Below are 226236 nucleotides of genomic sequence, written 5' to 3'. Positions count from 1 at the left end.
CGCGGCGCCTTTATACCGTGCTGGAGCGTGTTTTCGAGGAGCTGAGCTTTACCGCGCCTGACAGAAGCGGCGAAAGCGTGGTCGTTGATGAAAAATATGTGCAAACCTATCTCGCCGACTTGGCGGGTAAGGCCGATCTTAGCCGCTATGTGCTATAGTCTCTATTTCCTGAGATAGACATAGAGCGCACCCGCCCCGCCATGGCGAATATGCGCCTCACGAATATCAAGGATATAGCCCGCGATTGATGGGTGGCGCAGCCACCGTGGCACGTTTTGCCGCAATACCCCACGGGCGGGCGCAATCGGGTCATAATGGGGGCCGCTAGACAGATTGCCCTTACCCGTGATCACAAGGGCCAAACGATATCCACGCGCATGGCAGTCAAGGATAAATCGCTGCAACGCAGGATGGGCTTGGGCCTGTGTCATGCCGTGAAGGTCAATTTTCGCCTCTGGCTGCAACTTTCCCCGCACCATGCGGCCATGCAATTTTTTATCCATACGAACGGGGCGCTTTTCAGGCGGGTTTTGCGGTTTCTCAGATGGGGCTGTCAGCCCAATGTCAAAGTCACTGAGATCCAACTTTGGCGTAAAATCGACAATCTCACGCGGGGGAATGGCCGCCGTGTCGGGTTTTGCAAGATAGAAATTGACGGCGGCAAGTTTCAATGGCTTAGCACTGCGTGCAACGCGATCCCATAAAGCGCGGTCTTCGCTGCTTAGGTTTTTTGGTTTTTTTGCCATGGCTTATCCTGCCCATCCATTGGGCAAATCATGACCCTTAGGCCAAAGCACGGTCAAGCTGGCGGGTTCATTTATTACGCCCGCACTCCTGCCCGCAGCATCACCTGATCCACAGAAAATATCGGCCCGCTGCGCGCCTTTAATGGCAGAACCACAATCTTGGGCAAAATAAATCCGCGCCGCACGCGTCTCGCCCGCAACCATGACGGGCAGACCATAAGGGATATATGCGGGATCAATCGCAAGCGAGCGGTTCGCGGTCAAAACCTGCCCTGTGGCACCGACCGCGCCATTTTTGTGACGCGGTTCAAAGAAGATATAGGAGGGGTTTTTCTGTAAAAGCGCGTCCATTTGGTCGGGATGGTGCCTCAGCCAATCTTTGACCCGATCTGCGGTGATCTGTTTCGCACTGATTTCGCCCATCGCGACCAATTCAGCCCCAATGGAACGATAGGGATGTCCGTTTTTTGCCGAAAACCCAAAACGGCACGTCTCACCATCTGGGTAGGTCACGGCAACAGATCCTTGGATATGGCAAAAATACTGGTCTATGCGCGAGTTGAGATAGACCAGTTCCCATCCTTGCCCCGAAAGCAAATTGCCCGCTTCGATTTCGGCGCGTGTCGCCCAAATCTCCGGCATATCTTTTGGGGCGGCGTAGAGCGGGAACCTGTATTCAGCATCTGGCGCGGCGCGGGCGGGCAAAACGGGTTCGTAATATCCCGTGATATGTCCTGCAAAGGCGGGGCCAAATCTGAGAGGCTGAAAATTTGATTGAAAAAACGCGCGGGCCTGTGAGGGGCGAACACTGCGGGCGGCTGTCAATAGATCAGCTATCGCCAAATCCGTTTGAGATTGGAAAATTGAAAGGATTTCGGCGTAATCCTCGTCATCCCAGCCCAAAAGATCGGAAAATCCTATGGGTTGGGGATAAGTCACCACGCAGTCCTTACGCTAGGATCAGCCGCCTGTGGCAACCAAAACCCAATTTGGGTTGCGGCTGCCCATTTCGCGGGCGAAGGTCCAAACGTCCCGCTGGCGTTTGATTTCGGTTGCGCTGCCTTCGACAATTTCACCATCGGAGTTGCGCACCACAGAGGTCAGTTCTGCAGCGAAGCGAACCATGACCTCACCCTCGCGCGAGGTGGCGTCAAACTGGGCTTCTTGAACAGCGATATCATTGAGGCCCACAAAGCTTGCTTCAATCTCAAGGCCTTGCGCACGGCGCGCTTCGATAACCTCATCAAAGCTCTCGGCAACCTCGGGGGATAGGAAATCGCGCACTTCCGAAATATCGCCACGTTCAAACGCCATGAGAATCATTTCATAGGCGCCGCGCGCACCAGTCAAAAATTCTCCCACCGCGAAACTGGGCTCTGCGGATTTCATCGCGGCCAAGGCACGGGCGCTTTCTGATCCTTCGGGAACATGATCGGTGATATCCCGATCAGGGCCGCCCTCGATCACCTCAAAATTACGGGATTGTGCAGATTTTGAGGTTTTTACGACTTCGGGCGATTTCTCAAACCCCTCACGCGTGCCAAGAACGGCGCGCAACCGCAGGATCAAAAAGATCGCGATTGCCGCGAGAACCAAAAGGGAAAGAAATGATGAGTTCATGTGGGTCTCAATCCAATTTTGATACCGGCTAATGTTGCCGCAGGGGTTTTAGACTGCGCTTGAGGTTCATATGTAAGGAGAGAAGGGGGCCAAGTCCATGAAGCTGGGCGCGGTTTTACCGACTATCTGCGGAAAAGGCTGAAAAAATGTGGTTATTTGTTCTTTTCATAGCGATTCCGCTGATCGAGATTGGCTTGTTCATACAAATTGGCGGATTTATTGGGTTATGGCCAACCTTGGCTGTGGTCGTTTTAACGGCAATTTTGGGGACATGGTTGGTCAGATCACAAGGATCACTGGCGCTGTCGCAAATCCGCACCAGCTTTAACGAATTAAATGACCCAACCGAGCCGCTGGCCCATGGGGCGATGATCCTAATTGCGGGCGCCCTGTTGCTAACACCTGGATTTTTCACCGATGCGATTGGATTTTCCTTGTTGGTGCCGCCCGTTCGACAATTTTTGATCCTTCAGGTCAAATCACAGATAAAAACCACCAGTTTTCAAAGCCAAGCCAATTTTCGCAGCCAATCTGGCACAATCATAGATGAAGATGGCGAGATCTTAGATACAGACCCGCATGACCCATCGGGGTGGACACGGCATTGAGGCTTTTGGATCGGGCTGTTAAGACGCCTTAAAATTTGCCTTTGGGAGATGAAAGATGGCGAAAAAAGATGCGGATGCAGCGCAGGACAGCACAACACAACCACAACCCGTAATACCGCAAATGAAAATCTTGGGACAATTCGTGCGAGATTTGTCGTTTGAGAACATCGCAGCGCAAAAATCGGTTCAAGGCGCGGGTCAGCCCGACATTCAATTGCGTGTCGCGCTCGATGGCGGAAAGCGGCCCACGGAAAAGCAGTATGACGTCATCGTAAAAGTAACGATTGAAGCGAAAACCAAAGGGGACGCCCCTGAACCAATCTTTCGCGTAGACCTTGATTATGCAGGCATCTTCCACATCGACAACGTGCCCGAAGAACAGCTCCACCCGTATCTGATGATCGAATGCCCTCGTATGCTTTTCCCGTTCATCCGCCGCATCGTTTCAGACGTCACGCGGGACGGTGGGTATTTGCCGCTGAACCTCGACACAATTGATTTTGTTGCGCTTTATCGCAATGAATTGGCGCGCAAGATGACCGAACAAAAGGCAGATGCCTAAGCGTTAACGCATCCAAACAGCCTTGTCGCCCATCTCGGAGATGAAGTCTTGATGGGCGGCGGTTTCCTCATCTGTCAAACGCGGCTTAAGGGGTTGTGGCCGCGCAGAGGCGCGCCGCATTGGCCGCACAACATCACGATCTTTGTCCTGATCATCTGGCGAGAGGGCAAAGTCAGGCTGCTTGCCCCCGATCAACTCGAGATAGACCTCGGCCAAGATTTCCGAATCCAAAAGCGCGCCGTGTTTTTCGCGCATAGAATTATCGACACCAAAACGGCGACATAGGGAATCAAGACTTGCAGGTGATCCAGGGAATTTGCGCCGCGCTATAGCCAACGTGTCGATCGCCTGATCATTTGGCAAAAGCGGTTTGTTCACCCATCCAAGTTCTGCATTCAAAAACTTCATATCGAAGCTTGCATTGTGAATGACCAATTTTGCATCACCGACAAAATCCAGAAAATCTTGCGCAATGGCGGCAAAAACTGGTTTATCGGCTAAAAACTCATCACCCAATCCATGCACATTAAACGCCTCTTGGGGCATTGCGCGTTCGGGGTTGATGTATTGGTGGTATGTCTTGCCTGTTGGCAGGTGGTTCCACAATTCAACCGCGCCAATTTCGACAATGCGGTGGCCTTCGGATGGCTCAAACCCTGTGGTTTCGGTGTCTAGAACAATCTCGCGCATCACGTTGTCCGTGCCTTTAAATCGTTGATCAAATCATGCACGGCTTTGCGCGCGCCCTCAAAGCTGTTTGTTTCTATCACATAATCCGCGCGGGCAATTTTTTCAGAACTTGGCATCTGGCGCGCAAGAATTTGATCAAATAGCTGAGGATCCATTCCCACCCGTGCCATGACGCGGGCTTTCTGCGTTTCGGCAGCAGTGGTCACAACCAAAACGGCATCCAGCCATTGATCCGCACCTGTTTCATAAAGAAGTGGAATGTCGCAAACAATCAGGGACTGTTCTGCATGGTCGTCAATGAATTTGGCCCGATCTGCGGCGACAAGGGGGTGAATAAGAGATTCAAGCCGATTGAGCGCGTTCGGGTCTGTTTTGACCCAATTTTTCAATGCTGCGCGATCCACAGTATCATTTTGGATCAACCCCATATTCAACGCTGAAAGCGGTGCCACCGCAGCGCCACCTTTGGCATATTGTTTGGCCACTGTCGCATCGGCATCCCACACAGGAACACCCGCCTCACGAAACATATCTGCGGTGGTGCTTTTGCCCATCCCGATTGAGCCCGTAAGACCAAGAAGAAAACTCATTTCGCCAAAACCGCGCGGCGCAGATCATCGGTCACAGCGGGCTCTTTTCCGAACCATTTCGCAAAGCCAGGCGCGGCTTGGTGCAACAACATCCCCAAGCCATCAACCGCGACTGCACCCATGGCACGCGCTTGTTTTAAGAGATCCGTTTCAAGAGGGGCATAAACGATATCGTTCACAACGGCGTTTTTTGCTAAATTACTCAGATCCACCGCAAGGGGTGGCTGCCCTGTCATGCCTAAGGATGTGGTGTTCACCAGAAGATTACAATCCCCAAGAAGATTTGGAAGATCTGACATCTCATGCACTGTAGCACGATCCCCAAATCGGGCAGATAGGTTTTTCGCGCGGTCAAGATTACGGTTAAGCACCCGCACCTTCGGTGCGCCTGCCTCTAGCAATGCATAGATGACCGCCTTTGCCGCCCCGCCCGCACCAAGAATAACAGCAGGGCCATCTTTTGCATCGAATGCAGACGCGTTTTGTTGAATATTGGCAAGAAATCCGTGGCCATCTGTGTTATCAGCCTCGATTTTGCCGTCTTTGTGAAAGGTCAGGGTATTCGCAGCGCCAATTGCACGCGCGCGATCGGTGACAATATTGGCCAAATCCAAAACAGTTTCTTTATGGGGAATCGTCACATTTGCGCCAACAAACCCCATCCGCGGCATTGCAGCGAGAACCTGTTCTAAGTCACCCGATGTTACATGCAGCGGCACATAATGGCCTGAAATCTGATAGGCCCTCAGCCAAAACCCATGCAACATAGGGGATTTGCTGTGACCAATTGGGTCACCAATAACGGCTGCAAGCGGCACTGATGCTGTCATCTTTCTATAAATCCTCGCAGTGCCAAGAAGTTCAAAACCTCGGTTAATGGCAGGCCCAAAACATCGAAATAGCTGCCCTCGACCCGAGAAAACAGACGAATACCCTCGGATTCAAGCATATAAGCGCCAACTGCCTGTGCGATATCGGGCCAATTACGGGAAAGGTAGGCGTCAAGATAGCTGTCACTAAATTCTGCCATAAAGAGACGCACGACACCGATATGGCGCCAAATTGGCTGCGCCTCGTGATAGATCACCGCGGCGGACATAAGTTTGTGCGATTTTCCACGGAGCATCGTCAATTGCGCGCGCGCGTCTTCCAGACTGTCTGGTTTTGATAGAATATTACCCTCAAATTCCAAAATTTGATCGCAGCCAATAACAACAGCGTCAGGATTTTTTCGGGCAAGTTTAACGGCTTTCGCCTCGGCCAATTGATCTACTAAATCGCGTGGCAGGGCACTTTCGGCCATTAATGATGTCTTTAATAACGATTCATCGATTCGCGCATTTTCTGCCATAAATGACACCCCAGCGTTCTGCAAAAGCTGCTGTCGGATTGCCGATTGGGACGCCAAAATGATTTTTTGCATTGGATAATTCCGTGGGAAGTCTTGGGGATAACCCTTTGGATCAAGTGATGACATAGTCGCATGCGCCAGTTCAACCACAGGTCATTGCTGCGAGGCGAAAAATTATCTTTCGGTTATCCACGGGTGTAATTTCTATCCTAGTGGATCGGAGAAAATGCAACAGACATCGACATATCCCAATTTTTTCCACAGGTTTTCATTCGGAATTTTTCGCTAACTAACTGATATTATTTATTTTTATAGAATTTAGGTTTGTGGGGGTAAATATCATCCCCAACGGAGAGCCTGTTGATAAGATAATGATAACTAAGTTTCCAAGGTTTTGCACCGCACAACCATATCATCATCCTTTTCTTAAAATTATTATTTTCTTTTTAAACATTGGTAAAATTTTACGCGCTAAGCTGCAGATTGACTTGAGTTCCATCTGTGCGTAGAAGACAGATCAAGTGATCGTCCGATCTCTATCCTTCCCAATTGTGCAAGAGCCTTTAAACGCGATGCGTCTCAAGAGGCATATGGAACTCTCATGACAGTTAACTCTCTCAACCTTGCTGATCTAAAGGCAAAATCACCTAAAGATCTTTTGTCTATGGCAGAAGAGCTGGAGATCGAGAACGCCTCGACCATGCGCAAAGGCGACATGATGTTCGCCATTCTTAAAGAGCGCGCAGAAGAAGGGTGGGATGTTTACGGCGATGGTGTGCTGGAAGTTTTGCAAGACGGGTTCGGGTTCTTACGCTCACCCGAGGCCAATTATCTCCCAGGCCCAGACGATATTTACGTATCGCCTGACATGATCCGCCAGCACAGCTTGCGCACGGGTGACACAGTCGAGGGTGTGATTGCTGCACCACGCGAGACAGAGAATTACTTTGGCCTCACCAAAGTTTCGAAGATCAATTTTGAGGTGCCAGAAAAGGCGCGCCATAAGGTTGCCTTTGATAACTTGACGCCGCTTTATCCTGATGAGCGGTTGAAGATGGAGATCGAAGATCCAACAATTAAAGATCGTTCCGCACGCATCATTGATTTAGTATCGCCCATCGGTAAAGGTCAGCGAGCCTTAATTGTTGCCCCGCCACGCACTGGTAAAACCGTGCTTTTGCAGAACATTGCGCATTCTATCGAAACGAACCATCCAGAGTGCTATTTAATTGTTTTGCTGATTGATGAACGCCCCGAAGAAGTGACGGATATGCAGCGGTCGGTTAAGGGTGAGGTTGTATCCTCAACCTTTGACGAACCAGCAACGCGTCATGTTGCGGTGGCGGAAATGGTCATCGAAAAAGCAAAGCGACTTGTCGAGCATAAACGCGATGTTGTTATTTTGCTCGATTCTATTACCCGTTTGGGTCGCGCGTATAACACCGTTGTCCCATCATCGGGCAAGGTTTTGACAGGTGGCGTTGACGCGAACGCCCTGCAACGCCCTAAGCGTTTCTTTGGTGCGGCGCGTAACATCGAAGAAGGCGGATCGCTTACAATTATTGCAACCGCCTTGATCGATACAGGCAGTCGTATGGATGAAGTGATCTTTGAAGAATTCAAAGGCACGGGTAACTCGGAAATCGTGCTGGATCGTAAGGTGGCCGATAAGCGCGTCTTCCCAGCTATGGATATCTTGAAATCTGGCACCCGTAAGGAAGACCTTTTGGTCGATAAGGGCGATTTGCAGAAAACCTATGTCTTGCGCCGTATCTTGAACCCAATGGGCACTACAGACGCGATTGAATTCTTGATTTCTAAATTGAAACAGACAAAAACGAACTCGGAATTCTTTGACTCCATGAACACCTAAGATGTCAGGCTTCACTGCGGATACTATCTTCGCGCTCGCCTCGGCCAACGGTCGGGCGGGCGTTTCCGTTATTCGGGTATCGGGTGCGGAGGCTGTCGATGTATGCTCAAAATTTCTTGGCGGCCTTCCAGATGTTGGTCGATTTCGGCTTCGACCTTTCAAGGACAAAGACCAGATTATTGACCATGTTTTGGCGTTGCGATTTCAGGCCCCGCATAGCTTTACAGGCGAAGATGTGATTGAGCTGCATTGCCATGGCAGCCCCGCAGTTGTGAAAGCCGTTCTTGCGGCTTTGTCAGAAACTGGCCGCGCCCGCATGGCCGAAGCTGGCGAGTTTACCCGCCGCGCCCTTGAAAATAACAAGCTTGATCTTGCTCAGGTTGAAGGTCTGGGTGATCTCATCAATGCAGAAACAGAGGCACAAAGACGCCAAGCCAGCCGCATTTTTTCGGGACATTTGGGAAAACTGGTTGAGGCGTGGCGGCAGCATTTGTTGCGCGCGACAGCACTCATCGAAGTGACGATTGATTTCGCGGATGAGGAAGTGCCCACTGACGTGACCTCTGAAGTGCAGGGCCTTATCACGCAGGTGGTGCAGAGTTTGGATGTCGAAATTGCAGGGAGTTTGGTGGCTGAGCGCATCCGTGACGGGTTTGAGGTCGCTATAATCGGTGCGCCAAATGCAGGGAAATCCACGCTTTTGAACGCTATTTCTGGGCGGGACATCGCCATAACCTCAGAAATCGCGGGAACAACCCGCGATGTGATTGAGGTGCGCCTTGATCTCGGTGGCCTGCCTGTGACGTTACTCGATACCGCTGGCATCCGTGACAGCACGGATATGATTGAATCCATCGGTGTTGAGCGGGCGATAGATCGCGCAAAATCCGCAGATTTGCGGGTTTTTCTGAAATCTAACCCAAAGGAACAGCTACCCTTTGATCTGGATGTTGATGATATATCCATATTGGGTAAGGCCGACATGCAGAGCGGCAGTGGGATTTCCGTGTCGGGACAGACAGGTCAGGGCGTGGATGAGTTGATCGCGTTAATTTCAGCGCGCCTATCGGATCGCGCCGCGAATGTGGCCACCGCAACCCATATGCGCCATCGCCAAGCAATGCTTGATGCGCGGCAAGGTTTGGCTGATGCTCTGATTGCCCTCGCAAAAGGCGACAGTCACACAGACATAGCTGCGGAATATGTGCGATATGCTATAAGAAAGCTGGATTCGCTGATTGGCCGTGTCGATGTTGAAATGGTCTTGGGCGAAATTTTTTCGCAGTTTTGCCTCGGTAAATGAGAAAAGCGGAGTGTTTCACGTGAAACATCATGATTTCGATGTTGTTGTGATTGGGGGTGGCCATGCAGGTGCAGAGGCCGCTCATACAGCCGCGCGGGCGGGCGCAAAAACGGCGCTTGTCACATTATCCTTCGATAATATTGGCGTTATGTCCTGTAATCCAGCCATTGGCGGCTTGGGTAAGGGCCATCTGGTGCGTGAGATTGATGCCCTAGGGGGTGTTATGGGTTTGGCTGCGGATCGATCAGGTATTCAGTTTCGCTTGCTGAATCGTCGCAAAGGCCCCGCGGTTCAGGGCCCGCGCACGCAATCTGACCGCAAACTATACCGCGCTGCGATGCAAGATCTGCTCGCCAGAACAGAGAATTTGTCAATTATAGCGGGCGAGGCAGCCGATCTTCTTGGCACTGATGAGGCCGTTTCAGGCGTTGTTTTGGCGGATGGTGCCGAGATTTCAGCGAAATCGGTGGTTTTGACAACAGGCACATTCCTGCGTGGGGTCATTCATATTGGCGACAAAACCATGCCTGGCGGGCGAATGGGTGATAAGCCTTCGGTGAAATTGGCGCAGCGGATCGACAGTTTTGCCCTGCCACTTGGCCGTTTGAAGACGGGCACGCCGCCGCGTTTGGATGGGCGCACGATTAATTGGGATATTTTGGAAACCCAACCCGCGGATGATGATCCTGTCCTATTCTCTTTCCTATCGGATAAGCCACATGTGCGCCAAATTGCCTGCGGTATTACGCATACCAATGAAAAAACGCATGAGATTATCCGCAACAATCTTGGCCGCTCTGCGATGTACGGCGGGCATATTGAGGGGATCGGGCCCCGGTATTGCCCCTCTATTGAAGATAAGATTGTGCGATTTGCTGACAAAACCTCGCATCAAGTGTTCCTTGAGCCTGAAGGTCTAGGGGATCACACTATCTATCCAAACGGGATTTCAACCTCGCTTCCCGCTGATGTTCAGGTGGATTATGTCCGCTCGATGGTTGGGTTAGGTGCGGTTGAGATCCTTCAACCAGGATATGCGATTGAATATGACTTTGTAGACCCCCGCGCGCTTGGGGCTGATTTGCAGGTTAAGACTGTAAAAAACCTTTATTTCGCGGGTCAAATAAACGGCACAACGGGATATGAAGAGGCGGCCGCGCAGGGGTTTGTGGCGGGTGTTAACGCAGCGCGTTCCGCGCAGGGGCGGGATGCTGTGATATTCTCGCGCCGTGAAAGTTATATCGGCGTAATGATTGATGACTTGGTGACCCGCGGTGTCAGCGAACCCTATCGCATGTTCACCTCGCGCGCCGAATTCCGTCTTTCTTTACGCGCGGACAATGCGGATCAGCGTCTTACACCGCTTGGTATTGATCTCGGCACAGTGGACGAGACGCGCAAGCGTTTATTCGAAGACAAGATGGCCCAGATTGACGCCTGCTACACCGTCCTGTGGAACCATAATCTGACGCCATCTGAGGGAAAGAGGCACGGGCTAAATATGAACCAAGATGGTCAGCGCCGTAACGGCGTCGAGCTTTTGGCCTTCCCCGACATAGAATTTTCCGATCTTGAGGCCATTTGGCCTGAATTGATCGACCATAGTGCGACGACAAAGGCGCAGATTAACCGAGAGGCGCAATATGCTGCCTATATTGAACGCCAAGAGCGCGATGTTCAGGCGCTTAAGCGGGACGAGTCGCAATTAATCCCCGAAACCCTTAATTTTATGGAGATCGACGGGCTATCAACAGAATTGCGGCAGAAATTGACCAAAGTGCAGCCACGTGATTTGGGGCAGGCGGGCCGAATTGATGGCATGACCCCAGCCGCCTTGACGTTGATCCTGACAAAACTGCGCCAAATTCAACGGAAATCCGCATGACCAAAGGCGAAGCGCAGGCATATCTTAGCACCTTTGTTTCACGTGAAACATTGGATCGATTACAGATTTACGTTGATATGTTGGTGAAATGGCAAAAGGCGATCAATTTGGTCGCCCCTGCAACATTACCTGATGCCTGGTCGCGCCATATCGTAGATTCTGCACAAATCTTTCCATTGGCGGCAAAATCCAGTCGAAAATGGCTAGATATGGGCAGTGGCGGCGGTTTTCCTGGATTGGTTTGCGCAATTATTGCAGCAGAAAAATCCTCAGATATCAGCTTTCATTTCATAGAATCTGATTTGCGCAAATGCGCGTTCTTGCGGGATGTCGCGCGTCAGGTCGGGATATCTATAAATGTGATGTCACGCAGGATCGAAGACGCGCCGCCCCAAGATGCTGACATCATTTCTGCCCGCGCGCTTAGTGATTTGTCCAAGCTTTGCACGCTGTCCTATCGCCATTTAGCAACAGATGGGCAATGTTTGTTTTTAAAGGGCCAATCTGCCCCGCAAGAAATCGACACCGCAAAGGAATCGTGGCAGATGTCGATCAAGACTCATCCGAGCGTAACCAGTGACGACGGTCAAATCATAGAAATAAAGGAATTACGCCGTGTCTGAACGCGCCTGTCCACGAATTATCGCGATTGCCAATCAAAAGGGCGGGGTTGGAAAAACAACCACAACAATCAATCTTGGCGCTGCATTGGCCGCAATGGGCAAACGTGTGTTGCTGATTGACCTTGACCCACAGGGCAATGCCTCGACCGGGTTGGGTGTCGAAGATCGTGATCTCTCAAGCTATGATTTGCTGATTGAGGGCGCGAAACTTGCGGATGTGACGCAGAAAACCAAGGTTGATGGCATTGATGTTGTCCCCGCGACAACCGATCTCAGCTCGGCTGATGTTGAACTAAGCGATAATGAAAAACGTATTATCCTATTGCGCAACGCGTTTAGCGCGGCTGATTTGCGCGCCTATGATTATGTTTTCATGGATTGCCCGCCATCCTTAAGCCTTCTGACAGTCAACGCTTTGGTCGCTGCGGATTCTGTCTTGGTGCCCCTTCAGGCCGAATTTTTTGCATTGGAAGGTTTGTCACAGCTTATGTTGACAGTGCGCCAAGTGCGTGAAGGTGCAAATTCGGAGTTGCGCATCGAAGGCGTGGTTTTGACGATGTATGATCTTCGGAATAACCTTTCAAAATTGGTTGAAGATGATGCACGGCAAACCTTGGGGGAATTGGTTTATGAAACCAAAATCCCGCGCAATGTTCGCCTGTCCGAAGCGCCATCCTTTGCGCAAACTGTTTTGGATTATGATGCAACCTCAACTGGCGCTCTGGCCTATAAGGCGCTTGCAGAAGAAATCGTGGCGCGCCACGATGCGGTAAAGTCGCGCTAGGAGAAGATAATGAGTAAACGGGATAAACGCGGTTTGGGGCGTGGTCTGTCTGCATTAATGCAAGACATTGATGTGGGCACGAGCCCAGCCGTGAATGCCGCGCCAGCGCAAGATATCGAGGGATCGCAACCCGCCCCAGCGCGCCGTTCGGATACCAAATTGCCGATTGAGCGTATTCGCCCCAATCCCGAACAGCCGCGCCGTAATTTTACCCCAGAAGCGCTGGAGGAGCTTGCCGCATCGATTAAGGAAAAGGGCATTATTCAGCCCCTTATCGTGCGCGCCGATCAAAACCACGATGGTGATTATCAGATTGTTGCTGGCGAACGCCGTTGGCGCGCCTCGCAAATGGCGCAATTGCATGAATTGCCCGTCATTATTCGCGATTTTACAGATGTTGAGGTTCTCGAGATTGCGATTATCGAGAATATTCAGCGCGCTGATCTCAATCCAATCGAAGAGGCGATGGGGTATCGGCAGCTGATTGATCGTTTTGGCCATACCCAAGAAAAACTGGCTGAGGCGATGGGGAAAAGCCGCAGTCATATCGCAAACTTAATGCGTCTTTTGCAGTTGCCTGATGATGTGCAGGCGATGCTGCGCGAAGGGCGCCTGTCAGCGGGTCACGCGCGCGCCCTGATCACAACCCCCAATGCTTCGGAACTGGCGCGCGAGATCATTGCCAAAGGGTTATCGGTGCGTGAGGCTGAGAAACTGGCAAGTGCGGCAGGCGATAAACCTAAATCACCGCGCTCAACAGCACCGACCAAAGACGCTGATACACGCGCGATTGAGGCGGATTTGTCAGCCGCCTTGGGCATGAAGGTGGATATCAGCCATGATTCAGGGTCTGGGGCTGGTAAGATCTCAATCAGCTATAAAGATATCGAAGCGTTGGACGAGCTGATGCGCCGTTTGGGTGGCGGGGCCTAGGCCAATAAGCCGCGCAACACTCCATTCAGCACGGGCCGCCCAGACGCAGTGCAACTCAGCCTATCTCCATTTAGGTCGATTAATCCTAAATATTTGAATTCATTCAACTTTTCTAGATTAACCGCAGTATTTGATAGGTTTCTGATCCTTGCAAGAGATACGCCTTCGCTGAGGCGCAACCCCATCATTAGCGCCTCTACGGCTTGATCATACGAGGAAATTTCTTCCCGCGCGGTTTCACCTGAACCCGTTTGGTTCACTTGATCCAGCCACAGATTTGGCGAAAGCTGTGTCGCTGTCGCGTATTTCACACCATCGAGCGTTAAACGCCCATGGGCCCCAGGCCCTATGCCAAGATAATCGCCGTAGCGCCAATAAACCAAGTTATGCCGAGATTGCGCCAAATCGCTGGCATGGTTGGACACCTCATATGCGGGCAATCCCGCATTATCGCAGAGTTCTTGGGTCACTTCATACATATCTACGGCCAAGTCTTCAGTGGGTAGGCCATCGAGCTTGCCAATTTTGTCACGTGCGCCAAAGGCTGTGCCCTCTTCGATTGTAAGCTGATAGGCGGATAAGTGATCCAACCCCAAGGATAGAGCGCGGCGCAACTCTGCGCGCCAGTCTTCGAGGCTTTGATGCTGCCGCGCATAGATCAAATCAAAACTGACACGGGGAAAGGTGCCGCGTGCGATGTCAAAGGCGCGCAGCGCCTCCTCGGCGCTATGCAGGCGACCCAGCGCTTTGAGATCGGGGTCATTTAGGGCTTGGATGCCCATAGATAGTCTCGAAACGCCCGCTTCGTGATATTGTTTAAATCGACTTGCCTCCGCAGAGGTCGGATTGGCCTCTAGGGTAATCTCCAGATCATTTGCTGCGGGCCAGTGTTGTAAAATTCGCACGATAATGGCATTGACCAGATCCCCATCCATCAAAGATGGCGTCCCGCCGCCAAAAAACACCGACTTTAGAACGCGCCCGCCGCACTCAGCCGCCAATCGATCAATTTCAATCAGATAGGCATGTTTCCAGCGTGATTGATCAATGGACTGCGATATATGCGAGTTAAAATCGCAATAGGGGCATTTGGCCTGACAGAAGGGCCAGTGGATATAAATCCCAAAGCCGCCATTTTCCCAATCGTCACGTTTGTTCAAACAGGCTCACCAATTTCTCAAATGCATCAGCGCGGTGACTGATCTTGTTTTTTTCCCAACGATCCATCTCGCCAAAGGTGATGTCATAGCCTTCGGGTTGGAAAATTGGGTCATAGCCGTGACCTTGGTCACCACGCATTGGCCAAACCACCTGACCCGCCATCACGCCTTCGAATATCTCGTCATGGCCATCGGGCCATGCAAGAACAAGTGTGCAACAAAACCGCGCAAGGCGTGGATGTGGGGCGTTTACAGACTCTAGCTCATTATGGGCGCGTTGCATGGCCATCACAAAATCGCGTCCGTTCGGGGTTTCGGCCCAATCAGCCGTACAAACTCCAGGTGCATTGCCAAGCGCGTCAATTTCAATACCGCTGTCATCCGCCAAAGCGGGTAGACCTGTTGCTTTGGCGGCAGCATGGGCTTTGATCCGCGCGTTCTCGACAAAAGTTGTGCCTGTTTCTTCGGGTTTGGGCAGATCGTGATCCTTGGCGGAGACGGTCTTGATGCCAAATGGGGTCAAAAGCGCAGATATTTCCTCAAGTTTGCCTTGATTATGGGTCGCTACAAGCAAAGTGTTTGAGGTGAATTTCCGCATCACGCAACCGCCGCGTTTTGCGCCAAAACAATCTCTGAAACGCCCTTATGAGCGAGTTTTTGCAATTCTGCGAACTCGTCCAAGGAAAAAGTCGCCGACTCTGCGCTGGCTTGAATCTCGATCAGCTTACCCGCGCCCGTCATAACAAAGTTACTATCGGTTCCAGCCTCTGAATCTTCGGGGTAATCAAGATCAAGAACAGGTTGGCCCGCGTAAATGCCGCAAGAGACGGCGGCGACATTATCCAAAATCGGGTCAGATGTAATGGCGCCAGAGGCAAGCAGATTGTTCATAGCAAGTCGCAATGCGACCCAGCCCCCTGTGATAGAGGCGCAGCGCGTTCCACCATCTGCCTGCATAACATCGCAGTCGATGGTAATTTGACGTTCACCCAAGGCGGAGCGATCCACGCCTGCCCGCAATGCACGTCCAATCAGGCGCTGAATTTCCTGTGTGCGGCCCGATTGTTTGCCAACCGCAGCCTCACGCCGACCCCGCGTGTGCGTGGCGCGCGGCAGCATCCCATATTCTGCGGTGACCCATCCCAACCCTGAATTTTTCAAAAATGGCGGCACGCGCTCTTCGATTGTGGCGGAACACAGAACATGGGTATCGCCGCATTTGATCAAACACGACCCTTCCGCATGGCGCATCACGGCAGTTTCAATAGAAATTTTCCGCATTTCATCTAGGTTTCTGCCTGAAGGACGCATAAATATCTCCTTGTGATCCACCCCAGTGGGATAGTCGCAGTAACGGGGCAGTTGCAAGCAGGATTGACCATCTGCGGCCCACGCTGAGAAATAAGGTGATGATTTGGGGCTGAAGAATGAGTGAAACATCACAAATTCTCGCTGAGTTGAACGAGAGATCGCGCGAAGTTTTTCGCCGCGTGGTTGAGGGCTATCTTTCCACTGGTGAGCCCGTTGGATCACGCAGCCTGACCCGCAATATGACCGAACAGATTTCAGCCGCCACTATTCGTAATGTGATGCAGGACTTGGAATATCTCGGCTTGCTCGACAGCCCCCATATTTCGGCGGGGCGTGTTCCGACCCATTTGGGACTGCGCATGTTCGTGGATGGGTTGCTTGAGGTCATTGAACTCGGCGAAGACGACAAAACCCACCTTGATGCGACCGTTCAAAGTAATTCCGACACGGTTTCAACGGCCTTGGATCGGATTGGAAAGGCATTGTCGGGCATCACCCATGGCGCCAGTTTGGTGCTTGCCCCGAAACACGAGGCGCCGATCAAACATGTTGAGTTTGTATCCCTCTCAACAGAAAAAGCCCTTGTTGTTTTGGTGTTCGCTGATGGCCATGTTGAAAATCGGCTATTCACCCCACCGCCTGGATTGACGCCAAGTGCGATGCGCGAGGCTGCTAATTTTGTGAACGCATGGGCAGAAGGACGCACCGTCACAGATTTGCGCGCGGTGATGGAGCAAGAGGTCAAAACACGCCGCCGCGAGATTGATGAAATTGCAAAATCCCTAATTGAACAGGGTTTGGCGATTTGGGAAAATTCTGGTCATCGGGGCGAGCGCCTTATTGTTCGCGGGCGGGCGAATCTGTTGGACAATGCGCCAGAAATTGCAGATCTCGAACGGATCAAATCCTTGTTTGATGATCTCGAACGTAAGCGCGACATCGCGGAATTTCTCGATTTGACTGATCGTGGTGATGGTGTGCGCATTTTTATTGGGTCTGAGAACAAGTTATTCTCACTTACGGGTTCCTCTTTGGTTGTCTCTCCCTATATGAACTCGGAACGGAAAATTATCGGCGCTGTGGGTGTGATTGGGCCAACGCGCATCAATTACGGTCGGATCGTGCCGATTGTGGATTACACGGCACAGTTGGTTGGGAAATTAATCTCTGATCGTGCATAAGAGGTGAAAGATGGTAGAGCCACAGGAAGAGCAATTCCTTGATGATATTGACGCGCCTGAGGAAGATATCGACCTTGCAGAAGGCATTGGCGAGGATGTTGATACCAGCCCTGAGGGCGCTATTGCTGCGCTGACTGAGGAGCGGGATCAACTGCGCGACCGTTTGTTGCGCGTCATGGCGGATTCCGAAAATCTGCGCAAACGTGCCGAGCGGGATCGCCGCGAAGCCGAGCATTATGGCGGCACCCGCCTCGCGCGCGATTTGTTGCCTGTTTATGACAACCTCAACCGCGCTTTATCTGCTGTTGGTGATGAGCAACGTGATGTTGCGGGCAGCGTGATCGAAGGTATTGAGCTGACCTTGCGCGAGCTTTTGAATGTTTTCTCAAAACATGGCGTGACAGTCGTGAAACCCGAAGAGGGCGACCAATTCGACCCGCAAATGCATCAGGCGATGTTTGAGGCCCCCGTTCCAGGCACGACAGCGGGCCAGATCATTCAGGTTATGACCGAAGGATTCCTGTTGCATGATCGCCTTTTGCGGCCTGCGCAGGTGGGTGTGTCATCAACACCAAAATCCTAATCCTTCATCAACGCCTTTAGGTCGTAAATCAAGTCGAGCGCCTCGCGTGCCGTCATCTCATCGGGATGCACGGCATGGAGGCGATCCTCAAGCGGGGATGATTTGGGGGCTTGTGGCGCAGGCTGCGCGGTAAAGAGCGGCAAATCATCAATCAGCGATTTCTGCGCGCCGCCCTCACGATCATTCTTCTCCAATTTCTTCAAAACTTCTTCGGCGCGATGGATCACCGCAGGCGGCAATCCTGCAAGTTTCGCGACCTGAACCCCATAGGATCGATCCGCGGCGCCTTCGCGTAATTCGTGAAGAAAGACGATCTCGCCTTCAAATTCCTTGACCGCAACGGTTGCATTGCGCGCGCCTGATAGAGCGCCCGCAAGTGCGGTCAATTCGTGGTAATGGGTCGCAAAAAGCGCGCGGCACTTATTAACATCATGTAGAAATTCCAACGTGGCCCATGCGATCGACAGCCCGTCATAGGTGGCTGTCCCGCGCCCTATTTCATCAAGGATTACTAAGGCGCGATGATCGGCTTGGTTCAAAATCGCGGCTGTTTCCACCATCTCGACCATGAAGGTCGACCTGCCGCGCGCAAGATCATCTGAGGCCCCAACGCGACTGAAAACTTGGCTGACCAACCCCAGTTTTGCCGATCTTGCCGGCACAAAACCGCCCATTTGAGCCAAAATCACAATCAATGCGTTTTGCCGCAAATAGGTCGACTTACCCGCCATATTGGGGCCAGTCAGCAATTGTATGGCGGCGGCATCACTCTGCGGAGATAGCGCGCAGTCATTTGGAACAAAGCGATCTTTGCTGCCGCGAAGCGCGTCCTCAACCACGGGATGGCGACCTGCGACAATATCAAAATCGCGATCTTTTGTGATCTCTGGTCGCACCCAATCTTGTGCCCGCGCAATATGCGCCAAGGCCAGATAAAAATCCGCTGATGCGAGGGCAAATGCGGCACGCATGACGGGATCAAACTGTGCTAAAACCTCTTGGCGCAGCGTCTCAAAGATTTGTTTCTCAATTTCAATCGCCCGCGCGCCAGAATTAAGGATCTTCGTTTCGAGTTCGGACAAGTCAACTGTGGTAAAGCGCACCGCATTGGCCGTGGTCTGGCGATGGATAAACTGCTCGGACAGGGGGGCAGATAGCATCTTTTCCGCGTGGGTGGCGGTCGTTTCTATGAAATAGCCAAGCACATTATTGTGTTTGATCTTAAGGGATGGAATGCCTGTCGTGCTGACGTAGTCGGCTTGCATTTTTGCGACAATTCCACGCCCCTCATCCCGAAGGGCGCGCATCTCATCCAGCTCAGCGTGATAGCCTGACGCAACGAATCCCCCATCGCGGGCGAGGAGGGGCGGCTCCTCAATCAGGGCATCTGTCAGCAGCCCAATCAAGGGTTCATGACCGACCAGATCAGTCACTAAATTCAGCCATAACGAGGAAAGTTCGATCCCAACAAGCTGTGCTGCTACCTCCTGCGCTTGGCGTAAACCCGAACGGATTGCGGCCAAATCCCGTGGACTGGCCCGATCCAAGGATAGGCGTGACAGCGCGCGTTCCATGTCAGGCACTTTTCGCAAAATCTCGCGCAGTCTTTCCGAAATCGAAGAATTCGACAGCGCGAAGGTGACCGCATCATGTCGGGCTGTGATTTCGTCAAAATCGGTGGAGGGGGCGGAAAGGCGCCGCTCTAACAAACGTCCGCCTGCGCTGGTCACAGTTTTGTCCATCACCGCCAGAAGGCTGCCTTTGCGCCCGCCGGAGAGCGATTGTGTAATTTCCAAATTTTTCCGCGTTGCGGCATCAATCAACATCACCCGCGTCAAAGATTGCCGCTGTGGCCGTTGCAAGCGGGGCAGATTGCCCTTTTGCGTGATGTCCAAATAATCGACCACCGCCCCCATGGCGGAGAGATCAGGACGCTCAAACTGGCCAAAGGCCTCTAGGCTGTCGACCTTGAACAAATCGGTAAGCCGTGTTTCTGCGGATCTGCTGTCAAAGCTTGACGGTGCAAGGCGTGTCACGCTTGCGCCTGTCTCTTCGATTAAGGCAATGCGGCTTGGATCAAGATTTTCCGAGATAAGAATTTCGCGCGGTGCAAGGCGCGCCAATTCTGGGCCAAGCCGTGCGGGGGTTACGGGCATCACCCAAAACCCCCCAGTCGACATATCGCACCATGCAAGCGCGGCTGATCTGTCCCGTGATTCAAAATAAGCCGTTAGATAATTGTGGCGCCGCGCGTCCAGCAGGCTGTCCTCAGTCAAAGTGCCTGGGGTGACAACCCGCACGACATCGCGCTTAACAACCGATTTCGACCCGCGCTTTTTCGCCTCGGCGGGGTCTTCGAGCTGTTCACAGACGGCAACGCGAAATCCCTTGCGGATCAATGTTAGCAAATAGTTCTCAGCGGCATGAACGGGGACACCGCACATAGGAATGTCTTCGCCCAGATGTTGACCGCGCTTTGTTAGGGCGATGTCCAATGCTTCGGCGGCGGCGACAGCATCATCAAAAAACATCTCATAGAAATCGCCCATGCGGTAAAACAATAACGCATCCGCGTGGCGGGCTTTCACCTCAAGATATTGCGCCATCATTGGCGTGACTTGGCCTGTCATTCCTGCCCCCTTCTTTGGGCTTACCCTACTGTCTCTGCGGCATTGTTTGAAGGGACAAAAGAGATGCGTTGTCGCCACGGTCAAGGGATTGTAAACCGAATGAAAGAGGAGGTGAATTTATGGCAAATAAACCAAAGGTCACGCGTGAAGAGGCTTTGGCTTATCACTTGGAACCCCGCCCGGGAAAAATTGACATTTCCGCGTCAACCGCGATGTCGACCCAACGGGATCTCAGCCTTGCCTATTCGCCAGGTGTGGCCGTTCCCTGCGAGGTGATCGCGCAGAACCCCGAAACCGCGTATGATTATACGACTAAGGGCAATCTGGTTGCTGTGATCTCAAACGGGACAGCCGTTCTAGGTCTTGGAAATCTAGGCGCACTCGCCTCAAAGCCCGTGATGGAAGGTAAAGCGGTCTTGTTCAAGCGCTTTGCCGATATCAACTCGATTGATATCGAGCTTGCCACGGAAGATGTCGATGAATTCGTGAACGCCGTACGCCTGATGGGGCCCACCTTTGGCGGGATTAATCTTGAGGATATCAAGGCCCCCGAATGTTTCATGATTGAACAGCGTCTCAAGGAAGAAATGGATATTCCTGTCTTTCATGATGACCAACACGGAACAGCAGTGATCTGTGCGGCGGGTTTGATCAACGCGCTGCATTTGACGGGCAAAAAAATCGAAGATGTCCGTATCGTTTTGAACGGTGCAGGCGCGGCAGGGATCGCCTGCCTTGAGCTGCTGAAATCCATGGGGGCGCAGCATCAGAATTGTATTATTTGCGACACGAAAGGTGTGGTTTACCAAGGCCGCACGGAAGGGATGAACCAGTGGAAATCGGCCCATGCGGTGAAAACCGATTTGCGCAGTCTTGAAGACGCGATGCGCGGCGCAGATGTTTTTCTTGGTGTTTCAGCAAAAGGGGCGGTCACGCAAGACATGGTCAAATCCATGGCCGAAAACCCTGTGATTTTCGCCATGGCAAATCCTGACCCAGAAATCACGCCAGAAGAAGCCCACGAGGTGCGCCCTGATGCGATCGTGGCCACGGGGCGCAGTGATTACCCCAATCAAGTGAATAACGTTCTTGGTTTCCCGTATTTGTTCCGCGGTGCTTTGGATATTCACGCGCGCGCCATCAATGATGAAATGAAAATCGCCTGTGCGCGCGCCTTGGCCGAACTTGCGCGCGAAGATGTGCCTGATGAAGTCGCAATGGCCTATGGTGAAAAGCTGTCTTTTGGCCGCGATTATATCATCCCCACACCTTTTGACCCGCGATTGATCTATACGATTCCGCCCGCTGTTGCGCGCGCGGGTATGGATACGGGCGCAGCGCGGCGGCCAATTTTGGATCTCGATGCCTATGCCAATGATTTGCAGGCGCGGATGGATCCGACCTCTTCCATTATGCAGGGCATTTATGCCCGTGCCCGTAATGCGCAGGCGCGTATGATTTTTGCTGAAGGGGACGATATTCGCGTCTTGCGCGCCGCGGTGGCCTATCAGCGCAATGGTTTGGGCAAGGCATTGGTTGTTGGGCGTGAGGCTGATGTCGCGCAAAAACTTTCAGCGGCGGGCTTGGCGGATGCCGTGCGCGAGCTTGAGATCGTGAATGCCGCAAAAACGCGTCACTTAGATGCTTATAAAGATTTTCTTTATAACCGCCTGCAACGTAAAGGCTTTGATTGGCATGACATCCATCGTCTGGCCGCGCGGGATCGTCATGTGTTCTCGGCTTTGATGCTTGCACATGGGCACGGGGATGGTCTGGTCACAGGGGCTACGCGAAAATCTGCGCATGTTTTGGGCTTGATCAACCATGTTTTTGACGCTTCCGCCAAGGATGGCGCGGTTGGTATCACGGTGCTGATGCATAAGGGCCGTGTTGTTTTGGTGGGCGACACGCTTGTGCATGAATGGCCCGAAGCCGAGGACTTGGCCCTGATTGCCAAGCGCGGGGCAAATGTTGCGCGTATCTTGGGCCTTGAGCCGCGTGTCGCTTTTGTCAGTTTTTCAACATTTGGCTATCCGGTTTCTGAGCGCGCGGTGAAAATGGGGGATGCTCCCGCGATTTTGGCGCGCGAGGGGGTCGATTTCGAATTTGATGGTGAAATGGCGGTGGATGTTGCGCTTAATCGGGACGTGATGCAGCAATATCCATTCTGCAAACTCTCTGGCCCTGCCAATGTTTTGGTTGTTCCTGCGCGTCACTCCGCCTCGATTTCAGTGAAATTGATGCAAGAAATGGCGGGGGCTACAGTCATTGGCCCGATTTTGACAGGGCCAGATCGGCCTGTGCAGATTTGTTCAACTGTGTCGACCGCGAATGACATTTTGAATATGGCGGTCATGGCCGCCTGCGAAATTGGAAAATAACAAAAACCCCCGCAACAGCGGGGGTTTACATTAGTTTTTCAGATCATCGAAAAAGCTTTTGACCTTGTCGAAAAAGCCTGACGCGTGGGGGTTATTTCCCTTATTCAGGCTTTCCTCGAACTTTCGAAGCAGGTCTTTTTGCTCGGAATTCAAGTTCACAGGCGTCTCAAGCGCCAATTCGATATACATATCACCTGTGCCATTGCCGCGAAGTGGGGGCATACCTTTGCCGCGCAAACGCATTTGGCGACCAGATTGCGCGCCTTCGGCCACCTTCACGCGGCTGCGTCCGCCATCAATGCAAGGCACCTCGACATCCCCACCCAAGGCAGCGGTGACCATCGACACGGGCACGCGGCAGTAAAGATCAATGCCATCGCGTTTGAAAATTGGGTGTTCGACGACTTCGATGAAAATATAGAGATCGCCCGCTGGCCCGCCGCGTAGACCTGCTTCGCCCTCGCCCGAGCGGCGAATACGTGTTCCTGTTTCGACACCAGGGGGCACTTTGATGGAAAGATGACGATCTTTTTGTTCGCGACCCGCGCCCCCGCAGGATCGACAGGGGTTTTTCACAATTTGACCCACGCCTGAACAGGTGGGGCAAGTGCGTTCCACAGTGAAAAAGCCTTGTTGCGCGCGGACTTTGCCCATGCCCGAACAAGTGGGGCAAGTGACGGGTTCAGATCCGCCCTCTGACCCGCTGCCCGAGCAGCTTGAACAAGTTACGGCAGTGGGAACGGTAATCTCGCGGCTGAAACCCGCATAGGCTTCCTCCAAGGTGATCCGCATATTATAGCGCAGATCAGAGCCGCGCGTGCTGCGCTGACGCCCACCGCGGCCACCGCCACCGCCCATGAAATCGCCAAAAAGGTCTTCGAAGACATCCGAAAAGGCGCTGGCGAAATCACCGCCTGCGTGAGGGCCGCCTGCACGGGGCCCACCTGCCATACCGCCATCAAACGCCGCATGACCAAAACGATCATAAGCCGCTTTTTTATCGGCATCTTTCAGAACTTCGTAGGCTTCATTCGCTTCTTTGAACTGCGCTTCCGCATTCGGATTGTCAGAATTGCGGTCGGGGTGCAGTTCTTTCGCCTTTTGACGATAGGCTTTCTTGATTTCTTCAGGCGAAGCGCCACGCGCCACACCCAAAACATCGTAATAATCGCGCTTCGACATCGGTAGACACCCTTTTCTTAACGCATAGACCAGCCAAGGCGCACCCCAGCTGGTCTATCGGGATCAAATTTCCCGATTAGGAGCGCTTTCTGTCGTCCAGATCTTCGAAATCGGCATCTACGATGTCATCATCGACACCAGATGGTTCATCACCGCCTTCACCATCCTCGGCTTGGGCTTTGTAAATCGCCTCACCAAGTTTCATTGCAGCTTCGGTCACGTTTTGGATGCCAGATTTGATCTTGCCCGCATCATCGGTTGCGATCTGTTCTTCCAAGTTTTTTATGGCCAACTCGATTGCTTCGACTGTGGTCGGATCAACCTTGTCGGAGTGTTCTTCCAAGGATTTCTGGGTCGAGTGGATCAGGCTTTCCGCTTGGTTCTTGGTTTCCACCAATTCCTTGCGCTGCTTATCGACATCAGAGTTTTCCTCAGCCTCTTTGATCATGCGATCAATGTCCTCATCGCTGAGGCCGCCCGATGCTTGGATGGTGATCTTTTGCTCTTTGCCCGTGCCTTTGTCTTTCGCAGAAACCGAGACAATCCCGTTCGCGTCAATGTCAAAGGTCACTTCGATCTGTGGCATGCCGCGCGGTGCAGGTGGGATATTTTCCAGATTGAACTGGCCCAACATTTTGTTGTCAGCGGCCATTTCCCGCTCGCCTTGGAAGACGCGGATTGTCACCGCGTTTTGATTGTCCTCAGCGGTTGAGAAAATCTGGCTTTTCTTGGTTGGGATGGTCGTGTTGCGGTCGATCAGACGGGTAAAGACGCCGCCCAAGGTTTCAATCCCAAGGCTTAGCGGGGTGACGTCCAGAAGAACAACATCCTTCACATCGCCCTGCAAAACGCCCGCTTGAATGGCCGCGCCCATGGCCACAACCTCATCAGGGTTCACGCCTTTATGGGGTTCCTTGCCAAAGAAGTTAGACACTTCTTCGATTACCTTAGGCATACGGGTCATGCCGCCGACCAAAACCACCTCGTCAATATCACCTTTTGAGAGGCCCGCATCTTTCAACGCGGCCTGACATGGTTTCAGTGAGCGTTTGATCAGATCACCTACAAGGCTTTCCAATTTCGCGCGGGTCAGTTTCAGCACAAGGTGCAAGGGCTGGCCGTTTGACCCCATCGAGATGAACGGTTGGTTGATCTCGGTCTGGGTCGAAGAGGAAAGCTCGATCTTTGCTTTCTCCGCCGCTTCCTTGAGACGCTGAAGCGCCATTTTGTCTTGCGTCAGATCGACATTGTTTTCCTTTTTGAATTCCTGCGCGAGGTAATTCACAATCGCCATGTCGAAATCTTCACCGCCAAGGAACGTGTCCCCATTAGTGGATTTTACCTCAAACAGGCCATCGTCAATCTCAAGGATTGTGATGTCGAATGTGCCGCCGCCAAGGTCATAAACCGCGATGGTCTTGGTGTCTTTTTTGTCCAACCCATAGGCCAATGCGGCCGCTGTTGGCTCGTTAATGATGCGCAGCACCTCAAGGCCTGCGATTTTACCTGCATCCTTGGTCGCCTGACGCTGTGCATCGTTGAAATAGGCAGGAACGGTTATCACGGCCTGTGTCACATCTTCGCCTAGATAATTCTCGGCGGTTTCCTTCATCTTGGTCAGGATTTGTGCAGAAATTTGGCTGGGGCTGAATTTCTCGCCCTTTACCTCGACCCATGCGTCGCCATTGCCGCCGTCAATGATATTGTAGGGAACAAGGCTCTTGTCCTTTTCCACTTCGGCATCGGTCAAACGACGCCCGATCAGGCGCTTCACAGCAAAAATTGTGTTTTCAGGATTGGTAACAGCTTGGCGCTTTGCCGATTGACCCACCAGACGTTCGTCATCGGTGTAGCCAACAATCGATGGTGTGGTGCGGGCGCCTTCAGCGTTTTCAATCACGCGCGGTTGCGCGCCGTCCATAATCGCAACACAAGAGTTTGTGGTGCCGAGGTCAATGCCAATTACTTTAGCCATCTTTTCTGGTCCCTTTTCTTCAAGCGAACATGAGGCAACGGCCCGATCTCGGCTCCGTCACTGCTTATGTATGGGCTGCTTAGAACAGCCTGTTTCGGTGGCTATATAGGCAGGCACATCGCCCCCTGCAAGCAGCGCAACGCTAGGAATTTGGGAAAGATCAGAAGGAATTCTGCGAAATTCTTGGCTAGCGCCCCATATCCCACGATATTGAAGCCTGCTTGGTTGTGAAAAACTCAGCCATCAGGCCAACAATCAACAGGCCACAGGCAACATAAAGCGGGTATTCCCAATTCGTATGATGCGGAAAGTAATTCACGAACACGGCGCTGCGCATTTGGTCGACAATGTGAAACAAAGGGTTCCAATCAAACATCGAAATGATGAATCCCGGCACCATATTGGCGACAAACATCCCCACCTGTAAAATGCTGGTCATGATGGCCCAAACGGCACTGCGGTGCGATGAACGCACCTTTTGAACCGAGGCGTGATAGGTCACCTTAAGCATGGAAAAGAGGCTACGCCTCATCGTATTCGTTTGTCGCACTTCAAACATGGATGCTGGCCTTGATCCATAGATGTCGGTTTGTTTGGCAAGATATATATGATCTACTTGCTCCATCCAACGAGATCTGGATAACCGCAAAAGGCCATTTAAGGCAATCTGGTTAAGGAAATTGTTACAAAATGGATTTTGACAAGATCGAGCGCGTGTTTCGAAGTCTGGCCTTGGGGGCCGGCGAAAAAATCATGGAGGTTTATGCCTCAGATGATTTTGGTGTTGAAAGCAAATCAGATGACAGTCCCGTAACCCGCGCTGATCAGGCGGCGGATGCCTATATCTCTGCGGGTCTGCGCGCAGCCTTTCCCGATCTTGCGCTTGTGACCGAAGAACAGGCCGAAACCCATCGGCAATCCTTGCGGGATTTCATCATTGTTGACCCGCTTGATGGCACAAAGGAATTTGTGCAGCGCCGTGGGGATTTTACAGTCAACATTGCGCTTGTTTTGGATGGCCGTCCTGTGCGCGGTGTTGTTTATGCGCCCGCGAAGCAGCGATTGTTTTACACCCGTGCGGATGGCAAATCGGTTGAGGAACTCACGCCCTTTAACCACGATGAAATTGGCCCGCAGAAATTGCTTTCTGTGGCAGAGGCCGACAATAGCGCCTTGCGCGTTGTCGCTTCGAAATCACATCGCGATGCCGCTACGTATGCCTATATCAGTGCCTATGAAATTTCAGATTTGCGCAGCGCAGGCTCATCCCTGAAATTCTGTTTGGTTGCTTCGGGTGAGGCGGATTTTTATCCGCGCCTTGGCCGTACAATGGAATGGGATACGGCCGCGGGTGATGCAGTGTTGCGCGGTGCGGGCGGCCAGATGGTAGAGTTTTCAACCCATCAGGAATTTACCTATGGCAAGGCAGGTTTTGAGAATAGCTTCTTCATCGCCTATGCCCCAACCGTGGAGTTGATCGAGCCATGAGCGTCATTTGTGTCATACCCGCGCGGTATCAATCCTCACGCTATCCGGGCAAACCCTTGGTGCAGTTGCGTGGGGTTTCGGGCAAAACTATGAGCTTGATTGAACGCAGTTGGCGCGCCGCTTGTGCCGTAAGCGGTTTTGATGCGGTCTATGTGGCCACGGATGATGAGCGCATTCGAGACGCGGCCCAAGGTTTTGGCGCGCAGGTTGTGATGACCTCGTCCGATTGTGTGAATGGGACGGAGCGCTGCGCAGAGGCTCTCAACAATCTTGGACAAAATGTTGAGATGGTGGTGAACCTTCAGGGGGATGCGCCGCTGACGCCTGCATGGTTCTTGGAGGAGTTGATCACAGGCCTGCGCGCTGATCCGTCTGCGGACATTGCTACGCCCGTTTTGCGCTGTGATGGTGAAACCTTGGCCGCATTCAAAGCGGATCGTATGGCAGGCCGCGTAGGCGGAACCACGGCCGTTTTTGGCAGCGCGCACCAAGCACTCTATTTTTCAAAGGAAGTGATCCCCTACACCACGGGTATTTCTGAGGACGCCGAAGAAACCCCCGTCTTTCATCATGTGGGTGTTTACGCTTATCGCCCCGAGGCGCTATTGGCCTATCCGACATGGCCAACAGGGCCGCTAGAGACACTTGAGGGGTTAGAACAATTGCGCTTCCTCGAGTCGGGTCGCCGTGTGTTATGTGTCGAGGTCGAAGCACAAGGGCGCAAATTCTGGGAATTGAACAACCCTGAAGATGTGTCACGGATCGAAGCCATGCTTGCGGAGATGGGCCAAGAATGAGCCAGCCGCGCGTTAGCGTGATCGTGGTCAGCCACGGACGCCCTGATCTCTTGTTGCGGGCCGAAGAATTGCCAAATGCCCTTCCTGCTTTGGCAGGGCAAGAACAGGCCTTCGTTCTGCCCAATCCCTGCGATCCAATTTCGCTTTCCGAGATATACACGACCGAAATTGAGGAGGTCTGCGCCGAGGCCTATCGGCGCGACTATGTCAGTTTTGGATTTGGGTCTTGGGCCTAGGCCGCTTGGCTTTCTGCGCCGCCTGTCAATAACGTGTGCAGTGTCATTGGGTCAGAATTTGCCCGCAATTTTTCGCAAAGTTCCGCATCCCGCAATGTGCGCGACACGCGCGCCAGCGCCTTGAGGTGATCCACGCCCGTATCGGCAGGCGCAAATAGCGCAAAGACCAGGTCAACAGGCTGTCTGTCCGCGGAATCAAAGTTGACGGGACGTTCAAGACGGAAAAATACGCCTGTGATTTTCGTGAGCGCCGACAAACGCGCATGGGGCAAGGCCACGCCATGCCCCACGCCTGTTGGCCCTAGGCTTTCACGCTCTTGCAGAGCTTCGAAAATTTCCGAGGCGCTGACGTCAAGCAAACCTTGAGCCACATCTGCAAGAGATTGCAGAAGCCGCTTCTTGCTTGTCACATCAGAAACAACCTTCACGCCTCGCGGCTCAAGAAGCATCGAAAGTTCCATTCGCGTGTATTCCTTACCCGTCAGGGTCATTATTTCGGTCTAGCGGGGATCAATCCAGCCGATATTTCCGTCTTCGCGGCGATAGACGATGTTTACGCCTGCGCTCGCTTCGTTTCGGAATACCAGGACAGGGGCGCCCGCCAATTCCATCTGCATTACAGCCTCACCCACAGAGAGCGAAGGGATTTTAGTTTCGGTTTCTGCGATGATGATGGGCTGCAAGGTGTCATCCGCATCATCTTCGTCTTTGTCTGTTGACGCGAGGATATACGAGGCCGCAGCGAAATGTTCAACGGGTTCTGCGCGTTCGCGGTGATGATCTTTCAATCTGCGCTTGTATCGGCGTAGTTGCTTTTCCATTTTCTCGCAGCACTTATCAAAGGCCGCGTAGATTTCTGTATCGCTGCCTTTGGCAGATGCGCTGAGTCCAGTGGAAAGGTGAACATTGGATTCGCATACGAACTCATGCCCACTTTTTGAGAAAACGACATGTGAATCCGTTGGTCTTTCAGCATATTTTGCAACTGCCGCGCCAAGCCCGTCTTTCACATATGTTTGGAGTGCTTCGCCAATATCGATTTGTTTCCCACTGATTTGGTAGCGCATGTTACCTCCATTACGTAAAGATAGCGTTGAAGCGAGGTTGCAACGCTACACTATAAAAGAAGATGTCAGGGATACCGCCTGCCCAAATCTTTTTCTGCCTGCGGTCAGCAGCGCGACAGGAAATAAGAGGGTTTCGGCTCTATCAAACATCACCCCTATTTGGCGACGAATCCCCGCCATCTGTCAACGTAAAGCAGAAGATGATCAGCCGATTTTGAAATTTTGACCCAAATAGACGCGGCGCACATTCTCGTCTTGCACGACATCTTTGGAGGTGCCGCTCATTAAGATTTTGCCGTCATGCAGGATATAGGCGCGATCCACGATCTGAAGCGTCTCACGCACATTATGGTCGGTGATCAAAACACCAATGCCGCGCGTTTTGAGGTCGGCAACAAGGCTGCGGATATCATTCACTGCAATCGGGTCAACGCCCGCGAAGGGCTCATCCAGCAACACATAGCGCGGGTTTGACGCCAAGCAGCGCGCGATCTCCACCCGCCGCCGTTCCCCACCTGACAAGGATAGGGCGGGCGCGCGGCGCAAATGTTCAATCGAGAAATCGCTCAGCAAATCTTCAAGGCGTTTGCGCCGTGTTACGGCGTCTTTCTCGGATATCTCCAAGATTGATAGAATGTTTGCCTCAACCGATAGGCCGCGGAAAATCGACATTTCCTGTGGCAAATATCCGATGCCCGCCCGTGCGCGGCGATACATTGGCAACCGTGTCACATCGTGGCCATCCAACATTACTTTGCCACCATCAGGCGTGACCAAGCCCGCGATTGCATAGAAACTGGTGGTTTTGCCCGACCCGTTTGGGCCAAGCAGGGCCACGACCTCGCCTCTGCGCAATTCCATTGAAACATCACGAATGACAGGTCTGCGGCGATAGCTTTTGCGGAGGTTTGAAACGATCAAACCCGCTGCGCCCGCTTCCACCTTTAATGTCACCCGCTTTGCCATGACTTACTGGTTTGCCCCCTGCAAAGTTGTGCGCACACGCCCATCCACCGTGCCCTGCCCTGTGGCAATATCCAGTAGCATCCGCTCACCCGCAATAACACCGCTTTGTTGACTGACCAAAACATTGCCAATCATTTCCATTTCGTTGCGAGCTACGAAATAGGTGGCGGTTTCAGCCTCGGCTGCGTCCACACCGCGGGTAATCAAAACCCCACCCAGAGCTTGCACTTGGTCGATATCGTTTTGGCCGCCGCCTTCGGCATTGCTTTGATAGAGGACGTGGATTTCAGCAGCTGAGATGCGCAAATCGCCCTGCACAGCGATCACATTGCCGCGAAATATTGCATTTCCGCTGGTGTCATCGACCTCAAGACTGTCGGAGACAACTTCGATTGGAGCGCTGCTGTCATGCGGGGTGCCGCCAAAGCCCACTTGCGTCTGCGACTGCGCAGGTAGGCCTATGGCCATCAAGAAAATAGCGATGAATAATTGCCGCATATGCCCCCCTATTTCCCCTCGTATAGCAGCCGCACGCCACCCTGAAAATGCACAACCTGATGATCTGAACGGCCAGTGATTGCCATTTGCCCCGCTTCAAGGCGAATCCCGTCCGATGTGATCAAAACCGCCGCGGGCGCGATAATTTCACCAGATGCGGCATTTATAGATAATTCCTCGGTGTCTAGCCTATAGCCTTCGGGTGATGTTGCAACAATATTTCCAGTTAAACGCGTGTCAGTGGTTTGGCTATTCCATAAGGCTTGATCAGCCGTGATTTGATCGCGCTCGCCCGTTAATCGCGTTATTTCTGCCGTTACATTCGTGGCAAGAATTTGATTGGCATCTGCATCACTTGGCTCTGCGGAAGATGCGATCAATTCCACCGCATCGCCAGATCCTGTAACCATCGCAAATCGGGGGTTGGTCATCCCTTGCTGGCCCAATTGGCCATCGGCGCTTCGCGTGGCAAGAGGCAAAGCTTGGTTCGGATCAGGGCGCCCCGAAAATAGAAACATCAGAGACAACACCACCAAAGCGGCAAGCGGAAGAACCAACTTGCTGAATGTTATGATCCGAGAATAGGTGGCACCTTGGGGCATGGGGTTGGATCAATGCGCAAAGATGTCAATCTCTGGCCATCCCGCCAAATCAAGCTTGGCACGGGTTGGCAGGAAATCGAAACAGGCCTGCGCCATCTCTTGGCGGTTCTCACGGGCGAGCATGGCGTCAAGTTTATCTTTGACCTGGTGCAGATACAGCACATCTGAGGCCGCGTAATCCTTTTGGGCATCGGTCAAATGGCTTGCCCCCCAATCGGAGGTTTGTTGATATTTTGACATATCCACGCCAATCAATTCTTGGGCAAGGTTCTTCAGCCCGTGCCGATCTGTGAAGGTGCGCACCAGTTTTGAGGCGATTTTTGTGCAATAGACAGGTGCGGCCAAAGCACCAAAGCGATGATACATCGCCGCGATATCGAAACGCCCGAAATGAAATAATTTCAGCGTGTTCGGATCCGTCAAAAGCGCGCAAAGATTTGGGGCTGCTGTTTGATCTTGTGTGATCTGCACCAGATGCGCGTTTCCATCCCCGTCAGACAATTGCACCAAACACAGGCGGTCACGATGTGGGTTTAACCCCATTGTCTCGCAATCAATCGCCACAATCGGCCCCAGTTTCAGGCCGTCAGGAAGGTCGCCAAGATAAGTATGGATGGTCACGTGTCTAGCCTTTCACGGGCGGATATGGTGATGCCCTCTTGCGGCCATCTTTGCCCATTTCCCATCTGATTACGAATATAAATTGGGTATAGGCGGTGCCCATTGGGGTCAAGGCAACGATCTGTGAATTTATGCTCAGTGATGCAGAGGTTACAGGCTGAGGAAGATGAACGCGATATAGCCAGCCACGACCAGAGACACGAGGCCAACGGCGAGCGATCCCAAACCATTTGGCAACAGCAACCACCGCGCGTAGTTAAAGCAAAGGCTGATCAATATCGTCTCAGAAAGCGAGCAAGGCGGAAAACTCCCTGCTGCGGAACTGAAAGCTCTGGTGTCTGGAGAAACCATGACGGTGGACAAAAGGGTGGATGTGTTGAAGTAAAATGTTTTAAGCGATTGTTTTTATTTGATTTACAATCGTTTATTGGTGCCCAGGAGAGGCATCTAGCCAACTATTATAAGCCTTATAAATAAGGGCATTATTAGCCTACTATCCAAGCGTTGTGTAGCAAAACATATAACGTTGTGTAGCAAAAAGCTTGACATCAGAGACTATTTCTGATATAACTATACGCACAAACCATTCCCCTAAATCGCTATAACTAAGGAGGTTCGCAGATGCGTGCTTTATCAGTCGATTCCTTTGCTGAGGCACTGGCAGTCAGACGCCTTTTCCCAAACTGGTATTACACGAATAGGTATCAGCAGATTATCGTTGATGCGGCTAAATCAAACCCTGATTTCTTCGAAGCTGACACCTATGAGGGAGCGAGCTTTGCTCGCGTCACCGACAGTTCAACCACACCCACAACTTCGGAGGCCGTATGAATCTAGTAGCTGCAATCATTCAGGCTCAGGATAGAGCCGCTCTGAAACCTGCCTTCGCAGAGAAGGTCGAAATCGTGACCTGCCTTTTGCGTGCCAAGCAGGTTTTGCCTTTTCGGAGATCAATCCAGAATGGTCATAGGCATCACGAACTGGCTGGCGCAATAGCCCTAGCTCACGAGTTGAACACCACCCTTGATATTCGACATCGTTCTGCGGCCCTGTATCATGCAGATGGTCAGAGTACGATGATCCCCAAGTGGCTAACACGATGCTTGGAGACTGGGATTCTTGAAGCCGACAATGCGAACAACGTGCCGCATGGGAAACTCCGTGTTACTAATCTCGTCAGCAGGTTTGTAGCCTGACACGGCTATCATTCATTTAGCTTCAGTAGACATGGCACTGAGTGGCGCTATTCATCTGTTAGCTAAAGTATATACTAAACATACCCAACATATCTATCTATTATCAGTAGTCTTGTGCTGCTGATACCGCACCCTCTGCTTTTGCAGATGCAGGTGCAACCAATCCTCCCCCACTACATAACAATAAGGAGCCGCAATCATGACAGGCTTTATGAGCAGACCAACAGGCAACCAATCCATCCTCGAAGATTTACGATCACGCTTATCACTCAACGTATCACGTGATGCTGAAACCCTCATAGCTTCCATGCCTGAAGAGCAGCAGAACGCTATTCTAACAATGGCGAAAGAAGCTAATCGTGCCATGCTCTTTAGCCGCATCTCAGCAGCACAAGCGATTACTAGGCTGTACCCTAATGCTGATATTGATAAACGCAAAGTGATCTTGGCGTTACTGAATGCTGAAGAAGATCGCCCTGACTTTGCAGCCCAAGACGCAGCAATGGACAGAGCCTATGCACAGTGGGAACGGCTAAAGCCCCTAGAAGAGCTACTGGCTGAAACACCTTCCTTCCGTTCCACACGCAGCAGAACAAACAGTCAGACAGATGCGTTGATCTCTAGGCCACAATGCCCAACGCCCACCTATACTAGTAACGATAAGAATGACGATGCTTCCAGTTTCATGGCTGCTCTTACAACCAGTGAGTCAGGTGGTAGAGCCGATGCTGAATACACCACACGTGATGGACGCAGACATGTAGGACTTTTGCAATTCTCTGATGCAAGATTGCAGGACTACCGTAACGCTACAGGAGAGACATTCACGCAGGATCAATTCATTCAAGACGCAGAACTACAAGCCAGAGTTTCGCAGTGGCACATAGCGTCCATTGACCCAGCCATTGATGCACTTGGAGAAGCTGCTGCTGGCTTAGATCGTGATGGCCTTCGTGCTGTAGCACATCTTGGCGGTGAGGCTGGGATGCGCAGGTTTGTTAGAACCAATGGCGGCTACAATCCATCAGATGAACTTGGCACGTCATTGTCTGACTACTACGCCAGATTCAGCAGTGGGGCTTCCTGATGAAACACGAAGCAAACTTTGAAGCTGCGTCCACCCATGAATGCTCACCGTATTATCATGACGTAATCTTGGAGCGTAACGGTTACAGGATAATCAGGGGCAGAGAGACCAGAGATTATGCTAAACAATGGATCGTACAGAAGCGCCAAAGTGATAGGTATCGCAACATCTCTTACCATTTAGATTGGCATTCAATAGGCAGGGTTCACGGTGCGTGGTTAATCAATCCTGATAGTGGTGGGCCTACTCCTACACTGTAATGGCCTCGTAGAGACTCTCAGAGGCTCCCCTACGTGCTAGTGGAGCTTTTCAGGTAGGGTAACCGCCCAGAGCGTGTAAATGTACTCAGAAGTGCATTATATTCAGGGGCGATACTGGGCAGTCAGTTTCTTCTGCCCTTGGCTATCTTGGCGAGCAAACCAAGAACAATACCACCAACAATGTATAATGCTCCACGATCAACCGCTTCACCAGAAGGGCTACCTAAATAGCGCATGGAATAGAACATCCATTCTGTTGGGCTATCAAACGCGAAACCCACCCAAAGCCCTACCGCAACTTGGTAAAGTCCTATTGCAATCAGGACTGCAGCTATGACGTTTGCAACTTCTACCATGCTTGGATGTTAGAACTTAGGTCAGGCCCCAGCAAGACGTTATAATCAGCAGGATTCATCTCGCAATAATGTAGCTGCTCAACGCTTGACCCGTGCCTAAACTACGCTCAAGCTGTGGTGAAACAGGAGCCATGTGATGAAGCACCTCGTAGCCACAGCGCTCACCGCAACACTTCTAGCCGTAACATCAGCTACGGCACAGGAAGTTGATCCTCGCATAGAGGCAATGGTCTCAGAACTTCATGCAGAAGGTTACACGGAGTTTACGCTCAATGACTCCATCTTCACGCCACCGACTTTGGTAGCTGAACAAGCGGCTATCCTTCTTCGGCTAAGGCTTGATCCTGATACTCTTGCACCAACAGCAGCCACTATGGCGTTAGACACAGACGGTGACGGCATACTCTCTGCACGAGAGCGGCGTAAGCGGATTGAGCTAGTTGACGCATCTGGTCAAGCAATCTTGGCGTTGAGCGCAATAAACGAAGTAACTAACCGTATTGAACAACATATGCAGGCGTCTTTGGTATTTGTTCAATCTCTAGGGGGTGCTGGTGGTTGGGTTAATAGAACATTTGCTGTTAGCGCTTGTGGTATTGATGTAAACTGTCACTATGATCCAATGTGTGGGTGTGTAGCTCAATATTCAGACCTGTCCCCTGTTGGCAAAGCTTTGGCTGATGGCAAAATCGGTGGTGGACAAAATAGCGATGCTGTTAGAGATGCCGCAAGAGATGCCGTAGCGCCTGTCATCAATGATCGTGCTAACGATGCCAGAGATGCCGCCAGAGACACCGCAAGAGATGCCATCAGTGATCGTGTAAGCGATAGACGATAGGGCCACACAATGAAGCGCATCATCTTAGCCACAACCATCGCAGCCAGCACTTTGGCAGGAACCGCTTCTGCTGAGCAGTATGTTTGTCAGACTCAGCAATCAACAGGCTTTGCTTACGAAGGTAATGGAGAATGGGATTCTGCGCCCTATGCGCCAAGTAACACATTCTTAGTTGATACAGATCGCTTGGTGCGCAGCCAGTTTGGCGATCCTAATCGCACGGAGACACCTTGCGAGGAGCCGTATGAGTATCAAGGTAACAACTATTATGCGTGTCCTTCGATGACGGGAATCTCAGGTTTCATGTTCAATGAAACAATGCTGCGGTTTACCTTCTCTTCACACTATGGCTACGCAATTCCTGACATAAACGGAACTCCTGTGCTGGATATTGGCACATGCGTGAAGTTGGGCGGCTAAACACGCCAAGCACGTAAGTTCTTTACCCGTTGGGAGGCATGTCATCGTAGCAAGCCGTCCAAGTTCTTTCGCCAGTATTACCAACACGGCAATAGTATATTCCGGGAAAGACATCATTACCCACTGGCATACTCAGCATGCTTTCTATGCGAACTACGAAGTTGAACTCTGGAGTAAAGTTTGTCTCAGTAGCTGCCGCAATGTCGCCAAAGTAATCTTCAGAAGTGACCTTATATACATCTGATCCTAATATCTCACCCTGTATCAATATGGACTGAGAATGCACACTACCAAGCATCTCTGCTAAAGCGGCATTAGACAGGAACATTAATGCAAGTGCAGTTGGTAAGAGGTGTCTCATGCTAGTCTATCCTCGTGCAGATACCGTTGAACCAACGCTGTGTGTAGCTGTCGCCTTCACTAATCTTGAAAGACAGGAACTGGGTTGAGCGTATGAAGTGGCCCATTTCCAGACCATCTAAAGTTACCATGTCCTTGTAGCGAACACCCTCTCCGCCATCATTGTTTAGAGTATACGTGCAGTCTCCAATACTAGGGTGGCAATCAAGCGCAAACGCATACGATCTAGTGCCGTGGACTTCGTAACACGCATCAGTCATTCCGCAGCCATTACCTATCTCGCCCTCACACCGATAGCGATCCATTGCAAGGGCGGGAGATGTTAGTGCCGTGAAGGTTAAGATTAATGGAATAAGTTTCTTCATGATTGCTATACGAACACAGGACACGGTGCTTTATCAAGGTGTCTGGATGTAGTTAACCCGTGTGTGTAACGGCACGTATACCAACATCCTACACCCCCCGTGTGGCTCATGCATGGGGTGTAAAAAGCTACAACAGTGAGCGTACTATGGGATCGTATAGCAGACAATTCTAGCATCATTATTCTTGCTTTTATGTATGTGTCAAAGTATGTCATACTATTAAACGGACGTTTACTAGCGTGATAATCATGATGAATAACGACAAATGTATTGCCTATTTAAGGGTATCTACCCAAAGACAAGGACGATCAGGACTAGGTCTAGAAGCACAACGCCTTGCTGTCAGTCAGCTTACTGAAGCACGTGGTTGGACTGTAGTTGAGGAACTAGTTGAGATTGAATCTGGCAAGAACAACAAACGACCCAAGCTTCAGGAAGCATTAGCAATCTGTAAAGCCATGAACGCTACTCTGGTGGTCGCAAAACTAGATAGGCTTTCAAGGAATGCCGCCTTCCTAACGGCACTACAAGAAACCAGAGTTAAGTTCGTAGCATGTGACATGCCGGAAGCTGACGAAACTATGGTAGCTATGATGGCTGTCATGGCGCAATGGGAACGTAAAGCTATCAGCAAACGCACCAGAGAGGCTCTGGCTGCCGCAAAAGCACGAGGACAACAACTAGGTGCATATCGTGATGGTGTTTACGTGGGACACACTGGAACGCCAGAACAAGCAGCACATGCACGTAGAGCAAAGGCGATACTGACTACAAACTTGAACCTAGAGAAGCTGGTCATGCTCAAACGTGTTGACCCGCAAGGTTCGATGTCACTCAATCAAATAGCAAACAGATTTAATGAGATGGGCCTAAGTACAGTCTCTGATCCCGATGGCAGCAAAGGCTATAAGTGGACAGCTACTGCGGTACGTAGACTTAAACAGTATGATAAACGGAGTGAAGGTTATGCAGCGTAAAGTAGTACATGAACACACAATCAAGATACCACGTGTAGTGACAGTGGGCATCTATGCTGTAGCCATTGCGCTAGGTGCTAATGCAATCAAGCCAATACTTTCAGCTAACCCTGCTTTTGCTGAGTTAAACCCTCAAGACACTATCAAAGTTCGATTAGTTGATGCTCAAGGCCTATCAGTGGGTACACCTTACGGACCTTTCATAGTAGCTAATCAGTAGAAGTGCCTCAGAAAGAACCATTTGAAGGCCGAAGCTTATCAGAGCTTACTGCAGAAGAGCGGCATGAGGCTAAACGTCTGGTCATGCTTGATCCAGACTACAGGTACAAACATCCTGACGTTATCTTCTGGACACCAACATTTGAAGCACTCAACAAGAATGCTACCGATCTTGTAGACGAGATATGTGAGGCTCATGGCTTAACTTTGTCAGGCCAACGAGGTCGCAAGTACAGGATCGTAGTTGCTAGCCTTCTTCAGGCTACTAAAGAGCTTGATGAGGAAGGTCATAAGACCATTGCTGTTAGCAAGAATAACAACGCATTCACAGGCTACTCTAGTGGCGTTGGCAGAAGTACCATTGACCAAGTAGTACAAGCACTCAGTGGTAGCCTCCTAGAACGTGTAGAAGGTTCTGGAGGCTGGACTAAACCTAAGCACATTCAGTTTGACATCTTTGGCATTGGCATCGGCATATTTGCAGACGTGACCCGCTACAGGTTTGTTGGTCATGACTGCTTACAGCGTATTAAAGACGCTCAAATGGTAGAGGCTTACTCACGGATTATAGTAGTAAATAAACAAGAAACTTACCTGCAGAAGAAAGAACGCAAAGAAACTAAAGGTAAGCCTCCTCGCTTTGGTAACACAGCAGCACAGACTAAGTTTGGTAGAGAGCTAACAGTGCTTCATAATGAGGTTGAGAAGCTTAATGCCTTCTACCTGAAGCACCCTTTAGAGATTGTTCATAATGGTCACACGACCTTTGCAGCAGCAGCACACAGGGTCTTCCATGAAGGTAGACTAGATGCTGGAGGCAGGTTCTACGGCTACTGGACTAATCAGAAGGAAGCGACACGACTTCAATTCAAGATTGATGGTGAGCCAGTTGTCAGCATTGATGTGAATGCCTCACAGGCTGTCACCTTCTCCATGTTGATGGGAGAGAAGATCAATACATCAGACAGGTGGACAGACCTTTATAAAGATACAGCACCACATCTAAACAGAGAGTTGCTTAAGAAAGTTGCACTAGAGGTTATAGGCTTAGGCGATCCATACAAAGAGAAACCATCGTCTAAGAACGCTAAATGGTTTGAGACAGAAGGTAGCTGGGATAGCTATCGTGAAGCATTATTGAAGGCTGTACCTGCACTAAGACACTTAGATAAGAAGTACATGAATGGTGCTGGCTTTATTAGCTATCATGAAGCTGAGATATTGAAGCGTACCATTCATAGACTGATGGCTATGGATATACCTGCTTACTCAGTACATGACTGCATAATAGTCAGCCAGTTACACGAAGAAGCAGCAGTGGCTTATTACCAAGATACGTTTAAGGCTTATGTGATTGAACACTGTAAGAACTTTAAGCGAGACAATGTCATTAGTTGTACTCCTGCCTTGAAGCTAACTACGCTAGAAGGAAGCAGATACATTCTTGGTTCACAGCAGGTAGTCTAACTTGGAATAGTTAGGAGAGAAGAAAGGCATATAGCAGACAAAACAGACTAACTAACTGATAACGTTATATTTATTTTCGCATGAACTGAGCTCGCATGCGGAGCAACAACCGTAGGAGTTGCGGTACCCCTGATGTCCAAGTGACAAGCCGCAACTTTTGCTTGAGTTGTTAGCTATATAGTTGTCAAAAGCAGTTTTGGTTCCCACTTGATATGCACCGGGCTCGGCTCCAGTATTCAGCATCTTCTGCAGCCGATCTTGCTCTCCGTGCGGCAGTTTGAGCTTCATGAGCAGCTACACCATTCCCAACACATGCTTGGTAATTCGGGCTACCCACTTCCAAACCGTAGCTTGCACATGTTGCTTGGATATTTTCTCTAGCAACACGTTCTCTCTCTGCACGAGGGCTTATACACGCAGCCAGAACTAGGCATATTGCGAAACAAACGGATAATGATCGAAAGTTGGTGCGCATTGCTAAGCCCCCCAGATAATCAAAAGCACTAGTATTGATAGTGTTATCATTACTCTCAGTAGTCAAACAGGTTATGTTCTCTGAATGAAATCGCTATTGACGAATTGCTTCCACGAGGATGTCGTAAGTCTACGAGTTACATTCAATGACAATCGTTAGAGTTTAAGTATTGATGGATAACCTTCTTCACCCAGCCAATCATCACAAGCAGAGATGCCCAAGATGTCAGTCACCACTGAACACCGTTGTAGTTCATGGGCATGAGCAGTGTGCGATATGTAAGTCCAACATCTTCGAGTGTTGTTCAGGCGATACGTGTGAGACTGACCACAATCTCGCTCTAGGCTACAAGCGGGGATGACATAGCGTGAAACTACTCCTCGCCATCATAGCCATAATCGCAGCTTGCCTGTTCACTATCTCGAAGCTGCATGACGATGGCACGATGATCCTTGCAAGTATGGCTGAGGAATACAGCGTCTGCACCAACGTCAATGCGTGTTCAGACGATGATCTAGCTGAGATGACTAACCTGCTGCTCGAACAGGACGAGTATAACTCAAGGATGTGGCTCAGGGTTGTGCTGGGTTGGGAGCAATTCAGAGACGACTTTCGTTTATAATAAACGCACCACAGTGTCAGGGGTTTAGTTCAACAAGGTGTGGCGACCTGTAGTTCCGCCGTAGCGGCATTATAACCGTGGCAGGGTCAGGTGCTAATCTATTTTATATACTGCACAGCTACTGCGCTAAAAAGCTCACCTGACCACGCTTTTAATGATGTCCACCCATCCTCTCCACAACATCTCGCGCGAAATTAGTAGCATGACCGCTGTGCTTCTGTCTCCAGCATCCATCGCAGCAAAAGGTGCGCCGTTCCTGCTTCTGCCTCTTTGCAAAAGCTAGATTCAAAAAGAACTTACTGAGCCGCGGAATTGGCCTTTGTGCTGATCCAAGTTCTATGAGGCCGCCAAAGCATCTGAATTGGCGCAATGGCAGGCGAAGTTCACCGAAATCGAAGAGGGTTTGGCGCGCGCCGAGGCGCTTTGGGTCGCAGCACAGGCGCGGCTTGACGCGGCTTTGCAAGAATAGCCCCCGCCCCCCGATTTCATTTGACCTTTGCCCCCTCAAAGGTCAGGGATAGGGTATGGAATTTGCAACCCTCATCCCCGTTTTTGTGGCGCTTTTTGTCATTATTGATCCTATCGGTTTGGCGCCGCTCTTTGTCGCGCTGACCCGCGGCATGGGCGTGGCCGAAAGGCGGAAGATTGCGCTGCGGGCGACCCTGATCGCCTTTGCCTTGTTGACGCTTTTTGGTGTGGCGGGTGAGGCCGTTTTGAACTTCCTTGGTATTTCCATGCCTGCCTTTCGCATCGCGGGCGGGATTTTATTGTTTTTGACCGCGCTTGATATGCTGTTTGAGCGGCGCAGCGCCCGCCGACAGGGACAGGCGGATCAACCCCATAAGGACGACCCAAGCGTCTTTCCACTCGCCACCCCCCTGATCGCAGGCCCTGGTGCCTTGGCAACCATGATCCTTCTGACGGGCCAGATGGACGGCGATATCACATGGGTTTTGGCGGTGCATGGCGTGATGGCGGCGGTTTTGATCTGTGTCTTTTCGCTCTTTTTGCTCTCCACCCCGTTGGAGCGCGCCTTGGGGCCAACGGGGATCAACGTGGTCACACGATTGTTGGGCATGCTTTTGGCCGCGCTTTCCGTGCAATTCGTGATTGATGGGATGCGCGATTTACAGGTGTTATGAGGGGCAAGATGGGGGCTTTTGATCTGCAAGATATCCCGCAGCTTGTCTACCTTGGCGCTATTTTTGTCGCGGTTCTGGGCTATGCGATTGCAGCACATCGGCGGAATTTGGGCCGACTTCTGCGCCACCGCAACAAGACGCTTCTGACCGCCACGACCTCATGGAATCAGTGCGCCTAAAGTGAAGAATCAGGGCCGATACATTCTCTAAATGCTGAACCCTCCTGTGTGAAAAGCCACATATAAGAATAACGGAGTGGGTGGCACTGGCCGCTGCCCGCCCCCCTTCAAGCCTCACGTTATTGGTTCCCTAATGGTCAAGCCTTCAGGGTCACAGCATTGTCTGTTGATGCTGAGAAGTCTGGATGGGCTATGAGGCAAAGGCTTTTCAAGGAGCGGATTTAGCCGCTCTACTGAATAGTCGAACCTATTGGCCCTGCATTTGATCTATCCTGCTTTGCAACGCTGCGTTCATGTCCGCATCGCCCCACGACTTGGCAGCGTGAGCCTTCTTTAATCCATCAATGAGCGCTTCAGGTGGTATGCCGTGCTTTACATATTCGGACTGCTTGCCGACCAACCCTGTCAGTTTCCATCCACTGATATAACCTGCGAATTGGGTGTTCTGCCCAGCCGCTAAATACTTGTGTTGCAGCGTGTGGCGGAAGCTGTGGAAGGTTAGCTTTTGGTCACCATCACGAAGATGATGAATGTGTTTCTGATTAATGAGATTGCTCACGGCATCTGAACCTTTTTGGCCCCTTCCATATCGTGGGAATAGGGCCGCATTAAGGATGTCACTATCATGTGCGCGAAGCGCACTGATCCGCTTGTCGTGATATTCAACCAGCCTATCAAGAACATCACCAAACAAAGGCACACGGCGTTGAACGCCATCTTTTGTAAGCTTCCTAATAGTGTTGTCACGGAAGAAGATAAACGGAATGGGGTGCTCATTCGTTGGATGAAGATAAAGATCGTTCATCTTCAAACCAGCCGCATCGCCAATACGACAGCCAGAATGATTACCAATAAGCACTATTAGCTGAGCTTCTTCGTTCATGCGTGGCAGGTGTTCAAACATGAATATCTCAAGCTCACGTGGTGAGAATGGTCTACGATCCTTGTCAGGTACGAGCCCAACCTTCTTTTTGTCATCGTGCTCTTTGTTCAGCTTTGACCGCTTTTTTGCAAAAGGGTTGTTAGTCTTTACGTCAGTGGGCCAATCTTCTTTGCGTTCCTCATATGCCATGTTCCAGATCGAACTCATGGTTTGTAATTCACGTCCAACGGCTGACGGTGATTTGGGTATGTCAGAGCCATTCTCTCTAATAGCCAGACGGGCTAGGAACTGTTTCACATCGCCACTGCGTATGGATGCTATAGAACGCTGTAACCCAGCTTTTGGATCACCGTTGCCCAACACAAAAGCAAGGTGGCCAACTATCCGTTCCACTCTTCTAGATTCATCTTCTTTGGCGTCAGGGCTTTTGGCTTTCTTTGCAATGAACTGAAGGTATTCTTCTTTGGCGACACCCAACGTTGGCACACTTATTTGAATGCCAACGTCTTTAGTTTTGCCCAATGTAATGTTCAGCTTGTAAACCGCATCGTCCAACTTTTGTTTGGTAACGGGATCGCCTGAGTGATCATATTCCATCGCAAGTTCATGGACGTCATCATACAAACCGCCTTCGAACTGGCCGTGTTCGTCATCTATCTGTATCCATGATCCGTATGCAAAGGCTTGCCTATCACGTAGAAACTTGCGGATTACCTCTGGTGGACTGTCGATACTTGGTACTTGCGAATGGTGAAGGCCAGCTTCTCTGAGCCGATACTCGAAGTACTGGAAGTTTCGTATTCTTGTTTCATCAAGGCTCTCACTGGCAGCAAGCTCTTCTTCTTTGAGATTAAGCTTGTCCTCAAAAAGCCTATCTTCAAACTTGGATCGCCTCTTTGCCTCAGCTTCGTCCTTCGTTTTGAGTGCGAGAATATGTTCTGTCTGGCGACCACCATTATCACGCCACACGCCCTGTAAATGCTTCGGGATTCGCCTGCGGTAATACCACCAGCCGTTTGCTCTTTGCGTGGGATTCTCGTGACTTTTCGGCATAGTGAAACATTTACCACGAACAACGTTGTGTAGCAATTCTCAAAAAGTTGTGTAGCAATCCGAAAGCCGAATAAGCTTACTTCCTCAACTATTCTTGATATACTGGGAAAAGCTGCACTGTTAGTGGTGCCCAGGAGAGGACTCGAACCTCCACGTCCATACAGACACTAGCACCTGAAGCTAGCGCGTCTACCAATTCCGCCACCTGGGCCAGTGTTGTGAGGCTGTCTGTTATATATCGGCATGGGTGCTGTCAACGGCTGTTGCATGGCTGTGGCGGATTTGGATGGGGTGATGTGGATTGCGCGCATGTGACTCTTGAGCGTGATATAATTGCGCCTTGTTTCGTTTGGGTTTGCCGCGTATCAATCGCGCAAATCCAGACCAGACGACCGAAAGGCAGAACGATGTCCAAGCTTGTGACAATTTTTGGCGGCTCAGGTTTTGTGGGGCGCTACATCGCAAGACGTATGGCTAAGGAAGGTTGGCGCGTGCGTGTTGCCGTGCGCCGCCCTAATGAAGCAGGTTTTGTGCGCCCTTATGGTGTGGTTGGTCAGGTCGAGCCTGTCTTGGCCAATATCCGCGATGATGCTTCGGTGCGTGCCGCGATCAAAGGGGCCGATGCGGTTGTGAATTGCGTGGGTATTCTCGTTGAATCAGGGAAAAACAAGTTTGATGCCGTTCAGGCCGAAGGGGCTGCACGCATTGCGCGGATTGCGAAAGAGGAGCGCGCTGCGCGGCTTGTCCATGTGTCCGCTATCGGTGCGGATGCGGACAGCGATAGCCTTTACGCGCAATCCAAAGCGCAAGGTGAAGCAGGCGTTAAGGCGGCTTTCCCAAAGGCGGTGATCTTGCGGCCTTCGATTGTGTTCGGGCCTGAAGATCAGTTTTTTAACCGCTTTGCCGCCATGGCACGGCTGTCGCCTTTCGTGCCTTTGATGGGGGCGGGCAGCAAATTTCAGCCTGTCTATGTGGATGATGTGGCCCAAGCGGCTGTTACTGCCATTCTTGATGATCGGTTTAGCGGAATTTACGAATTGGGCGGGCCAGAGCAGCTGAGCTTCCGCGCGTTGATTGAAAAGATGCTCAAGGTGATTGGCCGCCGTCGCGTGATTTTGAGCATCCCAAGCCTTGCTGCGGCGCCTTTGGCCTTTGGCCTTGATATGGCGCAGGCGGTGACATTTGGCCTTTTCACCAATGGTGTTCTCACCCGTGATCAGCTGCGTCAGCTCAAGCGGGATAATGTCGTGTCGCCAAAGGCAAAAACCTTGGCAGATTTCGGCATTACACCAACTGCGCTTGATACGGTTTTGCCAGAATATTTGTGGCCTTATCGCGATGGCGGCCAATATGCAGCAATCCGCGATAGTGCATCTAAGCTGCGATAAGCCCTAGCTATACGCGATCACCAACAGCACCACGCCCAAGATCACCCGATAGATCACATAGGGTGTGTAGCTGATGGTTTTCAAAAGGCGCATCATCACAGACAGGGCCAAAAGCGCCGCGACAAAGGCGAACCCTGCGGCGATGGCACCATCGCGTGCGGCGGCCATGTCTGCGGTGCCAATGACCTCAAGCCCTAAAAGTGTGCCAGAGGCGATGATCACTGGAATTGACATGAGCATCGACAACCGCGCCGCATCTTCGCGCCTGTAGCCCAGTTTTCGTGCGGCAGTGATGGTAATCCCTGAGCGGGACGTGCCGGGGATTAGTGCAAGAATTTGCGCAAACCCCATAACCAGCGCATCTTTTAGCGTCCATGCCGTGGCAGGCTTCGTTTCTGTGCCTGTGCGGTCTGCCCAATAAAGCACAATTCCGAATCCAAGCATCGTCCACCCAATGACCGCAGTTGAGCGCAGCAGGTCAGAGAGGCCCGTAAGCTTGAACACCAATCCTGCCACAACTACGGGCACTGTGGATATGATTAGGCACAGTGCGAGAAACGCGCCGCGTGTGTCAATCTGGCCGCTCAGGAGGCGGAAAAGCCCAAATAGCGCCTCTTTTACATCGGCCCAGAAATACAAGATCACGGCGCCCAATGTGCCGACATGCACGGCCACATCAATCACCTGACCTTGGTCGGCATGATTCATCAGCGCGGGCAATAGAATCAGGTGACCAGAGGAGGATATCGGCAGAAATTCCGTGATCCCTTGGATTGTAGCGAGAATGAAAAGATAAAACAGGCTCATGAGTTCTATGTCCCAACAAAAATGAGTCTTTTCTAAAGACTTGAATTAATGTGATATTTTTTCGAATAGGTAATGGTGCGATACCTATTTTTGTAAATCAAAGTTGCAAATTGGCCGCCAGAAATGAAAACAGCATTATATAGGTCAGTATTACTGTCTTTTATGTGGTGCGCTTTCGGAATATGAGAAGCGCGTTGAAGATGGGAGTAGTTCCGTGGCTAAGCAACCGATGTTAAAATTTGTCTCCGTGGCTAAAGAAACGCCCGAGAAGAGATCCGCCGAAGAACGCCGTGCGGATTTTCGCGAGATCTATGCTGAGTATGCCGAGCAAAAAGCCGCGGAGCAAGCAGGCCGTTGCAGTCAATGTGGCGTGCCCTATTGCCAGTCGCATTGCCCGCTTCACAACAATATTCCCGATTGGCTCCGCCTGACTGCTGAAGGGCGCTTACGCGAGGCCTATGAGATCAGCCAAGCCACAAACACATTCCCTGAAATCTGTGGGCGTATCTGCCCGCAAGATCGCCTGTGTGAAGGCAATTGTGTGATCGAACAATCTGGGCATGGCACGGTCACCATCGGCTCGGTCGAGAAGTACATCACCGATACCGCATGGGATGAAGGTTGGGTGATGCCCATCTCCCCCACAACCGAGCGGGCAGAATCCGTGGGCATCATTGGCGCAGGGCCAGGCGGTTTGGCTGCCGCAGATCGTCTGCGCCGCGCGGGGCTTCAGGTGACAGTCTACGATCGTTATGACCGCGCAGGCGGGCTTTTGACCTACGGGATTCCAGGGTTCAAATTGGAAAAGCCCGTGGTGATGCGCCGCAATGAGCTTTTGGAGAAAGGCGGGGTCAAGTTCGAGTTGAACACTGATATTGGCCGCGACATCACCTTTGAGGCGCTGCGCGAAAAGCACGACTTCATCGTGATCGCGACAGGCGTCTATAAATCGCGCGAGTTGGACGTTGCAGGGCATGAGGCTTCGGGGATCGTCAAGGCATTGGATTATCTCACCGCGTCCAACCGCAAAAGCTTTGGCGATGCTGTGCCTGATTTTGACACTGGCGCATTGAATGCCGAAGGCAAAAAAGTTGTTGTGATCGGCGGTGGTGATACTGCGATGGACTGTGTGCGGAGCGCGATTCGTCAGGGTGCGACCTCTGTGAAATGCCTGTATCGCCGTGACCGCGCGAATATGCCTGGCAGCCAGCGCGAAGTTCAGAACGCCGAAGAAGAGGGCGTGGAATTTGTCTGGCTGTCCGCGCCAAAAGGTTTTGTTGGCAATCCTGGAACAGGTGTCGAGGTTCAGAAAATGCGCCTTGGCGCGCCTGATGCGACAGGCCGTCAAAGCCCCGAGGTGATTGAGGGTGCCGATTATGTTGAGGACGCGGATCTGGTGATCATGGCTTTGGGCTTTGAGCCAGAAGATCTGCCCACGCTTTGGAATTGCGCGGATTTGCCTGTCACCCGTTGGGGGACAGTAAAGACTGACTTCCGCAGCCATGAAACGGCATTGGAAAACGTCTATGCCGTTGGTGATATTGCGCGCGGGGCGAGCCTTGTTGTTTGGGCGATTCGTGATGGCCGTGAAGCAGCGGATGCGATCCTCGCAAAAGTTGCAGGCCACGGCGTGATTGCGGCTGAGTGATCCGATATGGCCCGTCTTGCGCACAGCATCGCACGTCACTTGACCCTTCTCGCATCGGCGGGCGGGGTCATGGGTGTTGCGGCGATGGCGCAAGCGGCGCAAATCACACCGCCCGCGGGGTGCGAAGCCTTCCTCACGGTTCAAAGCCGCGGATGCATGGTCTCGCATTATTGGACCTGTGAAGGTGATGCTGCGGGCGAGCATTGGCGCCTCAGCCTAGATGTCGATGGGCCCATGTCATTATCCCATACGGATCTAGAATTTCGGTGGCTTGAATCCCTTGATCTTCGCACGGGCCTTCGGTCGCGCTTGGTCAAACCTGAAATTGACCCTGCAAGCCTTAGCGAATTGCTTGAGACAGGGTGGGATAGTTTCACCTTTTCGCTGTCTGTATCAGAAGGTGACGCGCCCTTTACCCGCGATTACAGCGGTTTTGACGCCTTGACGGGTGACACAGTTGAGATTGACGGTGAGGTTCTGGCACGCACGGAATTTGCCTATACCGAAACCACGCCAGACGGCGCACGCAGCACTGTGGGCAACCAATATGTGAGCCCCTCTTTGCGGATGTTCTTTGGCGGCACCGAGACGCTGACCCTGCCAAGCGGGGAAGAAATCTCCTATGACGCAAGCCCCGTTGATTTTGCCCGTCCCAATGAGGCGGGATTTCTGAATGCACTGCCGCTTTATGATTGCGGTGATGTTTTGTCCTAGGGCCTTGGCCCGTTTCGCGCATCCCGATGATGCCCCTTCCGAAAGAAAGGTATGAGTGATGACCAAGTTTGATGCCGAATGGGTGGCCGCAGAAGAGGCCAAGCGCGCGTTTATGGCCGAGCATGGTATGTATTCCCTTGAGGAGGAACATTCCTCTTGTGGCGTGGGTTTGGTCGTTGCTGTCGATGGCAAACCTTCACGCCGCGTGGTGGAAAACGGGATCAACGCGCTTAAGGCCGTTTGGCATCGCGGCGCTGTGGACGCCGATGGAAAGACAGGCGATGGTGCAGGCATCCATGTGCAAATCCCTGTGCAGTTTTTCTACGATCAAATTCGCCGCACTGGCCATGAGCCCGCCTCTGACAAATTGATTGCAGTCGGTCAGGTGTTCTTGCCGCGTTCGGATTTTGGTGCGCAAGAGCGTTGCCGCACGATTGTCGAAACCGAAGTTTTGCGTATGGGGCACTATATTTACGGCTGGCGCCATGTGCCTGTTGATACCGCTTGCCTTGGTGAAAAGGCCAATGCAACGCGGCCAGAGATTGAGCAAATCTTGATCCGGAACGAAAAGGGCATCGATCACGAACAATTCGAGCGCGAGCTTTACGTCATCCGCCGCCGCATTGAAAAAGCTGCTGCGGCCGCAGGCGTGGGGCAACTTTATCTGTGCTCTCTCTCCTGCCGTTCGATCATCTACAAAGGTATGATGTTGGCAGAACAAGTGTCGGAATTCTATCCAGACCTTCAGGATGCGCGGTTTGAATCCGCCTTCGCGATTTACCACCAGCGGTATTCAACCAACACATTCCCACAATGGTGGTTGGCGCAGCCATTCCGCATGTTGGCTCATAATGGCGAAATAAATACGCTCAAGGGTAATGTGAACTGGATGAAGAGCCATGAGATTCGCATGGCATCCACCTATTTCGGGGAAATGGCCGAAGATATTAAGCCGATCATCCCGCAAGGGTCGTCTGACTCTGCCGCTTTGGACGCTGTGTTTGAGGTTTTGGTGCGCGCAGGTCGCAACGCGCCAATGGCCAAAACCATGCTCGTTCCCGAGGCTTGGAGCCAAACCGCCAGCGAATTGCCGCAGGCGTGGCAGGATATGTATTCCTATTGCAATTCGGTGATGGAGCCATGGGATGGCCCCGCCGCCCTTGCAATGACCGATGGACGTTGGGTTTGTGCGGGTCTTGACCGAAACGGTCTGCGTCCAATGCGCTATGTGGTGACGGGCGATGGGATGCTGATTGCAGGTTCCGAGGCAGGCATGGTGCCCGTTGATGAGGCGCGCGTGATCGAAAAAGGCGCGCTTGGGCCTGGTCAGATGATTGCGGTCGATATGGAAACGCAAAAGCTATTCCACGATACCGAGATCAAGGATGCCTTGGCTGCGGCGCGCCCGTTTGGCGACTGGGTCGGCAAGATCACGGATTTGGCCAAGGAAACCGAAGGGCTTACAGAAACGGCGATTTTCTCAGGCGAAGATCTGCGCCGCCGTCAGGTGGCTGCGGGCTATACGATTGAGGAATTGGAACATATCCTCGCACCAATGGCCGAAGATGGCAAAGAGGCCTTGGCCTCTATGGGCGATGATACGCCAAGCGCGGTTTTGTCGAAGAAATATCGCCCCTTGAGCCACTTCTTCCGCCAGAATTTCAGTCAGGTGACGAACCCCCCAATTGACAGTTTGCGCGAATATCGGGTGATGAGCCTCAAGACGCGCTTCGGCAACCTGAAGAATGTGTTGGACGAAGATAGCAGCCAGACCGAGATTTTGGTTCTCGACAGTCCTTTCGTGGGCAATGCGCAATTTGACACGATGGTAAAGCATTTTGGCGATGCCGTGGTGACGATTGACGCGACCTTTGCTGCGGGTGCGGATAAAAATGGCTTGCGTGATGGGCTGGAGCGCATTCGCCAAGAGGCCGAGGATGCTGTGCGTTCGGGTGCAGCGCATATCGTGTTGACCGACCGTTTCCAAAGCTCAGAAAAAATCGCGATGCCAATGATCTTGGCGACAAGCGCGGTGCATTCCTGGCTGACGCGCAAGGGTTTGCGCACATTCTGCTCGCTCAACATCCGATCAGCGGAATGCATTGACCCGCATTATTTTGCGGTTCTGGTGGGCTGTGGTGCAACCACAGTGAACGCCTATTTGGCCGAGGATTCGCTGGCAGATCGCATTGAGCGCGGTCTGTTGGAGGGCACTTTGACCGAAGCGGTTGCCCGCTATCGCAACGCGATTGACCAAGGCTTGCTGAAAATCATGGCCAAAATGGGAATTTCAGTGATCTCCTCATATCGCGGTGGTTTGAACTTCGAGGCTGTGGGTCTGAGCCGCGCTATGGTTGCGGAATATTTCCCCGGCATGACGAGCCGCATTTCGGGCATTGGCGTTTCAGGCCTTCAGAAAAAATGTGAAGAAGTCCACGCGCTTGGTTGGTTGCAGGGCGATGGAATCCTTCCGATTGGCGGTTTCTATAAATCCCGCCGTTCGGGGGAAACCCACGCTTGGGAAGCGCAGTCGATGCATATGATGCAGATGGCCTGCAACAAAGCCTCTTTTGAATTGTGGAAACAATATTCCGCCAAGATGCGCGCCAACCCGCCCATTCATTTGCGCGACTTGTTGGACATTAAGCCTTTGGGTCAGTCCATTGCGATTGAGGAGGTGGAATCCATCACCTCAATCCGCAAGCGCTTTGTCACGCCAGGCATGAGCCTTGGGGCCCTTAGCCCCGAGGCCCATAAGATGCTCAACGTGGCGATGAATCGCATTGGTGCGAAATCCGATAGTGGTGAAGGCGGTGAAGATCCCGCACATTTCACACCAGAGCCCAATGGTGACAACCCAAGCGCCAAGATCAAACAGGTCGCATCGGGCCGCTTTGGCGTTACTGCGGAATATCTGAACCATTGCGAGGAGTTGGAGATCAAGGTCGCACAAGGCGCCAAGCCGGGTGAAGGTGGTCAGTTGCCTGGTATGAAGGTGACAGATTTGATTGCGCGCCTTCGTCACTCGACCAAAGGGGTGACGCTGATCTCACCGCCGCCGCATCACGATATCTATTCCATCGAAGATTTGGCCCAGCTGATCTATGACCTCAAGCAGATCAATCCCCGCGCGAAAGTCACCGTGAAATTGGTGGCCTCATCGGGCGTTGGCACGATTGCGGCGGGTGTCGCCAAGGCAAAGGCGGATGTCATCTTAATCTCGGGCCATAATGGTGGCACGGGTGCAAGCCCCGCGACCTCGATCAAATATGCGGGTCTGCCATGGGAAATGGGTCTGACCGAGGCGCATCAGGTCTTGTCGATGAACAACCTGCGCGACCGAATCACCTTGCGCACCGATGGTGGCCTGCGCACAGGTCGTGACATTGTCATGGCAGCCATGATGGGGGCCGAGGAATATGGTATCGGCACGGCTGCGTTGATTGCCATGGGATGTATCATGGTGCGTCAGTGCCAGTCGAACACCTGCCCCGTGGGCGTTTGCACGCAAGACGAAAGCTTGCGCGCAAAATTCACAGGCAACGCAGATAAGGTGGTCAATCTGATCACCTTCTACGCGCAAGAAGTGCGCGAGATTTTGGCAGAGATTGGTGCGCGCAGTCTTGATGACGTCATTGGCCGCGCCGATTTGTTGACACAGGTCAGCCGTGGTTCGGCGCATTTGGATGATCTTGATCTCAACCCTATGCTGATCACAGTCGATGGGGCGGATAAGATTGTTTATGACCGCAATAAGCCACGCAACTCTGTGCCTGACACGTTGGACGCACAGATCGTGGCGGATGCAGCGCGCTTTTTGCAAGATGGCGAAAAGATGCAATTGTCCTACGCTGTGCAGAACACGCTGCGCACCATTGGCACGCGGACATCTAGCCACATCGTGCAGAAATTCGGGATGCGCAACAGCCTTCAACCAAATCACCTGACAGTGAAATTGGAGGGTTCGGCAGGTCAGTCCTTAGGGGCCTTTGCAGCGCCCGGATTGAAGCTCGAGGTGTCGGGCGATGCCAATGACTATGTGGGTAAGGGCCTGTCGGGTGGCACGATTGTCGTCAAACCCGCTCAAGTCAGCCCTCTGAAGGCCTCTGAAAACGTCATCATCGGCAACACTGTTCTTTATGGCGCCACCGATGGCTATCTCTTTGCAGCGGGTCGCGCGGGTGAGCGCTTTGCGGTGCGTAACTCAGGCGCCAAAGTCGTGGTTGAGGGCTGTGGCTCGAACGGGTGTGAATATATGACGGGCGGCGTTGCTGTGATCCTTGGGTCAATTGGGGCCAATTTCGGTGCGGGTATGACGGGCGGTATGGCCTATCTCTATGACCCAAGCGGCGAGGCTTTGATCAATATGAACCTTGAGACATTGGTGACTTGCCCCGTCACAGTCGCACATTGGGAAGAGCAGTTGCTTGATCTGATCACCCGCCATCATGCGGAAACGGCCTCGCAGAAAGCGGATATGATCCTCAAGAATTGGGAGAGTGAGAAGGCAAACTTCTTGCAGGTTTGCCCTAAGGAAATGCTCAATAAGCTGGCCCATCCGATCAGCCTTGAAGCGGCGGCTGTGCCTGCTGAATAAACCAAAAAACCGCGCGCAAAGAGATTTGCGCGTGGTTTTACTTTAGGCTTTGATAAAATCTGTTGCGGCGTAGCCTTGCATGTAAAGAAGCGCCGTTAGATCGCCGTGATTGATCCGATGCTTGGCTTGCGCTTGCACTGTAGGTTTTGCGTGTAATGCGACCCCCGCCCCTGCAAGTTGCAGCATCCCCAAATCATTTGCGCCATCGCCGACCGCCAAGACATCGGCAGGGCTAATTCCAAGCCGTAGAGTGATGTCATTCAAGGCCTTCACTTTGGCCTCGCGGCCTAAGATTGGGTCAGTCACCTTGCCTGTTAGCTGACCGCCTTCTGCGCAAAGCGTGTTTGCGCGGTGTTCGTCAAACCCGAGCCTATCTGCAATGGCCGCAGTGAAGGCCGTAAACCCTCCAGATACAAGCGCGGCATAGGCCCCATTTGCCTTCATAGTAGCCAAAAGAACGGGGCCGCCCGGCATAAGGTGAATGCGCTTTTCCAAAACATGGCTGATCACCGCGACATCGAGGCCCTTGAGCATGCTCACACGTTCGCGAAGCGCGCCTTCGAAATCCAATTCGCCATTCATCGCGCGGGCGGTAATCTGGGCCACGCGCGGGCCAACACCTGCCTCGGCGGCTAATTCATCAATGCATTCTTGGCAGATCATGGTCGAATCCATATCCGCCAGCAGCATTTTCTTGCGCCGCCCCTCTTGGGGTTGCAAAACCATATCCACACCTTCGGCCTGAAGGCTGGCCCAGATGTCTTCGAAATTGGTTGGCGCTTGCGGAATGGTGAATTCTGCTGCCGTGTTTGGGTTCAGCCACATCGCATCACCGCCGCCCAATGCATTGCGGAGGCTTGCCACTAATTCTGGTTCCAAATGGATTGCGGGATTGGTGATTAACGTGACAACAAACATGGCTTTGTCTCTTTGGGGATATGGCAAAAGTCCATTGATCCTATAGGAAATGTCCTTGGTCTTGGCCAGTCAACAATCACTTTGGGTGCGCAAGCGGCAATTTTGCGTTAGCTTGGGCCAAAGATTGGCTTGGTAAGGGGCAGACTTAGCATGATCCGCGCTGTGATTGGCCTGATACTGGGCGCGCTTCTCACATTGAGCGCCGTGATCGTCCTCGAGCGGGATCGCGCAGATATCGTGCAGCAGCAGATGCTTTGGGGTGACACTCCAGTGACATGGATGCAGCGCCCTGCATCCACGGGGCCAGTCATTATAATTGCGCATGGTTTTGCGGGGTCACGCCAACTGATGCAGGCTTATCAAATATCTTTGGCCAAAGCGGGTTATGTAACCTTTAGCTTCGATTTTGAGGGGCATGGTCGCAATCGCCAACCGATGCGCGGCGATGTCACCGCGATAGATGGCACAACCCGCTATTTGATGGAGGAACTGGCCCGCGTCACGGATCGCGCCATTGACGCGGTCGGGCAGGCAAACGGGCTGGCCTATTTGGGCCATTCCATGGCCAGTGATATCATCATCCGCCAAGCGATAGAGGATCCGCGTGTTGCGACCACCGCTGCATTATCGGTCTTTTCCTTGGCGATTACGCCTGACGAGCCGCGCTCGCTCCTGATGATCAATGGCCAATGGGAGGCAGGATTGCGCGCGGCTGCGCAATCAGTGATGCAACAAATCGGCGCAAGCGAAGGTGATCGCATTCGTGATGTGACAGGTTTCGCCCGCGCGGCCCTTGTTGCGCCGATGACCGAGCATGTCGGCATTCTCTATTCCCGCGCGGCCATTGCCGAGGTGATTGCGTGGTATGATGCAGAATTTGGCATCACCCGCGCAAGCCCGCCCTCTATCGCGCCCTATGGCGCAATAATTTTGGGCGGGTTTGCGGGGATTGTGATGGCCCTCGGTGGGCTTGCGACATTGGGATTTAGCGGCAAACCAAGGCGGGTTTTGCCAATTGCGCCGTGCGCCTTTTGGTTGGCGGCGCTTCTGCCCGCCCTCATAACGCCCGTGGTTTTACGGGGGGCATCTCTGCCGTTTTTGCCTGTAATTCTCGCCGATTACCTTGCGCTGCACCTTGCCCTTTATGGGGGGCTTGCGATTGCTATTTTGCTGATCACAGGCCATGGTTCGGTGATTTTTCCAGCGCCGCGCCGTGTTTTGCGCAGCCTGTGGATTGGGATCGGGTTTGGCGCTGTCGCACTTGGCTTTATGGGTCTTTACCTTAATCGCTATGTCGGCAGTTTTTGGGCAGGGGGCGCACGCCTGCTGCCATTTGTGATGATTCTAATCGGCGCATTGCCCGCGATGATTGCGGATGCGGCGCTGATTTCCGCCGCCCGCGCGCCAATATGGAAACGCATTTTGGTGCGTTTTGCCTTTTCGGCATCGCTTGGCCTCGCGGTCGCATTGGATTTTGATCGGATGTTGTTTTTGATCCTAATCTTGCCTGTGATCCTATTGTTTTATGCCAGTTTTGGCTTTGTCTATGGCCGATTGGGGCGGGGACGGGCGGCAGTTCTTGGCATGGGTTTGGCGCTTGGGCTGTCTTTGGCTTGGGCGCTTGCAGCCAGCTTTCCGCTGTTTCAGGCGGGTTAATATCCCGTCATCTCCAAATATCCGTGCCCTAAATGGCTGCCTGTGCTAAAAATCGGCCCTTCCCAGTAGGGGATTGTGCCGCCCATCCATGCATTGGGATTAAACGCGTTGGTGCGGATATCTAGACCCTGTTCTGGCAGGGTGATGTGCCACCCGACAGGTAAAACCCGCCCTGCCACCTCATGTGTCACAATAGGCGCCATGCGGAGTGCGCCATCACCATAAGCGGTGGGTTGGCCATTTGCCGAGATCCATGTGGCCGAGGTAAATCGGGTCTCATCGCGGCTGCGCAATGAGAACCCCATCAGCTTTTCACCCGTTTCAAAATGAAGCGATACCCAATCCCATCCCGCTTGATCCGCTGCCAATGGTTGCGATGACCATTCGCGATCAAGCCATGCTTGTCCTGACACTTGCCGTGCCCCATCGGGCAAGGTGATGGTTCCGCTGACCTCGTAAAATGGTTGGGAGTAGTAATAGCTTGCCTGACCTTCATTCGATTTCACTGAAAACCCATTCACCCCGTGGCGCACGAGCGGGCCATGAGCCGTGAGGGTGAGGTCATATGCAAATGTGTCGCCGCGCGCGCTGACAATGATCTGGTCAAGTGCATCTGTCTCTGATGCGGAGTTTAAAGACTGTAGCCCCCAATCATCTATCCAGACCTCAAGCAGATCATCGGTCAGTAGGGCCCCCGCTTGGCCTGTGCCACCACGGGCATAGCGTTCGCTGTGGTAATGCTGATCTGGCAGGGTGACAGCGGTATGGCCGAGCCAGATTTGCCCGTCTTCCCACACATTGCTTTGGCCATCAGCGGGGCGAGTTGCATTGCGAAACACAGTCCATTGCGCCCCAAGCGGGTTTCCTGCGGCATCGGTTAGATTAGCGGTCAGATACCACCACTCAATACGATAATCGGGGTGAGCCGTGTGATCCTGTGGAAACGTGATCGGTCGGTTCGGATCGACCACCGCATATCCTTCGGCGCTGAGGCCAAGCCCCGCGAAACCCTGAGCATGGGCGACAGGGGCAATCCATATAAAAGCCAATGCAAGTAGCGACCTAGCGTTCATGGGCGAATAGTCCAAGCAACCGATGGGGTGAGAGACGCGCCAATTGCCATGCGGGCCATAGGGCGGCAATCGCGGCAGCCGCTGCCGCCAAAGCGCATAGTTTGATCAGATCCGCAGGAAAGATTTGCAGTGGCAGGCGCCATCCAAAGGCCTCAACATTGATGATGGCCAAAAGGTAATGTGCCAAAGCAAGACCCAGAGGCAGCGCAAAAATGGCGCAGAAGCTCGCAAAGGCGATGATCCGCAAAAATTCGGCCCAGGCAAGGTTCCGCCGCCGCTGTCCTGCAGCCCAAATCGGGGCTATTTGCGCAAGACGCATTTCAGACAGGGTCAAGAGGCTTGTGAACATGGCGAACCCTGCCACCCCAAGGGTCAGCGCATTCAGCGCATAGGTCACTTGAAAGGTTTGTTCGAACACCCGCAGCGAGATGTCTTTCACAGCCGCTTGATTGATCATGGATTGCGCGGAGAGGCCTGTAGCCTCTGTGATGTCAGCCGCTAAATCTGTGACCGTTGCAGGATCAGTGCGCAGCGCAAAGCGCAAAGGCGGGGATTCGGGGAAGAGCGTCTTAAACAGATCAAGTCCAATGATCGCCTGCCCCTCGGGGTTTCCATAATCTGAATAAATCCCAAGGATTGGCAGGGTGAGGCTTGGGGTTACATCAAAATCTTGACCCAGTTCCAACCTTTCTCTGCGGGCGAGTTGTTCGTTGATCACAACAGCTTGGCCTTCGGCCATCTGTGACCACGCGTCAGGCAGGGCCTCGAGAAATGGCCAGTGATCCCGATATGTGGCGTGATCCACCAGCCCATGCAATTCGGCGGGCAATCCTCCAAATCGCGTAGCTACTAGGGCGAAGGGCAAAATCGCGTCAACACGAGGTGTAACATAGTCGGTGACACGCGCCGCTTGTTCGGGTGAGGCGGTGGTCAAATACATCTCGGACGCAAGCCGTTGATCCAACCAGCCTGTAAAGGTTGCTCGAAACGAGCCAACCATGGTGGATACGCCAATATTCGTTGAAAGCGCCAATAAAAGCGCCATCAAAGATAGGGATAAGGCAGGCAAAGACAGACGCATATCAGCTAAGGCCCAGTGCAAAAACGGGGCCCTGACCCGTGTTGCGATGCCCGCCAAAAGCACCGATAGGCCAAAGGGCAAAACCAATGCGGCTCCCAATAAGAGCGCAGCCAAACCGATAAAACCCATCATCAGGCCGCTGCCAAAGATCACAACAAGGCCAGATAGGGCTAAAAGGCCTAGGCCTAAAAGGGCTTGGATAAGGCGTAAGGCGGCACTGGTTTGTGCCCATGAATTCGGTGTCGCTGATCGCAAGATCGGCAAGCGCGCCACCCGCCAAAGCGCAGATGCCCCCGCAATCGCGGCCCCGATCACGGACATGGCTAGGGCAGCAACGGCCCACATCGGATCAAATTGCAGCACTGCGCCGATATCGGCGCCGTATAGCCCCCGAAGGCTTGCGGAAACCTCTGGCAAAAGAGTTGCGGCCAAACCATACCCTAAACCAAGACCAAGGATGCCTGACCCAAGTGCGAAAACCCCAAGTTCCGCAGCCAAAAGCACAATCAACCCACCCAATGGCACGCCAAGCGCGCGCAAGGCCCGCAGGCTTGTGCGGCGTTGCTCAAAGGCCAGACCAATGGTGGCGTGGGTGATGAACAAACCCACAGCAAAGGCAAGAAAGCCAAAGGCCGTTAGGTTGAGATGAAAGCTATCTGTCAGCCGTGCCAGATCATTGCTGGTTTCGGCCTGCTGAAGGATCAAGTCACCGCGTAAGGCAAGCCAAGTGTCAATCGGCACAAGGCCAAAAGGCTGGGGTGCTGAGACAATCAACGCGGTTGGCCCCATCTCACCCACAAGCTGTGCGATTGTTGCGATGTCGCCGATGACCAAGCCCGTTGCCAGCGTGTCATCATAGCTGGCATTGCCCAAGATTGTGCGCCCGTGTTCGGTCAAATCAGGGGGCAGGCCGCGGGATGCCGTGTCTGATGTCATCAACACCTGACCGCCCAGAAGAATATCCGTCACGGGGATGCTGCCAGATTGCAGGCGTTCGGGAAGTGCTGCGACTGGCAAGGTTAGAGGGTCAATCCCAAGCACACGTAAGGCATTCGGGCCAGAGCCAAGCCGTGCCTCAAGAAGCGGTGAAACAAGATAGCCTGCGCGGCGCAATTCGGAAAAGATCGCTTGATCCATAGCGCGGCCATCTTGGCGCAAGATGCGGTCAAATTGATCTTGTCCCAATAAATTCGCGGCGCGGGCATAGCTTGCGCGCGCTTCAGCGTTGAGGGCCTGAACCCCCGACCACAGTGCCGTTGCCAGTGCAAGCCCCGCAATCAGCGCAAAAACCTGCAAAGGATGTCTGCGCCAATGGCCCAAAAGCGCCGATAGGGTGGTCAGGATCAAGGCGCGGTTCATGGATCGAATGCCTGCAACTGCCCGCGTGAGAGATGTCGGCGCGTCTCGCAGGCGGCGGCAATCCGTGCTGAATGGGTGACCATCAAAAGACCCGCCCCGCTTTCTGCGATCAGTCGTAAAAAAAGTGATAGCACTGCTTGGCCATTTTCTTCGTCAAGGTTTCCCGTTGGCTCATCCGCAAGGATAAGGTCAGGGCGCAGTGCCAAGGCACGGCCAACGGCAACGCGCTGTTGTTGCCCGCCTGAAATTTCCTCTGGATAGCGCGTCAAAAGCGTCTCTAAGCCTAGGTTTTGTGACAGATGCGCGATCCAATCGCGATCATATCGACCCGCGAGCCGCGCTTGAAAGGAAAGGTTGTCACCAATGGTCAAAGCGGGGATCAGATTGAACTGTTGAAAGACCAGACCAATCGACAGACGCCGAATGGCGGCCAAGCCCCCATCATCCAATTTCGTAATATCTTGGCCCTTGATCAGAATTTCGCCGTGATCGGGCCGTTCTAGACCTGCCACCAAGTGAAGCAGGGTAGACTTTCCCGCCCCGCTTTCCCCCGTCAATGCAAGGCTCTGGCCTGCGCTCAGTTGTAAGGACAGGTCGTTTAAGACAGTGATCCGACCTTCACCGCTCTCAAAGGATTTTGAGACATTGCGCAGTTCTAATAGCATAATTCACCCGTGAGCTGTCGTGACAAAACATAGGCCGTTTTGCCCCGTTGCACAGCGCGGCGGGCTAGCGCAGGCGCAAGGGCAGATCGAAATTATATCGTGCGGCGCTAATCCCATCTGGTGCGGGTGGATATGGGCTTGCCTCTGCCACAAAAGCCAAGAGGGCTGTGTCCAAATCAGCTTGGCCCGTGCCCGCCAGAATTCGAACATCATGAAGGCGACCATCGGCATCAATCACAAGCCGCAAGGTTGCTGCGCCGCGCCCGCGTGGGCGGCTGGGGCTGCGTTCTAATTGATGTAAAATTCCGCTGCCCCAATGGGACATCAAGCGCATGATCACATCCTGATCTTCGCTGTTTGTGACGGCGGTTGTGGTGGTTGGCGCGGCCTCGGCCCCACCGCTTGCGCGTGTTGAAGGGCGCGGTGCGGGGGCGGTGGGCGTTGGCGCGTTTGGAACCTCAGGTTCTAGCGCGGGTGCCGCCTCTTGCAGTTGCGGTGCCAACTCAGGACGGCTTTCGGTCAGGTTTGGCGGTGCAAGCGGTGCAATTTCTGAGTGCATGGGCGCAAGTGGGGCAGCCATCGGTGGGACGTCCGGTATGACTTGGCTGAATTCGGGCGGCCGTGACCATTGATCAACAAGGGCCGCCAAATCTTGCGGGGCCGCCGAAAGCGACAGTTGCGCATGCCCGTGATCGCCTGCCGCTTCATCCCCGACCATGTTTTGCGGCGCCCCTGCGCCAATCCAAGTAGCAGCACCCAGATGCAGCCCAAGCGATAGGGTAAGAAACCCAAATATTTGCGCGCCAAGTCGGATCATAGGGCGCCCCCTGCGCGGGTGATGAGGTCGACACGCCCCACACCAATCGCGGCAAAATCTGCCAAAGCGCGCGCCAGATCTTGGGCGGGTAAGGTGGCATCCAGCGCAAGTTTCAGGGTAAATTCAGTCTCTGCACCCTGTAACAGAGCCAACCGAAGTTCCGCCAACACAGCCGCGCGGCCCTGTTCGGCACCATAGTGCCACAAACCATCCGCCGCGATATACAGCACCGCCTCGCGCGCGGGATCTGATGCTTCGGCTAAGGGTGACACGGGCAGGGTCAGTTCCACAGGCGCCTTGGCGCGTAAGGTTGCGCTGGTGAGAAAGAAAATCAAAAGCAAAAAGACGACATTGATCATCGGCACCATATCAAGATCGGCCAAGTGTCGTCTGCTGCGGCCTTGTGCGGGGTCAAGTCTCATTCAATCACCGCAAGATTGTCTAAACCGCCCGCCCGCAACGCGGCCATCAAGGATAACAACTGTTGAACCGTTGCACCCACCTCAGGACGCAGAATGATTTTTTGTGCGGCTTCGGATGCATCTTCTTGGATCAGGTTGTGCAATGCGGGGATGAGATCAACGACATCTATAACCTGCCCATTTAGCATTAGATGATCGGCCCCGAGTGTAACCAAACGCGGCGGGCCTTCATAAATCATGGTGGCGTTTGCGGCGGGTGCGGCGGGACGCATAGATACGGTGCTGTCGCGGCCCATTTGTGCGGCGAGCATGAAAAAAATCAACAACAGGAACACCACATCAATCATCGGCGCAAGGCTAGACTTGCGTCTGCCGATGCGGGGTTGGTGAAAGTCTAACCTCATGCCGCGGGGCCTTTGATTGCAAAAATACGCGTGGCGATATCTTCAAAGCTGTGGCGCATTTTGTCATGGATGGTGTCGAACCATGTCAGGCACATCGCAACTGGGATTGCCACGGTCATGCCTGCGGCGGTGGTTAAAAGGGCGGCCCAAATCCCCCCTGCAAGCGTGGCAGGGTCGGCATTCCCGCCCTCAAGCTGAAGGGCTTGGAACGCGTCAATCATGCCCAAAACCGTGCCCAACAGGCCCAAAAGTGGCGCAATCGTCACAACCAATTCCAAGGCACGCAACCCTGCGCTGATCTCTTGAAGCCGCGCGCGGGCGATGCGGGCAATTTCTTCCTTGCGGCTGCTTTCATCCCAGTCGGGGCTTTCGCGCAGGCGGATCGCATCACGGGCAAATTCTGCGCGCATCCCGCTGCGCGCCGCAAGCACGGCGCTGACATCCTCACCTGCGCACCACTGCGAGATTGCCGCATCGGTGGTCTGGCCTGAGCGAAGCGCGCCAAGGCGCAAAAGCTGACTGATCTTCCACAGGATCACCGCGAGGCTGATCACAGAAAGCGCTGCAATCAACATAAGGATTGGGCCGCCTTTGAGAAGTAATTCGATCATGCCGTTGCCTCTTCGCTGAGATAGGTGTCGCAGGCTGTCCGCACGGCATCATAAACCACGCGTCCCAATGCGTGACCGATTTCTGTGTGCAGTCCTGCATAGGCGTGGTGCTGATCTTCGCCTTGGACGCAGGCCAAGGTCAGGCAATCCGTGCCTGTTCCTGTGGCAATGACGGGCGCGCCGCTGACCATGACCTCATAGCGCGCCTCCATGACGGCGGCTGTGCGCGCCTCGGCCATAATGGTCAGTGCTTCAATCATCGCGGTTTCACTTAGGCACTGATTGAGACGGGCAGCAATGTTGATCGTGCCATACTCTTCAGGGCGAGCAAGGCGGCGGTGGCCGATGCGTTCAGCATTTGACAGGCCAAGGGTCACCAATGCCTCTGCTTTTGTCTGACTAACCACTGCCGTGTCAAAATGGTGAAAGCGGATATCGCGCGATGTCAGCATCGCGATTGTCTGATCCGCGTGGGCAAGCCTCTCATCAACTTGGCCCTCCAACCACGAGATCACATCAAAATCGGGCGGCAAATCGGCATTGCGCACCTCGCGCCACGCAATCTGTTGGGCAGAGACAAAACCGCCTCGATAGGGGGCAAAACTGAGACAGGCATGCGGTTTGCCGAGATCCCAAATCAGCCATGGATGGGTCAGGGTCGCGGTCATTCGACAACCTCCAAGGCTTGAAAGATCAGTCCCTGTTCTGATTGGGTGATATGCGCAGTGATGCCGAAAACGCGGCGAAGATGATCTTCGGTCAACACTTCCTCGGGCGGGCCTTCTGCAATTTTTTGGCCGCGATCCATCAGGATCAATCGATCACAAAACCGCGCCGCAAGGCCCAGATCATGCAGCGAGACCAGCGCGGCCTTGCCGCTTTGCGTCAGGCTTTGCAGATGCGCCAGCGTGGCAATCTGGTGACGCGGATCAAGCCCTGCAACGGGTTCATCGGCCATGATCAGCGGGCAGTTTTGTGCAAGTGCCCGCGCCATCAGCACGCGCGCCTGCTCGCCGCCTGACAGGGCCGTGGCAGGGCGGGTGGCAAACCCCGTCAAATCCATCGCGGCCAAGGCGTCAGAGACGGCGGCGTGATCTTCGCCGCGTGGGGATTGCCCCGCGCCTAAATGTGGAACGCGGCCCAGCATGACCAAGGTTTCCACTGATACAGGCCATACAATTTCGCGGGTTTGCGGCAGCCATGCGACAGCACGGGCACGCGCATTGGCTGGCAATGCGCTCAGCGATGAGTGGCCTTGATGCGGCAAAAGTCCAAGCGCGCCACGCATCAAGGTAGTCTTTCCTGCGCCATTGGGGCCAATCAGGCCAACTAAATCGCCTGCCTGCAATTCAGTGCTGACCTGATCCACAACAGGGCATTCCCCGCGATAGACCGTAAAACCCTGCAAGCTGAGACATGATGTGGTCATAGCTCGGCCCGCCTTGTGCGATAGATCAAATGCAGGAAAACGGGCGCGCCGATGATGGCCATGACCACACCCAATTTTAGGTCACGATCAGGCAAGATGATGCGCGCGGCGATATCTGCTGCCAAGACAAGTGCCGCGCCCCCAAGCGCCGATGCGGGCAGAAGCCGTGAGGGGCGTGCGCCCACAAATGGCCTAAGGATATGCGGGACAACAAGCCCGACAAACCCAATCGCCCCAACCACGGATGTCGCCGCCCCTGTGCAGGCTGCGACCCCCAAAACCAAAACCCACCGCAAGCGGGTCAGGTTGATCCCTAAGGATGCGGCCGCATCTTCGCCTAAGATCAGCGCGTCTAGCCCGCGTGACGTTGACAAGATCAATATCCATCCCAATGCCATAAAGGGCAGGGCAATGGTGATATGAGAAAAGCTGCGGTCTGCCAGTGATCCCAACATCCAAAAGACGATTTCAGAAGTTGCAAAGGGGTTGGGTGACAGGTTCAAAACAAGTGATGTGAGGGCCGCCGCCAAAGCGCTGATTGCGATCCCCGCAAGGATAAGGGTAAGTGACCCACCCCGTGGCCCTGCCAAAAGCAGCAGCAGCACCACGGCAACGCCCGCCCCGAACAGGCCAAAAAACGGCAAAGCAAACATCATCTGTGTGGCCAGACCCGTTTGTAAGGTGACCACTGCCCCCAACGCGGCCGAGGAGGATACACCGATCAATCCAGGTTCGGCCAAGGGATTGCGCAGATAGCCCTGCAAGGCTGCCCCTGAGAGCCCCAAACTTATCCCAACCATGATCGCAAGTAAGGCGCGCGGCAGGCGGATTTCTTGCATGACAAGGCTGACAGCATCGCCTGTGCCGCCAAAGAGCGCGGAAAGGCTGTCGGCCATAGAAAACCCGGCGGGGCCGATCAAGAGCGAAGCCAAGGTCAAAAGCCCCACAATCAGGCCAAGACCCGTGAAAAGCAGTTTTTGCGACACCCCGCTCATCCATCCATCCTCGCGCGAAGGCCGCGCAAATCTTGGATCGCGCGCAGGACGACAGGGGTGCCACAGACCCAATCCGCATTGGATTGCGTGCGCATCGCGCCAAGATGGGCGAGGGCGGGATGTGACATGACCTCTTCGGAACGGGAGTTGCCTGAATAAAGCTCGGCATGGATGAGCAGATCGGGCTGCGCCAATGTTAACAATTCCAGATCAAGCCGCCCTGATCGGCTGCGCCCCATTTCTTCGGCAATGTGACGAAACCCTGCAATCGTGATGATTTCATGGCTGAGCGTGCCTGTGCCAAGGCTATAGCTGTTGGGGTAGTAAAACGCTGCACGCGGGCCAGTCGGGGCCGCGCGTAATCGTGCCAAATCTGCCTCGAATGCACCTGCCAACTCGCCCGCGCGGGCGGTTTGGTGAAGAATTTCCCCTATCTCGCGAATGCGGTCGCTGACCTGATAAAGATTGGATACAATATCAATCTGCGCTGTGGCAATGCCAAGGCGGCGCAGCATATCCAAGACCACAGGATCGGAATATCGCCCCGCCACGACCAGATCAGGGCGCATGAGGAAGATTTCCTCTGCCTGCCCGTGGTTGATTGGATAGGCCCGCGCCGCCTCTGCCATAGGTGACATATTGGGATCGGTCGCGATATCGGACACCGAGATCAACTGCCCCTCATCAGCAAGCATCATGGCCAGCTGATCGGTGCAAAGGTTCATAGACACCACACGCAAAGGTGCGGTTTGGGCATCGGCGGCACTGGTAACCATCAGCGCCGCCATGCAAAGCGATATCAGCCTAAAACGTGCCACGAACCCCGATATAGAGTGCGCGGTCCGATGTGCCGTAACCGCGAGTGGTTTGGTATTCTTCGTCAAAAACGTTGTCGATACGCAAGAAAAGTTCCGCACCGTTGGCCAAGCTGTGGCTGATGTTTGCGTTTACAACAGTATAATCTTCAAACCGTATTCCTGATTCAAGTCGATCGGATACAGATTGTAGAGAAATTGCTGCATTCATATTATGGTTGATCGGAGTAGATGCAGACAAGCTTAGATCTCGGCGCGGCACCCGATTAAGTCTGCTGCCATTAGCAGCCCGTGCATCGGTCGAAGTGAAATTCGCCCCGATCTGAGCATCATTTACAAAAGAATAGGACAACCCAAGTTCGTAGCCATCAGAACGGCTTGTGCCGGGTACTTGCGAATAGCCGCTGCTCCAAGAAATTAAGTCGGTGATCTTTGTTTGAAAAACTGCGAAATCGGCTGTCAGGCGCCCCAATTGATGTTCAACTCCAAATTCAAGGGACTGGCTTGTTTCTGGCTGCAGGTCGGGGTTGGGTGTACTGTCAAATGGTCCGTACATTTCATTTAGAGATGGAGCCCGAAAACCCGTAGATATGGATGTGCGAACAAGTGTGTTGGAACCTGCTCGCCAGGCAACGGCAACACGGCCAGTCGTCTTGGAGCCGAAATCTGTGTTGTCTGTAAGTCGAGCAGAGATAGACATATCGATCGCTGAAACTGGAGAAAATAGTAATTCCCCAAATATTGAGTGTGTTTGATAATCCGCGTAGGTCGGGGATGAAGCCGTAGCTGAGTAGTATCGTTCAGACATTGTCTCAGCTCCAATGCTTAAAACATTTCCCGCACTCAAATCGTATGAACCAAGATATGTAGCTTTATCTCGTTCGCCCTCAAAGATTATTCGACTTCCTGACAGTGGATCAGTTCTTGAAGTTCTTGATCCCTCAATCCCAAATTCGTGCACGGACCTGTCTAGAGCGGCCGTTGCAAATATACGCCCTGCGTTCATTTGAAAATCTTGATAACGTGGCGCATCTCCTCCAGCGCCGCCCGAACTATCAAATTCAAAATTAGAATTTTGCAGGACTAGGCTTGCACCAAGGGTAAAAATTTCTGAAGCTTGAAACTCACCTCGCAGGCTAAAGTCAATCGAGTCAAATCCATCGGCTTCTGTGTTTCCAACATTTTCATCAGCTGCAGAGAATCCCTCAGTACTGATATGACTGAGGCTCATCGCTAAAAACCCACTTTCGAAACGAGTACCGTAGGTAAGCCCAGTGCGGGCCGTATTGTAACTGCCCACTTCGGCGCTGTAGCCTAGTTCACTACCAATCTCTTCTGGTGCCTCGACTGTGGTAATATTGACCGCACCTGCGATTGCGCCAGAGCCGAGGATCGCAGATTGGGCTCCATAAAGGACTTCTGCAGATGCGATACCGGCTGAAGTTAGCTTTCCAAAATCAAATCGGCTTTGCACTGAAGACGGGTCCGTCACGTCAATTCCGTTAATTCTTACGGGGATATAATTCCAGTCCAGTCCTCGAACCCGTATAGTTGCCGAGGTGCCAATGGGGCCATTTTGCGTTATGTTTACGCCAGGTAAAGATTCTAAAAACTCAGAGAATTGCAGCCGTCCGCGTCTAAACATTTCTGTGCTTGAGATCCGGTTGACGCGTACCCCCGTCCGATCCCGCGCTACATCTGTGAGGCTTGCGGAAAAGACCAATTCATCAAGGGTGAATACATTTTGTGCGGCCAAGGGTGTGGCGGCGAGACCTACGCACAGCGCGGCGAGGCTCAGAGTGGAAGAGGGGCGCATTTTTGCTCTCCAATTACGAATGGTTGGCAAGGCACATGCCTTGCGCAAAAGTGAATGGTCATTGGAGGGTTGGCCCTTCCGCAGACGGCGATTTGTGCCACCACTACGGAATTGTCCGTTGCCCGCTGCGCCCACCGCGCTTGGACAGGGTGATCACCTCGGCAGGTCTCCTGACTCGCGGGTCATTGTTTGATCGGGCCTTCCCGTGGCCCATCTGGGGCCGCAGTGGCATATGCCGATCGCACTCGCCGCTTACAGTTGCGGGGGCAGTCGCGGATTTGCACCGCGTTCCCTTTTCACCCAATGTTGTCACTACCACTGAGACCGAAGCGAGATCGGTGTAACCTTTGGAGCCCTGCAACTCAAGGGTGAAAGCGACTGTCTGCCTCGGGAAAGCGGCGGCAAACCGTCTTAGGCTTAGGCTGTTGCTGCGCGCCGTTTTGGGCCGAACACGGCGGTAAGCGCCAAGATCAATCCCGAAACTGCTGCAATCATACCCGCGGCGCTGACGGAGTTCTCGAGGCCGATCCAAAGCGGGCCATATCCCGCCAAAACATATCCCAGACTTGCCGAGAGCGTGGCAAAACCCACGCTCCACCAAATTTGACTGCGTAAACGATCGGTCATCAAACGTGCGGCGGCGGCGGGGCATATGAACATCGCGATCACGATGATAGAGCCTACGGCATCAAAAGCCGTGACGGCGGCCAAAGCAGCGACCATCACAAGGCCAAGACTGATGGCGCGCACGGGTAAGCCAAGGCTTTCGGCGTAGCCTTCATCAAAGGTTGATAGGGTCAAAGGCCGCCAAAAGAGGATCAAAAGCACAATAATCAGTGCCAAAGTCAGGGCCAGACGAGGCAGTTCTGGTGGCAGGCCCGCAAGCGCCACAGGATCAAGCAGCGAGGCCCATCCCCGCGCCTCAAGCCAGATCAGGCTTTCAAGGTTTCCCATCAGTGCGTGTTCGACATCCAAATGAACAGAAGACGCGCTGCTTTGCTCGAGAAGTAAAACGCCAAGCGCAAATAAGGTGGTGAATACCACGCCCATGATTGCGCCCACCTCAATGCGCGAGACACGTTTGATCACATCAATCATCACGACCGCGAAGAGGGCCGCAGCACCTGCACCCAAAAGCATCGCCCAAGCGTCTAGGGCTTGTGTCACCAGAAAGGCCAGCACGATCCCTGGCAGAACCACATGGCTTATGGCATCGCCAATCAAGGCCTGCTTGCGCAGCACCAGAAAATTTCCAGGCAGGGCGCAGGCGATTGCCGCCAAAATGCCGATGAGAATCGGCGGAAGCGAAAGGGGCACGAATTCAGCGCCGTTCATGACGCGTCCCCCAATCTTTTGTCGATATGGGCCAACTCATCGCGGGTGAAGGCGCGGGATAGGTCGCTCAACCCGTCATGGCGCGACAGAAATTCGGCATAATCGGGTTTGCTGCGCAAATAGGCCAGACGCGCCTCATCGCGCTGTGCTGCTGTGGCTGCAGACTGGCCGCGTTCGGTCATCACCCCATCGGCACGCACATAACCTTCGCGCTGTAAAAGCTTGCGGGTATAGGGCTCCAGAATGCGATAGCCTTGGGCCAAGGCAAGCAAGCCCTGTCTGCGATGCACGCGGCGTTGAAATTTGCGGTGCCGCATCGCGGAGGCCAAGACCCCGCGTGCGGGCGCAACCAAAAGCGAAACGAGAAAAAATCCGGCTGCCACCAAAACGATAATGGCGCCAGTGGGCAAATCGGGGGCAAGGCTTGAAAGGCCCGCGCCAATCACGCCCGATGCCCCGCCAATTGCGCCTGCAATGGGCCAGATATAAGCGGCGCGGTTGCTCCAGAGACGCGCGGTGACAGGGGGGATGATCAGCAAGGCCACGATCAAGATCAGACCCACGATTTTCAACCCCGCAACGGTTACGGCTAAAACCAATGCCATGGCCGCCGCATCAATCAGGGGCACGTTCAATCCCAACGCGCGGGCAAAGTTTTCATCGAATGCTGTGAGGGTCATCGCCCGATGAAGAACAAGACCCACAATTAAAACCAACGCTGCCCCGATTGCAATCATTTCAGCATCTTCACGCAGCATTGCAGCGGTTGAGCCAAGTAAGAGTTGGTCTAAGCCTGCTTGGCGGCCCGCGCTCATGTTTTGGATCAGGGTCAACATGACGACCCCCAACCCAAAGAAGCTCGACAGGACAGCGCCAATTGCGGCGTCCTCGGATAATCTTGTTCGGGATTTCAGAAAATTAACCGCCAATAGGCCAAGTGCCGCGCTGATCGCAGAGCCAAGCAATAAGCCCTCTAATGCGCGCCCAGTGCCGCCCAAGGCGACCATCACCATAAACCCCCCGCAGAGGCCAGGCAGGGTGGCGTGGCTGATCGCGTCTGATAGCAAGGCGCGTTTGCGCAGAAACATAAATGTTCCTGTCACCCCTGCGGCAAGGCCCAAAACGCCCGCGCCAAACATCACCAAAGCGACATTATAGGTCAGTGTGAAGGCCATAATACCCATGTCTAATAGTGACCCGCTTCCCGCAATCGATCGATTTGCGCTGTTGCCAATCGCCCGCCATAGGCCTCTTGCAAATGTGCGGTGGTAAAGGCTTGGGCCACAGGGCCTTCTGCAATGAGGCGTGTGTTGATCATTGCGACATGGTCAAAATATGCGGTGACTGTTGATAGATCATGATGCACCGCAACAACCGTTTTGCCCGCATCTTTCAGCTTTTTGAGAACGGCAATGATGGCCGCTTCGGTCGCAGCATCTACGCCTGCAAAAGGCTCATCCAAAAGGTAAAGATCAGCATTCTGGGCCAAGGCGCGGGCCAGAAAGACCCGCTGCTGTTGTCCACCTGACAATTGGCCGATTTGACGATGGGCAAAGTCCTGCATCCCGACCCGTGCCAAAGCATCCTCGGCTATGGCCTGATCGTCACGGCGGATACGGCGCAGAAGCCCTATTTTTCCATAAAGGCCCATTAAGACCACATCGCGCACATTCGCAGGAAAATCCCAATCGACACTGGCGCGCTGTGGCACATAGGCAATGCGGTGGCGTTCAGAGGCCAGTGCGCGTCCGAAAATCGACACTTGCCCCGAGAGACGCGGAACGACCCCGAGCGCCGCTTTAAGTAAGGTCGATTTGCCTGCACCATTTGGCCCAATGATGGCCGTCATCGAGCGGGGCGCCGCCGTGAGATCGACCGAGAAAAGCGCAGGCTTTTCCCCATAGCTGACGCTGAGGCCGCGTATGGCCAGCGGGCTTTGCGGGTCGAGGGGTTGGTCGTTCTGATGAAGCCGTAACATGGCCAATTCCTTGCCGCTAAGGGGTTAACGCGCCATTCATTCCGCCAGCAGGGGCTGTGCCCCCAAGCGCGCGGGTGATGGTGGTGATGTTATGATCCAACATCCCGATATAGGTGCATTCATAGCTGCCTTCTGGCCCCATCGCGTCTGAATAAAGCTCGCCTCCGATGGCGACCGCGTGACCCTGGGCTGCCGCACCTTCTTGGAGGGCGCGAATATTGCGGTCAGATACAGAGCTTTCAACAAAAATGGCCCCAATCTGGCGCGCCACCAGCTTATCGACCAAGGTTGAGATTTGCAAAAGCCCTGCTTCTGATGCGGTCGAGATGCCTTGGATGCCCAAAACCTCTAAATCAAAAGCGCGGCCAAAATAGCCAAAGGCATCATGGGCTGTGACCAGAACCCGTGCTGCTTCGGGAACGCTTGAGAGGCTGCTTTGGGCATAGGCGGTTAGGCGATCAATTTCGGCCAAATGCTGTGCGGCATTCGCTTCGAAAATCGCCGCGCCTTCGGGATATGACGCGCTCAATGCATCGCGCACTGCTAAAATAACTGTGCGCCATAGGGTCGGATCCATCCAGACATGGGGGTCAAATCGATCTTCATACTCTGGATGACTGCGCAATCTGTCTTGTGGGATAGCCTCTGCCACCGCGACAACAGTGCGGGATTGCCCAAGATCAAGCAGGAGCGGCTCAAGTTGCGCCTCAAGATAAAGCCCATTCCATAGGATCAGATCCGCATTCATTAATGCCAGAATATCCGAACGGGTTTGCCGAAAAGAATGCGGATCAACGCCCGCACCCATGAGGGTCTTTAGTTCGATCAAATCCCCCCCGATCTGACTGGCGGCATCTGCGATCATCCCTGTGGTAGCGACCACTTTGATGGGTGCAGATTGCGCAAGGGCGGGGGTGGCCAGAAAGGGCAGCAGCATCACTGTCAAAATGCGTAGGAAACGCATGAAGGTTTCTCCAGTATCGAAAGACATAGGCTCTTGCGGGCCATCATTGCCGTCACAAAGATGATATTGATAATCATTCGCAAAAAGTCAAGGAATTGCGAATAACTCGCAACTAGAGCTTGCTCTTGCCAATTTCTTATCCTGTGCAAAAGTGAGGCGAATTCACGCAGACGAGGCGGCCATGGTTAAGATTACAGATTTCGATGATGCCTATCAAAACGGGGCCTATATTCCCGATGCAGATGGGTTCATCACACGTTGGACAGAGGCCGCAGCCATTTTTCGCGCGGCCTATCCGCCCGTCACGCATCACTATGGGACAGGCCCGCGCCAGTATTTTGATCTGTTCATGCCCGATGGCGCCCCCAAAGGTCTGACTATTTTTATTCACGGCGGCTATTGGCGGCGGTTTTCGCCGCGCGAATTTAGCCATTTGGCCCGCGCCCTGCGAGACGCGGGGCAAGCGGTGGCCCTGCCGTCATACACGCTCGCACCCGAGGCGCGGATTGCTCAAATCACCGATGAAATGATGCGCGCTGTTTGCCATGCAGCGGGTTTGGTGGAGGGGCCAATCCGAATCACTGGCCATTCGGCAGGTGGGCATTTGGCCACCCGCATGATGTGCGAAGGCGTTTTGCCCGACACAGTCGCCGCTCGCGTGGTTCAGGTGATGTCAATCTCGGGCGTGCATGATTTACGCCCTCTGCTGAACACAGAAATCAACCAAGACCTGCGTTTGACCCTAGAGGAAGCCATGCGGGAAAGCCCCGCATTGTTGCTGCCGCGAAAGACCGCGCGATTCGTTGCCGCCGTGGGGGGCGATGAGCGGCCCGAATTCATCCGTCAAAATGATCTTTTGGCGAATATTTGGCATGGCGCTGGTGTTGAAATTGAAGCGATGCATCTAGCGGGCTTGCATCATTTCGATGTGATCGAGGAATTGGAGCGGCTAAACGGGCGGCTGTTGCAGCAAATCTTGGCTGATTAGCCGCGCGCGTAAAGATCAGAGACGACTGTGCGCAATTGGGCGCGTTCGTCTGGGCCGAGGCGGTCTAGAAGATCTGTTTCGGCTTCCAGAGCGGCGGCTTGAAGGCGGCGGATTTCCTCATTCCCTTTTTCAGACAGGCGCACCACCAAGCGGCGGCGATCCACTGCATCGGTCGAAACATTGATCATATCGAGATCTTCGAGGCGGCGCTGTGCGCGGCTGACGCGTGCGGCATCCATCGCGGTCAAAATGCATAGATCATGCGAGGAACATGGTTGATTCTCAGGCAAAGCCATCATGATGCGCCATTCTGGAACCTGTAAATCTGCATCCCGCATCAGGTTCTGAAACAAGGCGCTTGCGATGACAGCCATTTGGAAAGGCACAAAATCTTTGAGGCTGAACTGGCGTGTTTGTGAGAAATCTTCCACTTTGCACCCAAGGCGTGAATAAGCATCTACTACTCATCTTTAGCGCGAAATACCCCGTTGGCGCAAGGAAAACCTGTAAATTAAATCTGACATATGATTGTCACAATTTAAAGACATTGGGTTACTTGTTTATTTTTGCGCTGCGCATCTCCGCTTTTGGCCGTTTGCGCCAGTCATCAACTGCGACTCTTTTGATGTATTTTCCGACTTGCGAGCCGTGCAACATAGGTATAGCAGCGCAGGTGGGACACCCCTCCCCAACGAGGGGCATATATCTGTGAGGGTATCACATCATGGCTTTGACCACTCCGGCAACGCGGCCGGCTAATCCGCGTTTTTCGTCTGGCCCCTGCGCCAAACCCCCCGTCTGGACATTGGATAAACTGGCTGACGCCCCTTTGGGTCGGTCGCACCGTGCTGCGATTGGCAAGGCAAAGCTTTCTGCCGCGATTGACCAGACTCGTGAAATTCTGGGCGTGCCTGCTGACCATCGCATCGGCATCGTGCCCGCTTCTGACACAGGCGCGGTTGAGATGGCCATGTGGTCGCTCTTGGGTGCGCGCCCCTGCACAATGGTCGCTTGGGAAAGCTTCGGCGCAGGTTGGGTCAGTGATGTTGTCAAACAACTGAAACTCGATGCGACTGTTCTGAACGCCGATTATGGCCAGATCGTTGACATGGGCGCGGTCGATTATGACACGGATGTTGTGTTCACATGGAACGGCACGACCTCGGGTGTAACGATGCCCAATGGCGACATGATCCCTGCCAGTCGCGCGGGCTTGACTATTTGCGATGCAACCTCGGCGGCCTTTGCGCAGGATTTGCCGTGGGACAAGCTCGATGTCACCACCTTCTCTTGGCAGAAGGTCATGGGCGGTGAAGCGGCCCATGGCATGTTGATCCTCAGCCCGCGCGCGGTTGAGCGGCTTGAAAGCTACACACCTGCATGGCCGTTGCCCAAGATTTTCCGCATGACAAAAGGCGGCAAATTGATTGAGGGCATCTTTAAGGGGGAAACGATCAACACTCCGTCCATGCTCGCCGTTGAAGATTATTTGGTCGCGCTTGATTGGGCCAAATCCATCGGTGGGCTGCCTGCCTTGATGGCACGGGCCAACGCGAACGCGCAGGCGATTTTCGATTTCTGCGCGTCTCGCGATTGGATTGACAATCTGGCCGAAGATCCCGCGACACGCTCGAACACGAGCGTTTGCCTGAAATTCACGGATTCGCGCATTACGGATGGCGCAGCCTTCGCCAAGGCGGTTGCAAAATGTCTCGAAGGAGAAGGTATCGCGCTCGATATCGGGGCCTACCGAGACGCGCCTGCGGGTCTGCGTATTTGGTGCGGTGCCACGGTGGAAACCGCCGATATCGAAGCCATGCTGCCATGGCTTGATTGGGCGTTTGAAACCGAAATCGCGGCGCTTTCTGCTGCGGCTTAAACCCCTTTTTCTGGCCGCAATGCGGGTGTGATCCCTGCGGCCAGACCCTTTCCCATTTCGAACATATGAGGCCCTATCATGGCTCCTAAAGTATTGATTTCCGATAAACTCTCGGATGCAGCCGTTCAGATTTTCAAAGATCGCGGCATTGATGTGACCTTTGACCCAAGCATTGGCAAAGACAAAGACAAGCTGCTTGAGGTCATCGGCCAATATGATGGTTTGGCAATTCGTTCTGCGACCAAAGTTACTGAAAAGATCATCGCGGCTGCCGATAACCTAAAGGTCATTGGCCGCGCAGGGATCGGCGTAGATAATGTGGATATCCCCGAAGCCTCGAAAAAAGGCATCATCGTGATGAATACGCCGTTCGGCAACTCCATCACCACCGCAGAGCATGCGGTTGCGATGATGTTTGCCGTTGCCCGTCAAATCCCTGAGGCCAACGCCTCGACCCATGCTGGCAAATGGGAGAAATCCCGCTTTATGGGGGTTGAGCTGACAGGGAAAACCTTGGGCGTTATTGGCGCGGGCAATATTGGGGCGATCGTCTGCTCACGTGCACTTGGCCTCAAGATGAAGGTTGTGGCTTATGACCCGTTCCTCTCTGAAGAACGCGCCACGCAAATCGGTGTCACCAAGGTAGAACTGGACGAGCTGTTGGCGCGCGCTGATTTCATCACGCTGCATGTGCCCTTCACCGAAAAGACGGCAAATATCCTATCGGCTGAGAATTTGGCCAAAACCAAGAAAGGTGTGCGCATCATCAACTGCGCCCGCGGTGGTTTGGTGGATGAGGCTGCTTTGGCTGAATTGATTAAATCAGGCCATGTGGCAGGCGCCGCCTTTGACGTTTTCAAAGAAGAACCTGCAACCGAGAACCCATTGTTCAATCTTGAAAACGTGGTCGTGACCCCGCATTTGGGCGCTGCCACGACCGAGGCACAGGAAAATGTGGCGCTGCAAGTGGCCGAACAAATGGCGGATTATCTGCTGACAGGTGCCGTGATCAACGCGCTGAACATGCCCTCTGTGACAGCGGAAGAAGCGCGTGTCATGGGGCCATGGTTGAAGCTGGCCGAGCATCTGGGCAGTTTTGTTGGTCAGTTGACCGAAGACGCGATTGAGACAATCGAGATCACCTATAATGGCGTTGTCAAAGATATGAACCTCAAGGCGCTGAATTGTGGCGCGATTGCAGGTGTCATGAAGGCGACCAACCCTGATGTGAATATGGTGTCCGCGCCGATTATCGCCAAAGAGCGCGGCATTGAATTGTCGACTGTCACACAGGATAAATCAGGTGTGTTTGATGGCTATATTCGCCTAAATGTGAAATCAGCCTCCAAAGAGCGCTCTATTGCAGGCACGGTGTTCTCGGATGGCAAGCCACGTTTCATTCAGATCAAAGGTATCAACATTGATGCCGAGATCGGTGAACATATGCTCTATACCACCAATGAGGACGTTCCAGGCATCATCGGCACATTGGGCCGCACGATGGGTGAGATGAACGTCAACATCGCTAATTTTACCTTGGGCCGCGCCTCAAAAGGGCATCAGGCGATTGCGATGCTGTATCTGGACGAACAACCTCCCGCTGCTGCGGTTAACGCACTCAAAGCGACTGGGTTGTTCCAACAGGTGCGCCCACTTCGCTTCAGCACACATTAATCTGCACTAGATATCTGGAAATTTCTGTCCCGCCTCCTGTCTTGGGAGGCGGGTTTTTCAGTAGTTTTTTGTATAAATCTGTACAAACCAACGCAGACCTTTTTACCTAAAAATTGGGCAAAGGCTCAGGATAACCGCCAATCTTTCAGGCTTGCGACAGGGCGAATAAAGCCTGTTTCGACATCACGGCGATTGGTGATTGGGCCATGGGTTAAGCGCTTTGCAACGGGGCTGGCTGCATCCAACACACCCGCCCCGATCAGCAATTGCGTGATCACGGCTTCTGAGGCGCGGGTGCCACCATCTTCAATTTTCAGGGCAATGCCGATTTTCTTTTCGGGAATGATTGCCACAAAAACGGCCTCGGCCCCTGTTTTCACCGCAACGCGGCCCCCCATCGCCTCCATCAGGTTCGTGCAGGCGCGCCCTTCACCCGCAACCAAAATGGGGTGGGTGGCCATAGCGCGATGCAGTTTTGCCATTGCCGCCTCGCGGGCCGCGCCATCAGGGTTTGCGCCTGCATAACGCGCCATCGCCCGACCAAGCCCCAAAAGGGAGCAGGCAAAATTTGGGGCGGAGCAGCCATCAATCCCATAGCCTGCACTGATTTCGCCTGTCACATCTTCAAAGGCTTCAAGAACCGCTTTTTGCACAGGATGATCAGCTTCAATATATTCGCTGCCGCCGCCCAAATGTTTGTTCAGCGTCAAGAATCCTGAATGCTTGCCCGAGCAATTATTATGCCCCTGATCTGGCGCACAGTCGCATTTGATCAAATTCTCTCGCGCGGCGCGATCATTGGGCATCTGTGGGCCACAGCGCAAATCTGCCTCCTGAAGGCCCAAATGATCCAACCATGCTGCAACCATATCAGTATGCACCTTTGCCCCATTATGGGAGGCACAAGACAAAGCCAGCTGCGCTTGGCTCAAGCCAAAGTGATCCGCCGCACCGCTTTCAATGAGAGGTAAGGCTTGGATCATCTTGCTGCTTGAGCGGGGCAAAATAATTTTGGACGGATCGCCCCACGCCCCCAAAATTGTCCCTGCATGATCCACCACAACAGCATGACCGCGATGTTGGCTTTCGGCAAAAGGGCCGCGATGCAATTCAACGAGAATTTCCGCCGTATCATCTGGCTGGGGCATGAGCGCTTCCTTTTGATCAAGATTTTGGAGTTTCACGCGCGAAGGGCTTTCGCGGGATCGTGATTTCAGGTTATTCTGCGTCCGAGTAATGGTAAAGGCGCAATAGAAGGGATGATGGCGACGTACATCTCGCGCTTGAGGCAGTAACAAGCAGATCAGGAGGCGTGTCGGCAATGGCTGGTCGTAGAATAGCAGTTTTGGTGGCAGCAGCATTGGCTTTCACGCCGGCAGCCATCGCACAAGAGACATCGGATAACCGTGTTAACGCGCAAACGGATTGGAGTGTCTTTGTCCAATCTGACCCTGCCGTGTGTTGGGTTGTGAGTGCGCCGCGCGAAACCGTCAATACCCGTGATGGAAACCCAGTTTCGGTGAACCGCGGCGAAATTTTGCTGTTTGTAAGTTTCTGGCCGAATCAAGATCGCCGGTTTGAGGTATCCTTTACCGGTGGCTATCCTTTTGCTGAAAATTCCACTGTTGAGATGGAAATTGGCGATGCGTCTTATTCGCTGTTTACCCAAGGGGAGATGGCATGGGCCGCGTCCCCGCAGGATGACCAATCCATTGTGACCGCGATGAAGCGCGGCGCAGAAGCGGTTTTGACCGCTCGCTCTAGCCGCGGCACGCAGACAGAGGATACATTCTCGCTCTTGGGCTTTACCGCTGCGGTTGAGGATGCTGAAACACGCTGCCAAGGCAATTAAGCCAAACATGTTCTTTGATTTGCTTTGAGGCGGATTTGCGGCTATGTGTGCCGCCGCCTCAAAGGACAATGAAAATGACTCAAGCCAGCGCCCCGATCACGCAGGATGTTTTGACCATTCCGCGCAAACTGCCCGAAACAGGCCTGACAAATATCGTTGGCCTCAGCCGTGATGCATTGCGCGCGGCCCTAATCGCAGGAGGCACGCCCGAGAAACAGGCCAAGATGCGGGTTAATCAAATCTGGCAATGGGTCTATGTCTGGGGCGCGCGGGATTTTGACGGGATGACCAATCTCGCCAAGTCCTATCGCGCTGAATTGGCAGAAAATTTTTACATTGGCCTGCCTGAAATGGTCAGCCGCCAAATCTCAAGCGATGGCACGCGGAAATATCTGGTACGGATTGCGGGCGGCCATGAGGTTGAGGTTGTTTATATCCCCGAAGAAGATCGCGGCACATTGTGTATTTCCAGCCAAGTTGGCTGCACCCTGACATGTTCTTTCTGTCACACGGGCACGCAAAAACTGGTACGCAATCTGACGGCGGCTGAGATTGTTGGGCAGATCATGATGGCGCGCGATGATTTGGATGATTGGCCGCGTCCAGGCGAGGCCTATGGCGAGCGGCCACGCTTTATCTCAAATATCGTGCTAATGGGCATGGGTGAGCCGCTCTATAATTTCGATGCGGTGCGCGATGCGATGAAAATCGCAATGGACGGTGAGGGGATTAGCCTAAGCCGCCGCCGCATTACCCTTTCAACCAGTGGCGTGGTGCCAGAGATTGCGCGCTGTGCCGAGGAAATCGGCTGTATGTTGGCCATCAGCTTCCATGCCACTACAGACGAGGTGCGAGATCGCCTCGTTCCTATCAACAAGAAATGGCCTATCGCGGAGTTGCTTGAGGCCTTGCGGCAGTATCCAAAGGCTTCAAATTCTGAGCGGATTACCTTTGAATATGTGATGCTCAAAGATGTGAATGACAGCGATGAAGATGCGCATCGATTGATCAGACTGATCAAAGGTATACCCGCGAAGATCAATTTAATCCCGTTTAACGAATGGCCCGGCGCACCTTACCATCGGTCAGACTGGGCACGGATCAAGCGGTTTGCAGATATTATTTATAAGGCGGGCTATGCCAGTCCCATTCGCACGCCCCGTGGCGAAGATATAATGGCGGCCTGCGGTCAGTTAAAATCTGCGACTGAACGTGCTCGCAAATCACGGGCTGAGATTGCCGCTGAGATTCGCGGAGCATAATGCACAAAAAAGACACCCCCCTGGCTACGAAGCCGACCCTTGTTCTGCTGCTGAAGGCTAAATTAGTTTCTAACTGCCGCTACAAGCAAAAGCATAGAAAGAATTGGAGTGAGGGCGCCGACAGTAGAAGATGAAGTGTCATTCGCAATAGCTCGAGGGTCCATTGATGGAGCTGAAGTACTATTTGCAACAGCGCCACCTGCGACAAATGAGAGAAATGCTGCTAATGCGAGTTTTGTCATACTATGTTCAAACTTACGCTTAGATGAGTGTTGTAACGCATCAGACCTGTTATTGACGCTAATTTCAGCACCATACGTACATGAACACACATAATTATCAACGTAATTTAGGCAAAAAACTACCTATAGTTTTGCGCGTCGTCAAATTAGCAACAGCATCTTCATTAAAGTGTCAATTTGACCTGTGTTTCAAATTTTCCTGGTTAGACCGCTTAAGTGTTAGGGACGCGGAAGCATCAGAGATAACATTTTTGGTCTACAACGCCCCTGCACGCTACTAAACCAACACATAAGTGGTTATTGCCTCAACGGTGGATATCAATTGGCGTGCGTAAGTTCACCATTGAGTAAATCTCGCGCATTTCAGCGTTTGAAACGGCGATACAGCCCGCTGTCCAATCATTGCGGAACATCACGCCCAAAGGTGTGCCGTGGATGAAAATATCGCCCCCCGGTGATCGGCCACGCGCACGCGCGAAAGCGCGGTCTTGGGCGTTCGGATAACTTAGCCCGATCGACAGGTAAAAGGCTGAATTCGGATTACGGCGGTCGATATAATATCGCCCTTCTGGCGTGCGGCCATCGCCTTCGAATTGCTTATGACCTTCGGGTGCAAAGCCCAGTTCCACATCATAGCTGCGCAGCACTTGGTCATTATGGAACAGCGTCAATTCGCGCTCGTTTTTGTCGAGGACGATGCGCGTTACTTCAGGGCCTGTATAAGTCGGAATTGATTTTGACACACACCCGCTCAGGGCGGTGGCAAAGATAAACACGATAAATCCGCGGCGTATACTCATGACGGGCCTGAAATATGGAAAGCTGCTCTTGTGGCTGCGCATACTTGAATTTGGGCGCTCGCAAAACTGAAATTTTGAGCGCTAAAGATTACCCGCCTGCCGCAAGAATGGCCTTTAGGCCTGATTTATAGTCGGGATAAAGCCATGACAGGCCAAGATCAGCTTTCACATGGTCATTCTTGACCCGCTTATTTTCTGAATAAAAACTGGCTGCCATCGGCCCCAAATCGGCGTGTTCAAAAGCGATTGCAGGTGGAATTGGCAGGCCCAGTAATTGGGCCCCATAGGCAATCACATCCTCGGGAGGGGCGGGCATGTCATCGCATATATTGTAAAGAGCCCCACGTTTTTGCGCCGTCATTGAGGCCTCTAGCGCCATCGCGATATCCTCAACATGGATCCGTGAAAATACTTGCTCCCCTTTGATGATGCGCCGCGCTGTCCCGTTTCGCAGTTTTTCAAACGGGCCGCGATGGGGGCCATAAATTCCTGCAAGACGGAAAATATGCAACGGCGCCTTGGTTTGGCGGCAAACGGCGGCCCATTCGCTTTCCGCCGCAACGCGGGCGCGTCCGCGATCAGTGTTGGGGGTGAGCGGGCTGGTTTCATCCACCCACGCCCCCCCGTGATCGCCATAAACGCCCGTGGTCGACAGATACCCAATCCATGCTTTTTCATCCAAGCAAGGTGCAAGCGCCCCGCCCCATGCGCCCAAAACGGGATCACGCCCGCCCTCAGGGGCAACGGATGATAGAATATGAGTGGCGCGCCCGATATCGCCAGAGAGATCATCGCGCCCCCAAACCCGCGCGGTTAACCCCCGCGCGTGCAGTGCCTCTGCCTTTTTGGGGTCGCGGGTCGTGGCGATAATCTCCCAGCCTTGCGGCATCAATCGCCGTTCAAGCGCGCTTGCGCTATAGCCGTGGCCAAAAGACAAGAGGATCATGGTCGTTGCTCCAAAGCCCATTTGGCGGCATCCGATACGGCCGCATCAGGATCATCCACCAAACTGCGGGCCATTTCAATCAAGCCTGCATCGCCACTATTGCCAATTGCATAAAGCACATTGCGCACAAACCGATCCCGCCCAATGCGTTTAATCGGTGATCCTGAAAACCTATCGCGGAACCCTTGATCATCAAGGTGCACCAACTCCGCTAAATTGGGCGCGCGCAGATCATCGCGCGGGACATAGCGCATTTCGGTCGCTGTTTGAGCAAATTTATTCCACGGGCAAACGGCCAGACAATCATCACAGCCATAAATACGATTTCCCAAAGCCGATCTCAGGTCAGGATCAATCGGGCCTTTGTGTTCGATTGTGAGGTAAGAAATGCACCGCCGCGCATCCAATTGGTAGGGCGCGGGGAAGGCCTGTGTTGGGCAAATATCAAGGCAGGCTGTGCAACTTCCGCAATGGCTGACTTCTGGGCTGTCTGGTTCGAGAGGAACCGTTGTGAAAATTGCACCCAAGAAAAAGAAATTGCCCAAATCCCGCGCCAAGAGATTGGTATGTTTGCCCTGCCACCCCAGCCCTGCGGCCTGCGCAAGGGGTTTTTCCATCACGGGGGCCGTATCAACAAATACCTTAATCTGATGGTCTTCGCCTGCTTGTTCCAGCAGCCACCGCCCGAGGCGTTTGAGTCGTTTCTTGACGACATCATGATAGTCTTTGTTTTGCGCATAGACCGAAATTGCAGCGCGGGATTTCTCTTGCAAAATCGCAAGCGGGTCATGGTTTGGCGTGTAAAGATCAGCCAACATGATCACCGATTTCGCTTCGGGCCAAAGCGCGCTTGGATCAGAACGCCACGCAATGCGATCCGCCAACCATCCCATTTGGCCATGATGCCTTGCTGCCACAAATGCGTGCAACCGCGCCCCTGCTTCAGCGATATCTGTAGGTCGACAAAAGCCAATTTTGGCAAAACCTATGGCGTTTGCCTCGGTCGTGAGGGTCTGCTTCAGCGCGCTCAAAAGTCCAAATTCGCGTAATGGGGCGGCTGCGGGAAACCCGAAATTTGATCCGCCAAAACGGAACGGAATGCAGGACGCGATTTAACCTTTGCATACCAGTCCTTGACGATCTCAGATCGGTTCCAATCTACATCTGAGATATAATCAAGACAGGATAGATGCGCCGCTGCGGTGAAATCGGCCAAGGTCATGCGATCCCCCGCCAACCAACGGCGATGATCCAACAGCCATGCCATGTAATCCAGATGGAACTTGATCTGGCTTGCGCCAGTTTTGACTGCCCGCCCATCGGGATATCCCGCGCGCATCAGCTTTTTGTTCACGCGTTCATAGACGAGGTTCTTAGTCACATCATGGTGGAATTTATCATCAAACCAGAAACACAGGCGCCGCACTTCGGCGCGGGCTTTGATGTCTTCTGGGATCAGTTCTGGCTCAGGATGTTTTTCCTCGAGATATTCGCAAATGGCTTGGCTTTCACTTAGAAAGACACCGTCAATCTTGAGAACGGGCACCTTACCTGCAGGGTTGCGGCGCAGGTGATCTGGCGAGCCTTCCCAATAGCGCTCTTCCACCAACTCAACTTCGATTTTTTTCTCCGCCAAAACCAAGCGCACTTTGCGGCAAAAGGGCGATAGGGCGAAGTGGTAGAGGCGCGGCGTGTTCATTTGGGTTTTGCTCTAACTCATTGGTTGCGAAGGTTTTGCCCTGTCTGGGTGGGGAATTCAATTCGCAAAGCAATCATCACGTCCATCATTGGCGATGGTCGCCGCGCCATCGGCAATGCTCGCCGCGCGCTCCAACAGCCATGGGGAGGGGTTTGCAGCAGATCGATCCTTTGGCGCTGGCAGCACCGCTGCGAGGCGCGCGGCTTGTGCCAATGTCAAATCAGCGGCACTCACCCCAAAATAATGCTGTGCGGCAGCCTCTGCCCCGAAAATGCCCGCATTAAATTCTGCGATATTGAGATAGACCTCTAACACCCGTGATTTTGGCCAGATCAGCTCGACCACGGGGGTCAGTGCCGCTTCAAGCGCCTTGCGCCCCCAATTTCGGCCATGCCACAAAAACGCATTTTTCACAGTTTGTTGGCTGAGCGTGGATGCGCCGCGCTGTGCGCCATCTGAAATTGCGTCACGAATTGCGCTCATGTCGAAGCCCCAATGAGCACAGAAATTTGCATCCTCTGCCGCGACCACGGCCCGTTGTAAATTTGGGGAAATCTCTTCTAGCGGGCGCCATGTCTGGTCGATTGTGCCGATACGCCGCGCCTCGCTGACCATATAGGCCGTGGTTGGCACGGGAAGAAAGCGATAGGCAATGATCCACAGCAGCACTAGGGCGACTGCCGAAAACCCCACACGCCACAAAATGCGACCCACGCGCCGCGTCAGGCCACGATCCTTGTGGGATTTTTTATCTTTGCGTTTGCGGGCCAACCTGCTTGCTCTGCCAATTTATCTAGTTTTTGACAAACTACGCGGATCAGCCCGCAAGGTAAAACAGTTTTACCTTGTCCCGTCTGGCGGAAAACGCCTTAGCAGGCTTTGCAGGTCTTGATGCCAAAGATCGTATAAAGAGGGCAATTGCCCACCAAGCCCGTCAAAAGAGGCACCAGACCCACCCAACCCCAAGCGGTTTGCGGGCCAACAAATACAATGGCAATAAGAGCCACGCCTAAGATCACGCGAAGCGCGCGGTCGATCATCCCAGCATTGCGAGTCATATCTAAACTCCTTTCTCTAGCCGATGAGAGATCATCGCATACTGGCCCCTGATGGTCTGTGACCATGTCACATGTGCTGGTTTGCTTGACTTGTGCTGTGAAATCAGGCCATGCCGCTGCCATGAGCAAAGAGAATACACCAAAACCAAGCAAAGATGCCGCTGCCAAGCCTAAGCGCGCGCAGGATGTTTATACGCTTGTTGTTGAACTGGGTCGCCGCGAGAGGGATGGCCTGCCTGCCAGCGCAACGGGGGCGGGGCTGTTGTGCTATGCGTCAGGCGTGGACGAGGCCGAAGCGGTGCGCGAGACGGTTGCAGTGCTGAAAACGGCGGATATGAACCCGCTTGAGGTCACGGGCTATGGCACCTTGACCGAACGTGAGGCGCAGGGGCTTGAGATTGATGAAGAAGAGCGCGCTTTGATGATGCGGGCTTTGGAAGAAAACTCGGTCATAGTCGCGCAGATGACACCCTATTTTGCCGAGGATGATGAGACATGAGAGAGGAAGACCTTAACGCGCGTCACAAGACAAAGATGCAGAAGATTAAGGCCGCGCGCGATCGTATGATGGCGGAGAAAAAGCGCGAGAAGAAAGGTCTGGTGATTGTCCATACAGGCAATGGCAAGGGCAAAAGCTCGTCTGCTTTTGGGATGATTATGCGCTGCATCGCCCATGGGATGCCTTGCGGTGTCGTGCAATTCATCAAAGGCACATGGGTGACAGGCGAAAAGGAATTCTTGCGCAAACATTTCGCGAATGAATGCAAGTTTGTTGTGTCGGGCGAAGGATTTACGTGGGACACCCAAGACCGCGAGCGCGATATTGCAGCGGCGCGTGCGGGTTGGGAAGAAGCCAAAGCGATGATCAAAGACCCCAATATGTCATTGGTTGTTCTAGACGAGATCAATATCGCTCTGCGCTATGACTATCTTCCGATCCTAGAGGTGGTGGAGTTTTTGGTCACAGAGAAGCCAGAAATGACCCATGTTGTGTTGACGGGTCGCAATGCCAAGCCCGAATTGATTGAGATTGCCGATCTTGTGACCGAGATGACCGAGGTCAAGCATCCATTCCGTGAGCAAGGCATTGTTGCGCAAAAAGGCGTGGAGTTCTAAGGTCTTATGCCCGCTGTCATGATCCAAGGCACAGGGTCGAATGTGGGCAAATCATTGCTTGTTGCGGGGCTGTGCCGTGCTGCGCGCAAGCGCGGGATCAATGTTGCGCCGTTTAAGCCACAAAATATGTCGAACAATGCGGCTGTCTGCCCTGAAGGGGGCGAGATTGGTCGCGCACAGGCGGTGCAGGCTGAGGCCGCAGGTCTTGCGCCTCATGTTGATATGAACCCTGTTCTAATCAAACCCGAAAGCAGCACAGGCGCGCAGATTGTGGTACAAGGCGCGCGTCTGACCCGCGCCGAGGCGCAGGATTACCAAGGGTTGAAACCGCGACTCTTGGCGGCCGTGCAAGACAGTTTTGCGCGGCTGTCTGCTCAGTATGATCTTGTGATTGTCGAAGGGGCAGGCAGCGCAGCCGAGGTCAATTTGCGCAAAGGTGATATTGCCAATATGGGCTTTGCCTGTGGTGAAAATATCCCCGTGATCCTCGCAGGCGATATTGATCGTGGTGGGGTGATTGCACAGATCGTTGGAACGAAAGCCGTATTGGATGACCAAGATCGCGCTCAAATTGCGGGGTTCTTGATCAACCGCTTTCGGGGTGACCCACGCCTCTTTGATGACGGGTATCGCTATATTGCCGAGCAAACAGGATGGCGTGGGTTTGGAGTGGTGCCTTGGTTTGGGGATGCTTGGAAATTGCCCGCCGAGGATGGCGTAGATCTGGGCAAAACCCCGACCCATGATGGCGCGTTTCATGTTGCGGCCCTCGCATTTCCACGGATTTCAAATTTTGATGATCTTGATCCGATTGCCCAAGACCCCAAGCTGCGCCTCACTTGGGTTGAAGCGGGGCGTGTGATTCCAGCGGATGCTGATTTGGTCATCCTGCCCGGATCAAAAAGCACGCGGGCCGATTTGGAATTTTTGCGCACGCAGGGTTGGGATGTTGATCTGGCCGCACATCGGCGGCGCGGCGGCGCAATCTTGGGTCTATGTGGCGGCTATCAAATGCTTGGCCGCAGGATCAGCGATCCTGAGGGGCTTGATGGCGCGGTTGGGGTGACAGAGGGCTTAGGTCTGTTAGAGATTGAAACCCTGATGCGCCCCCAAAAGCGTCTGGCGCTCAGCGCGGCGCGCCATGTTCCAACGGGGGCCGCCGTTTCGGGCTATGAAATCCATATGGGCGAAACCTCAGGCCCTGATTGCACCCGTCCCTTTGCTGCTTTGGCCGGCCACAAGGATGGCGCGATAAGTGCCGATGGGCGGGTGATGGGCAGTTACCTACACGGACTTTTCCAAGAGGATGGGTTCCGCACCGCGTTCTTCGCGGGTCTTGGTGCCGAGATTAGCACGGGCGGCTATCGGGCGCAGATTGGTGCAGTCTTGGATGATTTGGCACAGCATCTGGAGACGCATTTGGATGTTGATGCCATTTTTGATCTGGCCCGCTAAGCCATCATCGCCCGCGCCTCATAGCTGCGCAGCGGCATCCGCACCAATTCGCCATAACCCGCGCCACAGCTGTCTTGCAGAGCGGGAAAGAGGTCGAACAATTCGGCGCGGATCGCATCATCAAATTCGGGCAAGACCTGTTTTCCGGGGTAAAAGCTTTCGGTCAAAAGCCCCTCGGATGTGATGTTCTGGTGGTGGTCAAACAGAATGTGAAAATATTCGACATCCCCACCTTCGCGGCGATAGATCGTGACATCATTGATCAAGTCCTTGGCCGCAACTAAGACCTCCTCCTCGCCAAACATCAATTGTGCGCGAATATCGCGGACAAGCACACGGTGTTGGGGCGATAATGCCAGCGTGCCGTGAAACCCAAGGCTGCCTTCCTCAATGACAATCGGGGCGTGATTGCCTATTGCGGGCATCTACGATGGAAACGTCATCGTGGAAGATGGCATACGCCATCCTGAGCACAGATGCGCCTGTACTGAGCGCCAGTTCCTGTGCGCTTTCCATACCCCTAGCCCATGCCCCGTGCCAAGGCATGGTAAATTCAGGCAAATCAGGCGCCCCTAAGCACCTTCATGTTCGCCTGATTTACAGCAGATTTTCCGCTTGGCTTGCCTCGGCTCATTGTTATTAGCATGATTCTATCACAAAATTATCTCTATTGTTAGTATATTCATGCGATGTACCCTGTAATTCTTCTGCATATAGTGGTTTGACCAAGATATCGGTTTTCTGTTTGTCTCTTGGCCAAGGGGCGCGTAACCCTAGCGCCTGACGCCTTTGGAGAAATCGGATATGGCCGACACCCGCCTTGATCCCGTTCTATTGACCGCAGATTTGCTGCGCTGCCCCTCTGTCACCCCAGAGGAGGGCGGCGCATTGGTGCTGTTGCAAACTGTGTTAGAGGCAGCAGGGTTTGAGTGCCACCGCGTAGATCGAAATGGCACAGCAAACCTTTTTGCGCGCTTTGGGCCCAAAGGGCATGCGCGCAGTTTTGGCTTTAACGGACATACCGATGTTGTTCCAATTGGGGCTGAAGCGGATTGGAGCCACCCGCCCTTTGACGCGGTGCGCGAGGGGGATTGGCTTTATGGGCGTGGCGCGACCGATATGAAATCGGGCGTTGCGGCCTTTGTCGTGGCTGCGGTCGATATGGTGCAAACCGCCCCGCCTGATGGCGCGATTATTCTGGCCATTACGGGCGATGAGGAAGGCCCCGCCACGGATGGAACAGCGGCGCTTTTGGAGTGGATGGAGGCTCAAGGCGAAGCAATGTCGGTTTGCCTTGTGGGCGAGCCGACCTGCCCAGAAACCTTGGGCGATATGATCAAAATTGGGCGGCGCGGGTCAATCAATGCGCAGATTACAGTGGCGGGCAAGCAAGGCCATGTCGCCTATCCGCATAAGGCGCAAAACCCAATGCCTGCCATGGCCGCGCTTGCGGATCGTCTGTCGCGCCATGTTCTGGATGAGGGGACAGCGCATTTTGACCCGTCCAACCTACAAATTACTGCGATTGAGACAGGGAACCCCGCCAGCAATGTGATCCCTGCGCGCAGTGAAATGCGGCTTAACATTCGTTTTAATGATTTGCATTCAGGCGCATCCTTGGACGCATGGTTGCAACGTGAATGCGCCGAAGTTGAGGCTGTGCATGGCGTTCAGATTGCCTGCGAAACCCGTAATTCGGGCGAGGCGTTTTTGACCGCGCCTGGTGCGTTCTCTGACCTGATCGCGGCGGCAGTGGCGCAGCACACTGGACTACAGCCTATTTTGTCGACCACAGGCGGCACATCGGATGCCCGATTTGTGCAGCGCCATTGCCCTGTGGTGGAATTTGGTCTTGTCGGCCATCGGATGCATGAGGTTGACGAGCGGGTATCTTGCCAAGATATCCAAGGCCTAACCGTGATCTATTCCGACATTTTGCGCCGCTATTTCGAAGGCTAAGGCTGGCCTCAAAAATCCCTCTCGAAAAAAGAACAAAACGTGAATATCTTTGCAATATGGGATTCGCAGAGCTTGCCGCATTGTCCAATTTTTCTTTTCTTCGGGGTGGATCGCATCCTGAAGAATATGCTGTGCGCGCAGCGGATTTGGGGCTTCATGCTTTGGCGATTGCCGATGTGAATTCGGTTTCGGGCATCGTGCGGGCGCATAGCGAATTGCGCCGTATCGCGCGTGAGATTGTGGCGCGGCGCGCGGCGGATGCTGATTTGCAGGGGCCACCGCGCCCCGCCCATATTCTCCCCGCCCCGCGCGCACCAATTTTCACCTGTCCGCGGCTTTTGCCTGCCGCGCGATTGGTTTTCCCTGATGGGCTAGAGATGATTGCCCTCGCCCGTACGCGGGAAGGTTGGGGAAATCTGTGCCGTATTCTGTCCAAGGGCCAATTGCGCGCAGAAAAAGGTCAGTGCTTGCTTGATCTAGAGGATTTGCTGTCGCATGCAGCAGGGTTGGAATTGCTTGTGCTCAGTGATCGAAACGCCCATTTCCTACTGCATCATGCAGGGGCTTGGCATAATGCGCTGCCCCAATTGGCGGCGCGGTTCGCGGGGCATATTTGGCTTGCCCTTACCCCCTATTATGACGGGCAGGACGCGTTACGTTTTGCCGCGATTGCACGGCGGGCAGAGGACTTGTCCCTGCCGCTTGTGGCCTCTGGCGCGCCGATGATGCATCACGCCCGCCGCCGCCGTTTGGTGGATGTCCTCAGCGCCATTCGCAAAGGCATTCGTTTAGTTGATCTCGGACGTCATGCGCAGGTCAATGCCGAACAGCGGTTGCGCAGCCTGTCGCAGATGCGCCGCTTGTTTCACGATTATCCCCGCGCTCTTGCGGCAACGCGCTTGATCGCGCGGCGCTGCCAGTTTCAACTGGATCAATTGCGCTATGAATACCCATCCGAGATTTCTGATGGCGAAACCCCACAGTCCCGCCTTGAGAGATTGGCTTGGAAGGGGCTTGCATGGCGCTATCCAAGGGGCATCCCTGAGCGTGCGCAGACCCTCATGACCCATGAATTGGCGCTGATCGACAAGCTTGGTTATGCGCCCTATTTTTTGACAGTGCATGATATTGTCGCTTTCGCGCGCGGGCGTGGGATTTTGTGCCAAGGGCGCGGGTCTGCGGCTAATTCCATCACTTGTTATGCTTTGGGCGTGACCTCTGTCTCTCCTGAAATTGGCACGATGGTGTTTGAGCGATTTGTCTCAGAGGCTCGTGATGAGCCACCCGATATTGATGTTGATTTCGAGCATGAACGCCGCGAGGAGGTGATCCAATGGATCTACACCCGCTATGGTCGTCACCGTGCAGGGATTTGCGCCACAGTGATCCATTATCGCGGCAAGCGTGCCATTCGTGAAGTTGGCCGTGCGATGGGTTTGAGCGAAGATATCCTATCCGCGCTTTCAAGCCAGATTTGGGGATCATGGGGGTCAGGTGAATTGCAGGATGCCCGACTGCGCGAAATTGGTCTTGATCCTGATAACCCGCATTTGCGCTTGGTGATGGATTTGGTGGGCCAGATTATCGGCTTCCCCCGCCATCTCAGCCAGCATGTGGGGGGCTTTGTGATTACCGAAGGGCGGCTTGATGCGCTTGTGCCCATAGAAAATGCCACGATGGAGGATCGCACCATCATCGCATGGGATAAGGATGATATTGACGCCTTGGGCATTTTGAAGGTCGATGTTTTGGCCTTGGGAATGCTCAGTTGTTTGCGCAAATCCTTTGATCTTTTGCGGGGTCATTATGGACGGGATTTTGATCTGACCACCCTGCCCGCTGAGGATGGCCGCGTCTATGATATGCTGTGCAAAGCAGACAGTCTGGGTGTGTTTCAGGTGGAATCGCGCGCGCAGATGAATTTTTTGCCGCGTATGCGCCCACGTTCTTTCTATGATCTGGTGATCCAAGTGGCGATAATCCGACCTGGGCCTATTCAGGGCGATATGGTGCATCCCTTCATTCGCCGCCGCAATGGGGAGGAGGCGGTGGAGTTTCCCTCTGATGCGTTGGGCGCTGTGTTGCGCAAGACCTTGGGCGTGCCCTTGTTTCAAGAACAGGCAATGCAAATCGCAATTGTCGGGGCCAGTTTCACCCCGACCGAGGCCGATGCGCTGCGCCGTGCCTTGGCCACGTTCAAGAAAAAGGGTCATGTCTCGGAATTTCGGGCGCGGTTTTTGCGAGGCATGCAGAATAACGGCTATGACCCCGATTTCGCCGCGCGCTGTTTTGCGCAGATCGAAGGGTTCGGCGCCTATGGTTTCCCTGAAAGCCATGCCGCAAGTTTCGCGCTTTTGGTTTATGCCAGCGCATGGATCAAATGCCATTACCCTGCCGTTTTTGCCTGTGCTTTGCTGAACAGCCAGCCTATGGGGTTCTATTCGCCTGCACAGATTGTGCGTGATGCGCAGGCGCATGGGGTGGAGGTGCGACCTGTCTGCGTCAATCTCAGCGCATGGGATCACACGCTCGAACCAGATGGGATGGGCGTGCTTGCACTAAGATTGGGGCTGCGGCAGATCAGAAGCCTGTCCGAGGAGGACGCGCATTGGGTCATTGCCGCGCGTGGCAATGGCTATCTCAGCCCGCGTGATTTATGGCGTCGTGCGGGTCTGTCGCAAAAACCTTTGCGGGCCTTGGCCGAGGCAGATGCTTTTGCCGCGCTTGGGTTTGATCGCCGCGCAGCACTTTGGGAATTGCGCGGGCTTGGCCCTGCACAAGATTTGCCGCTTTTTGCCCGTGACCTTGAGGGCGAGGCGCATAACGAGGCCGCGCCAAATTTGCCACAGATAACCGAAGGTGAAGCCGTGATCGAAGACTACGCGAGCCTGCGGTTGACGTTGAAACGTCATCCCGTTGCGTTTTTGCGTGGAAAACTGAGCCCAAATTGGGTGGTGCGCTTATAGGCCGAATTTTGTGGCGTGCTCGCCCACAGATTTCATCACCCGCACCAATTCTTGGCTGATACCAGGCTCGGACAGGGCATGGCCCGCAGCCTTAATCATCTGCAAGCGACCCGAAGGCCAGCGCGCGGAAAGGCTATAGGCGGATTGGGGCGGACAAATCATGTCATAGCGCCCTTGCACGATCACGCCGTGAATATGGGCGATACGATGCATATTCTTTAAAATCTGTCCGTCTTCTTCGAGAAAGCCGCGATTGACGAAATAATGGTTCTCAAGCCGCGCGAAGGCGCGGGCGTAATCGGCGGGGCAATCGCCCCCTTGGCCATCGCTTTCGATAGAGGCCAATGCGTTTTCCCATGCGGCCCAAGCCCGCGCATAACGGGTTTCAACCATCATATCGCCTGAGAAAAGGCGGCGGTTATAGGCGGCAATTAAATCGCCACGCTCATCTTCGGGGATCAGCGAGACGAAGCGCTGCCATTGTTCTGGCCAGAATTGCCCCGCGCCGCCGCCATAAAACCAATCCAACTCGCGTTGCATCGACAAAAATACACCGCGCAGGGCCAAATAGGCCACGGATTGCGGATGGGTTTGCGCATAGATCAAGGCAAGGGTCGCACCCCAAGAGCCGCCAAATACGGCCCATTTTTCAATGCCAAGCGTGTTGCGGATGCGCTCAATATCTTCGACCAGATGCCATGTGCTGTTGCCCCGAATAGCCGCATGGGGCCGCGAGCGGCCACAGCCGCGCTGGTCAAACAGGATAATGCGCCAGACAGAAGGGTCAAAATAGCGCCGCATAGCAGGGCTGCACCCGCCGCCAGGGCCGCCATGCAACACCACAACTGCAGGGCCGTTTGGGTTTCCGCATTGCTCCATATAAATCTGGTGACCTTCGCCAACATCCAACATTCGCTGATCGAACGGGTCGATCGGCGGAAAGAGATGCTGCACTGCGCGCTTTTGGCCCGTGAACTTATCCATAAGCTTCCTATATAGGACGTAAGATCCAACCTAACAGTCCCAACCCCCTTGGCAAGGCTTTGAGCATCGAATGACGGACAAGACTGGCACAATTGACCCTGCGGAAATCGCAAAATTCGAGGCGATGGCCGCCGAATGGTGGGATCCAAACGGAAAATTCCGACCGTTGCACATGATGAACCCTGTGCGGCTTGACTATATCACGCGCCAGATCGCGGCCGAATTCGGACGGGATCTAACGGCTGAGCGACCCTTTGAGGGGCTGCGTCTCTTGGATATTGGCTGTGGGGGTGGGCTTCTATCTGAACCCATGGCACGGCTTGGCGCCGATGTGGTGGGTGCAGATGCGGCTGAGCGCAACATTCCTGTGGCACAGGTTCATGCCGAGCAATCAGGCCTGACGATTGATTATCGCCACACAAGCGCTGAGGCCCTTGCCGCAGCAGGTGAGCAATTCGATGTCGTCCTCAATATGGAAGTGGTTGAACACGTGGTCGATCCGCAGGCCTATTTGACTGCTTGCCATGATTTGCTGAAATCAGGCGGGCTGATGCTGTGCTCAACCATCAACCGCAATCCCAAAAGCTTTGCCATGGCGATTGTGGGTGCGGAATATATCATGCGTTGGCTGCCAAAAGGCACACATGAATGGTCAAAATTCATCACGCCCGATGAGCTATTCAAAATGATCGAGATTGCAGGGCTGAGGCCCGTGGATCGCAAGGGCTATGTTTTCAATCCGATTTCTTGGGGTTGGTCGATCTCGGATCGCGATTTGTCGGTGAATTACGTCACCGCATCCATTCGCCCTTAACTGCGCAGGTCGGCATCATCTTCAAGGCGCACCCGCATCTCGCGTAAAACGGGCAGGGCTGCGCGAACTTTGGCTGCACCGATGGCTTCGATCGTATCCGACAAAATCGGTGCAATCGCCTGCAACGCGGCATCGCGCGCGGAACGTCCCGCGGGGCTGATGGTCACAAATTTACGGCGCGCATCGTCCCAATCGGGACGGATATGGATATGTCCCGCCCATTCCAAACGGTTCAGCGTGTTGGTCATGGCGCCACGGGTCACGTGAAACAGCCGCGCAAGCTGAGCAGGCGTGCGTTCCTCATTGGCGCGGGCCAAGTGGTTCAGCACAGAAAAATGGCTCAGTTCCATACCTTTTGGCAGGGCTTTGGACAGGCGGTTTCGGGCCAATTGATCAGCCATGAACAATTCGCTGAACAGCGCGATAGAGAGGGGATCACTGGTGTCATTCATGGCGCGGACTAGACCCTATGCCAGCCTTTTGGTGCAAGGGAAATCGTTAAAAACACTGGAAATTTACGAAGAAAGCAATGGATCAAGCTTGCCCTGACGCTCAAGTGCCGCGAGATCATCATAACCGCCTATATGTTGGTCATTGATAAAAATCTGCGGCACAGTGTGCCGACCATGGGCGCGTGCCATCATATCTTGGCGCAGTTTTGGGTCACGGCTGACATCAGTCTCGACAAAGCTGACATCCTTGCTTGCCAAAAGGCGTTTGGCAGCATGGCAATAGCCGCAAAGTGGGCTTGTGAAGATTTCAATCTGTGCCATCTGCCTGTCTCCTATCTGCTACGCTGCTTTTGTCGCGCGGGCCATAACCAGCACATATATCGGCCCTGCGCCGCCCAAGCGCAAGGCGTGGGTTGCAGACCATAGGGTCGCGCCTGAGGTCATCACATCATCAATCAAAATGACTGCCCGTCCCCGCAACCTTTCACCATGGCGCGGGGTTAGGGCCAGCGCCTCGCCCAAATTGGCAAAACGGGCTTCCGCGCCCAACCCATCTTGGGGGGCCGTTCTGCGCAGCCTCTTCCCCAATCAATTCATCGCCACAGGTGTGACAGCAGGATTTGCCAATAAACCGGGCCTCCGCCCAGCAGGGGCCACAAAGACCAAAAGGGATTTCAACCCTGTCACCACAGCGCAGGCAATCAGGCGGAAAGGCCCATGTTTTGGCCCGATCAAGGATTTGCAAACGGGACGCGAACACTTACATAAACCCCCAAAGTTTTCAAAAAGCCTGAGACCATAGTCGTGACTGAACCCCTTCCGCCAAAATTGACCGACCCGAAGGCCTTGGCCCGTGTCCGTGCGCGTGCGCGATTGGATCGAGCGGGTTTTTTACATGACGAGGTCAAGCTTGAGCTAGAAGAAAGACTGGCAGACGTTAACAGGCGCTTTACCGCGCCCGTTTTGATCACGCCTTTTGTGGAGTATTGGGCAGATTTTATGCCCGAAGCCCCCCGCGTTCTACCCCAAGATGACTTGGGCTTGACCGAAGGGGCCCATGATCTGGTGATCCACGTGATGGCGTTGCATTGGGCCGATGATCCCGTGGGGCAACTTGTGCAAGCGGCCCGTGCGCTGAAACCCGATGGGCTGTTTCTCGGAGTGTTTTTTGGCGGCGAAAGCCTGACCGAATTGCGAGATGTTCTGCGCCAAGCCGAAAGTGCGGTGATGGGCGGCTTGTCGCCGCGCGTGGCCCCGATGGGGGATTTGCGTGATATGGGCGGGCTCTTGGAGCGTGCGGGGTTTGCCCTGCCTGTGGCTGATACATTGCGCAAAACCATCAGTTATCGGGATATTTTTCACCTGATTGGTGATTTGCGCGATATGGGGGAAACCAATGTGCTTGACGCGCGTTACCGCGCCGCCCCCCCGCGTGATTTATTCACGCTCGCCGATGAAATTTACAAAAAAACTTATCCATTCGAAGAAAATCGCATCCGATCCACTGTTGAGATCGTATTCCTTTCAGGATGGAAACCAGATGCCAGTCAACAAAAGCCGCTTCGACCTGGATCGGCGCAGGCGAGATTGGCAGACGCGCTTGGCGTGACCGAATTTGATGAAACCGCCCGACCCGTGGAAAACGGGTCGTAAAAGGGTGGCCGTTTTTTGTTGTCTGGGTTAGTCAGGCTGAAGAAAGAAGTGCGATAAAAGATGAATATGATGCAAAACGCGACCGAAGCTGCTCTGCTCCACGCACCCGCTGATCACCCAAAGGTGAAGTTCGGCAAGATTGGTGTGCTTTTGGCAAATTTGGGCACGCCAGATCATTATGATTACTGGTCAATGCGCCGCTATTTGAACGAATTCCTCTCGGATCGCCGCGTGATTGATTACAGCCCGTGGATTTGGCAACCGCTTTTGCAATTGGTGATTTTGACCAAGCGTCCGTTTTCTTCGGGGGCGGCTTATAAATCTATTTGGAATGAAGAGCAGGGCGAAAGCCCGCTGATGACCATTACCAAAGATCAGACCGCAAAGATTAAGTCTGAAATGGCGGCGCTTTATGGCGATCAGGTCGAGGTGGATTTCTGTATGCGGTATGGCAACCCATCGACCAAGTCCAAAGTGGATGAACTGGTTGCAAAAGGTTGCACGAAAATCCTGTTTTTTCCTCTTTATCCTCAATATGCGGGCGCGACTTCAGCCACAGCTTGCGACCAATTCTTTCGCGCACTGACGGATATCAAATGGCAACCGACCGTCCGCACAGTCGAGGCCTATTACGAGCATCCGCTCTATATTGAGGCCTTGGCGCAGTCGGTTGAGCGGGCCTACGCAAAGATTGAAGACCGCCCCGATGTCTTGGTGGCCTCCTATCACGGCGTCCCCAAGCGTTATTTGATGGAGGGCGATCCCTATCATTGCCAGTGCCAAAAAACCTCACGCCTGCTGAAAGAGCGTTTGGGTTGGTCTGACGGTGAGATTGTCACGACATTCCAAAGCCGTTTTGGCCCCGAAGAGTGGCTCAAGCCCTACACAGTCGAAGAAGTGGCGCGGTTGGCCGAAGCGGGCAAGAAAAAGATTGCGGTGATTGCCCCTGCATTCTCGGCCGATTGCATCGAGACTTTGGAAGAGATCAACGAAGAAATCCACGAAAGCTTTGAAGAGGCGGGCGGCGAGCAGTTTACCTATATCCCCTGCCTCAACGATGATGACGCGCATATCAAGGCATTGGTTGCTGTCGCGCAGGATCACCTCAAAGGGTGGATTGGCGGCTAAAGCCAGTCGCGCAGGATCGGAATCAAAGGGATATCTGCAGGTGGCATCGGGTAGTCGCGCAAATCTTTTGCGCGGACCCATTTCAGCGCCTGCCCTTCGCGCGATTGCGGGATACCGTCCCATTTGCGGCAGGCAAAGAGCGGCATAAGAAGATGAAATTTCTCGTAGCTGTGGCTGGCAAAGCATAACGGCGCAAGGCAGCTTTGCCACGTTTCAATGCCCAATTCCTCGTGCAATTCTCGGATCAAGGCGGCCTCGGGTGTTTCGCCCTCTTCGACCTTCCCGCCCGGAAACTCCCAAAGACCGGCCATGGATTTCCCCTCAGGCCGTTGCGCCAAAAGCACACGGCCCTCGCCATCAATCAACGCCGCTGCAGAGACAAGCACCGTTTTCATGAGCGATAATCCGCATTGATGCTGATATAGCCATGGGTCAGGTCGCAGGTCCATACTGTGGCCGCCCCCATGCCAAGGCCCATATCCACGGCGATGCGCAATTCCTGCTGTTTCATATAGGCGGCCCCTTGCTCTTCTCTGTAATCGGGGCTGACCCAGCCATTTTCGGCCACCAAAATATCACCGAACTTGATGGTCAGGCGGTCACGATCTGCGACTGCGCCAGATTTCCCGACCGCCATGACAACACGACCCCAATTTGGATCCTCGCCCGCAGCCGCGGTTTTTACGAGTGGGCTGTTGGCAATCGCGCGGGCAACACGATCTGCATCCGCGTCATTTGCCGCGCCTGTGACCTGCACTTCAATCAGTTTGGTTGCGCCTTCTCCGTCGCGCACCAATTGCAAGGCAAGGTCTTTGAGAACCGCCTCAAGGGCCACATAAAACGCCTTTGCATCTGTGCTGTCCAAATCGGCAATCTGGGGATTGCCTGCCTTGCCTGTCGCGGCCACCATCAAACTGTCCGAGGTTGAGGTGTCGCTGTCCACTGTCACCGCGTTAAAGCTGCGTTTGGTGGCTTGCGATAACATGGATTGCAGCGCGGCACGCGAAATCGCGGCATCGGTAAAGACATAGGCCAACATTGTGGCCATATCTGGCGCGATCATGCCCGAGCCTTTGGCAAAGCCCGCGATTTTCACCTCATGGCCCGAGAGGGTCAGGGTTTCTGTCGCGCCTTTGGGGAAAGTGTCGGTGGTCATAATCGCCCGCGCCGCACCATCTGCCCCGTCAGCATCCAGTTTGCCCGCCAATTCCGCCAAGATATGCGTAATTTTTTCGGGGGCGAAGGGCTCACCAATCACCCCCGTTGACGCGCTGAACACATGAGCGGCTGGAATACCCAAAACACGGCCCGCCTCGGCGGTTACCGCCTCGACCGTTTGATCGCCTGCGCGGCCTGTAAAGGCGTTGGAATTTCCAGAATTTACAACAATTCCAAAGCCTTGATCGCTGCTTTTTCCCAAAGCGGCCAACTTGCGCTCACAATCGAGGACAGGTGCGGAGCGCGTGGAGGATCGGGTAAAGACACCTGCTACTGACGCCCCTGCACAAATCTTGACCAACATGACATCGGTGCGGTTTTGATACCGCACCCCAGCCGCGCCACTGGCAAAGCGCACCCCATCAATGCGGGGCAATGCAGGAAACCCACCTTTTGGGGCGAGGGGAGAGACAGGAAGCGGGGCTTTTGCCATGATCGGGCCTATGTGAGAGGGGTTACTGTGTCAAAAGATCAATGTTGCGGATGAGGCTCATGTCAATCTCAACCTCTGGCCGCGCGATCTCGGCCGCTTCGGTCAAGTCCGCAAGATAGGCGTCAACGCGCTGACGGCGCAGTTCTTCCTCAAGATCGGCGCGCACATCTTCTAGCGCGGGGGGCGCACTGATGCGCGACTCGTTCAGTTTCACAACGTGCCAACCAAATTGGGTTTGGACAGGCGCGGAAATTTCCCCCGCCTCTAGGCCTGCTACGGCAGTTTCAAATTCTGGCACCATCATGCCCGTGCCGAACCACCCCAAAGCGCCGCCATTTGGGCCAGAGGGACCTGTTGAGAACTCTTGCGCCAAAGCAACAAAATCAGCGCCATCATTCAATTGGTCAATCAGGCTTTGCGCCTCTTCTTCGGTTGCGACCAGAATATGGCTTGCATTCCATTCCTGATCACCGCCTGCATCCGCGAAATTTGCGTCATAGAGGGCTTGGACATCCGCATCTGCGATTGTGTCAAAGGCAATCGCATCAATGGCGACACTGGCCAAAAACGCACGATCTTCGTTTTCCATGGTCAGTTTTGTGCGCGCGTCTTCCGAGCCGCGCAGCGAGTCTGCGACAACCTCCTGTTGGATCAGCTGATCCAACATTCCATTATAGAGAACCTCGTCTGGCAATTCTTGATATTGCGCGGGCAGCATCGCGCGCATTGCAATCAAATGACCCAAAGTGATGTCGGTGCCGTTGACCGTTGCCAAGACCGTGCTGGCGTCTTGCGCCGCCACTGGGGCTGCGAGGGAGAGGGAAATTGCGGCGGAGACAAGCAGGCGTTTCATAGAACAGTCCTTTTATTACGGGCGTAATCCTTCGCGCCCACGTTGACAGGCCAAAAGCGGGCGCTTATGTCCCATTGCGGTTGGGGACGTTGGCACAGCTTCCTTGATGGGTCTTCTAGACCGCCGCGCGGATGCAAACAACCCGAGCGGAGATCACATTCTTTTGGGTCTGCCATTGCGTGGATCAACTCTGACATAAGGCGTTTTGCATGCTTGGGCTTGGATCTATCGCAAAGAAGATTTTTGGCAGTTCAAATGATCGATTGGTCAAAGCTCAAAGGCCGCTTATTGCAAAGATCAACACACTTGAGCCTGAATTTGTCGCCCTCGATGATGCAGGGCTGATAGCAAAAACTGAAGAATTTCGTCAGCGCCACGCCAATGGTGAGAGCCTTGATGCGCTATTGCCCGAGGCCTTTGCCAATTGCCGCGAAGCCGCCAAGCGCGCTTTGGGTTTGCGCGCCTTTGATGTGCAGTTGATGGGCGGCATTTTCCTTCACCAAGGGAATATTGCCGAGATGAAGACAGGCGAAGGGAAAACTTTGGTTGCCACCTTTCCCGCCTATCTCAACGCTCTGAGTGGCGAAGGCGTGCATGTTGTCACTGTGAACGATTACCTTGCAAGGCGAGATGCGGAATGGATGAGCAAGGTTTTCGCCGCGCTTGGTATGACAACTGGCGTGGTTTACCCGCGCCAGCCCGAAGCCGAAAAGCGCGAGGCTTATGCCGCCGACATCACCTACGCCACCAATAACGAGCTTGGGTTCGATTATTTGCGGGACAATATGCGCGGATCGCTGCCTGAGATGGCGCAACGCGGTCACAATTTCGCGATTGTGGACGAGGTCGACTCGATCCTTATCGATGAGGCGCGCACGCCATTGATCATTTCTGGCCCATCTCAAGATCGTTCCGATCTTTATGTGGCGATTGACAAGGTGATCCCTGAGCTGACCGAAGAGCACTATACGCTGGACGAGAAAACGCGCAACGCGACCCTGACCGAGGAAGGCAATGACTTTCTTGAGCAGCGCCTTGCCGAAGCGGGCCTCTTGCCTGAGGGGCAAAGCCTCTATGACCCTGAAAGCACTTCGCTTGTGCATCACGCGACCTGCGCGTTGCGGGCGCATAAGGTGTATCTAAAAGATCGCGATTATCTGTTGCGCGGCGATGAGGTGGTCTTGGTCGATGAATTCACGGGCCGTATGATGCCGGGTAGGCGCCTGTCTGATGGTCTGCATCAGGCCATCGAAGCCAAGGAAGGCGTTGCGATCCAACCTGAGAATGTGACCTTGGCTTCGGTGACATTCCAAAATTACTTCCGCCTCTACAAAAAATTGGGTGGCATGACGGGCACAGCGGCAACCGAGGCCGAAGAATTTTTTGAAATTTACAAACTTGGCGTTGTTGAGGTTCCAACCAACCGCCCTGTGGCGCGGATTGATGACCATGATCAGGTCTATCGCACCGCCGCTGAGAAATATAACGCCATCGTAGAGTCGATTTGCGAAGCGCATGAAAATGGCCAACCTGTTTTGGTTGGCACAACATCGATTGAGAAATCCGAGATGCTGAGCGGCCTTTTGACCAAGGCAAAGTTGCCGCATAATGTTTTGAACGCGCGTCAGCATGAGCAGGAAGCGCAGATTGTGGCAGATGCGGGCAAATTGGGCGCGATCACTATTGCGACCAATATGGCGGGTCGCGGCACCGATATTAAACTGGGCGGCAATGTCGAGTTGAAGGTGATGGATGCCATCGCCGCAAATCCTGATGCTGACCCTGAAAAACTGCGCGCTGAAATTGAAGAAACCCACCAAGCCGATGAAGAGGCCGTGAAGGCCGCAGGTGGTCTGTATGTTCTGGCAACAGAGCGTCATGAAAGCCGCCGTATCGACAACCAGTTGCGCGGTCGTTCGGGTCGTCAGGGCGATCCGGGTCGTTCAGCGTTTTACCTATCGCTCGAAGATGATCTGATGCGGATTTTTGGGTCAGAACGTCTTGAAAAGATGTTGACCACGCTCGGTCTGGCAGAAGGTGAGGCAATTGTGCATCCTTGGGTCAACAAATCCTTGGAGCGCGCGCAGGCCAAGGTTGAAGGGCGCAACTTCGACATCCGCAAGCAGTTGCTGAAATTCGATGATGTGATGAATGAACAGCGCAAAGTCATCTTTGGCCAGCGCATGGATATCATGGCCTCCGATGATATTGAGGATATCGTCAAGGATATGCGCTATGAGGTGATCGCCGATATGGTCGACACTTATATGCCACCGCGATCCTATGCAGATCAGTGGGATGTTGAGGCGATGGCACAGGCCTGCCGCGAGACATTGTCACTCGATCTTCCGATCCCCGCATGGGCCGAAGAAGACGGCGTAGATCAGGACGTGGTGATTGAACGCCTTGAGGAAGCCGCCGATAAATTCATGAGCGACAAAGCCACTGCCTTTGGTGCCGAGCAGATGCGCAATATTGAAAAACAGGTATTGTTGCAGACAATCGACCAGAAATGGCGTGATCACCTATTGAAATTGGAACATTTGCGCTCAGTCGTGGCATTCCGTGGTTATGCGCAGCGCGACCCGTTGAACGAATATAAATCTGAGGCGTTCCAATTGTTCGAGGGCCTGTTAGATGGGCTTCGTCAGGAAGTGACGAAGAAACTTGGCCGCATCCAACCGCTCAGCCCCGAGCAGCAGGCAGAATTGATCCGTCAATTGCAAGCACAGGCCGCAGCGCAGCAGCAAGCCGCCTTGAAAGCCGCGGATGAGGCTGAAGCGAAAGCAAGCGGTGATGATAAAGGCTTTGATGAGACGCGTCCTGAAACATGGGGCAATCTTGGCCGCAATGATGCCTGCCCCTGTGGATCGGGAAAAAAGTTCAAGCATTGTCACGGGCGTTTGGCCTGATTTTAAATCAGACCCTCCGCGCGAAAGCTGACCTCGCCGCTTGGCGTGATGATGATATGGTCATGCAGGGTCAGACCCATCATTTTGCTCGCCTCGCCCAACTGTCGGGTCAGGGCAATATCGCCTGTGCTTGGGGTCGGGTCGCCTGACGGATGATTGTGAACCACCACCAGTGCTGAGGCGCTCATCTCAAGCGCGCGCTTGATAACTTCGCGGGGATAGAAGGGCGCGTGATCCACGGTGCCGCGGCTGTGCTGCTCATCGGCGATAAGGTGGTTTTTGCGGTCAAAGTAGAAAACCCGCACCCCCTCAACATCACGGTGCGCCATGGTTGCGCGGCAATAATCCATCACCGTATGCCATGAGCCCAAGATCGGGCGGTCATCAAGCTGTTTGCGGGTAATCGTTTCCGCCACCGCCTGCGTTAGGCGTAAATGGGCAATCGTATCTTCGGTCATATGGGTGACGGATTTCAGGCGTTGGTCACTGGCGCAAAGAACGCGTGCAAGGCTGCCATGTTGTCGTAACAGCGTGGCCGCCATCCGCGCAGACGGTGCGTTTGGCGCCGCCGCCGCCAATAGCCGTGCGAGAAGATCATGCTGTGCGGCATCAACCGCAATCCTGCGCAATTTCGGCAGGGGCACGGTGCGGTCATGGGCAAGGGTCAACTCGGGTTTTGTCATACCCGCACCATCCATCAGAATGGTTAATCAGCGATTAAACGCGTCAGCGCCACGTGGGGTGGAATTTCCCAGAGGGTGACAGGGTGAAAATTTCAAACCCATCCGCGGTCACGCCAATCGAATGTTCAAACTGTGCGGAGAGGGATTTATCCCGTGTCACAGCTGTCCATTCATCTGCCAAAACTTTGGTTTCGGGACGGCCAAGGTTCACCATGGGCTCAATGGTGAAGAACATCCCCTCTTCCAAGACGGAGCCGGTGCCCGCGCGGCCATAATGAAGAACATTGGGCGGTGCGTGAAAGACCTGACCCAACCCATGACCGCAGAAATCACGCACCACGCTCATGCGATTGGCTTCGACATAGGTTTGAATCGCATGGCCAATATCCCCAAACGTGGCCCCCGGACGCACGATTTCAATCCCTTTGAAGAGGGCGTCATGGGTCACTTGGATCAGGCGTTCTGCTTTGCGGTTCAGATTGCCTGCCACATACATGCGGCTTGTGTCGCCAAACCACCCATCCACGATGACGGTCACATCAATGTTCAGGATGTCCCCATCCTTAAGGGTTTTGGGGCTGGGGATGCCGTGGCAGACCACATGGTTCACCGAGATGCAGCTTGCGTGTTTATAACCACGATATCCGATGGTTGCAGATTTCGCGCTCGCCGCATTGACCATATCCTCAATCGCTTGATCTAAGGCTTCGGTCGTGACGCCTGGCTCTACCATGGGAGCGATGTCGTCAAGAATGCGCGCGGCCAGTGCGCCCGCTGCATTCATCCCAGCAAAGCCTGCATCATCGTGAATGCGAATTCCGTCTTTGGTCACGCGGCCTTTGAAATCGTCCAAAACATCTGCTCCTGTCATCTCGCACCAGATTACGGTTTTTGGCGCTTGAATTCTAGCCAAGCCCGCCACGCGATGACGCGTTGCGGCATGACAGGGCTTGGCCTATACCGCAGGCAGGGTGCATGACAAGTGGGGGTTCTCAAAATGGCACAACCAACCGCAGCGATGTTGGTGATCGGGGATGAAATCCTATCAGGACGCACACGCGATTCGAATATGCACCATTTGGCCAATGAATTGACCGCAAAAGGGATTACGCTGAAAGAGGTGCGCATCGTCTCTGATGATCATGCGGGTATTGTTGAGGCCCTCAATGCGCTGCGCGGGTCTTATGATCATGTGTTTACTTCGGGCGGTATTGGGCCAACTCATGACGACATCACCGCTGATGCGGTTGCAGCGGCTTTTGGCGTGCATATTGATGTGCGGGCGGATGCGCGGGCGTTGTTGCAAGCCCATTATGATGCCCGCGGGCAAGAGTTGAACGAGGCCCGCCTGCGCATGGCGCGCATTCCCGATGGCGCGGCTTTGATCGACAATCCCGTCTCCACCGCACCCGGGTTTCAGATCGAAAATGTCTATGTGATGGCGGGGGTGCCTTCGGTCTTTCAGGCGATGGTGGCTTCGGTCATGCCGCGCTTGACAGGTGGCGCGCCCTTGATCAGCCACAGCATCCGCCTAGAGATGGGCGAAGGTGATATTGCGGGGCCTTTGGGCGAAATTGCTGCCCAATTTCCCGATGTTTCAATCGGCTCTTACCCCTATCAATTGAACGGGGTGTATGGGGCAAATATCGTGCTGCGCAGTGCCGATGAGGGGATGCTTCAACGTGCTATTGCAGAGATGGCGCGCGCTTTTCCGCAGGGCGTTTGATATGGGCGCGGTCTGTTCCGACTTGCTGCCTGATGAGGGCCGTTTGTTTATGGCGTTAGATGCCACTTGGCCCGCCAAAACTTACCAAACTGATGGGCTTTTGACTTTTCGTGAGGGGGCAGGCGGCGGCAGTCGTGTATCTGCGGCCAGTTGGGACGGCCAAGATTCCCCCGATGAGGCAACGCTCAACAAGGCCGAGGCCCGCATGCAGGCTATGGGGCAGCCGCGCTTATTTATTATTCGCGAAAGCCAATCCGCTTTGGATGCCGCCCTTGGGGCGCGTGGCTATCAGCTCAAAGATCCTGTATGGTTTTACGCGATGGATCTGCGCGGGCGGGATCTGCCTGCGCTGTCTGAATGCTTTGCCCTTTGGCCGCCCTTGGCCGCGCAAGCGGCAATTTGGGCTGATGGCGGGATAGGGCCCGCGCGCTTAGACGTCATGTCGCGGGCGTGCGCCTCGAAAACCACGGTTTTTGCGCGACAGCAGGATCGCATTGCCGCGACTGGCTTTATCGCCTGCGATGGAGATATCGCCATGCTGCACGCGGTCGAAACCGCCCAATCGGCCCGCCGTCAGGGTGTGGGGCGGCGTGTTATGTGGCATATGGCGCATTGGGCGCAGGCGGAAGGGGCGAATTGGCTAACACTTGTGACGACCAAGGCCAATCAAGCGGCAAATGGGCTTTATCAATCCATGGGCTTCGAGGTGGTCAGTGCTTATCACTATCGAATTCACCCCGAAGATGCCTGAGAGATTGATCACCAATCCATTGGGCCTTTGTCTTTGAACTGATCAACCAGAAAATCAATGAAGGCGCGCAATTTGGGCTGTGTATAGCGCCCAGGTGGGTAAACTGCGTGCAAGCTTTGTATTTCGATCGGCAGATGTGGCATCGCTTCTTCCACTTCGCCTGCCCGCAGCGCCTCGTCAAAGAGGAAGCTTGGCAAAAAGGCGATACCAAAACCGCCGATTGCCGCTTTCAACAAGGCTTGCCCGCCATTGACGGTCAATGCGCCTGTGGAGCGCACAAAACGCCGCTCCCCTGATGGGGCCAAGAGTTTCCAAACATTTCCCTGCGCTTCATTCGAGAAGTGCAGCAAACGATGTTCATTGAGGTCTTCAATCCGTTCGGGATGACCATGTGCCGCGAAATAGGCAGGGGATCCAATCATGCGCATTGTGGTGTCACAGATACGGCGGGCTTTGAGTGTGCTGTCCTCCATCTCACCCATGCGAATAGCGACATCAAACCCCTCTGAAATCAGTTCTACATGACGATTCTCCAAAACCATGCTCACGGACACTTGCGGATAGGCTTTGAGGAAACCGCCAATGAGGGGCGAGAGGTGACCAGACCCAAAATCAGTGGGAACGGTCACGCCTAACAGCCCCGATGGTGCGGACTGCATGGAGGAGACCATCGCATCTGCATCGCCCGCATCATTGAGAACGCGACAGGCGCGGTCATAATAGGCCAGACCGATCTCGGTCGGGCTGACGCGGCGGGTAGTGCGATTTAATAGCCGCGCACCTAAACGGGATTCGAGCGATGAAATATGCTTGGACACGGCGGATTTCGAGATACCCATCTTGCGCGCCGCATCGGTGAAGCCACTTGGTTCACAACCATGGCGAAGGCTTCCATTTCGGTCAATCTGTCCATCTTTCGTCCTTTGGGCATTGTTCGACTTCCCTCGCAGCATCGTTTCCAAATGGGGCGCTATTGGGGAAAAGAACGGACTAAAGGCGGGAATTATGAGGGAGTGTTGAGGGCAAAAAGGCAAATTTGGGCGTAATTTCCGTGATTTGCCGTAATCCTGCCGATTTTGTTGCCGCATCGTTAACAATTGCCACAAAAAAACGGGCCGCACCTGCGACCCGTTTTGAATGTGATACCTACTTCACGATTTAGTCCCGCAGCAGCTCGTTGATACCCGTTTTAGAGCGGGTTTTCTCATCAACGCGTTTTACGATGACAGCACAGTAGAGGTTGATCCCGTTCTTTGAGGGCATAGAGCCTGCAACAACCACCGAATAAGGTGGAACCTCGCCGTAAAAGACTTCGCCTGTTTCGCGATCCACGATCTTGGTGGATTGGCCGATGAAGACGCCCATCCCTAGAACCGAGCCTTCACGCACGATCACGCCCTCGACTACCTCGGAGCGCGCGCCGATAAAGCAGTTATCTTCGATGATGGTGGGGCCTGCCTGCATTGGCTCCAAAACGCCGCCAATACCTACGCCGCCCGACAGATGGACATTCTTGCCGATCTGCGCGCAAGACCCGACCGTGGCCCATGTATCAACCATCGTGCCGCTGTCGACATAGGCGCCAAGGTTTACGAAGGACGGCATCAGAACAACGCCCGGCGCGATATAGGCAGACCGGCGCACAATACAATTTGGAACTGCACGGAAGCCTGCGGATTTCCAATCGCTGTCTGACCAGTCCTTCCACTTGCTGTCGACCTTATCCCACCAGCTGCCGCCTTGAGGGCTGCCCGATTGCATTTCCATATCCTTCAGACGGAAGCCCAAAAGAACGGCTTTCTTTGCCCATTGATTGACATGCCATGTGCCATCACCCCCGCGCTCTGCAACGCGCAAGCTGCCTTGGTCGAGGGTGCTGAGGGTTTCTTCAATTGCATCACGGGTTTCGCCAGTGGTTGCAGGCGTGATGCTGTCGCGCGCGTCCCACGCGGCTTCAATCGCCGTTTCCAGTTTCTGAATATCGGTCATACGCTTTATCCTTAGCTCGGGCTGTTTGACAGGCGCTATAGCGCCAAGGGGGGCTTTGCGCAACGCGCCGCCCTCTGGCCGCATGGTGCGAATATTGGTATGAGATAAATATGGCCAGTACAGGGGGAGACAAGCAATGAGCAGCAAGAAACATCTGATGCGGGATGCAGGTTTGGATCTGCGCGAAGCCGACCGCACGCCAGACACGCCGCAAACCCAAAGTCCCGCCTATAGGCTTGCCTTCGCAGACCCAGATTTTCTGTGTCAGGACGCGCTGCGCCCTGTGCGCCTTCAGCTTGAGCTTTTAAAGACCGAAATGGGGATGGATGCAGAAGGCATTCGGTCAACCATTGTTCTGTTTGGCGGTGCGCGCATTCCTGCGCCTGACGCCACAGACGGCAAACCCCCCGCGATTGCGGCAATGGCTCGTTATTACGAGGAGGCCCGCCGTTTTGCCTATCAAATCACCCAGCGCGGTGCGCGCGGTGAGAATGTCATTGTCACGGGCGGTGGCCCGGGCGTGATGGAGGCGGGCAATCGCGGCGCGCATGAGGCGGGCGGTGTTTCTGTTGGGCTTAATATCGTGCTGCCCCACGAGCAGGCCCCTAATGCTTATGTCACACCTGAGTTGAGCTTTAATTTTCACTATTTTGCCATTCGCAAAATGCATTTCCTGCTGCGCGCGCGTGCGCTTGCGATTTTTCCAGGCGGTTTTGGCACGATGGATGAGCTGTTCGAAAGCCTGACCTTGATCCAAACAGGGCGAATGGAGCAGGTGCCCGTGCTGCTGTTTGGCCGAGATTATTGGACGCGCCTTGTCGATTGGGACATGCTGGTCGAGATCGGCACGATTTCACCTGAGGATCTCGACCTCTTCCGCTTCGTGGAAACTGCGGAAGAGGCGTTAGACGTCATCGACACATGGCCCCTATCAGGACGGCGCGGCGGCATTCCAGGCCGTTAAGGTTTCGGGCGCTACAACTGACTGATTGCCTGACATTGCGCAGGCAAATCACCAAGCCTCAGGGCGCGGCGTGGTGCGGGATCAGGCGCATCGGGGTCAGGGGGCGGCGGGTTCAAAATATTGTTGACCCAAGCCTGCGCATCCGCGCAGCCATCCCCCACAGGAGGCGCATCTTGCGCCTCGCAATCGCTTGCGCCAAGCGGGCAGTTTAGGCGCACATGGATATGGTAGTGATGGCCAAACCACGGCCGGATTTTCCGCAGATAGCTGCGATCTCCTGTCTCATTTTCGCACATCCAGACCTTTGCGGCTGGAAAGACGAAAATGCGCGACACGCGCGGATCACTGGCGGCAAGGCGGATCAGCGTGGCGTGTTCCTCCGTCCAATTTTCATTCACGGCTGCCCCGCGTTGCGCCTGCATCGAAATAGAGGACAGGTTTTCACGCGCGGCTTGGGAGAGGTTCAGATTGCGCGCGGGCAAGAGCCAGATATCCGCATCAAGCCCCGATTGATGGCTGGCATGGCCTGACAGCATAGGCCCGCCGCGCGGCTGGCTCATATCGCCAATATATAGACCGCTCCAAGAGGTCGCAGCCGCCATTCTTGTGCTTAGGTCTTGGACGAACGTCACGGTGTCAGGGTGGGCCCAGTTGCGATTGCGCGACAGGCGCATTGCCTGCCATGTCGGCCCTGTTTCGGCCAGTTGCACGGCCCCTGCCACGCATCCGCCTGCATAGGCGCCGAACACATTTGCGGTTGTTGTGGTGGGCGTTGACAGATTGCCAAAAACAAGCCGTGCTTCGCGGCTCAGATCAGCACTTGAGAGTGTCACCTGCGGCAGATCATTGGCCACAGGCGGTGCGCTTGGGGCGCAGGCCGTAACGGCGATGAGACACAAACCTATAGAGGCGATATATTTGCGCATGGCCCGATTTCCCCTATTCATGCTGCCGCGGATCGGCATTCACCCCGCGCAACAACCATAACCCCAGTAAGAATAGCATAATCAGCGGTGTTACGCCCCAATTTTGACTGTTGGTGAGGGAGGTCATCACCGCAATGAGAAATGGGGCGAGGAAAGCTGTGGCCTTTCCTGCGAGGGCATAAAGGCCAAAATGCTCGGTTATTGCGGCAGGATCCGCTTGGCGCAGCATCATATGGCGGGATGCGCTTTGCACGATACCACCTGCCGCGCCAATGCCGATGCCGATCAGGTAGAACATCAGGCTTGGCAGGTTTGAGCTTTCGGCAAGCGCAAGACCAAATAGGCTATCGCGCCCGATAAAGGGGATGAGAAGAGATAGACCGGTTAGGCAGAGAACTGACCACCAAATGATCTGGTATGGCCCGAAACGATCATCCCATTTGCCGCCTATCCATGCCGCAACGGCCCCCGAGATGATGGCAAGAATCCCGAAAATTCCGATATCTGTGATCGACCAACCCAAGACACCCGCCGCATAAATGCCGCCAAAGGCATAAAGACCGTTCAACGCATCGCGGTAGAACATAGATGAGAGCAGATAGCGCAGCAGGCTTGGATGATGGCGCAAGGATTTCAGCGAGCGTGCAAGCTCGGGCAGTGCTTGGCGCATGGTTTGACCAAGACTTGGGCCAGAGTGCGGCTTGGGCTTGTGCGGTTCTCGCACCCAAAGAAAGAAGGGGATCATAAAGATCACATACCAAAGCGCGGTAAAGGGCCCCACGGCGCGTGTCCCTTCGCGCGCGGCGGCGTCCAGACCAAAAGCGGGTGATAGGCCAAAAAGCGTGCGCCCCGTTTCGGCGTTTTCGGAGAAAAATCCGAGCATCAGGATCATCGCCACCAATCCGCCCAGATACCCAAGGGCCCACCCTGTCCCAGAGATGCGCCCCATTTGCGCGCGTGGGGCAAGGTCAGGCATAAGCGCATTGGTGAAAATCGTGGCGCATTCCATCCCAAAAAGGCCGAGGGCAAAGAGGATCAAAACCACCCAGATTTGCATTCCATCGGGTGCAGCGAACCAACAGCCCCATGCGCCGATGACGTAAAAGGCGGAAAACACCCAAATGAATGGCAATTTGCGCCCAGTTTGATCTGCGATTTTGCCTAATATGGGCGCAGCGATGGCAATCAATAGGCCTGCCGCCCCGATGCTATAGCCCCAAAGGCTTTGGGCGCGGGCGCCATCGCCTAAGACTTGCGCGATATAGGGCGCGAAAATGAAGGTCAGAAGCAGCGTGTTATAGGGCTGACTTGCCCAGTCAAACGCCCACCATCCATAGATGCGTTTCTTACTTTCGGTCATCCTGCCCGCCATGGCCGTTCTATTATCGTTACTGTGGAGGGCTTTCTCGATTTGGCAAAGGGAATCCGAAAGAATGGTATAAAAGCAGCTTAAAAATCGGCAAAAATGCCCGATCCCTTGCGCTTAGGTTGGACAGGGCTTAGATCATTCGAACTGGGATTTCCGATGGAAGGGGCCTTTGCCGTGACTTCGCTCTTCATGATCTTGATGCTGCTGCTCAATGTGGCGACCTATATCATCATCGCCCATATTATCATGAGCTGGCTGATCAATTTCGGTGTGCTGAACATTAGGCAGCCTTTGGTCTATCAAATTTGGCAAGGTCTTTCGAACCTCCTTGAGCCGATTTATGGCCCCATTCGCCGTGTTTTACCCCAAATGGGTGGGCTAGATTTAGCACCGCTGATTGTGATCTTGGGGATCTACGCGCTTGAGATCATCCTGCGCAACAATGCCATGATGTTCATGTAGGCCTATGTCCACGCCCCGGTCCCATTTTGACGCCGTTATTGTTGGCGCGGGTGTGGTGGGCGTGGCCAGCGCGCTTTGGGCGCAGATGCGTGGGCAATCGGTGGCCTTGATTGATCCTGCTGCTGTTGGATCAGGGGCGAGTTCGGGCAATGCCTGCACTTTAGCCACCTATGCCTGCCTGCCCGTCAACGACCCGTCCGTCTTTGCAAATCTGCCCTATTATCTGTTTTCAAATGACAGCCCGCTTGCTTTGTCTTGGGGTCATGCGCTGCGCCATCCGATCTGGATGATGAAATTCTTGGCCAATTGTCGCCCTACGAAATCCCGCCAGATTGCGCAGGAATTGGCGGCGTTGTTGGCCCATGCCGATGCGGGGTTGAACCCCCTGATTGAGGCCGCCACGGCAGAGGATTTGATTATTGCAAATGGGCAATTGACAGTCTGGCGCAGCGCGACTGCCGCCGATGCAGATCGGGCGGGCCTCAAGTTTCGCCGCGACCAAGGCATTCCCTTTGAGGAATTAAGCGGGGCCGAAGCTCATGCGATGGAACCTGCCTTGGCCTTTCAACCCGCGCGTGGGGTCTATTATCCGCTCGCGCGCCATATCCGCGATCCGCTGCTTTTGACGCAAAGATTGCATCAGAAATTTACAGAATTGGGCGGGCAGACGATCGCCAAAGCGGTGACCGAACTCAGCGATGAAGGCGCGCAAGTGCGGGTGCATCTTGGGCAGGATGATGTCACCGCGGTGCGGGTTGTTCTGGCCGCAGGGGCCTATTCGGCGCAGATCAAAGGCGGCGGTGCGGAGCATCTGCCCCTGCAAACCGAACGGGGCTATCACCTGATATATAAAGATCTTGGCCATTATGCCACGCGCCCCGTGGGTTGGGTTGAGGGTGGGTTCTATACCGCCCCTATGGCGCAAGGTCTGCGTTTGGCGGGAACTGTTGAGATTGCGGCCCTGAACGCACCACAAAACCCGCGCCGTTTGGATTATATCGCGCGCAAAGGGGCCGAGTTATGGGGCGATTTGCCCGCGCCTGATGCCACATGGATGGGATGCAGGCCTACCTTGCCTGATGCCTTGCCTGTTATTGGGCCAAGCCCAAGCTCCTCAAAGATTATCCACGCCTTTGGCCACCAGCATTTGGGCCTCACTATGGCGGGTGTGACGGGACGGATTGTGGCTGATCTCCTTGAGGGGCGGCAGCCCAATTTGGCGATTGGCGGATTATCGGCGGCACGCTCTTTTCTTTGATTCATGGCCCATTAACCCCTGACCCTCATTCTGCCCTTGGCAATATGGAGGTGCAGAATGCCCATTTTGGTGGTTGGTGCAGGGTTCTCAGGGGCCACGCTTGCGCGTGAATGTGCGGAGGCGGGGCAGCGTTATCACCCGTGAATACCCGTTCGAGGCGGGGCCGAATGATACCCCATATTACCCTGTGAGCCTTGCGCGCGAGAAGGCGCAGCTTGGGCGGTATATCGCGGCGGCCTTGGGTCAACATGGCGTCAGTTTTGCGGGTCGCCTTGGCACTTATCGCCATTTAGACATGGATGTTGCCATCCGCGAGGCGCGCAGTTTAGCGCGCTCGGCAGTGGCCGCATTGCGCATGGGGCAGCGCCCCCCCGTCTTTGCGCCTGAGGTTGAAACTTGCCTCTCTGCCCAACCCATCCTAGAAACAGGGCAGGTTGGCAGAAAGGCACCGCAATGCGCGTGAATACCCAGAAAAAACCCGTGATTTTGTGCATTTTGGATGGGTGGGGCATCGGCACAGAGGCCGAAGGCAACGCGCCGTTGCAGGCCAAGACTCCAAACTTTGATCGGCTGATGTCCACCTGCCCCAATGCGACCTTGGTGACCTTCGGCCCGGATGTTGGTTTGCCAACGGGGCAAATGGGAAATTCCGAGGTGGGCCATACCAATATCGGTGCAGGGCGCGTGGTGGCTATGGATTTAGGTCAAATTGATCTGGCGATTGAGGATGGCTCCTTCGTTCGCAACCAAGCGTTGCAAGAGTTCATCGCGACTGTGAAAGCCGCGAAGGGACGCGCTCACATTGCGGGGCTTGCCTCCCCAGGTGGTGTGCATGCCCATCAGGCGCATATTTTGGCTGCTGTTCAGGCCTGTGCAGATGCAGGGCTAGAGGTGGTGATCCATGCGATTACCGATGGGCGGGACGTTGCCCCGAAATCTGCAAAAGACCAGATCGCGGGCCTTGAGGCGGGATTGCCCGACCGCGCGCGCATTGTAACTGTCACGGGGCGCTATTTTGCGATGGATCGCGACAATCGGTGGGAACGGGTCGAGACCGCCTATCGCGCAATGGTCGAAGGCAAAGGCGCAAAAGCCCCGTCCGCGCAGGCGGCGATTGATCAAGGCTATGGGGCTGAGAAAACCGATGAATTCCTGCCCGCAACAGTGATTGGTGACTATTCTGGCATGGCGGCAGGCGATGGTCTGTTCTTTGTGAATTTCCGCGCAGACCGCGCGCGAGAAATATTGGCCGCAATTTGCGCGCCTGAGTTCACAGGATTTGCGCGTGGCCCTCGCCCTGATCTCTCGGCGCGATTGGGGATGGTGAATTATTCGACCGACCATGATCGCTATATGCAGGTGGTTTTTCCTAAGCAGGAATTGAAAAACACGCTCGGCGAATGGGTTGCGGCCCATGGTTTGCGTCAATTTCGGATTGCTGAAACAGAGAAATATCCTCATGTGACCTTCTTTCTCAATGGTGGCCAAGAAAGTGCAGCTGAGGGGGAGGATCGGTTTATGCCGCTCTCGCCAAAAGTGGCGACCTATGATCTGCAACCCGAGATGAGCGCCGCCGAGGTGACCCAAAATTTGGTTGCGGCGATTAATGCGGAGTATGACCTGATCGTGGTGAATTACGCCAATCCTGACATGGTGGGGCATACGGGGGATTTGGGCGCCGCAATTGCTGCTTGCGAGGCGGTGGATCAGGGTCTTGGCGCGGCCTTGGCGGCCCTTGAGGCTAAAGGCGGCGCGGTGATCGTGACGGCGGATCATGGCAATTGCGAAACAATGATCGACCCTGTGACACGTGGCCCTCATACGGCACATACCGTCAATCTCGTGCCTGTTGTGGTGTATGGCGCGCCCGAAGGCGCAAGCCTTGCAGATGGTCGACTGGCGGATTTGGCGCCAACTGTTCTTTCCCTAATGGGCCTGCCGCAACCGCCTGAAATGACGGGGCAGTCGCTGTTGCGATGAAAGCGCGCTTTAGCCTTCTCTTGTCGGTGTTTTTGATTTGCGCGCCTGTGGCGCTGCACGCGGCGCAGTGCCTTTGCCCGTTTTTGGGGTTTTGCTCGGTGGGTTCGAGGCCCAAGATGCAGCGGGCATAAGCCGCCCTGGTTTGTTATTGGCCACGGCCCCCTGCGGCGCTTGTGACATCCCCGTGGTTTGGAACAGTGCGCTATGCGGGGCCTTTGTTGGACTATGGTAATGTGGTGATCCTTGAACCTGAGGGGAATATTTTGATGATTCTCGCGGGGCTTGGTGATCTTTATGTGACCGCGGGCACGGTGATTGCACAGGGCGCGCCCTTGGGAATGATGCCAAGCGCCGCAGGCGCGCGCGCAGATTTGATCACTGAGACACCAGATCAGACTGGCGCTGCGCTTCCAGAAACTATTTATATTGAATTGAGACAGGATGGCAGTGCGATTGATCCGCAGCCATAATTTGATTGGGAATAAGTGCGCCGCGCCAGATACGCGGTTGGAAAGGACGGATAAAGATGAAGAAACTGGTTATTGCGGGCTTAGGGGGCGCGGTTGCTGGGGTCATCTTGGCATCCCAATTTGCCGCCCCGCTCTTGGCGCAAGAGCAGGAACAGCAGCGCAGCGTTTACGAGCAGCTTGATTTGTTTGGAGATGTATTTGAGCGGATCCGCTCGAATTACGTTGAGGAGGTCGATGAATCCGCGCTGATCGAAGCGGCGATCAACGGAATGCTGATCTCGCTTGATCCGCATTCAAGCTATCTGCCGCCGCGTGATTTCGACTCGATGCAAGTGCAGACCCGTGGCGAGTTTGGTGGTCTGGGCATTGAAGTCACCCAAGAAGACGGGTTTGTGCGCGTCATCACGCCAATGGATGACACCCCTGCAATGGAAGCGGGCGTTGAGGCGGGTGATTTCATTACCCATGTGGATGGCGAGGCACTGCTTGGCCTGACATTGGAAGAAGCTGTTGATCTGATGCGTGGGCCTGTTGGTTCGGAGATAGTCATCACTGTCGTGCGAGAGGGGGTTGATGAACCCTTTGACATCTCCATCATCCGCGACCGCATCCGTCTTACCGCTGTGCGCACGCGCCTAGAGGGGAACACCGCGATTTTGCGCGTCTCGACCTTCAATGATCAAACCTACCCCAACTTGGAGGAGGGTCTGTCTGATGTCATCGCAGAGCTTGGCGGGATCGAAAATCTGAACGGTGTCGTGCTTGATTTGCGCAACAATCCTGGGGGTCTATTGACCCAAGCAATTCGTGTGTCCGATGCCTTTTTGGAACAGGGCGAAATCGTTTCCACCCGTGGTCGCAATGGCGCGGATGGGGATCGCTACAATGCAACGGCAGGCGATTTGATTGACGGATTGCCGATGGTGGTTTTGGTCAATGGCGGCTCTGCCTCAGCCTCCGAGATCGTGGCGGGTGCGTTGCAAGATCATCGCCGCGCTGTGGTCGTAGGCACAAATACATTTGGCAAAGGGTCGGTGCAATCTGTGATGCCCGTGCAGGGCGAGGGAGCCATTCGACTGACCACTGCGCTGTACTACACCCCTTCAGGCCGCTCGATTCAGGCATTAGGCGTGGCCCCTGATATTCTGGTAGAACAGCGCGACCCTGTTGAGGAGACGCTAACCGAAGATCGGTTCACCCGTTCCGAAGCCGATTTGCGCGGTGCCTTGCGCAACACCACCCTGACCGAAGATGAGCAGCGTCTTCGCGATGAGGAGCAAGCCATTGCCGAGGAAACCGCACGCCTGCGCAATCAGGATTATCAACTTGCCTATGCGATTGATATTCTGACGGGGCTAAACGCCTTGGGGCCAAACGCCCGATGAGCGCGGCGCTGTCGCCTTCTGATATCGCTGCGCTGCCCTATCGGCCCTGTGTTGGCATTGTGATGGTCAATGCCGCGGGCGGTGTTTTCGCGGGCACGCGCGCGGACATGGACAAACCTGCATGGCAAATGCCGCAGGGCGGTATTGATGCAGACGAAACCCCACGCCAAGCCGCTGCCCGCGAATTGCTTGAGGAAACTGGCATCTCAGAAGATCAAACGCGGTTTCTAAGGCAGACCGCTGATTGGTTGACCTACGATCTGCCGCCAGAAGTGATCCTCTATCGTTGGGGCGGCAAATTTCGTGGACAAAAGCAGCATTGGGTTATGGTTGAATTAACCGGCCCGGATGACGCGATTGACCTCAGCTATCAGGATGTTGAATTCTCCGATTGGCAATGGATGCGGGCGCAGGATCTTTTGGTGCAGATTGTGCCGTTCAAGCGCGACATTTATGCCGCCGTGTTTCAAGAATTTGGTTTAATCTAAGCCTAAAGGGACAAGACAAATGGCGCAATTTCAGGTTCTCGGCTCTGCTGCATCCCCCTTCGTGCGGAAGGTTCTTGTGATGGTTAAAGAGGCAGGTATGACAGATGTGGTGTTCGAAACTGTCAAAGCCTCACCCATGGGCGGGGATGCCCATCTCAATGCCGCCAATCCTTCAGGACGTATTCCTGTTCTTTTGCGCGAAGGGGATAGCCCGATTTTTGACAGCCGTGTGATCACCCGCTTTTTGGATCAGCATGCGCAAGCGGGGCTTTACCCCGAAAGCCGCCTTTGGGAGGTGCTGACCACCGAAGCGGCGGCAGATGGTATGATAGAGGCTGTGGTGGCCATGGTGTATGAAAAACGCTTCCGCCCCGAAACACATTGGTATGAGCCTTGGTATGAAGGCCAATGGGCCAAAGTAGAGCGCGCGCTTGATTATTTCGAAACCCAAGTGCCGAGTTTTGATCAGGTGCTTGATATGGGCCAAATCGCGGTTGGTGCGGGCTTGGGCTATCTTGATTTTCGCCAAGGCCAATTTGATTGGCGCGCGACACGCCCGAATTTGACCGCTTTTTTTGATCGTTTAAGCGCGCGTTCCTCTTTCAAAGACACATTCCCAGTTGGATGAGTGGTTCGCCCGAATTTAGCCTTGTGCAAACACAGGCTGATTTGGATCTGTGCTGCGAGATCCGCCGCGCTGTCTTTGTGGTCGAGCAATCTGTGCCGCTTTCAGAGGAATTTGATACGATTGACGCAAAAGCCACTCATGTTTTGGGTCGTCTGGCGGGGCGGGCTGTGGCGACAGGGCGGTTCTATCGCACAGGGCAGGCGTGGCGGATCGGACGCATCGCGGTTGTCGCAGATGCGCGGGGCGCGGGCCATGGTGCGGCACTTATGCGGTTCGTGATGGCGCATATACGCCACATCACCGCGGAACTAGATCCGCACCATATGGAATTGGACGCGCAATTGAGCGCGATTTCCTTTTATGAGCGCCTGGGATTCACCGCCACAGGCCCCGAATTTGATGATGGATCGGGTATTTTGCACCGAAAAATGTCCCTAAACTTCGGGAAATAGGCGGGCTTTGCGAAATTTTTTCGTGTGAAACCTTCATGTTTTTCGCGCAGAGGTTGAAAATTCATCACAAACCGCGACATTTCGGCCAAACTGCGCGCGTTTGTCCGCTAGACGCTTATCATTTCATTGCATAAACAGCCCGAGAAAAGCTGTGGGGGATTCCTGTGGCTTCGACTCAATTGACCCCGTTTGGTGGGTCGCTGACAAGGGAGACGCTTTCAGTGTCACACGCAGAAGACCAGTCCAGCACACGCCGCGACTTTCTGTACTATGCGACAGGCGGTGTAGGTGCTGTTGTAACCGGCGCCGCCGTCTGGCCGCTGGTCAATCAAATGAACCCTTCGGCAGACGTTCAAGCCGCATCCACGATGCGCGTTGATGTCTCGGGTGTGCAGGAAGGAACACAGTTGACCGTTCTGTTCCTCGGCAAGCCCGTTTTCATCCGCCGCCGCACGCAGGATGAGATTGAAGCGGCGCGCGCCGTTGACATGAATGACCTTGTCGATACCGATAGCCGCAACCCAAACATCGCGGCAGGATCGGATGCGCATGACGAGAACCGCAGCCTAACCACCCCTGAGGGTGAGAACACAGGCGAGTGGTTGGTTATGCAGGGCGTTTGCACCCATTTGGGCTGTGTGCCTTTGGGTGATGGCGCAGGCGAGTTCGGCGGTTGGTTCTGCCCTTGCCATGGTTCGCATTACGACACGGCCGGCCGTATCCGCAAAGGCCCCGCGCCGCAGAACCTGCACATTCCGAACGCGTCTTTCGTAGACGATACAACAATTTTGCTCGGTTAACGGAGGAAACGACCGATGTCTGGCATTCCCCACGACCATTACGAACCGAAGTCCAACGCCGAGAAGTGGTTGCATTCGCGCCTTCCCATCGTGGGCCTTCTTTATGACACATTGATGATCCCAACCCCCAAGAACCTGAATTGGATGTGGATTTGGGGCATCGTTCTTGTGTTCTGCTTGGTCATGCAGATTGTCACAGGGATCATCCTTGTGATGCATTACACTCCACATGTCGATCTCGCTTTTGCAAGCGTTGAACACATTATGCGCAACGTGAACGGGGGATGGGCGATCCGCTATATCCACCAAAACGGTGCGTCTTTGTTCTTTATCGCGGTTTATCTGCACATTTTCCGTGGTCTTTACTACGGCTCCTACAAGGCGCCACGCGAAGTCACATGGATTGTCGGTATGCTGATTTACCTGCTGATGATGGGAACAGCCTTTATGGGCTATGTTCTGCCTTGGGGTCAGATGTCCTTCTGGGGCGCGACAGTGATCACGGGCCTATTTGGCGCGATCCCCTTTGTGGGCGAAGCGATCCAGACATGGCTCTTGGGCGGGCCTGCGGTGGACAACGCCACGCTGAACCGCTTCTTGTCGCTGCATTACCTGTTGCCATTCGTGATCTTGGGTCTGGTGATCGTTCACGTTTGGGCCTTCCACACCACGGGTAACAACAACCCAACAGGTGTTGATGTGCGCCGCGCCTCTAAGAAAGAGGCCGAAGCCGATACGCTGCCATTCTGGCCCTATTTCGTGATCAAAGACCTGTTCGCCTTGGCGGTTGTTCTGGTGGCTTTCTTTGCCATCGTGGGCTTTATGCCGAACTATCTGGGTCACCCCGATAACTATATCGAGGCAAACCCAATGGTCACGCCTGCACACATCGTGCCTGAATGGTATTTCTTGCCCTTCTACGCCATCCTGCGCGCCTTTGACGGTGAAGTTTGGGTTGTGATTGCGGCGGACTTCCTGACTGGCGGGATTGTTGACGCGAAATTCTTCGGTGTTCTCGCCATGTTTGGTGCGATCATCGTGATGGCCTTGGTGCCATGGCTTGATACATCTTCGGTGCGCTCTGGCCGCTACCGCCCAATGTTTAAGCCTTGGTTCTGGGTTTTCGTGGTCAACTTCTTTGTGCTGATGTGGGCGGGTGCAATGCCTGCAGAAGGGATTTACCCCTACATCGCTTTGATCGGGTCGGCCTATTGGTTCGCCTATTTCCTCGTGATCCTGCCGCTTCTGGGGGTTCTGGAAAAGCCAACTATACCGCCTTCGACCATCGAAGAGGATTTCAACAGCCATTACGGCAACGCAAGCGTGGGCACTGGCCCCGCCTCTGCGAAAATTCCTGCTGAGTGAGAGAAAGGATAGTCTGACATGTTCAGGAAACTTGTGATCAGCACAATCGCTGCGCTGAGCCTCTCGACCGGAGCGGGATTTGCAGCAGGTGCATCGGGCCATGTCGAGAATTATGAATTCTCGTTCCAAGGACTATTCGGTCGCTATGACCAAGATCAGCTTCAGCGTGGGCTTCAGGTCTTCACGGAAGTATGCTCTGCCTGCCATGGTCTGCAATATGTGGCCTACCGTAACCTCGCCGATGAAAATGGCTTGGGATATACCCCCGAACAGGCTCGCGCCTATGCGGAACAGTTCGAGGTGTATGACCCATCGATTGATGATTGGCGCACTGCGACCCCGAATGACCACTTTCCCCAGTCGAGTTTTGAAGGTGCGCCTGATCTGAGCCTAATGGCCAAGGCACGCGCTGGTTTTCATGGACCATATGGCCTAGGTCTGAACCAGTTGTTTAACGGTATCGGCGGCCCGGAATATATTGCATCTCTTCTGACCCATTATACGGGCGAAGAGGTAGAGCAGTATGGGGCATACTTTTATGAGAACGAAACTTACCCTGGCGGCTTGATCGCCATGGCCCCTCCCTTGTGGGATGGTGCGGTTGAGTTTTCCGATGGCTCACCCAATGATATCGAAAGCATGGCTAAAGATGTGGCATCGTTCCTGACTTGGGCAGCAGAACCCCGCATGATGGAGCGTAAGCAGCTTGGCTTTACCGCTATCATCATGCTCGGCATTCTCGCTGTGATGCTTTATCTGACTAATAAGAAACTTTGGGCGCCGATCAAATCGCGCGCTAAAGCGGGCGCAGCGAAATAAGCAGCGCCCCTGAAGGGACGATAGAAACCTAAAAGCGCCTCTGATGTCAGAGGCGCTTTTTTCTTTTGGCTAAAGCCACGGCACCAAACCTGCAGGGGGTGCGGCGCGTAGGCCTGCGATTGGGTAATCTCCTGTAATCTGCCCTTCGGTCAAAAGCATCACGCGATTACACATCCGCTCGGCATCTGTAAAATCATGAGACGCTAGGATCAAGGTCAGGCCCAAATCGTGGCATAATGTGCTGATCAATTCTGCCATCTCCCGCCGCAAAGTGGGATCTAGGGCTGCAAACGGCTCGTCCATCAGCAATATTGGACGATTTTGCAAAAGTACCCGCGCAATGGCTGCACGAGATTGTTGTCCGCCTGACAGGCTTGCAGGGCGGCGCCCCTCAAACCCGCGCAAACCGACTTGCGTCAAAGCGGTGCTGATTTGCGCCTCCATCGCCGCGTTCAAGGCCAATCGCGGTGAGAGGGCCAGGCCTAGATTCTCCTGCAAAGTCAGATGGGGGAAGAGATTGCCGTCTTGAAACAGGATTGAAATTGGTCGTTTGGATGGATCGCACTGGGTGAGGTTTGCACCGCCAAACCAGATCTCTCCCACATTTGGACTGAGAAACCCTGCGATAAGGCTGATCAACGTTGATTTCCCCGCGCCTGATTGCCCCATCAAAGCCAAGCGTTCCCCCCGCTGCACGCGGAAGACGGCTTTCAATTCAAAGCCCGCTTTGCGATAGTTTAGGTTTGTGATCTCAAGCATGGTAACGGCCCCCACGGTCAAATATCCAAAACAAGCCAAGGCTTAGGATCAAGAGCAGCAATGCAGCCCCTTGGGCATCCGCCATACGATAGGCCCCCATCAGGCGCAGCATCTCTAGGGGCAAAGTGGCTTGATCAGGTGCCGCGAATAGGGCGATCACGCCCAAATCCCCCATTGATAATGCCGCACATAAACCCGCTGCAAAGCCCAATGGACGGACAAGGCGCGGCAGGATCGCGTGTCGAAATCTGTGCCAGCCGACAAGGCCCAGCGCCGTGGCAAGGCGGGCTTGGCTTGCTTCGGCCTCACGAAGGGCGGGCAGAACGGCACGCAGCACGAAGGGCAGCGCCATCAGGGCATTGACGCATATAGTGACGGGCAAGGCCCATGTTATGGGATTGGTAAGTGGGCGTAGAATCAAAAACCATCCTGTGCCGAGGGCCAAAGGTGAAATGACCAAGGCAAGCAGGCAAAGAGCCTCAAACATTGCGGCGCGGCGCAAGCGGAGCAAGGCAAAGGCGATTGGCAGCGCCATCGCAATCGACAGAGCGGTCGCAGATAACGCCATGATCAGCGAGCGCAGCGCCGCAATCCAAACGGCTGTGGGTAGTTCTGTAAGATTTGGCAGGCCAAGGATCACGATCCGCGCCAAGGGCAATGCGAGAAATACACCCGCAGCCACGATCACCAGAGTATCGACAAACGCGCGCCCCTCAGTGGGCAGGGCCAATGTGCGATCCAGCCCCGTGCCAAGTCCCGTGCCACGGGCTGACAGCCGCAGTACAAACGCGCCGAGGCCGAGGCACAGCAGGGCCTGCACGGCGGCCAAACTCGCGGCGCGCCCAAGGTCAAAATCAAATCGAAACGCTTGATAAATGGCCAATTCAATCGTGGTGGCGCGCGGGCCACCGCCCAAGATCAATGCGACTGCGAAACTTGAGCAACAGAGCAGAAAAATCACCACAAGGGCGCCCGGTGCAGTGCTACGCAAAATCGGCCATTCAATATGCCGAAAAAAAGCGCCGCCCTTAAGCCCCAAAGACTGTGCAAGGCGTATGCGTTCCTGTGGGATGGCTTGCCACTCTTGCAGGATTAAACGCGCGGCAAGGGGGAGGTTAAAAAACACATGCGCGAGAACAACGCCGTGCAGCCCGTAAATTTCAGGGAGGTCTAGGCCAATGACCTGTAAGGCGCGCGCAAGCCACCCGTTATGCCCATAGCTTGCAATCAGCCCGATCACGGCAACGATGACGGGAAGGATAAATGGGGCGCCCATCAGGCTGATGAAAATGCCCCTGCCAATAAACCTCCGCCGCGCAACAGCGCGGGCTAGTGGAATGGCAATTGCAAGGCTCAGGCTTGCGGAGAGGACTGCCTGAAGGAGCGTAAAGCGAATCGCGGCCCAGTTGGCCGCGCGTAGTTTAAACCCATCGTCCGCCGTGACGGCAATCGCCACAAGCGGGGCAAGGGTCACGGTCAGGACAAGTGCCAAAGCGCCCGTCCCGACCCAAACCAAGGCACTTAGCGGCTGAGTGCGGTTTGCCATCTGTCAATCGCTGCATCGCGAAGCGCCGCAGCCTCATCCCCTGAGAAGTGCAGCACTTTTTCAGGGGCAATCAAGGTTTCAAATCCATCGGGCAGTGCCGAAGCGGGTAAAGCCGCAGGATACATCCAGTTTGTCGTGGGGATTACGGATTGGAATTCGGGCGACAGCATGAAGGTCATAAACGCACGCGCTAAATCGGGTTGATCGCTTGCCGCAGTGATGCCTGCAATTTCAATTTGCATATAATGCCCTTCGTCAAAGGCAGCGGCAGATTTGCTTGGGTCTTCCTCAGCAATGAGGTGATAGGCGGGGGATGTTGTGTAGGAAAGCACCATATCGGCCTCACCCTCTAGGAACAGGCCGTAGGCCTCTGACCATCCTGGGGTAACCGTGACGATGTTATCCGCCAAATCCTGCCAAATCTGCGCAGCACCATCGCCATAAGCAGCCTCAATCCAATAAACGAGGCCCAAACCTGGGGTCGAACTGCGTGGGTCTTGGATCAAGATGCGCAGATCACTTGCGCCCAATTCCTCAAAACTTTGTGGGGGATTGGGCAGATCAGCATTATGGACAAAGGCGAAATAGCCCCAATCAAAGGGCAGAAATTCTGCATCATCCCAAGCGATTGGTAGGGTCAGCCCCTCAACGAAGATATCATGCGTGGCGAATAGGCCCGTATCGCGTGCGGCTGTCATCAGGTTTGTATCAAGGCCTAAGACCACATCCGCTTCGCTGCGGCTCCCCTCAAGCTTAAGCCGCGACAGCAGTGCTGCGCCATCGCCCGCACTGACGAATTGCAGATCACAGCCACAGCTTTCTTCGAAAGCAGCCTTAATCTGGGGCCCAGGCCCCCAATCAGCGACAAATGAATCATAGGTATAGACATGCAAAACAGAGTTTTCGGCCATTGCCGCCCCTGCAAAGATGCTCATACCCGCTGCTATGATGGTGTGTTTCATTTCCTCACTCCTCCATTGCGACGGGCGAAGTGAAGATGGAGCTTGGGCAAATTGCCCTCTGTTCCAAAGCCTTCCCTCCGCCGGTCCTAACCGGTTCAGGTTCAACGGGTTTACGCAGGATTGCGCATCTCAGGCCCAATAACGGGCCACCCCGAGACAAGGACTGATGTAAGCAGGTTTTCTGCGAAGGGCAAGGGTCTTGGCATTTTGCCTCAGGAAGGCTAACCCCTGTGAAGGCTAAAATTATGCAGGTCACGCCAATGTCGATGAACACATTCGGTCATCTTTTTCGGGTTACCACTTGGGGCGAAAGCCACGGGCCAGCCCTTGGCGCGACTGTTGACGGATGCCCCCCAGGTGTTGCGATAGATGCCGCAATGCTGCAGCATTGGCTTGATCGCCGCAAACCAGGTCAGAATAAATACACCACGCAACGCCGCGAACCTGACGAGGTGGAAATTCTTTCGGGCGTTTACGAGGGCCAGACGACAGGCACGCCGATACAGTTGATGATCCGCAACACGGATCAGCGGTCGAAAGATTATTCTGAAATTGCCGAAAAATTCCGTCCAGGCCATGCCGACATCACCTATTGGCAAAAATACGGTATCCGCGATCCGCGCGGGGGTGGGCGATCAAGCGCGCGAGAAACCGCTGCACGCGTGGCCGCAGGCGGGGTCGCACGCGCGGTTTTGGCCACGCTGCTGCCTGATCTGCAAATCACGGGCTTCATGGTGCAAATGGGACCACATCAGATTGACCGCACGCGGTTTGACTGGGATCAGATTGAGCAGAACCCATTTTGGACGCCTGACCCCAAGGCAGCGGCAGATTGGGCAAGCTATTTAGATGGTCTTCGCAAATCGGGCGACAGTGTCGGCGCGGTGATCGAGGTGGTCGCGCGCGGTTTGCCCGCAGGTCTTGGCGCGCCGATTTATGGCAAGCTTGATACGGATTTGGCTGCAGCGATGATGTCAATCAATGCCGTGAAAGGTGTTGAGATTGGCGAGGGCATGAACGCCGCTGCCTTGCGGGGTAGTGAAAACGCGGATGAAATCACGATGGGCGCAGATGGTCCGCAATACGCCTCTAATCACGCGGGCGGGATCTTGGGTGGAATTTCCACTGGCCAAGATGTGGTTGTGCGTTTTGCAGTGAAACCCACCTCCTCCATCCTGACACCGCGCCAAACAATCACGAAATCGGGCGAATCGGCTGAGATCATCACAAAAGGGCGGCATGATCCTTGTGTGGGTATTCGTGCCGTTCCTGTGGGTGAAGCGATGATGGCCTGTGTGGTTCTGGATCATTTGTTGCTGCATCGCGGGCAAATCGGCGCAAATCGTGGCAACATCGGCTGATCGTTTCTTAGATTAGTTTCAAATTCCGTAAAATTTTCTTGGCCTTGCCGCTTTTGAACCAAGTTTCCTTGCGATCTTGAGTGGGTAAACGAGTAAGAGGTTAACTATGCGACAGGCCAAGCGAACATGGGCACTTCCGAGATCCTTTCGGGTGGATGGAAGAACGATGATCATCGCGGTTATGGCGCTTGGCCTCCTCATTGGGATGGTTTGGCGGATCGGCCCGACCCCGATGTCTGGGCAAGCACCAATGACAGCACGGCGGGTTTGCGGGTGTTCTCGCAAGACGACCGACTGGTCTCTTTCGAAGATTTCGAGTTTAACGAAGGCGGCTTTAGTGGCCCGGCCCAATCAAATCAATCCGTGATAACGGGCGGTATTCTGGGTCCTGTTGCAGCGGGGTTGGTGATCCAAAAACCAATCCTTTTGCCACTTGGTTTTCGCAATGCTGTGCTTGAGTTAGACCTATGGCTTCTTGACGGATGGGACGGTGCAGCGGTTGAACTGAGCTTTGCCGATGCAGCCTTGCGCATTACAGGCGAGGCGCACGCCCCCGTGATCGAGATCGCGCGGCAGAGCCCAACAGGCACGCGGTTTCAATTGCTTGACGCGCATCCCAAACTCGATGGGTCAGTGCAATCGGGAGAAGAAACAACACGATTATCTTTACGCATTGCGGTCAGCAGCTATGACGCAGAGGGCGAAATCAGCCTATTTGGCAGCGATGGTACGGATAGCCCCTATCGCATCGCTATTGATAATCTGCGCGTCATTGTCAGCGATACGCCGCTTGACGGGGCCTAACTTCTTGGCGGCGTTGGGGTGACGCGGGCCAACTGCACCGCCAAAATCCCGCCTGCGATAATGGCAACCCCAATTATGTCGGCCAAAGATAATTGTTCCCCAAGGAGCGCCGCGGCAATCGCCACGCCGAAAAACGGATTCAAGAAATGAAACGTTGCGGCGCGGGTTGCCCCAATGCGAGCCACCAGCAAAAACCAAATCCATGTCGCCAAAAGACCTGGGGCTAAAGTTGTATAGGTGAAGGCCCAAAAGAGACGCTGCGACATGTCAAATTCTGGTGTTTCAAAGATTAAGGCAAAGGGCAGCAAGACAATCGAGCCAACTGCCATTTGCAAGCCAACGGTCATCATCACATTTCCGCCCGAGGCTGAAGCACTGCGCACGGCCAATGTTGCGATGGTCAGCGCCACGGCAGCTATGACGCAGAGTGCAAGGCCCATGACATCCGCCCCGCCTGTTAATCGCTGTGACATAATCAGCGCCACCCCAGTAAAGCCCGCAATTAGGCCGAAAATCCCTAGCTTTGGGAGGGTTTCGCGGAAAAACGCCCAATTCGCAGTCGCTACCAACAGCGGCATACTGGATGCGATAATGGCTGCAAGCCCCGCTTCGACCGTTTGCATGGCGATAAAATTCAGGCCCAGATAGATCGCGTTTTGGCAGGTGCCAAAAATCAAAATGCCGCGCCATTGCTTGGCTGAAAATTTCCAGTGTTGTCCGAGGGCCTTGGCAATGGCCACACCAATCAGACCCGCTAATCCAAAGCGCAGAACCAATGCGTAGAGGGGGGGCGCGGCCTCAACGATCATCCGCGCAGAGGTGAAAGCCGAAGACCATATGAGGGCGAAAATCAGCCCCATTCCAATTGCGCGAAAATCCATGTCATGCATCCTGCGGAAACCTGCTTGCGACACAGAAGCATGAAACCCGCCCAAGAAAAAGGGCCGCCCAAGAAGGCGGCCCTTAAAATTTCGAAACTGCTAAAACTTAGCCGTTTACGCTGTCCTTCAATGCCTTTGCGATTGTGACCTTCACAACTTTGTCAGCAGGCTTTTTGATCTGCTCACCCGTTGCTGGGTTGCGCACCATACGCTCGGGACGTGCGCGGCAGTATACTTTGCCAATCCCAGGAAGGGTTACTGCGCCACCGCCTGCGACTTCTTTGGTGACCACTGCGGTCACTGCATCCAAAGCGGCTGCTGCGGTTTTCTTGTCACTGCCCATTTCGTCGGCAAGCGCGGCAACAAGCTGCGTCTTTGTCATCGGTTTCTGTGCCATTTTTTATCTCCTTTACTCCCCGAACCCTTGGGCTCGCTGGTGCGAAATTACCCTAATATTGTGGAGGGACACAACAATTAGTAGACAAACTGGTGCAGAAAACATGCATCTTGACAGAAATTTATATATTTATAAGAAAGCCGTTTCCTCAAAAGACCGCAATTTTCGGCTATGAAGGCGTTCAAGCGGCATTTCGCGCAATTTTTCCATGGCGCGAATGCCGATCAACAAATGTCGCGTCACTTGGGTTTTATAGAATTCTGAGGCCGTTCCGGGCAGCTTTAATTCGCCATGCAGCGGCTTATCCGAGACACAAAGCAGCGTGCCATAAGGCACCCGAAAGCGAAATCCATTGGCGGCGATTGTTGCGCTTTCCATATCAAGTGCGATGGCGCGACTTTGGCTGAGGCGCTTTACGGGGCCAGATTGATCGCGCAATTCCCAATTGCGATTGTCGATTGTGGCGACCGTGCCTGTGCGCATGATCCGTTTCAATTCATAGCCAGACACTTGCGCAACATCTGCCACCGCATCCTCAAGGGCAATTTGAACTTCGGCCAATGCGGGGATGGGAACCCATGCGGGCAGGTCATCATCAAGAACATGATCTTCGCGCAGATAGGCATGTGCCAAGACATAATCGCCAAGCGCCTGCGTGTTGCGCAGACCTGCACAATGACCAACCATCAACCATGCATGGGGTCGCAAAACTGCAATATGGTCAGTGGCGGTTTTTGCGTTTGAAGGCCCAACCCCAATATTAACCAAACTAATACCTGCATTGTCTTTGCGGGTGAGGTGATAGCTTGGCATCTGGGGCATTTTTGCGGGATGTGTGAGCTCTGCCTCAGCCGTCATCAAAACTTGATTGCCCGGCCCAACGAGGGCGCTGTAGCCACTGTTTGGGTCGGCCAACATTGCCCGCGCATAGGCAATGAATTCGTCAACATAGAATTGGTAATTGGTGAACAGAACATGGTTCTGGAAATACACGGGATCAGTCGCTGTATAATGAGCGAGCCGTGCCAGAGAATAGTCGATCCGTTCGGCGGTAAAGGGTGCAAGCGGCCCCGATCCGTCTGGATGCTTAAAGCCAAAGGAATTGACGATCTCGTCATGGATGCCGCCCAGATTAGGCACATCAAACATATCGCGCAAGGGAAAGGTTAGCGCTGCCTCTTGCGGGACGTTGAGATTGGGATCCGTCAGCACTGCAAAATGTAGCGGAATTGGCGTAGAGGATACCCCAATCGCGACCTCAACATTATGGTTTTCAATCAGAAGGGCGATTTGCTGTGTCAGGTAATTGGCAAATAAATCGGGGCGCGTGACCGTTGTGGAATAGGTGCCCGGTTCTGCGACATGACCAAAAGAAAGGCGGGTGTCGATCTTGCCAAAACCTGTCGTGGTAATCCGTATCTCGGGATAAAAGGCGCGATAGCGGGTGTTCTCGCGCGGGGCGTTTAGGGCCTCGGAAAAGGCATCGTAAAGGAATTTTGTGGCCGCCTGATACAGCAGTTGCAATTCGGCGACTGCGTCTGCGGCCTTACTGAAATACTTGGGGTGAGGTGCAGCGGGGGATAGGATTTGTTCGTCTTTGGCTGATTTTCGCATCGCGCACTCCCCCTGATTTAACCTTAGCGTGTGTGTTTTAGACTGCGCATTTGTTCGTAATATTCAAGCGCCTCGGTCAGCAGCCCATGATATTCTTTGGGCAAATCAGGCAATGGCCCTTCGGGATCAGAAATCCCAGTTGAGCGATGCACAGCCCCATACCAATGCTTGGCCCAGATCCCATCTTGGGCCCGCGGCCCTGCAGGCCAAGATAACATTGCCGCGTCAAATGGAAGGTCGGCCGCTGCGCAGATCATCCGCAACATGGCCTCTGGGTTCGCGCGAATATCTGTGCTGTCGAAAATTGGGCCAGGGAGGCGTTGATAAAGCGCCCATTGTTGAGGATAGCCGATATCAAGCAAGCTCGGCATATCGCGTTTGGCGAGGTAGGAGGCAATGACGCGGGCGGGGTGACGGATCAAATGCATATTCACGCAGCCCTCAGCCCAAGTCAGGTCAAACCCATCTAACATATGGTGGGGCATATGTTTCATATACCAATGCTCTTTTCCGTCAGGCGGGCTACCTGCACAGCGCCGTGCCACGATCTTGGCATCGCTTTCATGCGCGGCAAGGATATCGGATCGCATCGGGTGGTCGAGCCCTGTCTCTGCCAAATAGGGGGCGTAGAATGGCTCGTCCCAAACCGCGCAATCGGCGCGCGCCCCAAAGGCATACATCATCGCAGTCGAAAGGTTGCGTGGCCCCGACCACATGGCAATTTTTGTCATTCTATTCTGTGCCTTGATCAATCATGTCTTTATAAAGCGAGCGGATGCGCGTGGTCAGTGGCCCCAAATCGCCTGTGCCGATGACGCGGCCGTCAATCTTGCCTACAGGGGTTTGCGCGCCGAATGTGCCCGTCAAAAATGCCTCATCTGCGCTATAGGTTTCCACCAAGGAAAAGTTTTTCTCAAAGACGGGGATGTCATTGTTGCGGCACAGGTCAATGACCTTCTGCCGTGTGATCCCATTCATGCAATAATCGCCTGTGCTTGTCCAAACCTCGCCCTTGCGAATGATGAAGAAATTGCACGCATTTGTGGTGTTCACAAAGCCATGGATGTCTAACATCAATGCCTCATCTGCTCCCGCCTTTTCCGCGGCGATGCAAGCGAGAATACAATTCAATTTGGAATGAGAGTTTAGCTTGGGGTCCTGCGTCATCGGCAAGCCGCGCAGATGTGGCACTGTGGCCAGACGAATGGGGCGCGGGATGGAGGGTTTGGAATGCTCCATGATGATAGCAACAGTCGGGCCAGAACGCGACAGGGCAGGATGTTGAAAGGGGCGCATCTTGACCCCACGCGTGACCATCAACCTGGCATGGGCATCGGTCTGCATCTCGTTGGCGCGGCGGGTGTGTTCGAGGGCCGCAATCACCGCGGCGCGGGTCATGCCGATATCAAGATCAATCGCTTTGGCAGCCTCAAACAGGCGATCCATATGATCGTCTAAAAAGGCCCATTTCCCATTATAGAGACGTAACCCCTCCCAAACGCCATCACCAAGCATAAAGCCGCTGTCATAGACGCTGACCATTGCCTCGGCGCGCGGTTTGAGCGCTCCGTTGATCCAGATCAGAATATGTTCATTGCGCGCGTCTTCTTCGCTTTGATGTGTGCGGACCATGATTTGCCTTGCCCTTGCCCTAGTCACCTTCGCGTGAGGAGACAGGATGCCGTCTTGATGTGCAATATCAATCACAGTTTAGTGCGGGCAGTTTCCACATTTTCCCAAAACAATGGGAGCCAGGCTATGACACGGACTGACAATAAATCACTGCGCAGTGGGTTTAAACTGGTCGCTTTGAGTGTCACCATTGGGCTGGCATTTGTGTTACAGATGCTTTCGCCTCAGGATCGCGGTGCGGTGATTGTGCAATCTCTGTTGAAGGGGCAAATGCCTGTCTTCGGGCACAGTGCGCCCTGTGATCTGGTGTGCAAAGGCCCGCAGATCTTGCCCGCAACAGGCGATCTGAACGCGAACGCGCCCCGTTTGCGGGATATCTGAGCGCTACGACAGCATGGCCTTATGCGCCTTGATGGTCTCATTCAGGTCTGCATAGTAGTTAAGCTTTCCCGCCTCTAGAATGAGCGCCGCATCGCAATAGTCGCGCAGTTCGGCCAGATCACGAGATGTGCTTTCCAGAAGTGCATCAAGCGCGCGCGATAAAGACGCGAGGCGATTATGCGTTGCAATCACCGCCACCAACCGACCCTTAGGCGGCATATCCCCGTCTGGCCTTGGGTGCTGGCCCGTGGGTGCAGGGCTGCCCAAATGCAACATGGGTGTCAGGCAGGTCATCGCCAATCTTGGCCTCTCGCGCAAAATCTCAATCGCGGCCAAGTTCGGATATTTTGATTAAAGAAAGGTTTCAGACGCGGTGATAAGGCGCGCCCGCAAGGATTGATGCGGAACGGTAAAGCTGTTCAGACAGCATCACCCGCACCAACATATGCGGCCAAACCATACGGCCGAAGGAAATACGCCGTGCGGCTTCGCCGCGCAGGTTTGGCTCAATACCATCTGCCCCGCCAATGATCAGAGCCAAATCGCTTGTTCCTTGATCACGCACTTGGCCAAGACCTGTGGCGAATTCTGGAGAGCTTAGGGTCTCGCCCCGCTCGTCTAGCGCCCAGATCAGCGCGGATTTTGGCAAAGCACGGCGCAGCAAGTCGCCTTCGGCTTTCATGCCCTGAGCCTTTTTATCTTCCACCTCAATGACATCGCCTAAGGTCAGGCCAAGTGCGCGGCCAGTGCGATCAAATCGCGTGAGGTAATCGGTAATCAGATCATGTTCGGGGCCTTGCCGCAGGCGGCCAACACAACAGATGGACACGCGCATGGCCGATTAGGCCTGCGCCGTGCCATTGGGCAGCCACATCTTTTCGATCTGGTAGAAATCCCGCACTTCCGGGCGGAAGACATGAACGATCACATCGCCCGTGTCGATTAAAACCCAATCACCTGCGTCTTTGCCCTCGGTTTTGGACAAAAGCCCGTAATCTTGCTTGAGGCGATCCACCAAATTGGTCGCTATAGCGGCCACTTGCCGTGTCGAACGCCCCGAAGCCACGACCATATAATCGGCCATCGAGGATTTCCCCGCCAGCTCGATCGTGATTACGTTTTCAGCTTTGTCATCGCTCAGAGAGTCAAGCACTTGGTCTAGCAAATCCTTGCTACCAATGCGGGGTGCATGCGTGTCGGCATGCGGCGCAATCTCTGCGGTGTCAGTTACCGCCATTCTCGGTCCAGTCAGGACGAAGGCCCTCCGTTTCATGGCGTCAGTCTAAGATGGGCAGCCATCTGGCGCTGACGAATAACCCAAGGATACCACTGCTTGGGGATGATCTCAATGCAAAGGATAATATGGGGTTTATACAAATGAAACGGGCCGCGATGTGCATCGCAGCCCGTAACCTCGTAGGGTGTGGTTTATTCAGCGGGCGCAAGTTCTGCGGCGCTGTTCTTCGCGAAATGTTTGCGCGCAAGGATCAGAACCAAGGCGATCATTGCGAATTGCAGGCCAAGGGCCAATGCGCTGAGCACCCAATAGGCTGCGCCAAATTTTGCGATCATGCCTGTGGCGACCAGACCTTTGTTGATCCAAAAATGACCCAAGACAGACATTGCAACGCCAGGGCAAACAAGGGCGTATGAGCCTGCAGAGGCTTCGGTGCCATTAATGAAGCGGCCGAGATAGCCCACGCTGGTCAAGGCCACGATGCCAAAGAGTGCGATCAGAACTTCAATCGACAGCATGCGTGTCAGGAAGGTAAATGTTTCACCCGCACCGCCATGGATGAAATGTCGCAGGGCAGAAAATTGGCTAAATTTGACTATATCTTGTGGAAAACTGTTTAAATTTATCCACATCGTGGGGTTCGTGATTGACTCTGCGATGGCAGCGGCGAGACAGTAACACTGGATAAGAATCACCGAAGGGTCTGCCTGTGCGGTTTTCCAGATTACGCTTGAACGGCTTTAAAAGCTTTGTTGACCCGACCGAATTGGTGATTTCGGACGGTCTTACGGGCGTGGTTGGCCCCAATGGCTGTGGCAAGTCTAATCTTCTGGAAGCGTTGCGGTGGGTCATGGGCGAGAACCGCGCCTCGGCGATGCGCGGCGGCGGTATGGAAGATGTGATTTTCGCGGGGGCGGCCACGCGGCCTGCGCGTAACTTCGCAGAAGTATCCCTTAGCATCGACAATCAAGACCGTCTCGCACCCGCAGGGTTTAACGAGGATGACACCCTTGAAGTCGTGCGCCGTATTACCCGCGATGCAGGATCTGCCTACAAGGCCAATGGCAAAGACACGCGTGCGCGCGATGTGCAGATGCTGTTTGCGGATGCCTCAACAGGCGCGCATAGCCCCGCCTTGGTGCGGCAGGGTCAGATTTCGGAGTTGATCAACGCAAAACCACGCGCAAGACGGCGGGTTCTTGAAGAGGCTGCGGGTATCTCGGGCCTCTATCAGCGCCGTCATGAGGCCGAGCTAAAGCTGAAGGGTGCAGAAACCAATCTCACCCGTGTTGATGATGTGATTGAACAACTGGCGGGGCAATTATCCTCGCTTGCTCGGCAGGCACGCCAAGCCGCGCGGTATCGCGAGATCGGGACAGAGCTGCGCCAAGCCGAAGGGATGCTGTTATATTTGCGGTGGCGAGAGGCAGATCAGGCCCGCGCACGCGCTGAGGAAACCTTGCGCTTGGCCGTGCAATCTGCGGCGCAGGCTGAGGCGGCCGCGGTCAAGGCCGCCCAAGCGCGTGAGGAGGCCGAAGCCGCCCTTCCCCCTAAACGGGAGGAGGAGGCAATTGCCGCCGCAATTTTGCAGCGGCTGACTGTAGAGCGCGAAACGCTGCAAGCCGAAGATTTCCGTGTTCGTCAAGCGATTGAAGGTTTGGAAGCACGGATTGAACAACTGACCCGTGACATTGGTCGCGAGGACAGCCTTAACACGGATGCAAGCGAAACAGTGGCCAAGCTGATGGAGGAGCGCGAAGCCCTCTTTGAGGCGCGTAAAGGCCATGATGAGGCGCTGAAGGCAGCGTCACTTGCGGCCGCTGATGCCGCTGAGGTTTTGGCCGATTGTGAAACGGGCCTCAGTCAGCTGACAGAAGACGCGGCGCGTCTTGCAGCGCGCCATCAATCCGCAGAGCGCATTGTTTCTGACGCCCGCGCGGCCCTTGAGCGGAACCGCGCCGAGGCGGAAAAGGCACGGCTTGCGGCGGCGGAAGCCGAAGCGCGCTTGGCCGAAGTGAGCCACGATGTAGACACAGCACAAACCGCTTTGGCCAGTGCGACAGAGCAAGCAAACCAAGCTGAGGCTGCATTGGCACAGGCCGAAGCAGATCGCGCCACCGCACAAAGCGAAGAGGGCGAGGCCCGCGCGGCTTTGGCTGAGGCCAATGGCACGCTCAGCACGCTTGAGTCCGAAGTGCGCGCATTGCGCCGCCTGCTTGAGCGTGAGCAGGGCGCGGCGGAGCAATTGCTGGATCATGTGAAGGTGGATGTGGGTTTTGAGGCCGCCGTTGGGGCGGCCTTAGCCGATGACCTCAAGGCCCCGATCCGCGCAGATGGTCTGGCAACACGGCTGACGGGGTGGCTTGGTCTGGATCAATATGCCAATCCCCAACCCTTGCCCCAAGGGGCGATTTGTTTGGCCGATGTCACCCGCGCGCCGCGCGTATTGGCGCGGCGTTTGTCGCAGGTCGGTATTGTCGATGCGGCAGATGGGGCGCGGTTGCAAAAGGATCTTTTGCCAGGTCAGCGCTTGGTCAGCCGCGAGGGTGATCTCTGGCGGTGGGACGGCTATAGCCTTGCATCTGAGGACAGCTCAAGCGCGGCTGCACGGCGCTTGCAGCAGGTCAATCAACTGGAAAAGTTGGACCAGGAATTGACTGCGGCCAAGGATGCCGCCGATGCCGCCCGCAGCCGTCATGACGAAATTTCAGCACGCCTCATTGCTGCAAGCGAGGCAGATAAAACTGCCCGCCAATCGCGCCGTGACGCCGATAGTGCGATGGCCGAAGCCAGCCGCTTCTTGTCGCGCGCCGAAGCAGAGCGCAATATTTTGGCGGGTCGTCTTGAGACATTGAACCAAGCCGTCAGCCGCCATGGCGAGGAAGCCGCAAGTGCCGAGCGGCAATTGGTTGAAGCTGAGGTGGGGCAAAAAGCCCTTGAAGACCTCACGACAATGCGCGCGCGGGTTGAAAGCGCGAAATCGACAGTCGAGGCTGCGCGCCTGACGATGTTGGCCAAACGCACGGCGCATGACGAGATCAAACGCGAAGGCGAAGCGCGGGAACGCCGCATTGACCAAATTGCAAGCGAAGTAGATGGGTGGCAAAAGCGTCTTGATACCGCCAAGTCCCGCATGGCAGAGTTGAACACCCGCCGCATTGAGGCCGAGGCTCAATTGCAAGATGCGAAGAACAAACCCGACCATCTTGCGGGCCAGCGCGCAGAATTGGCGCAAAAGATCAAAGATGCCGAGGCACGCAAGGCGGCTGCCGCAGATGCGTTGGGCGTTGCAGAAGGTATTGCGCGCACCGCGACATCTGCTGAGCGTGATGCCGAACGCAGCGCCTCGGATGCCCGCGAAGCCCGTGCGGCTGCCGAAGCGCGGCGCGATGGTGCGGCAGAATCCGTTGCCCATGCAGCAGAGCGCATCCATGAGGAGATGGAAGTCACCCCTGACGCGTTGTTAGAGCAATTAGAGACAGACCCGACCGATATGGCCTCGGCTGAAAAGCTTGAAGGCGATGTTATGCGCCTGCGCCGTCAGCGGGATGCGCTTGGTGCGGTTAACCTGCGGGCTGAGGAGGATGCGCGCGAAGTCCAAACCGAGCATGACACGTTGCTGTCAGAAAAGCAGGATCTTGAGGCTGCCATTTCAAAGCTGCGTTCGGGGATTGCGGCCTTGAACAAAGAAGGGCGCGAGCGTCTTTTGACAGCCTTTGATGAGGTCAACCGCAATTTCGGACAGTTGTTTAGTCACCTCTTTGGCGGTGGTGAAGCGCGGCTTGTTTTGGTCGAAAGCGATGACCCTCTGGAAGCGGGGCTTGAGATCCTGTGCCAACCGCCGGGCAAGAAACTCTCCACCTTGTCACTGTTGTCGGGGGGGGAACAAACCCTTACCGCGCTTGCGCTTATCTTCGCGGTATTCTTGGCCAATCCTGCGCCAATCTGTGTGTTGGACGAGGTGGATGCGCCTTTGGACGATGCCAACGTGACCCGTTTCTGCGATATGTTGGACGAGATGACCCGCCGCACCAAAACGCGCTTCTTGATCATCACGCACCATGCTGTGACGATGGCGCGGATGGATCGCTTGTTCGGCGTCACAATGGCCGAGCAAGGTGTCAGCCAATTGGTCAGTGTTGATCTGAAAAAGGCTGAGGCCTTGGTCGCCTAGGTGGCCAAGACCGCCAAAAGTAAGACAGCAAACACAAATGCGGCCCATGATTTCCAAAGGATCGTAACCGCGTTCGAAATATCGCTGCGGGTGGCCTCTGCCCGTCCTGCGGCGTTCAGGCTTGGGTGATCGCTGAGATGCCCATGATAACTGCGCGGGCCTGCCAATGTGATATCAAGCGCGCCTGCCATTGCGGCTTCGGGCCATCCTGCATTGGGGCTTGGGTGCTTTGAGGCGTCCTCGCGCATCACCGCCCAAGCCGCAGGTTTGCCGCAAACAGCGGCAATCAGTGCCCCGCTGAGACGGGCAGGGATGTAGTTGAGGATGTCGTCAAACTTGGCGGCAGCAAACCCAAATTCCTCATGTCGCGGGGTGCGGTGGCCAATCATGCTGTCGGCTGTGTTCACGAGTTTGTAGAGCAACACGCCAGGTAGCCCGAGGATAAGAAACCAAAAGGCAGGGGCAATCACCCCGTCTGAAAAATTTTCAGCCGCAGATTCAATCGCGGCACAGCTGATTTCGCTTTCACCCAATTCAGCCGTGTCCCGCCCTACGATATCGCTGAGCGCGCGGCGGGCTTCGGGCAGCGATAGGCCCAAAGCATCGCGCACGGCCAAGACATGGGATATGAGGCTGCGCTGTGCGATAAGGATGGCTGCAAGCAGGATTGAGATCACCTCTCCATAGGGCAACAGCGCGATTGTGGCCCCAAGTCCCAAAGCGCCAAGGGACAGAAGCGCCATAACCGTCACGCCTGCGCTGCGTGCAGCCGCGTTTTCGGTGTTGTAGCGGCGATCTGCCCAAGCAATGATCCGCCCCATCACCACGGCAGGATGGGGGATGCGCTGCCACAGCATGCGCGGTTCGCCAAACAGGGCATCAAGGCCAAGCGCCAGAACCAAGAGGGCAGCGGTTTCCGTGATCATGCCAATGCCTTTTCCAACCTTGTCCAGTCTTCGGGTGCATGGGGTAAGCCCAGTCTGATCATAGAGGTGGAATAGGGAAAGATGCGTGTCCAGATGTGATGCTGCGCAAGCTTGGATTGCAGGGCCGCAGCGTTGCCAACATGGAACAGTCGAAACAGGCTTGTGCCGCGCGGATCATTTGCACCTGCCGCCGCCATCAGCGCATCAAGCCGCGCCGCGTCTTGCGCCAATCTGCGGCGGGTATCTTCGGCCCATGCGGGATCACGCAAGGCCCGCGCCCCGATCACAAGGGCGGGGCCTGAAACAGACCATGGGCCCATGACCGCCCGCAAACGGGCAATCGTGTCGGGGGCGGCGATGACAAAGCCAAGGCGCAGACCTGCAAGGCCCCAGAATTTCCCAAAGCTTTTAAGCACAATATCGCGACTGTTTTCTGCGATTTTGGGCAGGTGGCTTGCCTCAGGCATCACATCGCAGAAACTTTCATCATAGACGCGGATTTTGTCACCGACTGGTGCAGGCGCGAGGCGACCATCGGGGTTGTTGGGGTGGACATAGATCGCAAGCGCGGCGCTGCCTTGGGATATCGTCCAACCTGCACCCTCGAAACTGGCCGCCCATTCATTATAGGTGGGCATGGTGATCTGCACGGATTTGTCCAAATCCCGAAAAATCGTGGGAAATCGCGCAATTGCCGCAGAGGCGCCATGTGTTGGCAGAATATCAAGATATGCGGGAACCGACCAAAATGCGCGCGCGGCGGCAATCAGCGCGGCCTCAGCCCCTTGATCGGGCAGGGCGCGCCATGCATCGGCAGGCAGGTCACCGATTGGATAGGGGCAGGGGTTGATCCCTGTTGAAAGATCAAGCCAATCTGCGCGCGCCCCGCCATATTGGGCAGCCGCGGCATCAATGCCGCCCCCATGGTCACGGCTATGTTGGGTTTTGGTCGTCATGCCGCCTTAGATAGGCGATTTGTCCCGCCCCGCCTAGAGGTGGTCGCGCTCATGTGGGGCGTTGAAATCCAGCACAGGGTTAATCGGCAGGATGCGTGCGGGATTAATCATATCGTGGCTGTAATGGTAATGGCGCACGATATGATTAAAATGCACCGTATCTGCCACACCTGCCCATTGATATAGCTCGCGCGTGTAGCCCCAAAGATTGGGGTAATCGATGATCCGCTTGCGGTTGCACTTGAAATGCAGGTGATAGACCAGATCAAATCGGATTAGCGTGGTAAACAGCCGCCAATCGGCCTCGGTGATGCGTGCGCCGATCAGATAGCGGTTGCGACTGAGGCCGTCATCCAACCAATCGAGCGCCTCAAAAAGCGTATGCACAGCATCATCATAGGCCGCCTGTGAGGTCGCGAACCCTGATTTGTAGACGCCGTTATTCACCTCGTCATAAATGCGCGCATTCACTTGGTCGATCTCTTGGCGCAGTTCTTCTGGGTAGAAATCCTGCGTGTCGCCTGTGATCCCGTTAAAGGCCGAATTGAACATTCGGATAATTTCCGAACTCTCATTCGAGACGATTTTCTCGCGCTCTTTGTCCCAAAGGATTGGAACTGTAACGCGGCCCGTCATGTCGGGTGTGTCTTTGAGATAGACATCACGGGCGAAAAGCAGGCCGTAGAGTGTATCCCCCGTAGCGCCTTCAAAGTCTGTGGAAAATGTCCACCCATCCCCGAGCATATCGGGGTGCACAACGCTGACGCTGATATGGTCAGTCAGACCCTTGATGGCGCGGAAGATCATGGCGCGATTGGCCCAAGGGCACGCATGTGAAACATAAAGGTGATAGCGACCCGATTCTGCCTTGAAGCCGCCTTCACCTGAGGGGCCTGCACTGCCATCTTCGGTCACCCAGTTGCGAAACGAGGCCACACTGCGCTGGAATGCGCCGCCTGATTTTTCGGTGTCATACCAAACATCTTGCCATGTGCCATCAACCAAAAGACCCATTGGTTCTGCCTCGTCTCGCTGTTTCCTGTTGCCTCAGACCTAATGCGTGTGGCCTTTTCGTCCAACCCTAGGCCATGCAGAGGCACTCTGCGTATATGCACAGAACCCATGTTGCAAATTGGCAACTAATTTGCAGGTTGGTTAACCCGATGTTGACCAAAACCAAGCATGATCCATGTTACAGTGGGAAGTGATAGGTGTGTTATGAACGATTTTTTGCCCAAAGATGTCGTAGATGGCCTGCGCCACGCGAAGATGCGCGATCTCAAGCGCCGCGCGACCCGTTCGGTTCAGATCGGGGGGGATGTTTATGCAATCCTAGAATTCACGCCCTCAGGTTTCGCGGTTGACGCGGAAACCACCCCGCATTTGCGCGGTTTGGTGGATGTTTACGAAGGCTCTCGTCACCAATGTCAGGCGTTGATTATCGCCTCAGAACAAGATGGTGATTTGATGCGCTATGAATTCAAGCGCAACACCGCCGCCTCTGATCGCGCCGCTTTGGATTTTGAAGAAGTGACGCCACAGGTTTCGGGATACTTGACCTGATTCGACTGGAATGACGCAATAAACCGCCGCTTGTGGCCTATTTTCCAAGAATTTCGTGCGAAAATTGCGTGCAGGTCGTGTGATTTTGCGAAAGAATTTCTGACGGCTTGGATTATCCTGTGACAAAGCTTCACCTCTTTGTCGGAGAGCCAAGATGATCAAGACCCCTTACCTTTTGTTTTTGGGCGATGCGCCCGACCCTTTGGCGGCCAAAGTGGCGCAAGGTATTCGTGATTGGCGTCCTGAGAACGCAATAGGCCAATTCCGCATGGAAGGGTGTCAGGCCGATATGCGCTTGCCCGATATGACTTTGGCCGAGGCGCGCGCCGCTGGTGCGGAAACCCTCGTGATTGGCGTTGCCAATCGTGGCGGGGTGATCTCGCTTGCATGGAAAAAGGTTTTGATCGCGGCCCTAGAGGAAGGGTTTGATCTGGCCTCTGGGTTGCACAATCTGTTGCGTGATGAGCCTGATTTGGTCGCCGTAGCCAAGGCGACAGGGCGCAGTCTGCATGATGTGCGGGTGCCAAATGTGCAATATCCCATCGCTAATGGCGTAAAACGCAGCGGCAAGCGTTGCCTTGCCGTTGGCACGGATTGCTCGGTTGGGAAGATGTATACGGCGCTGGCCATGGATGCCGAGATGAAGGCGCGCGGGTTGAAATCCAGTTTCCGCGCCACGGGCCAGACAGGTATTCTGATCACAGGCGAAGGCGTGCCATTGGATGCGGTCATCGCGGATTTCATGGCAGGGGCGGTGGAATGGTTGACCCCTGATGATGACCCAGATCATTGGGATATGATCGAGGGACAGGGCAGCCTGTTCCACATTTCCTATTCTGGTGTGACCATGGCTTTGGTGCATGGGGGTCAGCCCGATGCGTTGATCTTGTGCCATGAACCAACCCGCCCCCATATGCGTGGTCTGCCCGATTATGAAATGCCAAGCCTTGAGGCGCTGCGTGATCTGGCCCTGATACTTGCACGCCAGTCTAATGCAGCGGCGCAAGTGGTGGGGATCTCAATCAACACAGCGGCATTTGGCGAGGATGAAGCCTTGGCCTATCTTGCAGAGGTTGAAAAGCGGATGGGCTTGCCTGCTGTCGATCCTTTCCGCCAAGGTGCTGCACGTCTTTGTGACGCATTGGAGGCGATATGAGTTTTACCATCACGGCCACGCCCGAAACCTTTCGCTTGGCCGAGGTTTTTACGATTTCACGCGGCTCGCGCAGTGAGGCGCAGGTGGTCACAGTCCACATCAGCCGCGATGGAATCACGGGGCGGGGCGAATCTGTGCCCTATGCGCGCTATGGCGAGAGCATAGCCTCGGTCGTGGCGCAAATAGAGTATCTGCCTGCAGGGATTGATCGTAAAAGCTTGCAGGACGCATTGCCCGCAGGGGCCGCGCGAAACGCAGTCGATTGTGCGATGTGGGACTGGGAAGCAAAATCAACGGGGCGGCCCGTTTGGGATTTGGCGGGGCTTGCGACCGCGCCGCGTGCTGAGATTACAGCCTATACCCTGTCGCTTGATACGCCCGAGCGCATGGAGGCTGCGGCAGCGCGCCATCAATCCCGCCCGCTGCTTAAGATCAAATTGGGCACGCCCGATGACATGCCGCGTCTTGAGGCGGTGCGCCGTGGTGCGCCACGCGCGCGGATCATCGTGGATGCCAATGAGGGATGGACTGTGGACAGCTACAGTGATCTTGCGCCGCATCTGATCCGTCTGGGGGTCGAGATGGTGGAGCAGCCACTTCCTGTTGGTGCCGATGATCTTTTGGCCGAAATCGCTCGCCCCTTGCCAGTTTGCGCCGATGAGTCTGCCCACGATCGTGCAAGCCTGCCTGATCTGGTGGGCAAATACGATATGGTGAACATCAAATTGGATAAAACAGGCGGTTTGACGGAGGCGCTTGCGTTGCGCGATGCGGCTGCGGCAGAGGGCTATGGGATTATGGTGGGCTGCATGGTCGGCAGTTCTCTTGCTATGGCCCCTGCGCTTCTCGTGGCACAAGGCGCGGCAATTACCGATCTTGACGGGCCGCTTCTTCTGGCAGAAGACCGTGAGCACGCTTTGACATTTGACGCAGACGGGGTGCATCCTGCGCGTCCAGAATTATGGGGATGAGTTGAGATGACGCGCATCGTGTATGTAAATGGCGAATATCTGCCCGAGGATCAGGCCAAAGTTTCGGTGTTTGATCGGGGGTTTCTGTTTGCCGATGGCGTCTATGAGGTGACCAGCGTCTTGGATGGCAAACTTATTGACTTCGAAGGCCACGCAAAACGCCTTGCCCGCTCCTTGAACGAATTGGATATGCGCGCGCCCTGCGACAGTGATCGCTTGCTTGAAATTCATCGCGAACTGGTGACGCGCAATGCCTTGGTCGATGGTATGATCTATCTACAGATCACCCGCGGCGCACCCAATGATCGCGATTTTGTCTATCCTGCCCCTGAGACAGAGCCAACCGTGGTGCTGTTCACCCAGTCCAAACCAGGTTTGGCAGAAAGCCCAATGGCAAAGACAGGGATGAAGATGATCTCTATTGACGATCAGCGATGGGGGCGGCGCGATATTAAGACTGTGCAGCTCCTTTACCCTTCGATGGGCAAGATGATGGCAAAGGCGGCTGGCTGTGACGATGCGTGGATGGTGGAAGATGGTGCCGTGACAGAAGGCACGTCAAACAATGCTTATATCATCAAGGATAGCACGATCATCACCCGCAATCTTGGCACTGAAATTTTGCATGGGATCACCCGCGCAGCGGTGCTGCGTTTCGCGCGTGAAGCACAGATGAAGGTAGAAGAACGCCCCTTCACAGTCGCCGAGGCGCAAGCGGCAGATGAGGCATTTATCACCTCGGCCTCAACCTTCGTGATGCCTGTGGTTGAACTGGATGGAACGCCTATTGGCACAGGAAAACCTGGCCCTGTGGCGACACGTTTGCGCGAGATTTACCTTGAAGAAAGCCGTAAAGCGGCAATCTGAAAAGGCCAAAAAAGAAGGGCGCGAGAGATCGCGCCCTTTTCAGTTGGAGTGGATTGTACCTTAATTTGTGAGGGTAATTGATCCCGCGGTAATTTGCGTAGGCGTAATGTTTTGCAAGGTCGCCACCAATGTGCCTGGCCCACCACCAAAGGACACAAGAACATTGGTGTTCGCGCCGTCTGCCACCAATTGCAAACTCGCCCCTGTCAGATCAGCCGAAGAACCATCTGCATTGGTCAGCAGCACTTGTAGCGTTTCGTTCGCAGTGAAATCGGCCACAATCTTATATTTTTAGACATTATTAATAAAATAAAAAAATCCAATCCTTGGAAACGGATTGTTCGCAAATCAGCAATGCATTGAAATTATTTGAGTTTCGCCTTTTAGGTGAAGTCACCCTGGGCAAACCAACCGCCTGTTATCGCCCCCCCATGGGCATAAAAAAGCCATAATCTGGCACCTTGCTCGGTGGTAATGCACCAATAATCCCGCAATCCAGTGCGCCAATTGGGGTCATCAAGCCACCATTCTGGCGCGATTCTTTCAGGGCCGATATAGGATTTCACAGTGAAATTTTGTCGCCGCCATGCAAAGCGAAATGGCGGTTCTGGGCTGTTGGGGGCATCAATAAATTCGGGCTTGAATAGGGTTAAAGGGCGCGGAAGATGCGCGCGTGGCCATAGGCTCCCAAACGGGTCTGACCATGCGGCCGCAAGAGACTTCTGTGATTTTTCGGGCAGATGGCTTTCTGCCGGATGGGGTCGGGTGATTGCTTCTAGCCCAATCCTTGTGCCAATGCGCGTGATCAGATCGTCCAAGGCGCTGCGCGCCGCATGGGCGCGCGCGGAACTATCCCCGCCTTGATGTGCGATGGCATTGCGCGCCTCGGTTTGCAGCGCCTCAAGGCGGATCATATCAAAGGCTGTAGAAGGTTCTAAATCTTTGAGGCCTTGTTCCATCTGTAATTTCAACAGGCTGTAAACGGTGCGCGCATCGGTATGGCTGCGCGCAAGCCGCAAAGTGATATGACGGCGCGCTTCGGTCATTTCGGCAAGATCAAGACGTAGGCTGCGCAGATCTCGCCCTGCTTTGTCGAGCTTTTGACACAGCGCTTCGGTTAAACGCAGGATCGCTGCATGAAGATCATCACTTGTGCCAATGGGTTCGGGAAAGCTCATGCGCACCGCGAAATAGGGCGTGCTGCGCGCGGGCGAGACAGGTTCGGCAAGACTTCCCAAAGCTTGGTCAAGGCGCTGGAGCAAAAATTGGCCAAAGCGCCGTGCCAGACCTGCGCGGGGTTGCGCAAGCAGATGGTGAATCTGATGCAGGCCAAGCCGTGCCAACCCGTCTATCGTTTCGTCCCCAAGCCTCAAAGCGGCGATAGGCAAGGGCAAAACTGCCGCGCGGGTTTCTAACGGGGGTGCGATATGAATAGACGCCTCTTTGCTTTGGCGGGCAAGTGGCGCAAATTTTGGGCTCATGTCACGCCTGCGCAAAGCGGCGCGTGCCCGCGTAGCGCGCGCTTCTTGGCTGATGGCATCACCACGGGCTTGTTGCGCTCTGCCACGACCATGTCCAAAGCGGGCCAAGGCCCAAGCTGCCCCGCGCGTATCGGCAAGCCCGATTTTCGCACTTAGCCCCAATGCCGCGAGATCGGCGCAAATGGTCTCGGCCATGGCGGTTTCTCCACCAAAAAGATGGGCGCAGCCAGAAATATCCATCACCAGACCATCTGTCCCCTCCGCCGCGATCCAAGGCGAAAATTTCTCTGCCCATCGACACAGCGCCTTGTGAAAGGCTTGTTCTTGCGCGGGGTTTTGACTGCGGGTGATCAGATTTGCACATAGCGCCATAGCGGCGCTTAACGCTTGTCCACGATAAAGCCCTGCGGCTTGTGCTTTTGGGCAGAGCGAGGAGAGAACTTGCCGATTGCCCGCTTCCGCAATCACGGCAAGTGGTTGCAGGCTCGTGCCGCGATGCAGGCGCAAGATTTGCTCCGCAGCAAGATGCGGCAAATAGATCGACAAAATGCGGCGCGTTTTGGCACGGGCCATTTGGGGGGCGGGGGCGGACATTCAAAATCATCCATCAAATGTTCACATTTTGTTCTTATTTAGTCCACGCCCCAGAAAGAGTCGAGTCCCACCTATTGCAGGCGGCGTAAAAGATCGGGGCTGGCATAGCCGTCAGGTAGGAGGCCGTTGGCAATTTGATAGGCGCGGATTGCTGCCACGCTATTGGGCCCAATCCGCCCATCGACCCCGCCTGTATCAAACCCTGCCGCGGTGAGTAGTGTTTGCAATTCTGCACGCTCACTCCGCGTTAGGACGCGATCATTGCGGGGCCATGTGGCGCGAAATCCGTTTGAACGCCCCACGATCCTATCTGACAAATGACCTAGCGCGATCACATAGCTGTCAGCGGGGTTATAGCGCTCTAGGACACCAAAATTATCGTAGACCATAAGCGCCACACCATTCGCCCCTGCGGGGAGGAGTAGCGCAGAGGGCCCATGATCTGGCAAGGGTGCACCATCCGCGAGGGTGACTGCGCGGTTGCGCCAAAAACCGGCACCGCGTTTTTCCTCACGACTGGCAAGGCGATAGTCAAATCCTTGTGGCAAGCGCACCTCTAACGCCCAAGGTTGCCCGCGCCGCCATCCTGCTTCGCTCAGGAAATTGGCGGCTGAGGCCAAGGCATCGCGCGGGTCATCGCCCCAAATATCTGCGCGACCATCGCCCGTGTAATCGACCGCATAGGCCAGATAGCTGGTTGGCATGAATTGCGTATGCCCCATTGCCCCTGCCCATGACCCTGCAAAGGCGCGGGGGCTGACCGCCCCGATCTCTAGGATTTGCAAGGCGGCGAGAAGTTCGGCTTCGAAATAGGCGCGCCTGCGCCCTTCCCATGCCAGCGTGGCCAATGCGCGCAATGTGTCTGTGTTTCCACGGAAACTGCCATAGGATGTCTCGACCCCCCAAACGGCGACAACCACCTCTCCAGGAACGCCAAATTGAGATTCGATCCGCGCCAAATCTTCGTGCCACCTTTGATAATTGGCCCGCCCGCCTTCGATGCGTTGCGTGGACACGGCGCTGTCGAGATAATCCCAAATGGGGCGCACAAATTCGGATTGATTGCCATCAAGACGCACAACCTCATCTAACGGGGTCATTCGGCCAAGGGTGGCATCTACCACTGCGGGCGAAATACCTTGTGCCACGGCGCGGGATGCGAAATCTGCGCGCCATTGAGAAAAACTTTCGCGGGGTGCAGGGTTGGATTGGGTGCTGAGCGTGGCAGGTCGTGGGTAAGGCAAGGGTGAACTGCTGACCGCTAATCCCTGAGCCAAGCTTACCTCTGTGCCAAGCGATATGAAAATGGCGGCCATAGGCGCGCACCATTGCAAGGCGTTTTGCTTCACCTGCATTTTTCTTCCCCGATACAGACCAGCAACAGCCCGCTGGCGCTTGGTTTTGCCGCTCATGGACGAACCTAGCGCGCAGAATGCATTCCGCCTAGGGGCAATCGAGATTAGGATTTTCGCTTTTTCAATTTGCGCAATTTACGATTTTTGGCTTCAGCTTGGCCCGATCTGCGCCCGCCAAAGCCGCGCTTGCCGCGTTTGCCGCCCGTGTTGGGGCGGTGTTGCGTGCCGTGAATTTCTAGTAGCTCAAGACCGATGCCGCCTGTGACGGGCAAGGCCTCCGTCAGGCGCACCAAGACGCGATCCCCAATGCCTAAGGTTAAACCCGTATCCGCACCCATCAATGTCTGGGTGTCTGCATCAAAATGGAAAAACTCGCGGCCCAAACTGCGCACGGGCAATAAGCCGTCTGCGCCTGTTTCGTCCAGTTTCACGAAGGCGCCGAACCGCGCCACACCTGAAATACGACCTGTGAATTCCGCCCCCACGCGATCCTTAAGATAGGCGGCCAGATAACGGTCGGTCGTGTCTCGCTCGGCCACCATCGCGCGGCGCTCAGCTTCCGAGATTTGTTTGGCGGTGGCGTCCAGCGTTTCGATATCTTCGGCGCTTAAGCCATCCTTGCCAAAGCCGTGAGAGGAGATCAGCGCCCGATGCACGATCAAATCGGCATAACGGCGAATGGGGGATGTGAAATGGGCATAAGCCCGCAGAGCAAGGCCAAAATGGCCGAAATTTTCGGGGTGGTAATAAGCCTGCTGCATTGAGCGCAAGGTGGAAATATTGATCAGCTCATCGTGATCCGTGCCCTCGGCCTGCGCCAAAAGTGCATTGAGATGGCGGGTCATCAACACCTGACCTTTCGCCAAAACAAGCCCCGCTGTGGCGGCCGTCTCGCGCAAAGCGTCCAGCTTGTCGGGATCGGGTTCTTCGTGAACGCGGAACAAGAGCGGCGATTTTTTCGCAATCAAAGTTTCAGCTGCGGCGACATTGGCCAGAACCATGAATTCTTCAATCAGGCGATGCGCGTCTAGCCTGTCGCGGAAGGCCACGCTTTCAACCTCGCCTTCTTCGGAGAGAATGATACGCCGCTCTGGAAGATCAAGGTCAAGCGGTTGGCGGCGCACCCGCGCCGTTTTGAGTGCCTCATAAGCCGCAAAGAGGGGCGCGATGACAGGCTCCATCAAAGCCTCGCAACGCGGGGTTGGGGCGCCGTCTTGGGCGGCCTGCGCCTCTTCGTAGGACAGAGATGCGACCGAGCGCACAAGCCCGCGATGAAAGCTTTGCGCCTTTTTCTCACCCGTTGCATCAATGACCATGCGCACGGCAAGACAGGGGCGCAAAACGCCCTCATGCAAAGAACAAAGATCCCCCGACAATCGGTCAGGCAGCATCGGCACAACGCGATCTGGGAAATAGGCAGAATTGCCGCGCTTTTTTGCCTCGCGATCAAGCGCACTGCCCGCGCGCACATAATGCGCGACATCGGCAATCGCGACCCAGATGACATGACCGCCTTTGTTCTTCGGGTCAGGGTCTGCATGCGCATAGCAGGCATCATCATGGTCGCGCGCGTCTGAGGGATCGATGGTCACGAAAGGCAGATTGGTTAAATCTTCGCGACCTGATTTTGACGCTGGTTTGGCTTTGTCAGCCTCTGCGATGACCTCGTCTGGGAAATTATCGCGCAGCCCATGTTCATGGATTGCAATAAGGCTGACCGCCTTCGGCGCGCTTGGATCGCCAAGCCGTGTCACGATGCGCGCCCGCGGCAGGCCCATGCGGGACTTTGGCCCTGCAAGCTCTGCCTCGACCAACTCGCCATCTTTTGCGGATAAGGTGGCATCTGAGGCCACGCGCCATTCTTTATCTGAGCCTTTGGTGACGGGCAAAATACGCCCACCTTCCGAGGTCGTGCGGAAAATACCAATGAATTTGCGGGGATTGGTGCCGATGCGCCGAATTAGGCGCGCGAGGTAACTGTGATCTTCGCCATGAACCTCTTGCAAACGAGCAAGGATACGGTCGCCTTCACCCAAGGCAGGATCAGCCTCACGGGGAACATATAGAATTTTTGGCGCGTCCCCCTCGCCCTGCCATTCCATCGGACGGCAGAACTGATCCCCTGCGCTATCTTCGGCCAAAACCGTCAGGATGGCCACGGGTGGTAATTTATCGGGGTCGGCATAGGTTTTCTTGGCGCGGCGCAGATGGCCTTCTTCTTCAAGCTCTTTGAGAAGGCGCTTGAGATCAATGCGCGCGGCCCCTTTGATACCAAAAGCCTTCGCGATATCGCGTTTTGAACCGGCATGTGGATGATCGGAAATCCATTGCAGGATTTCGCTTTTTGATGGGATCGCGCTCATGGCACTGCCCTAGCATGGTGTGGGCCTGCCGTCATGGGGTAATCTTAAAGCGCCAAAAGATCACTGCGGGTCAGGCGAAAGCCTGAGGCAATCCAACGTGCTTCTAATTCCGCAAGGGCTTTGCCCAAGTCTGGCCCCTGCAACTTGGGCATGAGATCGGCTGCGCGAATTGGAAACTCCGCCTGTGCGCCCAATGTTGCGGCTGCCCATTCCGACAGATCAAGCGGGGTTTCAAAGAAGGCATGGCGCAGCATCAGCGCCGTGTGGGTCATTGTCTCACCATGGCGATAGCCCAATTCCGCGCCCGCCATGTTGCCCGTAGCTATCTCGCGCAAAACTGCTACATTTTGGGCCATAGATTTGGATAGACGGAGTTCCGTTTGCAGATCTTCCCCCCCAATCGCCGCAAGCCTAAGGGCGGGGTCAGGTGCAAAGCCGCGCTCGGCCTCAAAATGCAAAACTGGGCCTAAGGCGCGCAGATTTGCGCCTGTGATGCAGTGATGTAAAATTCCCGTTTGCTCCATCGCGGCCAAGGCGGGTGCGGGGTTTTGGGCGCAGAGAAGCTTGATCATTTCCGCCCCAATCCGTTCGCGGGACAACTGGTCTAGCCCATCTGCCAGTGCCGCACAGGCCGCGAGTATGTCGGGATCAAACCCTGCATCTGGCGGTGCATAATGCGCATGAAATCGGAAGAAGCGTAAAATACGAAGATAATCCTCGCGGATGCGGTGATGCGCCGACCCGATAAAACGCAACAGACCCTTGCGTAGATCGTCCAAGCCTTGGCCCGTGGGATCAGATATCGCACCGCCTGCATCAACATAGAGCGCGTTGATCGTGAAATCCCGCCGCATGGCATCCTCGGTCAGGCTTGTGCCAAAGGCTACGGTCGCGCGGCGGCCATGGGCTTCGACATCACGGCGAAAGCTGGTTACTTCATAACTTTCCCCTGATAGGATCAGGGTTACGGTGCCGTGTTCAACGCCCGTTTCCACGCATTTTACAGAGGCCCCTTGCGCCAATTCGATCACCTGCTGTGGGGTTGCATCTGTGGCGATATCAATATCCCCCACCGTGTGACCCATCAGGTGATTGCGCACCGCCCCCCCCACAACATAGGCTTGGTGGCCTGCATCGCTCAAAAGTGCCAAGGCCGCTTGCGTGGTACTATTGGAAAGCCAATCTGCGGATATGATAGGGGATTGGTTCATGTGATCCGATCCGCAAGAGATTTCAATATCCGCGCGGTCGCGCCCCAAATGTAATAGGGGCCATAGGGCACGGCATAGAATTTGCGCCACTGTCCCTGCCAGCGGCGGGCCTCGATACGGAAATTCCGCGGCTCCATCACGAAGGAAAGTGGAACGCGAAACACCTCGTCTACTTCGTTCGCTTCTGGCATTGCGGTAAAGGGCGCGGTGATTTCAGCCAAGATCGGGGTGATCAGATAGCCCGTGACTGTTTCATGCGGCAACAGATGAGACAGCACATTGACCTGTGCCGCAGGCAAACCGATTTCCTCATGCGCCTCGCGCAGGGCGGTGTGATCGAGGCTAGCATCAGTTTCGTCCTGCTTGCCGCCTGGGAAAGCAATTTGACCAGGGTGATGGGCCAAATGCGAGGCGCGTTTGGTCAATACAACCTGTGGCGTGGCCCCAAAGGCTTCGATGCCGAAAAGCACAGCGGCAGGGCGCAGTTTGCGTCCTGCAGGCAATTTGATGTCAGGGTTCAAATCATAATCGGAGGAGGGTTTGGCGGGCCGCTCAAGCGCCGCCACGACCTGATCTAGAGTGATCTTTCCCGCCGCCCCCGCCATTGGCCGTTTACGCCTCTGGCACGGGTTTTGTCGCCTCGAACCCAAGGGTTTCGGGGTCGAATTCATAATGCGCCCCGCAGAATTGGCAATCGGCCAAGACCTGCCCGTCTTCCGTGGTCATATGCGCGATATCTTTGGCCGAATAGATCGACAGGCTTTGACGCACCCGTGCCTCCGAACAGGTGCAGCCGAACCGCACTGGTAGCGGATCGAAGACGCGTGGCGATTCCTCATGGAACAAGCGCAGCAAGAGATCCGTCTGGCTGAGAGAGGGGCCAATCAGTTCAAACGTATCTACAGTATCAAGAAGGATATTGGCGCGGTTCCAATTTTCGCCCTCATCCTCGTTGAGAAGATCGGTTGCGGCCAAAAGCCCCGCTTCCCCTGATCCGCCTTCGCCGGTCACATGCGGGCTTGCTTTGGGCATATGCTGAAGCATCACGCCGCCTGCGCGCCAATTCTCTCCCTCCTGCCCTGGGGTGGAGGAGCGACCATAGCCCAACATAAACCGTGTCGGTAACTGTTCGGATTGTGCAAAATAAGCCTCGGCACAACCGCGCAAAGCATCGCCCGTCAGAGGTGTGATGCCCTGATAGGGCGCGCTGCCCGTGCCTTGATCCAAGAGAAGTGCGAAATAGCCCTTGCCCGCCTGTGGAAAGGGTGTGGCGCTGTTGTCAAATTTGTCCTTGTCGTAACTCGCATAGGCACGGATGCGGGCGGGTTTCCCCTCGCCTTCAGGGGCATAAAAATCTGTCGCGATCAAACGCAGTGGGCCATCACCGCGTAATTGCAGCGACAATTTCCAACGCAGTTTTATGGTCTGTCCGATCAAGGCGGTCAAAAGCACCATCTCGGCCACCATAGCCTCAACCCCTGACGGGTAATCATGTTGGCTAAGAATCTGATCCAGCGTCTGATCAAGGCGCACCACGCGCCCCCGAATATCGGAAGCGTCTAATTGAAATGGTAAAACCACATCATCCCAAGCGGCATCCGCGCCAACACTCATTCTCTTTCGTCCTTCGCCTAAAATTATCGCGCCTTTTTTGTCAGGGTCAGCCAAAGGCCGCGCCCCGTCAACCGCGGTCTGCTTTCATATAGGTCGTCCAAGGGCAAGACCCAAACCACGCTTTGGGCCGCAAAGCCGCCATGCGGCTGCCACAATCTGGGCAAATTTCGATGGTCATTTGCGGGTCATAACTTGGATTTGGCTCTCATTGCGGGTGGCTTGCGCAAAAACCGCCTCAGGCTGCAAACGGGGTAAGGCGCTATGAAAATTTTGATGGTTCACCAAAATTATCCCGGTCAGTATCGAGAAATATTGTCTTGGCTGATTGCACAAGGTGGGCATGAAATTGTGTTTCTAACCCAAAGACAGGGCATTGCGCCGCGCGATGGGGTCAAGATTGTCAGCTATCCAACCCATCACAGACCCTCTGACGGTGCCTATGCCCTCAGTAAATATTGGGAATAATGTTGTGGTAATGGCTATGGCGCGGCCGTTGCGATGCAGGCGATAAAGGCCGAAGGGTTCACTTTGCCCAAAGCCAAATAGCGATCAGGGGTTTGACCGAGCGGGTGTTTTCTGACAGCAGGATTGACAAGACCGCAGTTTCCGCACGGGTGATCCATGGCAGAGCAAATTCTGGTAACAGGTGGGGCGGGCTATATTGGCTCGCATGTCGTGGTCGCTTTGCATGAGGCGGGCTATACCCCCGTCATATTCGATAATTTTAACAACGCCCGCCGCGATGTGCCTGTGCGTTTGGCGCAGATTATGGGCACGGCACCAAGCGTTATTGAGGGGGACATCCGCGACAGTGCCTGCCTTGATCAGGCCTTTCAGGAACATGAATTTGGCGGGGTGATTCATTTGGCTGCCCATAAAGCGGTGGGCGAAAGCGTTGCCAAGCCATTGGCGTATTTTGATAATAACGTGGGTGGTTTTTTGAACCTCCTCGGCGCAATGGAGCGGGCAGGGTGTAAGCGCCTTGTGTTTTCGTCATCCGCCACAGTTTATGGTGAGCCTGATGAAACCCCAACGCCCGAAACTGCGCCACGCCGCGCGATGAACCCTTACGGGCGCACCAAAATCATCTGCGAAGAAATGTTGCAAGATCTGTGCGCAGCTGATCCGGAATGGGCGGTGGGTGTTTTGCGTTATTTCAACCCCGCTGGGGCGCATGGCTCGGCGCTGATTGGCGAAGACCCTGCGGATATTCCAAACAATCTGATGCCCTATATTGCCAAGGTGGCCACTGGCGCATTGGCAAAAATCTCGGTTTTTGGAAATGATTATGACACGCCCGATGGCACGGGCGTTCGGGATTATATCCATGTTGAAGATTTGGCCGAAGGCCATGTTCTGTCTTTGGCGCAGTTGCGGCAGGGGCACGGGCATTTGGTCAATCTTGGGACGGGGCGGGGGTATTCGGTCTTGGAAATGATCGCCGCCTATCAGCGCGCTACGAACCGCCAGTTGCCCTATGAGATTGTCGCGCGCCGTGAGGGGGATGTGCCAATTTATTGTGCCAAAACAGAAAAAGCCCGCGATCTGCTTGGGTTTGAAGCAAAGCGCGGGCTAGATGAGATGTGCGCTAGTTCTTGGGCTTGGATGCAGGCCCAAGAGCGCAGGAACGATTAACCTTTTAGGCGGCGATTGCGCGCGGCCAACAGTTTCAAGCGCAGCGCGTTCAGCTGGATGAAGCCCTGCGCATCTTTTTGATCATAGGCGCCCGCATCCTCTTCGAAGGTCACATGGGCCTCGGAATATAGGCTGTGATCAGACCAACGCGCCATAGTGCGTGCCGCACCCTTATAGAGTTTGACGCGCACAGTGCCAGATACATGCTCTTGGCTTTTGTCGATCAGCGCTTGAAGCATTTCGCGCTCAGGGCTGAACCAGAAGCCGTTATAGATCAGCTCTGCATAGCGCGGCATGATAGAATCTTTCAGATGGCCCGCGCCGCTATCCAAGGTGATCTGCTCGATCCCGCGATGGGCCTCAAGCAAAATCGTGCCGCCTGGTGTTTCATAAATGCCGCGCGATTTCATACCAACAAAGCGGTTTTCAACCAGATCAAGGCGGCCAATGCCGTGCTTGCCGCCCAATTCATTGAGCTTGGTCAGGATTGTGGCGGGGCTCATTGCGGTGCCATTGATTGCAACTGCATCACCGCGCTCAAACGTGATTTCCACCATTTCGGGCGTGTCAGGCGCGTCTTCAGGATGGACGCTGCGCTGATAGACGTAGTCGGGCGCTTCTTGCGCGGGATCTTCCAGAACTTTCCCCTCAGAAGAGGTGTGCAGCAGGTTTGCATCCACTGAAAATGGGGCTTCGCCGCGCTTGTCCTTGGCGATAGGAATTTGATTTTTTTCTGCAAAATCCAACAATTTTGTGCGGCTGGTCAAATCCCACAACCGCCACGGTGCGATGACTTTGATGTCTGGGTTCAGCGCGTAGGCGGCCAATTCAAAACGCACTTGGTCATTGCCCTTGCCCGTTGCCCCATGCGAGATCGCATCGGCCCCAGTGGCTTCGGCAATTTCAACCAAACGCTTTGAAATCAGCGGGCGCGCGATGGATGTGCCAAGAAGATAAAGCCCCTCGTAAAGCGCATTGGCGCGGAACATCGGGAACACGAAATCGCGCACGAATTCTTCGCGGAGGTCTTCGATGAAAATTTCGGACACGCCCAGCAATTCGGCCTTTTTGCGTGCGGGCTCCAGTTCTTCGCCTTGACCCAGATCGGCGGTAAAGGTCACGACCTCGCAGCCATATTCGCTCTGCAGCCATTTCAGGATGATGGATGTATCGAGACCACCTGAATAAGCGAGAACAACTTTCTTGGGCGCAGACATCGTTTAGCTCCGAATTTGAAAGGGATTGGCGCGCGATAACGGGTTTTGGCGAGGGACGCAAGTTGGTGCAGTATCCGCTTGGCGCATTGCGCAGGCTAGACAGGGGGCAATCTTTAAGGCAGGCCTAGGGAATGAATGATTTTAAAAATAATGCCAAAGCTGCCGAACAGGCTATGCGCGCCTTGTTTGCGCCCACGCCTTTGCAGAAAAATATTTATCTGTCAGAGCGCTATGGCGCGGATATTTGGCTCAAGCGCGAGGATCTTAGTCCTGTGCGCTCGTATAAAATTCGCGGTGCTTTTAACGCAATGCGCAAGGCCTTGGCCGTGGATGCCACACGCCGGCAATTCGTTTGCGCCAGTGCGGGCAATCACGCACAAGGCGTGGCCTATGTCTGCCAGCATTTTGGGGTTGAGGGTGTGATTTTCATGCCCGTCACTACGCCACAGCAGAAGATCGCCAAAACCCGTGCCTTTGGGGGGGCCAATGTGCGCATTGAATTGGTTGGCGATTATTTTGATGAGACATTGGCCGCAGCGCAGGGATTTTGCGCGCGCGAAGGTGCTCATTTCCTGTCACCTTTTGATGATGAAGATGTGATTGAGGGGCAGGCTTCGGTGGCTGTTGAGATGGTCGAGCAACTGGGCCACGCCCCTGATTGCTTGGTGCTGCCTGTAGGAGGCGGGGGGTTGTCAGCGGGTATGTTGTCGTATCTCGGGCGTGATCAGGCAGTGACCTTGGTTGAACCTGTGGGCGGCCCAAGTCTGACCGCAGCATTGGCCGAGGGCGCGCCAAAGACGGTCAAAATTGAAGATACGTTTGTCGATGGCGCGGCTGTTGCGCGGATTGGTGAAAAAACCTTTGCGCGGCTCAATCATATCAAGCCTGAACGCGTGCATTTGGCACCTGAAAACCGGATATGCGTGACGATTCAAGAGATGCTCAACATCGAAGGCATTGTGCTAGAACCTGCGGGGGCCTTGTCGATTGATGTTTTGCCTGAAATTGCCGATGAGATTGCGGGTAAGTCGGTGGTCTGTGTGACCTCTGGCGGAAATTTCGATTTCGAGCGATTGCCCGAAGTCAAAGAGCGCGCAATGCGCTTCTTGGGCGTCAAGAAATATTTCATCTTGCGTATGCCGCAGCGCCCCGGGGCCCTGCGCGAATTTTTGAACCTGCTTGGCCCAGATGATGATATCGCGCGATTTGAGTATTTGAAGAAATCCGCACGCAATTTCGGGTCGGTTTTAATTGGGATTGAAACAAAAGACGCCGCGCATTTTCCTGATCTAATGGCGCGGATTGAGGCGCGTGGATTTGCCTGTCGCGACATTACCAATGACGAGGTTTTAGCTGAGTTTTTGATTTGAAAAGCGCGGTCTAAATCTCGGCGCCAAGTTGGGGGATATGGTGCGCCAGCGCCGAAAGACCGGTCGAAAGCAGTCGGGTCAAACTGTCGAGATCGGCCTGTGTTGCCAGCCACTCACGATGTTCAAGTCTGTGGCAATATTCGCAAAAGCTGGTTAGGCCACGATTACTGGCCGCCCCGCGCAACGCATGAAATGCACGCGCTGCCGCCATGTTGGCTTATCGGCCATAATGGGCCAGGAGTTGCCGCACAAAATGCCGATCCCCTGACACGGCCAATAGCGTTTCAGCCTCGTCCCACGGCAGGAAAATCGCGCTATGGCCTGCCTCTGTTGGTTCCCCAATGCGGCGCCCCAGTTGGGCATAGAAGATGTGGCATTGCTTGTGTGCGTAATAGCCATAATCGGGCATAAATGTATGGCGATGAAACATCCCCAAGCGGCGAATTCCATGGATGCGATATCCCGTTTCTTCCAAAACTTCGCGATGCAAGGCTTGGATGGCGGTTTCGCCTGCGTCAATCCCGCCTCCAGGCAATTGAAATTCGGGGTCTGGATCCTCTTGGAAGGTGGCCAGAATGCCATCACCTGCATCAATAATCGCATAGGCCCCCGCGCGGGGGCGGTAATACTGGTTTGGATCTGGCCAATTGCCAAAACGGCGGTTCATTTTATCCCCCCTCAGGCGCGACTTGCTTTGAGCACGACTTTGACAGGTGTATCCCGTTCTCAAAACCCCTCAAATGCATGTCAGACCCTGTGCAAAGCTTGATTTTTTGTCTAAGTCAGACCACAGCACGCCACACCAACCAGATCAGGCAAGAGATTATGACACAGCAGGATAAATTGGCCGCGATCCGCGACACCGCCGCCCGCGTTTTGAAAATTGAGGCGGATGCGGTGATGGCTTTGGCCGCGCATTTGCCTGCCGATTTTGACGGCGCGGTTGAGGCCATGCTGGCCACGAAAGGCCGTGTGATCTTATCTGGTATCGGAAAATCGGGGCATATTGCGCGCAAGATCAGCTCAACCCTTGCTTCGACTGGCACACCTTCGACTTTTGTCCACCCTGCTGAGGCAAGCCACGGTGATTTAGGTATGATCACCCCTGAGGATTTGGTAATTTTGATCTCAAACTCAGGTGAAACGGCTGAATTGGGCGATATCGTGGCCCATGTGGCGCGGTTTTCAATCCCGATGATTGGCATATCAGGGCGCGAAGACAGCACATTGATGCGGGCGGCGCAGTATCGCTTGACCTTGCCTGCCGCGCCTGAGGCTTGTGTGATTGGGATGGCGCCGACAACCTCAACGACCCTGACACTTGCCTTGGGCGATGCATTGGCCGTTTGTGTCATGGAGCAGCGCGGTTTTCGACCCGATCAATTCCGCACCTTTCATCCCGGCGGGAAACTGGGCGCACAATTGTCAAAAGTTGCGCAATTGATGCATGAAGGGGCGGCCTTGCCCTTGGTTCAGGTGACTACCCCGATGCCTGAGACCCTGTTGGTGATGACCGAGAAAAGCTTTGGTATCGTTGGGGTCTTGGACGGCGAAGGTCGCCTTGATGGGGTGATCTCAGACGGGGATTTGCGGCGCAACATGGCGCGGCTGATGTCCTGCACGGCTGGTGATGTCGCCACCAAATCCCCCCGCGTGACCGCCCCAGATGCCCTTGCTGCCGAGGCCTTGGCGGTCATGTCTGCGCATAAAATCACAGCCCTTTTCGCGTTGGATGATGAGCAACGCCCTGTCGGTCTGTTGCACTTGCACGATTGCCTGCGGGCAGGTTTGGCTTAAACCCTTAGCGTCCTATAGCGTCATAGGTGGCAAAGCCTGCGCTTAGCGCATCTTGGCGGCTGTATATATTTCGCAAATCGGCCATGCGCGCCTGCGCCATGCCCTTGGACAAACGGGTTAAATCCAGCGCGCGGAACTCGTTCCACTCGGTCAGGATCACCAAAAGATCGGCGGCTTCCGCAGCGGTATAGGGGTCATCGCACCATGTCACATTTGGCAACAGCTGTTCCCCTTCGCGGCGGCCTTGCGGGTCGACCACACGCACGGTCGCGCCGCCGCCCACAAGAGCGGGCACAATGGTGAGCGAAGGCGCATCGCGCATATCATCGGTGTTTGGCTTAAAGGTTACGCCCAGCACGGCGATTTTCTTGCCATTGAAACTGCCATCGCACAGATCACGCAGTTTTTCGATCATGCGCAGTTTAACTGCGTCATTCACGCGGATCACTGTTTCTACAATCCGTTGGGGGGCCGCAAAATCCTGACCAATCCGCGCCAAGGCTTGGGTGTCCTTGGGGAAACAAGACCCACCATACCCTGGCCCTGCATGTAGAAACTTATTTCCAATGCGCCCATCAAGCCCCATACCTTTTGAGACTTCCTTCACATCCGCGCCGACTTTTTCGCAGAGCGCGGCGACTTCATTGATGAAGGTGATCTTGGTCGCAAGAAAGGCATTGGCCGCGTATTTGATCATTTCCGCCGATTCCAAATCGGTGGTCACGATTGGAAAATCGCGCAGATACAGGGGGCGATAAATCTCGGCCATAACCTTGGCTGCGCGCTCTGATTGCACGCCAACCACAACGCGGTCTGGCTTCATGAAATCGTCAATTGCGGCCCCTTCCCGAAGAAACTCGGGGTTTGAGGCAACATCAAACTCCGCCTTTGGATTGGCCTGTGCCACAACCTCTTGCACCTTGCGGTTGGTGCCAACAGGCACAGTCGATTTCGTCACCACCACGGCGTAGCCTGTCAGCGCGCGCCCGACTTCTTCGGCGGCGGCCATGACATAGGTGAGATCAGCATGGCCATCGCCCCGCCGCGTGGGCGTGCCAACAGCAATAAACACAGCATCTGCCCCATCCACAGCTTGCGCCAAATCCGTTGTAAAGGACAGCCGCCCCGCCTCGACATTGCGGGCCATCAAATCCTCAAGGCCAGGCTCATAAATTGGAACCTCACCCTTATTCAGTTTAGCGATTTTTTCTGGGGCTTTGTCGACACAGATCACCTCATGCCCAAAATCCGAGAAGCAGACCCCCGAAACCAAGCCAACATAGCCTGTGCCAATCATCGCAATCCGCATGGTTTAATGTCCTTTTTTGGCCAATCTTGTTCTCGTCCTAGCATCGATAATAATCGCAATACCAGTCCACAAACGCGGCAACCCCGTCTTGCACTGCGGTTTGTGGCTTGTAGCCTGTTAAGCGCATCAAAAGGCTCGCATCAGCCCATGTGGCAGGCACATCGCCTGCTTGCATATCCATGAAATTCTTTTGCGCCTCGATCCCAAGACGCGCTTCTATGGCGGCGATGAATTCCATCAAAGGCACTGATTGTGAATTTCCGATATTCACAATGCGATGGGGCGCAACAGGTGAAAGGCTATCGCCTTCAGCAATCTCAGTAGCCGCGTTGGGGCGGGTCGGGATGGCATCAATCAGACGCATAATCCCATCAACCAAATCAGTGACATAGGTAAAATCACGGGCCATCTCGCCATGGTTGTAGACATCAATTGGCTTACCTTCGAGGATCGCCTTGGTGAATTTGAACAGCGCCATATCAGGCCTGCCCCATGGGCCGTAGACCGTGAAAAACCGAAACAATGTGGTGGGGATGTCAAAGAGATGGGAATAGGAATGCGCCATCACTTCGTTGGATTTCTTGGTTGCCGCATAGAAAGACATCTGTGTGTCGCATTTTTGCGTTTCGGTATAGGGCATCGTCTCGTTCGCGCCATAGGCGGAGGAGGTCGAGGCAATCAGTAAATGTGCGGGCTTGTGATGGCGCGCGGCCTCAAGCACGCGGAAGGTTCCGATCAAATTGGCTTCGACATAGCTTTCGGGGTTGTCGATGGAATAACGCACCCCCGCTTGCGCGGCGAGGTGGATCACCGCGTCAGGATGGAAATCGGCCATGAGCCCATCCATGACACCCGCACCCTCAACCCGATCATGCACAACGTGGAAATTGGGCGACTGGTTCAGCATCGCCTCGCGGCGTTCTTTGAGGGTGACATCATAGTAATCGGTCATGGCATCTAGGCCCAGAACCTCCCACCCATCGGCCAAGAGACGCTGCGACAGGTGAAACCCGATAAAACCAGATGAACCTGTTACCAAAGCGCGCCGTGTGGCCATGTCATGTCCTCGATTGTCGTTTGGGATTCCTAACAGGGAAAGCCTTGAACCTCCAAGAGACAAATCCGCGCTTTTGGGGGCTATGTGATATTTGGCGCAAAGGCACAGGTTGCAAAATGGTCATTCACAAGCCCACTGGCTTGCATAAAGGCATAAACTGTTGTGGGGCCGCAGAATTTGAACCCTGCCTGCTTTAGGGCCTTGGACAGCGCCGCCGAGGTTGCGGTTTGTGCTGGAACATCACCAAGGGTTTGGGTGCGGTTTATCTGCGGGGTGTGATCCACAAAACCCCAGATAAATTTTGAAAAGCCAACCTCAGCCTCAAGTTTGAGATAGGCCTGTGCATTTGTAAGGGTGGCCTCAATTTTACCGCGGTGGCGAATGATGCCTTGATCTTGCATTAATCGCTCAATATCCGCTGCACCCCATTTGGCAAGTGCATGGGGATCAAACCCTGCAAAAGCAGCGCGAAAATTCTCGCGCTTTCGCAGGATCGTGATCCAACTTAGGCCTGCTTGGAACCCTTCAAGACACAAGTTTTCAAACAACCCGCGGCTGTCATAGAGGGGCCGCCCCCATTCTTGGTCGTGATAGGCGATATAGTCGGGATCGCCCAAACACCATGCGCAGCGAATTATCGTTTGATCATCCATAATCTGCCCTTTTGTTCACCTCACATTAAGAGTTGGCACGGCACATCTACAAGGCAGCAATAGGAGATGACCATGACCGTGCCGCGCAGTGATTTTGCAAATCCTGATTTGGCCAGCCCTTTCGCGGTTGCCATGACCGATATGCGGCGCGGGGCAATCGCCCTATTCGAAGGGGCTTTGAGGCGGGGGGATGTCGCCTTGGCATTTCAGCCGATTATGCGGGCCCATGGGAAAGGCCCTGCCTTTTACGAGGGGTTGGTGCGCTTATTTGATGAGGCGGGGTGGCTGATCCCCGCCCGCGATTTTATCATGGAGGTTGAGGCCACAGAACTTGGCCGCAGGCTGGATTGCGCGGCCCTTGCGATGGGGCTTGCAGCGATACGTGAAGCGCCGCATCTGCGTCTCGCGGTGAATATGTCAGCCCGCTCTATCGGCTATGCGCCATTTCATAAAATTCTGGCCGCTCATATTGCTGCCCATCTGCAAGATTTGGAACGTTTGATCCTTGAGATCACTGAGACAAGCGCGATGCAGATGCCTGAATTGGTGACGCCGTTTATGCGGGATCTGCACGCGAAGGGGGTCAGCTTTGCCTTGGATGATTTTGGGGCAGGGAATACTGCCTTGCGCTATTTGCGGGACTTCTCGTTTGATATTCTGAAGGTTGATGCGCAATTCGTGGCGCATGTCGCCGATGATCCCGACAATCAGGTTTTATGTTCTGCGATCCAATCCGTGGCACGCCATTTTGATATGCTGATTGTGGCGGAAGGGATTGAGAACCCTGCCGATGCCGATTGGCTGTCGCGGGCGGGCTTTGATGGGTTGTAAGGATATGTATATGCCGTGCCCAGTTTGGAAAAGCCGTGGCTGAATGAAACCGCCCCTATTCACCCCTCTTTTGCTGCGCCACGGCGGGTGCGCCCTGGGTCGCGTTAATCTGTCAATTGCGCAGATGTCTAGCAAGCGCGACAACATAGTCTGTTGTCGGTTGAGCGATGAAGGCCTATCACTAAAACCGGAGAAAAGAATTTCGGCCCCGCGGCCCTCTCCTCTCCGCCGCGGGGTCGGCAGGGATAGGTCAGGAAAGGACGTCTAATGACCAACGTGGTGATTGTTTCTGCTGCACGCACAGCGGTAGGTAGTTTTCTGGGATCATTCGCAAATACGCCTGCCCATGAACTTGGGCGCGTTGTGCTTGAGGCCATTGTGGCCCGTGCAGGGATTGATAAATCCGAAGTGTCCGAGACAATTTTGGGGCAAGTTTTGACAGCGGCACAAGGTCAGAACCCCGCGCGTCAGGCGCATATTAATGCAGGTTTCCCACAGGAAGCGGCCGCATGGAGCATCAATCAGGTCTGCGGTTCGGGCCTGCGTTCAGTCGCAATTGGGGCACAGCACATCATGCTGGGTGACGCTGCAATCGTTGCCGCTGGTGGTCAAGAAAATATGTCGATGAGCCCCCATGCAGCCTGCCTGCGTCAGGGCCAGAAAATGGGTGATTTGGCCTATATCGACACAATGATTCGTGATGGTTTGTGGGACGCGTTTAATGGCTATCACATGGGCCAGACCGCCGAGAATGTCGCCAATCAATGGCAAATCAGCCGCGAGGCTCAGGACGAATTTGCGGCTGCGAGCCAGAACAAGGCTGAGGCGGCGCAAAAGGCAGGTAAATTCGTGGATGAGATCACCCCTGTTACGCTGAAAACGCGTAAGGGTGAAACCGTTGTCGATAGCGATGAATATATCCGCCATGGCGCAACAGTCGAAGCGATGGCAGGCTTGCGTCCCGCATTTGCAAAGGATGGCTCTGTGACAGCGGGCAATGCCTCGGGCCTCAATGATGGCGCTGCCGCGGTGTTGTTGATGTCAGAAGAAGCAGCGCAGAAGCGCGGTCTAACCCCATTGGCGCGCATTGCCTCTTATGCCACTGCAGGTCTTGACCCTTCGATCATGGGTGTTGGCCCGATCTATGCGTCACGTAAGGCATTGGACAAAGCGGGGTGGGCTGCTGCTGATCTTGATTTGGTTGAAGCCAACGAAGCCTTTGCTGCGCAGGCCTGCGCTGTGAACAAGGATATGGGGTGGAACCCTGATATTGTGAACGTGAATGGCGGCGCGATTGCCATTGGCCACCCGATTGGTGCGTCTGGCTGTCGTATCCTGAACACGCTTTTGTTCGAAATGCAGCGCCGTGATGCGAAAAAAGGTCTGGCGACCTTGTGCATCGGCGGCGGCATGGGCGTGGCCATGTGCCTTGAACGCCCCTGAGGTAACTTATTGGGGTATTTCGCAAGGGGCGCTTTCGGGCGCCCCTTTTTGCATCCGCAAAATCATATGCGAAACAATGTTGCGCACGCAGCACATCTATCGTAGCAGCGTTACACAGATCTAGGCCTGATCGGAGGAAGATATGGCAAAAGTAGCATTAGTAACAGGTGGCAGCCGCGGCATTGGGGAGGCAATATCCAAGCGTTTAAAGGCCGAAGGCTATGAGGTTGCTGCAACCTATGCGGGCAATGATAAGAAAGCTGCGGAATTCACCAAAGCCACAGGCATCAAAACCTATAAATGGAATGTTGGCTCTTACGAAGATTCCGCTGCGGGTATCGCCAAGGTTGAGGCTGATCTGGGCCCAATTGATGTTGTTGTCGCCAATGCGGGTATCACCCGCGATGCGCCTTTCCACAAAATGACGCCCGAACAATGGCATGAGGTGATCGACACCAACCTGACGGGTGTGTTCAACACGGTTCATCCGATTTGGCCTGGAATGCGCGAACGCAAATTTGGCCGTGTCATTGTGATTTCTTCGATCAATGGCCAAAAGGGCCAGTTCGGCCAAGTGAATTATGCCGCGACCAAGGCAGGCGATTTGGGGATTGTGAAATCTCTGGCCCAAGAAGGTGCGCGCGCAGGCATTACGGCCAACGCGATTTGCCCCGGCTATATTGCAACCGAAATGGTAATGGCGATCCCTGAAGAGGTGCGCGCGAAAATCGTTGCAGGCATCCCAGCGGGTCGCTTGGGTGAACCTGACGAAATCGCCCGCTGCGTGGCCTTCCTTGCATCTGATGATGCAGGGTTCATCAACGGATCGACCATCTCCGCCAACGGGGCGCAGTTCTTCGTGTAATCACGAGGCTGATGAAAAAACCGCCCCTCACTGTGGTGGGGGGCGGTTTACTTTTGGTTCAGCCGTCTAAGCGGGCAATTTCTTCTTTGATTTTGAGCTTTTGTTTTTTCAGCTCGCGGATTTCTGATCCATCCATGCTTGGACTTCGTTGCGCTTCTTCCACGCGTTTGGAGAGGGTTTCGTGCTTCTTCTTGAGTTGCTGCAAATGTCCGTTCAGTGACATGGTCAAATCTCCTCTCGTTGATGTTCGACAGAATCAGTGCACCACGGATTTTGAGTCGTGTCACGCATTCCCTTCATAAAACTGTCATGATGCGCGGCAGTTTGCCGATGCTGGTCTTATGGCCAGTTGATCGCCGCACCTTGGCGCAGAACGGCGCGGGCGGCATCCGAATAGTCATCGCCATCCTTTTCATGGGCCGCGCCCGCATGAATGACGAAGGGCGGGCAGAGGGTGGCAGGTGTTTTCGCCAATTTTCGCGCGCGGATCACCACGCGCTTTGCGGTTTGCCCTGCGCGGGATTGCAGGGGCAAAATGGAAATCGCGCCAAATTTCTCGGCCTGAAGGGCCGCCAATATTTCTGGCAGACGTTCAGCGATGTGGATAAGGGTCAGCCATCCTTGTGGCTTTAGGCGTTTTTTTGCGCAGCTGATCCAGTCGCTTAACCCTGTTTCCTCGCGCCGTGCTGCTTCACGTCCTGCATCCTTGGCCCCTGTTCCATCCCCTGTCGCGAAAAAAGGCGGGTTGGCCATGACATGATCGAAAGTTTCGGTCAGATGCCGTGACAGGGTGGTTAGGTCTGCAACCACGACCTCTAAGGGAAGGGCGGCATTGTCGGCATTGCGCCGTGCAAGCTGCGCATAGTTTTCCTGCCGCTCAACCCCAATCATGCGTAAGTCAGCAATACGCTTTCCCAAAGCTAGGCTGGCTGTGCCAACCCCGCAGCCCAATTCCAACACGGATTGACTCGCTTGCGCCGGACAGGCTGCCGCCAAAAAGATCGGGTCTGTGGCGGCGCGATAGCCTGTGCTTGGCTGGTAGATCCGAAGCGCGCCATCCAAAAAACCATCGCAGGTCAGATCATCGTCCGAGAAAGGCACGCTCATGGGCTGACCTCTAAACCATTATCGCGCAATGCGATGTGCGCTCTGTGCAAATCCTGCCGCCGCACCATCAATCGGCGCGGCAATATGCCAATGGAGCCTTCAAGCAGGCTCATATTTACGTCAAACTCAAACACCTCTATACCCTCGCCAGATAAGATGACGGAGGCAAAGGCGATGACCGTTGGATCGTTGCTGCGTAGAACTTCATCCATCAGTTTGATTTAGGCCCCCCGATCGCGTCTGTCGAGAGAGGCTGCGGGTCACGGGAGAAAGAGAATTCATGTCGCTAGACCATGCCAGTGTAAAACCGCATGAGCGTTTGGCCGCCCATCTTGAGGCGGAAATGGGCGCTGTGGATCAGTTGATCCGTGAACGTATGGCTTCGCGGCACGCGCCACGCATTCCCGAGGTGACGGCACATTTGATTGATGCAGGCGGAAAGCGTATTCGCCCGATGCTGACTTTGGCGGCGGCCAATCTGTGCGGATACGAAGGCGAGGGCCATATTAAATTGGCCGCGACTGTAGAGTTTATTCACACGGCTACGCTCTTGCATGATGATGTGGTCGATGAAAGCAACCAGCGCCGTGGTCGTCCGACTGCGAATTTGCTTTGGGATAATAAATCTTCGGTCTTGGTCGGCGATTATCTGTTTGCGCGCGCGTTTCAGTTGATGGTTGAGCCGCAAAATTTGGATGTTTTGGAAATTCTCTCCAATGCGGCGGCAACGATTGCGGAGGGTGAGGTTCTGCAGATGACCGCCGCGATGGATATCACCACCAGCGAGGACACCTATATGCAGGTGATCCGCGGCAAGACTGCCGCCCTGTTTCAGGCGGCCACCGAGTCGGGCGCCGTTCTGGCCGGGCGCAGTGATGCAGATCGTGAGGCCCTTGCCCAATATGGCGATGCGTTGGGCGTTTCCTTCCAGATCGTTGACGACCTTTTGGATTGGGGCGGTGCTTCGGGGGCCATGGGCAAAAATACGGGCGATGATTTCCGTGAGGGGAAAATGACCCTGCCCGTTATTCGTGCGATTGCAAAGGCCGATGCAACCGAGCGTGAATTCTGGGCGCGCACAATTGGACGCGGGGATCAGGGCGAAGGGGATTTGGAACAGGCCTTTGCCATTTTGACCCGCCATGATGCACTTGAAGAAACCCGCGTTGAGGCCTTGCGGTTTGCAGATCACGCAAAGACATCTTTGGCCAGTCTTCCTGACCATCCGTTGCGCGAAATGATGCGCGACTTAGCGGATTATGTGGTTGAGCGGATCGCATAATCCTTAACGAAGAACTGCGCCCGTTATGACCCACCAGTGCGGCTTTTTTGCCGCGAGATCTGCGGCGGCTTTTTCAGCGGCAACCGCGCTGTCATAAAGGGCAAAGCAGGTGCTGCCAGAACCACTCATACGGGCCAGACGCATATCTTTGGTGCGGCGCAGTTCCGCCAAAACAGCGCCAATCTCTGGGCAAAGGGCGACGGCGGGGTCTTGTAGATCATTGCGTTGCGCGGCGATCCAAGTCCAAAAATCATCATGCCATGCCGACAGTGCGGGATTAGTCTTGGTGGTCAGCGCGGCAAATACAGATGGTGTGGCCAGTGGCAGATTGGGATTGACCAAAACCGCCCAAAGCGGCGGCAGCGTGGGCGCGGCGGTGATTTCATCGCCAATGCCGCGCATATAAACGGGCGCAATTTCGAGGCACACTGGCACATCTGCGCCCAAAGATAGGATCGCATCGCGCGGGGGCAGATCGCATCCCCATAGGTCTGCAAGCCCCTGCAAAGTGGCTGCCGCATCGGCAGACCCGCCGCCAATACCTGCGCCATGGGGCAGGTTTTTGACCAGATGGATTGCAGCACCTTGGCCCTTTATGCGCGGGAAAAGACCCGCCGCTTTCAGCACCAAATTACGCTGATCGGTGGGCACACCCTCGGCAAAAGGGCCTGAAACTGTGAGGGTAAGCTCCTCTGCCGGGCTGATTTCAAGGTAATCTGCCACCTCAACAAAGCACACAAGCGAGTCGAGTAAGTGATACCCATCCGCCCTTTGGCCCACCACATGCAAAGCCAGATTGAGCTTGGCGCGTGCGGGCCGCAGGGTCATTTCCCTTCGACCTCGCGTTGCTGAACCGCATCCAGACCGAGCTCAAGTTTCAGTCTGATCCGCTCAGCATCTTCTTCGGTCGGTTCAAAGGACAGCGCGCGTTCCCATTGGAACCGCGCTTCGCGTTGACGGCCAACCTTCCAATAGACATCGCCCAGATGATCATTGACGATCGGGTCAGTGGGCAGCAATTCGACCGCGCGTTCCATTGGCGCGACTGCCTCCTGATAGCGACCAAGACGGAAATAGACCCAAGCAAGGCTGTCTACGATATAGCCAGACTCGGGTTCTAGCGCGACCGCACGTTCGATCATCGTCAACGCCTCGTCTAGATTGCGGCGTTGTTCCACCAAAGAATAGCCCAAGTAATTCAACACGGAGGCTTGGTCAGGGCTTAGGCGCAGCGCCTTACGGAAATCTGCTTCGGCTGCATCCCATTCATCGGTTTGTTCATAGCAAATCCCGCGCGCATAAAACAGGAACCAGAAGCTTGGATCTTCTTGATCAATCAGCTCTACCGCTTGGCTATAGGCCGCTGCGGCCTCGGTGAACCGCTCGTCACGGCGCAGCAAATCGCCAAGCTGTGCATGAACGGCAAAGGGCTGTGGCTCTGCGGCAATCAGGTCTTGCAGGGCTGTGATCGCTTCATCACTGCGGCCTGTGCGGGCAAAGGCATCAGAACGGCCAATCGTTGCCTCAAGGGCTAAGGGGTGATCTGCAGGCACGGCACCATAGATCTCAACCGCCAGCTCGAACTGGCCCGTTTCCACCAACAGATCACCGCTTAAAAGCGCAGCCTCCAGATGATTGGGGTCGATGTGATAGGCCGCTCGTGCGTAAATCAGCGGCAGGGTCGGCCCGCTCTCGCGCCCTAAGGCCTCGGCCAATGTGAAGAAAACCTCCGCCAAACCTTGCTGCGGGGTGACCACAAAATCATAGCTCCGGGTTGGATTGGTCGCGATGTCATCCCGCAGGGCCGCAAGGCTGAGATCACGATTTTGGGACAAGACGCCGTCCAACATCGCCACAGCGTCATCCGCGCGGTCAAGTTGCACCAAGGTTTGCGCATAGGCCCGCAGGATGCGTGATCCTGCTGCGCCCAGATTGAATTCCACGCCCTCATAAATCTGTGCGGCACCCTCGAAATCGCCGACCGCACCACGGGCGAGGGCCAAGTGGTAATAGGCGAGATCGGCAAGGCCCTGATCCCCCGCAAGCCCATTAAAACTGTCGCTTGCGAGATCCATTTGGCCCTGTGCAAGGTAAAGCCAGCCCGCAATCAGATCATCCACCAATAGACCCGCGCCCCGCTCAGCGCGGATGCGGGTGAATGCGGCCTCAACATCGCCTCTCTGCAAAAGGTCGACCAAGATCGCCAAATCTGCCAATTCACGGCTTGGATTGTCGTCCTTGATGGTGGTTGAAATCTCGGCGGCTCGTGACCAATCCCCCAAGGCCGCATGGGAAAGGATCGCATTGATGGCCAAATCCCCGTTCGTGCGATCTAAGGCCAGCAATTGATCCAGATAATTCGCTGCAACCCGATAGTTGCTTTCGTTCAGCGCATGCCGCGCAGCGAGATAGGCCCCCGCGCTTGTGTCACGGTTCACAATCTGCGCCTCGGCCTTGTGTATTTGCCCGCCGAAAGACAGGGCAAGGATCAAGGCTGAGGCTGTCAGGTGACGCATAGGGTGGCTCCCGTTTATATGTGACTGAGATTAGGGGCTTGATCGGATGAAAACAATGGCGCGACACCCGATAAAGATGCCGCGCCCTGCTGAATTAATCCGATTTTCAATCACATATTCGGGTAATTTGGCCCATCCCCACCTTGCGGTGTGACCCAAGTGATATTTTGCGAGGGGTCTTTGATGTCGCATGTTTTGCAATGCACGCAGTTTTGGAAATTGATCACAAAGCGCGCGTCTTTACCCGCTTCCTCCACAACTTCGTAAACCCCTGCGGGGCAGTAGCGTTGTGCAGGTTCGGCATATTCGGGCAGATTAATTGAAATCGGCACGGAGGCATCCGCAAGACGCAGATGCGCGGGTTGGCTTTCTTCGTGATTGGTCATTGAGAAACTGACATTGGTCAGGCGGTCAAAGGACAAAACCCCATCTGGTTTTGGATAATCGATTGGCGAGAAATCCTTGGCTTTGCCCGTTGCGGCGGCATCGGTTTTGCCGTGACGCATTGTGCCAAAAAGATTGAAACCCGTCAGGTTCGCAACCCACATGTCCAAACCACCAAAGCTCAGGCCGCCCAAAAGGCCAAATTTTGACCAGAGCGGTTTGACGTTGCGCACGCGCTTTAGGTCTTTGCCAATCGGGCCATCGGTGAGTGCCGTGGCGTAATCGTCCAGCCTGTCACTTGAGCGGCCCGCCTTGATCGCGCTATGCGCCGCTTCGGCGGCCGCAATGCCCGAGAGCATTGCGTTATGGTTGCCCTTGATACGCGGCACGTTCACAAGGCCCACGCCACAGCCCAAAATCGCAACACCTGGCGCGACAGGGTTTGGCATAGATTGATAGCCGCCTTCGGAAATCGCGCGCGCGCCATAGGCAACACGTTTTCCACCCTTCAACAACTCAGCAATCATCGGATGATGTTTGAAGCGTTGGAATTCCATGTAGGGGTAGAGATGCGGGTTCTCATAGTTCAAATGCACCACGAAACCCACATAAACTTGATTGTTATCAAGATGATATACAAAGCTGCCGCCGCCCGCATTATTCCCAAGCGGCCAACCCATCGTATGGGTCACAGTCCCCTCGCGGTGCTTAGCGGGGTCAATTTCCCAAATCTCTTTCATCCCAAGGCCGAATTTCTGCGGTTCTTTGCCCTCGGAAAGGGCGAATTTTGAAATGACCTCTTTGGTCAGCGAGCCGCGCACGCCTTCGCCCAAGAAGACATATTTGCCGTGCAGTTCCATACCCGGTTCAAAGCCGTCTGAAGGGGTGCCATCCGCATTCAGACCAAACACGCCCGCAACGACCCCTTTAACAGACCCGTCATCCGCATAAACCAATTCAGAACAGGCCATGCCCGGGAAAATCTCAACGCCCAAGCCTTCGGCCTGCTCGGCCAACCAACGGCAGACATTGCCCATCGAAACGATGTAATTGCCGTGATTGTTCATCAAGGGTGGCATCAGCATATTGGGCAGACGAATGCCGCCCGCTTCGCCGAGTATGTAGAAATTATCTTCGCGCACAGGCACGGTAACAGGCGCACCTTTGGCTTTCCAATCAGGGATCAGCGCGTCAAGCCCTGCGGGGTCAAGCACCGCACCTGACAGAATATGCGCCCCAACCTCTGACCCTTTTTCAAGCACGACCACACTGAGATCGGGGTCAAGTTGCTTGAGACGGATCGCGGCAGATAGGCCTGATGGGCCTGCGCCAACGATGACGACATCATATTCTACGGATTCGCGTTCTATATCCGCCATGGGTCTCGTTCCTTCCGACAGTCGGGTGGTCTGGGCGTAAATTGTCAGGAACAGGTAGCGCGATCTGGGTCAGGGGGTCAATTGATACGCGACAATATATTGTCGCGTTACGACTGAATAATTTGCAAAACTTGCGCGCGTGCTATCTGCTGCGCAGAAGATGGGCAAAAGGGGAAGCCGAATGTCGAAACTGCGAATGATCTACCTAGGCTTTGCTATTTTGGGAACGATTTTGCCAATGCAATATTTCCTGCCTTGGTTGGCCGCGAATGACTGGTCGATTATGGCGATGGTGGATGCGTGGCACGCCAATGATGCTTCATCGGGTTTGGTCTGGGATTTGACCATTGCCGCTGTCACCCTGACCGTTTGGATATTGGTTGAGGGGATTGCGCGGCGCGATTGGGTGTCGCTTTTGGCAATCCCCGCTATTTACGGGATCGGGGTCAGCTGCGGCCTGCCGCTTTATTTGTTCTTGCGCTCCCGCCACGAAGTCTGAGGCTTAATCCAACGTCAGGATGGTTGATCCTGTGGTGGCCCGCGCTTCTAGCGCATCATGGGCTTTGGAAATCTCCTCAAGCGCAAATCGCTGATCAATGCGGATTGTCACGTCCCCTGCCGTGACTTTTTCGAACAACTCGCGCGCCATGGTTTGGCAGGTATCGTGATCCGCGATATGGGTGAACAATGTGGGGCGTGTGATCTTGAGCGATCCTTTGCCCGCCAATGTCGCCAGGGATACGGGCGGCACAGGGCCTGAGGCATTGCCGAAGGATATCATCATCCCCAAGGGTCGCAAGCAGTCAAGCGAGCCTTCAAATGTGGCGGCGCCTATGGAATCCATCACAACGTCAACGCCTGTCCCACCAGTGATCTCGCGGGTGCGCGCGGTGAAGTCCTCGGTGCTGTAGTTGATGCAATGGGTCGCGCCATGTGCAAGCGCCAGCGCACATTTTGCGTCAGACCCTGCAGTTCCGATCAATTCGATCCCTTCGGAACGCGCCCATTGGCAGGCAATCAAACCAACACCGCCTGCCGCCGCGTGGAACAACACCCGATCCCCGCGCTTGATCTCGGTGGTGCGGCGAAACAGGTAATGCGCGGTCAGACCTTTCAGCATCATTGCTGCGCCCTCCTCGAAGGAAATCGCATCTGGCAGAAGGCAGACTTGCGCGGCAGGCATGACGCGGGCCTCGGTATAGGCCCCGGGCGGTTGCGCCGCATAGGCCACGCGGTCGCCTTCATTGAGATGGGTTACACCTGCGCCAACCGCCTCGACAATCCCTGCGGCTTCCATACCCAAAGCATGGGGCAGCGCCATTGGATACAGGCCAGAGCGTTGATAAACATCAATGAAATTCAGCCCAACGGCTTTGTGGCGGATTTTAACCTCGCCCGCCTGTGGGTCACCCACGGGCCGTTCAACCAATTTCAAGACCTCAGATCCACCATGTGCCTCGATGATGATGGTTTTTGCCTGATCGCTCATATGCGTTTCCTTTTGGAGAAATATCGTTGCACGGAACCTAGGGCGCAGACCCCTACCTGTCCAGAGAGGGTTTGAAACCGCGCGCAAGGGTGATAAGCGCGAGGCGCACCCAAAAGATGCCGTGCGGAGGTCGGGCAATGGATCATTTTCTTTATAACAACGGCGAGCTTTATGCCGAGGATGTTGCCGTGCGCGAAATCGCCGCTCAGGTTGGCACGCCGTTCTACCTCTATTCTACCGCCACGCTGACCCGCCATTATAGTTTGTTCAAAGACGCGCTTGCAGGCTTGGACAATCTTGTTTGTTTCGCAGTGAAATCCAACTCAAACCAAGCGGTATTGCGCCATTTGGGCAATTTGGGCGCGGGTATGGATGTTGTGTCTGGTGGCGAATACGCCCGCGCACGTGCTGCAGGTGTTGATGGATCGAAAATCGTGTTTTCTGGCGTGGGTAAGACCCGCGCAGAGATGCGCACCGTTCTCGAACGTGGCATTCGGCAATTCAACGTGGAATCGGAGCCTGAATTGGCGGTTTTGTCCGAGGTCGCACAAAGCCTTGGCGTGACGGCACCGATTACCATTCGTGTTAATCCCGATGTTGATGCGAAAACGCACGAAAAGATCGCCACAGGCAAATCTGAAAATAAATTTGGTATCCCCATCGCCCGCGCCCGGGAGGTCTACGCCTATGCGGCAAGCCTGCCTGCGATAGATGTGATCGGGGTTGATGTGCATATTGGCAGCCAGCTTACCGACCTTGCCCCGTTCGAGTTGGCCTATAACAAAGTGGCCGATTTAACGCGCGCTTTACGTGCAGACGGGCATAATATTCGCCGTCTAGATTTGGGGGGTGGGTTGGGTATCCCCTATGAGCGGTCAAATTCTGCGCCGCCTTTGCCCGTTGAATACGGGGATTTGATCAAGCGCTGTGTTGGGGATTTGGGTGTTGAGGTTGAAATCGAACCTGGTCGCTTGATTTCAGGAAATGCAGGGATTTTGGTGTCCGAGGTGATCTATGTGAAATCGGGCGAGGGGCGCGATTTCTTGATCTTGGATGCGGCAATGAATGATCTGATCCGCCCTGCGATGTATGGCGCGTGGCATGACATCATCCCCGTGATTGAGGCAGAAGCCGCCGCCGAGCAGCGCCCCTATGACGTGGTTGGCCCTGTCTGCGAGACAGGCGACACATTCGCCAAAGCCCGCAATCTGCCGAAACTTGCCGCGGGGGATCTTGTGGCCTTTCGGTCGGCAGGGGCCTATGGCGCGGTTATGTCGAGCGAGTATAACACGCGGCCTCTGATCCCAGAGGTTTTGGTGAAAGACGATCAATTCAGCGTCATCCGCAAACGTCCAGAGTTTGACGAAATCATCAACCGCGATATCGTTCCTGAATGGCTATAATGCCAGAACCCGCCTGATTGGGTTGGAATCAGGCCGCAGATGATGGGGCTGATGGACGAGATCGACAAAACCGCACAGGTGATACAGCAGATCCGCTGGCCTCTGCGCCTGACATGGGCCGCCATGATCTGGGAGCGCGGCTTGGGTGCCTTTTGGCCGTTTTTGTCCCTTGTTGCGCTGTGCTATGCGGTTTGGGTTTTCGCGGGGGCGGCTCTTTTGCACCCTGCGATTTGGATTGTTTTGGCGGGCTTACTTGTCACAACGCTGTGGCGCGGGGTTGCCGCATTTCAATGGCCCCGCCGTGATGCAGCCCTTGCATGGCTTGACCACAGCCACCCTCATCGCCCGATTAGCGCATATTTGGATGAGATATCGGTCGGCCGTGGTCAAATCCGCACTGCGGCCCTGTGGGAGGCGCATTTGGCGCGGATGCAGCGTGATCTTGCGGGGCTTGAGGCGATTAAACCCGATCCACACTTGGCCCGCCGTGATCCTTATGCGCTGCGCTTAATTGCGCTGACCGCTTTGGCGATGGCGCTGATTTTTGGCAACGCCGCGCGTGAGGTGCAACCGTCTCAAGGATCAGAGATTGCTGCAGGCCCCAGTTGGGAAGCATGGGTTGAGCCGCCGCGTTACACAGGGCTGCCCACGCTTTACCTGCAGGATTTACCACATGCGGATGCAAGCGCGATTGAAGTTGTCACGGGCACGCGTCTGATTTTGCGCATATATGACAGTGCAGATGCGATGGAGGTCACCCATAGCTTTGGCGATCAGACAGGTGCTTTAGCCGATGATCTGATCATCTCGCAATCAGGGGATGTCGCGATTGGTGACGCAGCATGGCGTTTTATCGTGACCCCTGATGCGCCCCCAAGCGTCACGATATTAGGGGCGCCGCAGCTTGAGGCCCCTGATCAAACGGCGATTGCCTATCGCGCGGAAGATGATTTTGCGATTTTAGGCGGGGTGGCCACCCTATCGCTTGATCTAGAGGCTGTGACGCGGCGCTATGGGTTGAGCGTTCCGCCTGAACCCCGCGATGATTTGGTTTTTGATTTGCCGATGCCATTTTCGGGGGATCGGGCGGCTTTTTCGGAAACCTTGATCGAAGATCTCTCCAAATCCGTTTTGGCGAACTTACCCGTGACCCTCACTGTCACAGTTGAAGATGATTTGGGCCAAACGGGTCGGGCGACCTTGCAGGTGGCACGTTTGCCATCCCGAAGGTTTTTTGACCCGCTCGCGGCGAGCCTCATTGAACAGCGCCGTGACCTTTTGTGGTCGGTTGAAAATGCGCCGCGCGTGGCGCAGGTTTTGCGCGCCATCACCTATGCACCGCAGATCTATTTAGAGGATGAGGCAACCTATTTGCCCCTGCGCAGTGTCATTCGCCGTATAGAGGCGGCCCCTGCGCCCTTGGCTCGTGAAACCCGTGATGAATTGGCGGAAATCCTCTGGCAGGTGGCGGTAGATCTCGAGGAGATTGATTTAGATGATGCTTTGGCGGCCCTTCGCCAAGCGCAAGAACGCTTATCCGAGGCGATGCGGCGCGGGGCCAGTGACGAAGAGATCGCTCAGCTGATGGAAGATTTACAGCGTGCCATGGATGATTACATCCGTGAATTGGCGCAATCTGCCGAACCCAGTGACACCCCCACGGACAGCCCCGATCAAGGACAAGAGGGGATGGAGTTGTCGATGAATGATCTGTCCCAGATGATGGATCAAATTCAGGAGTTGATGGAGCAAGGGCGCATGGCCGAGGCGCAGGCGATGCTGGATGCCTTGTCACAAATGCTTGAAAATATGGAAGTGACCCAAGGGCAGGGGCAGGGTTCCGCGGGCGAACGCGCGATGGAAGATCTGCGCGACACGTTGCGTGAACAGCAGGGTTTGGCGGATGACAGTTTTCGGTCTTTCCAAGATAGTTTTGGTCAGGGCGAGCCTTCTGACCAAGATGGGGAACAATCTCTTGCCGATCGCCAAGAGGCATTGCGCGACAGCTTGCGCGAGCAGGCAGAAAACTTGCCGGGCCAAGGGCGTGAAGAAGGCCAAGCGGCGCGGGATCGCTTAGACGAGGCGGAACGCGCGATGCGTGATGCGGCGCGCGCTTTGGAAGAGGGCGATATGGCGGGTGCTTTAGATCGTCAGGCGGACGCTATGGATGCATTGCGCGAGGGTATGGATCAGTTGGGGCGCGCTTTTGCCGATGAGGGCGGCACCCCACGCGAGGATGATGCGCCGCAGATGGGTGAGGCGCAGCAAGGTGGGCAGCAGCAAGGATCTGCGCGCCCATTGACCGACCCGCTTGGGCGCGCCACGGGGGGCGAAGGGGCAGGTGTGGCAGGCGGGCCATTGTCCCGCCAAGAGGCCGCGCGGCGTGCAGAGGAATTGCTTGAGGAACTGCGCCGCCGCTCGGGTGAAACCACGCGCCCAGATCAAGAGCGTGATTATCTCAGACGTTTGATTGAGCCTTACTGAGTGAAAGAGGCGATCAAGGCTGTAATCTGTGCCTGAAGCGCAGGCAAAGTTTCGCGCAGCCAGTCTAGGATTTGGTCACGCAGTGCATCTACACCGTTGACATATTGGGTTAGATAAGGCGCGGCGGTGGGCACAGCTTCGCCCAACTGGGCGGCATTGCTGTAAACCCCTATTGCAATCATGCCCAATCCCAAGCTCAGCAATAGACCTGCATTGCGACCCTTGCGGCGTGCTGCGTCAGGTGCCGTTGCTTGGCTTGCGCTTTGCTGTTTCGGCGCGGGGCGTGGCGCAGCCTTTTGCGGCTGAAGCGAGGCGTTGATTTCCTCAATATCTGGCAACAGCGTTGCGCGATCTTTGGTTTGCGGTTCTGGAGTTCGCGGCCCTGGCGCGGCTGTATTGGTCGGCGCAGGGTCATGCAGCGCCATTTCATCCTGCCGCTTCAAACCTTCGGCTTCTTCGCGGCGCAGGCGCTCTTCGCGCTCCGCCTCTTCGCGCAGGAGTGCCCGCAAGCTTGGGTCAAGCTCACGGCGTGGGGCCTCTGGCGCGGGGCTTGCAGGTTCAGGGCTTGCAGGTGCTGCGCTCAACGGGTCAACCGCAACCGCACCTGACTGGAACCAATTGGTCGAACAATTGGAACATTGCACATCCCGCCCTTCAGCAGGGATTAGCGCGTCATCAATCTCGTAACGCGCGCCGCAATTTGGACAAGTCAGGCGCATACGGGTGGTATAATCCCTTTGAGTTCAATCTTTGCACGGGGGCCGCGTAACGCCTCTATATGGCGGTATTCTTCCCCATTTAGCAATGCTGCATGGGCAATCCAAGGCCGTGATGCGCAAGTATTTGTTGCAGTGCGATTGCAACAGAACACAGCATCGGGCATCAAAGGAAGGTGCTGGCTGTGCTTTGGGGAAATTCGTGATCGAATTACAAGATGTGTCTTATGGCTATGGATCTGATATGGTTCTGCCGCAACGGTTGCAATGGTCAGTTTGGCGGCGCAAGCAGCGCTTGCGGCCAATGTGCAGGTGATCCGCGTCTTGCGGTTGGTTGGTGCCCGTGCTGCCTATATCGTGGGGGCCTTCGTGCGAAGATTAGCCTTGCGCAGTTTGATTGGGGGCGGGTGCGGCGCTGCGCTTGGGATAGGCGCGCTGTTGGTTTTTCCAAATCAAGCAAGCGCGCAAAGCTTTATGGTGGGTCTCAGCTTTTCGGGTCTTGAGTGGCTCTTGCCCTTGATTATTCCCGTGATGATCGCTTTTGTGTCTTTCCAAGTGACCAAGGCTGCGGCCTTCCGAACTTTGCGAGGCATGCCATGATCCAATGGGTAAGATCCCTGATCTTTGTTGGTCAGATGTATCTGATGATCCCGTTTGTCGCGCTGGCCTTCGCCCCATGGGCGATTGTCTCGCGCCAAGGCGCTGTGGCAGGCGTGCGGTTTTATGCGCGTTATGTGCGGTGGACGGCGGCGCTATTGGTTGGTCTGCGCTCAGAGGTGCGGGGGGATGTGCCTCAGGGTGAGGTGATTGTGGCCTCAAAGCATCAAAGCTTTTTTGATATTATCATCCTGACCTCGGTGCTTCCGCGCCCGCGATTCATCATGAAGAAATCCCTCAAAAACGCGCCTTTTTTGGGCTGGTATGCAGCGCGGCTTGGCTGTGTTGCGGTTGACCGCGGCAAGCGGGGGCAGGCCATTCAAGCTATGGTCGATGGCGTGCTGGCGGGCATGGGCGATGAGGGGCAGTTGATCATATTCCCGCAAGGCACCCGTGTGGCCCCGCGTGTCAGTAAGCCCTATAAGGTTGGGGTGGGCGTATTGGTCGAACGCACAAAAATGCCATGTGTGCCCGCGGCGACCAATGTCGGCCTGTTCTGGCCCCGCATCGGCATTGCGCGCAAATCTGGTCTCGCGGTGGTTGAGTTTTTGCCACCGATCCCCGCAGGGCAAGATGTGCAGCAGGTGATGGCGCATCTCGAACGCGAGATCGAGGCCGCCTCAGATGCACTGATGGACGAAACGGGGCTTTAAGCCGCCAAGCCCTTCGAGCCCAAATCAAGATATTTCTTGCGCCGTGCAGAAATTAGCTTTTTGCGATCCATGCCCTTTGTTGCGGCAAGCATCGCCTCGATGGCCTGACCAACTGCCGCGATGGTTGCCGCTTTGTCGCGCTGCGCGCCGCCCATTGGTTCGGGGATGATGCGGTCGCAGACGCCCAATTTTTGCAAATCCTGTGCAGTTAGGCGCAAGGCCTCTGCGGCTTCGCGCATCCGTTCGGCGTCTTTCCAGAGGATTGAGGCGCAGCCTTCGGGGCTGATGACCGAGTAAATCGAATGTTCCAACATGGCGAGGTGATCTGCGGTGGCAAAGGCCACGGCGCCGCCTGATCCGCCTTCGCCAATAATCACGCTGATCAAAGGCACACCAATTTCGAGGCATTTCTGCGTTGACCGCGCAATGGCCTCAGATTGGCCGCGTTCCTCAGCCCCTTTTCCAGGATAGGCGCCAGGGGTGTCGACCAAAGTGACAACAGGCAGGCCAAATCGATCAGCCATATCCATCAAACGCACGGCTTTGCGATAGCCTTCGGGCCGCGCCATGCCAAAGTTATGTTCAATGCGTGATTTGGTGTCATTGCCCTTTTCGTGACCAATCACCACAATGGGGCGATCATTGAATCGTGCAATCCCCCCCATCACGGCGTGGTCATCGGCAAAGTTCCGATCCCCAGCAAGCGGGGTATATTCGGTGAACAGCGCGTTGATGTAATCGCGGCAATGTGGCCTGTCGGGGTGACGCGCAACTTGGCATTTGCGCCAAGGGGTGAGGTTTTTATAGAGATCCTTCAGGATATCTTGCGCCTTTTTATCCAGCGCTTTTGCCTCTGCCTCGACATCCATTTCAGAATTGCCACGCGCCATTGCGCGCAACTCTTCTGCCTTGCCTTCAATCTCGGCCAAGGGTTTTTCGAAATCGAGATAGTTCATCACACCTCCGCAGGGCATGGCCGCGTATGCGGCATGGGTCGTTACTGGCTTATGCCTATATGGCTAAGCCTGACCAAAGATGCAACGAACAAGCGCGCTTGATTAGCCTTGCGCAATCATCTGTGCTTGTTTGACAATCACCTCAGCCTGTTTGATCGAGGCGATATCGACCAAGCGGCCCTTATAGACAGTCGCCCCTGCACCGCTGCGCTTAGCGTCTTCCATAGCGGCCAGAATTTCCTGCGCTTCGGCCACCGCTGACTCTGACGGGGTGAACACCTCATTGGCGAGTGCGATTTGCTTGGGATGGATGGCCCATTTTCCAACCATACCCAAAGTGGCCGAGCGGCGGGCCTGCGCGCGATAGCCTTCATCATCCGAGAAATCGCCAAATGGCCCATCTACGGGCAAGACGCCATGAGTGCGGCAGGCGGCGACAATCGCGGTCTGTGCCCAATGCCATGGATCAGAATAATGCCGCGCCCCATCGTGCAGCATATAGTAATTTTCTTGCGTGCCGCCGATGCCCGTGGTCTGCATGCCCATTGAGGCCGCGAAATCCGCAGCCCCTAGGCTCATGGCGACAAGGCGGGGCGATGCCGCGGCGATTTCTTCGACATGGGCAATGCCTGCCGCAGATTCAATAATGACCTCGAAATTGATCCGCTTTTGGCGGCCTTTGGCGGCTTCAATCGCTGAAACAAGCGCATCGACCGTGTAAATATCAGCGGCATTTCCCACCTTTGGGATCATGATCTGATCCAGACGGTCAGACGCGTTTTCCAGCAGATCAACCACATCCCGATACCAATAGGGCGTATCAAGCCCGTTGATCCGCACGCTGAGGGTCTTTTTGCCCCAATCAACTGCACCGATGGCCTCGATCACATTCGCACGGGCCGCTTCTTTGTCACTGGGGGCAACGGAATCTTCGAGATCTAAGTTGATGACATCCGCTGCTGAGGCCGCCATTTTCTCAAAAAGCTTCACATTCGAGCCAGGCCCGAAAAGCTGACAACGGTTTGGGCGGGCCACAGGTTGGGGTTGGAGGCGGAAGCTCATCGGATGTTCCTTCGGCGGATGATGCGCTAGGGTCGCGCAAGGAAGTTTCGTTTTTTGTTGATCTTTGGGTATGATATTACGCGGAGTTCCGCAAGTGCTGCACTGCGGCAAAATAGAAATTTCTGGAAATTAGACCCCGTTTACCCCCGTGCCGTTGCCGCTGATCCCGATCAGGCCTATAGCGGCGAAGCAAAGATTTTGTGGAGCCACCTATGAAACAGCATCCTGCGTATGGCTTATTGCTTGCACTGACGGGCGCTTTGATCATCGCGCCTGATACGTTGCTGATGCGCTTGTCTAGTATGGGCGGGTTCGAGATGTTGGGCTGGCGCGGCACGGCGATGGGTTTGGTGCTGATTGCGGCTTGGCTGATAGCCGCGCGTGGGCGGCATCTTGTTGAAGTGTCAGCCCTTGCCACGGGTGCAGGCGCTTTGTTGGTTTTGTGTCAGGCTCTGAATGGGGCGCTTTTCAGCGTGGCCATCGCGGTGGCCCCCGTCACTGTGGTGTTGATGGGCGTTGCGACCGTCCCGATTTTCTCGGCGGTGTTGTCTCATTTGATGTTGGGCGAGCCTACGACCCGCGCCACATGGTTGACGATTGCGGCGGTTCTTTTCGGGATTGCTCTGGCGATATTCGGCAAATCCGATGCGGGCCTGCCCTTTGATTTAGCCACGCTTTGGGGCGGCTTGATGGGCCTGTCTATGGGCGGGTTTCTGGCCATGACCTTTGTTCTGATCCGCAAGCACCATCAATTGCCAATTTTACTCGGTATGGGCCTTGGGGCTTTTGTGTCGGGCATGGTGGGGTGGGCCTTTGGCGTGCCAAGCGGGGCAAGCAGCTTTGATGTGTTTTTGATTTTGGTGACAGGCGCGGTGATTTTGCCTGCCAGTTTTTTCCTGCTTACGCTGGCAAACCGATATACGGCATCGGCCAATGTCAGCCTTTTGATGCTGTTAGAAACCGTGCTTGGCCCGATCCTTGTCTGGGTTGGCGTGGGCGAGGCACCGACCCCTTTGATGATGGTTGGCGGTGCGATTGTGGTCGCCTCACTGGCAACATATTTGCTGCATATGCGCTTTGCGCGGGGGCGTGCAGCCCGCGCTGCGTGACTATTGCAAATCAGCAAAAGCCTTTTGCATCCGCGCAACCGCCTCTTCAATCTGCGCATGGGGCATGCCGAGATTAAATCGCAGGAATGGCGCGCCACCCAAGCCGAAGCTTGACCCGTAATTGGTGGCGATCCGCGCGTCCCCTTCCACACGGGCAATGGATTCTTCATGGCTCATGCCAGTTCCCGAAAAGTCGACCCATGACAAATAGGTCGCCTCTAATTTCATAGGCTTTAGGCCTGGAATTTTGGCGATGCCTGCATCAAATGTTTCAGCGTTTTTCGCAAGATAGGCGCAAAGCGCATCGACCCATTCTGCACCTTCGGGCCTATAGGCCGCCTCGGCCATTGCAAGGCCAAAGGAATTGGCCGAAATCCCCAATGCGCCCATGCGCGCGGCAAAGCGTTTGCGCAGCTCCGCATCAGGGATGATCACATTGCCCGAATGGCCACCCGCAATGTTAAAGGTTTTGGTGGTCGCGGTCATCATCACCAAACGATCCATGATCCCGTCAATTTTCGCCATTGGCGTATGGGTATGGCCGGGCATGATCAGGTCATGGTGGATTTCATCTGAAACCAAGATCAGATCATGTCTACGCGCGAAATCGGCAATTGCCTGCAATTCTTCAACAGTCCAAACCCTGCCGCCTGGATTATGGGGGGAGCAGAGGATCAACATTTTCTCGCGCCCTGTCATCGCCGCATCCCATGCGGGGATGTCGAGGTGATATTTGCCTTCAATCAGTGCAAGGGGGCATTCGACCACCTGACGATTGGCAGCGCGGATCACGCGGGCAAAGGCATGATAGACGGGCGTCATTAGAACCACGCCATCTCCCTCTTGCGTATAGGTATCCACGCAAAGGGCCGTTCCGTTGACCAAGCCATGGGTGGTGAAAATCCAGTCGGGCTCAATCTCCCAGCCGTGGCGGTTTGCCATCCACCATCCAATGGCGGCGCGATAGGCGCGTTCATCGCCGTAATAGCCGTAAATGCCATGATCGAGCATGTTTTGCAGCGCGGTTTGCACGGATTGGGGCGGGCGGAAATCCATATCTGCCACCCACATAGACAACCCATCTTCTGGGCCAATCCCATAAATTGACGACATCATATCCCATTTCATTGAATGGGTGCCTTGGCGATTGATGATTTCGTCAAAGTTCATCGGTGTTTTCCATTTTTTGGCGGCATGTGCGGCGCGTTCTTCGATATATCATATATATGGACATATGTTCCAAATAAATAAAATTTATTAGAACAAAGTCTTTATAATTTACGTATAATTAGAATATTCGTTCTGTTTTTGCCAGATTTCTCACATCAGCCTATCAGGCGCGCCTGCCCTGTGCAAATCCAAGCCGCGCTGGTTGCGCGGGGCGCAGAATTCGCTTATGCCACAGGCCATGATTTACCCAATATTAATCCATCCTGATCCTCGTCTGAAAAAGGTCGCACAAGATGTGCCCGACCTGTCGGATGAGTTGCGCGCTCTTGCAGATGATATGCTCAAGACGATGTATCACGCGCCGGGTATTGGTCTGGCTGCGCCACAAATTGGGATTGATCAGCGCGTGATCGTGATGGATTGCGTCAAAGAGGAAGGGGCAACACCCCGCCCGACCGCGATGTTCAACCCCAAGATTGTGGAATCTTCGGATGAAAAAAACATCCACGAGGAAGGCTGTTTGTCGATCCCGGATGTTTATGCTGATGTCGAGCGTCCGCGCGATGTGACAGTGGAATGGTTGGATCGCGATGGCGTTTTGCGGCGCGAGACATTTACGGGGCTATGGGCCACTTGCGTGCAGCATGAGATTGACCACCTCGATGGCGTTCTCTTTATCGATTATCTCAAGCCCTTGAAGCGGCAATTGATCACCCGAAAGATGCAAAAGCTCAAGCGCGATATCGCGCGCGATAAGGTGTAGCTTTGCGCATTGTTTTCATGGGCTCGCCCGAATTTTCTTGTGCGCCTTTGCGCGTCTTGATTGCGGCGGGGCATGAGATTGCCGCGGTCTATTGTCAGCCACCCCGTCCCGCGGGGCGCGGCAAGAAGCCCCGCGCGACCCCTGTTCAGGCTTTGGCCGAAGATCTGCACCTGCCTGTGCGCCATCCCGAAACCTTGCGCAATGCCGAGGCACAGGCCGAATTCACAGCATGGGCTGCCGATATTGCCGTGGTTGTGGCTTATGGTTTGATCTTGCCTCAGGCGGTGCTTGATGCGCCGCGCATGGGCTGTGTGAATATCCATGCTTCGCTTTTGCCGCGTTGGCGTGGCGCGGCCCCTATTCATCGTGCGATTATGGCGGGGGATGATGAGACAGGCATTTCCATTATGCAAATGGAGGCGGGGCTTGATACGGGTCCAGTTTTATTGACCCGCACCCTGTCAATCGGCGCGGAGGATACCACGGCCGCGCTGCATGATCGTCTTTCGCAGCTTGGCGCTGAGGCGATTATTGCCGCGCTTGCCGAGTTTGACAGTCTTACCCCTGTGCCGCAGCCGCATGAAGGCGTGACCTATGCCGAAAAGATCGACAAGGCCGAGGCTGCTATAGACTGGTCGAACGATGCCGCAGAGATTGACCGCCAAATTCGCGGCCTTTCACCCTTTCCTGGTGCATGGACAACGCATTCGGGGCGGCGGTTAAAATTCCTTGCCTGCCGAAGGGCGCAGGCGCGGCCCGATGGGGCTGCCGCAGGGTCGGTCATTGATGGTCTGACAATCGCGTGCGGCACGGGCGCGATCGAGATCACCGAACTGCAACCCGAGGGCAAGCCGCGCATGGCCGCTGCCGAATTCTTGCGTGGCACAGATTTGCCCCCAGGGACAATTTTGGGCTTGTGATTATTTGAAAGGGGCCATGCCCGCACGGGCCAAGGCATCGGCGCGTTCGTTTTCGGGATGGCCTGCATGGCCCTTGACCCATGTCCACGTTACCTGATGGCGCGCTGCCGCCTCATCTAAACGCCGCCAAAGGTCTTCGTTTTTGACAGGCTTTTTTGTGGCGGTGCGCCAATTATTGCGTTTCCAACTGCGCAGCCATTCGGTGATGCCGCCTTTGACATAGGCGCTATCTGTCACCACGGTAATCGTGCTTGGACGCTCCAACGCCTCAAGCGCGTTGATCGCGGCCAAAAGCTCCATTCGATTATTGGTGGTGTCTGCTTCACCACCTTTGAGCTCGCGTTCTTTGACAACGGCATCGCCAGTCTTGGCTTGCAGCAGTGCACCCCATCCACCAGGGCCAGGGTTGCCTGAACAGGCCCCATCCGTATAGGCGAACAGCTCAGGCATAGAGGACGCCCAGTGTTAGGCACAAAATGACAAGGCTGCTCAAAAGCCCGCGCAACCGCAGCCACCAGTTCGGTGCAAGGCCCGCACGCATCGCCCATGCATCAAGGGGCAAAAGCGCCAAGAAGCCCATGATCAGGATTGGCAAAGCCTGATGGGTTGGGCCAAATCCAAGGAAAAACGCGACCAATGCGGGGATCGTGGATGCCGCAAGGCCATATCCCATCATCTGCGGTGATGGCGCATGCACAGCAAAGCCCCATATGACCCCCGCCATAAAACATAGGATCACGATCCCATAATTGCGCAGCAGCATATCGGGTGCGCAATTCGGTAGAAGCCAGTCGCCAAGGGGGGCGGCGGAGGGGATCACCAAGCACAGCGCGGCATAGGCAAAGGGCAAAACCCCCGCTAAGCCTAAATATAATGCCGCCTTTGGTATGTGATCGCTGCTGCTCATATCTCAGCTTGTCCCGCATCTTTGCGCAGCGCGCAAGCGCATTTGGGCCATCCATGGCTGAGCATTCGATTGCCAGTGGCGGGCATCGCGCAGCTTTTGGAATTCTTTGAAACTTTGCACAAACCCCATTGTTCCATTGGCACCGCTGTCTCTAATCTGACCCTATCTGCCGCAAACCTATGCGGCGGCAGGATGGGTTCAAAAACGGAGAGGGCGCTCTGCGCCCAAGAAGGGGAAAGATATGTTTGCAGAATTCAAAAGCTTCATTGCCCGTGGCAATGTTATGGATATGGCTGTGGGGATTATCATCGGGGCTGCCTTCACTGCGATTGTAACGTCACTCGTGGGCGACTTGATCAATCCATTGATCGCTATATTTACGGGCGGGATTGATTTCTCGGGTTGGTTCTACGCCTTAGACGGAAATGACTATACCTCGCTTGCCGTGGCGCTCGAAGCAGGCGCGCCTGTTTTTGCGATTGGGAAATTTGTGATGGCGGTCATCAATTTCTTGATCGTAGCTTTTGTGGTTTTCATGCTGGTGCGTTTGGTCAACCGCATCAAATCGATGACAGAAGCAGAGAAGGAAGAAGCCGCTTTAGCCCCTGCAGGCCCAAGCGAATTGGACATTCTGATTGAAATCCGTGATGCTCTGGCCAAGAAGTAAGCACGAATAAAACATGCGTCCCCGTCACCATGGCGGGGCGCAAGCCGTTTTAGCGAGAGATGATATGGGTTTTGAGTTGGACATCACGGATCGCAAAATCTTGGAAGTTTTGCAAAAGAACGGCCGCATCACCAATGCGGAGCTATCCGAACAGGTGAATTTGTCCGCCTCGTCCTGTCATCGGCGGATCACGCGCTTGGAGCAGGAGGGGATCATCCGAGATTATGTCGCCTTGGTGGATCACCGCGCGATTGGTCGGATGACAACCGTCTTTGTGGAAATCAGCCTGTCAGGACAGGCAGACGAGGTTTTGCAGGCCTTCGAGCAGGCCGTGAAGCGGGTGCCAGATGTGTTGGAATGCCATCTTATGGCAGGCAGCGCGGATTATCTTCTAAAGGTGGTGGCACGCGGCAGCGAAGATTTCGCCCGCGTGCATCGCGAATATCTGGCCCGTTTGCCAGGGGTATCGAAGATGCAATCGAGCTTTGCTCTGAAAAACGTATTTTCAACCACAGCCTTGCCGATTTAGCCGAGGAAATAACCCACGCCGTATAACGTGGTCATGCCTGCAAAGACAGCCGCGATGGCGTTTTTGCGCCAGAGCCCCACGCTCAAGGCCACCATTGCCGCGCTCAATCGCGGGGCATCTAGCGCGCCACCTGTGGCTTGCGGCCATAGCACCAAGGGCGTGATCAATGCGGGCAGGATCGCCACTGGTGTATAGCGCAAATGGCGCAAGACCCATTCTGGCAGATCGCGGTTACCCAAAATTCCCAAAAAGGACAGCCGCACCAGATAGGTGCCGCAGCCAAGCGCAGCGATGATCAGCCAGACTGTGGTTTCGGAATAGGCGCTCATGTCAGCTTCGCCTTTGCACGGCTCATGCGCCGTTCCACCTCTGCGCCAACGATCATGGCGGTGATCCCTGCGACCATCAACCAAAGGTTATAGGGCATCCAATTTAGTAAGACCGCCATAACCACCGAGGTCATTGCCGCCGCGATATGCGCAAGTGTGCGCAAGGCGGGGGCTACCAATGCAAGAAAGGTGATCGGAACTGCGAAATCGAGTGCAAATTCAGGTGATATGGTTGCCCCTAAGACTGCACCTGCATAGGTCGCGCCATACCACAGGGGGCAAATCGGGGTCGCAAGTCCGAAGAAATAGACCACTTTCCATCTGACCGAGCGTTCAGGCTGTGCCTCATAGGTTTGCATGGCCATTGCATAGGTTTGGTCGACCAACATGTAGGATAACAGCGCACGCTGCCATAAAGGCGCGGCCCCTAAATGCGGGGTGATCGAGGCTGAATACATCGCCATGCGCAGATTAACAGCCAAAGCAGAGGCCAAAACCACCAAGACGGGCGCATTTTCCGTCATCAGCTGCAGCGCGGTGAATTGGGCCGAACCCGCAATGACAAGGAAAGAAAATCCCATGACTTGCGACAGGGGCAGACCCGCTTCTGTGCCAAGAACCCCAAATAACAGACCAAATGGCAGGAGCACCAATAGGAACGGAAATCCACCAATGATCCCAGAGAGATAGGCCGAGTCTGAGGGGGTTTTGCGCATCTTGCACCATTGTCGTTTCTGCTCATGCGATCTAGCCTTGATGGGCGAAGGATGCAATCTGCGCGGATGGATAAGGGCAAAGCAATGATCTGTGGCGTGATCTTGGCAGGCGGGGAAGCGCGTCGCATGGGCGGGCAGGACAAGGGACGGCTGCTGCTGCGGGGCCAAAGCCTCTATGCGCATGTTATTGACCGCGCGCGCCCGCAGGTGGATCATTTGATCCTCTCCGCCAATGGCGACCCCGCGCTTTATGCTGATCTTGGGCTTGATGTGGTTGCTGATGGCGCATTCGCCGCGATGGGGCCACTTGGCGGCGTTTTGGCAGCATTGCGCGCGGCCAAGATGCATGGGGCGCAGCGGGTGATGAGCTTTGCCTCAGACAGCCCGTTTTTTCCAAGCGATATCGTGGCGCAATTATGCGCCGCACAAGGGCATGGCACATTGGTTTTTGCTCAGGATCAAAGCGGGGGCATACATCCAACATTTGCGCTATGGGATGTGGATTTGGCCGATCCATTGGCGGCAGAATTGCGCGGGGGTGGCCGCAAAATGCGCGATGTCATGGCGCGATTGGGCGGGGTTTCCGCCCCTCTTGATGCACATGAACAGGTGTTTTTCAACATCAATACAAAGGCTGATTTGGAACAGGCCGCTGAGATGGCCTTATGAGCGCGGGACGCTTTGATCATATCGTGGTGGTCGATTGGTCGGCACGGGCTACCCCAAGCCCCAAAGCCCCCACGAAGGACGCGATTTTCATTGCCCATTCGGCGCATGGTGCAACGCCACAGGTGAGCTATTATCGCACGCGCGCCGATGCGATGGCCGCGCTTGAGCAGCTGATGACAGACACCCTTATGCGGGATGAACGCATCTTGGCGACCTTTGACTTTTCCTTCGCCTACCCTGCGGGCTTTGCAAAGCACCTGACAGGCAAGGCCGATGCGCTATCGGTTTGGCCGCTTTTTGCACAGATGGTTGAGGATGGGCCAGACAACGCGAATAATCGGTTCGATGTGGCCCGCGCGCTTAACCGCCGTTTTCCTGGGGTTGGCCCCTTTTGGTGCGTGCCAAAAACACAGGCCTGCCCTGATCTGCCCGCGCGCGACCTACGCCAAGGACATCATCTGCCAGAACGGCGCAAAGTTGAATTGGCCTATGACAAAATGCAGCCGGGGTGGAAGCTTTACACCACGGGATCTGTGGGATCTCAGGCGATCCTTGGGATCGCAAGATTGCAGTCCTTGCGCGGGCAGTTTGGGTCGGCGCTTGCCGTGGCGCCTTATGACGGGATCGAGCGGCCTATCGTGTTGGCAGAATGTTGGCCGTCTTTGATGGCGAAAGAGATCGCACATTATGCTTTAGCGGGCGAAATCCCAGATGCCGCACAGGTGCGGGTGATTGCCGCGAGTTTGGCCGCTTTGGCCCCTGATGATCTTGCAAAAATGCTTGTCGATGGTGATGCCGAGGAGGGCGGTGTTTTGGGTGCGGGGCATGAGGTGCTGTTGCGCTCTGCGATCCATGCGGCCTTGGGGCCCTAGTCAAAAATCCCAGTCACACGCCCGAGCAACATACAGGCCCGTGCGCTGCGGGTGGCACTGAGTTTGACAATATCTTCATCGGTTGCAGCCTGCTCGAACTGACAGAAAACGCGATCAAATTCGCGCAAATACTGATGCACTGCTTCGCGGAAGGTTGTGTCTTGCCGCATCCGACCAGTGGAAAGCGCGATGGAAGACCGATCTCGAATACCGCCAAGCGATGCAATCGCGCAGTCTAAAGGACATCGCGCCATTGGCGCATTGAAGAAAACCAACCGCACGGCCCACCCAAATCTGCTTGTCCCGCGTGAAGCGATGCGCAAGCGTCAATCTGGGGTGAGGCACTGCTGCGGGGATCATCACACGTAGGTCACCTTCGTGATCTCGTAATCCTTGCTGCCACCGGGCGTTTTGACCTCTACGCTATCGCCTTCATCTTTACCGATCAAAGCGCGGGCCAAGGGCGATTTGATATTGAGCAAACCTTTTTCGATATCGGCCTCAGATTCGCCGACAATCTGGTAGGTTTTTTCTTCCTCAGTATCCTCATCAATCAACACAACCGTGGCGCCGAATTTAATCGGGCCAGACAGGGTCTTGGGGTCGATGACCTGTGCAAGGCCCAAAATCCCCTCTAATTCCTTGATGCGACCTTCGATGAAGGACTGTTTTTCGCGGGCCGAGTGATATTCGGCATTTTCCGACAAATCCCCATGCTCGCGCGCCTCTGCAATCGCCTTGATGACAGAAGGGCGCTCAACACTACGCAGATGCTTCAGCTCGGCATCAAGGGCGCTATACCCTGTCGGGGTCATCGGTATTTTTTCCATTGGAACTCGGGGCCTCAAACTTAGGTCTTGGAATGGTCAATCGTCTTAAAATGAGCAGTCTGACCCCAGACGTTAGGGGCTCTTTGCCCTAGTTTCAACGGGCAAGACGCAGAACGCAACACTCGGCGCAAGAAAATGATCCAAACGCCACGCAGGCTTAGTAGGTCACCGCGTTTTCGCTTGGTGGCGCAGGCGGGCCATCTGCGCCGCAGGCGGCCAAAGTTCCACCCAAAGTCAGGGCCAATAGCCCCAGTTTAATCCATGATGCAAAAGAGCGCCCCATCACGCCAACCTTTCTTTCCATCGTGCAATTTGCAGGCGCACCTGATCGGGTGCGGTGCCGCCATAGGATTGGCGCGAGGCAACCGAGTTGTGAACCCCCAAAACATCAAACACGGCCGCAGTGATTTTGGAGTGCACTATTTGCATATCTGCAAGGCCGAGATCAGGTAAATCACAGCCCCGATCCTCGGCCATTTTGACAAGCGCACCTGTTACATGATGCGCTTCACGGAATGGCAACCCCAATTCACGCACCAACCAATCGGCGAGATCAGTTGCGGTTGAAAAACCAGATGCGGCGGCGCGCTCTAGCGCGTCCTTATTGGCGCTCATGTCACCAAGCATCCCCGCCATAGCGGCCATTGCGATCATGAGGTTATCAGCAGCATCAAAGACCTGCTCTTTGTCCTCCTGCATATCCTTGGAATAGGCCAAGGGCAGACCTTTCATGACTATCATCAAGGCCACATTCGCCCCCATGATCCGCCCGATTTTGGCGCGGATCAATTCCGCTGCATCAGGGTTTTTCTTTTGCGGCATGATGGAAGACCCTGTTGAAAACCGATCCGACAGGGTCACAAAGCGGAATTGTGCAGAAGACCAGATCACCAATTCTTCAGCCAATCGCGACAGATGCATCGCGCAAATGGAGGCCGCCCCGAGATAGTCTAGGGCGAAATCGCGATCTGAAACCGCATCCAAGGAATTCGCCATAGGCCGGTCGAAACCTAGGGCTTCTGCGGTCATGTGGCGGTCAATTGGAAAAGATGTGCCTGCAAGGGCGGCTGCACCAAGCGGGCATTCATTCATCCGCGCGCGCGCATCTTGAAAACGCGATAAATCGCGGGCGAACATCTCGACATAGGCCATCATGTGATGCCCCCACGTCACGGGCTGCGCAGTTTGAAGATGGGTAAAGCCAGGCATCACCCAATCAGCGCCCGCTTCGGCCTGCGCCAATGCCGCGCGGATCAAGGCCTGCAGCCCTTCAATGGCCGCATCCATCTGATCCCGCACCCATAGGCGAAAATCGGTCGCGACCTGATCATTGCGTGACCGCGCCGTATGAAGACGTCCTGCGGGCTCACCAATCAGGGTTTTAAGCCGCGCTTCGATATTCATGTGAATATCCTCAAGCGCGGTCGAAAATTCGAACGTGCCGCTCTCAATTTCTGACAAGATCGTGAGCAGGCCTTCCCTGATCGTCTCGGCATCTTTACTGCTGATGATGCCTTGGGCGGCGAGCATAGCAGCATGAGCGCGTGAGCCAGTGACATCTTGCGCGCTGAGCCTTTGGTCAAAGCCGATGGATGCGTTAATCGCCTCCATCAAAGCATCTGGCCCTGCGGCGAAGCGACCGCCCCACATTGCGTTTGAAGATTTCTGTGCCATGTTCTGTTGTATCCGCCGATCAAAGAAAGGATGCCGCTAGGATGCTCCCGCGCCGTATCATTGCCCTGCTCTACATTGCCTTGGGTTTCTGTGCAAATGCCGCCTTTGCGCAAGATCTTTCGCAGCTGCCCCGTGATGGGGATATGCGCGGGCTTGTGATTGCGTCTGAACCTGTGCCTGTGTCGGATTTGCCTTTTGTCGATGAGGATGAAGTTGAGGGGCGTCTGAGCGATTATCGCGGGAAATATGTGGTTCTCAATTTTTGGGCAACGTGGTGCGCGCCCTGCCGTGACGAAATGCCAAGCCTAGAGGCATTACAACGTCAGTTTGACTCAGATCAGTTTGAAGTGGTCACGCTCGCCACGGGGCGCAATTCCCCGCAGGCGATCCGCAGATTTTTTGAGGAAATTGGCGTAGAACATCTGCCGATGTATCGTGACATCAACCAACAGATTGCGCGACAAATGTCGGTGATGGGCCTGCCGATTACGCTGGTGATTGATCCCGAAGGGCGCGAGATTGCGCGGCTGATGGGGGATGCCCATTGGGACAGCCCCGAGGCATTTGCCTTTTTCGAGGCGCTTTTGGAAGAAGCAAGCTAAATGCGTCAAAGTGTGTCTTTCACGCCATTTTTGCTGGCTTCAGGTAAAGCTTAAGCGGTCTGGGGGGCAGTTCATGCGCCGCTAGCCCAGGATTTCCTCTGAAATAGCGGAAGCATTACAAAAGCACTGCGTGACAACGTAGAGGATATCCTTTACGTGTCAAAGTGCTCTAAACAATGCGAAGACCGAATTGAATGGCTACTGCTGCACTCCCTTTCTCCGTTGTGATCCCCGCAAAAAATGAAGCTAAAAACATTGCGCGGCTCATCGGAGAGATAGTGACCCATTGTGACAAGCTTGGGGAATTCGAGATCATCGTCGTTGATGATGCTTCAGACGATGGCATGGCAGAGATTTTACGTGATCAGTGTCGCGCGACTCCCCAATTGCGGTGCTTGCGTCATGATCGGTCTGGCGGACAATCGGCTGCGCTAAATAGCGGCATTGCGGTGGCAAAGGGTGATATCATTTGCACTTTGGATGGGGATGGGCAGAACCCACCCTCAGAAATTCCAAAGCTCTTGGCTGTTTTCGCGGAAGATCAATCGGGTATGTTAGGACTTGTTGCAGGGCAACGGAAGAAGCGACAGGACCGACTTTCAAAGCGCCTTGCCTCTAAATTTGCGAATAAATTACGCGGTTCCTTGTTGAAAGACGGAACGAGGGATACAGGGTGTGGCCTCAAAGCGTTTCGCCGCGATGCCTATCTTCGCCTTCCATTTTTCCGCAACATGCACCGCTATTTGCCTGCGCTCTTTCTGCGTGACAATTGGCTTATCGCCCATGTTGACGTAGACCACGCAAGCCGCTGGGGCGGTCAGTCCCATTACACAAATTTTGAACGCGCCATTGAAGGATTGGTCGATTTGCTGGGGGTGATCTGGCTGATACGGAGGCGTAAGCAGTGCAGCGTGGTCAACGACAGTTCGCAATCTCCTCAACAGGATCACTAATGGATTGGCTAATTGAAGTTTTGCGGGTCGAGACCCACGTAGAGGCCATGTGGGTTTTGTTCGGTTTTGCAGCGCAAGCCATGTTTATGGGTCGCTTCTTGGTGCAGTGGATCGCATCCGAGCGTGCAAAAGCCTCGATCATTCCAATTGCGTTTTGGTATTTTTCGCTAGTGGGTGGGATTATGCTGTTGTCCTACGCCATCCATCGTCAGGATCCTGTTTTCATTTTGGGTCAGGCTTTAGGCTTGCTGATTTATACTCGGAATTTGTGGTTCATTCACCGCAAAAAGCCATAGCCAGCGACAATTAAGATATTAGGCATCGATCAGCTGCGTGATTGGGCCACAAATAGGTTGAAAACAATATCTTCTCCATCGCCGAAATTGAATAGGTCGAGCTGTTTGATTGGGGTTAGGTTGGGCTGGGCCGCGACAAATTCTGCCAATTCAGTGTTGGCAATCGCTGCTTGAATACAGTGTCCTTCTTCAAATGCGCGGTTGAATTGCTCGGCGACATCGGCGCCTGATGCAAAATTGACGTTACGGTTTGTCAGAAAGAGCAGAGAGGCCTCCCAATACCCTGCGACCCAGAATTCGCAATTAGGTGCGAGATTTGCCTCGGCCGCGAGCGCGTTTGATGGCCATAGACGCTCCATTCGTGCGAGCGAGGGGTAGAGCGCCAATGCAATTGAAAAACTGACGGCGAAGGCGAAAATACCAATACCTTGCCACGCACGCCGCACAATCATGATCCAAAATATCGGCACGAAGATGACTGTCAAACCTGCGCCAATATAAAAATGAATTGATAATGTGCTGCGCACCATTTCTGCGCCGTAAGCAAAGGCGCCTAACACTGCGATCGGAACAAGACCAATAATTGCGGCTAGTATGCGTGCGTATTTTGACTGGGCTTGATTGGCTTCATAGTCGCGCCATGCAGCCCAGATCACGGTGATTGCGATTGCTGGGTAGGTGGGCATTACGTAATGCGGTAGCTTGGTTGATGCTAGCTCGAACCCGATCCACATAGGCACGACCCAAACAAGTGCCATTTGCATCCAAAGGCTGCGGCGTGCCCGCCAAATTGCGGGTAGAGTGGCTGCAAAAACCATTGATGCGGGGAAAAATGTTATCCAAAATAGCGCTAAATAAGTTCCGATAGGGGCGCCATGGCTTTCTTGTTCTTGGTGGATTTTCCCTAGGAAATCGCGTACGAGCGACGCATGCCAGAACTGGCCGTCACTTTGGATTGTAATTGCAATATACCATGGCAATACAAGCGCCAAAAAGAACAAGATGCCAAGACTGCTGCGCAGGTAGGAAAAGATTGCCGCACTCCGCGATTTAACCCAAATAAAAAGTAAAAGCGGCAACGTAACAGCAAATACAATTGGCCCTTTGATGAGCACAGCTGCACTAAGCGCGCCCCAAAACATGACGAAGGACAACCAGCCGATGGGCTTAGTCTCATCAAATTTAATTGTGCCGTCTCGCGCTTCCGCCTGAAATGCTGCGCGCAGCGGCACATAAATTGCCATCAGGATAGTGAAGAGTAGCATCGCATCCGTTTTGCCGATGCGCGCCTCGCCTCCCAAGACGAGGGTCGAACCCATCAAAGCAGCCGCAGCAAAAGCCCCTGAGATTGGTAATACAAGACGCGCTATTGCAAAAGTCATCAAAACTACACCAAGCGCGCCAATTTGCGAAATTGCGCGATAACTTTGAACGACTTCGGGGGCGCCTGTCAAAGATGCAAAGCCAGCTTGCAGCCAATAAATGCCCACAGGTTTGTTATAGCGTGGGCTATCGCCAAGGCGCAGATCAATTATATCCCCTGATTGAACCATCTGAGCGGAAGTTTGAACAAATCGCGCCTCGTCACGATCTAAAATGGGGAGTGAAAAAAAGCCAGGTAGAAAGGTGATCAGTGACACGCCCACAAGAACTGCGATCAATGCGGTCTGCTTGTTCAAATGTGAGTGCGCTTTCATCTCTCTAAACCCCAATCTTCCGACAACCTGGGGGGCGCTGTCACATCCCCATTGTGTGCCTGTTCTTATAGCGAAAACCAACATAAGAAACAGTCCCATATTCCATGCAGAGTGCAGCCGTTGCAAAGCCTTTGGAACTGGTGCACTGTTTGAATTTGAAACAGCGGGGCCACAGCTGCGCAAATATAACGTGAAGTCTAATGCGTCAAAAAAACAGTCCCGGCTTGATGAAAATCTTGGAAATTGCGCGCCAGTTTGTATCTTTTGCCAAGATGGCATTGCATCTTGGTTTTGGTCGCGCTTTGCGCGGGCTGGTTGTGTCTTTAGCGCTGGCAGCTGTGGTTCTGTTGTCGGCTGGTCGAATGGAAAAGACGGGCGATAATTTACAAATTGCGCTGCCGTTGATGGCTTTGGGGTGCTCCGCAGTGAACGGAAATGCCCCTGAGGCATTGGCGCGTTTTGCGGGCTTAATGACAGTTGTTCATTTGCAAAAGCGGACATTAGGTGAGTCAGAGATCAATCAGCGACCTAATGGCGGAATACAGGGGTTTCCCTCAGGACACACAGCCAGCGCAACCTTTGGGGCTTCCCGCCTCGCGCAAGAGTGTTTGAGAGGTAATCCCATTGCAAAAAGCTTTGCTGTGCTTTCTGCAGCTTTTGTTGGCGGGTCGCGTATCAGTGTTGGCGCGCATACTTATTGGCAGGTTCTAGCAGGCGCGCTGTTCGCGTTAGCATTTGATCGCTTGACGCTAGCGATGTGGCGCAGGACTATGACCTTGGTGCGTCTCAATACAAGGAATGCAATCGATAGTTTGCAGCGGATCCCTGTGCAGCGCCTTGCGCGGCTTGAATACCTCACAAGAAAGCAGATTAAGGGCCTTTGGTTCACGGCATTTGGGATTGCAGCGGCGCTGTTTACGCTGTTTCCGAGTCTTGACCTTGGTATTTCAGGCCTCTTTTATGACAGCCGTGGTGCCTTTCCAGTCGCGAACTGGCCATTAGCACAACTTGTTCGGCACATGCTGATGAATACCATGCACTTCCTTGCGCTTGCCTCTCTTTTTGCGGCTGTTTTTGCACTGGTTTTGCGATGCAATATTCTTTTTCTCAATGCGCGGGCTTGGGCGTATTGGGCGACAGTGATGATCCTCGGTCCAGGCATATTTGTTAATATGATCCTTAAAGAATATTGGGGTCGCGCCCGCCCTGCGATGGTGGAAAATTTTGGGGGATCTGGCCAATTCACCCCTGCTTTTTGGCCGACTGATCAATGCGCTAGCAATTGCTCGTTTGTTTCAGGCGAGGTTTCGGGGGCAACCGCTTTGGCGCTCTTTTTGATCCTAATCGCTTATGTAAACCGCCTGTATTTCGGCCCTAGAACCAAGACTTTCCTCTATGCGCTGGCCATTGCTGTGCCGCTGATATCTGTGTTGCAACGCGTTTCGGCTGGGGCACATTTCGCGTCTGATGCCACATTGGCCATTTTGTTCACCTCGGGTTTTGCAATCGTTTTATGGCCTTGGATGATGGGTGATGAACGACCACGCCTTTTTACAGCGGTGCAGCAACAAGCCGCCCGTCTTTATGGTTTGAAATTGTGGCGGTGATGATCTGTCCTGTTTCTTGCGCCACATTGAGGCTGACTTCAGTGAAGTCTTCGGTGCGGCCAAGATGCGGATTTTCCATCAAAATCTGATGGGTTTTGCCAATCTCGCCCGATAAATGTTGGGCGAGCGCCCGATCCCCTGCGGCGCGCAGTCGTGCCGCGCGGTCTTTGATTGTGGCGCTTTGCAATTGTGGCATCCGTGCCGCTGGCGTGCCTTGGCGCGGTGAGAACGGAAACACATGGAGCCATGTTAACCCGCACTCCTCAACCAATTTGAGGGAATTTTCGAAATGTGTTTCGGTTTCTGTCGGGAAGCCTGCGATGATATCTGCGCCAAATTTGATTTCAGGCCGCAGGCGGCGCGCCTCCTCGCAAAAGGCAATGGCATCCTCGCGTGCATGGCGGCGCTTCATGCGCTTAAGGATCAAATTATCGCCATGTTGAAGGCTCAGATGCAGATGAGGCATCAGGCGGGGTTCGTTTGCGATGGCCTCCATCAACATCGGATCAGCTTCGATGGAGTCGATAGAGGAAATCCGCAGGCGCGCCAGATCGGGAACAAGTTTCAAGATACGCATGACCAAATCGCCCAAATGGGGGGCTTGTGGGAGATCCGCCCCCCATGAGGTCAGATCAACCCCTGTGAGCACCACCTCAAAATAGCCGCGGTCGACCAAGCGTTTGATTTGATCCACCACCACACCCGCAGGCACGGAGCGTGAATTGCCGCGTCCAAATGGGATGATGCAAAAGGTGCAGCGATGATCACAGCCATTTTGAACCTGCACATAGGCGCGCGCGCGAGTGCCAAAGCCATCAATCAGATGCTCGGCTGTTTCGCGCACAGACATGATATCATCCACCATGACCTTTTCGGTTTGGCCGATGAAATCAGGGCCGCTGAGCTTGGCCCATGTTGCACGTTCCATCTTTTCGCGATTGCCAATGATGAGGTCAACTTCGTCCATTGCGGCAAATGTTTCAGGCTCGGTCTGTGCGGCGCAGCCTGTCACCACGATCCGCGCGCTTGGATTGTCGCGCTTCACCTTGCGGATTTCTTGGCGCGCTTTGCGCACGGCCTCAGCCGTTACGGCGCAGGTGTTGACGATCACTGCATCCCTGAGGCCCGCTGTAGTGGCCATATCGGTCATCGCTTCCGTCTCATAGGCATTGAGCCGACACCCAAGCGTTCGAAATTCAGGTGGCTTTGTCATGGATTTTGCAGGCAACTTATGAAATCTGCGGTCAATTCAGCGGTGAATACATGGGCCGTTGGCCCTGTCATCCAAACGCCATCCTCGCGCCACTCAATCCAAATATCACCCCCATCAAGGGTCAGTTTCACCGCACGACCTGTCAGGCCTCGCCGCGCCGCGGCAACCGCCACCGCGCAAGAGGATGATCCAGAGGCAAGGGTGATGCCCGTTCCCCGTTCCCAGACCCGCATCCTCAGATGATCTGGCCCTATGAGTGAGGCGAATTGTACATTGGTGCGCGCAGGGAACAGCGGATGATGTTCAACTTCGGGACCGCGGGCAGCCAAATCCACCGCTTCGGCATCGTCCACAAAGAAACTGCAATGGGGGTTGCCCATACCCGTCGCAACAGGATCCCCGTCTAGGGGCAGATGCAGCGTGTCCATCGCCGCGGCTAAAGGGATATCCTGCCACTCCAAAAGCGGGGGGCCCATATTCACAGCGGTCAGGCCGTGGCCGCGATCCTGCGCAATCAGAATCCCGCGTTCTGTGCGCAAGCGGATCTGATGAAGGCCATGTGCGGCAATTTCATAGGCCGCGATGCAGCGTGTCGCATTGCCACAGGTTGCAGAGAGTGACCCATCGGCATTGTAAAAGGTCAATGCTAAATCCGCCTCGTGATCGTTTTGGATCAAGGCCAACTGGTCAAACCCCACCCCACGATGACGATCTGCAAGCGCGCGCGCCAAATCAGCCGTCACGGTGACCTCGCGCTTGCGCGCGTCCATGACGACAAAATCATTGCCAAGCCCGTGCATTTTCATGAAGGGCAGGCCGATATATGTGTGCGGCTCAGACATAGATGCGCCTATAGCGCAAGCGCGCGGTGAATGGGACTCGAATCTTTGTGCCGATTAGTAGCGGTGGGTCAAACGCAGCATGACCATATCCATGCCGGGGTTGCGATCATTTAGGCCGCCGTTTGAGATATGGCTAAACGCGAATGAAAGCGCAGCAATGTCGGTGATATTGGTGCCAATCCCAAGAATGCTGCGAAAATGCATATGGCCCCCCAAATCAACGTCACCCTCTTTGAAATATCCAGGCATAAAGCTGGCCTCGATGAAATTTTGGCCACTGATCTGATATTCCGCCGAGACGCCAAACCCCACAAATCCGTTGTGATTGGTGTCTGCCAAAACCGAGCCAGCCCAACCCGCGGTGAAGCGATCACCCTCGGCTAACGCGCCTGTCCAATGATACTCGGCCACAACGCCTGTGCCGCGGTTGTTCGGATCGCGTACAAAGCCGATGACTGAGTTATCTGCAAAAGCCGCTATGGGCGCGCTGAGAGCGATGGCCCAAGCGAGCGTAGAAAGAGTGAACCGTATCATTGCCGTCCCTAAGTCTTCTCAGCTATTCCGATATATGAAAGTTATAATGACTTCAAAAGAAAAGAGCGCACCGAAGTGCGCCCTTTCCGTAGCAATTAATCCGTGAGGATTAGAATGCCATGTTGAAGCCGAGATCAGCTTGTGTTGGCGCCGCCATCTTCAACGTAGCGCAAACCTGCAGCAGCGCCGCCAGTCAAAGCGATGTCGGCAGATGCATTACGGCGCCAGTTGCAGCGTGAACTGCAGCATAAGCTATGGCTCGAAAAGAATATGGCAGGCAGTGCGTCATTGGAGCGGTGCGAGCTGAGGATAGAACGGCTTGAGAGCAGCTTAGGTAATCACTCGCCCAAAGATGCGTATAGCTGATCTCTGGCTTGCAGCCATTCTTGAGTAAATTTTCTTTCCACACGTCTAGTGGTCAGCTGACGTAATTTCATCCCAATTCTTTGCTTGTCATGTCGCCAAGGTTTCTGCTTCCCAGCAAAATGAACAATCACTGGATCAGTCATAGCTTCGTGTTGTGACGCTTGCAATGCTCGCGGGATTACACTGTTTCGTAAAGCTAAATTGCCCCATATTGAATTGTACGTGCTGTCTATGAGTTGAATGCTGTTGGAGCATATCATGTTAATATGATCTTGATCAGCCCATCGGCACTGAGCTGCCGTTTCAACATCTATAAAACCTTGTTCTAGGTTGAGACGGCGGATTGCACTAGGATCAGCTAACATCACTCCAGAATTAACGTAATGCTCAATGGTACTAAGTTTGAGCTGGGAAAGGCGCAGTGAAACTATGCTTGAGTTGCGTTTATGACCAGGTCGTAATGAGCTTAAACTTTTATACCACCAAGAAATATGTGTAGGACAAATTGCAGCCCCAATGGCTTTGCCGCCAATGTCCATTGATAGCAGACCATTTAGAGGTTTTCTTGGTAAGGTATCCCCATCTAAATACAAAACCTTATCGTTGAAACGCATGATCTCAAACAGCCTAGCTAAAGCAAAATTTGTGAAGTGCGTGCCTTTGATCTTGGGAAGTTCCTCAATAAACTCGCGAGAGTGGACACGCGAGCTAAATTTGCTTGCGAAGTTATTAACACGTTGAAAGTTCAGAGGAGTAAGTTTGTTATGGACTAGGTACACCTCTGTATTTGTTGGAGATAATTTTAAAGCTTGATAAGCCGAAACAAGTGAGCACTCAGTGAAGCCATCGTCAAAGCAATATAAGATTGGCGTGGTTGGCACAGTATTCATTATTTGTAGCACTCTGGTCCATTATTGAGGAGCTTGCTAAGCGATAAGCTCACAAAAGAAAAGAGCGCACCGAAGTGCGCTCTTTCCGAAGCAAGTAATCCGTTAGGATTAGAAGCTCATGTTGAAGCCGAGGTCAAAGACGCTCTGGTTAGCAGAGTTTTCACCCACACCACCAGCGAGGGTCAAGCCACCGCCCATGTTGTATGTGAAGCCTAAGCCCTGTGCGTCTGTGTCCGCAGCAGCACTGCCTTCGTCATTTTGGGAAGCAACTGCAACAATGGTGAATGCATCGTTCACAGCATAAGAAACCGCAATACCAGCGCCCGATGTGTCACCAGTGTTGGTGTCCGAGTCATCGTAATTGCTTACCATCGCTGCGAGCGTCAGACCAGCACCTGTGTCATATGTTACTTTACCTACGGAGATCGAGTCGGATGTGTTCGCATCTTCTGCGAAACCAACAGTTACGCCGAAGCCCGCTGCACTAAACCCAATAGTGGCACCCGTATCGTCAGATACGGTGTCGTAAGTTACGTTCAAAGTAACACCGTTCATCGAATAAGAGTACTTGATATCCGAAGTAAGACCGGTGGTGGTGTCGGAGTGAGCCAAATCTTCAGCGCCAATGCCGTCGAAGCCTGCTTCAGTGATGTCGAGGTCAGTAGCATGGCCCACGTCACCGATGGTGATGGTGCCGAAGTCGCCAGAGATGTAGACTTCGGTGTCACCTGCGTTTTCGCCGAAGGTGTTGCCGGATGTGGCGCGTGTTGTGTCGCCATCGATGTCCAACGAGGCGCCGAAAGAGATGCCATTGTCGGAGACACCAGAAGCGACGATGTTGAAGTCGATTTCAGCATGGCTGCCGGCAACAGTGCCGTCATCCTTGTAGCCCATGTTGGCGCCGCCAGTCAGGGCAATATCTGCAGATGCAACGCCTGCGGTTGCAATCAGAGCAGTGGTAGCGAAGAGAACCTTTTTCATGGTTTTTCCCTCGTATTTGGTTTCTAAGATGCACCTCAAAACGGCTAGATCCGAATTGGGTATGCCCCTATCTCTCGTACAGAGCCGCGCATTGCAACGCCGCCGTCACGGATATTTTCATCTTGAACAACTGTGATGCACAGATGCCACAGTGTGTTATTTAGGTCTAATTTTATGATAATATCAAAGTCCTTGCCGCAATGGCGGGGCTAAGTTACCAAGAGGCACGCATCGGGCGCAGTCATTTGCCCCCCGCGTTGCACGCAGTGCGCAGTATGGACGAAAGGGCAAAGTCACATGGCATTTTCGAGCTTTGGCAAAGCTATCTTGGTTGTTGCGACCGCACTGGCGCTTGCGTCTTGCGGGCGGTTGGGTGGCAGCTTGGGCGGGTCTGACGCCGCCGAAGAACAGCGCGCCGCGCTAGACGCACAAGAGCCACAGCGCGAAACCATCTGGGATTTGTTCCAAAACGTAGATGACCCGAATGTCACCGTTGAAGTCAATCGCTACATCTGGAACGCCACGCTTGAAGTGCTAGACTTCTTGCCGATTGAATCAGCCGATCCATTCTCAGGCGTGATTGATTTTGGCTATGGTACCCCGCCAGGCGGCGGCACAGCCTATCGCGCAACGGTCTATGTCAGTGACCCCGCATTAGATGCGCGTGCGCTGCGCGTTGCGTTGGCCACGCGCGGTGGCCCTGTCAGCCTCGAAACCACGCGTCAGATCGAAGATGCGATTTTGACCCGCGCCCGCCAATTGCGCATCCGCGACTCGGGCCTGTAATCACGCGGCGAATTCACGCCATCCCCCTAGACCTCTTCAAGCGGGCGGCTTAAACACGCGCCCGATTATATCCGTTTGGCCCGAAAGCCCCATGTTTCAGGAGTTCGCAATGTCGCGCTACGATCCGTCCCAGATTGAAGAGAAATGGCAGCAGGCATGGGATGCGGCCGCAATCTTTAAGGCCAAGCGCGATCCTGCGCGTGAAAAATACTATGTGCTTGAGATGTTCCCTTACCCATCGGGGCGCATCCATATCGGCCATGTGCGCAATTACACGATGGGTGATGTGATCGCACGCTTCAAATCTTCCACTGGATTTAATGTGCTGCATCCTATGGGGTGGGATGCCTTTGGGATGCCTGCCGAAAATGCCGCGATGGAAAATGGCGGCCACCCTGCCGATTGGACATATCAAAACATCGACACAATGCGCGGCCAGATGAAACCCTTGGGCCTGTCGATTGATTGGGATCGGGAATTTGCCACCTGTGATCCTGAATATTACGGACAGCAACAAGCGCTGTTTCTTGATATGCTAGAGCAGGGTTTGGTCTACCGCAAAAACGCGGTGGTGAATTGGGATCCGGTCGATATGACGGTTCTTGCCAATGAACAGGTCATCGATGGCAAAGGCTGGCGTTCGGGTGCTGACGTAGAACGGCGTGAGCTGACGCAATGGTTCTTTAAAATCTCCGACATGGCCGATGATTTGCTTGGCGCGCTGGATGGTTTAGACGATTGGCCCGAAAAAGTGCGCCTGATGCAAGCGAATTGGATCGGCAAATCCCGCGGGCTGCAATTCGGCTTTGAGCTAACCGCAGCTGCGTATGGTCACAGCACGATTGATGTTTACACCACCCGCCCTGATACGCTGATGGGGGCTAGTTTTGTAGGCATCTCCCCCGATCATCCCTTGGCCAAAGCACTCGAAGCAGAAAACGCCGAGATTGCCGCATTCTGCCAAGACTGCCGCAAGGGGGGAACAACTGCCGAAGCCTTGGAAAAAGCCGAGAAAAAGGGCCGTGATACGGGCCTGCGGGTGCGCCACCCGCTTGATCCGTCCTGGGAATTGCCCGTTTGGATCGCGAATTTCATTTTGATGGATTATGGCACGGGCGCGATTTTCGGCTGCCCCGCCCATGACCAGCGCGATTTTGAATTTGCGCGCAAGTTCGATCTGCCCATCACCCCCGTTTTTGTGGCCGAGGGCATGGAAGAAGCCCCCTTGGCTGAAGCCTTCGTGCCAACCAAAGCCGAGCGTGCGCGCTATATTCGCGGCTTTGCAGGTGAGGCCGTGCAAACAGGTGACACCGCAGTAGATGCCGCGATTGATCTCGCTGAGGCGAAGGGTTGGGGTCAAGGCGTGACCAAATTCCGTTTGCGCGATTGGGGCTTAAGCCGCCAACGCTACTGGGGTTGTCCGATCCCCGTGGTGCATTGTGCGGCTTGCGGTGTGGTGCCTGAGAAGAAAGAAAACCTGCCCATCGAATTGCCGCGCGATGTCAGTTTCGACATTCCAGGCAACCCGCTGGATCGTCACCCGACTTGGCGCGATTGCGCCTGCCCGTCCTGTGGTGCGCCTGCTCAGCGTGAAACCGACACGATGGACACATTCGTGGACAGCTCGTGGTATTACGCCCGCTTCACAGCGCCGCGCGCTGCAACGCCCACCGATGCCGCCGAGGCCGAATATTGGATGAATGTAGATCAATATATCGGCGGGATTGAGCACGCGATTTTGCACCTTCTTTATTCGCGCTTCTTCGCGCGCGCGATGCAAAAGACAGGGCATTTGCCCGCAAAATGCGCCGAGCCATTCAACGCGCTGTTCACCCAAGGCATGGTGACCCATGCGATCTATAAAACCCGTGATCAAAATGGTCGCCCCGTTTATCATTTCCCTGAAGAAGTCGAGCTGCGCGAAGGCAAAGGTTTCTTGAAGGATGGCCGCGAGGTGGAGATCATCCCTTCCGCCAAAATGTCGAAATCAAAACGCAACGTGGTCGATCCAATCGCGATTATCGCCCAATATGGCGCCGATACCGCGCGGTGGTTCGTTCTGTCTGACAGCCCGCCCGAGCGTGATGTGGAATGGACGGCTGCGGGGGCAGAAGCCGCGTTTAAACATTTGGGCCGTGTCTGGGCCTTGAGCGAAAAAATTGCGGATATGCAGAAAGATGCGGCAGGCTCAGGCGATCAAGACCTACTGCGCGCCATGCATCGCGCCATTGTTGATGTGACAAGCGGCATTGAAAGCTTTGGCTTCAATGCGGCTATCGCCAAACTTTATGCCTTTACCAACACTTTGGCGAAATCGAACGCCTCGGCCGCCGCACAGCGTGAGGCGATCCTGACCTTGGCGCAGCTCATGTCACCAATGACCCCACATTTGGCCGAAGAAATTTGGGCGCGTCAGGGCGGGTCTGGTTTGGTAGCCACTGCACCGTGGCCCAAAGCCGATGAGGCGATGTTGGTGTCCGATACCGTCACCTTGCCCATCCAGATCAACGGCAAACGCCGCTCAGAACTGACCGTTGGGAAAGACATACCGCAAGAAGAGGTTGAAAAATTGGTTCTGGCGGATGAGGCTGTGGCAAAGGCGCTTGAAGGTCGCGCGCCCCGCAAGCTGATTGTTGTGCCAGGGCGGATTGTGAATGTCGTTATTTAAGGCAATGTAACCCGATGAAGCTTTCCACCTCAGAGGCGGCGCGGTTTATCACCCGCCCTGATACAGGGGCGGCAGGTGTTCTGATCTATGGGGCAGATGCGATGCGGGTGGCGATTAAGCGCCAAGACCTGCTTGCCAATCTTTTGGGGCCAGATGCCGAAGGCGAAATGCGCCTCACCCGTATGATGGGGGCATCTTTGCGCAGTGATCCTGCTGCTCTTTTAGACGCGATTAAGGCGACAGGGTTCTTTCCAGGTCAGCGTGCCGTCTTTGTCGAAGATGCAACAGATGCCGCCGCCGCCGCAATCACAAGCGCCATAAACGCATGGGCTGCAGGTGACGCCCAAATCATTGTGGCCGCAGGGCAACTGACACCACGCTCGGCGCTGAGAAAATTGTTTGAAACCCAAAAATCGGCTTTTTGTATCGCCGTTTATGATGATCCGCCCAGTCAGGCTGAGGTCGAGGCCGAATTGAAAAAGGCGGGGCTATCTGCAATCGCGCAAGATGCCTCTCGTGACTTGGCCGCCCTCGCCCGCACGCTTGATCCTGGCGATTTCAGGCAGCTCTTGGAAAAGCTGGCCCTCTATAAACTGGGCGATGAGAGCCCTCTCTCTTCGGCGGAGATTGCCGCATTGGCGCCTGCCACGATTGATGCGGAGATTGACGAAATCTTACACGCCACTGCCGAAGGCGCCCATGCGCGTGTTGGCGCCCTGATGGCACGGCTTGGTGGTCAGGGGGTCACGGCGGTTGCACTTTGTATCGCGGCCTTGCGCCATTTTCGCACGCTGCATGTGGCTGCCTGCCATCCACAGGGGCCAGCGGCTGGGTTTTCCCCGAAAACAGGGGTCTTTGGCCCGCGCAGGGATCGCATGGTCAAACAAGCGCAGGCTTGGGGCGTTACACGCCTTGAGGATGCGGTGCAAAGCCTGATCGAGACCGATTTGACCCTCCGCTCAAGTTCACAAGCCCCGCAATTGGCGGTGATGGAGCGTAGTCTAATCCGCTTGGCCATGATGTCGCGCAACGCGCGCTAGGCTGCTGCACGCGCTGCCCAAAGGCCCGTGGCAAAACAGGCTGTCAGCAAATAGCCACCCGTGGGTGCATCCCAATCGACCATCTCGCCTATACAATAGACATTCGGCAGGGCGCGAAGCTGCAAAGTCTCGTCTAACGCAGACCATGCGACCCCGCCCGAACTAGAGATTGCGCGATCCAATCCAAACGGGCCGCTGTGGGGGATGGGCAAAGCTTTGATGCGCTCCGCCAACGCTTTCGGCTCAGTGGGCAGGGATTTGCACATTTCGAACAAAACTGCGCGCTTTGCCCCGTCTATCCCAAGGGATTTGCGCAGGATATTCGACAAACTGTCTTTGCGCCTGCCCCCTTTTTCAAGACGCGCCGCAACATCGTCCAGACTGCGGTCAGGGCAGAGGTCAAGGCTGAGCATCGCCCCCTCTCGCATCTCGCGCGAGAGGGGGTAAACCCCGCCACCCTCAATGCCTTTGGCGGAGATCACGATCTCACCTGACACAGATTTTCCGCCCGCGCGCAAGATCAAGGATTTGAGCGGATGACCAAAATGCGGGCGCATATGGTCTGACCATTTGATATGAAACCCCATATTCATTGGCTGAAACGGAACCGTTTCGACCCCGCGCGCGCTCAGATATTCAAGCCATTCGCCGCGCCCGCCTAAATTCGGCCAACTCGCGCCCCCAAGGGCCAAGAGTGTTGTGGTGGCTGTGATCTCACGCGGCCCTTCTGCTGTAGAAAAGCGAAACGCCCCGTCTGACCCCCATCCATCCCATGTGAAATTGCGCCAAATCTCCACGCCCTGCCCGCCCAAGCGCTGCAACCAGGAGCGCAGCATGGGTGAGGCTTTCATCGCCTTGGGGAACACACGCCGTGAGCTGCCTGTAAAGATCGGCTGCCCTAATGTATCGCGGGTAAAGCGTATAACTTCTTCAGGGCCAAAGGCGCGGATCATCGGTGCAAGCGGCGTCGCCGAAGGCCCATAGGCCGCAAGAAACGCCTCAAGCGGTTCGTCCATTGTGAGGTTCAACCCTGATTTTCCCGCCATGAGAAACTTACGCGCAGGGGAGGCTTTGCCCTCCATCAAAACAACCCGCCGCCCAGTATGGGCCAAATAATCGGCAGCCATCAGCGCGCTCGGCCCCGCGCCGATGATCATCACGTCCAATGTGATAGGGTCGCGTTCGCCCGTCATGCTCTGCCGTCAGGGATCATCGCCTTGATGGCGCGCAGCACCTCGGCTTTGCCTGAAATCGCGGCCTCGGCCATATGTTGTGCTTCCTGCCAAAGCGCCTCTTGTGGCACGATTTTGTCAATCAGCCCAAAGGACAGGGCCTCTTTTGAGGTAAATTTTGAGCCTGACAGCAGTAGCAATTTTGTGCGCGCAGGGCCTATGAGCGCAGTCAGACGTTTGGGGTCTGAGGGCTGCGGCAAAAACCCAAGTTTTGAGACAGGGTAAAAAAATGAGGCGCGATAAACACTAAGGCGCAGATCACAGGCTAATGCCATCCCCATAGCGCCGCCTGCCAATGTGCCATTCAGAGCCGCAATCGTCAGGCAGGGCAGCGCGGCAATCGCGCCTGACAACGCCTCCCAGAGGGGCGAGGTAGCCAAACCCGCGCGGGCCGCGTCCAAATCCGCACCTGCACAAAAGACCTTTTCGCCGGCCCCTGTAATAACCAACGCGCGCAAGTTGGGATGCGCCTGTGCCTGTTTGGCGATGTTGACCAAGGTGGCAAGCATATCTTCGGTCAGGGCATTCGCTTTGTCGGGACGATCAAGCGTCACGCGCCACAGCGGTGCTTGGCTTTGGGGCAAGCTTTCTGGGAAACTCTCTAACCTGATCATCGCAAAATTCCTTTTCGCCTCACACAAGCCCCAATTTGCTCCGCAAAGTGGGATCGCGCAGGCTGATATCTTGGCCCAGATGCCCATCCGCTTCGGATGTGGTCATCCACAAGAGCGCGCGCGCCACCCAATGGGGCGCGATATGGTCAGCCCAATCAATCTGCGACACGGGGTTCATCCCACTTGCCCGAATATCGCGTTGCATCTGCGTGGCAACAGTCCCCGGTGACAGCCCAAGCGCACGGATACCTGCATCACGATATTCCAAATCAAGGCTTTGTGTCAGCATCGCCACAGCCGCCTTTGACGCACAATAGGCACTCCACCCCTCATAGGCATTTTTCGCAGCCCCTGACGAAATATTGATGACGGTGCCTACGCCGCGCGCCACCATATCGGGCAAACAGGCCTGTGTGGTTGCAAATAACCCTGTGACATTCACCCGCATCAGATTATCCCACGCCTGCAAATCTGCCTCCCCCATGCGGGCGATGGGCGCAATCAGCGCGCCATTGTTGATCAAGATATCAATGTGGCCAAGCTCGGCTTTGATCTCGTCAAAGAGCGGGGCAATCTTGCCTATCTCACTTAAGTCACAGGGATAGGCCCGCGCCCCTTCACCGATTGAGTTTGCCACGTTTTTTAGATCCGCTCCTGAGCGCGCCAATAATGCAACTTTTGCGCCTAACTGCGCAAAGAGCGCGGCCGTTTCTGCCCCAATCCCACGGCTTGCGCCTGTGATTGCAACGGTTTTTCCCGATAGGTCGGTTTCAAAGAGATGAGACATGATCGCGGGGCTTTCTATTTCTTGGGCAGGCGGATCGGCGCTTGACCTTAAGCGCAGGGGACGAAACATTGGAACATACTGTCGGTGTCGCCGTTGGGCCTCTGAATGTCAAAGATGAATTCAAAATATATTTGGCGTCCAGCTCTATCTATGGCTTTTGTCCTGTCCTCGCTGCCTGCCTTTGCACAAAGCTTCGCGCCCGTTGACATGGCGCTTGAGACGTTCCGCGAAATCGCCGCAGATGCAGGGCATGAGTTCCGCTTTGATGCGCCACAGGTAATCGGCACACAGGTGTTGGTAGAGAACCTGCAAATTATCGAAGCGGATGATCCACATTCGACCGTAGATACAAGCATGAGAACGGCCCGCGCTTTTTTTGCCCTAAACGCGGAAGGTGATGTGGTGATCACACTGCCTGAGGCGATTGTGATCGCGCTGACCCCTACAGAACGGCCCGCGCGGGATCTGGTGGTGGATCTGCCTGCATTGCCTGAGGTGACGGTGCAAAGTGCAAACGGCATAACGCTAACGTGGGATGCAGAAGCAGAAGAATTGGCCTTTCAGGCTTTGGGCGGCGTGTTGATCCAAGCGGGTGAATTTGCCCTGCGCAGCACCACTTTTGAAGGACAATCTTTATTTTCGGAAACACCCATTGCGCATCGTTTTGGACTTGGCACAGTGCAAGGCGGAATCGGGGACGGGGCTTTGGCCCAATTCGCGCTTGAGGGGGCTGCGCTTGCCCTTGACGGCTGGGGCGAGAGAGCTTCACTTGGGTTTGAGGCGGCCAATGGACTGGTGGCCAGCAATCCGATTTCTGCTTTTGCAAAGCCGATGGGGCTGGATCAAGCAGGGCGGCTTGGCTTCGCGCTTGGGGCGGGTAATCTCAGCTACAGGGAAGCAGACGAAAGTCTTGGCGCCAGCCTCAGCACCGATAGCGTGCTTTTGGGGGCCGAATTTGGCGAAGAAATCCCCATTTTGTGGCGCATTGGGCCAAGCCGCTTGGCCGCTAATCTGCCATTATTGAACCGCGAGGGTGGGCCGTTTGCCATCACAGTGTCAGTGGCAGATGCCATGCTCGAACCCCCCGTTTGGGATTGGATAGATAGCGCAGGTCTTTTGCCCCGCGAAACTGGTGCGATTGATCTCGATCTTGCAGGTGATCTGGGGCCTGCCCCCGAAACGGGGATCCCTCTGCCTTTGTCATTGGCGCGGCTGCAAATCAACAGGGCCACCCTCACGGGTGCAGGCCTTGATTTCCGTGCGACAGGTGGGCTTGATCTAACATCTGGCGCAGGGCCATCGCGGGTGGATATCAGCGCGCGCGGGCTTTTCACCTTTCTAGAGGCGATGACCCAGTCGGGCCATCTTGATCCAAGCCAATTTGCGATGATCGCAGGCGCAATTGACCTTTTCGCCACCCGAACCGAAGGCCAAGATCAGCTTGAAAGCGCAATTGATCTGACCCAAGAGGGAAAGATCATGATTGGCGGAATGCCTTTGCAATAAAGGTTAAGGGTGCTTGCGCTGCGTCCTTGCAGCGCTTAGGTCACGCATAGCCCCTGACGGGCTGTTTTGGCCAGAAAGGATGCTTTGCGATGACAGACAGCCCTTCGAACACAGCGGCGCTGCGGGATCTGGCGGAACAGATTTTGGACATTGCCAAATCTGCGGGTGCGGATGCGGCAGATGCGATGGTGGTGCAAGGAGTCTCGCAAACGGTGAGCTTGCGCAATGGCGCGTTAGAGCAGGCAGAACGATCCGAGGGAACGGAAATGGGCCTTCGCGTCATGGTGGGCCAACGGCAGGCTTGTGTTTCGGCGGCAGATTTACGCCCAGACACGCTGCGTGACATGGCCGCGCGCGCGGTGACTATGGCGCGGCTTGCCCCCGAAGACCTAACCGTTGGCTTGGCCGATCCCGCGCAACTCAGCTCAACGCGCGATGCATCAGCTCTTGAGTTAAGCGATAACGGCGCGGCACCTATGCCCGCCGAGATGGAGGATGAAGCCCGCCGCGCCGAGGCTGCGGCCCGTGCCGTTGCCAAAGTGACCCAAATTCAGTCCTCAAATGCAGGCTACAGCCACCGCACGATCTTTCTTGCGGGCAGCAACGGGTTTGCAGGCGGCTACGCCCGCAGTGATTATGGCCTCTCCTGCGTGGCGATTTCAGGCGAAGGAACAGGCATGGAGCGGGATTACTACGGGGATGGCCGTATTTTCCGCAGTGATCTGATTAGCCCCGAAGAAATAGGGCGCGAAGCTGGGATGCGTGCGGCAGCGCGCGCAGGGGCGCGAAAGCCAAAAACAGGGAAATATCCGGTTTTCTTTGATGAACGTGTCTCCTCAACCCTCATCGGTCATATCTTGGCCGCGATCAATGGCAGCGCGATTGCACGCGGGTCGAGTTGGTTGCGCGATGCATTGGGTGAGGCGGTTTTGCCTGTTGGGTTTGATCTGCTGGAAGACCCTTTGCGCAAGCGTGCAGGCGGCTCGCGCCCCTTTGACGCCGAAGGTTTGGCGGCACAAAAGCGCGCCTTCATACAAGATGGCAAGCTGGCCTCATGGGTGCTTGATCTGGCGACTGCGCGAAAATTGGGTCTGGAAAGCACCGCCAATGCGGTGCGCGGGCTCACTAGCCCGCCTTCGCCAAGCGTTGGGAATCTCGCCTTGGTCGGGCCAGAGGTCGAACGTGAGACGCTGTTGCGTGAGATGGGAACGGGGCTATTGGTGACATCCTTGATCGGCAGTTCCATCAACCCAACCACAGGCGATTATTCGCGTGGCGCGTCAGGGTTTTGGGTTGAAAACGGCGAAATCACCTATGCGGTCAATGAATGCACCATTGCAGGAAATTTGCGCGACATGCTTGGCACGATCCGTGCAGCAAATGATGCGCGCCCGCATCTGTCGCGGGTTATCCCCTCGCTTCTGGTAGAGGAGATGACGCTTGCAGGGGCCTGAGCGGCAAGATCGCGATGACCTGACCCTATTGATAGAAGCGGCCCGTGCCGCAGGCGAGATTGCCCTGCGCTATTGGCAAAATGACCCCAAGGCGTGGGAAAAATCCGAAGGGGCAGGCCCCGTCACAGAAACGGATTTGGAAATCGACAAGATGTTGGCGCGCGATCTTCAGGCCGCGCGTCCCAGCTACGGGTGGTTGTCGGAAGAAAGCCAAGATGACCCTGCCCGTCTGGCCGCGGAGCGGGGTTTCATCGTTGATCCCATCGATGGCACCCGCGCATTTATGGATGGCTCTGGTGATTTCTCGCATGCATTGGCCGTTGTGGAAGATGGGCTCGTGCGTGCGGCGGTGGTCTATCTGCCTGCTGTCGGCAGGCTTTATGCCGCTGCGCGCGATGGGGGGGCGCTGTGCAATGAGACACCCTTGCGCATTTCAGGTCATGCCGAAGAAGCGGGCGCGCGCATTCTGACCACCAAGGTCAATTTTGAACCGCGCTATTGGCCGCATGGCGCGCCACCTGTGAGCCGCCATTTTCGATCCTCTCTCGCCTATCGTTTGGCCCTTGTGGGCGAAGGGCGCTATGATGGAATGCTGACCTTTCGCTCAACTTGGGAATGGGACAGCGCCGCAGGCAGTCTTATTGCCGCCGAGGCAGGTGCCAAGGTCTGCGACCGGGAGGGGCAGGCTTTGCGCTTTAACCGCCCCGACCCGCGAAGTGCGGGCGTTTTTGCAGGATCACGCGCCTTGGTGGATAAATTCATGGCGCGGCTTTCGGGTCAAACTGGCTTGACCGCCTGAGCCAAAACCTTAGGGTGCGCGCAGGTTTTCAAGGCTTCTTGTTAAGGAAATAATCTATGGCACAGCGTCTGCATTTGGTGTTTGGGGGCGAATTGGTCGACCCTGCCGGCACGGAGTTTCACGATGTGAACGATATTCATATCGTGGGAATTTTCCCTGATTATGACAGCGCCTATAACGCATGGAAATCTGAAGCGCAGCGCACAGTAGACAATGCGCATATGCGCTACTTCATCGCCCATTTGCATCGCCTGCGCGATGAAGAGCAGGCCAATTCCGCGCAAAGCGAGTAAGGGATTGCATCGAATGCGGTCACGCTCCTTGCTGCTTTGGCTTTATCTTCTGTTTTCGCGTCATGCTACGGGTTTGGCGGAACGGATTTTGGCAGGCCGTTTGGCGCGCGGCAAAGAGGACGCGGCGCGTATCAATGAGCGGCGCGGTATTGCCAGTCAAGCGCGGCCCGATGGGCCATTGATCTGGTTTCATGCGGCCTCTGTCGGCGAGGCGCTTTCCCTTCTTGAGCTGATCCGCCGCATCCGTGAAGAGCGCGAAGACCTCACGATTCTGGTTACGACAGGCACCGTGACATCTGCGGCTGTAATGGGGCGGCGTTTGCCTGCTGATGTAATCCATCAATTCGTGCCTTTGGATATTATAGGTTTTGTTCAATCTTTTCTGAACCATTGGCAGCCAGACCTCGCCATCTGGACAGAGTCCGAATTGTGGCCTGCCATGATCGTTGAGACGCATCGGCAAGGATGCCCGATGATGTTGCTCAATGCGCGCATCTCGCAAGGGTCAGCGCGCAATTGGCGGTGGTTGGGCGGAATGGCCCGCGCGCTGCTGTCGCGCTTTGATTTGGTGCAAGCGCAAGATGATCTGACCGCCTCTCGATTGCGGGGGTTGGGCTTGTTGCCATCTCGCATCGAAGTGACAGGCACTCTCAAGGAAGGTGCGGCGGCGCTTCCCCATGATGAGGCGCGGCGCCAAGATCTCTCGCAGCGCCTTGGCACCCGCCCCGCTTGGGTGGCGGCCTCCACCCATGCGGGCGAAGAGGACTTGGTCTTGGCCGCGCATCGGGCCGTGTTGCGGTCAAACCCGCGGGCCATTCTGTTGCTCGTGCCACGCCATCCTGAGCGCGGCGCAGATATTGCGAAACTCTTAGAAAGCGATGGCTGGGCATTTGCGCAGCGCAGCACAGGCGCTCTGCCTGATCGCGATACCCAAGTGTATCTTGCCGATAGTTTGGGCGAGTTGGGCCTTTGGTATCGGCTTGCCCCGATTTCCTTTTTGGGGGGCTCTTTGGTTGATATCGGGGGGCATAATCCATTTGAACCTGCGGGCCTTGGGTCGGCCATTCTCTATGGGCCATATGTCAGCAATTTCACCGATATTTTTGATCGCTTGCAGGCGGTCGATGCCGCGCGGCAGGTGCGCGATTCCGAAAGCCTCGCTCGTGCAGTGGATGAGTTGATGAACCCAGAACGGGCAGCCGCTATGGCCAATGCCGCATGGGAAGTATCCTCAACAGGGGCTGCGGTGACGGATCGTGCCCTAAATGCTATCCTAGAGCGGTTGGAACAACGCGAAGCGGATCAGCGCAATGCAAGCACCTAGATTTTGGTATCGCGCGCAGCCTAATGCAGTGGCCTATGCCTTGCGCCCACTGAGCGCGCTTTATGCGGCAGGCACGGCGCGCAAATTGGCAACAGGCGCTCGGGCGAAACTTGGCGTGCCTGTGGTCTGTGTTGGCAATTTGACCGCAGGCGGAACTGGGAAAACGCCCACAGTGATTGCCATTTGGGAAATCCTAGCAGGGCTTGGCGCCACCCCCCACATTCTCAGCCGTGGGTATGGTGGAACACTCACCCAAACAGCACGCGTAGACCCGACCCGTCACAGCGCAGCTGACTGTGGTGATGAACCCTTGCTTTTGTCAGCTTTTGCGCCTGTATGGGTGGGCCAAGATCGTCTGCAAAGTGCCAAATCGGCCATTGCGGCGGGGGCCGATATTTTGATCCTTGATGACGGGTTTCAAAATGCAAGTCTGGCTTATGATCTGTCCTTGATTGTGGTGGATGCCGCGCGTGGATTTGGCAATGGTCTGGTCATCCCCGCAGGCCCGCTGCGTGAGCCGATTGCAACAGGCCTTGGGCGTGCGGATTTTGTTCTATCCATTGGCGAGGCAGATCAGCAGGCGGCGTTTTCAATGCGCCATCCAGACCTTCCTTGCCCCCATCTTACGGGCCATCTGGCGCCGTTAAATATGGGGATGTCCTTCCAAGATATGCCCGTTTTGGCCTTTGCAGGGATCGGTCATCCTGAAAAGTTCTTTGCCACATTGCGCAAAATGGGTGCGCGTATATTGCGGGCTGAGGCCCTCAGCGACCACCAACCTTTAAGCGATGCCTTGATGGCGCGGATTTTGCGCGAAGCACAAAGCCTTGGGGCGCAGCCTGTCACAACCGAAAAAGATGCGGTGCGCCTGCCTGATGCGCTGCGGCGTGAGGTGTTGACGGTGCCCGTGCGCCTGCGACTAGACCAAGACCACGCTTTGCGGGATCGCCTTAGCGGGATTTTTTCGAAAAGCCCGTGATACCATCATCCTCGCCCAATTTCGGCGCGGGACGTTCAAGCGCCAAATCAGCCCCCGAAAAATGAAAAGGCGGCCGCGTGCTTGGCACGCCCTCAAGATCAAGGCGAAACCTGCGCGCCACGGCCTGCGGATCGGTGAAGGTTTCTGCAAGTGAATTGATCGGCCCCGCAGGCACAGATTTCACTTCGCAGGCCTCTAATAGGGCAGATTTGCTGAGGCTGCGTGTCTTAGGTTCAAGCGCGGCGTTTAGGCTGTCGCGGTTCTTCACACGATCTGCATTGGTGCGATATCGCGGATCCTGTCCCAACTCCGCACAGTCCAAAATCTCGCATAGTTTTTGGAATTGCCCATCATTGCCAACCGCGATGATGATCCAGCCATCCGCGCATGGAAAGGTTTGATAAGGCGCGAGATTGGGATGGGCATTGCCCATACGATTGGGGGCTTGCCCCGTTGCCAAATAATTCATTGCTTGATTGGCCATCATCGCGGTCGCGGCATCAAAAAGCGCCATATCAATATGCTGCCCTTGGCCTGTGCGCGCGCGCATATGCAACGCAGCCAAAATGGCGTTTGAGGCATAAAGACCAGTGACAATATCCGTGACGGCAACGCCAACCTTTTGGGGATGATCCTCGGGGTCGCCTGTAACAGACATCAGCCCAGACATGCCTTGGATGATGTAATCATAGCCCGCGCGATGCGCATATGGCCCATTTTGGCCGAACCCCGTGATCGAGCAATAAATCAATGCAGGGTTTTCGCGGGCCAGACTTGGGTAATCGAGGCCAAATTTGGCCAAGCCACCAAGTTTGAAATTCTCAATCAAAACATCCGCTTCGCGCGCCAAAGCAATCACGCGGTCGCGGTCTTTGGCGGATTTAAAGTCCGCGATGATGGATTTTTTGCCGCGATTGGTTCCATGAAAATAAGCCGCGCTTTCATCCCCCTCACGAGAGATAAAGGGCGGGCCCCAATGGCGCGTGTCATCACCATCGGGGCTTTCGACCTTGATCACTTCGGCGCCCAAATCTGCCAAAACCTGCCCCGCCCATGGCCCCGCCAAAATGCGGGCAAGCTCTAGAACTTTGACACCTGCAAGGGGGGTTCTGTTCATTGGTTGCGGGCAAGCGCGTCTTCGATCCGCGACGCGATGTCCTCATAGGCCATATTGCCATACAGCGTGCCGTCAATGACCAAGGCGGGGGTGCCCTCAATCGGATATTCTACGCGATTGGCTTCGTAATTATCGATCATGGCCTGCGCGGTTTCGGCATCCTGCATGCAGGCGTCCAATTCTGGATCCGTCAAACCCGCAGAAAGACCTATGCGCCGCAGATTGCCCGCGATGGTCGCAGCATCACCTTGGGTCCATTCCCGCTGCGTGCGGTAAACAATATCGGCCACGCCAAAATAGCGCATTTCGCCTGCGCAACGCGCCACCATGGCCGCCCACAAACCTGGGCGATCAAAGTAAACTTCACGATAAACCAATAGCACTTTGCCTGTTTCAATGTAATCGCGCTTTAGCTGAGGCAAAACTTGTAGGTGAAAAGTGGCGCAATGCGGACAGGTGAATGAGGCATATTCGATCAACTCGACAGGCGCATTCGGATCACCAAGAGCAAAATCCACAATCTCAGGGGCGGCGCTTGCGTCTTGAGCAATGCCAAATCTGGGAAGGGCGGATACAAAAGCCGCTGCGGATGCTGCGATCAAGGCCTGTCTGCGATCCATAATATTCTCTCTCTGTAAATTAGGATGTCTGTTTTCTTATGACGCGCTGCGCCAGACGTTCAAGAGCATCGCGCAACCCCTCATCGGTGATGTGCGCTGCTGCGGCCTTGGCCTTGGCGTTCACGATTTCTATTGCCTCTTGGGGCAATTCTGGCCGGGGGCGTGGTGCGATGAAGTCACGCGCAAGGCTCTGTCCCGCCGTTTGGGTCAAGGATATTTTGGACACAGCATTATAACCATAAGCCGCGTTTACCTTTGTTCTGATATCTTCTTTGCGCATCTCAAGAATTGGGGCATGCGCCCCGCTCGTCAAAAGCACTAAGGTGGCCCCAAACCCATCATGCCCATGCGATAGTTTTACAGGGCGCGCGATATCTGCAATCTCAGGGCCCATGATTTCCCGCCACTGGGTGATCAGCCGTGCCTCAGCGAAACCACGCCGTTCTGCGGGGCTTTTTATTTGCGCCATAACAAGCTTGGCCGCGGGTTCAAACCCACGGTTACGGCGGCTTGCCTCTTTGGGCGGGATATGATCGCTTGCTTTTCTCATCTGTGGGTCAATTTAGGGGGTATGAGACAGATTGACCAATCAAAACCGAAGACAGGGTGATAAAGCTTGCGTGACGAGATTGAAATAACGGATGACCTCTCGCGTGACTTGTTGGCGTGGTATGATGACCATGCGCGCGATATGCCGTGGCGGGTCGGGCCCGCGGCGCGCAAATCAGGGCAGCGTCCAAACCCATACCATGTGTGGTTGTCTGAGGTGATGCTACAGCAAACAACCGTGGCAGCTGTGCGTGACTACTTTACCAAGTTCATCTCTCTCTGGCCTCGGATTGAGGATCTTGCAGCAGCGGAAGATGCGGATGTCATGGCGGCTTGGGCGGGGCTTGGCTATTATGCAAGGGCGCGCAACCTGCTCAAATGCGCGCGCGTGGTTACTGATCAACACGCGGGGATATTCCCGACAACCGAAGAGGCGCTTTTGACGCTTCCCGGAATTGGCCCTTACACCGCCGCTGCGATCGCGGCGATTGCCTTTGACCGCCGCGCAGTCGTCATGGATGGCAATGTAGAGCGTGTCATGGCGCGCCTCTTCGCAGTGGAAACCCCGCTGCCCCGTGCAAAGCCTGAGTTGAAAGCCCATGCTGCCGCCCTCACCCCTGCACAGCGGACGGGGGATTACGCGCAAGCCGTCATGGATTTGGGTGCCACGATTTGCACACCACGCAGCCCCGCCTGTGGCATTTGCCCGATCATGACTCAATGCGCCGCCCACAAAGCGGGCATTGCGGCGGAATTGCCGCGAAAGGAGCCAAAACAGCCCAAACCAACGCGGGTTGGTCATATTTACTTGGCTTTTCGGCCCAATGGTGCGGTTTTGGTCGAGCAACGCCCCGAAACGGGTCTTTTGGGGGGGATGCTTGGCTTTGTCACCAGCCCTTGGGCGGGGGTAGATGATCCCGCGGCGCCGATCGTGGAGGCGCTTGCGCCTCCTATTGAGGGCGAATGGCACGACACGGGCCAAGAGGTGCGCCATACCTTTACCCATTTCCATCTGCGCCTGCGCGTGCATCTGTGCCATGCCTCTGAAAACGCGAGCCCGCAGCAAGGTTATTTCCTGTCCCGCGCCAAGTTCCGCGTTGCGGACATGCCAACAGTGATGCGCAAAGCGTTTGACCTTTGCCGCATCGGCACGCGGCCTTCACCCTGAGCCTAATTATATATTTTCATATATAATATTTCTCGCTATATACGTTTAGGATGACAGCATGAGCTGTGAGGTAGAGGCATGTTCAGGTCAAATTATTTGGCATCGCTTCGTGATGTAGCCCCGTTTTGGGTCTCGCTTCTGCTCATCCCTCTTTTGGTGCATCATATCCATGTGGCCACCCCGCGTGACCCTGCTTCTGCGCGATATAATGAGGGGTTTCACCGCTCTTTCCCCCGTGTTTTGATCCAGTCGTTCAAATCTGCATGGCGGGCCGAAGCGCAGTGCCTCGAAAAGCGCAGGCTTGCACTATGGCATAGAAGCAATCCGTTCTGGCGTTACGGGGGATTGCAGGCAGGCATGATGGGATTGGCTATGCCATTGGCGGGAAATGGGGCCTTGCTTTCTTCGCTGTGCAGGCCTTTGTTGCGGTGTTCCATTTGGAAATCACAAATTACATCGAACATTACGGCCTCACGCGGGCCTACAAAGGCGCGGGAAAATATGAACATGTCAAACCCCGCCATTCGTGGAATGCGGATCATCGGGCCACGAATTGGTTGCTGATCAACTTGCAGCGTCACTCAGACCATCATTATCGTCCAGATCGGGCCTATCCGCTGTTACAAACCTATGATCACGATGCCGCGCCGCAACTGCCTTATGGCTATCCTGTAATGGGGATTTTGGCCCTCTGCCCGCCTTTGTGGCGGCGGGTTATGAACCCCAAGGTGCGCGCTTGGCGCAAGCAACATTATCCGCAAGTCAAGGATTGGACGCCCTATTCGAAAGGGCTGCTTCAAACGGAATAAAAAACCCCCGCCCGATGGGCGAGGGTAAGGTGCGTGCCCCCGAGGCAAAAGCCACAGGCACGGGCGGTATATCGAAAGCTGTCTTGGAGGTGGCGTTACTCGCCCAACTCGGAACGCAATTGTTGACGAAGGTGATCAATCGGCACGGTTTTCCCGTCACGGCGGAAATGCCAATATGTCCACCCATTGCACGAAGGTGCGCCTTCAAGTTTCGCTCCCACTTGGTGGATCGACCCTTTGGTGTCCAAAGCGACAAGCGTACCATCGGCGCGAATTTTTGCACGATGGCGGCCATTACCGCTGTGCAATTCCTCACCAGGCCGCAGCAAGCCCCGCTCGACCAATTGACCGAAGGGAATACGCGGTTCCGATCTTTTGCTGAGGCTGGTTTCAAGTGCATCACTGTCAAAACGGCGCGTGTTGGCGATACGCTTTTCGGCGATTTCGCGATACTCTTCCTCACGCTCGATGCCGATGAAATAGCGCCCCAATTTCTTTGCAACGGCGCCCGTTGTCCCAGTGCCAAAGAAAGGATCAAGAACTACGTCGCCTGGATTTGTTGAGGCAATCAAAATGCGGTGCAGCAGCGATTCAGGCTTTTGCGTTGGATGTGCCTTTTCGCCCCGCGAGTTCTTCAAACGCTCACCGCCATTACAAATCGGCAAAAGCCAATCAGAGCGCATTTGAATCCCCTCATTTAGGGATTTGAGCGCCTCATAATTGAACGTGTATTTCGCTGCTTCAGATTTCGAAGCCCAGATCATCGTCTCATGGGCATTTGTCAAACGCTTGCCGCGGAAATTGGGCATCGGATTGGATTTGCGCCAAACAACATCATTCAGCAACCAATAGCCTTGGTTTTGCAGTTCGGCCCCCACGCGGAAAATGTTGTGATACGAGCCAATCACCCAAATCGCGCCATTCGGCTTGAGGATACGGCGCGCCGCAGCGAGCCAGGTTTGCGTGAATTCGTCATAGGCACGGAAGCTGTCGAATTGATCCCAATGATCATCCACCGCATCTACAAGCGAATTGTCGGGGCGATGCAAATCACCCTTGAGCTGAAGGTTGTAAGGCGGGTCGGCGAAAATCAGATCGACCGAACCTTCAGGAAGGCTGTTCATCACATCAATGCAATCACCAGCCAATATCTGGTTAAGCGGCAGGGCATGCGCCCCCGCGGGATTGGTTTTCGTCTTCATCACTGCCTCTGACTTTTAATCGTCACGGCGCCATTTTTTGACGCTCATCTTGAGGCCTAAGATGAGTCGAAACTGATTCGCCGTCAATTTATTTTTTGAATCAACGACTTACAAGATGACGTTGATACAAGATATTGTGGACGGGCTTGAATGAACGTCTATGGTGCGGGGTCACCCCAATATCTTGAAGGGCTTGAAGGTGGGCTTTTGAGGGGTAGCCCGCGTTTTTCTCCCAGCCGTAGCCCGCAAACTGTTGCGATAATGTCACCATCAGCCGATCCCGTGTTACCTTGGCCATGATAGAAGCCGCCGAAATCGAAACAGAACGGGCATCACCTTTGATGATTGCAGTGGCAGGGCAGGGCAAATCAGGAGGAATGGCATTGCCGTCAATCAGCGCATGATCTGGACAGCGGGAGAGACCAAGCACCGCACGGCGCATGGCCAAAAAAGTGGCGTTGCGAATATTCAGCTCATCAATCTCGGCAACGCTCGCCTCTGCGATACTGACCTCGGCCCGCGCGGCGATCTCATCGAACAGTGCCTCGCGCCGCTTTTGGCTGAGCGTTTTGGAATCATGCAAACCTTCGGGAATATCGCTTCGGTTTAGGATAACTGCTGCGGCCATAACAGGCCCCGCCAACGGGCCGCGCCCCACCTCATCCACGCCCGCAACAAGGCCGCCGATCTGCGTCTCAAAGCTGAAATCTGGCGCGAGATTGGGTTTGGTCATAGTCGCGAGATTACGGATTACCATCCTCGCGCGCAATCTCGGATGGATTGGGCCCTACCCCATAGCGCGCAGCAAGGCTCCAGACATGGGCGGGAACCATATTCTTCATCTTGGCAGGATGACTGCGGCGCAAATGTAAGATGGTTTCAATCGCCTTCATCTCGACCCGCGCGCGGGCAAATTCCAAGCCACGCGGCCCAAGACGAGGCTGCAGATAGGCCACCAATGGCCGCAGCCAGTTGGGCATCCGCCGCAGGGGCAAACCGCCCGCCGCGCGCTCCGTATTGGCCAAAAAGCCTTTGACCGCGCTTGTGCGATCCCCCTTATCGGTCAAGGACGACAGGCAGAGCCGATCTTTGATGCCATCAAGCATCTCTGCGCCACGGGCATTGCGCACCAAGATCCATTGCGCCCCATCGCCGCCCATATAGCCCACCGTGATATCGGCCAAGCGGTTCGTGTAATCGACACAGGTCTTGCAGGTCATTGGAAAGAAATCCGCTGGCAATTGCGAGATTGGCAATTTCAAAAAAGGCACGAAACGGGGCGGGCGCCCATCTGAAAAGCGTAGCTCGACAGAGTAATCCGCGCGAAACTCAAGATAACTGACGCTATTTGGCTTGGCATCAAGCAGCGCAAGGAAATCATGAAACCGCGCGGTTGTGGTGTTGTCCGAACAGGGCGTGCCAATGACATAAAGCCGCTCGAACCCATACTCGGCCTCAAGCGCACGCAGGGCATAGGTCTGACAGGGGATGCCGATAAAGGCCAAGCGCGTGATCCCGCGCGCCTTTGCGAGTTCTAACAAGGCCACGCTTGGGGCAAAGCCCATGCGCATCCCGCGGCAGGCGGATAAGTCGTCTGGTTCGGTGACCAACACAGGCACAGGGCGCCACTGATCGTTTGGGTCAGGCGCCACTGTGATGACTGCCTCAATCGCCCCCGCCCGTAATAAGGTTTCCGCGAGCGCCGTGGTAATGCCCGTCCACTGCGCGCCTTCGGCCACAGGGGTCAGCCTTGCGCGATACATCGCTTCGGTCACACCAAAAAACGCTTCTTCATGACGCGCAGGGTCACTGATACGCCCATGAATGCGGGTTTCGGCGTGTGGATAATCTGGGGCGATAAACTGACAGGCCCGCCCGCAGGCGCGATCATCAGACATGCGACTGACCCCGCAATCGGTGCAAAGCCCCGCACGCGGCCCTTTACCAAGTTTAGGCGCGAGTGTTCCCCGCTGCGCATCCAACATGATCTTGGTCAACTTTCCTATGGTCCAAGATCAATGATCAGGCGCGACAGCCAGACTGTCAATCAAAATAGACAGATTGCATGGTGACCCCGACAGGACTCGAACCTGTAACCTATCCCTTAGGAGGGGATTGCTCTATCCAGTTGAGCCACGGGGCCATATCTGCTTTTTTGCTGGAATTTGCTATGGCGCGCAAGTCGATCCAAAAAACCGAACGCTTGGCAAATAGGGATGGTTCGGCGTATCAATAGGAACCAGACGACCGAAGACAGGATACCAGACGTGCGCGGACGCAATCCCTTTGATGGCAAACCCCAGATGACCTTGCGCGATGTGGCTGAGGCAGCGGGGGTTTCGGAAATGACCGTCAGCCGCGTCTTGCGCAATCGGGGGGATGTCTCTGAGCGCACGCGCAGCAAGGTTTTTGAAGCTGCCCGCGCCTTGGGATATGTGCCCAATAAAATCGCGGGCGCTTTGGCATCGAACCGCGTCAATCTGGTTGGCGTGGTGATCCCATCTCTATCCAACATGGTCTTCCCTGATGTCCTTACAGGCATTGGTGAGGGTCTGCATGAAACGGATTTGCAGCCCGTTGTTGGCACCTCAAATTATGATTTAGGGCAGGAAGAAAAAGTCATTTTCGAAATGCTGTCATGGCGGCCCTCTGGTCTGATCGTAGCGGGGTTGGAACATACAGATGCCGCGCGGAAGATGATGGAGAATGCGGGGATTCCTGTTGTCGAGGTGATGGACATTGACGGCCCAAGTGTGGCGGCCCGCGTAGGCATCTCACATGTGGCGGCAGGTCGCGCCATGGCCGAAGAAATCCTTGCCCGTGGCTATCGCAAAATTGGGTATCTGGGTTCTAGCTCTTTGCGCGATTTTCGGTCGCAAAAGCGACAGCAGGGCTTTGAGGATGCGCTGAAGGAGGCGGGTCTCTCCTTGGTGGATAAGATTTTTTATGCAGGCCCCTCGGGTTTTGGCACAGGCCGCGCGATGACCGAAGATTTTCTAAGCCGCAGCCCTGATCTTGATTTCCTCTATTATAATACGGATTTGAACGCGGCGGGCGGCCTGCTTTATCTGTTGGAAAAGGGATATGATATTCCCAATCAAATTGGCATTGCGGGGTTCAATTCCTTTGCCATTTTGGACGGGCTGCCCTTGCGCATCGCCACCATGGACAGCCGCCGCGCAGATATTGGACGTGAGGCGGCCAAAATCATTGCAGGGCGCGCGCTTTCGGGGGCCGATATCGGATTGTCGCCAGAATTCTTGGCGGGTGACACCGTGCGTCAGCGCGGCTGACCCGCCTCAGCATTCAGGCAGATTGACGGCCAAGCCCCCAAGCGAAGTTTCTTTATATTTCAGGTTCATATCATGGCCCGTTTGCCGCATGGCTTCGATACAATTATCAAGCGGCATGAAATGGGTGCCATCGCCCCGCAGCGCCAATGAAGCGGCCGATACAGCCTTGATCGCACCGAGGCCGTTGCGTTCGATGCAGGGCACCTGAACCAATCCTGCCACGGGGTCACAGGTCATGCCTAAGTGATGTTCAAGCGCGATTTCAGCAGCGTTTTCAATCTGTTCGTTGGTGCCGCCAAGTGCCGCGCAAAGCCCCGCTGCGGCCATGGCTGCGGCTGATCCGACCTCGCCCTGACAGCCAACTTCGGCCCCAGAGATCGAGGCATTATGCTTGATCAACCCGCCAATTGCCGCCGCGACCATCAAGAAATCCAACCCGCCCTTTTCGGTCGCGCCGATGCAATGGGTTAGATAATAATGCAAAACTGCTGGAACCACGCCTGCCGCCCCATTGGTGGGGGCGGTAACCACTCGGCCCCCTGCCGCGTTTTCTTCGTTCACGGCCATTGCATAGACCGAAAGCCAATCGTTGATTGTATGGGGTTGGGTGATGTTGCGCCCCGCCTCGGCCTGTAACTGATCATGGATCGCCTTTGCCCGGCGCTTGACCCGCAAACCGCCGGGCAATTCACCCTCCATCCGCAAGCCGCGCTCAATGCAGGACAGCATCGAATCTCGGATTGCCTCAAGGCGCTTTTGCACCTCGGCGCGCGGCGCGCCGTGGCATTCATTCTCCCATTTCATCTGCGCAATAGATTTCTGCGCCTTTGCCCCCATAATCAACATTTCTTCAGCTGTGCCAAAGGGATAGGGGTATCCTGCATCCGCCTTTTGGGCGGCGAGTGAATTCTTGTGGGCGGCTTTGGCCGCTTGTAATTCTTTCGCGGTCATTACGAAACCGCCACCGATGGAGTAAAAGACTTCCTCCATATAGAGCGCCCCGTTGGCGTCATAAGCGCGGAGGATCATACCATTGGCATGCCCCACGAGGGCGGGGCCATAGTCAAAGATGATATCTTCCTCTGGGTTGAGGCGCAGTTGCGGCAGCCCGTCAGGGGTAACATGCCCTGCTGATTTGATCGCTGCAATGGCGCTATCCGCCTGGTCTGGGTCAAGTTTATCGGGGCGAAACCCAGCAAGGCCCAAAATTACAGCGCGGTCAGTGGCGTGACCTTTGCCAGTAAAGGCAAGCGATCCGTGCAAATGACATGACAAGGCCGCCACCTCGCCGGCGCCGGGCTCTCGAGTGCCATGGCGCAGGCGGTCGAGAAATTGCGCGGCGGCATTCATTGGCCCAATCGTATGGGAGGAGGAGGGGCCAATCCCAATTTTGAAAATATCAAAAACTGACAGAAACATAATGCAATTGCCCCGATCTGCGCTGCGCCTTGGGTCAAGATATGCGATTTTTTCTGATTTCTATGGTGATAAATCCGACTCGTTTCTCACGCTGCGCGACCAATCGCTAAGGCTTGTGATCAGAAATCATGCCCTGCCCGCTCATAGCGCTGCGATGGGGACGCAAGCCTATGAGCGCATCCGCTTTGTCAGAGGCCCAGCCTCTAGCAAGGCACTGGGCTGCACCTACAGTTTTTGTTTGGAGGCATCAACTTTAAACGGATTGAGAGTGACCAGGCGGGAAATACGCCGGCCAACACATCAATTTTCGTGAGCTAAACTGCGTACATTAATGCCGCTGACTGTCTGGGTTGGGGGTAGCAGATACGCGTCATATCTGGCTATTGGTGAGCCCGGGAGGATTCGAACCTCCGACCAATTGATTAAAAGTCAACTGCTCTACCACTGAGCTACGGGCCCGCCTGAGGCCCGCGTAATATAAACGAGACTGCGCCCCGTCAAGCCAAAAACCTGAATAATTGTCACTATAATAATCAGCCTACAATTTCTATGCTATTGCGCGGGCGGTTTTGTTCAAATTGGTGTATACTGCGTCTACTGCAATACAGCAGATTTCGGTCTGACATTCAGCTTCTAATCCTCACGGATTATCTGCTAGGGAAAGAGCGGGCTTTGGCCCGCTCTTTTTCATTTGGTGACGGGTGAGGGTAAAATGGCGCTTGAGGATATTCAGGCAGATGTTGTGCGAATTTTGACCGAAGCGGGGCGCGCGCCTGATGCGGCAAAACTAATCGCTGTCTCCAAAGTGCAGCCAAACGCGCGGGTTGAGGCGGTGCTACAAGCGGGCCATCGCAGTTTCGGTGAAAACCGCGTGCAAGAAGCGCAAGGCAAATGGCCCGATTTCAAAGCCAAATTTGAGGGGGTGGATTTGCAACTGATTGGCCCATTGCAAAGCAATAAGGTGCGCCCCGCTATGGAGCTGTTTGACGCGATCCACACAGTCGACCGCGAAAAACTGGCGCGCCGCATCGCCGATATGGCCCAAGAATTGGGCCGCTGTCCCGATCTTTTCATTCAGGTCAACACAGGCGCCGAGCCGCAAAAGGCGGGCATTCTACCTGCCGATGCAGATGCCTTTATCCAAACTGCGCGCGCGATGGATTTGCCGCTGAAAGGTTTGATGTGCATCCCGCCCGTGGACGAGGAACCAAGCCTGCATTTCGCCCTTTTGGGCAAGATTGCTGCGCGCAACGGGCTTTCGGAATTGTCGATGGGGATGAGCGCGGATTATGAAACAGCGCTGCGACTAGGGGCCACGCATATTCGTGTGGGCTCTGCCATATTTGGCGCGCGTGTCGCCCCTCACGGATAGCTTTTCGCGTCCCGCATGATCAAACGTGTTTCGTAGGAAATGCGCGCAGTGATCCATCGCAAATCTGCACGGGAGAACGCAATACATCCTTCGGTCGGATAGCCCGCGCGCCGCCATTGGTGGATGAAAATCGCAGAGCCACGCCCGCGTTCCGCATAGGGCCAGTTCCAATCGGTGATCAGCACCAAATCATAAAGTGGGTCTGCGCGCCGCAGTTTCTCGTGGCTGTGCGCGTAGGGCGCAGGCACCATGAGGTTATAGTCTTCATCGCGCGGATCATCTGACCACAGATCACGCGGCCCAATTTTGAGGGCCCAATCACAAGGGCGCGCCATGCGATCTGCGCGATAGAGGCAGCCAACGATGCGGTGAATGCCGACTGGGGTGGCCCCATCGCCTTCGCGCTTGCTGCGGCTCATCCCGCCGCGCCCGATGCTGCAGGGAAAACGCCGCCCCATAAACTGCGCACCCTGATGGGTGATCACAAGGTCTTCGGGGCGGGGC

At 54.8% G+C, this 226236-nt stretch carries 229 protein-coding genes, 3 tRNA genes, 3 pseudogenes and 2 riboswitches (1 of these 237 running past the window's edge); of the genes and pseudogenes, 104 read left to right on the top strand and 131 right to left on the bottom strand.

Features of this window, described 5'->3' with window-relative positions; genetic code table 11:
* A protein-coding gene (gene hslU, locus AAC621_RS06685) for an ATP-dependent protease ATPase subunit HslU (protein ID WP_340253495.1) crosses the window boundary here: on the top strand, positions 1–158 show its final stretch. It extends 1156 nt beyond the left edge of the window; 158 of the gene's 1314 nt are visible here — the last part of the coding sequence; its start codon lies beyond the left edge, outside the window; its stop codon occupies positions 156–158.
* Positions 159–161: 3 nt separating this feature from the next.
* Here hslU and AAC621_RS06680 read toward each other — a convergent pair whose 3' ends face one another.
* The 3 genes from AAC621_RS06680 to AAC621_RS06670 are packed head-to-tail and all read right to left on the bottom strand — an operon-like array spanning position 162 to position 2366.
* Positions 162–746, bottom strand: coding sequence for a Smr/MutS family protein (locus tag AAC621_RS06680; protein WP_340253492.1), 585 nt, complete (start codon positions 744–746; stop codon positions 162–164).
* A gap of 3 nt (positions 747–749) precedes the next feature.
* The gene (gene mltA, locus AAC621_RS06675; protein WP_340253489.1) at positions 750–1685 is read right to left on the bottom strand and encodes a murein transglycosylase A; all 936 of its coding nucleotides are present in this window, start codon (positions 1683–1685) and stop codon (positions 750–752) included.
* A 21-nt stretch (positions 1686–1706) separates the two neighbouring features.
* A complete protein-coding gene (locus tag AAC621_RS06670) occupies positions 1707–2366 on the bottom strand; it encodes a Tim44/TimA family putative adaptor protein (protein WP_340253486.1) in 660 nt (219 codons plus the stop codon).
* A 146-nt stretch (positions 2367–2512) separates the two neighbouring features.
* Between AAC621_RS06670 and AAC621_RS06665 the strand changes: the two genes are divergently transcribed.
* Both AAC621_RS06665 and secB read left to right on the top strand, forming a co-directional pair.
* Positions 2513–2974: an FxsA family protein gene (locus tag AAC621_RS06665; protein WP_340253483.1), complete on the top strand. Its 462-nt coding sequence runs from the start codon at positions 2513–2515 to the stop codon at positions 2972–2974.
* Positions 2975–3029: 55 nt separating this feature from the next.
* Positions 3030–3536: a protein-export chaperone SecB gene (gene secB / locus AAC621_RS06660; RefSeq protein ID WP_340253480.1), complete on the top strand. Its 507-nt coding sequence runs from the start codon at positions 3030–3032 to the stop codon at positions 3534–3536.
* 3 nt (positions 3537–3539) lie between these two features.
* Here secB and dnaQ read toward each other — a convergent pair whose 3' ends face one another.
* The 4 genes from dnaQ to AAC621_RS06640 are packed head-to-tail and all read right to left on the bottom strand — an operon-like array spanning position 3540 to position 6239.
* Positions 3540–4226, bottom strand: coding sequence for a DNA polymerase III subunit epsilon (gene dnaQ, locus AAC621_RS06655; RefSeq protein WP_340253477.1), 687 nt, complete (start codon positions 4224–4226; stop codon positions 3540–3542).
* Positions 4226–4816 carry a dephospho-CoA kinase gene (coaE, locus tag AAC621_RS06650; protein ID WP_340253474.1) on the bottom strand — a complete coding sequence of 197 codons (591 nt, stop codon included), beginning with the start codon at positions 4814–4816 and terminating at the stop codon, positions 4226–4228. The genes dnaQ and coaE overlap by 1 nt, the downstream gene beginning before the upstream one ends.
* On the bottom strand, positions 4813–5646 hold the full coding sequence (locus tag AAC621_RS06645; protein WP_340253471.1) for a shikimate dehydrogenase: 834 nt from the start codon (positions 5644–5646) through the stop codon (positions 4813–4815). The genes coaE and AAC621_RS06645 overlap by 4 nt, the downstream gene beginning before the upstream one ends.
* Entirely contained in the window at positions 5643–6239 is a 597-nt protein-coding gene (locus AAC621_RS06640; protein WP_340253468.1) for a Maf family protein, read from the bottom strand. The genes AAC621_RS06645 and AAC621_RS06640 overlap by 4 nt, the downstream gene beginning before the upstream one ends.
* Before the next feature lie 529 nt (positions 6240–6768).
* On the opposite strand from AAC621_RS06640, the gene rho reads away from it, so the two are divergent.
* Genes rho through AAC621_RS06610 form a run of 6 tightly spaced genes read left to right on the top strand, consistent with a single transcriptional unit; the run spans position 6769 to position 13568 of the window.
* A complete protein-coding gene (gene rho, locus AAC621_RS06635; protein WP_317657073.1) occupies positions 6769–8040 on the top strand; it encodes a transcription termination factor Rho in 1272 nt (423 codons plus the stop codon).
* A 1-nt stretch (position 8041) separates the two neighbouring features.
* Entirely contained in the window at positions 8042–9343 is a 1302-nt protein-coding gene (gene mnmE, locus AAC621_RS06630; RefSeq protein ID WP_340253465.1) for a tRNA uridine-5-carboxymethylaminomethyl(34) synthesis GTPase MnmE, read from the top strand.
* Positions 9344–9353: 10 nt separating this feature from the next.
* Positions 9354–11228, top strand: coding sequence for a tRNA uridine-5-carboxymethylaminomethyl(34) synthesis enzyme MnmG (gene mnmG / locus AAC621_RS06625; protein ID WP_340253462.1), 1875 nt, complete (start codon positions 9354–9356; stop codon positions 11226–11228).
* Entirely contained in the window at positions 11225–11851 is a 627-nt protein-coding gene (gene rsmG / locus AAC621_RS06620) for a 16S rRNA (guanine(527)-N(7))-methyltransferase RsmG (RefSeq protein ID WP_340253459.1), read from the top strand. Before mnmG ends, rsmG begins: the two co-directional genes overlap by 4 nt.
* Complete coding sequence (locus AAC621_RS06615) at positions 11844–12635, top strand: ParA family protein (protein WP_340253455.1); 792 nt, start codon at positions 11844–11846, stop codon at positions 12633–12635. The genes rsmG and AAC621_RS06615 overlap by 8 nt, the downstream gene beginning before the upstream one ends.
* A 9-nt stretch (positions 12636–12644) precedes the next feature.
* A complete protein-coding gene (locus AAC621_RS06610; RefSeq protein WP_340253452.1) occupies positions 12645–13568 on the top strand; it encodes a ParB/RepB/Spo0J family partition protein in 924 nt (307 codons plus the stop codon).
* Here AAC621_RS06610 and hemW read toward each other — a convergent pair.
* Genes hemW through rph form a run of 3 tightly spaced genes read right to left on the bottom strand, consistent with a single transcriptional unit; the run spans position 13565 to position 16039 of the window.
* Positions 13565–14728 (bottom strand): radical SAM family heme chaperone HemW, encoded by a 1164-nt coding sequence (hemW, locus tag AAC621_RS06605; protein ID WP_340253449.1) that lies wholly within the window; start codon positions 14726–14728, stop codon positions 13565–13567. The two genes, AAC621_RS06610 and hemW, sit on opposite strands and share 4 nt — an antisense overlap.
* The gene (gene rdgB, locus AAC621_RS06600) at positions 14715–15326 is read right to left on the bottom strand and encodes an RdgB/HAM1 family non-canonical purine NTP pyrophosphatase (RefSeq protein ID WP_340253446.1); all 612 of its coding nucleotides are present in this window, start codon (positions 15324–15326) and stop codon (positions 14715–14717) included. The genes hemW and rdgB overlap by 14 nt, the downstream gene beginning before the upstream one ends.
* Positions 15326–16039, bottom strand: a complete 714-nt coding sequence (gene rph / locus AAC621_RS06595; RefSeq protein WP_340253443.1) for a ribonuclease PH — start codon at positions 16037–16039, stop codon at positions 15326–15328. The genes rdgB and rph overlap by 1 nt, the downstream gene beginning before the upstream one ends.
* A 116-nt stretch (positions 16040–16155) precedes the next feature.
* Between rph and hrcA the strand changes: the two genes are divergently transcribed.
* Positions 16156–17220: a heat-inducible transcriptional repressor HrcA gene (gene hrcA / locus AAC621_RS06590; RefSeq protein WP_340253441.1), complete on the top strand. Its 1065-nt coding sequence runs from the start codon at positions 16156–16158 to the stop codon at positions 17218–17220.
* A gap of 10 nt (positions 17221–17230) precedes the next feature.
* Positions 17231–17803: a nucleotide exchange factor GrpE gene (locus tag AAC621_RS06585; RefSeq protein ID WP_340253439.1), complete on the top strand. Its 573-nt coding sequence runs from the start codon at positions 17231–17233 to the stop codon at positions 17801–17803.
* On the opposite strand, the gene mutS is transcribed toward AAC621_RS06585, so the two are convergent.
* Complete coding sequence (mutS, locus tag AAC621_RS06580; RefSeq protein WP_340253436.1) at positions 17800–20433, bottom strand: DNA mismatch repair protein MutS; 2634 nt, start codon at positions 20431–20433, stop codon at positions 17800–17802. The genes AAC621_RS06585 and mutS overlap by 4 nt on opposite strands.
* A gap of 119 nt (positions 20434–20552) precedes the next feature.
* Between mutS and AAC621_RS06575 the strand changes: the two genes are divergently transcribed.
* A complete protein-coding gene (locus AAC621_RS06575) occupies positions 20553–22814 on the top strand; it encodes an NADP-dependent malic enzyme (protein WP_340253433.1) in 2262 nt (753 codons plus the stop codon).
* Positions 22815–22844: 30 nt separating this feature from the next.
* On the opposite strand, the gene dnaJ is transcribed toward AAC621_RS06575, so the two are convergent.
* From dnaJ to AAC621_RS06560, 3 genes are all read right to left on the bottom strand, one after another.
* On the bottom strand, positions 22845–23996 hold the full coding sequence (dnaJ, locus tag AAC621_RS06570) for a molecular chaperone DnaJ (RefSeq protein WP_340253430.1): 1152 nt from the start codon (positions 23994–23996) through the stop codon (positions 22845–22847).
* A 76-nt stretch (positions 23997–24072) separates the two neighbouring features.
* Positions 24073–25971: a molecular chaperone DnaK gene (dnaK, locus tag AAC621_RS06565; protein WP_340253427.1), complete on the bottom strand. Its 1899-nt coding sequence runs from the start codon at positions 25969–25971 to the stop codon at positions 24073–24075.
* A 187-nt stretch (positions 25972–26158) separates the two neighbouring features.
* Entirely contained in the window at positions 26159–26482 is a 324-nt protein-coding gene (locus AAC621_RS06560; RefSeq protein WP_340253424.1) for a hypothetical protein, read from the bottom strand.
* 179 nt (positions 26483–26661) lie between these two features.
* On the opposite strand from AAC621_RS06560, the gene cysQ reads away from it, so the two are divergent.
* From cysQ to AAC621_RS06545, 3 genes are read left to right on the top strand one after another with little or no spacing between them, the layout of a single operon-like run.
* A complete protein-coding gene (gene cysQ, locus AAC621_RS06555) occupies positions 26662–27459 on the top strand; it encodes a 3'(2'),5'-bisphosphate nucleotidase CysQ (RefSeq protein ID WP_340253421.1) in 798 nt (265 codons plus the stop codon).
* The gene (locus AAC621_RS06550) at positions 27456–28256 is read left to right on the top strand and encodes a 3-deoxy-manno-octulosonate cytidylyltransferase (RefSeq protein WP_340253418.1); all 801 of its coding nucleotides are present in this window, start codon (positions 27456–27458) and stop codon (positions 28254–28256) included. Before cysQ ends, AAC621_RS06550 begins: the two co-directional genes overlap by 4 nt.
* Positions 28253–28492 carry a hypothetical protein gene (locus AAC621_RS06545; RefSeq protein WP_340253415.1) on the top strand — a complete coding sequence of 80 codons (240 nt, stop codon included), beginning with the start codon at positions 28253–28255 and terminating at the stop codon, positions 28490–28492. Before AAC621_RS06550 ends, AAC621_RS06545 begins: the two co-directional genes overlap by 4 nt.
* On the opposite strand, the gene AAC621_RS06540 is transcribed toward AAC621_RS06545, so the two are convergent.
* From AAC621_RS06540 to AAC621_RS06515, 6 genes are all read right to left on the bottom strand, one after another.
* Positions 28489–28953, bottom strand: coding sequence for a PTS sugar transporter subunit IIA (locus AAC621_RS06540; RefSeq protein ID WP_340253413.1), 465 nt, complete (start codon positions 28951–28953; stop codon positions 28489–28491). The genes AAC621_RS06545 and AAC621_RS06540 overlap by 4 nt on opposite strands.
* A gap of 39 nt (positions 28954–28992) precedes the next feature.
* The gene (gene hpf, locus AAC621_RS06535; RefSeq protein ID WP_317657049.1) at positions 28993–29559 is read right to left on the bottom strand and encodes a ribosome hibernation-promoting factor, HPF/YfiA family; all 567 of its coding nucleotides are present in this window, start codon (positions 29557–29559) and stop codon (positions 28993–28995) included.
* Between the two features lie 204 nt (positions 29560–29763).
* On the bottom strand, positions 29764–30525 hold the full coding sequence (gene lptB / locus AAC621_RS06530; RefSeq protein WP_340253410.1) for an LPS export ABC transporter ATP-binding protein: 762 nt from the start codon (positions 30523–30525) through the stop codon (positions 29764–29766).
* A 3-nt stretch (positions 30526–30528) separates the two neighbouring features.
* Positions 30529–31023, bottom strand: a complete 495-nt coding sequence (locus tag AAC621_RS06525; protein ID WP_340253407.1) for an LptA/OstA family protein — start codon at positions 31021–31023, stop codon at positions 30529–30531.
* Positions 31024–31031: 8 nt separating this feature from the next.
* Complete coding sequence (gene lptC, locus AAC621_RS06520) at positions 31032–31625, bottom strand: LPS export ABC transporter periplasmic protein LptC (protein WP_340253404.1); 594 nt, start codon at positions 31623–31625, stop codon at positions 31032–31034.
* A 9-nt stretch (positions 31626–31634) separates the two neighbouring features.
* A complete protein-coding gene (locus tag AAC621_RS06515; protein ID WP_340253401.1) occupies positions 31635–32246 on the bottom strand; it encodes a ribonuclease D in 612 nt (203 codons plus the stop codon).
* A gap of 621 nt (positions 32247–32867) precedes the next feature.
* Between AAC621_RS06515 and AAC621_RS06510 the strand changes: the two genes are divergently transcribed.
* Positions 32868–33077 (top strand): hypothetical protein, encoded by a 210-nt coding sequence (locus AAC621_RS06510; RefSeq protein WP_340253398.1) that lies wholly within the window; start codon positions 32868–32870, stop codon positions 33075–33077.
* 564 nt (positions 33078–33641) lie between these two features.
* The gene (locus AAC621_RS06505; RefSeq protein WP_340253395.1) at positions 33642–34529 is read left to right on the top strand and encodes a hypothetical protein; all 888 of its coding nucleotides are present in this window, start codon (positions 33642–33644) and stop codon (positions 34527–34529) included.
* A gap of 382 nt (positions 34530–34911) precedes the next feature.
* Here the strand turns inward: AAC621_RS06505 and AAC621_RS06500 are convergent, their stop codons facing one another.
* Positions 34912–35145: a hypothetical protein gene (locus tag AAC621_RS06500; protein WP_340253392.1), complete on the bottom strand. Its 234-nt coding sequence runs from the start codon at positions 35143–35145 to the stop codon at positions 34912–34914.
* Positions 35146–35281: 136 nt separating this feature from the next.
* Between AAC621_RS06500 and AAC621_RS06495 the strand changes: the two genes are divergently transcribed.
* On the top strand, positions 35282–35983 hold the full coding sequence (locus tag AAC621_RS06495; protein WP_340253389.1) for a hypothetical protein: 702 nt from the start codon (positions 35282–35284) through the stop codon (positions 35981–35983).
* Positions 35984–35992: 9 nt separating this feature from the next.
* The gene (locus tag AAC621_RS06490; RefSeq protein WP_340253386.1) at positions 35993–36403 is read left to right on the top strand and encodes a hypothetical protein; all 411 of its coding nucleotides are present in this window, start codon (positions 35993–35995) and stop codon (positions 36401–36403) included.
* A 22-nt stretch (positions 36404–36425) separates the two neighbouring features.
* Here the strand turns inward: AAC621_RS06490 and AAC621_RS06485 are convergent, their stop codons facing one another.
* Positions 36426–36764, bottom strand: coding sequence for a hypothetical protein (locus AAC621_RS06485; protein WP_340253383.1), 339 nt, complete (start codon positions 36762–36764; stop codon positions 36426–36428).
* A gap of 612 nt (positions 36765–37376) precedes the next feature.
* On the opposite strand from AAC621_RS06485, the gene AAC621_RS06480 reads away from it, so the two are divergent.
* The 6 genes from AAC621_RS06480 (at position 37377) to AAC621_RS06455 (ending at position 42209) form a co-directional block, all read left to right on the top strand.
* On the top strand, positions 37377–38105 hold the full coding sequence (locus AAC621_RS06480; RefSeq protein WP_340253380.1) for a recombinase family protein: 729 nt from the start codon (positions 37377–37379) through the stop codon (positions 38103–38105).
* Entirely contained in the window at positions 38095–38325 is a 231-nt protein-coding gene (locus AAC621_RS06475; protein ID WP_340253377.1) for a hypothetical protein, read from the top strand. The genes AAC621_RS06480 and AAC621_RS06475 overlap by 11 nt, the downstream gene beginning before the upstream one ends.
* Before the next feature lie 2 nt (positions 38326–38327).
* A complete protein-coding gene (locus AAC621_RS06470; RefSeq protein ID WP_340253374.1) occupies positions 38328–39791 on the top strand; it encodes a hypothetical protein in 1464 nt (487 codons plus the stop codon).
* Between the two features lie 842 nt (positions 39792–40633).
* On the top strand, positions 40634–40888 hold the full coding sequence (locus AAC621_RS06465; protein ID WP_340253371.1) for a hypothetical protein: 255 nt from the start codon (positions 40634–40636) through the stop codon (positions 40886–40888).
* Between the two features lie 524 nt (positions 40889–41412).
* Positions 41413–42030 carry a MarC family protein gene (locus AAC621_RS06460; protein WP_340253368.1) on the top strand — a complete coding sequence of 206 codons (618 nt, stop codon included), beginning with the start codon at positions 41413–41415 and terminating at the stop codon, positions 42028–42030.
* Positions 42031–42038: 8 nt separating this feature from the next.
* On the top strand, positions 42039–42209 hold the full coding sequence (locus AAC621_RS06455; protein ID WP_340253365.1) for a hypothetical protein: 171 nt from the start codon (positions 42039–42041) through the stop codon (positions 42207–42209).
* Positions 42210–42456: 247 nt separating this feature from the next.
* Here AAC621_RS06455 and AAC621_RS06450 read toward each other — a convergent pair whose 3' ends face one another.
* Both AAC621_RS06450 and AAC621_RS06445 read right to left on the bottom strand, forming a co-directional pair.
* Complete coding sequence (locus tag AAC621_RS06450) at positions 42457–44145, bottom strand: tyrosine-type recombinase/integrase (RefSeq protein WP_340253362.1); 1689 nt, start codon at positions 44143–44145, stop codon at positions 42457–42459.
* Positions 44146–44269: 124 nt separating this feature from the next.
* Positions 44270–44356, bottom strand: a tRNA-Leu gene (locus tag AAC621_RS06445).
* A gap of 196 nt (positions 44357–44552) precedes the next feature.
* Between AAC621_RS06445 and AAC621_RS06440 the strand changes: the two genes are divergently transcribed.
* On the top strand, positions 44553–45533 hold the full coding sequence (locus tag AAC621_RS06440; protein ID WP_340253359.1) for a complex I NDUFA9 subunit family protein: 981 nt from the start codon (positions 44553–44555) through the stop codon (positions 45531–45533).
* Positions 45534–45536: 3 nt separating this feature from the next.
* On the opposite strand, the gene AAC621_RS06435 is transcribed toward AAC621_RS06440, so the two are convergent.
* Complete coding sequence (locus AAC621_RS06435) at positions 45537–46340, bottom strand: undecaprenyl-diphosphate phosphatase (RefSeq protein ID WP_340253356.1); 804 nt, start codon at positions 46338–46340, stop codon at positions 45537–45539.
* A gap of 214 nt (positions 46341–46554) precedes the next feature.
* Here AAC621_RS06435 and AAC621_RS06430 point away from each other — a divergent pair, with 214 nt between their 5' ends.
* The 3 genes from AAC621_RS06430 to gltB are packed head-to-tail and all read left to right on the top strand — an operon-like array spanning position 46555 to position 53299.
* Positions 46555–47988: an NAD(P)-dependent oxidoreductase gene (locus tag AAC621_RS06430; protein ID WP_340253353.1), complete on the top strand. Its 1434-nt coding sequence runs from the start codon at positions 46555–46557 to the stop codon at positions 47986–47988.
* A gap of 6 nt (positions 47989–47994) precedes the next feature.
* Positions 47995–48702: a hypothetical protein gene (locus AAC621_RS06425; RefSeq protein WP_340253350.1), complete on the top strand. Its 708-nt coding sequence runs from the start codon at positions 47995–47997 to the stop codon at positions 48700–48702.
* Positions 48703–48760: 58 nt separating this feature from the next.
* Positions 48761–53299 carry a glutamate synthase large subunit gene (gene gltB / locus AAC621_RS06420; RefSeq protein ID WP_340253347.1) on the top strand — a complete coding sequence of 1513 codons (4539 nt, stop codon included), beginning with the start codon at positions 48761–48763 and terminating at the stop codon, positions 53297–53299.
* A 42-nt stretch (positions 53300–53341) separates the two neighbouring features.
* Here gltB and serB read toward each other — a convergent pair whose 3' ends face one another.
* A complete protein-coding gene (serB, locus tag AAC621_RS06415; RefSeq protein ID WP_340253344.1) occupies positions 53342–54217 on the bottom strand; it encodes a phosphoserine phosphatase SerB in 876 nt (291 codons plus the stop codon).
* 150 nt (positions 54218–54367) lie between these two features.
* Between serB and AAC621_RS06410 the strand changes: the two genes are divergently transcribed.
* Complete coding sequence (locus AAC621_RS06410; protein ID WP_340253341.1) at positions 54368–55873, top strand: alpha/beta fold hydrolase; 1506 nt, start codon at positions 54368–54370, stop codon at positions 55871–55873.
* Here AAC621_RS06410 and AAC621_RS06405 read toward each other — a convergent pair.
* The 16 genes from AAC621_RS06405 to AAC621_RS06330 all read right to left on the bottom strand — a co-directional run bounded on the left by AAC621_RS06405 (position 55870) and on the right by AAC621_RS06330 (position 71637).
* Positions 55870–56922, bottom strand: a complete 1053-nt coding sequence (locus AAC621_RS06405; RefSeq protein WP_340253338.1) for a lipocalin-like domain-containing protein — start codon at positions 56920–56922, stop codon at positions 55870–55872. The genes AAC621_RS06410 and AAC621_RS06405 overlap by 4 nt on opposite strands.
* Positions 56923–56935: 13 nt before the next feature.
* Positions 56936–59386, bottom strand: a complete 2451-nt coding sequence (locus tag AAC621_RS06400; RefSeq protein ID WP_340253335.1) for an FtsX-like permease family protein — start codon at positions 59384–59386, stop codon at positions 56936–56938.
* Entirely contained in the window at positions 59383–60051 is a 669-nt protein-coding gene (locus AAC621_RS06395; RefSeq protein ID WP_340253332.1) for an ABC transporter ATP-binding protein, read from the bottom strand. Before AAC621_RS06395 ends, AAC621_RS06400 begins: the two co-directional genes overlap by 4 nt.
* 64 nt (positions 60052–60115) lie before the next feature.
* Positions 60116–60868 carry an energy transducer TonB gene (locus AAC621_RS06390; RefSeq protein ID WP_340253329.1) on the bottom strand — a complete coding sequence of 251 codons (753 nt, stop codon included), beginning with the start codon at positions 60866–60868 and terminating at the stop codon, positions 60116–60118.
* Positions 60865–61290 carry an ExbD/TolR family protein gene (locus AAC621_RS06385; protein ID WP_340253326.1) on the bottom strand — a complete coding sequence of 142 codons (426 nt, stop codon included), beginning with the start codon at positions 61288–61290 and terminating at the stop codon, positions 60865–60867. Before AAC621_RS06385 ends, AAC621_RS06390 begins: the two co-directional genes overlap by 4 nt.
* The gene (locus AAC621_RS06380; protein ID WP_340253323.1) at positions 61287–61694 is read right to left on the bottom strand and encodes an ExbD/TolR family protein; all 408 of its coding nucleotides are present in this window, start codon (positions 61692–61694) and stop codon (positions 61287–61289) included. The genes AAC621_RS06385 and AAC621_RS06380 overlap by 4 nt, the downstream gene beginning before the upstream one ends.
* Positions 61691–62305: a MotA/TolQ/ExbB proton channel family protein gene (locus AAC621_RS06375; protein ID WP_340253320.1), complete on the bottom strand. Its 615-nt coding sequence runs from the start codon at positions 62303–62305 to the stop codon at positions 61691–61693. Before AAC621_RS06375 ends, AAC621_RS06380 begins: the two co-directional genes overlap by 4 nt.
* Entirely contained in the window at positions 62302–62973 is a 672-nt protein-coding gene (locus tag AAC621_RS06370) for an adenosylcobinamide amidohydrolase (protein ID WP_340253317.1), read from the bottom strand. The genes AAC621_RS06375 and AAC621_RS06370 overlap by 4 nt, the downstream gene beginning before the upstream one ends.
* Positions 62970–63734, bottom strand: a complete 765-nt coding sequence (locus AAC621_RS06365; RefSeq protein ID WP_340253314.1) for an ABC transporter ATP-binding protein — start codon at positions 63732–63734, stop codon at positions 62970–62972. Before AAC621_RS06365 ends, AAC621_RS06370 begins: the two co-directional genes overlap by 4 nt.
* The gene (locus AAC621_RS06360; RefSeq protein ID WP_445322514.1) at positions 63731–64720 is read right to left on the bottom strand and encodes a FecCD family ABC transporter permease; all 990 of its coding nucleotides are present in this window, start codon (positions 64718–64720) and stop codon (positions 63731–63733) included. Before AAC621_RS06360 ends, AAC621_RS06365 begins: the two co-directional genes overlap by 4 nt.
* 5 nt (positions 64721–64725) lie before the next feature.
* On the bottom strand, positions 64726–65505 hold the full coding sequence (locus AAC621_RS06355; protein WP_340253308.1) for an ABC transporter substrate-binding protein: 780 nt from the start codon (positions 65503–65505) through the stop codon (positions 64726–64728).
* 28 nt (positions 65506–65533) lie between these two features.
* Positions 65534–67360: a TonB-dependent receptor plug domain-containing protein gene (locus AAC621_RS06350; protein ID WP_340253305.1), complete on the bottom strand. Its 1827-nt coding sequence runs from the start codon at positions 67358–67360 to the stop codon at positions 65534–65536.
* A gap of 143 nt (positions 67361–67503) precedes the next feature.
* Positions 67504–67704: riboswitch (cobalamin riboswitch) on the bottom strand.
* A 73-nt stretch (positions 67705–67777) separates the two neighbouring features.
* Positions 67778–68695: a metal ABC transporter permease gene (locus AAC621_RS06345; RefSeq protein ID WP_340253302.1), complete on the bottom strand. Its 918-nt coding sequence runs from the start codon at positions 68693–68695 to the stop codon at positions 67778–67780.
* The gene (locus AAC621_RS06340; RefSeq protein ID WP_445322494.1) at positions 68692–69870 is read right to left on the bottom strand and encodes a metal ABC transporter permease; all 1179 of its coding nucleotides are present in this window, start codon (positions 69868–69870) and stop codon (positions 68692–68694) included. Before AAC621_RS06340 ends, AAC621_RS06345 begins: the two co-directional genes overlap by 4 nt.
* Positions 69871–69881: 11 nt before the next feature.
* Positions 69882–70673, bottom strand: coding sequence for a metal ABC transporter ATP-binding protein (locus tag AAC621_RS06335; protein ID WP_340253296.1), 792 nt, complete (start codon positions 70671–70673; stop codon positions 69882–69884).
* 16 nt (positions 70674–70689) lie between these two features.
* Complete coding sequence (locus AAC621_RS06330; RefSeq protein WP_445322493.1) at positions 70690–71637, bottom strand: metal ABC transporter solute-binding protein, Zn/Mn family; 948 nt, start codon at positions 71635–71637, stop codon at positions 70690–70692.
* 181 nt (positions 71638–71818) lie between these two features.
* Here AAC621_RS06330 and AAC621_RS06325 point away from each other — a divergent pair, with 181 nt between their 5' ends.
* A complete protein-coding gene (locus AAC621_RS06325) occupies positions 71819–72625 on the top strand; it encodes an alpha/beta hydrolase (protein WP_340253293.1) in 807 nt (268 codons plus the stop codon).
* Here the strand turns inward: AAC621_RS06325 and AAC621_RS06320 are convergent.
* Positions 72622–73056, bottom strand: coding sequence for a MarR family winged helix-turn-helix transcriptional regulator (locus tag AAC621_RS06320; protein ID WP_317657010.1), 435 nt, complete (start codon positions 73054–73056; stop codon positions 72622–72624). The genes AAC621_RS06325 and AAC621_RS06320 overlap by 4 nt on opposite strands.
* Positions 73057–73349: 293 nt before the next feature.
* Here AAC621_RS06320 and AAC621_RS06315 point away from each other — a divergent pair, with 293 nt between their 5' ends.
* Together AAC621_RS06315 and serA are read left to right on the top strand one after the other, a co-directional pair.
* Complete coding sequence (locus AAC621_RS06315; protein ID WP_340253290.1) at positions 73350–74504, top strand: phosphoserine transaminase; 1155 nt, start codon at positions 73350–73352, stop codon at positions 74502–74504.
* A 78-nt stretch (positions 74505–74582) separates the two neighbouring features.
* The gene (gene serA, locus AAC621_RS06310; RefSeq protein ID WP_340253287.1) at positions 74583–76178 is read left to right on the top strand and encodes a phosphoglycerate dehydrogenase; all 1596 of its coding nucleotides are present in this window, start codon (positions 74583–74585) and stop codon (positions 76176–76178) included.
* A 125-nt stretch (positions 76179–76303) separates the two neighbouring features.
* Here serA and AAC621_RS06305 read toward each other — a convergent pair whose 3' ends face one another.
* A complete protein-coding gene (locus AAC621_RS06305; RefSeq protein ID WP_340253284.1) occupies positions 76304–77326 on the bottom strand; it encodes an asparaginase in 1023 nt (340 codons plus the stop codon).
* A 173-nt stretch (positions 77327–77499) separates the two neighbouring features.
* Here AAC621_RS06305 and AAC621_RS06300 point away from each other — a divergent pair, with 173 nt between their 5' ends.
* Complete coding sequence (locus tag AAC621_RS06300; protein ID WP_317657000.1) at positions 77500–78030, top strand: invasion associated locus B family protein; 531 nt, start codon at positions 77500–77502, stop codon at positions 78028–78030.
* A gap of 74 nt (positions 78031–78104) precedes the next feature.
* On the top strand, positions 78105–79292 hold the full coding sequence (gene rlmN, locus AAC621_RS06295; protein WP_340253281.1) for a 23S rRNA (adenine(2503)-C(2))-methyltransferase RlmN: 1188 nt from the start codon (positions 78105–78107) through the stop codon (positions 79290–79292).
* A 547-nt stretch (positions 79293–79839) separates the two neighbouring features.
* Here rlmN and AAC621_RS06290 read toward each other — a convergent pair.
* The 6 genes from AAC621_RS06290 to AAC621_RS06265 all read right to left on the bottom strand — a co-directional run bounded on the left by AAC621_RS06290 (position 79840) and on the right by AAC621_RS06265 (position 84037).
* Positions 79840–80334: a L,D-transpeptidase family protein gene (locus AAC621_RS06290; RefSeq protein WP_340253279.1), complete on the bottom strand. Its 495-nt coding sequence runs from the start codon at positions 80332–80334 to the stop codon at positions 79840–79842.
* Positions 80335–80422: 88 nt separating this feature from the next.
* Positions 80423–81280: an SDR family oxidoreductase gene (locus tag AAC621_RS06285; protein WP_340253276.1), complete on the bottom strand. Its 858-nt coding sequence runs from the start codon at positions 81278–81280 to the stop codon at positions 80423–80425.
* The gene (queG, locus tag AAC621_RS06280; RefSeq protein ID WP_340253273.1) at positions 81277–82311 is read right to left on the bottom strand and encodes a tRNA epoxyqueuosine(34) reductase QueG; all 1035 of its coding nucleotides are present in this window, start codon (positions 82309–82311) and stop codon (positions 81277–81279) included. Before queG ends, AAC621_RS06285 begins: the two co-directional genes overlap by 4 nt.
* Positions 82308–82979 carry an FtsZ-binding protein FzlA gene (gene fzlA, locus AAC621_RS06275; RefSeq protein ID WP_340253270.1) on the bottom strand — a complete coding sequence of 224 codons (672 nt, stop codon included), beginning with the start codon at positions 82977–82979 and terminating at the stop codon, positions 82308–82310. The genes queG and fzlA overlap by 4 nt, the downstream gene beginning before the upstream one ends.
* Positions 82980–83036: 57 nt before the next feature.
* The gene (mtgA, locus tag AAC621_RS06270; RefSeq protein WP_445322492.1) at positions 83037–83750 is read right to left on the bottom strand and encodes a monofunctional biosynthetic peptidoglycan transglycosylase; all 714 of its coding nucleotides are present in this window, start codon (positions 83748–83750) and stop codon (positions 83037–83039) included.
* Between the two features lie 98 nt (positions 83751–83848).
* Entirely contained in the window at positions 83849–84037 is a 189-nt protein-coding gene (locus AAC621_RS06265; protein WP_340253266.1) for a YgaP family membrane protein, read from the bottom strand.
* Between the two features lie 121 nt (positions 84038–84158).
* On the opposite strand from AAC621_RS06265, the gene AAC621_RS06260 reads away from it, so the two are divergent.
* The 3 genes from AAC621_RS06260 to AAC621_RS06250 are packed head-to-tail and all read left to right on the top strand — an operon-like array spanning position 84159 to position 86608.
* A complete protein-coding gene (locus AAC621_RS06260) occupies positions 84159–84536 on the top strand; it encodes a hypothetical protein (protein ID WP_340253263.1) in 378 nt (125 codons plus the stop codon).
* Positions 84533–85153 (top strand): cob(I)yrinic acid a,c-diamide adenosyltransferase, encoded by a 621-nt coding sequence (gene cobO, locus AAC621_RS06255; RefSeq protein ID WP_340253260.1) that lies wholly within the window; start codon positions 84533–84535, stop codon positions 85151–85153. The genes AAC621_RS06260 and cobO overlap by 4 nt, the downstream gene beginning before the upstream one ends.
* 6 nt (positions 85154–85159) lie before the next feature.
* On the top strand, positions 85160–86608 hold the full coding sequence (locus AAC621_RS06250; RefSeq protein ID WP_340253257.1) for a cobyric acid synthase: 1449 nt from the start codon (positions 85160–85162) through the stop codon (positions 86606–86608).
* On the opposite strand, the gene AAC621_RS06245 is transcribed toward AAC621_RS06250, so the two are convergent.
* A complete protein-coding gene (locus tag AAC621_RS06245; protein WP_340253254.1) occupies positions 86605–87033 on the bottom strand; it encodes a Hint domain-containing protein in 429 nt (142 codons plus the stop codon). The genes AAC621_RS06250 and AAC621_RS06245 overlap by 4 nt on opposite strands.
* A 379-nt stretch (positions 87034–87412) precedes the next feature.
* On the opposite strand from AAC621_RS06245, the gene dapE reads away from it, so the two are divergent.
* Both dapE and AAC621_RS06235 read left to right on the top strand, forming a co-directional pair.
* Positions 87413–88567, top strand: coding sequence for a succinyl-diaminopimelate desuccinylase (gene dapE / locus AAC621_RS06240; protein ID WP_340253251.1), 1155 nt, complete (start codon positions 87413–87415; stop codon positions 88565–88567).
* Positions 88568–88623: 56 nt separating this feature from the next.
* Positions 88624–91533, top strand: a complete 2910-nt coding sequence (locus tag AAC621_RS06235; protein WP_340253248.1) for an error-prone DNA polymerase — start codon at positions 88624–88626, stop codon at positions 91531–91533.
* Here AAC621_RS06235 and pip read toward each other — a convergent pair.
* On the bottom strand, positions 91528–92517 hold the full coding sequence (gene pip / locus AAC621_RS06230) for a prolyl aminopeptidase (RefSeq protein ID WP_340253245.1): 990 nt from the start codon (positions 92515–92517) through the stop codon (positions 91528–91530). The two genes, AAC621_RS06235 and pip, sit on opposite strands and share 6 nt — an antisense overlap.
* 70 nt (positions 92518–92587) lie before the next feature.
* Here pip and ubiG point away from each other — a divergent pair, with 70 nt between their 5' ends.
* On the top strand, positions 92588–93331 hold the full coding sequence (ubiG, locus tag AAC621_RS06225; protein WP_340253243.1) for a bifunctional 2-polyprenyl-6-hydroxyphenol methylase/3-demethylubiquinol 3-O-methyltransferase UbiG: 744 nt from the start codon (positions 92588–92590) through the stop codon (positions 93329–93331).
* Here the strand turns inward: ubiG and AAC621_RS06220 are convergent.
* The 4 genes from AAC621_RS06220 to AAC621_RS06205 all read right to left on the bottom strand — a co-directional run bounded on the left by AAC621_RS06220 (position 93328) and on the right by AAC621_RS06205 (position 94543).
* Positions 93328–93783 carry a MarR family winged helix-turn-helix transcriptional regulator gene (locus tag AAC621_RS06220; RefSeq protein ID WP_340253241.1) on the bottom strand — a complete coding sequence of 152 codons (456 nt, stop codon included), beginning with the start codon at positions 93781–93783 and terminating at the stop codon, positions 93328–93330. The genes ubiG and AAC621_RS06220 overlap by 4 nt on opposite strands.
* 63 nt (positions 93784–93846) lie before the next feature.
* Positions 93847–94104 carry a glutaredoxin 3 gene (grxC, locus tag AAC621_RS06215; protein ID WP_340253238.1) on the bottom strand — a complete coding sequence of 86 codons (258 nt, stop codon included), beginning with the start codon at positions 94102–94104 and terminating at the stop codon, positions 93847–93849.
* Positions 94105–94122: 18 nt separating this feature from the next.
* Positions 94123–94371, bottom strand: a complete 249-nt coding sequence (locus AAC621_RS06210; RefSeq protein WP_340256541.1) for a ComF family protein — start codon at positions 94369–94371, stop codon at positions 94123–94125.
* Positions 94268–94543, bottom strand: coding sequence for a double zinc ribbon domain-containing protein (locus AAC621_RS06205; protein ID WP_340253235.1), 276 nt, complete (start codon positions 94541–94543; stop codon positions 94268–94270). The genes AAC621_RS06210 and AAC621_RS06205 overlap by 104 nt, the downstream gene beginning before the upstream one ends.
* A gap of 44 nt (positions 94544–94587) precedes the next feature.
* Between AAC621_RS06205 and AAC621_RS06200 the strand changes: the two genes are divergently transcribed.
* Together AAC621_RS06200 and hemH are read left to right on the top strand one after the other, a co-directional pair.
* Positions 94588–95436 (top strand): methyltransferase domain-containing protein, encoded by an 849-nt coding sequence (locus AAC621_RS06200; RefSeq protein WP_340253232.1) that lies wholly within the window; start codon positions 94588–94590, stop codon positions 95434–95436.
* A 69-nt stretch (positions 95437–95505) separates the two neighbouring features.
* A complete protein-coding gene (gene hemH, locus AAC621_RS06195; protein WP_445322513.1) occupies positions 95506–96564 on the top strand; it encodes a ferrochelatase in 1059 nt (352 codons plus the stop codon).
* Here hemH and mutT read toward each other — a convergent pair.
* From mutT to AAC621_RS06180, 3 genes are read right to left on the bottom strand one after another with little or no spacing between them, the layout of a single operon-like run.
* Entirely contained in the window at positions 96561–96959 is a 399-nt protein-coding gene (gene mutT, locus AAC621_RS06190) for an 8-oxo-dGTP diphosphatase MutT (RefSeq protein ID WP_340253229.1), read from the bottom strand. The genes hemH and mutT overlap by 4 nt on opposite strands.
* Entirely contained in the window at positions 96956–98215 is a 1260-nt protein-coding gene (gene argJ, locus AAC621_RS06185) for a bifunctional glutamate N-acetyltransferase/amino-acid acetyltransferase ArgJ (RefSeq protein WP_340253226.1), read from the bottom strand. Before argJ ends, mutT begins: the two co-directional genes overlap by 4 nt.
* Before the next feature lie 22 nt (positions 98216–98237).
* The gene (locus AAC621_RS06180; RefSeq protein ID WP_340253223.1) at positions 98238–99068 is read right to left on the bottom strand and encodes a peptidylprolyl isomerase; all 831 of its coding nucleotides are present in this window, start codon (positions 99066–99068) and stop codon (positions 98238–98240) included.
* Between the two features lie 209 nt (positions 99069–99277).
* Between AAC621_RS06180 and secA the strand changes: the two genes are divergently transcribed.
* Positions 99278–101980 carry a preprotein translocase subunit SecA gene (secA, locus tag AAC621_RS06175; RefSeq protein ID WP_340253220.1) on the top strand — a complete coding sequence of 901 codons (2703 nt, stop codon included), beginning with the start codon at positions 99278–99280 and terminating at the stop codon, positions 101978–101980.
* 2 nt (positions 101981–101982) lie between these two features.
* On the opposite strand, the gene AAC621_RS06170 is transcribed toward secA, so the two are convergent.
* Together AAC621_RS06170 and map are read right to left on the bottom strand one after the other, a co-directional pair.
* Entirely contained in the window at positions 101983–102663 is a 681-nt protein-coding gene (locus tag AAC621_RS06170; protein ID WP_340253217.1) for a JAB domain-containing protein, read from the bottom strand.
* A gap of 43 nt (positions 102664–102706) precedes the next feature.
* Complete coding sequence (gene map / locus AAC621_RS06165) at positions 102707–103534, bottom strand: type I methionyl aminopeptidase (protein ID WP_340253214.1); 828 nt, start codon at positions 103532–103534, stop codon at positions 102707–102709.
* A 126-nt stretch (positions 103535–103660) separates the two neighbouring features.
* Here map and AAC621_RS06160 point away from each other — a divergent pair, with 126 nt between their 5' ends.
* Together AAC621_RS06160 and AAC621_RS06155 are read left to right on the top strand one after the other, a co-directional pair.
* Entirely contained in the window at positions 103661–104389 is a 729-nt protein-coding gene (locus AAC621_RS06160) for a competence/damage-inducible protein A (protein WP_340253211.1), read from the top strand.
* A gap of 1 nt (position 104390) precedes the next feature.
* The gene (locus AAC621_RS06155) at positions 104391–105140 is read left to right on the top strand and encodes a GNAT family N-acetyltransferase (RefSeq protein WP_340253208.1); all 750 of its coding nucleotides are present in this window, start codon (positions 104391–104393) and stop codon (positions 105138–105140) included.
* An 8-nt stretch (positions 105141–105148) separates the two neighbouring features.
* Here AAC621_RS06155 and AAC621_RS06150 read toward each other — a convergent pair.
* Positions 105149–106053, bottom strand: a pseudogene (locus AAC621_RS06150) (LysR family transcriptional regulator).
* 245 nt (positions 106054–106298) lie between these two features.
* Complete coding sequence (dapD, locus tag AAC621_RS06145) at positions 106299–107129, bottom strand: 2,3,4,5-tetrahydropyridine-2,6-dicarboxylate N-succinyltransferase (protein ID WP_340253205.1); 831 nt, start codon at positions 107127–107129, stop codon at positions 106299–106301.
* 136 nt (positions 107130–107265) lie between these two features.
* Between dapD and AAC621_RS06140 the strand changes: the two genes are divergently transcribed.
* Positions 107266–108093, top strand: coding sequence for an LOG family protein (locus AAC621_RS06140; RefSeq protein WP_317656943.1), 828 nt, complete (start codon positions 107266–107268; stop codon positions 108091–108093).
* Positions 108094–108104: 11 nt separating this feature from the next.
* Here AAC621_RS06140 and mepA read toward each other — a convergent pair whose 3' ends face one another.
* Both mepA and AAC621_RS06130 read right to left on the bottom strand, forming a co-directional pair.
* A complete protein-coding gene (mepA, locus tag AAC621_RS06135; RefSeq protein WP_340253202.1) occupies positions 108105–109019 on the bottom strand; it encodes a penicillin-insensitive murein endopeptidase in 915 nt (304 codons plus the stop codon).
* A gap of 13 nt (positions 109020–109032) precedes the next feature.
* A complete protein-coding gene (locus AAC621_RS06130; protein ID WP_340253199.1) occupies positions 109033–110379 on the bottom strand; it encodes an MFS transporter in 1347 nt (448 codons plus the stop codon).
* A 183-nt stretch (positions 110380–110562) separates the two neighbouring features.
* Between AAC621_RS06130 and AAC621_RS06125 the strand changes: the two genes are divergently transcribed.
* The 12 genes from AAC621_RS06125 to AAC621_RS06070 all read left to right on the top strand — a co-directional run bounded on the left by AAC621_RS06125 (position 110563) and on the right by AAC621_RS06070 (position 120495).
* Entirely contained in the window at positions 110563–110850 is a 288-nt protein-coding gene (locus tag AAC621_RS06125) for a YggT family protein (RefSeq protein ID WP_317657298.1), read from the top strand.
* A gap of 4 nt (positions 110851–110854) precedes the next feature.
* Positions 110855–112108, top strand: a complete 1254-nt coding sequence (locus AAC621_RS06120; protein ID WP_340253196.1) for an NAD(P)/FAD-dependent oxidoreductase — start codon at positions 110855–110857, stop codon at positions 112106–112108.
* A 106-nt stretch (positions 112109–112214) separates the two neighbouring features.
* Positions 112215–112571 (top strand): UDP-galactopyranose mutase, encoded by a 357-nt coding sequence (locus AAC621_RS06115; RefSeq protein ID WP_340256371.1) that lies wholly within the window; start codon positions 112215–112217, stop codon positions 112569–112571.
* Entirely contained in the window at positions 112562–114088 is a 1527-nt protein-coding gene (gene gpmI / locus AAC621_RS06110; protein ID WP_340253193.1) for a 2,3-bisphosphoglycerate-independent phosphoglycerate mutase, read from the top strand. The genes AAC621_RS06115 and gpmI overlap by 10 nt, the downstream gene beginning before the upstream one ends.
* Before the next feature lie 173 nt (positions 114089–114261).
* On the top strand, positions 114262–114558 hold the full coding sequence (locus tag AAC621_RS06105) for a murein hydrolase activator EnvC family protein (RefSeq protein WP_340253190.1): 297 nt from the start codon (positions 114262–114264) through the stop codon (positions 114556–114558).
* Positions 114559–114614: 56 nt separating this feature from the next.
* Complete coding sequence (locus tag AAC621_RS06100; protein ID WP_340253187.1) at positions 114615–115943, top strand: S41 family peptidase; 1329 nt, start codon at positions 114615–114617, stop codon at positions 115941–115943.
* Positions 115940–116431, top strand: a complete 492-nt coding sequence (locus AAC621_RS06095) for an RNA pyrophosphohydrolase (protein ID WP_340253184.1) — start codon at positions 115940–115942, stop codon at positions 116429–116431. The genes AAC621_RS06100 and AAC621_RS06095 overlap by 4 nt, the downstream gene beginning before the upstream one ends.
* 19 nt (positions 116432–116450) lie before the next feature.
* Complete coding sequence (locus AAC621_RS06090; RefSeq protein ID WP_340253181.1) at positions 116451–117059, top strand: glutathione S-transferase family protein; 609 nt, start codon at positions 116451–116453, stop codon at positions 117057–117059.
* The gene (locus AAC621_RS06085) at positions 117056–117511 is read left to right on the top strand and encodes a GNAT family N-acetyltransferase (RefSeq protein WP_340253179.1); all 456 of its coding nucleotides are present in this window, start codon (positions 117056–117058) and stop codon (positions 117509–117511) included. The genes AAC621_RS06090 and AAC621_RS06085 overlap by 4 nt, the downstream gene beginning before the upstream one ends.
* Positions 117512–117732: 221 nt before the next feature.
* Complete coding sequence (petA, locus tag AAC621_RS06080; RefSeq protein WP_317656923.1) at positions 117733–118311, top strand: ubiquinol-cytochrome c reductase iron-sulfur subunit; 579 nt, start codon at positions 117733–117735, stop codon at positions 118309–118311.
* A gap of 15 nt (positions 118312–118326) precedes the next feature.
* A complete protein-coding gene (gene petB, locus AAC621_RS06075; protein ID WP_340253176.1) occupies positions 118327–119676 on the top strand; it encodes a cytochrome b in 1350 nt (449 codons plus the stop codon).
* Positions 119677–119694: 18 nt separating this feature from the next.
* Entirely contained in the window at positions 119695–120495 is an 801-nt protein-coding gene (locus tag AAC621_RS06070; protein WP_340253174.1) for a cytochrome c1, read from the top strand.
* A gap of 69 nt (positions 120496–120564) precedes the next feature.
* Here the strand turns inward: AAC621_RS06070 and AAC621_RS06065 are convergent, their stop codons facing one another.
* The 3 genes from AAC621_RS06065 to thiB are packed head-to-tail and all read right to left on the bottom strand — an operon-like array spanning position 120565 to position 123762.
* Complete coding sequence (locus tag AAC621_RS06065; protein WP_340253172.1) at positions 120565–121254, bottom strand: thiamine ABC transporter ATP-binding protein; 690 nt, start codon at positions 121252–121254, stop codon at positions 120565–120567.
* Positions 121247–122800 carry a thiamine/thiamine pyrophosphate ABC transporter permease ThiP gene (locus AAC621_RS06060; RefSeq protein ID WP_340253169.1) on the bottom strand — a complete coding sequence of 518 codons (1554 nt, stop codon included), beginning with the start codon at positions 122798–122800 and terminating at the stop codon, positions 121247–121249. The genes AAC621_RS06065 and AAC621_RS06060 overlap by 8 nt, the downstream gene beginning before the upstream one ends.
* Entirely contained in the window at positions 122776–123762 is a 987-nt protein-coding gene (thiB, locus tag AAC621_RS06055) for a thiamine ABC transporter substrate binding subunit (protein WP_340253166.1), read from the bottom strand. The genes AAC621_RS06060 and thiB overlap by 25 nt, the downstream gene beginning before the upstream one ends.
* 55 nt (positions 123763–123817) lie before the next feature.
* Positions 123818–123926, bottom strand: a riboswitch (TPP riboswitch).
* Positions 123927–124022: 96 nt separating this feature from the next.
* Between thiB and aroC the strand changes: the two genes are divergently transcribed.
* Both aroC and AAC621_RS06045 read left to right on the top strand, forming a co-directional pair.
* On the top strand, positions 124023–125123 hold the full coding sequence (aroC, locus tag AAC621_RS06050) for a chorismate synthase (RefSeq protein ID WP_317656913.1): 1101 nt from the start codon (positions 124023–124025) through the stop codon (positions 125121–125123).
* 126 nt (positions 125124–125249) lie between these two features.
* On the top strand, positions 125250–125927 hold the full coding sequence (locus tag AAC621_RS06045) for a hypothetical protein (protein WP_340253163.1): 678 nt from the start codon (positions 125250–125252) through the stop codon (positions 125925–125927).
* On the opposite strand, the gene AAC621_RS06040 is transcribed toward AAC621_RS06045, so the two are convergent.
* From AAC621_RS06040 to AAC621_RS06020, 5 genes are all read right to left on the bottom strand, one after another.
* Positions 125924–126808, bottom strand: a complete 885-nt coding sequence (locus tag AAC621_RS06040; RefSeq protein WP_340253160.1) for a DMT family transporter — start codon at positions 126806–126808, stop codon at positions 125924–125926. The genes AAC621_RS06045 and AAC621_RS06040 overlap by 4 nt on opposite strands.
* A 106-nt stretch (positions 126809–126914) precedes the next feature.
* Complete coding sequence (locus AAC621_RS06035) at positions 126915–127205, bottom strand: HU family DNA-binding protein (protein ID WP_340244157.1); 291 nt, start codon at positions 127203–127205, stop codon at positions 126915–126917.
* 129 nt (positions 127206–127334) lie between these two features.
* Positions 127335–128819, bottom strand: a complete 1485-nt coding sequence (locus AAC621_RS06030) for an AMP nucleosidase (protein WP_340253157.1) — start codon at positions 128817–128819, stop codon at positions 127335–127337.
* Positions 128820–128842: 23 nt separating this feature from the next.
* The gene (locus AAC621_RS06025) at positions 128843–129550 is read right to left on the bottom strand and encodes a sulfotransferase-like domain-containing protein (protein ID WP_340253154.1); all 708 of its coding nucleotides are present in this window, start codon (positions 129548–129550) and stop codon (positions 128843–128845) included.
* A gap of 1 nt (position 129551) precedes the next feature.
* The gene (locus AAC621_RS06020) at positions 129552–130451 is read right to left on the bottom strand and encodes a D-amino acid aminotransferase (protein WP_340253151.1); all 900 of its coding nucleotides are present in this window, start codon (positions 130449–130451) and stop codon (positions 129552–129554) included.
* Positions 130452–130577: 126 nt separating this feature from the next.
* Here AAC621_RS06020 and AAC621_RS06015 point away from each other — a divergent pair, with 126 nt between their 5' ends.
* Complete coding sequence (locus AAC621_RS06015) at positions 130578–130832, top strand: hypothetical protein (RefSeq protein ID WP_340253148.1); 255 nt, start codon at positions 130578–130580, stop codon at positions 130830–130832.
* Between the two features lie 3 nt (positions 130833–130835).
* Here AAC621_RS06015 and AAC621_RS06010 read toward each other — a convergent pair whose 3' ends face one another.
* From AAC621_RS06010 to AAC621_RS05995, 4 genes are all read right to left on the bottom strand, one after another.
* Positions 130836–131168 (bottom strand): hypothetical protein, encoded by a 333-nt coding sequence (locus tag AAC621_RS06010; protein ID WP_340253143.1) that lies wholly within the window; start codon positions 131166–131168, stop codon positions 130836–130838.
* A 28-nt stretch (positions 131169–131196) separates the two neighbouring features.
* Positions 131197–131667 carry a 23S rRNA (pseudouridine(1915)-N(3))-methyltransferase RlmH gene (rlmH, locus tag AAC621_RS06005; protein WP_340253138.1) on the bottom strand — a complete coding sequence of 157 codons (471 nt, stop codon included), beginning with the start codon at positions 131665–131667 and terminating at the stop codon, positions 131197–131199.
* 6 nt (positions 131668–131673) lie between these two features.
* Complete coding sequence (rsfS, locus tag AAC621_RS06000; protein ID WP_340253135.1) at positions 131674–132069, bottom strand: ribosome silencing factor; 396 nt, start codon at positions 132067–132069, stop codon at positions 131674–131676.
* A 191-nt stretch (positions 132070–132260) separates the two neighbouring features.
* On the bottom strand, positions 132261–132701 hold the full coding sequence (locus tag AAC621_RS05995; RefSeq protein ID WP_340253130.1) for a hypothetical protein: 441 nt from the start codon (positions 132699–132701) through the stop codon (positions 132261–132263).
* Between the two features lie 77 nt (positions 132702–132778).
* Here AAC621_RS05995 and smc point away from each other — a divergent pair, with 77 nt between their 5' ends.
* Entirely contained in the window at positions 132779–136243 is a 3465-nt protein-coding gene (gene smc / locus AAC621_RS05990; protein WP_340253125.1) for a chromosome segregation protein SMC, read from the top strand.
* Here the strand turns inward: smc and cbiB are convergent.
* From cbiB to AAC621_RS05975, 3 genes are read right to left on the bottom strand one after another with little or no spacing between them, the layout of a single operon-like run.
* Positions 136240–137169, bottom strand: coding sequence for an adenosylcobinamide-phosphate synthase CbiB (gene cbiB / locus AAC621_RS05985; RefSeq protein ID WP_340253120.1), 930 nt, complete (start codon positions 137167–137169; stop codon positions 136240–136242). The genes smc and cbiB overlap by 4 nt on opposite strands.
* Positions 137166–138125: a threonine-phosphate decarboxylase gene (locus AAC621_RS05980; RefSeq protein ID WP_340253115.1), complete on the bottom strand. Its 960-nt coding sequence runs from the start codon at positions 138123–138125 to the stop codon at positions 137166–137168. Before AAC621_RS05980 ends, cbiB begins: the two co-directional genes overlap by 4 nt.
* A gap of 33 nt (positions 138126–138158) precedes the next feature.
* Positions 138159–139139, bottom strand: a complete 981-nt coding sequence (locus AAC621_RS05975) for a glutathione S-transferase family protein (RefSeq protein ID WP_340253110.1) — start codon at positions 139137–139139, stop codon at positions 138159–138161.
* A 204-nt stretch (positions 139140–139343) separates the two neighbouring features.
* On the opposite strand from AAC621_RS05975, the gene AAC621_RS05970 reads away from it, so the two are divergent.
* From AAC621_RS05970 to AAC621_RS05955, 4 genes are all read left to right on the top strand, one after another.
* The gene (locus tag AAC621_RS05970) at positions 139344–139688 is read left to right on the top strand and encodes a hypothetical protein (RefSeq protein ID WP_340253106.1); all 345 of its coding nucleotides are present in this window, start codon (positions 139344–139346) and stop codon (positions 139686–139688) included.
* Between the two features lie 154 nt (positions 139689–139842).
* Positions 139843–140844, top strand: coding sequence for an N-acetyltransferase DgcN (gene dgcN / locus AAC621_RS05965; protein WP_340253104.1), 1002 nt, complete (start codon positions 139843–139845; stop codon positions 140842–140844).
* Positions 140841–141815 carry an N-acetyl-D-Glu racemase DgcA gene (gene dgcA, locus AAC621_RS05960; protein WP_340253101.1) on the top strand — a complete coding sequence of 325 codons (975 nt, stop codon included), beginning with the start codon at positions 140841–140843 and terminating at the stop codon, positions 141813–141815. Before dgcN ends, dgcA begins: the two co-directional genes overlap by 4 nt.
* 6 nt (positions 141816–141821) lie before the next feature.
* Positions 141822–142682 (top strand): D-amino-acid transaminase, encoded by an 861-nt coding sequence (locus tag AAC621_RS05955; RefSeq protein ID WP_340253099.1) that lies wholly within the window; start codon positions 141822–141824, stop codon positions 142680–142682.
* Positions 142683–142742: 60 nt separating this feature from the next.
* On the opposite strand, the gene AAC621_RS05950 is transcribed toward AAC621_RS05955, so the two are convergent.
* The 7 genes from AAC621_RS05950 to hslO form a co-directional block, all read right to left on the bottom strand.
* Positions 142743–142961, bottom strand: coding sequence for a hypothetical protein (locus AAC621_RS05950; RefSeq protein ID WP_340253096.1), 219 nt, complete (start codon positions 142959–142961; stop codon positions 142743–142745).
* Positions 142962–143065: 104 nt separating this feature from the next.
* Positions 143066–144757, bottom strand: coding sequence for a Y-family DNA polymerase (locus AAC621_RS05945; RefSeq protein WP_340253093.1), 1692 nt, complete (start codon positions 144755–144757; stop codon positions 143066–143068).
* Between the two features lie 71 nt (positions 144758–144828).
* Complete coding sequence (locus AAC621_RS05940; protein ID WP_340253091.1) at positions 144829–146073, bottom strand: lytic murein transglycosylase; 1245 nt, start codon at positions 146071–146073, stop codon at positions 144829–144831.
* Positions 146074–146216: 143 nt separating this feature from the next.
* Positions 146217–148475, bottom strand: coding sequence for a ribonuclease R (gene rnr / locus AAC621_RS05935; protein WP_340253089.1), 2259 nt, complete (start codon positions 148473–148475; stop codon positions 146217–146219).
* 44 nt (positions 148476–148519) lie between these two features.
* Complete coding sequence (locus tag AAC621_RS05930) at positions 148520–149686, bottom strand: CCA tRNA nucleotidyltransferase (RefSeq protein WP_340253087.1); 1167 nt, start codon at positions 149684–149686, stop codon at positions 148520–148522.
* The gene (locus AAC621_RS05925; RefSeq protein WP_340253086.1) at positions 149683–150291 is read right to left on the bottom strand and encodes a CoA pyrophosphatase; all 609 of its coding nucleotides are present in this window, start codon (positions 150289–150291) and stop codon (positions 149683–149685) included. The genes AAC621_RS05930 and AAC621_RS05925 overlap by 4 nt, the downstream gene beginning before the upstream one ends.
* Before the next feature lie 7 nt (positions 150292–150298).
* Positions 150299–151300, bottom strand: a complete 1002-nt coding sequence (gene hslO, locus AAC621_RS05920) for an Hsp33 family molecular chaperone HslO (protein WP_340253085.1) — start codon at positions 151298–151300, stop codon at positions 150299–150301.
* A 261-nt stretch (positions 151301–151561) separates the two neighbouring features.
* Here hslO and AAC621_RS05915 point away from each other — a divergent pair, with 261 nt between their 5' ends.
* Positions 151562–151765, top strand: coding sequence for a hypothetical protein (locus tag AAC621_RS05915; RefSeq protein WP_340253084.1), 204 nt, complete (start codon positions 151562–151564; stop codon positions 151763–151765).
* 156 nt (positions 151766–151921) lie between these two features.
* On the top strand, positions 151922–152935 hold the full coding sequence (gene galE / locus AAC621_RS05910) for a UDP-glucose 4-epimerase GalE (RefSeq protein WP_340253083.1): 1014 nt from the start codon (positions 151922–151924) through the stop codon (positions 152933–152935).
* Here the strand turns inward: galE and AAC621_RS05905 are convergent.
* Positions 152932–154152, bottom strand: a complete 1221-nt coding sequence (locus tag AAC621_RS05905; RefSeq protein ID WP_340253081.1) for an argininosuccinate synthase — start codon at positions 154150–154152, stop codon at positions 152932–152934. The two genes, galE and AAC621_RS05905, sit on opposite strands and share 4 nt — an antisense overlap.
* A 131-nt stretch (positions 154153–154283) precedes the next feature.
* On the opposite strand from AAC621_RS05905, the gene ilvA reads away from it, so the two are divergent.
* A complete protein-coding gene (ilvA, locus tag AAC621_RS05900; protein WP_340253079.1) occupies positions 154284–155522 on the top strand; it encodes a threonine ammonia-lyase IlvA in 1239 nt (412 codons plus the stop codon).
* Between the two features lie 10 nt (positions 155523–155532).
* On the opposite strand, the gene AAC621_RS05895 is transcribed toward ilvA, so the two are convergent.
* Together AAC621_RS05895 and AAC621_RS05890 are read right to left on the bottom strand one after the other, a co-directional pair.
* Positions 155533–155733, bottom strand: a complete 201-nt coding sequence (locus AAC621_RS05895) for an Hpt domain-containing protein (RefSeq protein ID WP_340253077.1) — start codon at positions 155731–155733, stop codon at positions 155533–155535.
* 6 nt (positions 155734–155739) lie between these two features.
* A complete protein-coding gene (locus AAC621_RS05890; RefSeq protein ID WP_340253075.1) occupies positions 155740–156189 on the bottom strand; it encodes an NUDIX hydrolase in 450 nt (149 codons plus the stop codon).
* A 158-nt stretch (positions 156190–156347) separates the two neighbouring features.
* Between AAC621_RS05890 and AAC621_RS05885 the strand changes: the two genes are divergently transcribed.
* Entirely contained in the window at positions 156348–157319 is a 972-nt protein-coding gene (locus AAC621_RS05885; protein ID WP_340253073.1) for a KpsF/GutQ family sugar-phosphate isomerase, read from the top strand.
* Between the two features lie 4 nt (positions 157320–157323).
* On the opposite strand, the gene AAC621_RS05880 is transcribed toward AAC621_RS05885, so the two are convergent.
* The 3 genes from AAC621_RS05880 to AAC621_RS05870 form a co-directional block, all read right to left on the bottom strand.
* Complete coding sequence (locus AAC621_RS05880) at positions 157324–158628, bottom strand: UDP-glucose dehydrogenase family protein (RefSeq protein WP_340253071.1); 1305 nt, start codon at positions 158626–158628, stop codon at positions 157324–157326.
* Positions 158629–158665: 37 nt separating this feature from the next.
* On the bottom strand, positions 158666–159685 hold the full coding sequence (locus AAC621_RS05875) for an NAD-dependent epimerase/dehydratase family protein (protein ID WP_340253069.1): 1020 nt from the start codon (positions 159683–159685) through the stop codon (positions 158666–158668).
* A gap of 80 nt (positions 159686–159765) precedes the next feature.
* Positions 159766–160338, bottom strand: coding sequence for a DNA-3-methyladenine glycosylase I (locus AAC621_RS05870; protein ID WP_340253067.1), 573 nt, complete (start codon positions 160336–160338; stop codon positions 159766–159768).
* Positions 160339–160410: 72 nt separating this feature from the next.
* Here AAC621_RS05870 and AAC621_RS05865 point away from each other — a divergent pair, with 72 nt between their 5' ends.
* The 3 genes from AAC621_RS05865 (at position 160411) to phbB (ending at position 163477) form a co-directional block, all read left to right on the top strand.
* Positions 160411–161169: an EAL domain-containing protein gene (locus AAC621_RS05865; protein ID WP_340253065.1), complete on the top strand. Its 759-nt coding sequence runs from the start codon at positions 160411–160413 to the stop codon at positions 161167–161169.
* 267 nt (positions 161170–161436) lie between these two features.
* Positions 161437–162612 carry an acetyl-CoA C-acetyltransferase gene (locus AAC621_RS05860; RefSeq protein ID WP_340253063.1) on the top strand — a complete coding sequence of 392 codons (1176 nt, stop codon included), beginning with the start codon at positions 161437–161439 and terminating at the stop codon, positions 162610–162612.
* 142 nt (positions 162613–162754) lie between these two features.
* Positions 162755–163477, top strand: a complete 723-nt coding sequence (gene phbB / locus AAC621_RS05855; protein WP_340253061.1) for an acetoacetyl-CoA reductase — start codon at positions 162755–162757, stop codon at positions 163475–163477.
* 58 nt (positions 163478–163535) lie between these two features.
* Here the strand turns inward: phbB and AAC621_RS05850 are convergent, their stop codons facing one another.
* The 3 genes from AAC621_RS05850 to AAC621_RS05840 all read right to left on the bottom strand — a co-directional run bounded on the left by AAC621_RS05850 (position 163536) and on the right by AAC621_RS05840 (position 164796).
* A complete protein-coding gene (locus AAC621_RS05850; RefSeq protein ID WP_340253059.1) occupies positions 163536–163700 on the bottom strand; it encodes a YdcH family protein in 165 nt (54 codons plus the stop codon).
* Between the two features lie 116 nt (positions 163701–163816).
* On the bottom strand, positions 163817–164584 hold the full coding sequence (locus tag AAC621_RS05845; RefSeq protein WP_340253057.1) for a tRNA1(Val) (adenine(37)-N6)-methyltransferase: 768 nt from the start codon (positions 164582–164584) through the stop codon (positions 163817–163819).
* Positions 164581–164796 (bottom strand): putative signal transducing protein, encoded by a 216-nt coding sequence (locus AAC621_RS05840; protein ID WP_340253055.1) that lies wholly within the window; start codon positions 164794–164796, stop codon positions 164581–164583. Before AAC621_RS05840 ends, AAC621_RS05845 begins: the two co-directional genes overlap by 4 nt.
* 68 nt (positions 164797–164864) lie before the next feature.
* Here AAC621_RS05840 and AAC621_RS05835 point away from each other — a divergent pair, with 68 nt between their 5' ends.
* On the top strand, positions 164865–165866 hold the full coding sequence (locus tag AAC621_RS05835; RefSeq protein ID WP_340253053.1) for a polyprenyl synthetase family protein: 1002 nt from the start codon (positions 164865–164867) through the stop codon (positions 165864–165866).
* Positions 165867–165869: 3 nt separating this feature from the next.
* On the opposite strand, the gene AAC621_RS05830 is transcribed toward AAC621_RS05835, so the two are convergent.
* From AAC621_RS05830 to AAC621_RS05820, 3 genes are all read right to left on the bottom strand, one after another.
* On the bottom strand, positions 165870–166694 hold the full coding sequence (locus AAC621_RS05830; protein WP_340253051.1) for a 4-(cytidine 5'-diphospho)-2-C-methyl-D-erythritol kinase: 825 nt from the start codon (positions 166692–166694) through the stop codon (positions 165870–165872).
* Positions 166691–168382 (bottom strand): tetratricopeptide repeat protein, encoded by a 1692-nt coding sequence (locus AAC621_RS05825; protein WP_340253050.1) that lies wholly within the window; start codon positions 168380–168382, stop codon positions 166691–166693. The genes AAC621_RS05830 and AAC621_RS05825 overlap by 4 nt, the downstream gene beginning before the upstream one ends.
* 110 nt (positions 168383–168492) lie before the next feature.
* Positions 168493–170145, bottom strand: coding sequence for an electron transfer flavoprotein-ubiquinone oxidoreductase (locus AAC621_RS05820; RefSeq protein WP_340253048.1), 1653 nt, complete (start codon positions 170143–170145; stop codon positions 168493–168495).
* A 181-nt stretch (positions 170146–170326) separates the two neighbouring features.
* Between AAC621_RS05820 and AAC621_RS05815 the strand changes: the two genes are divergently transcribed.
* The gene (locus AAC621_RS05815; protein WP_340253046.1) at positions 170327–170644 is read left to right on the top strand and encodes a DUF2834 domain-containing protein; all 318 of its coding nucleotides are present in this window, start codon (positions 170327–170329) and stop codon (positions 170642–170644) included.
* A gap of 3 nt (positions 170645–170647) precedes the next feature.
* Here AAC621_RS05815 and AAC621_RS05810 read toward each other — a convergent pair whose 3' ends face one another.
* Positions 170648–171634, bottom strand: a complete 987-nt coding sequence (locus AAC621_RS05810; protein WP_340253044.1) for a quinone oxidoreductase family protein — start codon at positions 171632–171634, stop codon at positions 170648–170650.
* Positions 171635–171771: 137 nt separating this feature from the next.
* On the opposite strand from AAC621_RS05810, the gene lysA reads away from it, so the two are divergent.
* On the top strand, positions 171772–173037 hold the full coding sequence (gene lysA, locus AAC621_RS05805) for a diaminopimelate decarboxylase (protein WP_340253042.1): 1266 nt from the start codon (positions 171772–171774) through the stop codon (positions 173035–173037).
* A gap of 39 nt (positions 173038–173076) precedes the next feature.
* Complete coding sequence (locus AAC621_RS05800) at positions 173077–175521, top strand: DUF4175 domain-containing protein (RefSeq protein ID WP_340253040.1); 2445 nt, start codon at positions 173077–173079, stop codon at positions 175519–175521.
* Here the strand turns inward: AAC621_RS05800 and AAC621_RS05795 are convergent.
* Positions 175515–176240, bottom strand: coding sequence for a zinc-ribbon domain-containing protein (locus tag AAC621_RS05795; RefSeq protein WP_340253038.1), 726 nt, complete (start codon positions 176238–176240; stop codon positions 175515–175517). The genes AAC621_RS05800 and AAC621_RS05795 overlap by 7 nt on opposite strands.
* A 264-nt stretch (positions 176241–176504) precedes the next feature.
* Here AAC621_RS05795 and AAC621_RS05790 point away from each other — a divergent pair, with 264 nt between their 5' ends.
* Positions 176505–176837: an FtsX-like permease family protein gene (locus AAC621_RS05790; protein WP_340253036.1), complete on the top strand. Its 333-nt coding sequence runs from the start codon at positions 176505–176507 to the stop codon at positions 176835–176837.
* Complete coding sequence (locus AAC621_RS05785) at positions 176834–177547, top strand: lysophospholipid acyltransferase family protein (protein WP_340253034.1); 714 nt, start codon at positions 176834–176836, stop codon at positions 177545–177547. The genes AAC621_RS05790 and AAC621_RS05785 overlap by 4 nt, the downstream gene beginning before the upstream one ends.
* On the opposite strand, the gene AAC621_RS05780 is transcribed toward AAC621_RS05785, so the two are convergent.
* On the bottom strand, positions 177544–178503 hold the full coding sequence (locus AAC621_RS05780; RefSeq protein ID WP_340253032.1) for an acetyl-CoA carboxylase carboxyltransferase subunit alpha: 960 nt from the start codon (positions 178501–178503) through the stop codon (positions 177544–177546). The genes AAC621_RS05785 and AAC621_RS05780 overlap by 4 nt on opposite strands.
* A gap of 102 nt (positions 178504–178605) precedes the next feature.
* Positions 178606–179565: an L-malyl-CoA/beta-methylmalyl-CoA lyase gene (locus AAC621_RS05775; RefSeq protein WP_340253030.1), complete on the bottom strand. Its 960-nt coding sequence runs from the start codon at positions 179563–179565 to the stop codon at positions 178606–178608.
* Positions 179566–179777: 212 nt separating this feature from the next.
* Between AAC621_RS05775 and AAC621_RS05770 the strand changes: the two genes are divergently transcribed.
* Entirely contained in the window at positions 179778–180674 is an 897-nt protein-coding gene (locus AAC621_RS05770) for a DMT family transporter (protein ID WP_340253028.1), read from the top strand.
* On the opposite strand, the gene AAC621_RS05765 is transcribed toward AAC621_RS05770, so the two are convergent.
* A complete protein-coding gene (locus tag AAC621_RS05765; protein ID WP_340253026.1) occupies positions 180675–181844 on the bottom strand; it encodes a MalY/PatB family protein in 1170 nt (389 codons plus the stop codon).
* A 226-nt stretch (positions 181845–182070) separates the two neighbouring features.
* Between AAC621_RS05765 and def the strand changes: the two genes are divergently transcribed.
* Complete coding sequence (def, locus tag AAC621_RS05760; protein WP_445322491.1) at positions 182071–182607, top strand: peptide deformylase; 537 nt, start codon at positions 182071–182073, stop codon at positions 182605–182607.
* 2 nt (positions 182608–182609) lie between these two features.
* Positions 182610–183527, top strand: coding sequence for a methionyl-tRNA formyltransferase (fmt, locus tag AAC621_RS05755; protein WP_340253024.1), 918 nt, complete (start codon positions 182610–182612; stop codon positions 183525–183527).
* Here fmt and rnhA read toward each other — a convergent pair whose 3' ends face one another.
* Both rnhA and AAC621_RS05745 read right to left on the bottom strand, forming a co-directional pair.
* Positions 183528–183977 carry a ribonuclease HI gene (gene rnhA, locus AAC621_RS05750; protein ID WP_340244250.1) on the bottom strand — a complete coding sequence of 150 codons (450 nt, stop codon included), beginning with the start codon at positions 183975–183977 and terminating at the stop codon, positions 183528–183530. It abuts the gene before it with no gap.
* Positions 183970–184434, bottom strand: a complete 465-nt coding sequence (locus AAC621_RS05745; protein WP_340253022.1) for a DUF3429 domain-containing protein — start codon at positions 184432–184434, stop codon at positions 183970–183972. The genes rnhA and AAC621_RS05745 overlap by 8 nt, the downstream gene beginning before the upstream one ends.
* A gap of 241 nt (positions 184435–184675) precedes the next feature.
* Between AAC621_RS05745 and mscL the strand changes: the two genes are divergently transcribed.
* The gene (mscL, locus tag AAC621_RS05740) at positions 184676–185101 is read left to right on the top strand and encodes a large conductance mechanosensitive channel protein MscL (RefSeq protein WP_340253020.1); all 426 of its coding nucleotides are present in this window, start codon (positions 184676–184678) and stop codon (positions 185099–185101) included.
* A gap of 64 nt (positions 185102–185165) precedes the next feature.
* On the top strand, positions 185166–185630 hold the full coding sequence (locus tag AAC621_RS05735) for an Lrp/AsnC family transcriptional regulator (RefSeq protein ID WP_340253018.1): 465 nt from the start codon (positions 185166–185168) through the stop codon (positions 185628–185630).
* Here AAC621_RS05735 and AAC621_RS05730 read toward each other — a convergent pair.
* On the bottom strand, positions 185627–185959 hold the full coding sequence (locus AAC621_RS05730; RefSeq protein ID WP_340253016.1) for an AzlD domain-containing protein: 333 nt from the start codon (positions 185957–185959) through the stop codon (positions 185627–185629). The genes AAC621_RS05735 and AAC621_RS05730 overlap by 4 nt on opposite strands.
* A complete protein-coding gene (locus AAC621_RS05725) occupies positions 185956–186675 on the bottom strand; it encodes an AzlC family ABC transporter permease (protein WP_340253014.1) in 720 nt (239 codons plus the stop codon). The genes AAC621_RS05730 and AAC621_RS05725 overlap by 4 nt, the downstream gene beginning before the upstream one ends.
* Positions 186676–186741: 66 nt before the next feature.
* Here AAC621_RS05725 and mobA point away from each other — a divergent pair, with 66 nt between their 5' ends.
* Together mobA and AAC621_RS05715 are read left to right on the top strand one after the other, a co-directional pair.
* Positions 186742–187344, top strand: a complete 603-nt coding sequence (gene mobA / locus AAC621_RS05720; protein ID WP_340253012.1) for a molybdenum cofactor guanylyltransferase MobA — start codon at positions 186742–186744, stop codon at positions 187342–187344.
* Positions 187341–188216, top strand: coding sequence for a molybdopterin guanine dinucleotide synthesis (locus tag AAC621_RS05715; protein ID WP_340253010.1), 876 nt, complete (start codon positions 187341–187343; stop codon positions 188214–188216). Before mobA ends, AAC621_RS05715 begins: the two co-directional genes overlap by 4 nt.
* Here AAC621_RS05715 and AAC621_RS05710 read toward each other — a convergent pair.
* The 4 genes and pseudogenes from AAC621_RS05710 to argH all read right to left on the bottom strand — a co-directional run.
* Positions 188213–188446, bottom strand: a pseudogene (locus tag AAC621_RS05710) (hypothetical protein); the annotation flags it as partial. The gene AAC621_RS05715 and the pseudogene AAC621_RS05710 overlap by 4 nt on opposite strands.
* A gap of 129 nt (positions 188447–188575) precedes the next feature.
* Entirely contained in the window at positions 188576–189046 is a 471-nt protein-coding gene (greA, locus tag AAC621_RS05705) for a transcription elongation factor GreA (RefSeq protein WP_317656815.1), read from the bottom strand.
* Between the two features lie 157 nt (positions 189047–189203).
* The gene (locus AAC621_RS05700) at positions 189204–189329 is read right to left on the bottom strand and encodes a hypothetical protein (protein WP_340253008.1); all 126 of its coding nucleotides are present in this window, start codon (positions 189327–189329) and stop codon (positions 189204–189206) included.
* Positions 189329–190720, bottom strand: a complete 1392-nt coding sequence (argH, locus tag AAC621_RS05695) for an argininosuccinate lyase (RefSeq protein ID WP_340253006.1) — start codon at positions 190718–190720, stop codon at positions 189329–189331. The genes AAC621_RS05700 and argH overlap by 1 nt, the downstream gene beginning before the upstream one ends.
* 41 nt (positions 190721–190761) lie before the next feature.
* Between argH and AAC621_RS05690 the strand changes: the two genes are divergently transcribed.
* From AAC621_RS05690 to AAC621_RS05680, 3 genes are all read left to right on the top strand, one after another.
* Positions 190762–191322 (top strand): TlpA disulfide reductase family protein, encoded by a 561-nt coding sequence (locus AAC621_RS05690; RefSeq protein ID WP_340253005.1) that lies wholly within the window; start codon positions 190762–190764, stop codon positions 191320–191322.
* 194 nt (positions 191323–191516) lie between these two features.
* Positions 191517–192275, top strand: a complete 759-nt coding sequence (locus AAC621_RS05685; protein WP_340253003.1) for a glycosyltransferase family 2 protein — start codon at positions 191517–191519, stop codon at positions 192273–192275.
* On the top strand, positions 192275–192571 hold the full coding sequence (locus AAC621_RS05680) for a lipid-A-disaccharide synthase N-terminal domain-containing protein (RefSeq protein WP_340253001.1): 297 nt from the start codon (positions 192275–192277) through the stop codon (positions 192569–192571). Before AAC621_RS05685 ends, AAC621_RS05680 begins: the two co-directional genes overlap by 1 nt.
* A 29-nt stretch (positions 192572–192600) precedes the next feature.
* Here AAC621_RS05680 and AAC621_RS05675 read toward each other — a convergent pair whose 3' ends face one another.
* Positions 192601–194268, bottom strand: a complete 1668-nt coding sequence (locus tag AAC621_RS05675) for an ArnT family glycosyltransferase (RefSeq protein ID WP_340252999.1) — start codon at positions 194266–194268, stop codon at positions 192601–192603.
* A 227-nt stretch (positions 194269–194495) separates the two neighbouring features.
* On the opposite strand from AAC621_RS05675, the gene AAC621_RS05670 reads away from it, so the two are divergent.
* Complete coding sequence (locus AAC621_RS05670) at positions 194496–195875, top strand: phosphatase PAP2 family protein (protein WP_340252997.1); 1380 nt, start codon at positions 194496–194498, stop codon at positions 195873–195875.
* Here AAC621_RS05670 and mtaB read toward each other — a convergent pair.
* The 5 genes from mtaB to AAC621_RS05645 all read right to left on the bottom strand — a co-directional run bounded on the left by mtaB (position 195820) and on the right by AAC621_RS05645 (position 200701).
* Positions 195820–197088 (bottom strand): tRNA (N(6)-L-threonylcarbamoyladenosine(37)-C(2))-methylthiotransferase MtaB, encoded by a 1269-nt coding sequence (mtaB, locus tag AAC621_RS05665; protein WP_340252995.1) that lies wholly within the window; start codon positions 197086–197088, stop codon positions 195820–195822. The genes AAC621_RS05670 and mtaB overlap by 56 nt on opposite strands.
* The gene (gene dapF, locus AAC621_RS05660) at positions 197085–197930 is read right to left on the bottom strand and encodes a diaminopimelate epimerase (RefSeq protein WP_340252993.1); all 846 of its coding nucleotides are present in this window, start codon (positions 197928–197930) and stop codon (positions 197085–197087) included. The genes mtaB and dapF overlap by 4 nt, the downstream gene beginning before the upstream one ends.
* A gap of 54 nt (positions 197931–197984) precedes the next feature.
* A complete protein-coding gene (locus AAC621_RS05655; protein WP_340252991.1) occupies positions 197985–198464 on the bottom strand; it encodes an acyloxyacyl hydrolase in 480 nt (159 codons plus the stop codon).
* Between the two features lie 338 nt (positions 198465–198802).
* Positions 198803–199720, bottom strand: coding sequence for a glycosyltransferase family 8 protein (locus AAC621_RS05650; protein ID WP_340252989.1), 918 nt, complete (start codon positions 199718–199720; stop codon positions 198803–198805).
* A 108-nt stretch (positions 199721–199828) separates the two neighbouring features.
* A complete protein-coding gene (locus tag AAC621_RS05645; RefSeq protein WP_340252987.1) occupies positions 199829–200701 on the bottom strand; it encodes a porin in 873 nt (290 codons plus the stop codon).
* A gap of 297 nt (positions 200702–200998) precedes the next feature.
* Here AAC621_RS05645 and AAC621_RS05640 point away from each other — a divergent pair, with 297 nt between their 5' ends.
* From AAC621_RS05640 to holA, 3 genes are all read left to right on the top strand, one after another.
* Positions 200999–201487, top strand: coding sequence for a DUF3576 domain-containing protein (locus AAC621_RS05640; protein ID WP_340252985.1), 489 nt, complete (start codon positions 200999–201001; stop codon positions 201485–201487).
* Positions 201488–201596: 109 nt separating this feature from the next.
* Positions 201597–204155, top strand: a complete 2559-nt coding sequence (leuS, locus tag AAC621_RS05635) for a leucine--tRNA ligase (protein WP_340252983.1) — start codon at positions 201597–201599, stop codon at positions 204153–204155.
* Between the two features lie 14 nt (positions 204156–204169).
* The gene (holA, locus tag AAC621_RS05630; protein WP_340252981.1) at positions 204170–205195 is read left to right on the top strand and encodes a DNA polymerase III subunit delta; all 1026 of its coding nucleotides are present in this window, start codon (positions 204170–204172) and stop codon (positions 205193–205195) included.
* Here the strand turns inward: holA and AAC621_RS05625 are convergent.
* Genes AAC621_RS05625 through AAC621_RS05615 form a run of 3 tightly spaced genes read right to left on the bottom strand, consistent with a single transcriptional unit; the run spans position 205192 to position 207828 of the window.
* Positions 205192–206388: a TIGR03862 family flavoprotein gene (locus AAC621_RS05625; protein WP_340252979.1), complete on the bottom strand. Its 1197-nt coding sequence runs from the start codon at positions 206386–206388 to the stop codon at positions 205192–205194. The genes holA and AAC621_RS05625 overlap by 4 nt on opposite strands.
* Positions 206385–207041, bottom strand: a complete 657-nt coding sequence (locus AAC621_RS05620) for an enoyl-CoA hydratase/isomerase family protein (protein ID WP_340252977.1) — start codon at positions 207039–207041, stop codon at positions 206385–206387. The genes AAC621_RS05625 and AAC621_RS05620 overlap by 4 nt, the downstream gene beginning before the upstream one ends.
* A 19-nt stretch (positions 207042–207060) precedes the next feature.
* A complete protein-coding gene (locus AAC621_RS05615) occupies positions 207061–207828 on the bottom strand; it encodes an SDR family oxidoreductase (protein ID WP_340252975.1) in 768 nt (255 codons plus the stop codon).
* Between the two features lie 150 nt (positions 207829–207978).
* Between AAC621_RS05615 and AAC621_RS05610 the strand changes: the two genes are divergently transcribed.
* The 6 genes from AAC621_RS05610 (at position 207979) to lpxK (ending at position 214183) form a co-directional block, all read left to right on the top strand.
* Entirely contained in the window at positions 207979–209334 is a 1356-nt protein-coding gene (locus tag AAC621_RS05610) for a hypothetical protein (protein WP_340252973.1), read from the top strand.
* A gap of 89 nt (positions 209335–209423) precedes the next feature.
* On the top strand, positions 209424–210788 hold the full coding sequence (locus AAC621_RS05605; protein WP_340252971.1) for a TldD/PmbA family protein: 1365 nt from the start codon (positions 209424–209426) through the stop codon (positions 210786–210788).
* Positions 210775–211587, top strand: coding sequence for a 3'(2'),5'-bisphosphate nucleotidase CysQ (locus AAC621_RS05600; protein WP_340252969.1), 813 nt, complete (start codon positions 210775–210777; stop codon positions 211585–211587). The genes AAC621_RS05605 and AAC621_RS05600 overlap by 14 nt, the downstream gene beginning before the upstream one ends.
* Positions 211588–211643: 56 nt before the next feature.
* Positions 211644–211880, top strand: coding sequence for a DUF4170 domain-containing protein (locus AAC621_RS05595; RefSeq protein ID WP_340252967.1), 237 nt, complete (start codon positions 211644–211646; stop codon positions 211878–211880).
* A gap of 13 nt (positions 211881–211893) precedes the next feature.
* Complete coding sequence (locus AAC621_RS05590) at positions 211894–213204, top strand: 3-deoxy-D-manno-octulosonic acid transferase (protein ID WP_340252965.1); 1311 nt, start codon at positions 211894–211896, stop codon at positions 213202–213204.
* The gene (gene lpxK / locus AAC621_RS05585) at positions 213191–214183 is read left to right on the top strand and encodes a tetraacyldisaccharide 4'-kinase (RefSeq protein WP_340252963.1); all 993 of its coding nucleotides are present in this window, start codon (positions 213191–213193) and stop codon (positions 214181–214183) included. Before AAC621_RS05590 ends, lpxK begins: the two co-directional genes overlap by 14 nt.
* Here the strand turns inward: lpxK and AAC621_RS05580 are convergent.
* From AAC621_RS05580 to AAC621_RS05570, 3 genes are read right to left on the bottom strand one after another with little or no spacing between them, the layout of a single operon-like run.
* Positions 214155–215300, bottom strand: coding sequence for a CaiB/BaiF CoA transferase family protein (locus AAC621_RS05580; RefSeq protein WP_340252961.1), 1146 nt, complete (start codon positions 215298–215300; stop codon positions 214155–214157). The genes lpxK and AAC621_RS05580 overlap by 29 nt on opposite strands.
* Complete coding sequence (locus AAC621_RS05575) at positions 215297–215920, bottom strand: DsbA family protein (protein ID WP_340252959.1); 624 nt, start codon at positions 215918–215920, stop codon at positions 215297–215299. Before AAC621_RS05575 ends, AAC621_RS05580 begins: the two co-directional genes overlap by 4 nt.
* A 19-nt stretch (positions 215921–215939) precedes the next feature.
* Positions 215940–216470 (bottom strand): DUF721 domain-containing protein, encoded by a 531-nt coding sequence (locus AAC621_RS05570; protein WP_340252957.1) that lies wholly within the window; start codon positions 216468–216470, stop codon positions 215940–215942.
* A 66-nt stretch (positions 216471–216536) separates the two neighbouring features.
* Here AAC621_RS05570 and mutY point away from each other — a divergent pair, with 66 nt between their 5' ends.
* Together mutY and AAC621_RS05560 are read left to right on the top strand one after the other, a co-directional pair.
* Positions 216537–217637 carry an A/G-specific adenine glycosylase gene (mutY, locus tag AAC621_RS05565; protein WP_340252955.1) on the top strand — a complete coding sequence of 367 codons (1101 nt, stop codon included), beginning with the start codon at positions 216537–216539 and terminating at the stop codon, positions 217635–217637.
* Between the two features lie 150 nt (positions 217638–217787).
* A pseudogene (locus AAC621_RS05560) lies at positions 217788–218446 on the top strand (alkane 1-monooxygenase); the annotation flags it as partial.
* Positions 218447–218541: 95 nt separating this feature from the next.
* On the opposite strand, the gene AAC621_RS05555 reads toward AAC621_RS05560, so the two are convergent.
* From AAC621_RS05555 to AAC621_RS05540, 4 genes are all read right to left on the bottom strand, one after another.
* The gene (locus AAC621_RS05555) at positions 218542–219648 is read right to left on the bottom strand and encodes a site-specific DNA-methyltransferase (RefSeq protein ID WP_340252953.1); all 1107 of its coding nucleotides are present in this window, start codon (positions 219646–219648) and stop codon (positions 218542–218544) included.
* Between the two features lie 100 nt (positions 219649–219748).
* Positions 219749–220405, bottom strand: coding sequence for a ribonuclease HII (locus AAC621_RS05550; protein ID WP_445322490.1), 657 nt, complete (start codon positions 220403–220405; stop codon positions 219749–219751).
* Complete coding sequence (locus AAC621_RS05545) at positions 220392–221633, bottom strand: Coenzyme F420 hydrogenase/dehydrogenase, beta subunit C-terminal domain (protein WP_340256361.1); 1242 nt, start codon at positions 221631–221633, stop codon at positions 220392–220394. Before AAC621_RS05545 ends, AAC621_RS05550 begins: the two co-directional genes overlap by 14 nt.
* A gap of 81 nt (positions 221634–221714) precedes the next feature.
* Positions 221715–221791, bottom strand: a tRNA-Arg gene (locus tag AAC621_RS05540).
* Positions 221792–221951: 160 nt separating this feature from the next.
* On the opposite strand from AAC621_RS05540, the gene AAC621_RS05535 reads away from it, so the two are divergent.
* Positions 221952–222941, top strand: a complete 990-nt coding sequence (locus tag AAC621_RS05535; RefSeq protein ID WP_340256358.1) for a LacI family DNA-binding transcriptional regulator — start codon at positions 221952–221954, stop codon at positions 222939–222941.
* A 6-nt stretch (positions 222942–222947) separates the two neighbouring features.
* Here the strand turns inward: AAC621_RS05535 and AAC621_RS05530 are convergent, their stop codons facing one another.
* Positions 222948–224360 (bottom strand): L-serine ammonia-lyase, encoded by a 1413-nt coding sequence (locus AAC621_RS05530; protein ID WP_340252951.1) that lies wholly within the window; start codon positions 224358–224360, stop codon positions 222948–222950.
* Positions 224361–224744: 384 nt separating this feature from the next.
* Positions 224745–224819: transfer RNA gene (locus tag AAC621_RS05525), tRNA-Lys, on the bottom strand.
* A gap of 253 nt (positions 224820–225072) precedes the next feature.
* On the opposite strand from AAC621_RS05525, the gene AAC621_RS05520 reads away from it, so the two are divergent.
* Entirely contained in the window at positions 225073–225732 is a 660-nt protein-coding gene (locus AAC621_RS05520) for a YggS family pyridoxal phosphate-dependent enzyme (protein ID WP_340252949.1), read from the top strand.
* Here the strand turns inward: AAC621_RS05520 and AAC621_RS05515 are convergent.
* Positions 225723–226190, bottom strand: coding sequence for a L,D-transpeptidase family protein (locus AAC621_RS05515; RefSeq protein WP_340256355.1), 468 nt, complete (start codon positions 226188–226190; stop codon positions 225723–225725). The genes AAC621_RS05520 and AAC621_RS05515 overlap by 10 nt on opposite strands.
* Between the last annotated feature and the right edge of the window lie 46 nt (positions 226191–226236).

The organism is Roseobacter sp. HKCC-CH-9208, assembly GCF_037805125.1.
GTDB lineage: Bacteria > Pseudomonadota > Alphaproteobacteria > Rhodobacterales > Rhodobacteraceae > M30B80.
This window is presented reverse-complemented; position numbering and strand designations above follow the sequence as displayed.

What these genes read in the sequence shown, in the direction of transcription:
- AAC621_RS06155 (WP_340253208.1), top strand. Translation starts at nt 104,391, where the DNA reads ATGGGCGCGGTCTGTTCCGACTTGCTGCCTGATGAGGGCCGTTTGTTT.
- ubiG (WP_340253243.1), top strand. Translation starts at nt 92,588, where the DNA reads ATGACGGACAAGACTGGCACAATTGACCCTGCGGAAATCGCAAAATTC.
- rlmH (WP_340253138.1), bottom strand. Translation starts at nt 131,667, where the DNA reads ATGCGCGTGTCCATCTGTTGTGTTGGCCGCCTGCGGCAAGGCCCCGAA.
- AAC621_RS05775 (WP_340253030.1), bottom strand. Translation starts at nt 179,565, where the DNA reads ATGAGCTTCCGCCTCCAACCCCAACCTGTGGCCCGCCCAAACCGTTGT.
- rsmG (WP_340253459.1), top strand. Translation starts at nt 11,225, where the DNA reads ATGACCAAAGGCGAAGCGCAGGCATATCTTAGCACCTTTGTTTCACGT.
- AAC621_RS05745 (WP_340253022.1), bottom strand. Translation starts at nt 184,434, where the DNA reads ATGAGCAGCAGCGATCACATACCAAAGGCGGCATTATATTTAGGCTTA.
- def (WP_445322491.1), top strand. Translation starts at nt 182,071, where the DNA reads ATGCCACAGGCCATGATTTACCCAATATTAATCCATCCTGATCCTCGT.
- mobA (WP_340253012.1), top strand. Translation starts at nt 186,742, where the DNA reads ATGGATAAGGGCAAAGCAATGATCTGTGGCGTGATCTTGGCAGGCGGG.
- AAC621_RS06285 (WP_340253276.1), bottom strand. Translation starts at nt 81,280, where the DNA reads ATGATCCTCTTGTCTTTTGGCCACGGCTATAGCGCAAGCGCGCTTGAA.
- phbB (WP_340253061.1), top strand. Translation starts at nt 162,755, where the DNA reads ATGGCAAAAGTAGCATTAGTAACAGGTGGCAGCCGCGGCATTGGGGAG.
- AAC621_RS06645 (WP_340253471.1), bottom strand. Translation starts at nt 5,646, where the DNA reads ATGACAGCATCAGTGCCGCTTGCAGCCGTTATTGGTGACCCAATTGGT.
- AAC621_RS06670 (WP_340253486.1), bottom strand. Translation starts at nt 2,366, where the DNA reads ATGAACTCATCATTTCTTTCCCTTTTGGTTCTCGCGGCAATCGCGATC.
- AAC621_RS06120 (WP_340253196.1), top strand. Translation starts at nt 110,855, where the DNA reads ATGTCCACGCCCCGGTCCCATTTTGACGCCGTTATTGTTGGCGCGGGT.
- AAC621_RS06500 (WP_340253392.1), bottom strand. Translation starts at nt 35,145, where the DNA reads ATGGTAGAAGTTGCAAACGTCATAGCTGCAGTCCTGATTGCAATAGGA.
- lpxK (WP_340252963.1), top strand. Translation starts at nt 213,191, where the DNA reads ATGCAAGCACCTAGATTTTGGTATCGCGCGCAGCCTAATGCAGTGGCC.
- AAC621_RS05860 (WP_340253063.1), top strand. Translation starts at nt 161,437, where the DNA reads ATGACCAACGTGGTGATTGTTTCTGCTGCACGCACAGCGGTAGGTAGT.
- AAC621_RS05800 (WP_340253040.1), top strand. Translation starts at nt 173,077, where the DNA reads ATGATGGGGCTGATGGACGAGATCGACAAAACCGCACAGGTGATACAG.
- AAC621_RS06350 (WP_340253305.1), bottom strand. Translation starts at nt 67,360, where the DNA reads ATGCGCCCCTCTTCCACTCTGAGCCTCGCCGCGCTGTGCGTAGGTCTC.
- AAC621_RS06410 (WP_340253341.1), top strand. Translation starts at nt 54,368, where the DNA reads ATGATCCGCGCTGTGATTGGCCTGATACTGGGCGCGCTTCTCACATTG.
- AAC621_RS05650 (WP_340252989.1), bottom strand. Translation starts at nt 199,720, where the DNA reads ATGAATACTGTGCCAACCACGCCAATCTTATATTGCTTTGACGATGGC.
- AAC621_RS05770 (WP_340253028.1), top strand. Translation starts at nt 179,778, where the DNA reads ATGAAACAGCATCCTGCGTATGGCTTATTGCTTGCACTGACGGGCGCT.
- AAC621_RS05715 (WP_340253010.1), top strand. Translation starts at nt 187,341, where the DNA reads ATGAGCGCGGGACGCTTTGATCATATCGTGGTGGTCGATTGGTCGGCA.
- hrcA (WP_340253441.1), top strand. Translation starts at nt 16,156, where the DNA reads ATGAGTGAAACATCACAAATTCTCGCTGAGTTGAACGAGAGATCGCGC.
- holA (WP_340252981.1), top strand. Translation starts at nt 204,170, where the DNA reads ATGAAGCTTTCCACCTCAGAGGCGGCGCGGTTTATCACCCGCCCTGAT.
- AAC621_RS06460 (WP_340253368.1), top strand. Translation starts at nt 41,413, where the DNA reads ATGGAATTTGCAACCCTCATCCCCGTTTTTGTGGCGCTTTTTGTCATT.
- AAC621_RS06385 (WP_340253326.1), bottom strand. Translation starts at nt 61,290, where the DNA reads ATGAGACTTGACCCCGCACAAGGCCGCAGCAGACGACACTTGGCCGAT.
- lptB (WP_340253410.1), bottom strand. Translation starts at nt 30,525, where the DNA reads ATGGCAAAGCGGGTGACATTAAAGGTGGAAGCGGGCGCAGCGGGTTTG.
- AAC621_RS05690 (WP_340253005.1), top strand. Translation starts at nt 190,762, where the DNA reads ATGCTCCCGCGCCGTATCATTGCCCTGCTCTACATTGCCTTGGGTTTC.
- AAC621_RS06085 (WP_340253179.1), top strand. Translation starts at nt 117,056, where the DNA reads ATGAGTGGTTCGCCCGAATTTAGCCTTGTGCAAACACAGGCTGATTTG.
- AAC621_RS05875 (WP_340253069.1), bottom strand. Translation starts at nt 159,685, where the DNA reads ATGGCCACACGGCGCGCTTTGGTAACAGGTTCATCTGGTTTTATCGGG.
- mutS (WP_340253436.1), bottom strand. Translation starts at nt 20,433, where the DNA reads ATGACAGGCCAAGTCACGCCAATGATGGCGCAATATCTTGAGGTGAAA.
- AAC621_RS05845 (WP_340253057.1), bottom strand. Translation starts at nt 164,584, where the DNA reads ATGAGCGTGCCTTTCTCGGACGATGATCTGACCTGCGATGGTTTTTTG.
- AAC621_RS06030 (WP_340253157.1), bottom strand. Translation starts at nt 128,819, where the DNA reads ATGCGAAAATCAGCCAAAGACGAACAAATCCTATCCCCCGCTGCACCT.
- AAC621_RS06305 (WP_340253284.1), bottom strand. Translation starts at nt 77,326, where the DNA reads ATGCCCCAGCCAGATGATACGGCGGAAATTCTCGTTGAATTGCATCGC.
- AAC621_RS06680 (WP_340253492.1), bottom strand. Translation starts at nt 746, where the DNA reads ATGGCAAAAAAACCAAAAAACCTAAGCAGCGAAGACCGCGCTTTATGG.
- argH (WP_340253006.1), bottom strand. Translation starts at nt 190,720, where the DNA reads ATGGCACAGAAATCTTCAAACGCAATGTGGGGCGGTCGCTTCGCCGCA.
- dapD (WP_340253205.1), bottom strand. Translation starts at nt 107,129, where the DNA reads ATGACCGATATTCAGAAACTGGAAACGGCGATTGAAGCCGCGTGGGAC.
- AAC621_RS05995 (WP_340253130.1), bottom strand. Translation starts at nt 132,701, where the DNA reads ATGTGGATAAATTTAAACAGTTTTCCACAAGATATAGTCAAATTTAGC.
- AAC621_RS06525 (WP_340253407.1), bottom strand. Translation starts at nt 31,023, where the DNA reads ATGCGGCAATTATTCATCGCTATTTTCTTGATGGCCATAGGCCTACCT.
- AAC621_RS05725 (WP_340253014.1), bottom strand. Translation starts at nt 186,675, where the DNA reads ATGCGCAAAACCCCCTCAGACTCGGCCTATCTCTCTGGGATCATTGGT.
- AAC621_RS05570 (WP_340252957.1), bottom strand. Translation starts at nt 216,470, where the DNA reads ATGAGAAAAGCAAGCGATCATATCCCGCCCAAAGAGGCAAGCCGCCGT.
- aroC (WP_317656913.1), top strand. Translation starts at nt 124,023, where the DNA reads ATGTCGATGAACACATTCGGTCATCTTTTTCGGGTTACCACTTGGGGC.
- AAC621_RS05980 (WP_340253115.1), bottom strand. Translation starts at nt 138,125, where the DNA reads ATGACGACCAAAACCCAACATAGCCGTGACCATGGGGGCGGCATTGAT.
- greA (WP_317656815.1), bottom strand. Translation starts at nt 189,046, where the DNA reads ATGGAAAAAATACCGATGACCCCGACAGGGTATAGCGCCCTTGATGCC.
- AAC621_RS05970 (WP_340253106.1), top strand. Translation starts at nt 139,344, where the DNA reads ATGAACGATTTTTTGCCCAAAGATGTCGTAGATGGCCTGCGCCACGCG.
- AAC621_RS06015 (WP_340253148.1), top strand. Translation starts at nt 130,578, where the DNA reads ATGACACGGACTGACAATAAATCACTGCGCAGTGGGTTTAAACTGGTC.
- lptC (WP_340253404.1), bottom strand. Translation starts at nt 31,625, where the DNA reads ATGCCCCAAGGTGCCACCTATTCTCGGATCATAACATTCAGCAAGTTG.
- AAC621_RS05730 (WP_340253016.1), bottom strand. Translation starts at nt 185,959, where the DNA reads ATGAGCGCCTATTCCGAAACCACAGTCTGGCTGATCATCGCTGCGCTT.
- AAC621_RS05840 (WP_340253055.1), bottom strand. Translation starts at nt 164,796, where the DNA reads ATGGATGAAGTTCTACGCAGCAACGATCCAACGGTCATCGCCTTTGCC.
- AAC621_RS06475 (WP_340253377.1), top strand. Translation starts at nt 38,095, where the DNA reads ATGCAGCGTAAAGTAGTACATGAACACACAATCAAGATACCACGTGTA.
- AAC621_RS06610 (WP_340253452.1), top strand. Translation starts at nt 12,645, where the DNA reads ATGAGTAAACGGGATAAACGCGGTTTGGGGCGTGGTCTGTCTGCATTA.
- AAC621_RS05905 (WP_340253081.1), bottom strand. Translation starts at nt 154,152, where the DNA reads ATGTCTGCGCCCAAGAAAGTTGTTCTCGCTTATTCAGGTGGTCTCGAT.
- rnr (WP_340253089.1), bottom strand. Translation starts at nt 148,475, where the DNA reads ATGAGCGCGATCCCATCAAAAAGCGAAATCCTGCAATGGATTTCCGAT.
- pip (WP_340253245.1), bottom strand. Translation starts at nt 92,517, where the DNA reads ATGGATAAGTTCACGGGCCAAAAGCGCGCAGTGCAGCATCTCTTTCCG.
- rdgB (WP_340253446.1), bottom strand. Translation starts at nt 15,326, where the DNA reads ATGCGGAAATTCACCTCAAACACTTTGCTTGTAGCGACCCATAATCAA.
- AAC621_RS06315 (WP_340253290.1), top strand. Translation starts at nt 73,350, where the DNA reads ATGGCTTTGACCACTCCGGCAACGCGGCCGGCTAATCCGCGTTTTTCG.
- AAC621_RS06585 (WP_340253439.1), top strand. Translation starts at nt 17,231, where the DNA reads ATGGTAGAGCCACAGGAAGAGCAATTCCTTGATGATATTGACGCGCCT.
- AAC621_RS06440 (WP_340253359.1), top strand. Translation starts at nt 44,553, where the DNA reads ATGTCCAAGCTTGTGACAATTTTTGGCGGCTCAGGTTTTGTGGGGCGC.
- AAC621_RS05790 (WP_340253036.1), top strand. Translation starts at nt 176,505, where the DNA reads ATGGTCAGTTTGGCGGCGCAAGCAGCGCTTGCGGCCAATGTGCAGGTG.
- AAC621_RS06380 (WP_340253323.1), bottom strand. Translation starts at nt 61,694, where the DNA reads ATGAGGTTAGACTTTCACCAACCCCGCATCGGCAGACGCAAGTCTAGC.
- mscL (WP_340253020.1), top strand. Translation starts at nt 184,676, where the DNA reads ATGTTTGCAGAATTCAAAAGCTTCATTGCCCGTGGCAATGTTATGGAT.
- AAC621_RS05890 (WP_340253075.1), bottom strand. Translation starts at nt 156,189, where the DNA reads ATGAACCGCCGTTTTGGCAATTGGCCAGATCCAAACCAGTATTACCGC.
- AAC621_RS05640 (WP_340252985.1), top strand. Translation starts at nt 200,999, where the DNA reads ATGGCATTTTCGAGCTTTGGCAAAGCTATCTTGGTTGTTGCGACCGCA.
- AAC621_RS06220 (WP_340253241.1), bottom strand. Translation starts at nt 93,783, where the DNA reads ATGAATGACACCAGTGATCCCCTCTCTATCGCGCTGTTCAGCGAATTG.
- coaE (WP_340253474.1), bottom strand. Translation starts at nt 4,816, where the DNA reads ATGAGTTTTCTTCTTGGTCTTACGGGCTCAATCGGGATGGGCAAAAGC.
- AAC621_RS05795 (WP_340253038.1), bottom strand. Translation starts at nt 176,240, where the DNA reads ATGCGCCTGACTTGTCCAAATTGCGGCGCGCGTTACGAGATTGATGAC.
- AAC621_RS05545 (WP_340256361.1), bottom strand. Translation starts at nt 221,633, where the DNA reads ATGTTGGATGCGCAGCGGGGAACACTCGCGCCTAAACTTGGTAAAGGG.
- leuS (WP_340252983.1), top strand. Translation starts at nt 201,597, where the DNA reads ATGTCGCGCTACGATCCGTCCCAGATTGAAGAGAAATGGCAGCAGGCA.
- cysQ (WP_340253421.1), top strand. Translation starts at nt 26,662, where the DNA reads ATGGATTTTGACAAGATCGAGCGCGTGTTTCGAAGTCTGGCCTTGGGG.
- AAC621_RS06060 (WP_340253169.1), bottom strand. Translation starts at nt 122,800, where the DNA reads ATGGCAAACCGCACTCAGCCGCTAAGTGCCTTGGTTTGGGTCGGGACG.
- mutT (WP_340253229.1), bottom strand. Translation starts at nt 96,959, where the DNA reads ATGAAAACGGTGCTTGTCTCTGCAGCGGCGTTGATTGATGGCGAGGGC.
- AAC621_RS05535 (WP_340256358.1), top strand. Translation starts at nt 221,952, where the DNA reads ATGACCTTGCGCGATGTGGCTGAGGCAGCGGGGGTTTCGGAAATGACC.
- AAC621_RS06300 (WP_317657000.1), top strand. Translation starts at nt 77,500, where the DNA reads ATGGCTGGTCGTAGAATAGCAGTTTTGGTGGCAGCAGCATTGGCTTTC.
- AAC621_RS06370 (WP_340253317.1), bottom strand. Translation starts at nt 62,973, where the DNA reads ATGACCGCGACCCTGACCCATCCATGGCTGATTTGGGATCTCGGCAAA.
- AAC621_RS06330 (WP_445322493.1), bottom strand. Translation starts at nt 71,637, where the DNA reads ATGCGTTTCCTACGCATTTTGACAGTGATGCTGCTGCCCTTTCTGGCC.
- mepA (WP_340253202.1), bottom strand. Translation starts at nt 109,019, where the DNA reads ATGCGCAAATATATCGCCTCTATAGGTTTGTGTCTCATCGCCGTTACG.
- AAC621_RS05735 (WP_340253018.1), top strand. Translation starts at nt 185,166, where the DNA reads ATGGGTTTTGAGTTGGACATCACGGATCGCAAAATCTTGGAAGTTTTG.
- AAC621_RS06390 (WP_340253329.1), bottom strand. Translation starts at nt 60,868, where the DNA reads ATGATCCGACTTGGCGCGCAAATATTTGGGTTTCTTACCCTATCGCTT.
- AAC621_RS05620 (WP_340252977.1), bottom strand. Translation starts at nt 207,041, where the DNA reads ATGATCAGGTTAGAGAGTTTCCCAGAAAGCTTGCCCCAAAGCCAAGCA.
- hpf (WP_317657049.1), bottom strand. Translation starts at nt 29,559, where the DNA reads ATGCGCTACCAAATCAGTGGGAAACAAATCGATATTGGCGAAGCACTC.
- AAC621_RS05940 (WP_340253091.1), bottom strand. Translation starts at nt 146,073, where the DNA reads ATGGCCGCCATTTTCATATCGCTTGGCACAGAGGTAAGCTTGGCTCAG.
- AAC621_RS06640 (WP_340253468.1), bottom strand. Translation starts at nt 6,239, where the DNA reads ATGCAAAAAATCATTTTGGCGTCCCAATCGGCAATCCGACAGCAGCTT.
- AAC621_RS05975 (WP_340253110.1), bottom strand. Translation starts at nt 139,139, where the DNA reads ATGGGTCTTTTGGTTGATGGCACATGGCAAGATGTTTGGTATGACACC.
- AAC621_RS06035 (WP_340244157.1), bottom strand. Translation starts at nt 127,205, where the DNA reads ATGGCACAGAAACCGATGACAAAGACGCAGCTTGTTGCCGCGCTTGCC.
- thiB (WP_340253166.1), bottom strand. Translation starts at nt 123,762, where the DNA reads ATGAAACACACCATCATAGCAGCGGGTATGAGCATCTTTGCAGGGGCG.
- AAC621_RS05850 (WP_340253059.1), bottom strand. Translation starts at nt 163,700, where the DNA reads ATGTCACTGAACGGACATTTGCAGCAACTCAAGAAGAAGCACGAAACC.
- dgcA (WP_340253101.1), top strand. Translation starts at nt 140,841, where the DNA reads ATGAGTTTTACCATCACGGCCACGCCCGAAACCTTTCGCTTGGCCGAG.
- dapF (WP_340252993.1), bottom strand. Translation starts at nt 197,930, where the DNA reads ATGTCTGAGCCGCACACATATATCGGCCTGCCCTTCATGAAAATGCAC.
- galE (WP_340253083.1), top strand. Translation starts at nt 151,922, where the DNA reads ATGGCAGAGCAAATTCTGGTAACAGGTGGGGCGGGCTATATTGGCTCG.
- AAC621_RS06260 (WP_340253263.1), top strand. Translation starts at nt 84,159, where the DNA reads ATGAGCAAAGAGAATACACCAAAACCAAGCAAAGATGCCGCTGCCAAG.
- AAC621_RS05555 (WP_340252953.1), bottom strand. Translation starts at nt 219,648, where the DNA reads ATGAAGACGAAAACCAATCCCGCGGGGGCGCATGCCCTGCCGCTTAAC.
- cbiB (WP_340253120.1), bottom strand. Translation starts at nt 137,169, where the DNA reads ATGATCACGGAAACCGCTGCCCTCTTGGTTCTGGCGCTTGGCCTTGAT.
- AAC621_RS06490 (WP_340253386.1), top strand. Translation starts at nt 35,993, where the DNA reads ATGAAGCGCATCATCTTAGCCACAACCATCGCAGCCAGCACTTTGGCA.
- AAC621_RS06485 (WP_340253383.1), bottom strand. Translation starts at nt 36,764, where the DNA reads ATGAGACACCTCTTACCAACTGCACTTGCATTAATGTTCCTGTCTAAT.
- AAC621_RS05955 (WP_340253099.1), top strand. Translation starts at nt 141,822, where the DNA reads ATGACGCGCATCGTGTATGTAAATGGCGAATATCTGCCCGAGGATCAG.
- ilvA (WP_340253079.1), top strand. Translation starts at nt 154,284, where the DNA reads ATGAATGATTTTAAAAATAATGCCAAAGCTGCCGAACAGGCTATGCGC.
- AAC621_RS05930 (WP_340253087.1), bottom strand. Translation starts at nt 149,686, where the DNA reads ATGAACCAATCCCCTATCATATCCGCAGATTGGCTTTCCAATAGTACC.
- AAC621_RS06250 (WP_340253257.1), top strand. Translation starts at nt 85,160, where the DNA reads ATGCCCGCTGTCATGATCCAAGGCACAGGGTCGAATGTGGGCAAATCA.
- AAC621_RS06365 (WP_340253314.1), bottom strand. Translation starts at nt 63,734, where the DNA reads ATGACCACATCATGTCTCAGCTTGCAGGGTTTTACGGTCTATCGCGGG.
- AAC621_RS05880 (WP_340253071.1), bottom strand. Translation starts at nt 158,628, where the DNA reads ATGCGGATTGCGATGATTGGCACAGGCTATGTTGGCTTGGTTTCGGGG.
- AAC621_RS05610 (WP_340252973.1), top strand. Translation starts at nt 207,979, where the DNA reads ATGGCTTTTGTCCTGTCCTCGCTGCCTGCCTTTGCACAAAGCTTCGCG.
- AAC621_RS06095 (WP_340253184.1), top strand. Translation starts at nt 115,940, where the DNA reads ATGAGCGCGGCGCTGTCGCCTTCTGATATCGCTGCGCTGCCCTATCGG.
- AAC621_RS05655 (WP_340252991.1), bottom strand. Translation starts at nt 198,464, where the DNA reads ATGATACGGTTCACTCTTTCTACGCTCGCTTGGGCCATCGCTCTCAGC.
- AAC621_RS06245 (WP_340253254.1), bottom strand. Translation starts at nt 87,033, where the DNA reads ATGCCCGCAATAGGCAATCACGCCCCGATTGTCATTGAGGAAGGCAGC.
- rnhA (WP_340244250.1), bottom strand. Translation starts at nt 183,977, where the DNA reads ATGCCTGAGCTGTTCGCCTATACGGATGGGGCCTGTTCAGGCAACCCT.
- mnmE (WP_340253465.1), top strand. Translation starts at nt 8,042, where the DNA reads ATGTCAGGCTTCACTGCGGATACTATCTTCGCGCTCGCCTCGGCCAAC.
- AAC621_RS05765 (WP_340253026.1), bottom strand. Translation starts at nt 181,844, where the DNA reads ATGAACTTTGACGAAATCATCAATCGCCAAGGCACCCATTCAATGAAA.
- AAC621_RS06340 (WP_445322494.1), bottom strand. Translation starts at nt 69,870, where the DNA reads ATGGCCTTCACACTGACCTATAATGTCGCTTTGGTGATGTTTGGCGCG.
- AAC621_RS05780 (WP_340253032.1), bottom strand. Translation starts at nt 178,503, where the DNA reads ATGAACTATCTCGATTTCGAAAAACCCTTGGCCGAGATTGAAGGCAAG.
- AAC621_RS06325 (WP_340253293.1), top strand. Translation starts at nt 71,819, where the DNA reads ATGGTTAAGATTACAGATTTCGATGATGCCTATCAAAACGGGGCCTAT.
- secA (WP_340253220.1), top strand. Translation starts at nt 99,278, where the DNA reads ATGCTTGGGCTTGGATCTATCGCAAAGAAGATTTTTGGCAGTTCAAAT.
- AAC621_RS05615 (WP_340252975.1), bottom strand. Translation starts at nt 207,828, where the DNA reads ATGTCTCATCTCTTTGAAACCGACCTATCGGGAAAAACCGTTGCAATC.
- fzlA (WP_340253270.1), bottom strand. Translation starts at nt 82,979, where the DNA reads ATGAACACGCCGCGCCTCTACCACTTCGCCCTATCGCCCTTTTGCCGC.
- map (WP_340253214.1), bottom strand. Translation starts at nt 103,534, where the DNA reads ATGACAGGAGCAGATGTTTTGGACGATTTCAAAGGCCGCGTGACCAAA.
- AAC621_RS06020 (WP_340253151.1), bottom strand. Translation starts at nt 130,451, where the DNA reads ATGGTCCGCACACATCAAAGCGAAGAAGACGCGCGCAATGAACATATT.
- AAC621_RS05670 (WP_340252997.1), top strand. Translation starts at nt 194,496, where the DNA reads ATGAAAATCTTGGAAATTGCGCGCCAGTTTGTATCTTTTGCCAAGATG.
- AAC621_RS06395 (WP_340253332.1), bottom strand. Translation starts at nt 60,051, where the DNA reads ATGCTATTAGAACTGCGCAATGTCTCAAAATCCTTTGAGAGCGGTGAA.
- AAC621_RS05530 (WP_340252951.1), bottom strand. Translation starts at nt 224,360, where the DNA reads ATGTTTCTGTCAGTTTTTGATATTTTCAAAATTGGGATTGGCCCCTCC.
- AAC621_RS05625 (WP_340252979.1), bottom strand. Translation starts at nt 206,388, where the DNA reads ATGACGGGCGAACGCGACCCTATCACATTGGACGTGATGATCATCGGC.
- AAC621_RS06345 (WP_340253302.1), bottom strand. Translation starts at nt 68,695, where the DNA reads ATGAACGGCGCTGAATTCGTGCCCCTTTCGCTTCCGCCGATTCTCATC.
- AAC621_RS06040 (WP_340253160.1), bottom strand. Translation starts at nt 126,808, where the DNA reads ATGGATTTTCGCGCAATTGGAATGGGGCTGATTTTCGCCCTCATATGG.
- AAC621_RS06540 (WP_340253413.1), bottom strand. Translation starts at nt 28,953, where the DNA reads ATGGAACTTTCGATGCTTCTTGAGCCGCGAGGCGTGAAGGTTGTTTCT.
- AAC621_RS06575 (WP_340253433.1), top strand. Translation starts at nt 20,553, where the DNA reads ATGGCAAATAAACCAAAGGTCACGCGTGAAGAGGCTTTGGCTTATCAC.
- AAC621_RS05595 (WP_340252967.1), top strand. Translation starts at nt 211,644, where the DNA reads ATGGCACAGCGTCTGCATTTGGTGTTTGGGGGCGAATTGGTCGACCCT.
- rlmN (WP_340253281.1), top strand. Translation starts at nt 78,105, where the DNA reads ATGACTCAAGCCAGCGCCCCGATCACGCAGGATGTTTTGACCATTCCG.
- secB (WP_340253480.1), top strand. Translation starts at nt 3,030, where the DNA reads ATGGCGAAAAAAGATGCGGATGCAGCGCAGGACAGCACAACACAACCA.
- AAC621_RS05575 (WP_340252959.1), bottom strand. Translation starts at nt 215,920, where the DNA reads ATGGATCGCAGACAGGCCTTGATCGCAGCATCCGCAGCGGCTTTTGTA.
- AAC621_RS06290 (WP_340253279.1), bottom strand. Translation starts at nt 80,334, where the DNA reads ATGAGTATACGCCGCGGATTTATCGTGTTTATCTTTGCCACCGCCCTG.
- AAC621_RS06170 (WP_340253217.1), bottom strand. Translation starts at nt 102,663, where the DNA reads ATGACAAAACCCGAGTTGACCCTTGCCCATGACCGCACCGTGCCCCTG.
- serB (WP_340253344.1), bottom strand. Translation starts at nt 54,217, where the DNA reads ATGTTTGTTGTCACGTTAATCACCAATCCCGCAATCCATTTGGAACCA.
- hslO (WP_340253085.1), bottom strand. Translation starts at nt 151,300, where the DNA reads ATGAGTGTTGGCGCGGATGCCGCTTGGGATGATGTGGTTTTACCATTT.
- AAC621_RS06265 (WP_340253266.1), bottom strand. Translation starts at nt 84,037, where the DNA reads ATGACTCGCAATGCTGGGATGATCGACCGCGCGCTTCGCGTGATCTTA.
- AAC621_RS06450 (WP_340253362.1), bottom strand. Translation starts at nt 44,145, where the DNA reads ATGCCGAAAAGTCACGAGAATCCCACGCAAAGAGCAAACGGCTGGTGG.
- AAC621_RS05675 (WP_340252999.1), bottom strand. Translation starts at nt 194,268, where the DNA reads ATGAAAGCGCACTCACATTTGAACAAGCAGACCGCATTGATCGCAGTT.
- AAC621_RS06100 (WP_340253187.1), top strand. Translation starts at nt 114,615, where the DNA reads ATGAAGAAACTGGTTATTGCGGGCTTAGGGGGCGCGGTTGCTGGGGTC.
- AAC621_RS06560 (WP_340253424.1), bottom strand. Translation starts at nt 26,482, where the DNA reads ATGCTTAAGGTGACCTATCACGCCTCGGTTCAAAAGGTGCGTTCATCG.
- gltB (WP_340253347.1), top strand. Translation starts at nt 48,761, where the DNA reads ATGACCAAGTTTGATGCCGAATGGGTGGCCGCAGAAGAGGCCAAGCGC.
- AAC621_RS05810 (WP_340253044.1), bottom strand. Translation starts at nt 171,634, where the DNA reads ATGAGCGATCAGGCAAAAACCATCATCATCGAGGCACATGGTGGATCT.
- AAC621_RS06510 (WP_340253398.1), top strand. Translation starts at nt 32,868, where the DNA reads ATGCGTGCTTTATCAGTCGATTCCTTTGCTGAGGCACTGGCAGTCAGA.
- AAC621_RS06045 (WP_340253163.1), top strand. Translation starts at nt 125,250, where the DNA reads ATGGGCACTTCCGAGATCCTTTCGGGTGGATGGAAGAACGATGATCAT.
- AAC621_RS05680 (WP_340253001.1), top strand. Translation starts at nt 192,275, where the DNA reads ATGGATTGGCTAATTGAAGTTTTGCGGGTCGAGACCCACGTAGAGGCC.
- AAC621_RS06375 (WP_340253320.1), bottom strand. Translation starts at nt 62,305, where the DNA reads ATGATCGAATTACTTCTCAAAGGCGGCCCAATCCTTATGTTGATTGCA.
- AAC621_RS06505 (WP_340253395.1), top strand. Translation starts at nt 33,642, where the DNA reads ATGACAGGCTTTATGAGCAGACCAACAGGCAACCAATCCATCCTCGAA.
- AAC621_RS06140 (WP_317656943.1), top strand. Translation starts at nt 107,266, where the DNA reads ATGAGCAGCAAGAAACATCTGATGCGGGATGCAGGTTTGGATCTGCGC.
- dnaK (WP_340253427.1), bottom strand. Translation starts at nt 25,971, where the DNA reads ATGGCTAAAGTAATTGGCATTGACCTCGGCACCACAAACTCTTGTGTT.
- mtaB (WP_340252995.1), bottom strand. Translation starts at nt 197,088, where the DNA reads ATGACAAAGCCACCTGAATTTCGAACGCTTGGGTGTCGGCTCAATGCC.
- AAC621_RS06435 (WP_340253356.1), bottom strand. Translation starts at nt 46,340, where the DNA reads ATGAGCCTGTTTTATCTTTTCATTCTCGCTACAATCCAAGGGATCACG.
- AAC621_RS05645 (WP_340252987.1), bottom strand. Translation starts at nt 200,701, where the DNA reads ATGAAAAAGGTTCTCTTCGCTACCACTGCTCTGATTGCAACCGCAGGC.
- AAC621_RS06235 (WP_340253248.1), top strand. Translation starts at nt 88,624, where the DNA reads ATGGGATTCGCAGAGCTTGCCGCATTGTCCAATTTTTCTTTTCTTCGG.
- AAC621_RS05700 (WP_340253008.1), bottom strand. Translation starts at nt 189,329, where the DNA reads ATGGGGCGCTCTTTTGCATCATGGATTAAACTGGGGCTATTGGCCCTG.
- AAC621_RS06180 (WP_340253223.1), bottom strand. Translation starts at nt 99,068, where the DNA reads ATGAAACGCCTGCTTGTCTCCGCCGCAATTTCCCTCTCCCTCGCAGCC.
- AAC621_RS06070 (WP_340253174.1), top strand. Translation starts at nt 119,695, where the DNA reads ATGTTCAGGAAACTTGTGATCAGCACAATCGCTGCGCTGAGCCTCTCG.
- AAC621_RS06480 (WP_340253380.1), top strand. Translation starts at nt 37,377, where the DNA reads ATGATGAATAACGACAAATGTATTGCCTATTTAAGGGTATCTACCCAA.
- AAC621_RS06355 (WP_340253308.1), bottom strand. Translation starts at nt 65,505, where the DNA reads ATGGTTACCAGTGCCGCCGATGCCCAAACCGCACCTTTGCGTGTGGTG.
- AAC621_RS06545 (WP_340253415.1), top strand. Translation starts at nt 28,253, where the DNA reads ATGAGCCAGCCGCGCGTTAGCGTGATCGTGGTCAGCCACGGACGCCCT.
- dapE (WP_340253251.1), top strand. Translation starts at nt 87,413, where the DNA reads ATGGCCGACACCCGCCTTGATCCCGTTCTATTGACCGCAGATTTGCTG.
- AAC621_RS06065 (WP_340253172.1), bottom strand. Translation starts at nt 121,254, where the DNA reads ATGCTTGAGATCACAAACCTAAACTATCGCAAAGCGGGCTTTGAATTG.
- AAC621_RS05580 (WP_340252961.1), bottom strand. Translation starts at nt 215,300, where the DNA reads ATGAACAGAACCCCCCTTGCAGGTGTCAAAGTTCTAGAGCTTGCCCGC.
- AAC621_RS05520 (WP_340252949.1), top strand. Translation starts at nt 225,073, where the DNA reads ATGGCGCTTGAGGATATTCAGGCAGATGTTGTGCGAATTTTGACCGAA.
- AAC621_RS05825 (WP_340253050.1), bottom strand. Translation starts at nt 168,382, where the DNA reads ATGCGTCACCTGACAGCCTCAGCCTTGATCCTTGCCCTGTCTTTCGGC.
- AAC621_RS05915 (WP_340253084.1), top strand. Translation starts at nt 151,562, where the DNA reads ATGAAAATTTTGATGGTTCACCAAAATTATCCCGGTCAGTATCGAGAA.
- AAC621_RS06400 (WP_340253335.1), bottom strand. Translation starts at nt 59,386, where the DNA reads ATGAACCGCGCCTTGATCCTGACCACCCTATCGGCGCTTTTGGGCCAT.
- AAC621_RS06335 (WP_340253296.1), bottom strand. Translation starts at nt 70,673, where the DNA reads ATGTTACGGCTTCATCAGAACGACCAACCCCTCGACCCGCAAAGCCCG.
- petB (WP_340253176.1), top strand. Translation starts at nt 118,327, where the DNA reads ATGTCTGGCATTCCCCACGACCATTACGAACCGAAGTCCAACGCCGAG.
- rho (WP_317657073.1), top strand. Translation starts at nt 6,769, where the DNA reads ATGACAGTTAACTCTCTCAACCTTGCTGATCTAAAGGCAAAATCACCT.
- AAC621_RS05785 (WP_340253034.1), top strand. Translation starts at nt 176,834, where the DNA reads ATGATCCAATGGGTAAGATCCCTGATCTTTGTTGGTCAGATGTATCTG.
- rph (WP_340253443.1), bottom strand. Translation starts at nt 16,039, where the DNA reads ATGCGTCCTTCAGGCAGAAACCTAGATGAAATGCGGAAAATTTCTATT.
- dnaJ (WP_340253430.1), bottom strand. Translation starts at nt 23,996, where the DNA reads ATGTCGAAGCGCGATTATTACGATGTTTTGGGTGTGGCGCGTGGCGCT.
- AAC621_RS05820 (WP_340253048.1), bottom strand. Translation starts at nt 170,145, where the DNA reads ATGGCGGATATAGAACGCGAATCCGTAGAATATGATGTCGTCATCGTT.
- AAC621_RS05815 (WP_340253046.1), top strand. Translation starts at nt 170,327, where the DNA reads ATGTCGAAACTGCGAATGATCTACCTAGGCTTTGCTATTTTGGGAACG.
- AAC621_RS06665 (WP_340253483.1), top strand. Translation starts at nt 2,513, where the DNA reads ATGTGGTTATTTGTTCTTTTCATAGCGATTCCGCTGATCGAGATTGGC.
- AAC621_RS05870 (WP_340253067.1), bottom strand. Translation starts at nt 160,338, where the DNA reads ATGGATGATCAAACGATAATTCGCTGCGCATGGTGTTTGGGCGATCCC.
- AAC621_RS05605 (WP_340252971.1), top strand. Translation starts at nt 209,424, where the DNA reads ATGACAGACAGCCCTTCGAACACAGCGGCGCTGCGGGATCTGGCGGAA.
- AAC621_RS06550 (WP_340253418.1), top strand. Translation starts at nt 27,456, where the DNA reads ATGAGCGTCATTTGTGTCATACCCGCGCGGTATCAATCCTCACGCTAT.
- AAC621_RS05865 (WP_340253065.1), top strand. Translation starts at nt 160,411, where the DNA reads ATGACCGTGCCGCGCAGTGATTTTGCAAATCCTGATTTGGCCAGCCCT.
- AAC621_RS05515 (WP_340256355.1), bottom strand. Translation starts at nt 226,190, where the DNA reads ATGGGGCGGCGTTTTCCCTGCAGCATCGGGCGCGGCGGGATGAGCCGC.
- AAC621_RS06130 (WP_340253199.1), bottom strand. Translation starts at nt 110,379, where the DNA reads ATGACCGAAAGTAAGAAACGCATCTATGGATGGTGGGCGTTTGACTGG.
- gpmI (WP_340253193.1), top strand. Translation starts at nt 112,562, where the DNA reads ATGCGCGTGAATACCCAGAAAAAACCCGTGATTTTGTGCATTTTGGAT.
- dgcN (WP_340253104.1), top strand. Translation starts at nt 139,843, where the DNA reads ATGATCAAGACCCCTTACCTTTTGTTTTTGGGCGATGCGCCCGACCCT.
- AAC621_RS06090 (WP_340253181.1), top strand. Translation starts at nt 116,451, where the DNA reads ATGGCGCAATTTCAGGTTCTCGGCTCTGCTGCATCCCCCTTCGTGCGG.
- hemH (WP_445322513.1), top strand. Translation starts at nt 95,506, where the DNA reads ATGCAAAACGCGACCGAAGCTGCTCTGCTCCACGCACCCGCTGATCAC.
- rsfS (WP_340253135.1), bottom strand. Translation starts at nt 132,069, where the DNA reads ATGGCGGTAACTGACACCGCAGAGATTGCGCCGCATGCCGACACGCAT.
- serA (WP_340253287.1), top strand. Translation starts at nt 74,583, where the DNA reads ATGGCTCCTAAAGTATTGATTTCCGATAAACTCTCGGATGCAGCCGTT.
- AAC621_RS05895 (WP_340253077.1), bottom strand. Translation starts at nt 155,733, where the DNA reads ATGGCGGCAGCGCGTGCATTTCATGCGTTGCGCGGGGCGGCCAGTAAT.
- AAC621_RS06160 (WP_340253211.1), top strand. Translation starts at nt 103,661, where the DNA reads ATGGCACAACCAACCGCAGCGATGTTGGTGATCGGGGATGAAATCCTA.
- AAC621_RS05925 (WP_340253086.1), bottom strand. Translation starts at nt 150,291, where the DNA reads ATGGCGGGGGCGGCGGGAAAGATCACTCTAGATCAGGTCGTGGCGGCG.
- AAC621_RS05590 (WP_340252965.1), top strand. Translation starts at nt 211,894, where the DNA reads ATGCGGTCACGCTCCTTGCTGCTTTGGCTTTATCTTCTGTTTTCGCGT.
- AAC621_RS05830 (WP_340253051.1), bottom strand. Translation starts at nt 166,694, where the DNA reads ATGACCCTGCGGCCCGCACGCGCCAAGCTCAATCTGGCTTTGCATGTG.
- AAC621_RS05685 (WP_340253003.1), top strand. Translation starts at nt 191,517, where the DNA reads ATGGCTACTGCTGCACTCCCTTTCTCCGTTGTGATCCCCGCAAAAAAT.
- AAC621_RS06025 (WP_340253154.1), bottom strand. Translation starts at nt 129,550, where the DNA reads ATGACAAAAATTGCCATGTGGTCGGGGCCACGCAACCTTTCGACTGCG.
- AAC621_RS05885 (WP_340253073.1), top strand. Translation starts at nt 156,348, where the DNA reads ATGACACAGCAGGATAAATTGGCCGCGATCCGCGACACCGCCGCCCGC.
- cobO (WP_340253260.1), top strand. Translation starts at nt 84,533, where the DNA reads ATGAGAGAGGAAGACCTTAACGCGCGTCACAAGACAAAGATGCAGAAG.
- grxC (WP_340253238.1), bottom strand. Translation starts at nt 94,104, where the DNA reads ATGGCACAGATTGAAATCTTCACAAGCCCACTTTGCGGCTATTGCCAT.
- AAC621_RS06455 (WP_340253365.1), top strand. Translation starts at nt 42,039, where the DNA reads ATGGGGGCTTTTGATCTGCAAGATATCCCGCAGCTTGTCTACCTTGGC.
- argJ (WP_340253226.1), bottom strand. Translation starts at nt 98,215, where the DNA reads ATGGCAAAAGCCCCGCTTCCTGTCTCTCCCCTCGCCCCAAAAGGTGGG.
- AAC621_RS06425 (WP_340253350.1), top strand. Translation starts at nt 47,995, where the DNA reads ATGGCCCGTCTTGCGCACAGCATCGCACGTCACTTGACCCTTCTCGCA.
- AAC621_RS05550 (WP_445322490.1), bottom strand. Translation starts at nt 220,405, where the DNA reads ATGGTAATCCGTAATCTCGCGACTATGACCAAACCCAATCTCGCGCCA.
- AAC621_RS06495 (WP_340253389.1), top strand. Translation starts at nt 35,282, where the DNA reads ATGAAGCACCTCGTAGCCACAGCGCTCACCGCAACACTTCTAGCCGTA.
- lysA (WP_340253042.1), top strand. Translation starts at nt 171,772, where the DNA reads ATGGATCATTTTCTTTATAACAACGGCGAGCTTTATGCCGAGGATGTT.
- AAC621_RS05835 (WP_340253053.1), top strand. Translation starts at nt 164,865, where the DNA reads ATGTCGCTAGACCATGCCAGTGTAAAACCGCATGAGCGTTTGGCCGCC.
- AAC621_RS05945 (WP_340253093.1), bottom strand. Translation starts at nt 144,757, where the DNA reads ATGTCCGCCCCCGCCCCCCAAATGGCCCGTGCCAAAACGCGCCGCATT.
- dnaQ (WP_340253477.1), bottom strand. Translation starts at nt 4,226, where the DNA reads ATGCGCGAGATTGTTCTAGACACCGAAACCACAGGGTTTGAGCCATCC.